This is a genomic window from Nocardia sp. NPDC003269 (genome assembly GCF_042888005.1).
In the GTDB taxonomy this organism is placed as follows: Bacteria; Actinomycetota; Actinomycetes; order Mycobacteriales; family Mycobacteriaceae; genus Nocardia.
The window spans coordinates 958,503-1,185,005 of record NZ_JBIAPA010000001.1 but is presented as its reverse complement, the minus strand read 5'-3'; the positions used below and the strand labels follow the sequence as shown (position 1 = coordinate 1,185,005).

Below are 226,503 nucleotides of genomic sequence, written 5' to 3'. Positions count from 1 at the left end.
CGGATCCGCGGATCGTTCCTCGACGCGGTCCTGGCCTACGTGCTGATGCTGCTGTTCGCCTACGCGCTGTCCTGGATGATGGCGGTCGTCGGGCTGCTCGTGCGGGCGCCGGAGGTGTTCAACAACGCCAGCTTCATGGTGATCTTCCCGCTGACGTTCCTGTCGAACGCGTTCGTGCCGCTGGACGGTATGCCCGGCCCGCTGAAGGTGTTCGCCGAATGGAATCCGGTCTCGGCGCTGACCCAGGCCGTGCGCGACCTGTTCGGCAACACCAACCCGCTGGCCCCGCCGTCGGACGCCTGGCCGATGCAGAACCCGGTGATCACGACGCTGATCTGGATCGTCGTGATCCTGGTCGTCTTCGTGCCGCTGGCTCAGGTGCAGTACAAGAAGTCCGTGAGCCGCTGACGGTTCAGTGCGCGCCGGTCTCCGCTCCGGGGGCCGGCGCGGCGCCGTTGCGGGAGTAGCCGAGGCGCGGCGGCTCGGCGGCGGGCTCGGGAAGTTGCGGTCGCTTGCTGCGGGCGAGGAGGGCCAGGGCCGCCGCCCCGGCGATCCCGATGGAAGCGATGATCGGGTTACGAAGCTTCATGCGACCACTGTGGCACAGCTTCCCGGCTTCCCGCCGCCCCCGTGGCACCATAACTGCCGTGACCTCACCCAACCAGACGGCCGTGGCGACTCTGCACACCAACCACGGCGATATCAAGATCGCGCTCTTCGGCAACCACGCGCCCAAGACGGTGCGCAACTTCGTCGGTCTCGCCGACGGCAGCGCGCCCTACACCACCGAGAACGCCGGTGGCACGGACGCGGGCCCGTTCTACGACGGCGCGATCTTCCACCGGGTGATCCCGGGGTTCATGATCCAGGGTGGCGATCCGACCGGCACCGGTCGCGGTGGGCCCGGCTACGAGTTCGGTGACGAGTTCCATCCCGAGTTGCGCTTCAACCGCGGGTATCTGCTGGCGATGGCCAACGGGGGCCCGGCGACCAATGGTTCGCAGTTCTTCATCACGGTCGGCGCGCAGCCGCATCTCAATCGCAAGCACACGATCTTCGGCGAGGTGGTCGATCCCGACTCGCGCAAGGTCGTCGACGCGATCGCGTCGGTGAAGACCGATCGCAACGATCGCCCGGCCGAGCTGGTCGTCATCTCCTCGGTGACCATCGCCTGACAGCTGTGCACAACAGAACTCCCCGCCGCGCCGGAGCGCGACGGGGAGTTCGTTGCTTCACGTGAAACGTCGCGCTCAGTCGCTGACCGAGGCGAAGCCGTTGACGACCAGGACGTCGTAGACGTCGTGGGGATTGGTGCCCAGGTCCCAGCGGCCGAAGATCAACAGCCGCTCCGAGCCCTCGTGCTGGACGTCGATCTCGAGCATCGCCGATTTCCGGCCGAGACGCCGGTAGGAGACCATCCGGATCCGATCGATCCGGTCCAGCGGGTAGGTCTTGGGGCCGGTCAGCGTGCCGACGATCAGGCGCGGCGCCGGACCGCCGACCATGGTCAGCCGGGGGCGCTGCCGGACACCGAGCGCCGCCATGGCCAGCACCGCGACCGCGGCCAGGCCGACGAGCAGCCTGCTCGGTCCGTCCTTGGCCAGCACCGCGGCGACGACCAGGATCAGGCCGCCGCCGGACACGGCGAGCAGACCGGCGGTGGGAGTTGTCCACGACGTGCTGCCGGCGGAATCCACAGCGTTCACGCGGCTTCGTCCCCCGTTGCTCCTCGAGTTGTCCACAGCTTCATCCACAGGTGTGCATGAATAACACCGGTGTAATCCGGTGCGCCGCGCTCGGTCAGCGCCATCGCATGGTCATGATCAGGCCGATGACCATCAGGCCGAACCCGATCAGGAAGTTCCAGGCGTTGAGATCGTTCATCCAGCCGATGTGCTCGGCGGCCAGGTAGTACACCAGCAGCCACACGAGCCCGGCCAGCATGAAGCCAAGCATGATCGCGACGTACCAAGCCGGCGACGGGCCCGCCTTGACCTTCACCGGGGTGCGGCTGGCAGGGCTCGGGGTGTAGTCGGCCTTCTTACGGACCTTGGACTTGGGCATGACGTCCTCGAATTCGGGATACAGGTAACTCCTAGGCTATCCCACCAGGTAATGGATGCGACGACCTACGGGGTCGCCACGTACCCTCGACGCATGCGTGTATTGGTCGTCGACAACTACGACAGCTTCGTGTTCAACCTGGTGCAGTACCTCGGCCAGCTTGGTGCCGAGGCCGTGGTCTGGCGCAACGACGACCAGCGCCTGGCCGACCTGGACACCCTGCTCACCCGGGGTGACGCGGGCGGCACCTTCGACGGCGTGCTCGTCAGCCCCGGCCCCGGCAGCCCCGACCGCGCCGGCGCCAGCATCCCGCTGGTCCACGCGGCCGCGAAGCACCGCATGCCGTTGCTCGGCGTGTGCCTCGGGCACCAGGCGATCGGCGAGGCGTTCGGCGGAACGGTCGACCGCGCGCCCGAGCTGCTGCACGGCAAGACCAGCGAGGTCTTCCACATCGGCGCGGGCGTGCTGGCCGGGCTGCCCGACCCGTTCACCGCCACCAGGTACCACTCGCTGACCGTGCTCCCGGAGACCATGCCGGACGAGCTGGAGGTCGTCGGGCACACCGAGAGCGGCATCGTGATGGCCATGCGTCACCGCACCCTGCCCATCCATGGCGTGCAGTTCCACCCCGAGTCGGTGCTCACCCAGGGCGGCCACCGGATGCTGGCCAACTGGCTCGAGGTGTGCGGGCAGCGCCCCGCCGAGGCCCTGGTGTCGGCGCTGGAAGCGGAAGTCGCCGCGCTGGCGATCTCGTAACGCCATGACACCGGGGAGTGACACCGCGCGGCCGTACGTGCTGCTGTCGGTGGCCGCGAGCCTGGACGGCTACATCGACGACGCGAGCGCGCAGCGGCTGCTGCTGTCCAACAGCGCCGACTTCGACCGGGTCGACCAGATCCGCGCCGAATCCGACGCGATCCTGATCGGCGCGCGGACGCTGCGGACCGACAACCCCAGGCTGCTGGTCAACAGCGCGGTGCGCCGAGCCGACCGGGTGACGGCGGGCAAACCCGAATATCCGGTGAAGGTCACCGTCACCGCGTCCGGCGAGCTCGATCCCGAGCTGCGGTTCTGGCACACCGGCGGCGACAAGCTCGTCTACACCACCGACACCGGCGCGGCCCGGCTCGGCGACCGGCTCGCCGGGCTGGCCGACGTCGTCGCGCTCGGCCGGGAACTCGCGCTGGCCGCCCTCCTCGACGACCTGGGCGCGCGGGGGATCGGCCGTTTGATGGTCGAGGGCGGCACCGGGATGCACACCGGCTTCCTCGCTGCCGATCTGGCCGACGAGATCCGGCTCGCGATCGCGCCGATCCTGGTCGGCGACCCGGCCGCCCCGCGCTTCGTCGGCCCGGCCCAGTTCCCCGGCGGTGCACAGCGACGGCTCCGCCTGGCGGGTGTGGAACAACTTGGGGATGTCGCTGTGCTGAAGTACCTGGTCAGCCCCGGTGGCGCGCCGCTGCGCTAACCGAGCCTGTGGTCGAAATCATGTTCGCGACCTGGGGAAATTCCGCTGTCCACAGCTTGTCCGGCGAATCACTGCACACCTGAACATGACCGAATCCACATCATGCGACAGTTGTGGATAACTCCCGACCGGCAGGGGAATCCGATGACCGCAGGCAGTGCCGAGAGCACCGACCACCGATTCATGCACAGGGCGATCGAACTCGCCAGGAACTGCCCACCCAGCCCGACGGCCTATTCGGTGGGCGCGGTGATCGTCGCCGACGGTGTGGAGATCTCGACCGGCTACTCCAGGGAGACCGACGAGAAGGTGCACGCCGAGGAGTCGGCGCTGAACAAGCTCGACCCGGACGACCCGCGACTGACCAGGGCGACGATCTACAGCACGCTCGAACCGTGCTCGACCCGCGCCACCGCGAGCCGGCCGCCGTGCACCGACCGCATCCTGGCCGCCGGCATCCCGACCGTCGTCATCGCCTGGCGTGAGCCGAGCCTGTTCGTCGCCGCGTGCGAGGGTGTGGACAAACTCCGCAGGCACGGCGTGCGGGTGGTGGAGCTGACCGACCTGGCCACCGAGGCCATGTCGATGAACTCCCATCTCGATCTGAGCTGAGGCTCAGGGCCGCCCGTAGATGGCGGTCACGAACTCGCCGAGCTGATTGTCGTCGAGGTGCCGGGCCAGATCGGCCTCGCTGATCATGCCGACCAGCCGCTTGTTGTCGATCACCGGCATCCGCTTGACCCGATGGCCTTCCATCTGGTCGAGCACGTCCTCCACGTCGGCGTCCGCGCTGACCCACCGCGGGGTCGACTCGCACAGCTCGGCCGCGGTCGTGGTTTCGGGGGGCAGGCCGAGCGCGATGCACTTCACGACGATGTCGCGATCGGTGATGATGCCGCACATGCGCTCGTCGTCGTCGGCGACGACGAGCGATCCGACACCGAGATCGGCCATCGCCGTCGCCGCGGTCGCCACGGTGTCACCGCGGGTGATCCACTGCGCGCCGGGCTTCATGATGTCCCTGGCCGTGGTCATAGGGGCTACCTCCTCGTTCAGCGGTGCTGGGTGGGATGAAGCAGCCTCATTCTGCGCCCGCCGCGTCGCGGCAGGTGGGTTCTCCACGCAATCGAGACCTCGCGATCTCAGCGGGGTAGCGGCGAAGCACCCACCTGCAGCACGACGTTGCCGGTGATGGTCACCGAGGAACCCGCGGCCGGACTCTGGCCGACGATCTTGCCGGAGGCGCTGCCGTCCAGCGTGATCACCGTGGTCTGGCTGAGCTGACCGGTCCAGCCGAGCGCGCGCAGCTGTTCCTGCGCCTGCGTCGGGGTGAGTCCGGTCAGGTCGGGGACGGTGATCCGGTCACCGGCCGAGACCTGCACGGTGATGGTCGAGCCCTTCTCAGCGTTGCTGCCGCCGGTCGGGTTGGTGGAGAGCACCTGTCCCTTCGGCGCGCTCGACTTCACTTCCTGGATGTCGACCTTGAACCCGGCGCTGTCGACCAGGTTCGGCTGGGCGATCGAGATGTCCTGGCCGACCACGGTCGGCACCCGGACCTGCTCGGGACCCGAGCCGATGGTGATCACGATCGGCTGATCGATGTCGACCCGGACGCCCGCGCTCGGTTCCTGCGCGATCACCTTGTCGGTCTCGGCCGTGCTCGACGCCTTGCGCGGCGGGTTCGGGCTCAGGGTCAGCCCGATCGAGTTCAGCTTCTGCTCGGCCTCGGCCTGGGTCAGCCCGGACAGGCGCGGCACCTGCACCTGGGTGGGGCCGGTCGACACCTGCATGGTGACGGTGCTGCCCTCGTCGATCCGCGAACCGCCGAGCGGCTGGGTCGCGATGACATTGCCGACGGCGACCTTGCCGTCCGCCTTCTGCTGGGTGGCGACGTGGAACCCGGCCTGCTGCAACGCGGTCTGGGCCTGCTGCGACGACTGACCCGACACATCGGGGACAGCCACCTGGTCGGCCTTGCTGCCCGGTCCGACCAGCACCCAGAACAATCCGAAGGCCACCGCGAGCGCGGCGGCGACGCCGAGCGCGATCAGTCCGGTGCGGTTGCGGCCCTCGGCGGGCGGCGCGATCGCGGCCTGCTCGGAGGTGTCGTCGCGGCGGTCACGGAACGACCGCGGGGCGGGCTCGTCCTCGTAATCCATGATGGTGGTGCGATCTTCGTCGTTCATCACCATCGGCGCGCTCGGCTTCTGCCCGCCGAGCACCCGGATCAGGTCGGCGCGCATCTCCGCGGCCGTCTGGTACCGGTTGGCCGGGTTCTTGGCCATCGCCTTGAGGATCACCGAGTCGAGTTCGCGCGGCACGCCGGGATTCACCGACGACGGCAGCGGCGGATCCTCCTTGACGTGCTGGTACGCGACCGCGACCGGCGAGTCGCCGGTGAACGGCGGCTGCCCGGTGAGGATCTCGAACAGCACGCAGCCGACCGAATACACGTCCGAGCGGGCGTCGACGGTCTCGCCGCGCGCCTGCTCCGGCGAGAGGTACTGCGCGGTGCCGATCACCGCGGCGGTCTGGGTCATCGGGTTGGAGCTGTCGGCGATCGCGCGCGCGATGCCGAAGTCCATCACCTTCACCGCGCCCGCGCGGTTGATCATGATGTTGGCGGGCTTCATGTCGCGGTGCACGATGCCGGCCTTGTGGCTGAAATCGAGCGCGGCGCACACGTCGGCCACGACTTCCATCGCCTTGCGCGGCGCCAGCGGACCCTTGCCGCGGACGATATCGCGCAGGGTGTCGCCCTCGACGTACTCCATGACGATGTAGGGCAGCGGGCCGCCGTCGACGGTGGCCTCGCCGGTGTCGTACACCGCGACGATGGCCGGGTGATTCAGCGCGGCCGCGTTCTGCGCTTCCCGCTTGAACCGCAGGTAGAACGTGGGATCGCGGGCCAGATCGGCCCGCAGCACCTTGATCGCGACGTCACGCGAGAGGCGCACGTCGCGAGCCTTGTGCACCTCCGACATGCCGCCGAACCCGATGATCTCGCCCAGCTCGTACCGCGAGGAGAGATTCTTCGGGGTCGTCATGGCTGTCCTTGTGGCGGAGTGTTGTCGACGGTGATGTTCGGGCCGAGCGCGTTCGGGGCGTCCGGGAACGGCAGGTCGAGCGTGGGCAGGCGGGGCCTGCCGTTGACCGTCGTCGTCCCGCCGGCCGGCGTGGTGGTGGTCGGCTTGGTGGTCTTGGTGGTCGTCGGCGCCTTGGTGGTGGTCGTCGGCGGCGGCGTCGTGGTGGTGGTCGGCGGTTCCGTCGTTGTCGTCGGCGCCTCGGTGGTGGTCGTCGGGCGCGGCGCTTCCGTTGTCGTCGGCGGGGCCTCGGTGGGCGGCACGATCGGCGGTGGGAACGACTTGGTGGTCACCGGCGGGGGCAGCGGTTTGGTCGTCTGCGTCGTGGTGGTCGTGGTGCCGGAGTCGCGATTCGGCTCACCGCCGAACAGCACCCAGAGCACGACGCCGCCGAGGAGCAGCGCGCCGACGCCCAGGGCGATCAGCCACTTCTGGTTGTTCTTGGCATTGCTGCTGCCCGCGATCGCCGCAGGCGCGGCGGCCTGCGTCGCCGGGCCGGTGTAGCCGCCACCGGGGGTGATCGGCTGCGGAGCCTGGTTGCCGAAGCGCATGGTCGCGCCGTCGTACTCGGCGCCCGCGGCCGCCGGGATCACCATGGTCGGGCCGGGCGGCAGCACCCTGGTCGCGCCGGTCATCGGGGGCGCGGCACCGGCGGGCGGCGGCGGCATGTGTCCCGCGCGCACCGCGGCGACGGCATCGGCGAACTCGCCACCGCTGCTGTAGCGCTGGGTCGGGTCCTTGGCCATCGTGATGGCGATCAGCTCGTGCACGTTCGCGGGCAGATCGGCGGGCATCGGCGGCGGCGCGTCGCGGACGTGCTTCATCGCGACGGTGATGGCGCCGTCACCGGTGAACGGGCGCACGCCGGCGAGGGCCTCGTAGCCGACGATGCCGAGCGAGTAGACGTCGCTGGCCGCGGTGGCGTCCTCGCCGACGGCCTGCTCGGGCGCGATGTACTGGGCGGTGCCCATCACCATGCCGGTCTTGGTCACCGGCGAGGCGTCGACCGCCTTGGCGATGCCGAAGTCGGTGATCTTCACCTGGCCGGTGGGCGTGACCAGGATGTTGCCCGGCTTCACGTCGCGGTGCACCACGCCCGCGGCGTGCGCCACCTCGAGCGCGCGACCGGTCTGCTCGAGCATGTCCAGGCCCTGGACGACCGAGAGCCTGCCCATCCGGTTCAGCACCGCGTTGAGCGGTTCGCCCTGCACGAGCTCCATCACCAGGTACGCGGTCTCGCCCCCGGAGGGGTCGGTGGTCTCGCCGTAGTCGTAGATGCCTGCGATGCCCGGGTGGTTCAGCTGGGCGGTGGTGCGCGCCTCGGTCCGGAACCGCTGACGGAAGGTCGGGTCGGCGGAGAACTCGGTCTTGAGGACCTTGACCGCCACCCGGCGGTCGAGCCGGGTGTCCATCGCTTCCCACACCTGACCCATGCCACCCGTGGCGATGAGCCGTTGCAGGCGGTATCGGTCGGCAATCATGGCGCCGTTGTTCAGCATCGGGGCCCCCGTGTTGTCACTCGCACACTCATTTCGTTCAGCCCCCTGCCAGACCCGCGTCCAGCACCGACCTGGCGATCGGTGCCGCCACCGAGCCACCGGTGGCCTGGAGCGCCCGGTCGCCGCCGTTCTCGACGATCACCGCGATGGCGATCTTCGGGTTCTGGGCGGGCGCGAAGGCCATATACCAGGCGTGTGGCGGGGTGTTACGGGGATTGCTGCCGTGTTCGGCCGTTCCGGTCTTGGACGCGATCTGGTACGGCGACCGGCCACCGCCCGCGGTATTGGCCTCCGAGGCGACCATCAGATTCGTCAGGGTCGACGCTACCTGGGGACTCACCGCTTGTCCGACCGAGACGGGCTTGGTCTTGCTGAGCTCCGACAGGTCCGGCGCCTGGGTCTGATCGACCAGGTACGGCTGCATCCTGGTGCCGCCGTTGGCGATCGTCGCCGCGACCACCGCGATGTCGAGCGGGGTCACCGCGACATCGCGCTGACCGATGCTGGACTGCCCGAGCGCCGCGTTGTCCGGGATCGGGCCGACGGTCGACTCCGCCACCGGGATCGGCACCCCGCGATGCGGGCCGATGCCGAACGCGGCGGCCTCGTCCTTGAGCGCGCTCGCGCCGACCTTCACGCCGAGCTCGACGAACGCGGTGTTGCAGGAGCGGCGGAACGCGTCGTAGAGGCTCGCGGTCGGCCCGTCACCACAGGTGCTGCCGCCGTAGTTCTCCAGCGTGGTGCTGGTGCCGGGCAGGGTGATGTTGGGCGCCGCGGTGAACTGGTCGTCGGGACCGGCGACGCCGTTGGACAGCGCGGCCGCGGTGACGATGGTCTTGAAGGTCGAGCCAGGCGGGTAGGTCTGCGAGACGGCGCGATTGAGCATCGGCTGGCTCGGATCGGTGCTGAGCCGCTCCCACGCCGCCCGGCCCGCTGCGCCATCGTGGCCCGACAGCTCGTTGGGGTCGTAGCTGGGGGTCGAGACCATCGTGAGGATCTTGCCGGTGCTCGGCTCGATCGCGACCACCGCGCCGGTGTAGCCCTTCGAGGTCATCTGGTCGTAGGCGACCTGCTGCATCATCGGGTTGAGCGTGGTGAGCACGTTGCCGCCGCGCGGATCGCGCCCGGCGAACATGTCGATCAGCCTGCGGCCGAACAGGCTCGAGTCGTTGCCCGACAGCAGCGGGTCCTCGGCCAGCTCGAGTCCGGTCTTGCCGTACTGCATCGAGTAGAAGCCGGTGACCGGCGCGTACGCGGGCGGGGTGCTCGGGTACTGGCGCAGGTACTTGTACCGGTCGTCGGTGGCGACCGAGCTCGCGAGCACGGTGCCGCCCGCGGAGATCTGCCCGCGCTGGCGCGAGTACTCGTCGAGCAGCACGCGCGAGTTGCGCGGATCGCTGCGCAGATCGTCGGCCTTGACCACCTGGAGGTAGGTGGCGTTCACGAGCAGCGCGACCACCATCACCATCACGGCGACGGCGACGCGACGTAGTGGAGTGTTCATTCGCTCGCCCTGCCTTCCGACCTGCGGAACATCTCGGTCGGCGCCTCGGCGATCGGCGCCGGGCCGCGCTTGCGCACCGGTGCGGGCGCGCGGGCGGCATCGGAGATCTTGATCAGCAGCCCGAGCAACGCGTAGTTCGCCAGCAGCGACGAACCGCCGTAGGAGATGAACGGCGTGGTCAGGCCGGTCAACGGGATCAGCTTGGTGACACCGCCGACGACGACGAAGATCTGGATCGCGATCGTGAACGAGAGCCCGGCCGCGAGCAGCTTGCCGAAGCTGTCGCGCACGGCCAGCGCGGTCCGCAGCCCGCGCACGATGAAGATCAGGAACAGCATCAGCACCGCGGTGAGCCCGATCAGGCCGAGCTCCTCACCGATCGTGGTGACGATGAAGTCGGTCTTGGCGAAGGGCACCTGGTTGGGGCGGCCGCTGCCGAGCCCGGTGCCCGCCAGCCCGCCGGTCGCGAAACCGAACAGCGACTGCGAGATCTGGTAGCCGGTGTTGTGGTAGTCGTCGAACGGGTGCAGCCAGGTGTCGACGCGCACCCGCACGTGCCCGAAGAGCTGGTAGGCGAAGACGAAGCCGAGCACGAGCAGCCCGCCGCCGATGATCAGCCAGCCCACCCGCTCGGTGGCGATGTAGATCATCACCAGCACGGTGCCGAAGATGAGCAGCGAGGTGCCCAGGTCCTTCTCCAGGACGAGCACGCCGATGCAGACGATCCAGACGATCAGGACCGGGCCCATATCGCGCGGGCGCGGGAACTCCATGCCGAGGAAGTGCTTGCCCGCCGCGGTGAACAGATCGCGCTTGGCCACCAGGACGCCGGCGAAGAACACGATCAGCAGGATCTTCGCGAACTCGCCCGGCTGCACGCTGAATCCGGGCAGCCGGATCCAGATCTTGGCGCCGTTGACTTCGGAGAACCGGCTGGGCAGCAGTGCCGGAATCGCCAGCGCGACCAGGCCGACCAGGCCTAGGGTGTAGGTGTAGCGCGCGAGCGTGCGGTAGTCCCGCAAGACGATGAGCAGGGTGATGAACACCACGATGCCCAGGCCGGTCCACATGATCTGCTGGTTGGCATCGGGGGAGGGAATGGGGCTCGAGTCGTACGCGGCCTTCTGCGCGTCCGCGAGGTCGAGCCGATGGATCAGCACCAGCCCCAAACCGTTGAGCAGCGCCACGATCGGTAGCAGCAGTGGGTCGGCGAACGGCGCGAACCGCCGCACGGCCAGATGCGCGATACCGAACAGCGCGAGAAAAGCCAGTCCGTACTTGGCGATGTCCCAGGTGATCGACTGTTCCTGGCTCGCCTCGACGATGAACAACGACACCGTCGTGATCCCCGCCGCCCCCGCCAGCAGCAGCAACTCCTGGTTGCGTCGCGTCGACGGGGGTGGTGCTGGCGCGAATCCGCCAGGGGGGCTGGGGAAAGCCCCAGCCGACGGCGGTGCCGGAGCGGACATCAGTCCGTCACCCGGCAGTTCTCCCCTGAGATCTGCGGAGTTGTCGGGGGCACGGTCGTCGTGGTCGGGGCAGGCGTGGTGGTGGTCGGCGCCGCGGGCTGATCGGGGCCGGGTGTCGGCGCGCCACCGGGGGTCACCGGCGGCTGCTCGGTGGGCAGCACGCCGGGCTGGGGCACCGATTCCTTCTTCGGGCAGGGCGGCAGCAGTTCCTTCTGCAGCAGCTTCATGCTGTCGCGCGCCTTGTCCAGCGAATCCGGCGGCAGGCCCTTCTGGACCTGATCGCGGCCGGTCTGCTTGAGATCGCTGACCATCAGCTTCTTGCAGCCGGCCGGCGCGGATTCGCCGACCTCGACCAGCGTCAGCTCACCCTTGCTGTTGACGCAGCCGGTGAGCTCCACATCGTGGATCGAGTAGCCGAGGATCGAACCGGGCAGGCCGCGCATCACGACCACCTGATCGTTGTCGGCGCCCACGTAGTAGTTGCTGCGAATCATCTTGTAGCCGACCACGAGTCCGACGGCGACCGCGGCGATCAGCGCCAGCGAGAGCAGCAGCCAGCGCAGCTTGTGCGACTTCGGCTCCGGCGGCGGGGGCGCGGCGGCGGCCCGGCGCGGCTGGGCGCGCGGCGGGCGCATCGCGGCGGCCCGGCCAGCGGCGGTGTTCGGCGGCGGGGTGTCTTCCTCCTCCTCGGTGGAGGCGGCGCCCGCGACGATCGGGTGGCTCTGGCCGTAGTCGAGATCGATCACGTCGGCCACGACGACGGTGACGTTGTCGGGACCACCACTGCGCAACGCCAATTCGATGAGCCGGTCGGCGCACTCGTCGGTATTGCCCTCGCGCATGGTGTTGCCGATGGTCTCGTCGCTCACCACGTCCGAAAGTCCGTCGGAGCACAGCAGATACCGGTCACCGGCGCGGGCCTCGCGCATGATCAGCGTCGGCTCGATCTCGTTGCCGGTGAGGGCGCGCATGATCAGCGAACGCTGCGGGTGGGTGTGCGCCTGCTCGGCGGTGATCCGGCCCTCGTCGACCAGCGACTGCACGAACGTGTCGTCGCGGGTGATCTGGGCGAGTTCCCCCTCGCGCAACAGGTACGCGCGCGAGTCGCCGATGTGCACCATGCCGAGCTTGCCGCCCGCGAACAGGATGGCGGTGAGCGTGGTGCCCATGCCGTCGAGTTCGGGTTCGGCCTCGACGTGGTCGGCGATGGCCGCGTTGCCGGAACGCGTTGCGCGATCGAGCTTGCCGAGGATGTCCTGGCCCGGCTCGTCGTCGTCTAGATGCGCCAGCGCGGCGATCATCAACTGGGAGGCGACTTCACCGGCGGCGTGGCCACCCATGCCGTCGGCGAGGGCCAGCAGGCGTGCGCCCGCGTAGACCGAATCCTCGTTGTTGCCCCGGACGAGTCCGCGGTCGCTTCGCGCGGTGTAGCGCAGAACAAGTGTCACGATCGCAGCTCGATCACAGTTTTGCCGACCCGGACAGGAGTACCGAGCGGAACACGGACGGCGGTGGTGACTTTCGCGCGGTCGAGATAAGTGCCGTTGGTGGAGCCGAGGTCCTCCACGTACCAGTCGTCACCACGCTGAGAGAGTCGCGCGTGCCTGGTCGAGGCGTAGTCGTCGGTGAGTACCAGCGTCGAATCGTCGGCACGGCCGATGAGGACCGGCTGCGTGCCGAGCGTGATTCGAGTGCCGGCGAGTGAACCATGAGTCACCACTAGATACTTGGCGCCCTTCTGGCCTCGGCTGAAGGAAGGCAGCCCGATGGACCCGCGCGCACCGCGTGCGGGTCTCGGCTGAATCCGGATGCCGGATGCCGCGTAGATATCGCTGCGCAAGGTCCGCAGAACGGCCCAGACGAACAACCAGAGCAGCAGCAGGAACCCCGCGCGGGTCAATTGCAGGATCAATCCCTGCACGGCGTTCCACCTCCTGTTCGCCCGGGTACGTCGGTACGGCAGGTGCGGGGCGAACCACCCCCACCAGCGTGCTGGCTTGCGGGCCCCGAGGTCGGGGCCGTGCGTGTGATGGCAGCATCATAGGGCCGACGGCGTCGACTCGTGACCTGCACCGCGCAGCTTACGGGATCAGACGATCCGGATCAGGATCTCCGAATGTCCGGCCCGGATGACGTCGCCGTCGGCGAGCTGCCAATCCTGTACGGGCGAGCCGTTGACCAGGGTTCCGTTGGTGGAACCCAGATCCGAGAGCATCGCGGTCTGGCCGTCCCAGCGCACCTCGATGTGGCGGCGCGACACACCGGTGTCGGGCAGCCGGAAGTGCGCGTCCTGGCCGCGGCCGATGATGTTGCTGCCCTCGCGGAGCTGGTACGTGCGGCCGCTGCCGTCGTCGAGCTGGAGGGTGGCCGAGTAGCTGGACTGCGCGGCGCCGTAACCGGCACCGGCGGCGGGCGCCTGGCCGTAGCCCTGCGGCTGGGCGCCGTAGCCACCCTGCTGGCCGTAGCCCTGCTGCTCCTCCTGGCCGTAACCGCCCTGCTGGCCGTAGCCCTGCTGCGGCTCGGCGTAGCCCTGCTGGCCGTAACCCTGGTCGGCGTAACCGTTCTGGCCGTAGCCGCCCTGCTGGTCGTAACCGGGCTCGGCGTACCCCTGCTGGCCGTACCCACCCTGCTGGCCGTAGCCGCCTTGCTGGTCGTAGCCCTGCTGGCCGTAGCCGCCCTGCTGGTCGTAACCGGGCTCGGCGTAGCCCTGCTGCCCGTACCCGCCCTGCTGGCTGTAGGCCTGCTGGCCGTACCCGCCCTGCTGGTCGTAGCCCTGCTCGCCGTATCCGGGCTGGGCGCCGTAGCCGCCCTGCTGGCCGTAGCCACCCTGACCGCCCGCGTTGTCGTACCCGTTCTGGTACTCGCCACCCTGCTGGCCGTACGCGGCGTCGCCGTAGCCCGGCTGGGCGCCGTAACCGCCCTGCTGGCCGTACTCGTCGGGGTAGGCACCGCCGGGAGCCGCACCTCGGCCGGCGGGCGGCGGCGCGTACCCGCGATTGCGTGGATCGGACTCCGCGGGCTCTCGGCTCGGCTCGTAGCCTGAGTTGTGCGTCATGGGGCCAGCTCCTGGTTGCGGGTGTGCGGGTCGTTGTGGCGGTTCGGGGCGAGGTGGGGCGGTCCCGCGACCGGCGTCGGGGTCGACGCGGCCGCTCGCTCTGAACATTCCGGTGTGCAGCGTAGGTGATGCCTCGAACGCCACGTGTACTTCGCCGTAGGTCTGCCAGCCCTGCTCGCGGATGTAATCCTGCAGATGTTTGGCGAACGCCTTGGTCGTGAGGTCGTGATCGGCGTCGAGTTTTCCGTGATCGGATTCGTTGATCGTGATCACGTAACTGTTCGGGGCGAGCTTGTGCCCGCCGCCCAGATCCTGGATCTGATCTGCGGCTTCGCGCTGCAGCGCGGCCTCCACCTCCTGGGGAACGACGCTGCCGCCGAACGCCCTCGCGAACACATCACCGACGGCGCCCTGCAGGCGACGCTCGAATCTCGACACGATGCCCATCACAGCCCTCCCTTCGGTGCGCGTGTCCGACCAGGTCGACACGCTGGTTACGGCGTGTCCGGACCCGACCACGTTCCTTGCATGATATCCACGATCCTCCAACCCTGTAACTCCCGGCGAACCGCCCCGGTTCCCGAGCCGAATCCGCTCGCATCACCGCAGGTCAGAGGGTCGATTTTATTTTCAGCGGCGAGGCATGTTAGATTTTTCCAGTCGCTCGGGCGAGTGGCGGAATGGCAGACGCGCTGGCTTCAGGTGCCAGTGTCCGTAAGGACGTGGGGGTTCAAGTCCCCCTTCGCCCACCAGACTAGAGGCTCGATCCATCCGGATCGGGCCTCTCGTCGTTTTCGGGGGTGTTCGTCAGCGGCGGACGAGGCGGAGGAGGGCTTCGCGCAGGGGTGGGGACGGGGTGGTGGTGGCCAGTTCCTGGAGGGCGGTTTCGGCGATGGCGGCGACCAGGAGGGTGGCGATGGGGGTGGGGTCGTCCCAGCCCATGGCGGTGAGGTCGGCGGTGACGAGGGCGGCGGCGCTGGCGTTGCGGGTGGCGACCTCGGGGGCGAGGCCGGCGTCGGTGCGGGCCTGGACGAGCAGGCCCTTGGTGGCCGGGTCGGCCAGGCAGCCGTCGAGGTAGGCGGTGATGCCCGCGGTGAGGCGGGGCTCGCCGGGTGGGAGGTCGGCGATGGCGGTGGTGACCAGGTCGTCGAGGTGGTCGTGGAAGGCGCGGTGCAGGGCGACGAAGTAGGCCTCGCGGCTGGGCCAGTGCTGATAGAAACTGCCCTTGGCCATGTTCGCCCTGGCGGCGATCGCGTTGACCGACAGTTTGGTCAGGTCCTCGGTGGACAGCAGGCTGCGGCCCGCCGCCAGCAGCGCGCGGCGTCCCGGCTCGGCCGATCTCATGACCCCACTCCAGCACAGGCGGTCAGGAAGTCCCGCACCGTGTCCAGGAAGAGAGCGGGCGCCTCGGCGAACGGTTCGTGCCGGGTGGCGATCACCGACACCGCGGCGTGCGGCAGGGCGACGGCGACGCCGCGGCGGTTCAGCAGCCACGGATTCGTCGGATCGTTGCGTCCCCACACCACCTGCACCGGTACACCGGCCAGCAGTGGCCCCGTCGAGGGCAGATCGAATCGCGGATCGTCGAAACTGCGCCAGAGACTGCGATATACGGCCAGCCGCACCGGATCTCCGGGCACTGCCACCGCCCGATCGAAGATGGCCCGCACCCCGCCGCGATCGAGCGGACCCAGATACATCCGCGCATTCGGCACGACATACCGGCCCGCCATCGCGCGGCTCGCGACGAGATGGAAGTAGCCCCGGGTGAACGCGTTCAGCGGGGCGAACCCGGCCGGTTGCACGAGAACGAGCCCGCGTACGAGGTCCGGCGCGCGCTCGGCCAGCCGCACCGCGGCGTATCCGCCCGCGCTGTTGCCGATCACCGTGAGCGCGCCGAAGCCGCGCGCGGACAGCGCCGCGGCGACCAGCACGCTCACCTCGGCCAGCGCGTCGATGGTGATCAGCTCCGGGTCCCGCACGGTCGACGCGCCCGAGCCGGGCCAGTCGACGGCCGCGATCGCCCAGTCGGGTGCCAGCGCGGGCACGATCTCGTCGAAGTCGCGGTGATCACCCGGATTCGCGTGCAGCAGGAGCAATCCCGGCGCCGCCCCGGGCGACCGGCCGCGCAGATGCACCGCGATGTCGCCGAACGGAGTGGGAACGGTCAGTGTCTCGGCAGGCCCCATGAACCGACGGTAGCCATGACCGACCGGTCGGTCAAGCCTTCGGACGGCCGCGATCGCCGTTCACCGAGCGGCGGGGAATCAGCCCTTGCGGGCGATCAGCAGATGATGCGGAATCGGCGGGTTCGGCAGCGTCCGCTGCTCGACCGTCAGGCCGGCGCCGGACAGCGCCGCGACCACCTCGACGACGGGCCGCAGGGTGAATCCATAAGGCGTGAACGGCATCTTGGCCATCGCGTCGGGATCGCCGATGCCGACCACCGCCGCGCCGCCCGGTCGCAGGACGCGGGCCAGCTCGGCACAGGCGGCGGGCAGATCGTCGAGGAAGTAGAGGGTATTGACGGTGATCGCCGCGTCCAGGCTCGCGTCGGGCAGCGGCAGCGCGGCGAGGGTGCCCTCGGCGAGGACGAGCCTGGGGTCCGCGGCGGAGCGGGCGCGGGCGAGCATGTCCGCCGAGGGTTCGATGCCGTGCACCACGCCATCGGGGCCGACCCGGTCGAGCAGCAGCGTCAGCCCGACACCGCCGCCGAAGCCGATATCGGCGACCGTCGCGCCCCGGTCCGCGCCCGTCGCGGTGACCGCCTCGGCGATGGCGCGCCGGTTTCCCCGATTGAGAACGAAAGCGACGCCCTTGCCGAGCATTCCGTGCGGATTACCGAGCTGATCGGCGATGGTCGTGAGCAGACGATCCTTGACCCCGGGCATGCGGCTCATCGTAGGCGGGCGGGGTGACAGCGCGGCGATGTCGGCTGACTGACCACCGCCGACGGCCCTGGTGAGGCGAAGATCACACTGCCCTGAGCGGGCGGTATCCGGGGGTGTTCGTCGGCTGATTTCGTGGTGTTCGGCGCCCGGTTCGCAACCGGTCATTTGTCCAAATTACGGCCTCGTGACAGGTGCTACCGCTCGATTGCTAGGTGCTGATCTTGTTTGCAGCCCTGTAAACAAACTTGAAGTCTCTTTTAATGCGATTCGCGTCAGGCAACCGAAATTCTGTTGCCGTATCCGCAGGTGATCGGCTATGCGGGCGGGTTTGCATGATCATCGGCAACCGCCGGGAATATTCACTCGGTGCGGTGGCATCGGGTGGGTGACTCGTTGTCGAAGGTTTGCCGCAGGTGAATTCTCAGTGTGCGTAGGGGTCGCTGTGAGGTGGCGCCGGAAGTTAGCTGAGACTGTGAAAATCAGTGCCTTCACAGATGTTTGCTGGTTCGCAATCAGTACGCCCGACCTGCGCGTTGGGGGTTGCATGGGCATAACGATTGTGTACAGTTGACGGTAACGCTGGCCGCAGCTCGAGCCCGACTCGCTGCGGCCAGCGGAACTCAAATGGGGGAGTTCGACACCATCTCGTAACCTCGCGTAGCTGCCGATTGTCCGGCGCCGTTTCGGCGGGGTGTGCTCAGAGTTGCCTGCCGTTCAAATGCACGTGCAGATGCGAGTTCAGGCCCGGTCCAGCGACTTTGCGGTCGGTGTCAGCCAGCGATCGGCCGGATCGGGCAGGGCGGCGGGCGTCGCGGCCGCGGCGTCCTGCTCGTCGGCCACCCGGCGCCCGATCCCGAACACGTAGAACAGGAACGCCGCCTCGGCCGCGAACCCGAAGGCGATCCGCACCGGCGCGGGCAGCGGACTCGGGGTCACGAAGCCCTCCAGCAGGCCGCACACCAGCAGCACCGCCACCAGGCCGAGCGCGACCGTCGCGGTCACCTTGCCCTGCCTGGCCATCGCGGCCGCGCGGCTGCGGTGACCGGGGTCGACCAGCGTCCAGCCCAGCTTCAGCCCGACACCACCGGCGATGAACAACGCCGTCAGCTCCAGCGTGCCGTGCGGGAGGATGAAGCCGAAGAACGATTCGAGCCGGCCCGCGTCGGACATCAATCCACCGGTTATCCCCAGATTCAGCGCGTTCATGAACAGGGCGTACACAGCGGGCAGGATCAGCACACCGGTGAACAACGCGATCGCCGACACCAGCGAGTTGTGTGTCCACACCTGGGCGGCGAAGGCGTCGTTGGGGTGCTCGGTGTAGTAGGTCTCGAACGTTCCCCCAGGTCCGGTGACGATATCGATGCCGCCCTCGGGTATCCCCAGGGCCTTGCGGGCCGCCGCGGAGTTGTCCACAAGCATCGCGATCACCCCGGCGACGGCGAGGAAGATCGCGGTCACCCCCACCCACCACGGCCACGCGCGATACACAGCCGCGGGAAAGTGCCGGGTGAAGAACCGGCCGACCTCGCGCCACGGCTGCGACCGGGCCGCCAGCACCCGCCCCCTGGCCCGCGCGAGCAGCGCGCTGAGCCCGGCGACCAGGTCGGGATCGGCCGGCCTGCCCTGGATCTTCGCAAGCTGTTGCGAAGCCGCCCGGTACAACCGGACGAGTTCGTCGGCCTCCGCGCCGGACAGCTTGCGCTGGCGGACCAGCTGATCCAGCCGATGCCACGACCGTTGATGCGCCCAGCTGTAGGCATCGGTGTCCATATCGGGAATGCTAGCCACATGGCGGAATTCACCACCGGCGAAGCGGTCGCGCTCGAGCTCCCGATCGCGCGCATCCCCAGCCGTGCGGGCGCCTTTCTGCTCGACCTGGTCATCCAGCTCACGCTCGCGTTCGTGCTCGCCTACGGCGGGGTGATGGTGCTGATCGCGGCCGACGCCGACTCGGCCTGGTACGACGTCACCTTCGTGGTCACCCTCGTGACGGTGCTGATGGTCTACCCGGTGTGCAGCGAGACGATCTCGCGCGGGCGCTCCATCGGCAAGCTGGCCTTCGGCCTGCGCGTGGTGCGCGCCGACGCCGGGCCGATCGATTTCCGGCACGCGCTGACCCGCGGGCTGGCCGGGGCGATTGTGGATTTCTGGATGCTCGGCGCGTTCGGCGCGGTCGCGGTGATCTGCTCACTGTGCTCGCGCGACGCCAGGCGGGTGGGCGACGTGCTCGCCGGAACGGTGGTTGTGCACACCCGCCAGAACCTGCCGATGCCCGCGCTCGCCGTCGCGCCGCCGTGGCTGAGCGGCTGGGCGGCGCAACTCGACCCGAGCGGCCTGTCCGACGAGCTGGCCGGTGCGGTCCGCCAGTATCTGACCAGGTTGCGCACGCTCACCCCGGCCGCGCAGCACCACCTGGGCACCCAGCTGGTGACGGCGGTCTGCGCCGCCGTGCGGCGCCCGGTGCCGACGGGATACCCGCCGTACCACATCCTCGGCGCGGTTCTGGCTCGGCGACAGCAGGTTTCGCGCGGCTGAGCCGTGCCCTGTGCACAACGTGTTGGTCGATCGGTGGATGGGCTGTGAGTACCGGTGGACAACTCGGTTGTCCACAACTCACAGGGAGCCGGACTGCTTCAGTTCCAGGTACTCGTCGGCGAGCGCTTCCGGCAGCTGATCGGGCGCGGCGGCGACCACCGCGACCCCGCGCCTGCGCAGCGATTCCTGCACGAGGGCCCGCTCGGCCAGCACGGTTTCGGCGGCCGCCGCGGTGTAGACGGCGTCCGCGGTGGAGCGATCACGGGCGGCGGCGGCGATCTCCGGATCGGTGACCGAGACGATCAGGACCCGGTGCCGCTTGGTGAGGGTGGGCAACGCGGGCAGCAGGTGCTCGGTGACCGTCGGACCGTCCAGGCTGGTGAACCACACGATGAGCGCCCGCCTGCGGACCCGGGCGATCACCGTCCGCACCAGGCCGGTGGTGTCGGTATCCACAAGCCGCGGTGTCACTCCGGCGAGGGTGTGCATAAGTTTCAGCGGCAGCTGATGCCCGCCCGCGCCGGTCACCTCGGCCCGCACCGTCCGGTCGTAGGCGAGCAGGTCGACGGTGTCGCCCGCGGCCGCGGCCAGTCCACCGAGCAGCAGCGCGGCCTCGATCGAGGAATCCAGGCGCGTGCCGTCGCCGACGCGGCCCGCGCTGGCCCGGCCGGTGTCGAGCACCATCAGCACGTGCCGATTGCGTTCGGGCCGCCAGGTGCGCACGAGGACGTCGGCGGCACGGGCGGTGGCGCGCCAGTCGATGCTGCGCACGTCGTCGCCGGCCACGTACTCGCGGAAGGAGTCGAACTCGGTGCCCTGCCCGCGGGTGTTCGCGACATTGCGGCCCTCGAGATGGTGCAGCCGCTTCACCTTCGACCGCAGCAGCCGCTCGCTGCGGAACGGCGGCAGCGCGCGCACCCTGGCCGGTACCTCGACGCGCGACTGCCTGCCCGCCAGCCCGAGCGGACCGAGCAGCCGCACCGTGACGGGACCGGCCACCCGATCACCGCGATAGGTGGGGGTGAGTCCGGTGCGCAACCGGAGGCGGGTGCGCGGCGCGAGGTCGAGCCGGTGGGTGCGGTACTCGGCCCGCGCGCTGTCGGGCCAGGCGTCCCACAGCATCCCGCGCACGGTGGCCGTGCCGGTATTGGTGACGACGAGTTCCACCTCGGTGGCCCGGCCGAGCCGCACCACCGTCAGCGGATCGCGGGTGAGGGTGAGCGTGTCGGCCCGCGCGGTGAGGGCGATGTCGAACACGGCGAGCGCGAGCAGCGCCGCGCTCGCGCCGACCACGCCGACCCACGACGGGATCAGGAACATCACCAGCGCGCCCGCGATCGCCGCGAGCAGCGCGAACCGGCCTGTGACGACCACGCCGCTACACCGGAACCGGCACCGAGACCAGCAACGACGAGAGCACGCCCTCGGTGCTCACCCCGTCCAGCTCGGCCTCGGGCCGCAACTGCAGCCGGTGCCGCAGCACCGCGACCGCCACGGTCTTCACGTCGTCGGGCGTCACGTAGCCGCGTCCGTTCAGCCAGGCCAGTGACCGCGCCGCCGCCAGCAGCGCGGTCGCGCCACGGGTGGAGGCGCCGTGCGCGACGGCGGGGGAGCTGCGCGTGGCGCGGCACAGGTCGACGATGTAGGCGAGCACCTCGGGACTCACCGTCACCTGCGCGATCGCGGCGCGCGCGGCGGCGATGTGCTCGGGACCGGCCACCGGACGCAGCCCGGCGGCGCCGAGATCACGCGGATCGAAGCCGCTCGCGTGCCGCTGCAGGATGCGGAATTCGTCGTCGCGGTCGGGCAGCCGGATGTCGACCTTGAACAGGAACCGGTCGAGCTGGGCCTCGGGCAGCGGGTAGGTGCCCTCCTGCTCGATCGGGTTCTGGGTCGCGACGACGACGAACGGATCGGGCAGCGGTCGCGGCTGACCGTCCACCGAGACCTGGCGCTCCTCCATCGATTCCAGCAGCGAGGACTGGGTCTTCGGCGGGGTGCGGTTGATCTCGTCGGCCAGCAGCAGGTTGGTGAACACCGGGCCCTGCCGGAAGGTGAACTCGGCCGAATGCGGGTCGTAGATCTGCGAACCGGTGACATCGCCCGGCATCAAATCGGGCGTGAACTGCACCCGGGCGTGGTCGAGCGCCAGCGAGGTGGCCAGCGCCCGCACCAGCAGCGTCTTCGCCACGCCCGGCACGCCTTCCAGCAGCACGTGGCCGCGGCACAGCAGCGCGAGCACCAGGTACAGCACGGCCTGGTCGTTGCCGACCACGGCCTTGCCGATCTCGGTGCGCAGCGCGGCCAGCGCCGCACCGGCCTCGGCCGCGCTCGGCGATTTCTGCAGAACAGTGTTGTCGGTCATCCGAGCTCCGTCTCGATCCATTCGAGGTGTGCGGCAACGTAATACAGGGTCGTCTCGTCCGGCACCGGGCCGAACAGGACGGTGCCGATCTGCTGGGCGGGCACGCCGAGGCGGGCCGCCGTGGTGCTGACGAGCTGGTCGTCGGTCAGGTCACGGGCGCCGAGGCGGGGGCGGATCCGGCGCAGCGTCGCGGTGCGCAGGGTGCCGGCCACGTGCTCGACATCGCCGGAGCGACGGTACAGGCCTGCCTGGCCCGCGAGCAGTTCGTTCGCGGCGACCTCGACCGGGCGCGGTTCGCCGACGAGCGCGCCGCGCCTGCGTCCGCGCCACCACAGCAGCACGCCGAAGGCGATCAGCAGCTGCAAGCCGCCGAAGGCCAGCCAGGCGGGCAGGCTGGTGAAGATCGAGTCCTTGCCGGCGCCGAAGTCGGGGTCGTAGTCCGGATCATCGGGCGGATCGGGTGGTTCCGGCAGGTCGGGGATCTCGGGTGGCGGCGGCGCGTCGGGCGCGCCGCACGATTGCAGCGTCGCGTACAGCAGCAGGCTCAGCGCCAGGACGGCGGCGACCGTAGCCCAGAACTTGGGACTGCGCAGCAGCGCGGGCAGCGGCGGCAGCTGCCTGCGGCGCTTGGGCTCACGCTCGACGACCTCGAGTTCGACCGGTTCGGCGACCGGTGGGGGCGCGGACTGGGAGTACCGGTCGGCGTATTCGAGCCTGCGGTACTCGTCCTCGGTGGCGGCGCGGCCGCCGTAGACGACCTCGTCGAAACTACGCGCCGCCGGGTGCAATTCGGTGGACTGCTCCAGCGGGAGCGCGGTGGTCGCGTCGTCGGCCGTCTCCTGCGCGGTGCGCGAACGCCGGACCGGCAGCGTGCCGCCCTGTTCGAGGGCGCGCAGGACGGCGCGGAAGCGTTCCCGCAGCGCGCTGTCGTAGTCACGGCGATGCGCGGCCTGCTCGGCGGCGGCGCGATGCTCGGCGGCGGCACCGAGACGTGGCGGCGCCGGCGCGCCGTGCGGTGGCACCAGGGACCGCTCCGGCGGCGGGGCGCCCTGGTCGGGAAAGGGCTTGCCGGTCACCGGGTCTCACCTGGAATCCGGATGTCCATCCCCTCCCGCGCGCACCGCCGGTCGATGTAACAGACGGCCCGGCTGGTCGCCTCGACGATCTCGCCGACCGTCACCACCAGCAGCAGACCGCCGACCAGCAGCGTGATGAAGGCCCAGCGATGCGTGCCGGAGAAGTCGGACAGATAGAACGGCACGCCGAACGCGGGCACCGCGAGGACGGCGAAGATGACCCGCTGGGTGAGCCACAGGCCGGCCACCGTCCAATCCGCGCCCTGCACCAGCTCTTTCGACCGGGCGATCGCCGCGCCGAACCCGGCGTGCTCGCCGACGATCACCGGCTCGGTGACGAACCGCCGCGCCCGCACGTGCGACAACCAGAGCAGGGCCAGCGGATAGGTGATGATCAGCAGGCTGCCGACCAGCAGCACACCGATGCCGGTGAGCGAGAACATGATCTGCGCGAGCACCAGCGGACCGGCGCGCCGCGCGGCCGCCCGCACCCCGGCGAGCGCGCCGTAGCGCACCCCGCCGAAATCGGCGAGTGCGATCGCGACCGTCGCGCCGCGCAGCACCAGGCGCGACAGCCAGATGAACGCCGCCGAACCGAGGATCGCGGCCCACGCCGTGCCCGCGTCGGAGCCGTCGGTCAGGTGCGAGACCAGGCCGGTCACCCCGAGCACGCCGAGCACGGCCAGCACGAGCACGCTCCCACCGAGCGCCGCCAGCGCCCGGATATGGGCCTGGATCAGGGCGAACGGCTCGTCGAGCAGTTCGCGGAAACGCAGGGGCCGGATCGGTACCGTCGGCGGAGAGTGCGGCGCCGGCGTGGACGCCGGTGCCGGATCGGTTCCCGCCCCGACGGCGCCGACCGCTTCGACGGCGGGACGCACGTCGGCGAGTCTAGCTGTGTTGTTGGAGCGCTGGCGCGCTCGAGTCGCGGCCCCTCCTGTCCCGCCGATCAGGCACCGTGGCTTGCTCCTTCGTCGCGTACGCCACGGCGCCTGATCGGCGGGACGGCCGCGACGGCCGACTTCGTCGGCCTGCCCCTCCTCGAGGTCGGGGCGTGCGGGGTTGGGAAGGCGGACAGTTGCTGTTCGGGCCGACTCAGTGCATCTCGGTCGATTGGGCGGTCGCGGTGGTCGGGTCCGGGGTGCGTGCGGAGAGTCTGGGGACGGCCAGTTGGGTGGGGGTCAGTCGGCCGCGGAGGGTGACGGTGTCGCCCAGGTTCCAGTGGGCGGTTTCGGAGTCGGCGGCGCGGGCGAGGGTGGTGGCCGAGCTGAGGAGGCGTTCGTCGTAGTTCTTGGACAGCTCGCACAGGCGGGCCGCCTCGTTGACGGCGTCGCCGATGACGGTGAACTCGTAGCGGTTGTGGGTGCCGACATTGCCCGCGACGACCCGGCCCGCGGCGACGCCGATGCCCGCGTCGAGGTCGGAGGCGTCGCGCAGCCTGCGCTGGATGGCGCGGCCGCAGGACAGGGCCGAGCCGGCCAGGTCGGGCAGGGGAGCAGGGGTGCCGAAGACGGCGAGGGCGGCGTCGCCCTCGAACTTGTTGAGCAGGCCGCCGTGCCGCTCGACCTCGTCGACGACGATGTCGAAGAAGCGGTTGAGGATGCCGACGATCTCGGGGGCGGGCCGGGTGGCGGCCATGGTGGTCGAGCCGATGATGTCGATGAACAGGGCGGCGGCCTCGGTCTCGGTGCCGCCGAGCACCGGCTGGGAGGCGATCGCGGCCATCGCGACATCGTGGCCGACGTGCTTGCCGAACAGGTCCTCGATCAGCGCGCGCTCGCGCAGGCCGTGCACCATCCGGTTGAAACCGCTCTGCAGGTCACCGAGTTCGGTGCCGTCGTAGAGGGTGACCTCGGTGTCGAGATCGCCGTCCTCCACCCGGCGCAGCGCCTGGCGCACCCCCTTGATCGGGGCGACCGTCGCCGCCACGACCTGGGCCATCAGCAGCATTCCGAACAGCAGCGCCGAACCGCCGAGACTGAGCACGCAGACCGCCAGCCTGGCCTTGCTCACCGCGGGATCGGCCAGCGCCCACACCGCGACGATCATCGACAGCGCCACCGGGATACCGACGCCGACCAGCCACGACAGCATGGTCCGGCCGAACACGCCGATGCCGCGGCGGCGGTGCGGGTCGGCCTGGAGCACCCGCGCGGTCACCGGCCGCAGCGCGAATTCCACGATCAGATAGCTGTTGGCGCACACCACGATGCCCGCCGCGCCGATGGACAGCACGACCTTGGGGATCAGCGCCGGATCGGCCACGCCGTAGACGATCGTCAGCGTGACCAGCGCCAGCGACCACAGCGCCGCCTGCTGCAACACCATCCAGCGCGGCGCCGAGACCGCGACGCGCTGCTCGGGTGGGGTCGGCACGTGGTCGGGGTCGGTGGCCCAGCGCATGGTGCGCAAGCCCGCCACGGTGCCCCACACGGTGCCGACGGCCAGCGCGACGACCGCGCACAGCGGCGTGAAGACGGCGTTGATCAGCAGCAGTTGCCTGGTGAAGACGGTCGGGCCGGGCAGCACGAAGCCGGCGAGCACCACGATCATCGCGATGCCGATCAGGTTGGCCACGAGCAACGGCACGGTCAGCAGCAGTTGCACACGGACCCGCCGGATGGACGACTTCTCCTCGACCGGACCGAGCAGCGGTGAGCCCCACGGCGCCGCGCCCTTCGGTCCGTTGCTGTGGATCACTCACGCACTGTAAACCGAGTATCGGGCACAGCGACAATGTGTAGCCCAGGTCACTGGACGATGTTGTCGGCTATATGACCAGTCAGTGGTCTGTTTTCCGCCGCGATACGGCATCGTGTGCGTTCCGCGCCCGCCGATTTCGTTTCGGAGTACATATGTCCACTGAAAATGTGTACTCAGCGCTCGAGCAGCCGGTCGGCGACGGCGCGGTAGCGGGCGGGATCGAGCTGCGGCAGGCCGAGCAGGGCGCGCAGGTAGACCCCGTCGCCGACCAGGCGGATGGTGTCGGCGCGGACGGGGTCGTCCACCTCGTCGTCGAGGCCGTCCGACCAGGCCGTCATCACGCCGTCGAGGGCGGTCTGCACCTCGTCGGGCTCGCTGCCCGCCGAGGCGTCGATGGTGCGCATGGTCGCCAGCAGTGAGCGGTACAGCGCGAGTTCGACGGCGTCGGCCTGGGAGGTGGGGTCGGGTGTCTGCAGGTACCACTCGGCGACCGGGGTGCCGCCCGCCCGCATCTCCGCGAGCTGGGTGTGGGCGCGTTCACCGAGTCGTTCCACCAGGCCGACGAGCAGGGCGTCCTTGCTCCGGAAGTGATAGAGCAGCCCGCCCTTGGACACGCCCGCCGCGGCGGCGACGTTGTCGAGGGTCATCTGGGCCGTGCCGCGTTCGAGCAGCAGGGTCTCCAGGGCGTCGAGGATGCGGTCGCGGGTGCCGGGGCTCACGGCGATCACTGTACCGTCTGGACGGTTTCTCTGTTACTGTACCGTCTGGACGGTTTACCAACTCAGAAAGTCGAGAAACCGATGAACACCCCCGTCACCACCGCCTCGGCTCCGCCGCATGCCACCGCGCGCGAGTGGGCCGGCATCGGTGTGCTGGCTCTCGCCCTGCTGCTGCTCGCCGTGGACGCCACCGTGCTCGACCTGGCCGTGCCCGCGATCAGCGCCGACCTGGCACCGAGCACACCGCAGCTGCTCTGGATCATCGACGTCTACTCCTTCGTGCTCGCCGGTCTGCTGGTCGTGATGGGCAACCTCGGCGACCGGATCGGCAGGCGCAGGCTGCTGCTGATCGGCGCCGTCGGCTTCGGCATCGCCTCGGCGCTGGCCGCCTGGGCGGTCTCGCCCGAGATGCTCATCGCGGCCCGCGTGCTGCAGGGTGTCGCCGGTGCCACGCTGATGCCAGCCACGCTGGGCCTGATCCGCTCGATGTTCCAGGACGCGCGGCAGCGCACCCTGGCGATCGGCGTGTGGAGCGCGATGGCGGGCGGTGGCGCCGCGGCCGGTCCGCTGGTCGGCGGCTGGCTGCTCGAGCACTTCTGGTGGGGCTCGGTGTTCCTGGTGAACCTGCCGGTCATGCTGGTGCTGCTGGCGCTCGCGCCGGTGCTCATCCCCGAATCGCGGGACCCGAATCCGGGCCGGTTCGACGCGCTCAGCGCGGTGCTGTCGATGCTGGCGCTGGTCCCGGTGGTCTACGCGGTGAAGGAGACCGCCGCGCACGGCCCGGCGGTGGCCCCGCTGCTGGTCGGTCTGGCCGGTGTGCTCGCGGGCGTGCTGTTCGTGCGCAGGCAGCGTCGCCTGGCCGACCCGATGCTGGACCTGCGGCTGTTCGCGCTGCCCCGGTTCCGGGTCGCGGTGTTCACCAACCTGCTCGCGGTGTTCGCGCTGGCCGGTGTGCTGTTCTTCGGCTCGCAGTACCTGCAGCTGGTGCTCGGGCGCTCGCCGCTGGAGGCGGGTCTGCTGATGCTGCCCGGACTCGCGGCCAGCGTGTTCGGCTCGCTGGCCGCGGCGTGGCTGGTGCGGCGCTGGCGCGCCGCGGTCGTGCTGGCCGGTGCGCTGGTGACGACCGCGCTCGGCACGGCGGCCTTCCTGCTGGTCGACGCCGTCAGCGGCGCCGAGGCGTTCGTGCTCGGTTTCGTCGGCATCGGCCTCGGCGCCGGTGTGGCCATGACGGTGGCCGCCGACCTGGTCGTCGGCTCGGCCCCGGCGGAGCGCGCCGGTGCCGCGGCGGCGATCTCGGAGACCGCCTACGAGACCGGTCTCGCGCTCGGCGTCGCCCTGCTCGGCAGCACCGTGATGGCGATCTTCCGCCGCGGTCTCGACCTGTCACTGCTGCCGGACGACGCGGTGGCGACGGCGTCCGGTTCGCTCAGCGGCGCGGTCGAGGTCGCCCGTGAGCTCCCGGCGACGGTGGCGCAGGAGTTCCTGTCCTCCGCGCACCAGGCGTTCGTCAGCGGTATCCACCTGACGGTGCTCGGCATCGTCGCGGTGCTGCTGTTCGCCGCCTACAGCGCGGTGCGCACAAAGAACACCCGCGCGTGAGTTTGCCGTGGGGTCGGTATCGATCCGGCCCCACGGCGGCTTGCTTTCGCCAGATCGCCTCGGCCCCGGGCGGGGTCGGTCGGACGGCCGTGAAGGCCCTGCCGAGCGGGTCGGCGCCGACTTCGGCGAGGCCCTCGTCGCCGACCCGTGTATCAGCGGGCGGGCGGCAGCTGACGCTGACCGCCGCCGGGGAGCTCGTTGGCGTTGCCGCCGGGGAGCTCGCCGTAGCCGTCGGCGGTCGGCAGGGTATTGCCCTGACCGGCGGGCAGCGCGGTGTAGGTCGGCGCGGCCTGGTACTGGCGCGGGTCCGGGTGGTACCTGGTCGACGGCGCGTCGACGACGGTCGAGGCGATCTGCTGGGCGTACGGGTTGTACTGCGGCGCACCCTGTTGCGGGTAGCCCGCGGGCAGGTAGCCCTGCGCGGGCTGACCCGGCAGCTGGTAGCCGGGCGGCACCATCATCTGCTGCTGCTGCGCCTGCGAGTCCTGGGTGTCGACGGTGACCTTGCGGCTGCGGCGCAGCGTGAAGGTGACCTCCTCGACCTCCTCGAACGCCTGCCGCGCGGTGCGCAGCGGGTGCGTGGCCGAGTCGATCGCGTTGGCGACGAACGAGGGCACCAGCGGGCGGATCCAGCGGGCCGCGGTGTCGGTGAACGGCACGGTGCCGATGATCGGCAGCTCGAGTCCGCCGCCCCCGGTCGGCGCCTGCGCGGGCGCGGCGGCGACCACCGGCTGGGCGGGGACCAGCGCACCGGCCTGCGGCGCGCCCGCGGGCAGCGCGTTGGGCAGGTACCCGGCGGGCAGCTGCTGCTGGGAGACGTTCGGCTCCAGAGCCACGGAGTCGTCCTTTCGATGCGGCTCGGTGATCCCGAGCTCGAAACCGCCGATGGCGGCGATGATCCTGGTGCGCTGACGTTCCCGATCGATGACGGTGTCGGCCTCGATGGCCAGGCGCGCCGCGGTGAGTTCGTGGTCGGCGCGCAGGGCGGCCGCCTCGGTGCGCACCTCGGCCCGCTTCACCGCGATCGCGGCGTCGGCATCGCGCTGGGCCCGGTCGGCGACCTCTTCGGCATCGACCCGGCGGTCCAGCGAGGTCTCCCCCCGCCACCAGCGCAGCAGCAGGGGAAGCAGGGCGAGCAGGACACCGGCCAGCAGGATGAGCACGCGCAGCGCGGCGGCCCCGGCGTGGTCGGTGGTGTAGCCGTTCATGGCCATCCAGCGGGCGCCGAGCCCACGGTCGGCCTCGGCGAACGCGGTGGCGCGGGCGGCGGCCAGCTCGGCGGTCTCGGTGCTGACCCGCTGGTCGAGCTGGTCGGTGCGGGCCTGCGCGGCGGCGAGCTGTTTCCGGGAGTCGTCGAGCATGTCGTTGGCGGTCTGGGCCTCGGGCCCGCGGCCGGGGACGCCGGTGATCCTGGTCTGCGGGCACTCCGGCGTCGGGTTGTACTCGCACCGGGCGATGACCAGCGCGCGGTCGATGTCTGCCTGTGCTTTGGCGATGCTCACGTCCAACGCGGCGCGGTCGGCGCTCGCCCGGTCGAACTCGGTGCGCGCGGCGACGACGCCCGGCGCCTGCTCGGCGCTCGCCTGCGCCCGCACGTCCAGCTCCCGGTCGACGGTGCCGCCGAGCAGCACGGTCGAGGCCAGCTCGGCGACGAGCACGCCGGCCAGCACGCCGACGCCGATCCGCGCGGCGGTGCCGACCCGGTCGGTGGCGCCGGGCCGGGTGGTGGCCAGCGCGCGCCCGAGCGCGGCGGCGGCCACGGCGACGACCAGTGCGAGCGCGACGACGGCGAACGCGCCGATCCCGTCGGCGGCGGCGAGGGCGGCGGCGGTGACGATGCCCGCGACCGCGGCGAACAGCAGCACGGCGGCACCGGTGACGACGTAGCCGCCCTGTTCATGGTTGTAGGCCAGGTCGGAGCCCGTTTCGGGATCCCGGCGCCGGGGCGAGGCGAGGCCTCCGCCGAGCCAGGTGAGTGTGCCGGTCATTGGGTTCTCCCGGGTCGTGCGCTCCACTGGGCATGGCGAAACTGTCATGGATTCGTTGTGTCAGCGTGACAGGCAGCGACCCGACACACCGAGTGTCGAGGACCCCCTTGTGGTCAGCCTCACAGTAGTAGGGCCCCGGCATCGTCGCGAGCCGACGGTGTGGGTCACATGCCCAGGCCACCTCGGCGTGTCGACCCCGGCGATCCGTACCTACCGGTTGGTAGAGGCCCCTTTGTGGCGAACGCCACTGTTCCAGAATTAGCCAGCAGTGTGCTGTGTCGCACAATCGTGATACAGACCGTACGGTCGGATGGCTGCGATGCCACGTCGGAGCCGCTGTCGGAAATATCTCACCGGTTCTGTCCCGGTTAGCGGAGCGCGCAGGTTTGACCTGCGCATTGTCTGGGAATTCTGCTGCGGTGCAGGTGAGTTCAGCTTTCGGCCCGGTGCCAACAAGTGTTTCGGACCTGCTCCGCCACGGTGTTCGCGCAGGTCGGCGCGGGTTGTTCGGGATCGATCCGGCCCCCGCTCTGCTTTACACTGGACGACGCGCGCGACGAAGCATGCCGCCGTTACAAACCCCAGCTAGACAGGTTTCTTAGCACGACCTTAGTTGGTTGGGTCTGCGGTCTGACTTATCGTTTGCTCTTACGCCGAACGCACCCCTGTTCGGCACAACCACCTGTTTCGGGGTCCGGTGAAACCGGGCCAAGACTAGCGGGTGAACCCCGCACGGAGGTAAGGGATGTGTAAGCGTTCCGTTACCTCTGAGCACCCACTACGTCAACGAAGCGGGTGGACAACTGGAGACGTGACTGCACGCCGCAAACCATCATCGCCGCTGGTTTCGGATCGTACGGACGCAGTCTTGACGGAGGCGAAACGACGAAGGGCCCAACTCAACGGGCGGCCGATTCATCGACAGCCGACTTTCTTGAAGGCAGAGGCATGACGCAACTTCCTGGCCACAGGTCACCCGGTGTCACCGGGCTCTACGATCCGGCATTCGAGCACGACGCCTGCGGCGTCGCGTTCGTCGCCGACATGCACGGACGACGCAGTCGAGACATCGTCGACAAGGCCATCACGGCCCTGCTGAACCTGGAGCACCGCGGTGCCGCCGGTGCCGAGCCGAACTCCGGCGACGGCGCGGGCATCCTGATCCAGCTTCCGGACAAGTTCTTCCGCGCGGTCGTCGACTTCGAGTTGCCTCCGGTCGGCTCCTACGCCTCCGGTATCGCCTTCCTGCCGCAGTCCCGCCGCGAGGCATCGCGTGCCGCCTACGGTGTCGAGAAGATCGTCGTCGAAGAGGGCCTCGCGGTCCTCGGCTGGCGCGAGGTGCCGATCGAGGAGTCCTCGCTCGGCGCGCTGGCCCGCGACGCGATGCCGACCTTCCGGCAGTTGTTCATCGGCTCGCCCAAGAACTCGGCCGAGCAGCTCTCCGGCCTGGATCTGGAGCGTCGCGCCTACGTGATCCGCAAGCGGATCGAGCACGAACTCGGCAAGTCCGGCTCCGGCGAGGGCTCCGTCGGCAAGGAATCGGTGTACTTCCCGAGCCTGTCCGGCGAGACCTTCATCTACAAGGGCATGTTCACCACGCCGCAGCTGCGCGCGTTCTACCTGGACCTGCAGGACGAGCGCGTCGAGTCGGCCATCGGCATCGTGCACTCGCGCTTCTCCACCAACACCTTCCCCTCGTGGCCGCTGGCGCACCCGTTCCGCCGGGTCGCCCACAACGGTGAGATCAACACCGTCACCGGTAACGAGAACTGGATGCGCGCGCGTGAGGCGCTGCTGCGTTCGGACGTGTTCGGCAAGGACGAGGCGGGCAAGAACCGCCTGCAGAAGATCTTCCCCGTCTGTACGCCGGGTGCGAGTGACACCGCGCGCTTCGACGAGGTGCTGGAACTGCTGCACCTCGGTGGCCGTGACTTGCACCACGCGATCCTGATGATGATTCCCGAGGCCTGGGAACGCAACGAGAACATGGACCCGCAGCGGCGGGCGTTCTACGAGTACCACTCCATGCTGATGGAGCCCTGGGACGGCCCTGCCGCCGTCTGCTTCTCCGACGGCAAGAAGATCGGCGCCGTGCTCGACCGCAACGGCCTGCGCCCCGGTCGCATCTGGGTGACCGAGGACGGCCTGGTCGTGCTCGCCTCCGAGGTCGGCGTCCTCGACATCGACCCCTCCACCGTGGTCCAGAAGATCCGCCTGCAGCCGGGCAAGATGTTCCTGGTCGACACCGAGGCCGGTCGCATCGTCACCGACGACGAGCTCAAGTCCGAGCTGGCCGCCGCGCAGCCGTACCAGGAGTGGCTCGACGCCGGCGTGAGCCGCCTGGCCGACCTGCCCGACCGCCCGCACGTGCACATGTCGCACGACCGCGTGCTGATCCGTCAGCAGATCTTCGGCTACACCACCGAAGACCTGAACCTGCTGATCACGCCGATGGCCAAGACCGGCGGCGAGGCACTGGGCTCGATGGGTACCGACACCCCGATCGCGGTGCTGTCGAACCGGTCGCGCCTGCTGTTCGACTACTTCTCCCAGCTGTTCGCGCAGGTCACCAACCCGCCGCTGGACGCGATCCGGGAGAAGGTCGTCACCAGCCTCAAGCGCAACATCGGCCCCGAGGCCGACCTGCTGCACCCCGGCCCGGAGTCGTGCAAGCAGATCGCGCTCGAGCAGCCGATCCTCGACAACGACGAGCTGTCCAAGCTGGTCCACATCAACGACGACGGCAGCCACGCCGAGCTGCGCTCGGTGGTCGTGCGCGGCCTGTACCCGGTCGCCGAGGGCGGCGAGGGCATGCGCAAGGCGCTGGCCGCGATCAACACCCAGGTGTCGGCGGCCATCGACGGCGGCGCGCGGATCATCGTGCTGTCCGACCGCGAGTCCAACGAGAAGCTGGCGCCGATCCCGTCGCTGCTGCTCACCTCCTCGGTGCACCACCACCTGGTGCGCGAGCGCACCCGCACCATGGTCGGCCTGGTCGTCGAGGCCGGTGACGCCCGCGAGGTGCACCACATGGCGATGCTGGTCGGCTTCGGCGCGGCCGCGATCAACCCGTACATGGCCTTCGAGACCATCGAGGACATGCTCGAGCGCGGCTCGCTGCAGATCCCTGGCTCGACCGGTGACCTGGCCGCCGACTACCGCAAGGCCGTCGCGAACTACTGCACCGCGGCCAGCAACGGCGTGCTCAAGGTGATGTCCAAGATGGGCATCTCCACCCTCGCCTCCTACAACGGCGCCCAGCTGTACCAGGTCATCGGCCTGGCCCAGGACCTGGTCGACGAGTACTTCACCGGCCTGCGCTCGCCGCTGGGCGGCATCGGCCTGGACGAGATCGCCGAAGAGGTGGCCATCCGCCACCGCACCGCGTTCCTGGAGAACCGCAACGAGCGCGCGCACCGCGAGCTCGAGGTCGGCGGCGAGTACCAGTGGCGGCGTGAGGGCGAGTACCACCTGTTCAACCCGGACACGGTGTTCAAGCTCCAGCACGCGACCCGCAGCGGTCAGTACTCGATCTTCAAGGAGTACACCAAGCTGGTCGACGATCAGTCCGAGCGGCTGGCGGCGCTGCGTGGCCTGTTCAAGTTCAAGACCGGTCAGCGCGAGTCCATCTCGATCGACGAGGTCGAGTCGGCCGCCGACATCGTCAAGCGGTTCTCGACCGGCGCGATGAGCTACGGCTCCATCTCGGCCGAGTCGCACGAGACCCTGGCGATCGCGATGAACCGCCTTGGCGCCCGCTCGAACTCCGGTGAGGGCGGCGAGAGCCCGGCCCGCTTCGAGGTCGAGGAGAACGGCGACTGGCGTCGTTCGGCGATCAAGCAGGTCGCGTCGGGTCGCTTCGGCGTCACCGCGCACTACCTGACCAACGCCACCGACATCCAGATCAAGATGGCCCAGGGCGCCAAGCCGGGCGAGGGCGGCCAGCTGCCCGCACACAAGGTGTACCCGTGGGTCGCCGAGGTGCGGCACTCCACGCCGGGCGTCGGCCTGATCTCCCCGCCGCCGCACCACGACATCTACTCGATCGAGGACCTGGCGCAGCTGATCCACGACCTGAAGAACGCGAACCCGCAGGCGCGGATTCACGTGAAACTCGTCGCGGAGCCGGGTGTCGGCACCGTCGCCACCGGTGTGTCCAAGGCGCACGCCGACGTCGTGCTCATCTCGGGCCACGACGGCGGCACCGGCGCCTCGCCGCTGACCTCGCTCAAGCACGCGGGTGGCCCCTGGGAGCTCGGCCTGGCCGAGACCCAGCAGACCCTGCTGCTCAACGGCCTGCGCGACCGCATCGTGGTCCAGGTCGACGGTCAGATGAAGACCGGCCGCGACGTGATGATCGCCGCCCTGCTCGGCGCCGAGGAGTTCGGTTTCGCGACCGCTCCGCTGGTCGTCTCGGGCTGCATCATGATGCGCGTGTGCCACCTCGACACCTGCCCGGTCGGCATCGCGACCCAGAACCCGGTGCTGCGCGAGCGCTTCTCCGGCAAGCCGGAGTTCGTCGAGAACTTCATGCTGTTCATCGCCGAGGAGGTGCGTGAGCTGCTCGCCGAGCTGGGCTTCCGCACGCTCGACGAGGCCATCGGCCGGGTCGACCTGCTCGACACCAGCAAGGCCAAGGCGCACTTCAAGGCCGCCAAGCTGGACCTGTCGCCGATTCTGGACATGCCGGAGACGGCGTTCATGAACCAGAACACCCGCTGCACCGGCACCCAGGACCACGGTCTGGACAAGGCGCTGGACAACGAGCTGATCGCGCAGAGCGCCGACGCGCTCGAGCGTGGCCAGGCGGTCAAGATCGAAACCAAGATCACCAACGTGAACCGCACGGTCGGCACCATGCTCGGCCACGAGGTGACCAAGCTCTACGGTGGCGCGGGCCTGCCCGACAACACCATCGACATCACCTTCAACGGTTCGGCGGGCAACAGCTTCGGCGCGTTCGTCCCGGCCGGCATCACGCTGCGCGTGCAGGGTGACGCCAACGACTACGTCGGCAAGGGTCTGTCCGGTGGTCACATCGTGGTCCGCCCGTCGCTCACCGCGCCGGAGGGCTTCGTCGCCGAGAACAACATCATCGCGGGCAACGTGATCATGTTCGGCGCGACCAGCGGCCGGATCCTGATCAACGGTGTGGCGGGCGAGCGGTTCGCCGTCCGTAACTCCGGCGCCACCGCGGTCGTCGAGGGTGTGGGCGACCACGCGCTCGAGTACATGACCGGTGGCCGCGTGGTGATCCTCGGTGGCACCGGCCGCAACCTCGGCGCCGGTATGTCCGGTGGTGTCGCGTTCGTCTACGACCCGGAGGGCACGCTGCCCGCGCGCGTGAGCCCGGATCAGGCGGAGGCGATCGAGCAGCTCTCCGGTGACGATTTCACCTGGCTGCGCGACATCATCACCACCCACCGCGACGAAACGGGTTCGGCTGTGGCCGAACGCATCCTGAGCGATTGGTCCCAGCAGGTGAACCATTTCGTGAAGGTCATGCCCCGCGAATACAAGAAGGTTTTGCTCGCCATCTCCGAAGCTGAGAAGAGCGGCAAGGACGTGGACGAAGCGATCATGGAGGCCGCTCGTGGCTGATCCTCAGGGATTTTTGAAGCACACCTCTCGGGAACTCCCGACCCGCCGACCGGTCGAGCTGCGACTGCTCGACTGGAAAGAGGTCTACGAGGACAAGTTCTCGCACGACTCCCTGCAGAAGCAGGCCAGCCGCTGCATGGACTGTGGTATCCCGTTCTGTCACAACGGCTGTCCGCTGGGGAACCTGATCCCCGAGTGGAACGACCTGGTGTACAAGGGTGCCTGGCGCGAGGGCATCGACCGCCTGCACGCCACCAACAACTTCCCGGAGTTCACCGGCCGCCTGTGCCCGGCTCCGTGTGAGGCGTCCTGCGTGCTCGGCATCAACCAGCAGCCGGTCACCATCAAGCAGGTCGAGGTCGAGCTCATCGAGAACGCCTTCGACGAGGGCTGGGTCACCCCGGTGTACCCGACCCGCCTGACCGGCAAGAAGATCGCCGTCGTCGGTTCGGGCCCGGCCGGCCTGGCCGCCGCCCAGCAGCTCACCCGGGCCGGTCACACCGTGACCGTGTTCGAGCGCGACGACCGCATCGGCGGCCTGATGCGCTACGGCATCCCGGAATTCAAGATGGAGAAGTCGGTCATCGACCGCCGCCTGGCGCAGATGGAGGCCGAGGGCACCATCTTCAAGGCGGGCGTCAACGTGGGTGTGGACATCACCGCCGAGCAGCTGCGTGAGCAGTTCGACGCGATCGTCCTCGCCGGTGGCGCGACCATCGCCCGCGACCTGCCGATCCCGGGCCGCGAGCTCGACGGCATCCACCAGGCGATGGAGTTCCTGCCGCTGGCCAACCGCGTCCAGCTCGGCGACGACATCACCGACGAGAACGGCCTGCCGCCCATCCACGCGAAGGGCAAGAAGGTCGTCATCATCGGTGGTGGCGACACCGGCGCCGACTGCCTCGGCACCTCGCACCGGCACGGCGCCGAGAGCGTCCACCAGTTCGAGATCATGCCGCGTCCGCCGGAGGAGCGCGCCGGTTCCACCCCGTGGCCGACCTACCCGCTCATGTACCGGGTGTCCTCGGCGCACGAGGAGGGCGGCGAGCGCGTGTTCTCCGTGAACACCGAGCGTTTCGTCGGCAAGGACGGCAAGGTCACCGGGCTAGAGGCGCACGAGGTCAAGATGGCCAACGGCCGGTTCGAGAAGGTCGAAGGCACCGACTTCACCCTCGAGGCCGACCTGGTGCTGCTGGCCATGGGCTTCGTCGGCCCGCAGAAGCCGGGCCTGCTGACCGACCTGGGCGTCGGTTACGACGGCCGCGGCAACGTGCAGCGGGACAAGAACTGGGCCACCAACATCCCCGGCGTCTTCGTCGCCGGCGATATGGGCCGTGGCCAGTCGCTCATCGTGTGGGCGATCGCCGAGGGCCGCGCCGCGGCCTCGGCGGTGGACAAGTTCCTGGAAGGCGAGACCGCGCTGCCCGCGCCGATCCCGCCGACGGCTGTCGCCCAGCGCTGATCAGCTACTTCGAAGCGCCCGTGGACCTCGGTCCACGGGCGCTTTGTCGTTGTGTCGCAGGCCATTTCGCTATCCGGGCAGCTCTGGTAGCGTCTTCCGGTTCTGCACCGGCCGGGGCGGGGCCGTCGAAAGGCGTGCGTAGGGGTCTGAACACGGCACGCGCACAATGTTTTCGGTGCCGAAGCAAACGACGTGGCTGATCTCCGGTGCAGCACATAGACTTTCCGTTATCGATGTGTAACCGGTGATGACCCGAGGGGGAGAAGTGCCGTTACCGCCGGGAACGATGGCGAGTCTGCATCGCGCCGCCGAGCGCGGGGACGGTACCGCCATGCACAACCTCGCCAACATCTACTACGACCACAGCGATTTCGACGCCGCCGAGCACTGGTTCCGCCGGGCGGCCGCCGCCGGGCACACCAGGGCGATGAACAATCTGGCCGTCCTGCTGGAGAAGCTCGGCGAGTTCGACGAGGCCGAGTCGTGGTACCGCAGGGCCGCCGCCGCGGGCAACGTCAACGCCATGTACAACCTGGCCACCCTGCTCTACCAGTGCGGTGACCGCCGGGGTGCCGAGACCTGGTACCACCATGCCGCTTTCGCGGGCAATGTCGACGCGATGTACAACCTCGCCCGCCTGTGCGAGGACCAGGACCGCCTCGACGACGCCGAGGCCTGGTATCGCGACGCCGCCGACAACGGTGACATCGACGCCGTCAACAATCTCGGCATGCTGCTGCGGCACCGCGGTGCCCTCACCGAGGCCCGCCGCTGCTTCCGCCGCGCCGCCGATCTCGGTCACCCGCGCGCCATGGCGAACCTCGCCGCGTTGCTGGAGTCCCAGGGCGCGCACCGCGAGGCCGAGTCCTGGTACCGGCGCGCCGCGGGCTGAGTAGCTCCCTTCCGGCGGACCGCCCCGTGGTCCGTGGCTTCGTCGCGTTCTTTTCGTGATGTTCGCGAGAGGGTCGCCGGTGCGGTAAACAGCGGTTGAGCACCGGGTTTATCGGGTCGGCAGCGAATCGAAATCAAGTTACCCAAAAGTATTGATACCGAGCGGTTTTCCAGCAAACCTCAGCAAACATTATGGGCCACAGCAATTTTCCGGCGTTCGGCGTGCGGGAATTTGCGGGGAGGTATAACGTCACGTTCCGATAACCTCTCGATGACAGGCCGGGGCGTGTGAATTCTCTCGACGGCTGCCTGAAGCGCATCATGGATATTCCCGGTGCGTGCAGCGTGACACTGGTGGATGGGGCCAGCGGGTTGGCGATTGCCGCCGCTGGAGTGCACGACATCGTCGACGAACACGAGGATGCGGCGGGCACCACGGATGTGGTGCGGGCCGCGCTCGGCTGTTCGGCGCTGGCGACCGGGCGCCCGGACGACGACATCACCGAGATCGTCGTCTGCCGTACCGACGGCTTCCACCTGTTGCACCTGATCGAGGGTGATTTCGACGGCAGGCTTTTCGTGCACGTCGTCTTCGGCGGTGACACCGGCAATCTCGGCATGGCCCGGTATCAGCTGCGTGGCGCGCTCGAGGAATTGACGGGCGGCGATCGATGAGCTTGGCCCTCGCCGAGGAATTGCACCGGCACGAGGAACAGGGTTCGACCGGGGTATTGCGGGCCGGGGACGGGGAATTCCATCTGGCGCGCGGCGCGATCGCCTCGGCCGGGTGCAGGCGCACGATCGGCCTGGACCGGCTGGTGGTCGAGGCGGGCGTGGCGACCGCCGAGGATTGGCGCCGGGCGGGCGCGGGCGATCCCGGCCCGTTACTGCATCGGCCCCGGCTGGAAACCCTGGCCCTGCTGTCGGTCTTCGACGCCGCCTTCTTCCTGCTCGCTTCGGCGGCCGAGCCGGAATTCCGGCCGACGCCCGAACATTGGCTCGCCCCCGTCTGCCGGGTGGCGCCGCACACGCTGCTGCACGAATGCGCCCGGCGCAGTGCCTCGGAGTGGGGCCCGTGGCCCGCCGACCTGGTCGCCGCGGTTCCAGTGATCCCCGCGCGCCGGGTCCGCCGGCATCGGGTGGTGCTCACCGGCGGCCAGGCCGAGGTGCTGGCCGCCGCCGACGAGCGGCGCAGCATCGCCGAGATCGCCCGCGATCTCGGCCGCACCACCTACGGCTGCCTGGTCGCGGTGCGCGACCTCACCACCGCGGGGCTGATCCAGGAACCCGACCGCGCGGCGGCGGAGCAGGCCATGGCGCCCGAGCCCGTCGCCGCGCCGCCTGCCGGACGGCACCTCGCGCTCGCGCCCGCACCCGTCGAAGACACCGGGCGCCACCGGCATTCGGCACCGGAGGTGCCGAGCACAGGCGTGCCCGCGCTACCGAAGCGGGTCCCGCCCGCGCTCGGCGGCGGCGTGGGAACGGCTCGCCCGCCCCGGCCGGTGCACGCGGGGACGGGCGAGCGAACCGGTCGGCACGCGGTCGACGAGGAAGCGACCGCGCCCGCCCGGTATCGCGGAAACCGAACCGGCGCGGCACCGTACGAACCCGAGCGCTGGCGACAGGTCGACCGCGAAGTACTCATCCGGCTCAGGGCGGCGTTGGAGGAGCTTGCGTGACCGTGCGGAAGAAACTGCTCGGTGAATGGAGGGGAAGGACGAAGGTGGCGATGCCGGTGCCCGAACGGAACACGGCCGTACTGGCCGAACTGAAGTCGTTGCGGGAGCGCGTCCCCCGCCTGACCGGTTCGGTGGTGGCCTCCAGCGACGGGCTGCTGATCGAACACGACCTACCCCCGCACATCGAACCCACCGGCATGGCCGCGATGGCGGCCGCGCAGCTGTCGCTGTCGTATCGCCTGGCGACCACGGCGCACGGCGGTGGGTTCAACGAGGTCGTCGTGCTCGGCACCGAGGGGCAGGTGGTGATCTACGCCGCCGGCTACACCTCGCTGACCGTGCTCGCGGGCCCGGAAGTGAACGTCGGCCGGCTCCACCTGGAGTCGCGGCCGGTGGCGCGCGCCATCGCCGAACATCTGGCGGCGGCGCAATCCAAGGAAGAAACCGATTGAAAGGCACGACATGTCGAATATGGACCTGGCACTGAAGGACATGATGGTGATCGACGGTGCGATAGGCGCCGCGGTCGTCGACTACAGCAGCGGGATGGCGCTCGGAATGCTCAGCAGCAGCAAGGCGCTGGATCTGCAGGTCGCCGCGGCGGGCAACACCGAGGTGGTCCGCGCGAAGATGCGCACCATCGAGCAGCTCGGCATCAACGAGGACATCGAGGACGTGCTCATCACCCTCGGCAGCCAGTACCACGTCATCCGCCCGATGACCGGTCGCAAGTCCAAGGGCCTGTTCCTCTACCTCGCGCTCGATCGCGGCCGGTCCAACCTGGCGCTGGCCCGCCACCGCCTCAAGGGCATCGAGGAAGACCTGGAGGTGTGAGTCACCCCAACGGCGGATGAACATGTCGGCGACTCGAAGTGGCCGCCGACATCCCGCGCACCCTGCGGCGATGTCGACTGTCGGAAATCGGACATGCGCGAGTCGTCGTGTGGCATCAGCGGGCTCATCCGCCTATTGTGATTCGCGGCGAGGTCTGGGTGAGGCGCAGCGTGGCCATCGGCCGATTCCAGGATCTCGACAGCGACTTATCGGGGTTTGCTCTGCATCGAGCAAAGGTGAACTGGAGCGGTATGCAGTTGAAGAAAGTTGTCGCGGCGCTGGGTGCTGCCGCGGCGATGACCACCGGCATCATGGTCGGCAGCACGAGTGCCGCGGCGGCACCCGGCTGCCCGAGTCTCTATGTCGTCGCGATCCCGGGCACCTGGGAAACGGGGCACGACAAGGCTCCTGGCCCCGGCATGCTCGCCGGCGTCACCAACGGGCTACCCCGTAACACCGACGTCGACTACGTCACCTACGCCGCCACCGCGTTCCCGTGGGAGGGCGACGTCTACGGTCAGTCCAAGAAGCAGGCGGTCGACGCCGCGCGCGGACTGATCACCGCCAAGCTCGCCGCGTGCGGTGACACCGATATCGCGCTGGTCGGCTACAGCCAGGGCGCCGACGCGGCGGGCGACCTCGCCGCCGAGATCGGCACCGCCGTCAGCCCGATCGCGCCGGGCAAGGTCAAGGCCGTCGGCCTGATCTCCGATCCGCGCCGCTCCCCGACCGACGTGCAGGTCGGCCCGATCGCCGCGGGCGCGGGCGCCGGTGGCGCGCGGCCCGGTGGCTTCGGCTGGATCAGCGACCGCGTGCGCACCATCTGCGCCGTCGACGACCTGTACTGCGCCACCGCCACCGACGACTTCGTCACCCGCTTCGCCGGCTTCCTCGCGCAGAGCTCCGACGCCAACCCGGCCAACCTGTGGCGCTACCAGATCGAGGCGGGCGCCATCGTCAACGACCTGATGGCCCACGGCGGCGTCCCGACCCTGCAGGCGCAGCTCTCCGACGCGGCCAACCAGCAGCGCGCCAAGGACCTGGAGCGCTTCTACCGCTCGCAGGCCCACACCCTCTACGGCAGCTACCCGGTGGGCGGCGGCCAGACCGCCATCACCTGGATGCACAACTGGATCGCCCAGCAGGCCTGAGCGAACGCCCAACGAGGGCCCGGTGTCGGACGACCGACACCGGGCCCTCGGCCGTTCACGGGGAGGCGGGACTCGCGAGGTTGCGGGGCAGCAGGTCCCAGACGTGGCCGTTCTCGTTGATCGTCGCGGCGGTGCGGGAGCCGGTGCGCGAGTACAGGATCCGGGTCACCGAGCAGTAGTCGATCGGGAAGGTCAGCGGGCGGTCCAGGCCGAGGATGTCGGCCAGCAGGACATTGACGACGCCGCCGTGCGCGAAGGCGACGACGGTGTCGGTCGGGGCCGCGGCGGCGACCAGGCCGTCGATCGCGGTGAGGACGCGGGCGACGAAGGCCGGACCGTCGATCTGCTCGGGCAGCAGGCCCGCCTTGATCCGGGCGTAGGCCTCGGCGAAGTCGGTCTTGGCGTCTTCGATGGGGATGTAGGCGGGCAGGTCGCGGTCGTACTCGGCGAGGTCGTCGATGATGTCGACGGGCAGTTCGCGCGCGGCCGCGGTGGGGGCGGCCGTGTCGCGGGCCCGCCGCTGCGGACTGCTGACGATCCGGGCGATCTCGTGCGCGGCGAGCGCGGCGGGAACGCGGTCGGCCTGCTGCCCGCCGATATCGGTCAGGCCGGGATCGGCGGCGGTGGTGGCCCCGATGACGCGTTCGGGCTGGGCGTGACGCACGAGAATGAGCTGCACGCTCACACACTCTGCCGTATCGCCGGGCCGGGCGGTCTCACGGCTCCGGGTCGATCTCCGTACGACCGGTCACATCGGCGGTGTCGATGATGACGATCTCCCGGCCGTCCTCGCGCAACACCTTCAGGAAGCCGGGCGGATTCTCCATCACATAGCCGTCGACGAGGCCAGTCTTCGTCTCGATGTGCTCGCGGGAGACCCACGGCACCTGGACGGTCGCGGCCAGGATCAGGGCGGCACTAGTGACGATCAGCGCGGAACTGCCGACGAACCAGTGCGCGAACTTCGCGCCCTGGGGATTCCGCTTGCCCGCCCGCAACAGCCCGAACAGCACCAGGGCGAGGACACCGGCGACGATCAGCACCCACCACACCCGGTAGGTCCACACCAGCGCGCCGGTGAACAGGGCGATCACGACCAGCCAGGTCAGATTGCCCGCGTTGGTCCAGCTCGGCCTGCCGAGCCGGATCTGATGGATCACCGCCTCCGGCAGCAGCACCGACAGCGCGATCCCGCCGAGCAGCGGGCTGGCCATCAGCGTGCCGACCACCATCGCGGCGACATCACCGATGCCCAGCGTGCCGAGCAGGGAGAACGCGGCGTTCCAGTCGTAATCGGTGACGGCGAACAGCCGCAGCAGCAGGAACAGGCCCGCGACACCGGTCGCGGACAGCCCGTGGGCGAGCAGGCGTTCGTTCGAGGACTCGCGGGGATGCCTCGTCATCGGGCGAGGATATCGCCGCGAGTCCCTCGATCAGGTCAGGGCTGGCCGTAGGGCGGCTGACCGTACGGCGGCTGACCACCCTGGGGACCGCCGTAGGGCGGCTGGGCGGGCGGCTGGCCGTTGTCCTTCTTCTTGTTCTTGAGCAGGAAGATGCCACCGATGATGAGCACGACGATCAGCAGGCAGCAGATACCGCCGATGATCAGGCCGGAGCTGCTCTTCTTTTTCTTCTTGGCCGCCAGCTCCAGCGCGGTGTTGACCGTGTCCGAACTCGCCAGGGTGTCGAAGCTGCTCGTGAGCATGTGCGGGTCGACGAGGGCGGCCGTGGTCAGCAGATCCAGATACATGTGTTCCCATCCCGATAGGTCGTTGGCCCGGCATCCTCCCGGTGCCGGAACTCCGAGACTAGCGCCGTGGGTGCGGCTTTCGATGCGAAAGCCTCGCGGCGTCCCGGAGTAGTTGTTCATCGCGGCGCGGCCACGATTCGTTTACACGAGTAACGGTGTACCCCGAATCACCGCGGTTTCACCAACGGGAACGGCAGCGTCTCGCGGATGCTGCGGCCGGTGATCAACATGACCACCCGGTCCACGCCCATGCCGAGGCCGCCGGTGGGCGGCATCGCGTGTTCGAGCGCCTGCAGGAAGTCCTCGTCGAGCTCCATCGCCTCCGGATCGCCGCCCGCCGCCAGCATCGACTGTTCGGTGAGCCGGCGCCGCTGTTCGACCGGGTCGGTGAGTTCGCTGTAGGCGGTGCCCAATTCGACGCCCCAGGCGACCAGGTCCCAGCGCTCGGTGACGCCGTCGATGCTGCGGTGCGAGCGGGTCAGCGGCGAGACCGAGGTGGGGAAGTCGCAGTAGAAGGTGGGGTCGGTGGTCTGCGATTCCACCAGGTGCTCGTACATCTCCAGCACCACCTGGCCCGCGTCCCAGCCGTGCTGGTAGGCGATGCCCGCCTCGTCGCACAGCTCGCGCAGCCGGGCCAGCTCGGTGCGGGTGGTGATCTCGGTGCCGATCGCCTCCGAGACCGCGCCGTGCACCGTCTTCACCCGCCACTCGCCGGAGATGTCGACGGCGTCGAACCCGCCCTCGTCGTTCGGGCGCAGCGCCACCTCGGCGCCGTTGGCCGCCATCGCCGCGTCCTGGATCAGCCGCCGGCACAGCTGCATCATCCGCAGGTAATCGCTGTGCGCCTCATAGGCTTCCAGGATCGTGAACTCGGGATTGTGGCTGAAGTCGACGCCCTCGTTGCGGAAGGTGCGGCCGAGCTCGAAGACCTTCTCCATGCCGCCGACGCACAGCCGCTTGAGGTAGAGCTCGGGCGCGATGCGCAGGTAGAGGTCGAGGTCGTAGGCGTTGATGTGGGTGCGGAACGGGGTCGCGTTGGCGCCGCCGTGCACCTGCTGCAGGATCGGCGTCTCGACCTCGAGGAAGCCCCAGTTGAACAGCGAGTCGCGCAGCGAGTGCAGCACCGCGCTGCGCTTGCCCATCACCTCGCGGGTCTCCGGGTTGATCGCCATGTCGACGTAGCGCTGCCGGACCTTGGCCTCGGAATCGGCCAGGCCACGCCACTTGTCGGGCAGCGGGTGCAGGCACTTGCCGTTCATCCGCCAGTCCTGGGCGAGCAGCGAGAGCTCGCCGCTGCGGCTGGTGCCGAGCTGACCGCTGACCTCGATCAGGTCACCCAGGTCGAAGAACTCGGTGAACTCGGCGCTGCGGTCGGCGCCGACCCGCTCCCGGTCGATCACGAGCTGGATCTCGCCGGTCCAGTCGCGGACCACCGCGAAGATCACCCCGCCGTAGTCGCGGATGCGCAGCAGCCTGCCCGCCACCCGCACCGTGGTGCCCTTGGGGCAGGCGCGGGCGTCGGCGATGGTGTGCGTCGGCGGGTAGGCCACCGGGTAGGCGTCGACGCCTGCGGCGGTGAGCCGGTCCAGCTTGTCCATCCGCACGCGCACCTGCTCGGGCCTGCGCGGACCCTGCTCGGCGTCCTCGCCCTCCGGCGCGTCCGGCGCGCTGCCGTCGGCGTGCAGGCCGGTGACGCTCGCCGGGACCGCGGAGTGCGTTCCGGTGTGCACGGCCGCGTCGGGCTCCTTGCCGATGCGCGGCAGGAATCCCTCGGCCAGACCGCTGGCCGTCGCCACCCGGGGCAGCTGCCTGCGCTCCTCGTAGAGGAAGAAGCGCGGCACCCAGCGCGGGTGGTACTTCACGTTCGACCGGTACAGCGCCTCGAGCTGCCACCAGCGCGAGAAGAACAGCAGCACACCGCGCCACGCGCGCAGGATCGGGCCCGCGCCGATCCGGCCGCCCTCCTCGAACACCGACCGGAACACCGCGAAGTTCAGCGAGATCTTGGTGATGCCGTACTGGTCGGAGTTCAGCGCGAGCTGGGAGATCATCAGCTCCATCACGCCGTTGGGGCTCTGCGGGTCGCGGCGCATGAGCTCCAGCGAGACGCCGCTGCGGCCCCACGGGACGAACGAGAGCATGGCGTGCACCCGATCGTCGTGGTCGACGGCCTCGACGAGCAGGCAGTCGCCGTCGAGCGGGTCGCCGAGGCGGCCCAGCGCCATCGAGAAGCCGCGTTCGGTCTCGGTGTCGCGCCAGGCGTCGGCCCTGGCGACGATCTCGGCGAACTCGTCGGCGGGAATGTCGTGGTGCCTGCGCACCCGCACGCCGATCCCGTGCTTGCGCAGCCGGTTCGCGGCCTGGCGCACCTGCTTCATCTCCGGCCCGGCCAGGGAGAAGGTGCGGGTGTCGAGGATCGCCTCGTCACCGAGCCGCAGGGCCGCGAGCCCGGCGTTGCGGTAGGCGGTGGCGCCGAGCTCGCTCGCGCCCATCACCGCGGGCGCCCAGCCGAATCGGTCGGCCTCCTCCAGCCAGGCCCGGATGGCCTGCGGCCAGGCCTGTTTGGGCCCGATCGGATCGCCGCTGGCCAGGCTCACCCCGAGCTCGACGCGATAGGTGATGGCCGCCTTGCCGTTCGGCGCGAACACCACCGCCTTGTCGCGGCGGGTGGCGAAGTAGCCCAGCGAGTCCTCGACATCGCTCGCCGCGAGCAGCCCGCGCAGCGCCGACTCGTCCAGCGCGGTCATCGCGTTGTCGGCCCGGCGCGAGCGCAGCAGCACCACCACCGCGGCGAGCAGGGCGATCGCGCCGAACAGGCCGAGCAGGAAGTTGACCCACGGCCGCGGGTGCCCGTCGAAGTGCTCGTTGTTCACCAGCACCGCCGCCGTCACCCGGTAGACCGCCCACAACGGCCGCTGCGGGCCGGGCGGCAGCGTGCCCGGCGCGAGTTCGACCAGACCCCAGCCGATCAGGCAGCCCAGCGCCAGCCCGGCCACCAGCACGCCGAGCGCCTTCCACAGCGCGCCCGGCCGGACCCGGGTGTAGAACTCGTTGCGCGCCGCGATCAGGATCCCGATGACGACGATGTGCACGACGAACGCCACCAGCGCGTCGATGTCGTCGTCGGCGACGAAGTCCAGGATGTTGGAGATCGCGTAGAGCAGCAGGTACACCACCAGCAGCCACCACGCGACGCGTTTTCGGCTGGCGATCGCCCCGGCCAGCAGGCCGACGACCACCGCCCACACGAGGCTGGTGTCGGGGGCATCGAAGTAGTAGACGTCCACATAGTGCCGCGGCACCTGCGTCAGGTAGCGCAGCGCGGGCGAGAGGCTCCACAGGAACAGCAGCACCGCGAAGACACCGAGAACGAGCCCGGTGATGTGCGGTACCTCGGCCAGCCTGCCGTGCCCACGATGCGGAACGGCGGCGGCGCGGCCCGGCGATGCCTCGACGATGGGGTGTTGCTCGGCCTGCGTGGTGGTCACCGATCCAGTGTGCGTGCATCCGGGCCGGATCGGTGTGGCGGACACCGCGGCGTGTTCGTCACGCGGCCCGGTGGTGGGGCCGGTTGCGACCGGTTTTTCGCCGGGGGGTAAGTATTAGCCCATGTCGGAACCAGTCGATGTGCCGATCGATGACGAGGTCATCAAGCTCGGGCAATTCCTGAAACTGGCCAACCTGATCGATTCGGGCTCCGAGGCCAAGACGGTGATCGCCCAGGGTCTGGTCCGGGTCAACGACGAGGTGGAGCTGCGCCGCGGTAGGCAACTACAGGTGGGCGACGTCGTCGTGCTCGCCGGTCACAAGGTGCGGGTGTCCGGGAACTAGCCCGAACACCCGCTTCCCCGGACGCTCAGTCCTCGGCGCGGACCACGACGCCGTCGTGGTCGCTGTAGAGCATCTCGCCGGGGACGAAGGTGATGCCGCCGAACTCGACGGTGACGTCCTTCTCGCCGCTGCCGGTCTGGGTGCTCTTGCGCGGGTTGGTGCCCAGCGCCTTCACCCCGATGTCGAGGGTGCGCAGGATCGCCGAGTCGCGCACCGCGCCGTTGACGATCACGCCGGCCCAGCCGTTGTCGACGCCACGGCCGGCGATGATGTCGCCGACGAGGGCGGTGTGCACGCTGGCGCCGCCGTCGACCACGAGGACCTTGCCCTCGCCGGGCTCGCCCAGGGTCTGCTTCACCAGCAGGTTGTCCTGGAAGCACCGGATCGTGGTGATCCGCCCGGCGAACGCGGCCCGGCCACCGAACTGGATGAACTGGGTGTCACAACTGCGGATCTCGGGGCCGATCTCGTCGGCCAGATCGGCGGTGGCCACAACATTCGCTGATTCGGTCATGGCCAGCATTCTGTCAGGCGCCCTCGAGATGCGCCTTGGCGATCTCCTTGACCAGGCTGTCTGTGGTGTGCTTCACCGCGATCTTGACGAACGGCTCGATCGTCTTGCCGAGCATCTTGCCCGCGATCCCGCCGGGCACGAAGTACTCGATGGTCGCGTCGACGGTGCACAGCGCGTCGCCCTTGGGATAGAAGTGGAACGTCGAGATGATCTCGAATCCCTTGATCGACTTGATGCCGATCACGCGGCCCTTCTCCCACTTCACGACCTCGACCCGGGACTTGAGCGACGCGGGGCCCAGCTTCATGTGGCCGTCGAAGGTCGCGCCCAGCCCGTCGGTCTGGTCGGTGACCGGGACGAAGGATTCGATGCCGTACAGGAAATGCGGCAGATTACGGTAGTCGTTGACGTATTCGAACGCCGTCTCGGCGGACGCGGCGCAGTCTTCGACAATCCTCACTTCGGTCATATCGGCCACCTTATCGGTCGGCCGCGACCGATCCGGCTACGCGGTGACCGCCAGGGTCGCCGCCAGGCCGAACGCCAGGCCCATCACGGTGACCTCGATCGCGGCGTTGCGCAGGGAGATCTCGGCGGTCACCCGGTGCTCCGCGGCTCGGCGCACCCAGCTGCGCCGCCACCACCAGCCGAGGCCGGTCAGCGCGCACAGGACGGCGAACTTCGCCAGCAGGATGCGCCCGTAGCCGGTCGACCACAGCGGCTCCAGCCCGCCGAGGCGCACCAGCCCGTCGATCGTCCCGGTCGCGGCCACCGCCAGGATCAACGGCGCGGCCAGCGCCGAATAGCGCGGCAGGGTCCGCGCCCAGCCGCCACGGGTGCGCAGCACCACCGCCATCGCCACCAGCAGCCCGAGCCAGCACGCCGCGGCCAGCGCGTGGATCGCGGTCAGCACCGACCCGAACATCTGCTGGGACATGTGCCCGGTGATCGGCCGCAGGGCCAGCGCGACCGCGGCGAACACCAGCACCAGGTCGGCCGACGCGGTGTCGGGCCTGCGGTAGGCCAGCGCCGCGTAGCAGGCCACCGCGCCGGTGCAGAACAGGATCGCGATGCCGATCTGCCCGCTGCTCAGGTTCACCAGGAAGGTGCCGAACTCGCCCGCGCCGAGCCGGGCCACCGGCACGCCGACCACGTCGGCGGCCTCGGCCACCAGCACCGCGAACTCGGCCGCGAACCAGACCCCGGCCAGCGCGGCCAGCGGGCGCCAGGCGACCCGCAGCCGGTCGTCGAGCCGGGGCAGGGCCGCCAGCCCGAGGACCACGGCGCCCGCGCCGTCGGCGAGCACCCGCGCGCACGCCGCCAAGGGGAACCCGCCGTCGCGGCGCAGCAGCCACGCCAGCGCCACCCCGGCCAGGGCGGCCACCACGACCGGCACCAGGACCCGCCACTGCCGCGGCGTCGTCGCGGGTGCCCGGCGACCGGTCGTCATGGGTGACTACTTCTTGCGGCCGGACAGCAGCGCGACCGCGAGGCCGGCGCCGAACAGCACGACACCACCGGCGATGAACACCCACACCGGCACGCCGCCGCCGGAATCGCCGCCGCCGTCGGCCTTGTTCTCACCCGGCTTGGCGCCCGGCGTCCCGGTGCCCGCTTTGCTCAGCGTGAAATGCCGGGTCCCGCTGACCGGATGCCCATCGGCCGAGGTGACCCGGAACGCGAGGGTGTACTCGCCGACCGGCCCGAGCTCGCCCAGTTCCACGCTGACGGTGCGGCCCTCGACGAGCGCCTTGCCCTTCGACCACAGTCGACCGTCCGGGCCGACCACGGTCAGCGACGGAAAGTTCTGCTGCAGTTCCTCGTTGAAGGTGATGCTGGCGCGCGCGGGCCCGACCTCGACGGTCGAGCCGTCCTCGGGCACGCTGCTCACCGCGCCGGAATGCGCGCTCGCGGTGCCCGCCGCCGCGAACATCGCGGCGAACAGGCCGGCGATCAGCACGGCGAATACCCGGCGCCCGATGCGTCGGCGCGCGGACCGGTTGATGTCGGCGACGAGATGATCGGCCCGCATCACGACCGCCGCGACCGGAAGACGAGGCCGAGGCCGAGCGCGGCCGCGAACAGGCCGAGCGCCAGGCCCAGGCCGCCGAGCCAGCGCGCGACCGTATCGGTCTCCTTCGCGCTGGTCTCGCCGGACGCGACCTGGTGGTCGCCGCCCGCGCTACCGCCGTTGGCGGTCAACGTGATCGACGGTGCCGGGTGCTCCGGCTCGGCGCCGCCGGTGCTCGGCTGATCCCAGGCGACGACCTTGCCGTCGCTGTAGGTCTGGGTGGCGGGGAAGTTCACCGTGTCCTGCGCGGGCAGCGGGCCGAGCGAGAGCACGAAGCGCTGGAACTGGCCGGGGCCGACGCCCGGGTTGCCCGGGTCGGCGGTCCAGGCGACGGCGACGGCCTCGCCCTTGTCGTTGCGCTCGACCTTGGACGTCCAGCCCGGCATGGGCTCGGTGCGCACGCTTTTCAGGTTCGGCACCGTGACGCGCAGCGCGGTGGTGGCCGCGGTCTCGGATTCGGTCGGCACCTTGAAGGTGGCGACGGTGTACTTGCCCTGGGCGGCGCCCGGCGCGTCGACGGTCACGTGCGCGGCCGCCGAGCCGCAGGCGGCGAGCACCAGACCGGCCGCGATGGCGGCGGTCCCGGTGCCGCGGGTGATGAAGTTGTGCATGGAATGCCTTCTGTCCGAAGAGATGCTGATGTCGTCGTGAATCAGGCGGACAGCGGCGGCGCGCGCGGACATCGCGCGCCCCTCGGATGGCAGGCAGGCCCGGCGAGCACCAGATCGGCCCAGCGCCGCAGGCGGACGGCAATGGCGGTCCGCGGCGGGCCGAGCACGGTCGCGAGCACACTCGACGCGGCGAGATACAGCCGCTCGGCGACGAGAATCAGTGCGGCGCAGGCGAACGCGGCCACGGTGTGCGCGGCCACCATCGGCGCGCTCGGCAGATGGAACAGCTCGTCGTGATGATCCAGCGACGCCGACAGGGCGAAGTGCCCGGCCCACTGCCCACCGAGCAGCGCCGAGCCGACCCGTACCATCGGCGCGGCCGACCGTCCGCGCGGCCCACTCGCGACGACGCCAGCGCCGAGCGAAACCAGCAGCAGCAGTGCGAGATCCGACGAGCGCGGCACGCCGCCGCCCGCGCTCCCGTGCGCGGCGACGGCCAGCGCGCCGACGAGTACGCCGCAGCCACCCCCGCGCAGGCGGGCGGTGAGCTGCGGCGTGGTCACGACGGGATCAGCGCACGCCGAGCCGGGCGAGCGCGTCGGTCTCCAGCACACCCAGCTCGGACGAGATGGACGCGTGCACGGCCTTGCGGCGCGCGGCGGGCATCTGCTCGGCGGTGTTCACCGCGACGGTCAGGTCGGTCAGCCGGGACCGGGCGGCCGCGACGAACTTCTTGGTGTCGGCGTCACCGGGGGCGTCGGCGGCGACCTTGTCGAGCGCGCTCTCGGTGTTGGTGATGCGGGCCTGCAGGCGCGCGCCGTGGCCGCTGAACTCGCCCAGCTGGTCGAGCCCGATGCCGAGCTGCTGCGCCTTGCGGGCGTCGAGCTGGCCGCGGACGTAGGTGGCGCCCCGGTAGGCCAGCGGCGTGAGCACCGGGACCAGCACCCGGGCGACGCCGATGTACTTGCGGATCTGGCTCGCGCTGAACAGTTCGCGGTCGGCCTTCGCCGCCACCTTCTGGGCGGCCTTCTCCTCGGCCTGCAGGGTCGCGATCTGCGCCTTGGCCACCTTGGCCTCGGTCCTGGCCTGTGCCTTGGCCGCGCGGCGGGTGGTGCGTTCGCCCGCCTTGGCGGCCTTGCGCTCGTTCTTGGCGCCGAGTTTGGCCTCCACGGCCGCTTTGTGCTTGAGCGCCTTCGCCTCAGCGCGTCGGCTCGGCCGCCGCTTGCGCTTGCTGAACAACCCCATGAGATCAGGCCCTCCGTCATGCTCGCCAAGTCATGAGGCAGTGCCGGGGTAGCGGCCTGCCGTACTTCGTAGCGTAGTGGGATGAGGGTAGCGATTGGGCATTGTGTCGGGGGGAGGGACCATACTGCTTGCGTGCGTGCAGCCGAGGACGACTTCGACGGCGGGCCGGTGCATCGCCCGGCCCCCGCTTCCGCTGCGCTCGATCGAGGTACCGACACCGGGGTCGCCGAGTCCCGGATCGCCTTCCTGGACGCGCGCTCGCTGATCGGGTGCAGGCATCGCCTGCGCCTGGACGCCGAGCATCCGGGCACCATCGCCGAGGTCAGGGAGGATCCGGGCGTCCAGCAGCGCCGCGAGGCCGCCGCCGCGCACCGGCTCAAGGTCCGCGACGAGCTGGTCGCCGCGGCACCCGCCGAGTGGGTGGTGATCGACCCGCGGCTGCGCGCGGGGGAGAAGGCCGCGGCGACGATGGCCGCCATGGAGGCGGGTGCCGCCCGCATCTGGGGTGGGCTGCTGCCGCAGGAACCCGATACCGGCCGTCGCGGCGGCGCCGAGTTCCTGCTCCGTGACGACGACCGCGGCGGCTATATCCCGATCATCGTGGTCAACCACAAGGTCACCGACCCGCGCAGGCCCGACCCGGCCGATTTCCACCCGCTGACCTCCGAGCTGTTCCGCTGGCAGCCTCGCCGCGACAAGCACGTGAAGCTGCGTCCGCAGCCGCGCGACCAGCAGCGCATCGCGCATCTGTACCGGATGCTGCAGCGCCACGGCATGGCCAGTCCGGCCCTGCTCGGCGGCGCGATCGGCCTGGCCTTCGACCGCATCCTCGTGCACGACCTGACCAATGTCCTTGCCGACTACGACCAGCGCTACGGCGACCGGATCGCGGTGGTGCGCGGCGAGCTGCCGACCCAGCCGTCGAAGGTGCCCGAGTGCAGGCAGTGCCCGTGGTGGGTGCGCGGGGCCGACGGTGCGCCGAGCTGCGAGGGGCAGCTGGCGCTGATGCGCGATGTCAGCCTGGTCGCGCCCGGCTCCCGGGCCGACGTGCTGCGGGTACACGGCGTGCAGACCGTCGACGAGCTGGCCGCCTGGACCGGGGACGACCCGGAGGACTGGCAGCACGGCCCGTTCTCCGAGACCGTGGTCACCGCCCGCGCCTGGATCGAGGGCGCGCCGCTGGTGCGCCGCTTCGACACGGTGAGCGTGCGCCGCGCCGACGTGGAGGTCGACGTCGACCTGGAGAGCTACCAGGAGGACGGCGCCTACCTGTGGGGCACCCTGCTCGACGACGTCTACCGGCCGTTCGTCACCTGGGACCCGCTGCCCACCGAGGACGAGGGCCGCTCCTTCGGCGAGTTCTGGACCTGGCTCATGGGCGTGCGGGCCGAGGCCCACGCCGCGGGCAAGACCTTCGCCGCCTACTGCTACTCCCGCACCGCCGAGGACAAGTGGCTCTACGAGTCGGCCCGCCGGTTCGCGGGCAGGCCGGGTGTGCCGACGCACGAGCAGGTGCGCGCGTTCGTCGATTCGCCCGAGTGGGTCGACATGTTCCAGGCCGTCACCGACCAGTTCATCTGCCCCAACGGCAAGGGCCTGAAGAAGATCGCCCCGGTCGCCGGCTTCGCCTGGCGCGACCCGGAGGCGGGCGGCGAGGCTTCGATGGGCTGGTACCGCCGCGCCGTCGGCTACGACGCCGAATCCGACCTGTCCCAGCGCACCCGCCTGTTCGAATACAACGAGGACGACGTGCGCGCCACCCAGGTCCTGCGCGACTGGATGACCGAGCGAGCCGCCGACGAGGTTCCCTCCCTGGCGGATTTCGGGCGGTAATACGATCGGGGGCGTGACAGAGCATGTCGAAACCCTCGAGTTCCAGGCCGAGACCCACCAGCTGCTGGAGCTGATGATCCACTCGGTCTACTCCAACAAAGACACGTTCCTGCGGGAGCTGATCTCGAACGCCTCCGACGCGCTGGACAAGCTGAAGCTGGCCACGTTCCAGGACAAGGACCTCGTCGCCGACACCTCCGACCTGCACATCGAGCTCGAGGTCGACGCCGACAAGCGCATCCTGACCGTCCGCGACAACGGCATCGGCATGTCCCGCGCCGAGGTGATCGATCTGATCGGCACCCTCGCCAAGTCCGGCACCGCCGAGCTGCGCCGCAAGCTCACCGAGGCCAAGTCCGACGCCGCCGCCGAGGAGCTGATCGGCCAGTTCGGCATCGGCTTCTACTCCACCTTCATGGTCGCCGACCGGGTCACGCTCACCACCCGCAAGGCGGGCGAGGCCGAGGGCACCCGCTGGAACGCCGCCGCGGGCAGCTCCACCTACGAGATCGACACCGTCGCCGACGCGCCGCAGGGCACCTCGGTCACCCTCGAGCTCAAGCCTGCCGACGAGGACGATCACCTCTTCGACTACACGCAGGAATGGAAGCTGCGCGAGATCGTCCGCAAGTACTCCGATTTCATCGCCTGGCCGATCCGCATGCAGGTCGAGCGCACGGTGATGGAGGGCGAGGGCGAGGACAAGGTCGAGAAGACCATCGTCGAGGACCAGACCCTCAACTCGCAGAAGGCGCTGTGGACCCGGCCGCGGAGCGAGGTGACCGACGAGGAGTACAAGGAGTTCTACCACCACGTCAGCCACGCCTGGGACGAGCCGCTCGAGATCATCCCGATGAAGGCCGAGGGCACCTTCGAGTACCAGGCCCTGCTGTTCGTCCCGTCGACCGCGCCGTTCGACCTGTTCACCCGCGAGCACAAGCGCGGCGTGCAGCTCTACGTGCGCCGGGTGTTCATCATGGACAACTGCGAAGAGCTGATGCCGGAGTACCTGCGCTTCGTCAAGGGTGTGGTGGACGCGCAGGACCTCTCGCTCAACGTCTCCCGCGAGATCCTGCAGCAGGACCGCCAGATCCAGATGATCCGCAAGCGCCTGGTCAAGAAGGTGCTGTCGACGGTCAAGGACCTGCAGGGCGCCGAGGACCAGACGAAGTACCAGACCTTCTGGACCCAGTTCGGCCGGGTGCTCAAGGAGGGCTTGCTCTCCGACACCGACAACCGCGAAACCCTGCTCACGGTCTCGTCTTTCGCCTCGACCGCCTCGGACTCCGAGCTCACGACGTTGAAGCAGTACGTCGAGCGGATGCCGGAGGGCCAGGACGCGATCTACTACATGACCGGCGAAAGCCGTGCGCAGGTGGAGAACTCGCCGCACCTGGAGGCGTTCAAGGCCAAGGGCCGCGAGGTGCTGGTGCTGACCGACCCCGTCGACGAGATGTGGGTCGGCTCGGTGCCGGAGTTCGACGGCAAGACGTTCCAGTCGATCGCCAAGGGCGAGGTCGACCTGGAGACCGAGGACGAGAAGAAGGAGACCGAGGCCCTGCGCGAGCAGCAGGACAAGGACTTCGCCGATCTGCTCACCTGGCTCGGTTCGACCCTCGACGAGGTCGCCAAGGAGGTGCGCCTGACCAACCGGCTCACCACCTCCCCGGCCTGCCTGGTCGGTGACGTCTTCGACTTCACCCCGATGCTCGAGCGCATGTACCGCGCCTCGGGCCAGGCGCTGCCGGAATCCAAGCGCATCCTCGAGCTCAACCCGACCCACCCGCTGGTCACCGGCCTGCGCGACGCCTACGACGCGCGCAAGTCCGATGCCGACGAGGGCAAGGTGCCCGAGCTCGCCGAGACCGCCGAACTGCTCTACGGCACCGCGGTTCTCGCCGAGGGCGGCGAGCTCAAGGACCCGGCTCGTTTCGCGCAGCTGCTGACGGAGCGCCTGACCCGCACCGTCTGAGGCAGCTCGAACACGCACCCACGATGGCCGCTCGTCCGGAGCGGCCATCGTGGGTCGCGGACAAGAGCTGCACTCGCTGTGCGGAATACGGGTGCCGACCGGCCCCGCAAGCCGCACTATGGAGGGATGGCGGCGGGGCATGTGATCCGCCGGGCGCGGCCCGGTGACTACGACGGCCTGATCGGGGTGGTCGATCACTGGTGGGGCAGAACCGTGGTCCCGAGCCTGCCGAGGTTGTTCCTCGACCACTTCCATCGCACCAGCCTGGTGGCGACCGACGACGACGGAATCTCCGGTTTCCTCATCGGTTTCGGTTCCCCGTCCGATCCCGACGCGGCCTACATCCATTTCGTCGGCGTCCGCCCCGATGCCCGCAAAGTCGGGCTCGGCCGCACCCTCTACGACGAATTCTTCGAGCTGGCCAGGGCCGACGGCCGCAAGGTGGTCACCGCCATCACCGCTCCGGCCAATTTCACCTCGATCGATTTCCATCGCAGCCTCGGCTTCACCGTCACCGGCCCGGTCCCCGACTACAACGGCCCCGGCCGCGCGCTGATCACCTTCGAACGCACTCTCTGACACCGTACGAGGCGAAAAACGTAGTCTGGTCGCGGCATCGATCGCGGAGCGAGAGGAACGGTCGGACATGTCGGAGGGGACGTCGGTCACGGCACAGCCGTGGGATCTGGTGGCCGAAGGGTACGCCGCGGCGGCGGCGACCGTGCTCGGTCCGTTCGCGGAGCGCGCGCTCGAATTGGTGACGCCGGGAACGTATTCCGTGATCGTCGACGTCGCCGCCGGAACGGGGCTGCTCAGCCTCGCGGCCGCGGCCAAGGGCGCGCGGGTCGACGCGATCGATGTCTCGGCCCCGATGATCGAACAGCTCACGGCGGCGGCCGAACTCGCCGGGCACACCACGATCACCGCGCAGGTCGGCGACGGCCAGGACCTGCCGTATCCGGACGGCCGCTTCGACGCCGGATTCTCCCTGTTCGGCCTCATGTTCTTCGCCGACCGGCCGCAGGGTTTCGCCGAGCTCCGCCGGGTGCTGCGCCCCGGCGCCACCGCGGTCGTCACCGCCTGGGCGCCCGCCGTCGACTCCTCGCTGATGCGCGCGCTCTACGGCGCGCTGACCGCAGGCGACCCGAACGCCGCACTGCCGCAGCCGAACGCGCGCGGCCTGGAGAACCCGGCCGTCTTCGAGGCCGAGCTGCGCGCCGCCGGATTCGAGGCGGTGACGATCCGCCCGCACACCGTCGAGGTCCACTTCCCGGACGCGGCGGCGCTGTGGGACACCATGACCCGCAGCAGCGCCCCGCTGACCACGCTCAGACACGAAGTGGGCGAAGCGGAATGGGAACGCCGCACCGAGGCGGCCATCGAGCACCTCACGGTCACCTACCGCGCGAACACACCGCTGTTCACCACGGCCCTCTTCGGCGTCGGCACGGTTCCGGCGGCCTGAACGACAACTGCCCGCCGCCGAAAACGGCAGCGGGCAGTCATCGATGTCTCCGCGACGGCCGCATGGATCGGTCAGCCGACGAGGTGGTCCCGATCGGCGAAAGTCGCGGGGAGCGTTCTAGCGCGGGGCCATGCGCAGGGCGCCATCCATGCGGATGGTCTCGCCGTTGAGGTAGTCGTGGCTCGCGATGTACTCGACGAGCTGGGCGTACTCGTCCGGGCGGCCGAGGCGCGACGGGAACGGGACGCCCGCCTCGAGGCCCTTGCGGTACTCCTCGGTGACGCCGGCCAGCATCGGGGTGTCGATGATGCCGGGGGCGATGGTGTTCACGCGGATGCCGAACTGGGCGAGGTCGCGCGCGGCGGGGACGGTCATGCCGTGCACGCCACCCTTGGAGGCGGAGTAGGCGATCTGGCCGATCTGGCCCTCGAACGCCGCGACCGACGCGGTGTTGATGACCACGCCGCGCTGGCCGTACTCGTCGACCGGCTCGGTCTTGGCGATGGCGTCGGCGGCCAGGCGCATCACGTTGAACGTGCCGAGCAGGTTCACGGTGATGACGGTGCGGAACAGCTCCAGGTCGTGCGGGCCGTTCTTGGACAGGATGCGACCGGCCCAGCCGACACCGGCGCAGTTGACCACGATGCGCAGCGGGGCGGGGCCCTCGGTGATCTGGGCGATCGCGGCGGCGACCTCGTCGCCGCTGGTCACATCGGCCGCGATCAGGGTGACACCCGCGGGGACGTTGTCGCCGGCGCGCTCGATCGACGCCGGGACGTCGAGACCGAAGACGGTGGCGCCGGCGTCGGCCAGACGCTTGGCGGTCGCGGCACCGAGGCCGGATGCGCCTCCGGTGACGATGGCGGCGGAACCCGAAATCTCCACGATGGTCCTCTCGTTCATGACTGCTAGTTGGCACTTCGTCAATTGGCACCCTAGCGGGTTTCCGGTGAGGTGCCCATCACGCCCACCGACGCTGCCGGATCAGCTGCGAAAATACCAGCGAACAGGGCTGTTTTCCGGTGGTAACGTGCGTTCATGAGATCGTTCGCCGCTCCGACGGTGGCCGGACGCAAGGTCCTGATCACCGGGGCAGCTCGCGGTATCGGGGCCGCACTCGCCCGCAAGCTCACCGCGCAGGGCGCCCACGTCGCGCTGCTCGGACTGGAACCGGAACTGCTGGCTGAGGTGGCCGCCGAATGCGGCGACGCCCCGTGGCGCTACTGCGACGTCGCCGACCGCGCCCAGGTCGACCGGGTGGTCGAGGCGCTGGTCGCCGAACTCGGCGGACTCGACGTGCTCGTCGCCAACGCGGGTATCGCCAAGCAGATGCCGATGATCGGTGGCGACCCGGGCGTGCTGGAGGAGACCCTCGCGGTCAACGTGCTCGGCGTCGCGTACGCCGTGCAGGCCGCCGGCCCGCATCTGGCCCGTCCCGGCGGCTACGTCCTGATGATGTCGTCGATCTCCACGGCGGTGCAGTTGCCGCTGGCCGGCGCCTACAGCGCCTCGGCGGCCGCGGTCGAATCGCTGGCGGGCACCCTGCGCTGCGAGCTGCGCCCGACCGGCGCGCGCGTCGGCGTCAGCTACTTCGCCGAGATCGACACCGAGATGACCCGGCGCGGCTTCGGCACCGCGGCGGCACACACCGGCCTGCGTGAGATCAGCCTGACCGGCACCTCGCCGATCGGGCCTGCCGTGGACGCATTGGTCCGGGCGATCGCGCGCAGGCGCAAGAGCGTCGTCTCACCCTGGTGGGTGTCGCTCGTGCTGCCGGTGCGACCCTTGGCGCAGCAGCTGGTGCAGCGGTTGCTCGGCAACCGGGTCGCTCGCGCGATCGAGATCGCGCGCACCGAGGACGCCCCCTTCACCACCACCCAGCCTGCCCGACCACGCAGAATGGAACGGCAAGCCTGACCTCGAGCACGGAGTTCGACGATGAGCGATTCGGCATCCACCCTGCGCCAGCTCCCGCGCGGACGGCACCACCTCTCGCGTGAAGAAGTGGTCGCCTCCCAGCGGGAACGCATCCTCGTCGCGATGGGCGAGGCGATGACCGAAGGCGGCTATGTCGGCACGCCGGTCGCGGCCGTGCTCAAACGGGCCGGGGTCTCCCGCGAGACGTTCTACGAGCTGTTCCGCTCCAAGGAGGACTGCTTCGCCGCGGCCTTCGACCGGGTCTCCGGCCTGCTGGCCGGGCGGCTGCAGGGCGTCATCGCCGACACCGCCGACGCCGACGCGTTCACCAGAATGGACGCGATCCTCACCGCCTACTTCGACCACATGATCGACGATCCGGCCTCGGCCAGGCTGTTCCTGATGGAGGTGTACGCGGTCGGGCCGTCGGCGGTCCAGGCCAGGATGGAACTGCAGAGCCGCTTCGTCGCGGTCGTCGCCGCCATGCTCGGCGCCCAGACCGACGAGCAGCAGTTCGCCTGCGCCACCCTGGCCGCCGCCATCGGCGCCATGGTCACCGGCAAGATCGCCGCCGACGACCTGGAGGGCCTGCGCGCCCTGAAGGAACCGCTGATCGACCTGGCCCGCCGCTCGGGCGCCGTCTACGGCAACGCGTTCGCCGGCTGATCCGCGATCGGCGCGGCGGTCCTGCCGGGCCGGGCGAACCGCCAGGCGCCGATGCCGAGGCCGACCACGGCCGGGACGGCCAGCGCCAGGCCGGTCGAACCCCAGCCGCCGAGGCCGGGGACGAACGCGTCGAGGATCGTCTTGGCGGCGAAGAACAGGAACAGCAGGCCGGAGGCGAAGGCGATGCCGCGTTCGGGCAGGTGCTTGCCCGCGAGCTTGCCGACCAGGATCGCCAGGGCACCCGCCGCGACCATGCCGAGGGTCGAGCCGATCCACACCGCCAGCCAGCCGTTCTTGGAGGCCAGGGCGGCGGCGGCGAACATGGTGCGGTCGCCGAGTTCGGCGAGCATGAAGGCGGAGATGACGACCAGGAAGGCGTTGCGCGTGCTGGGCGGGGGCGCGTCGTCGCTGTCCTCGCCGGCGCCGATGGCGTCGCGCAGCGTCCACAGGCCGACGACCAGCAGCGTGAGCGCGGTGACGACGGCGATGGCGTTCGCGGGCAGCGCGGTGCCGAGGAAATGTCCGACACCGGCGGCGATCAGATTGACGGCGACACTGGCGACGGTGATGCCGGACAGCACCACCCACCAGCGATAGCGCAGCGAGAAGGTGAGCGCCATCAGCTGCGATTTGTCGCCCAGCTCGGCGAGGAAGAGCACGCCGAAGCTCAGCAGGATCGTGGCGATCATGAATTCAGCTCCCAGGGTGGTACTCCGGCCTGCGGCTGAAGAAACGGGTGCGCCTCCAGCCACACCGGTCGACGGATCGGTTCGTGGCCGAAGGTCTCGCCCACCGGTGGTGACCGGTTCACGCAGCCGGATCGCGCCGAATGTGGCGCCGATCAGTATGTCGACTGCGCGATTGCGGGCTACTCCCCTTCGCTGCTGTCCACCCTAGCCCGATAGCTGTCGGGATGCCAACTCCTTATGAGCGAAATCGCAATGGCCGCAGTAAGTTTGGCTGTGCGGCCCGAATAGTTCGGTATCCCTGAATTCCGGGTCGCGGACGCCCGTTGCCGAGCGTTCGCCAGACCTCGGTCGCGAAAGCCTCAGGCCGCCAGCAACATCGCCAGCACGGCGGTGTCGGGATCGCTGATCAGATCCATCCCGACCCGGCTCACCAGCGAGGTGACCGTGCCGTCGAGCTCGGCCTCGGCCCAGGCCGCGCGGTGCTCGAGACCCAGATGCGGCACGCCGGGCAGCAGCACGCAGCCCGAGGCGGCGCCGGTGCACTCGGGCAGCGACGGCCGGGTCTCCGACGGCGGATGCAGCATCAGCAGCGCGGGCGGCACGTGCGCGGCGAACCGGCCGGGCTGGATCGCTTCCTCGCCCAGCACCGGCCCCTCGGCCAGCACCAGTCCGACCGTGCCCGGTTCCGGATCGTCGGGCAGCTCCTCGCGCACCCCGAACACCGTCGAGGTCGTCAGCAGGCCGGGCATCGAGGCCACCCGGACCGCGAGCACCAGGACCTGCGCCCATTCCTTGGTGGTATCCGGCCAGCGGCCCGAAACCACGAATCCCTGGAGGTGACCGCGCGCCTGGAAGGGCGTGATCCCGATCGGACCGTGTGTCGTCATGATGGCCTCCCGACTATCCGGGGGCTGCGCTGCCCGGTACCTCAGGAATAGCCCGAAACCCATCTGGCACACAAGTACCACTGAGTGCCAGTAATCCGGTCGATCCACGCAAAAGACCCCCAGCGAACGCTGGGGGTCTTTCGCGAGAGGCGGAGGAACTCAGCCGAAGATGAGGCCCTTGCCCTGCGACACGGCGCGGGCGAAGCGGTCCTGCACGTCGGCCCAGTTGACGACGTTCCAGAACGCGGTCACGTAGTCGGCCTTGACGTTCTTGTACTGCAGGTAGAAGGCGTGCTCCCACATGTCGACCTGCAGCAGCGGGATGATGCCGGTCGGCACGTTGGCCTGCTGGTCGTACAGCTGGAAGGTCAGCAGCTTCTGGCCCAGGGTGTCGTAACCCAGGACGGCCCAGCCGGAGCCCTGCAGGCCGTTCGCGGCAGCGGTGAACTGCGCGCGGAACTTGTCGAACGAACCGAACTGGTCGGCGATCGCGGCGGCGAGGTCACCGTCGGGCTGGTCGCCACCGTTGGGGGAGAGGTTCTTCCACCAGACGGAGTGGTTGTAGTGACCACCCAGGTGGAACGCCAGGTTCTTCTCCAGCAGGAGGATGTTCGCCAGGTCGCCGCTCTCGCGGGCCTCTTCGAGCTGCTCCAGCGCCTTGTTGGCGCCCGCGACGTAGGCGGCGTGGTGCTTGGTGTAGTGGATCTCGTTGATCTGACCGGAGATGTGCGGCTCCAGTGCGCCGAAGTCGTAGTCCAGTTCCGGCAGCGTGTAGACGGCCACGATGTCCCTTTCCGTATGTCGGGCTGTGTGCGCCCAGTCGGACGAGCACACCAACCATCATTCGTACACCCGCTCGATGCAACCCCAGACGGTCGGCCCTGCATTCCCTTCGAATCACACCGGAGGAAACCCAGGTGTCCGCGGGCGGATGGCTACAGCGGCGGTGCGACGTCGGCCTTGGAGGCCCGCAGGTCGCCGGAATCGTGGGCGGCCCACCAGCGCTTGCCGCCCGCGATGAACTCGGCCATCGGGATCTCCCGGCCCGCCGGGTCGGTCACGGTGATCCGGTCGAACCAGACGCGGACGTCGAGCTCGCGCGGGTCGATGCCCTCTTCCTGGGAGAACTCGATGACGTGCGCCGCGATCCGGTTGTCGAGCACGGTGTCGAAGCTGAGCAGCTCGCTCCACAGGGTCCAGCCGCTGTCGTCGAGGTCGATGAATTCCCAGCCGTGCAGCCCGCCGCCACCGAAACTCTCGATGGCCTCGTCGAGCTGCTCGAGGGTGAGGGGGAGGACGCGGGCGTCGATGTCGTCCCAGCGCTGGATGCGCAGAGACGCCGCCACCCGGGTGACTCCGGTGAAGGTGAGCAGGACTTTGGTGTCGATCGGCGTCTCGCCGTCGGCGGGTAGCGTCAGCACCTCGAGAGCGAGCTGCAGCCGCCCCGCGGCGGCGTCCACCTCTACTCCGAGACAGGTTGATTCGGACAAAGCGGTATTCAGGCCGTTGATGTCGAAACTGTCGAGTAGCCCCCTGCTCACGTTCATGCGCTCAGGCTACCGATCGGCCCGCCCAGATCCCAGGATTTAGGATTTTCTCTAGTGATGTCGTTTTTATGGAACCGAAACGGTCCGGCTCGCGTCCAAGTAGATGTCGGGACCGATGGGAGGTCGGAATCCCGACGTCAGCGGCGAACGGCCGCTCCGGGATGACATGGAGGGGAGTCCCGGATCGGCCGTTCCGCCGCTGACTTCGCGCGACGCACCTCGGCTGATAGCCCCCGCCTCATGATTGTGTGCTGACCGATAGCTGGGACCTGTGGATCAAGTTGTGGATTCTGTGGATAACCGGGATCCATCCATAGACCGCGCATTGCCCCGCCCGGCCTCGCTTCCGGCATGGCAGGATCGAGGCGTGACGAGCTCCGATGTGCCCACGGTGCCGGTGGGTGCGGTACCCGCCGCGTTCGACCACGCCGAACCGGCCGCCGGCGCCCAGCTGCTCGACGTGCGCGAACCCGACGAGTGGGAGCTCGGGCACGCGCCCGGCGCGATCCACATCCCGATGGTCGACGTGCCGGCCCGGCTCGACGAGATCGACATCGACGCCGAGGTGTACGTGGTGTGCAGGCAGGGTGGGCGCTCGATCGAGGTCGTCAAGTATCTGGCCCATATCGGGTACGAGGCGGTGAACGTGGCGGGCGGCATGGTGGCCTGGCAGCAGACCGGCCGTCCGGTGGTCGCCGACGGCGAGCACGAAGCCAAGATCTACTAGTCCGGAACGGGGTGCGCGGGTGAGTTCGGTGGTGCAACCATGTGCACGCTGTGGCGCGCGGTGGGCCGTACAGGGCGCGCCGATGCACTGGTGCCCACGGTGCCGTGGCGTGCTGCTGTCGCCGGGCCGGGTCGACGCGCCCGCCGCCCAGCGCAACTACCGCTGGATCGCCCGCAGGCCCGACCATCGCGCGCGCAAGGCCGCGACCTCGATTGTGCGGGCGCCGCTCGGCCCCACCCCGCACTACACCGAGATCCCGCGCTGGGGCCTGCTCGATCCGCCGCCCGCGCCGGCCCGCACCCCCGAGCGGCCGCTGTGGGGCCTGGCCGCCTCGCGCGATGTCCTGCTGGTGGTGACGGCGCTGGCCTTCCTGGTCGCCGCCTGCGCCGAGTACGGCCGGTACCTCATCCTGCTGCGCAACCGCACCAAGCTCATCCCCAGCTGGTTGCTGTGGATCTCCGACATGTCGGTGTGGGTGTTCGGCGTCATCGCGCCGCTGTGCGCGCTCGCCACCGCGCTCGCGCTGACCGGCTGGCTGATCGAGGCGCGCAAGGCGAGGTTCGCGGCCGAGGGCAGACGCGATCCGCGCCGCCGCTGGACGCTGATCCTCGGCTGCCTGGTGCCCGGCGTGAACCTGATCTGGCCCGGCGTCTTCCTCACCGAACTGCTCGGGCCCGCGCCCGATCCCCGGGCCCAGCGGGCCGTGCGGATCTGGTGGGCGGCCTGGGCGGTCAGCGGTCTGATCCTCGTCGCCGCCACCCTCTGGCGCGACGCGTCGACCCTGCAGGCCGAGGCCGACGGCGTCTCGTTCACCGCGTTCAGCGATCTGTGCGCGGCCGGGTTCGTCGTGCTCACACTGTGGACCGTGCGCCTGCTCGAAGGGCGTGACCTGCGCGGCGAGCCGCGTTCGGCGCACCGCTGGGTGATGGCCGCCGATCCCGCCGAGGTCGTCATCGCCCCGGTGCAGCCCGGTGCGCCCGCGAGCGGGCAGGATGACAGTGAACGCGCGGATTCCGCCGGAACAGGCGAGAATACGCAGGAGGAGGTTGTGGCCAAGTGAGCCAGGGCAATCGGGCGCCATTCGTCGTCGCGCACCGCGGTGCGTCCGCGGCGCGCCCCGAGCACACTCTCGCCGCCTACGAGCTCGCCCTCGAAGAGGGCGCCGACGGCGTCGAATGCGACGTCCGGCTGACCCGCGACGGTCATCTGGTCTGCGTGCACGACCGCACCGTCGACCGCACCTCCGACGCCACCGGCCTGGTCAGCGAACTGACCCTGGCCGAGCTGCGCGACATGAACTTCGGCACCGAGGACGCGCCGTCGGGCGTGCTCGCCCTCAGCGATCTGATCGGCCTGGTACTCGACTGGCGCAGCAGGCCGACCAAGCTGTTCATCGAGACCAAGCACCCCGTGCGCTACGGCGCGCTGGTGGAGAACAAGGTGCTCGCCGAACTGCAGCGCTTCGGCATCGCGACGCCGGCCTCGGCCGATCACTCCCGCGCGGTGGTGATGTCGTTCGCCGCGACCGCGGTCTGGCGGATCCGCCGCGCCGCGCCGCTGCTGCCGACCGTGCTGCTCGGTGAGTCCTCGCGCTTCCTCGGCGGCGGCGCGGCGACCACCGTCGGCGCCACCGCCGTCGGCCCGTCGGTGAAGACCCTGCGCGAGCACCCCGAACTCGTCGACAAGGCCGCCGCGGCGGGACGGGCCACCTACTGCTGGACCGTCGACGATCCCGACGACGTGAAATTGTGCGCCGACCTGGGCGTCAGCTGGGTCGCCACCAACCACCCGGGCCGTACGAAGGCGCTGCTGGCCGGCGTCTGAGTTTCCGCAGGGTCGCGTGCGGCGACAGCGCCGCCCGGCCATAAACTCCGTGCGTGGGTAAAAGCAAGCGGAACAGTCCGAAGCCCGACAGTAATCGGGCTCAGCGTCTCGCCGAGCGGCGTGCGGCGCAGGAGCAGGCATCTGCGGCCGTGACGCGGCCGTTCGAGGGGCTTGCTGCCGAATGTGATCTGGTGGCGCTGCGGGAGTTCGTGCCGTCGGCGACCGCGACCTTGAAGCTGGCGCCCGGTGTCGCGGCGCAGCGCGAGGTGACGCTGGCGACGGTGCTGCCCGGTGCGGTGGCCGCGCTGGTGCGTGCCGGTGACGAGCCGGTCGGCTTCGTCGGCACGCAGATGCAGTTCCAGGGCACCGACCCGAACGCCGACATCGCCGCGGCGATCCTGTGGACCCAGTCCGCCGAGCCGGGCGAGTCGCTGAACTCGGCCGATTCGGTCGAGGGCGGTCCGCGCCTGGCCGATGTCATCGATCCGGGCGCCGACCTCGAGCTCACCGTGCACCAGGACTTCGACTGGTGGGTGCCCGAGGGCGTGACCCCCGATCCGCAGGTGGCGGCGACGATCGAGCAGGCCAAGCAGGCGATCATGCCCTCGGCCCGGCTGGATCTGGGTGCCGACGGCATCGGCGCGGCCTGGTGGGTCGACGCGGGCGAGAAGGCGCACGTGCGCTGGGTCCGTCCCGAGGACGAGGACAAGCTGATGCTGGCGCTGGCGCGCGTGCATGCCGGCGGTGGCCTGCACATGGGCGAGGGCTCGCGCTTCGCCGGCTCGTTCCGTACGCACGGTCTGCTGGTGCCGGTGTTCGATCTCGATCCCGAGCGGCACCCGACCGAATGGGAAACGCCCGCACGGGAATTCGGCGCGCGGCTGGCCGAGGCGCTGGCCTCGGATGCCCCGATGTCGGGCGAGGAGCGTCGCTCGCGCGACGGACTGCGTTCGCGTCAGGTCACCCTGCGCTGAACTCTTCCACCCTGAACTAAATGAAATAATCCCATTTCACTTGCCGGGTCGGCTAGGTTCACGCCTACGCCGACCAATCGGCGAAGTGGAAAGGGACAACAATGGAGTTTCTCGGTTCTGTCGCCGGCCTCGCGCAGATGGTCATCGGCACCATTCTGGCCAATACCGGCTCGGGCGGTTCCGGCTCCGGCTGGTGAAGCGCACAACGGATTCGGCTCGCGTGCGCGAGCCGAATCCGGGTGGCTGTGTCAGACGCTGCCGCCGGCGACGGACGGTGCGCCCGACGCGTCCTTCGGGGTGCTGAGCTCACGCCACATGAACGCCTCCAGGTCGAACAGGTTCGACCCGGCGCGATCGGCGATGTTGAGCAGCGTGGTCATGTGCGCGACTTCCTCGACCTGTTCCTTCAGGAACCACTGCATGAACTGCTCGCCGAGGTAGTCGCCCTCTTCACGGGCGGTGCTGGCCAGCCGGATGATCTGGTCGGTGACCGTCTTCTCCTGGGCCAGGGCCAGTTCGATCGGCTCACGGGCGGTCTCGAAGCTCGACTTCGCGGCGTCGATGCCCGCGATCTCCACGCTGATGTCCCGGTCGACGAAGTACTGCACGATCATCATCGCGTGGTTTCGCTCTTCGACGGACTGCGCGTAGAACCGCTTGGCGAGCTGCGGGAGATCGTTGTTGTCGAACCACACCGCAATGGCGATGTACTGATGCTCGGCGTTGAACTCATGCCGGATCTGGTCTTGGAGCAGGCTGTGGAATTTGCTGCGAGGGGCTTCCGGATGAATCGACATGGCCGCAACATTAGACCTGGTAAAAGGGGGTTGTCATCCAAGTGCAACCTTATTGAGGGAAGTATTTCCTAACCAAGTATTCCCTTACTGAAGCTGCCCTGTGCCCGCCATTTTCGGCGCCGTGTTGTCCACTGGCACAGCGCCTGCCAGCTCACGCCGGATGAATTCCTCCACGTCGAACAGATTGTCCTGCCGGTCCAGCACGGTGAGCAGCGTGCTCATCTCCGCGACATCGGCGACCTGTTCCTTCAGGAACCACTGCACGAATTGTTCGCCGAGGAAATCCTCGGCCTCGCGCGCCGCCCCGGCCAAGGCGCTGATCTGCGCGGTGGCGGTCCGTTCCCGATCGAGCAGGAAGGCGATCGCGGCGCGCGGCGAATCGAACTCCGAGCGCAGCTCGTCGAGCCCGCCGATGGTCACCGCGACATCGCGATCGAGCAGATACTGGACCATCCGCATCGCGTGGCCCCGGTTCTCGGCCGAGCGGGCGTAGGTCTGCGCGGCCAGCTCCGGTAGTCGCTCGGCGTCGAAATACACGGCGGCGGCCAGATACTGCTGTGCTGCGGTCAGCCCGTGCCGGATCTGGTCCCGCAGCAGCTCGATGAACGAACGGTCCTCGGCCATACAACGACGTTACCGCGTCAGCAGGTCCTCGGGAATCTGTTGATCCTTGGCCAGGGCGTCGAAGAAGGCGCTCGCCTTCGTCTTGTCCCACAGCAGCACGTTGCCGACGTCGGTGTCGTCGAATCCGCCGATCGGCACGCTGGTGGTGACGGTGTCGCCGCGCATCGCCCAGCCGAGCGCGGCCAGGTTCCAGATGTGGTCGCCGTCATCGACTTTCAGTGATCCGGCCACGCCGGTGGCCATCGGCCACAGCGCGAACGGATTGGCCAGGGTGCCCAGGCTGGTCGCCTTCTTCAGCAGCGCCGACATGAACATCCGCTGGTGCTTCATCCGGTCGACGTCCGCGCGCGGGGTCGCCCTGGTGCGCACGAAACCCAGCGCCTCGGGGCCGGTCAGCTCCTGGCAGCCGGCGGGCAGGTCGAGCCCGGCCAGCGGGTCGACGATCGGCTCGTCCAGGCACATCTCGATGCCGCCGAGCGCGTCGACGACGCCGGCGAAGCCGCCGAAGCCGATCTGGGCGTAGTGGTCGATCCGCACGCCGGTGGCTTCCTCCACCGTCTGCACCAGCAGCGACGGGCCGCCGAACGCGAACGAGGCGTTCAGCTTGTCCTTGCCGTGGCCGGGAATGCTGACGTAGGAGTCGCGCGGCAGGCTGACCATCGTGGTCGGCCCGGACGACGGGATGTGCACCAGCATGATCGTGTCGGTGCGTTCCGGGCCGGTGTCGCCGCCGGTCGCCAGCTCCTGCTCCTGCTCGGTCGACAGGTCGCCGCGGCCGTCGGAACCGACCAGCAGCCAGTTCGTGCCGGGCGTATTGCCGATCCGGTCGCTGTAGGAGGCGAGCGCGGGGATGCGGGTCAGCGAGTTGTCCAGGTGCACCACCGCGGCGACCAGGCCGACGATCAGCAGCACGACGACCACCAGGAACCACCGGAACGGATGCCGCCTGCGCCGTCGTCGCGGCGGCTGGACCTGCCCGCCGGCGTCGGCGGGCGGTGGGGTGCGCCGCCGGGGCGGGACGGCGTCGTGATGGGGGACCGGGCGCTGGGTGGGCGCGTGCCTGGCCGGCTCGCGATGCGGCACCGGGCGCTGCGTCGGCGCGTGTCCGCGCGGTGTCACCTGCTCGTGCGGCATCTGCGAATAGGCGAGCGGCTGATCGCCGCGGCCGTCGCGATGCAGGACCTGGGTCGGCTCGATATGCGAGGCGGGACGCTCGCGGCGCGGCGCCGGGTTGTAGCGCACGGTCGGACCCTCGTCGGGCGCGGGCATGCGCCCGGCCTGCGGGTTTCCGCGCCGCATGGCCGGATCGCCGCCCGGGGGCAGCGGTCGGCGCGGCGGAGCGCCGCGGCCCGCCGGTGGCGGCACGGCAGGACCACCGGGGCGGCCTGGCGGCGGCACCCGGCGCCTGCGCGGGTCATCGCGCGGATCGTCGCCGTTCATCACTGTGGAACTCTACTGATCGTCGGGGGCGCGGGTCGGTGTGCGCGCTCGGTTACTACTGGATACCCCGCTCGCGTGCCCGTGTTAGCGCGAAACGCGGTGATGTGGTGAGACTCGCCGTGACACGCCGCCTCACGGCAGCCAGCCGACGCGGCCGCGCAGCACGGTATAGCCCAGGTAGGCGACCGCGTCGATGGTCGCGTGCGCCAGGATCAGCGGCCACAGCCGATTGGTGCGCTGCCAGTACCGGCCGAAGATCACGCCCATCACGATGTTGCCGAGCCCGCCACCGAGTCCCTGGTACAGGTGATAGCTGCCACGCAGCAGCGCCGAGGCGGCCAGTGACCGGTTCTCCGACCAGCCGAGCTTGCGCAGCCGGGTGATCAGGTAGGCCACCACGAGTACTTCCTCGGCGACCGCGTTCGCGCAGGCCGACAGGATCAGCACCGGCAGCCGCCACCAGTGCTCGGTCAGCGAGCTGGGCACGATGGTGACGCTCACCCCGAGCGCGTGCGCGATGAGATACAGCGCCAGTCCGGGCAGGCCGATCACCGCGGCCAGGATCAGGCCGTGCAGCACGTCGGTCCGGCGGATCCTGGCCAGCCCGATCAGCCGCGGTCCGATCCCGCTGCGCCACAACAGGTACAGGCCCAGCGCCGCCCACGCGAGCAGGCGGGTGACGCCGACGAGCTGGAACAGCAGGTCGAGGATCGAGTTGTCCGAGCGCGAGGCGTTCAGCGCCACCGTGCGCCCGCCGACCCCGCCGGGGGCCAGCGCCGAGTCGAGCAGGGCCAGGCCCGCGCTGATCCCGCTCAGCCCGAAGGTGACGAGCAGGACGATGGCGATCTCGACTCGGAGACCGAACCGTTCCCGCTCGCTGAGCGTGGTGTCAGGAGGATCGACGCGCATGTCGCGCAGTGTAGGCAGCCCGGGTGGCCGGGGCGCGTCGCGCCGTGACGGATTCAGATGCGGCGCAGGCCGTTCAGAAAGGGGCAGCCCGCCAGGATGCGCACGGCCTTGCTCAGCGCGGCGACGTCGTCGGCGGGCGTGGCGAAGGGCAGGCGCACGTCGTGGTCGCCCTCGTTGCTCTCCACCCGCAGGGTCAGGCCGTAGCGGTCGATGGCCAGCGGGTGCACCAGGCCGCCGCGCAGCCGGGTCGGCAGGTGGCGGGCAAGCATGGCGACGATGTCGGCGTGGTCCTCGACCATGTGCTGCAGCCAGGCGCTCTCCATCTCGCAGAACGGATCGGCGGTGGCCGCGCGCAGGTCGGCGTGGTCGACCGATTCCGCGCCCGAGGTGTCGGCCAGCACCGCCGAATTCACCACGACGCGCAGCAGGGTGACCCCGTGGCCGACGTCCAGCAGCCCCGGATGCGGGTATTCCTTGGCGATCTCGACCGCGAGCGCGCGCTGTGCCTGCATCGGCACCTGCCGCACCCAGCCGCGCAGCCACACCAGCGCGCGGACCGGTTCGCGCAGCGGCAGCGGGGCGTGGTCGGTGAGCTCGAGCACCGCCGAGGTCTCGTTCGCGGTCGCCGCCAGCGCCGCCGCGATCGAGGTGGCGGGCACCGCGATCACCGCGTCGCCGCAGCGGCGCAGGTGATGCAGCGTGGTCGGCACCGGATCGATGCCGGGGAGCGCGAGCATCGCCGTTTCCGCGTGGGCGCACGCACTACGCACGCGCTCGGCGGTCGTCGGCGCGAGAATCGTGGTGGGGCTCGACATGACATCCTCCGCGAACTGATGATTAGGTAAACCTAAGCTAAGTTACAGCGCCGGTTCGCGCAAGAGGACACCCGAGCGAATCGGCGAACGAATCGGCTCTACGGTGGTCTGATGACGCACGACGACCACGGCGACGACCACCCGACCCCCGCCGAACCCGTGCTGGTCACGCTCTCGACCCCCGCCCGCCGCAGCCTGGTGGCCGGCCTGGTCCGCCCGCCGGGCAGCGCACCGGCCACCGCCGAGGTCGTCGACATCGACGTTCCCGACGCCGAACTGGCCGCCTTCCTGGTCCGGATCGCGCACGCCGACCACGGTTTCGTTGCCCGCACCGCCAGCGCGCCCCGCGCCGTCGCCATCGTCGCGGGCACGGTCGCCGCCCTGTGCGGCGAGGACATCCCGACCGCCCTCACCACCCCCGACCTCGAATTCCTGACCTCGCTCAAGCCACCGGCCATCGAAGCCACCCGCACCGTCCTGCTGGCCGTCGAAACCGACGATGAGCAGGCGATCCGCGACGCTCTCCGAGTGCTGGATTCCTGAGCCGGGCCGACTTCGGACAACGATCCAGCTAATCTTTCTGTGTGCCGCGTATTGCGTATTTCGGACCGTCCGGAACGTTCACCGAGATGGCTCTGGCGAAGTTCGAGAACTCGGGAGCCTTCGACGGCCCCGTCGAGCGAGTCGCCGCGCCGAGTCAGGGCGCGGCGCTCGATCTGATCCGGTCCGCTGACGTCGACGGCGCCGTCGTGCCGATCGAGAGTTCGGTCGAAGGATCGATCCCGGCGACGCTGGATTCGCTCGCCCTCGGACCTCGGCTGCAGATCGTCGCCGAGACCGAGCTCGAGGTGAGCTTCACGATCCTCGCGCGACCCGGCACAACCCTCACCGAGGTGCGCACGCTGGCGGCCTACCCGGTCGCGGCCGCGCAGGTCAGGCAGTGGGTCGCGCGGAACATGCCGGCGGCGCAACCGTTCACCTCGGCCTCCAACGCGGCCGCCGCCGAGGACGTCGCGGCCGGCATCGCCGACGCGGCGGTGTCGACGGCGCTGGCGGGGGAGCGGCTCGGCCTGGCCACGCTGGCCGCCGGGGTGGCCGACCACGAGCAGGCGATCACCCGATTCGTCCTGGTGACGAAACCCGGGGTCGCCCCGCACGCCACCGGCGCCGATCGCACGTCGATCGTGCTCGAACTCCCGAACGAACCCGGGTCGCTGATGCGCGCGTTCGCCGAATTCGCCACCCGCGGTGTCGATCTCACCAGGATCGAGTCGCGGCCCACCCGGACCGCGATGGGCACCTACCGCTTCTACCTGGACTGCGTCGGCCATATCGACGATCCGGCGGTCGCGGAGACATTGAAGGCTTTGCATCGCACGGCGCGGGTCCGCTACCTCGGCTCGTGGCCCGCGTACGCGGCAGTCGGAACACCGCCCCCGTCGGACGAACCTGCCGCAGAATGGTTGACGCAATTGCGAAAGGGGGTCGCTGACCTATGAGTACACCCGCGAAGCTGGTGCTGGTGCGGCACGGCGAGACCGAGGGCAACGTCGCGAAGATCCTGGACACCCAGGTGCCCGGTCTCCCGCTCACCGAACGCGGTGTGGCACAGGCGAAAGCCTTCGGCGCCGGGCTGGTGCGGGCGCCGCAGGTGCTGGTGTCGTCGGAGGCGCTGCGCGCCCGGCAGACGGCGAGCTACATCGAGGCGGCCACCGGTTCGCCCGCGCACGTCCTCGACGGGCTGTACGAGGTGCAGGTCGGCGAGCTGCACGGTCGCTCGGACCAGGCCGCGCACCAGGTCTTCCAGGAGATCTACCGGGGCTGGCATCGCGGCGAGCTCGACACCAGGGCACCCGGAGGTGAATCCGGCCGCGAGGTGATCGACCGGATCGTGCCGATCCTCGCCGGACTGCGCGAGGAATTCCTGACCGCGGACGCCGAGGGCGACGTGATCGTGGTGAACCACGGCGCCGCCATGCGCCTGGTCGCGATGACGCTGGCCGGGGTGGCGCCGCCGTTCACGACGAACAACCACCTCGACAACACCGAGACCATCGAGCTGCTGCCCACCGCCGACGGCGGCTGGGAGTGCCTGCGCTGGGGCAGGTTCACCCCGCCGTTCGCGCTCGAGGCCGCGCTGTCGGCCGACGACCCGATGGGCTGATCAGACCGGGTTGTCGGCCTTCGCGGTCGGGAACTCGGCGCGGATCGGCAGTGACTCGATGAGATCGGCCACCGCGGTGCGCAGGCGCGCGGTGGTGCCGGTCGCGATGGACGACCACTTCACGCCGTCGTCGGCCATGCTGGCGGTGATGATGAATCGGCCCGCGCGCGTGTTGAACACGGCGATGTGGTTGTCCTGGATATCGCGGGTGCCGTCACCGTAGGCGACGCCGACGATCTCGGCGTAGGAGTGGATCTCCACCAGGGCCGAGGACAGGGCCTGGGCGTCGGTGGCCGGCTTGCCGATCTTGCTCAGCCGCTGCGTGGTGGCCGCGACGTCACCGGTGTCGCCGAAGATCGGCGCGAGTTCCTCGGTGGGCGCGTTCATCCCGTACAGCTCGAGCGCTTCGGAGTGCCCGAGCGCCTGCAGCACCGCGCCCGGCAGGTCGAGGCCCGCGTCGTCGATGACGAAGGACTCCGGCCCGCGCAGGGCGACGACCGCGCGGTCGTCGCCCTGCGCCAGGCAGAACCGGTTGACGTGGCCCTGGACCACCCAGCGCAGGGCGATGATCCACTGCGGCCGGTAGAGCACCCGCAGGCGCTCCGCCAGCTCGGTCTGGACCACGTCACCGAACAGCAGTTCACGCTCGGTGAGAGCGGCTTCGGCCGCCTTCATGGCGGCGTCGTGCGTCGAGATGTTGTCGTAGCGACCCATGGCGTCGAGCACCACGGGCATCTCGTCGAACTGCAGCTTCTCCAGGAGAAACTGCATCTCGTCGAGCGAAAGCACGACGGCCTCCAGCAACGAACCCCCGCTACTCCCCCCGAGCACCGTCACTTGGCCGATCCGGCGAGATCGCCGCCGATCACACCTTCGGCCGTGTACCGGCCGTCGGTGAACGCCTCGTCCGAACGGCCGTAGTCGACGGCGTCGTGCTCGTCGTCGTCCTCGCCGTTGGCGCGGTTGCCCATCAGCGGGTTGCCGCTGGTGTTCGCGTTGCGCACGGGCGCGCCGTCCGCGCGGGCGACGACCGACTCGGTGACCGCGGGCGCCGCGGCGGGCGCGTTGGCCGCCGGCGCGCCCCAGCCCTCGGGCAGCTTCAGCTGACCGTTGCTGAGCGAGACGTTGCCGAGGCCCGCCGACGTGGTGGCCACTCCGGCCGCCGCGCCGACCGCGCCGAGGCTCGCCATCGCGGGCGCCGCGCCGGTGGCCGCGGGCACGGTCGCCGAGGTGGCGGCCGAGATCGCCGAGGCGCCGATGTTGCCGACCGTGCTGACGCCGCTGGTGACGACGCCACCGGCGACATTGGCCGCCTGGGTGGCGGCGCTCACGACACCGGGGTTGGTGACGAAGGCCTGCGCCGCGGCGACCGCGGTGCTCAGCGGGTCGCCGCCGAAGTCGCCCTCGGCCGCGGTGCCCGCGCCGTTGGCGATGGTCGGCGGCATCGAGAACTCACCGGGCGTGGTGACGGTGGCGGTGGTGGCGGCCTCGTAGGTCTCCATCACCAGCGCGGCGCGGATGTCCATGGCGTTGCGGGCGACCTCGGCCGCCTCGAAGGCGCCGGACACGACACCGGGCGGGTTGGCCGACGCGGCCACCGCGGTGTTGGTCGCGGCGATCTCGGGCAGGCTCGGCATCGCGAGCGAGGCCACGGTGTAGGCGGTGGCGTTGGCGGTGGCCTTGACCCCCATGGCCGCGGCCATGATGCCCTGCTGACCCGCCCAGGCGCCGAAGGGCGCGAGCTTGGCGAGCACGGCGAGGCCGTTGACACCCTGCAGGCCGACGCCGACCTCGGCGATGACGCGGGTGACGGTGAAGGCGGCGTCACCCCACGCCGCGGCCAGCGTGCCCCACGAGGTGGCGGCGGCGGAGATCGGAACGGCGTGTGCGCCCGCGTTGAGCGTGGTCGAGTTGACTTCTGCCATGCGCGGCAGCCAGAAGACCCCGGTGATCCCTGCGGTCATGCTTGTTTCTCCCCTGAATGAATGATCGACGACGGATCGGGTACGACTAGACCTGGATCGCGGTGATCGCCGCGCCCTGGGCGATGTCCTCGCCGATATTGGTGACGAGCTGCGAGCGCAGGGTCGCGGCCGCGTGGTGCAGCTCGAGGATGCCCTGGGCGACGGAGCTGTCGTGCGTGGCGGCGGCGCGGTTGAAGTGCGAGGCCGCGAGCAGCGACACCTCTTCGGCACCGGACGGGAGCACATGGGTGGTTGGCCCGGCGAGGCCGGCGGCCACGGCGAGGCGCTCGGCGAGCAGATCCAGCTCGGCGGCAGCGGCGAGGACGATTTCAGGTGTGACGAGAACGTGTCCGACCATGACCCGACTCCTTCTGGTGGCGACTATCGGGAACCACGAGAATTCCCCCTACGAGTGATAGGACGCGAGAGCGGGTCGTTCGGTTCCATCGATTCCCCACCCAGTTTCGCTAGCCCCATCCCAGCTCATGCAACCGGTCGTCGTCAATCCCGAAATAGTGTGCTATTTCATGGATCACGGTGATCGCTACTTCCTCGACCACCTCGTCGTCGGTATCGCAGATGTCGAGAATAGCCTCTCGATAGATGGTCACGGTATCCGGCAGTGACCCCGCGTAGTAGCTGTCGCGCTCGGTGAGCGCGATGCCGTGATACAGCCCGAGCAGCGAGGGTTCCTCGTCGTTTCTGGCCTCGACCAGCACCACGACGTTGTCGATCGCCTCGGCCAGCTCGGGCGGGATCAGGTCGAGCGCGTCGCCGACCAGCTCCTCGAAGCGCTCCGGCGACATCCGTTCCGACACGGTCACCGCGGCTGCGGCTGCGGGGGCAGCGGCGCCGCGCCGGGCAGCGGGGCGGGCGTGGAGCGGCCGGTGTTCGGCGGCGGCACCGGGGCTTGACCGTCGATCAGGATCTCGCCGCGGGCCGATCCGACGATCGCGGCGAATCCCTCACGGTCGGCGCCTTTTCCGAGCCAGCAATCCAGTTTGTGGCTGCCCGCGAGCCAACTGGTCGGTTCCAGATAATCGAAGAACAGCGTCAGCGTCTTGTTCCGGATGGCGTCGGGGCTGCCCAGATAGTCGGTCGAGAGCCGGTTGCATTCGGACTCGACGTACTTGTCCTGGTCGGCCTCCGAGGGCGGCCCGCCGGTGAAGTTGCTCGCCAGGTCTACGGTGCCGACGATCTCGACCGAATGCGGCTGGGCGCAGTCGACCGGATCGGTCGGCAGGTTCTGGTTGATGCCGAGGCAGGTGCCGGTGGCGTGCACCTTCGACTGGTCCTGGCTCGCGACGGCGCCGGTCGCGGCCGGGCTGGTCGCGGTCGCGGCGACCTGGAGGCCACAGCGCAGGGTGCGGTCGCCGTGCTGCCAGCCCGCCGGGCTCGGCGACATCACGTTCACCATGTACCGGCCGCGCGGATCGAAGCGCCCGCCCAGGTACTGCTGCACCGCCGGGACGCAGTGCTCGTCGCGCAGCTCGGTCATCCGCAGCGAATCGGGGTGCCTGGTGCCGCCGGCGAACTCCCGGCCCGGGTAGGCGGCGAGATCGATGACGCCGGCCACCTCGAACAGGTGCTTGTCCTCGCAGTTCACCTTCACCAGGTCGCTGCGGTCGGCCTTGGTCCAGCTCAGGCAGTCGCCCACGCTCGCGCTGGAGAACTCCTTGTCCCTGACCACGGGCTCGGAGCCGGGCTGGTGCGCCTCCAGCCCCTTGTCGTTCTCGAAGCCGGTGACCAGCATGGTGACCATCGCCGCGAGCACCGCACCGAGGGCGCCGATCAGCAGCCCCCACCGCAGTTTCGTCGCCGACAGATGCAGCGAACTGGGGACGCGGCCACGCGACGCGGATCCCTCGGCTGGTTCCCTCTGCTCATCAGACATCGCGGTCCATCATGGCAGCGCGGTCGCTGCCGTGCCACGACCTTCGGCCCGGAACCCGTCGGCGCAGGTCCCGGGCCGTGGCCGTCAGCCGCGCAGGGCCGAGGTGAAGATGCCGGGCAGGCGGGTCTTCTTGCCGTCGCCGTAGAAATCGGTGAGCTTGCGACCCGTGCCGGTGCCGGTCTTGTTGCTGACGAACCACGGCGGCTTCGGGCTCAGGGTGAATTCGCCGTGCAGCAGTGCGCGGGGCGCGGGCCGGAACGGGCCGCGGACCACGGTGCGCTCCACATCGTCGAGCAGGAAGGCGTTGTGCACGACGCCGATGCCGCTCTGGATGTCGTCGAGGGTGTGGCCGGGGAAGGCACCCCAGCTCGCGCGCGGGGTCAGGAAGGCCAGGCCGGTCCACGCGTTGAGCGCGACGGTGCCGTAGCGCAGGTCCTCGATCGCGGTGTCGAGTGCGCCGCCGAGCTCCTTGATCGTCGCCGGGTGGGCGATGATGTTGGCGCCCAGCGTGCCCATCAGCTCGTCGTTGGCGAAATCGACCGCGTTGCGGAGGAACTCGCCGCCGGTGCCGGTCAGCTCGACCACGCCGAGCACGGGGGAGAAGTACTCGGTGCGCAGCAGCGGGGTGTCCGCGGTGGGCAGGTTCTCGACGAGCACGCGGCCGTTGGCCCGCTCCGAACCCGGGTACGCCGACAGCGCGCCCTCGACCCGGCCGTCGCTGCCCGGGTAGTAGGCGGGCCGCGCGGGCGCGCCGTCGATCGCCGCGCGCAGTTCGGTGAGGAACGCGTCCTTGAGCGGCCAGTCCGCGCTGAGCACCACGGTCTGGGCGGCGACGCAGTTGTAGCCGCCGTTGTGCAGCCGCTGGGTCGCCACGTGCTCGGCCTGGAACTTCAGGTCGGCGGCGGACCAGTCGCCGGGCACCACGATGCACGGGGCGACGCCGCCGAGTTCGCTGGTGATCGGCTTGTCCAGCGCGGGCTCGCCGGTCTTCTTGCGCTCGGCGCCCGCCTCGCCGGGACCCCACACGATCGCGTCGTGGGTGGGCGCGCCGCCGGTCATGTGCACGTGCGCGACCTGCGGATGGGTCACCAGGTAGCCGCCCTCCGGCGCGCCGCCGGTGAGGATGCGGACGACCCCGAGCTCGATGAACGGCGCGAAGATGGCCTGGAACACCGGCAGCAGCGGATCGGTGATCGGGTTGAGCTTGAGCGCGACGACCCGGTTGTTGGCGTAGAGCTCGTAGAGGGTGTCCAGCGGCGCGATCGACATGATGTTGCCCGCGCCGAGGACCGCGCCGACACCGCCGGTCGCGGCCGGTTCGAGCTGGGCCAGCCCGGCCTTGCGCCGCGCGGTGGCCGCGTCGACGCCGGGACGCAGCCAGACATCGGCGCTGAAGCCGCTGAGCAGCAGCTTGTCGTAGACGCCGTGCGGCAGCGCGGGCACCGAGACCCGGCCACCGGGGGCGGTGCCGAGGTCGACACCGTCGAGCGGGCTCGCGCCGCGCTCGAGCGCGCCGATCGATTCGGCCAGCGCCTGCGCGCCGGCCAGCATCGTCATCGGCCCCGACATCCACTCCTCACCGACCAGCGGACTGTCGGCGGACAGCTGCTTGATGGTGCGGGCCGCCGCCACCCACGCCTCGGCGTTGGCGGCGGTTTTCGTATGGAGTTCCTCGAGCAGTTCGCGGCGACGGCGCAGGTCGGTCGCGGCCCAGGTCTTTTCCCCCTGTGTGAGATCAGCGAGCGCGGTGTCGATGACGGCGGTGTCGAAAGTAGTACTCACACCGCAACTATGCTCCTGTTCGGCCCGGAAGGCATAGGCCGCGGGATAAAGAGTTGAGTAAACTACTAGGCTGTTTTCTCATGATCGACCTCCGATTCCTGCGCGAGAACCCGGAAGCCGTCCGAGCCTCGCAGCGGGCCCGCGGTGAGGACCCCGCACTCGTCGACGCCCTGCTCGAAGCCGACGCCGCGCGCCGGGCCGCCGTGGCCACCGCCGATACGCTGCGGGCCGAGCACAAGGCGATGGGCAAGGTCATCGGCAAGGCGAGCAAGGACGAGCGTCCGGCGCTGCTGGCCGCCGCGACCGACATGTCCGCCAAGGTCAAGGAAGCCGAGGTCGCCCAGAACGCGGCCGACGCCGACCTCGACGCCGCGCACCGCGCCATCTCCAACGTGGTGCAGGACGGCGCGCCCGCGGGCGGCGAGGACGACTACATCGTGCTCGAAACGGTCGGCACCCCACCGGAGTTCGACTTCGAGCCGAAGGATCACCTCGAGCTCGGCGAGTCGCTCGGCCTGATCGATATGGAGCGCGGCGCCAAGGTGTCGGGCTCGCGGTTCTACTTCCTGACCGGCGCCGGCGCGCTGTTGCAGCTGGGCCTGCTCCAGCTGGCCGCGCAGAAGGCCGTCGCCAACGGCTTCACCATGATGATCCCGCCGGTGCTGGTGCGCCCGGAGATCATGGCCGGGACCGGCTTCCTCGGTCAGCACTCGGCGGAGGTCTACCACCTGGCCGACGACGATCTGTACCTCGTCGGCACCTCGGAGGTGCCGCTGGCCGGCTACCACGCCGAGGAGATCCTCGACCTGAGCGAGGGCCCGAAGCGCTACGCGGGCTGGTCGTCGTGTTTCCGCCGCGAGGCGGGCAGCTACGGCAAGGACACCCGCGGCATCATCCGCGTGCACCAGTTCGACAAGGTGGAGATGTTCGTCTACACCACGCCCGAGCAGGCCGATGCCGAGCATCAGCGGCTGCTCGCGTGGGAGCGCGAGATGCTGGCCGCGATCGACGTGCCCTACCGGGTCATCGACGTGGCCGCGGGCGACCTGGGCAGCTCGGCGGCGCGCAAGTTCGACTGCGAGGCCTGGGTGCCCACCCAGCAGACCTACCGCGAACTCACCTCGACCTCCAACTGCACCACCTTCCAGGCCCGCAGGCTCGCCGTGCGCTACCGCGACGAGAACGGGAAAGCGCAGGTCGCGGCCACGCTGAACGGCACGCTGGCGACCACGCGCTGGATCGTGGCGATCCTGGAGAACCACCAGCAGGCCGACGGTTCGGTGCGGGTGCCCGCGGCCCTGGTGCCCTTCGTCGGCACCGAAGTACTCAAACCGTAGAGTCCTTCACTGTTTGCTGGACTCCCATTTGGTGGATGTGGCAAACGCCCTGACCGAACAACATCTAGGCTGGTGCTCGTGCGAGGAATCGGGGCGCGCGGCGATACCCGAACCCGGGTGCGGGCGGCATCGGCGTTGGCGACGGCGAAGGTCATGGCCAGGACAACGGGGGCGTTCTACGTCCTCGGCGGTGTCCTCGGCCTGACGATCACTGCCATCGCACCGGGTGACGACGGTAATCGGCTGCTGGTCGGTACGGCGGCGGCGGTCGCGCTGGTGCTCGGTCTGACGTTGCTGGCGTGGGGTCCGCGGATGCCGCACTCCCTGCACCACCTCTACCTGGCGACCGCGACCGTCCTGGTGACGATCGCGGTGCACTCCTTCCCGAACCTGGTCGGCGGCATCACGCTGGCCTCGTTCTACGTCTTCGTCGCCTGTGACGCCGCGCTGTTCTTCGCGTGGCCCCAGGCCGCGGCGCACATCGGCTTCGCCATGGCGCTGTGCCTGTGGGTGCTGCCCGACCGTGGGCTGCCGTGGTGGTCGGGCATGATCCCGGCCGGTGTCACCTTCGGCGCCGGTGTCGTCGTCGGCATCCTGACCAGGATGGCCTCGGACGCCGATATCGATGTGCTCACCGGGCTGCTGAACCGGCGTGGCTTCGAGAAGCAGCTCAACCCCGCGATCGACGCGGCGGGTCGCGGCGGTCAGGGCCTGGCCCTGGTCCTGGTCGACCTGGACCGCTTCCAGAAGATCAACGATCACCTCGGCCACCGGGCGGGGGACGCGGTGCTGCAGCGGGTCGCCGACACCTGGCTCGACCTGCTCGCCCCCGATCAGGTGCTGGCCCGCTTCGGCGGCGACGTCTTCGCGCTGCTGCTGCCCGGCACCACCGAGCAGGCCGCGATCCTGCTCACCGAGAAGCTGCGCGCCGCGGTGACCATGGGCTGTTCGGCCGGTGTCACCTCCTGGCAGCCGGGCGAGTCCGGGTCGCTGCTGATCAGCCGCGCCGATGTCGGCCTGTACCGGGCCAAGCAGGCGGGCCGCAACCGCACGGTGCTCGAGTCGTCGCGGCAGCTGCCGCTGGCGGTGGAGCTGCGCGAGGCGATCGACCGCGGCGCGCTCGACGTGCACTACCAGCCGATCGTCAGCCTGTCCGAGGACGGCGGCCAGGCCGTCGGCGTCGAGGCGCTGCTGCGCTGGTCGTCCAACGCCCAGCCGGAGGTCACCACCGAGGGCCTGATCCGGGTCGCCGAGGAATACGACCTCATCTCCGACCTGGACGAGCTGGTGCTGCGCCGCGCGTGCGCCGACGCCGCCCGCTTGCAGGAGAGCTTCGCCTCGCTGGACCTGACCCTGAACGTCAACGTCTCGGGCCTGGAGCTTGCCGAACCCGATTACGCCGAGCGGGTCGCGACCATCCTCAACGACACCGGCTGGCCCGCCGATCAGCTGGTCCTCGAGGTCACCGAGAGCGAGCTGGCCGCCGAATCGCAGACCGCGATCACCAACCTGCACACCCTGCGCGACCGTGGCGTCCGCATCGCCATCGACGACTTCGGCACTGGCTACTCCTCGCTGAGCCGCCTGGCCACCATCCCCAGCGACATCCTCAAGGTCGACCAGTCCTTCGTCGCCGCGATCCGCTCCGACTCACCGGCGCCGCCGCTGCTCGGGGTGATCGCCGCGCTCAGCAAGTCGCTGGATCTGCAGGTCATCGCCGAGGGCGTGGAGACCGAATACCAGGCGGCGGTGCTCACCGAGCTCGGCTTCGCGCTGGCCCAGGGCTACCACTACAGCGACTCGCATCCGGTCTCGGAACTGATCAACGACCTCAACGACGGTCAGCCGCGCACCGGCAGCACCGACGACGATTCGCTCTCGGCGAGCGGCTGGATTCCGCTCGGTTAATCGCTTGACGTCGCGCCCGCTCGCGGCGAACTATGGACGCATGCGAATGCTCATCTACCGCTGTTGATCTTCGGAGCTCTACCGGCGCGCTGCGGCGGTGGTGGCGCGCTTGACCAGTGACCCGGTCGACGTGCGCGGTGTCGCGGTTCGGGCGGTCCTGTTCAGGGGCACGCGCGACCTGCTGCCGATCTATGCGCTCTACGGTGTGCTCTTCGCCGATCACGGCCTGAGCACCGCGCAGATCTCGCTGCTGCTCGCCCTCTGGTCGATCACCGCCTTCCTGCTGGAGGTGCCGTCGGGCGCCTGGGCCGACACCGTCTCGCGCCGGGCGTTGCTGGTGCTGAGCTGCCTGCTGCAGGCGGCCTGTTTCGCGCTCTGGATGCTGGCCCCGTCGTTCCTCGGTTTCGCGCTGGGCTTCGTGATCTGGGGTGTCGCGTCGTCGCTGGAATCGGGCACCTTCGAGGCGCTGATCTACGACGACCTGGTCGCCCGTGGGGAGCCGTCGGCCTACGCCAGGATCATGGGCTGGGCGCGTGGCGCCCAGGAGACCACGGTGCTGGCGGCGATCCTGGTTGCCGCCCCGCTCTTCGCGCTCGGCGGCTATCCGCTGGTCGGCTGGGTCAGTGTCGGTATCGCCCTGCTGCACACCCTGACCGCGGTGGCATTGCCGAGCCCGCCGGTCGCCATCTCCGCCACCGCCGTCGACGACCTCGACGACGAGCCACCGGCTGCGGGCCCGCACCGGGTCCCCGGCGCGGCTCCCGGGCACCCACGCCCGGCGAGCACCGCCGAAACGGCCCGCGTCGACGACCTGGCGCCCAGCGTCCGCACGGGCGACCGGGTCGCGCCCGCCCAGGACATCGCGGTTCGGTCGACGACGCCGACCGGCCTCGCGCGCTACCTGGACATGCTGCGCACCGGCACCGCCGAGGCGTTCCGGGTGCGCCGGGTGCGCCGTGGCGTGCTGCTGGGCGCCCTGCTGTACGGCGTCACCGCCTTCGACGAGTACTTCGGTCTGCTCGCGGTGTCCGGTGGCTCGTCGACCAGCATGTCCGCGCTGCTGGTCGGCGTGACAGTGGTCGGTTCGCTCGCCGGTTCGCTGCTGGCTGGCCGGACCGAGGTCGTCTCGGCGCGCTGGCTGGCCGTCGCGTTGTTCGCGGCCGGTCTGCTGTTCATCGCGGGCGCGCTGGCGGTGGGCGCCGCGCCGACCGTCGGCCCGATCCTGCTGTGGGCCGGCTTCGTCGGTATCGGCATCGCCTACGGTGTCGACTTCGCGATCGAGGTGGTGGCCGGGGCCCGGCTGCAGGCCGCCATCGCGGGCCCGGCGCGGGCGACGGTGCTGTCGTTCTCCGGGCTGCTCTCGGAGATCGTCGCGCTGGCGGTGTTCGGTTTCGTCGCCGCGGCCACCCAGTGGCTGACGATGTCGGCCACGATCGCCCTGCTCGGCACGGTCCTGCTCGCGGCCGCGCTGCTCACCCCGAGCTGGCTGCCGCCGCGGGTCTCGGACGACTAGTCACCACCGCAGCATCGGCAGTGGTCGCGTGGGATGGCGCACCGCCTGCCGCAGCGCGCTGCGCACCAGGAAGCCGTGGAATCCCCGATACGGAAACCGCGCGACGACCTGCGCGGCGAACCCCGCGTCGATTCCGCTGCGGAGCACACCGTGGCTGACATCGACGCGATCGGCGACCCGGAACGTCTCGACGAGCGGATCGGTCCTGGCCCGCAGACCGTGATGCTCGAGCACCATCGTCCGCACGAGTTCCGGGTCGGTGATCCCGAACCCGGCCGCGAGCTCGTCGCCGAGCTCGGCCGACGGCGCGAGATAGTCGAAGGTGCCCGCCGTCCAGATCCCCAGATCGTGGACGGCCCAGGCCAGGGCGGCCGCGTCCGGCAGCTCCCCGCCGAGCAGCGCCCGCTGGTAGTTCGCGCAGCGATAGACGTGGTTGCGGTAGGTCTGTTCGTCCGGCCCGAGCGCCGCGCGATGACGTGCCAGTACCTCGTCGATCACCGGGTGTGCCTGCATCGGAACATCGTTCGCCGACATCGTTCTCGCCCCCTGACGCGTGTCCGGACACCACCGGTGAGTCTACTGTCGAAGGGCACAGCGGCACGGTGACGAAAGGACGCGGTGGTCGGGCGCGGCGGTCTCGGACTGATCTTCGGCTTCTGCATCGGCGCCGGCGTCGCCGTGCAGGGGCGGATCAACGGCGCGCTCGGCGCGGAACTGGGTGACGGTGTCGCGGCCGCCACGATCAGCTTCGGCACCGGCCTGCTGGTCCTGCTGATCGCCTTCGCGGGCAGCCCGGCCCTGCGCGCCGGGCTGGGCCGGGTGCGCACCGGCGTCGCGGACGGCACGCTGCGGCCCTGGCAGCTGCTCGGCGGCCTGTGCGGCGCGTTCTTCGTCGCGAGCCAGGGACTGACGATCGCCGCGATCGGTGTCACGGCCTTCACCGTCGCCGCGGTGGCGGGTCAGCTGCTCAGCAGTCTCGTCGTCGATCGGCTCGGCATCGCGCCCGCCGGTCGCACGCCGGTCACCCGATGGCGGGTGGTCGCCGCCGTGCTCGGCATCGCGGGCGTCTTCCTCTCGGCGGGCGGGCACTCCGTCCCCGCCACCGCGGTCACCGGCGTCCCCGACCTCCCGCTCCTGCTCATCGCCCTCCCCGCGCTCGCCGGCGTCGGCCTGGCCTGGCAGCAAGCCGTGAACGGCAGGGTCGGCGCGGTCGGCGGCCCCTTCTCGGCCACCCTGGTCAACTTCGTCGTCGGCCTGGTCGCCCTCTGCGCGTTCGACCTGGTCACCCTGCTCCGCACCGGCCTGCCGACCACCTTCCCCACGGACCCCTGGCTCTACCTCGGCGGCCTGATCGGCGTCGCCTTCATCGCCCTGGCCGCCGTCACCGTCGGCCTGATCGGCGTCCTCCTCCTCGGCCTGACCTCCGTGGCGGGCCAGCTCGTCACCGCCCTCCTGCTCGACACCATCGACGGAAAACTCTCCACCACAGCCGTTCTCAGCTGCGCGATCGTCCTCGCCGCGGTCGCGGTGGCCGCTCGCGCGTCGGCCGCGACCACCCGGCGAGGTGCCTCCTAGCGGCGTCGGCCGATCCGATGGAGCTGCGGTCCGGCTCTATCGCGCGGCGCCGTTCCGGCCGGGTCGTCACGGATGAACCGCGCTGTCGGCGTGGGTGTTAGGTTGCTCGCGAACGTACCGAGCCGGGCTGAACGGACCGGCTCGCCCGCCGCGGCGGGAGTGAAGTGGGGGAGTGCCGAAGTGATCGAGCCGTTGGCGGCGGGCGAACTGACGATGATCGGCCGGTACCGGATTCGCGGTGTGCTCGGCGCGGGCGGGATGGGGCGGGTGCTGCTGGCCACGGGGCCGGACGGGCGCTTCGTCGCGATCAAGCAGATCCACGCCCACCTGCTCGACGACCGTGAGTTCCGGGCCCGCTTCGAGCGTGAGGTCGCCATCTCCGCCCGGGTGTCCGGCGCGTTCACCGCGGCGGTCGTCGACTTCGACACCAGCGGCGAAACACCCTGGCTGGCCTCGGTGTTCATCGCCGGTGTCCCGCTGGATCGCGCGGTTCGCGAACTCGGCCCGCTGCCCGTCCCGGCGCTGCGCACCCTCGCCTCCGGTCTCGCCTCGGCCCTGCACTCCATCCATGCCACCGGCCTGGTGCACCGTGATCTCAAGCCCGCCAACGTGATCCTCGCCGCCGACGGACCCAGGGTCATCGATTTCGGCATCGCACAGGCGGTGGGTTCCGGAGCGCTCACCGAGGTCGGCGCCGTCGTCGGCTCGCCCGCGTACATGTCACCGGAACAGGCCATGAGCGAGCCGGTGACCTCGGCCAGCGATGTCTTCTCACTCGGTTCGCTGCTGTGCATGGCGGCCACCGGACAGAGCCCGTTCGCCGCCACCTCCGCGCCGTACACCCTGTTCAACATCGTCCACAGCGAACCCCAGCTCGACCAGGTCCCCGCGCCGCTGCGCGAGCTGATCGCGGGGTGCCTGCGCAAGGACCCCCAGGCCAGACCAACTCCCGCGCAGATCCTGGACTACCTCGGCGTCCTCCCGGTCCAGCCGCACCCTTGGCCCGCGCCGATCCACACCGAAATCACCGATCAGACCCGGAATCTGGTGGCGCTCACCTCGGACCCCGAGGCGACCCAGATCATTCCGGCCGACCTCGCGATTCCCCAGGCACCCACCGCGCCACCGCCCACCGCGCCGGCCCGGAAGCGGCGCACGGCACTGGGGGTGGGGCTCGCCGTGGCGGTGGCGGCGGTGCTCGCCGCCGGGCTCACCGCGGTCGTGCTGCGTGGCGGCGAAGCGGCGCCCCCGACCGCGACGCCGACGGCCACCCTCCCGAGCATCGACCAGCTGCGCGGCGTCGACACGTGCGCCTGGCTGCCGAAGGCGCTCGGCACCACCCTGCCGAGCGCCGCCGCGGCCAAGGCGTCCACCGATGTGTCGTCCTGGCGCTGGCAGGCGACGTCGAGCTGGGGCTGCGACGGTACTTCGGGAGCCGCGCGCATCGCGGTCGAAATCGGCGCCGCGATGGACGGATTCGAGCCGAACGCGCGGGTGGTCAACGGCTACGCGGTGGCTCGCCGAGGTGCCGACTGCGCCTTCGCGATCGAGGGCGGTGCGGGCGGCACGCGCTGGGGCATCACGGCCGACACCTTCACCCGCGACGACTGCGCCCTCGCCGACCAGGTCGTCGACCGGCTGACCGCGTCGCTGGGTGGGCTGTCGGCCGATCCCGCCGCGCAGCGCTCGCTGGCCTCGGTCGATCCCTGTGCCCTGGTGGACAACACGGCCTTCGCGCGACTCGGCGCCGGTGCGCCGGTGTCGGCACACACCTGCCACTGGCCGGGGACGACCAGCGTGCGGGTCACGCTGGCACAGCCACGACAGCGGCAGACCTCGATGGCGGAGGAGACGATCGATATCGGCGACGGCATCCTGGTCGAGAAGTCCGGCGAGATCACCGCCCCGGCGTCCGAATGCCGCCGGACCTACCGCTACCGCAAGGTCGGCCAGACCTTCACCGAGGTCGTCGAGATCGTGGTGAGCGATCCGAGCCTGCGCACGGCCCAGCTGTGCGAGATCGCCGACCCGCTGGTGAAGCAAGCCGTCGGCAGGTTGCCCGCGCAGTAGCGGCGCCGATAGCCGGGTGATAGTTTCACGGCAGAGTTCGGGAGGGGGCCGGCGGTCAGACCGCCGGTCGGAGGGGATCATTCGTGCGTTACCGGTCGCGTTGTCTCGCGGCGCTGCTGTCGCTCGCGCTGCTCACCTCGGCGTGCGGTGACGATGCCGCGGAGGCCGACCACGGCGGCTACGCCCTGGAGCCCGTCCCCGGCGCCTTCGACGACGCGCCGAGCCGCGTGCGTGGTTCGCTGGTGGAATCGGTGCGCATCGGGGAGCGGCTGCTGTTCGCCGACCGGGTCGACCCGGATCTGGTCGAGGGCGACGGCGGCGGCGTGGTCGTCGGGGCGCGCGGCGTCGACGAACTGCTCTCGGGCGTGCAGCAATCGGCCCTGCAACCCTTCGACGTGCTGGCCGGTTTCGGCGCGATCGGCAGCAACGGCCGCCCCGACAACGAGCAGCAGCACAAGTTGCTGTCGATCACGATCCTGTCCCTGCCCGACGCGGAGCAGGCCGGTGCCGCCGCGCAGGCGATGGCCGCTGCGGACTTCGGCGCCAACACCGAGAACGCGCCGCTGCCGCTGCCCGACTACCCGGCCGCGCTGAGCCATTGGCGGCCCGGTGTGCCGACGGTCGGCAGCTGGCTGGTGTGGAAGAACCTGGTGATCCGGGTGTACGCGAAGGTCGTCGACCCGCGACCCGAGGTGCTGACCGAGCTGCTCACCCGTACCTACCGCGCCCAGCTGACCGAGCTCGACGGCTTCGTTCCCACCGCGGCCGCCGACCTGCCGACCCTGAAACTCGACAGCGCGCACTTGCTCACCCGGGTGGTCAAGACCGGCGAATACTGGCCGGACCGCTGGGATTTCATGATCTACGGGCCGCGAACCTACGCCCTGCTCCTCGACAAGCCCGCGGCTCGGCTGCGCGATTTCGAAGCGAGCTCGATCGACGCGGTCGCGGTCTCGTACAACAAGTTCCTGCATCGGGCGCGGGACGCGAGTGCCGCCCAGACGCACGCCGCGACCGAGGAGAAGGCGCTGCTGGCCGCCGATTACACGGCGATCGGTGAGGTGGCCGGGCTCAGCGGGGTGACGTGCTATCGCGCGGCGCGGCCCAATACCGAGGTGAGCGCCGCCCGCCGGTTCGCCTGCCTGGTCCGCCGCGACGAATTCGTCGCCCGCGTCTACAGCAATCAGGAAACCGATGTCCGGCAACTCGCGGTCGCGCAGTACGCGTTGCTGAGCGGATCCCGGTGAGACGGGGAGACGAGCGATGAAACCACTGGGTCCGCGGGATCCCGATCGGCTCGGCCGCAACCGCATGCTGGCCGTGGTCGGCCGGGGCGGCATGGGGCAGGTGCTGCTGGGTCAAGGCCCCGACGGCCGGTTGATCGCCGTCAAACAGATCCACCATCAGTTCACCGGGAACCCCGAGTTCCGGGCCAGGTTCCGGCGCGAGGTGCTCGCCTCCCAGCAGGTCACCGGCGCCTACACGGCAGGCGTCGTCGACCACGACGCCGACTCCGAAACACCCTGGCTGGCCTCGGAATACATCGCGGGCCCCTCGTTGCAGGAGATGGTGGGCGAGTTCGGCAGGCTGACCGTGAGCGGGCTGAAGCTGCTGGCCACCGGCTTGGCGATGGCGCTGCTCGAGATCCACCGGACCGGCCTGGTGCACCGTGATCTCAAGCCGAGCAATGTCCTGCTGACCAACGACGGCCCGCGGGTCATCGACTTCGGCATCGCCAAGGCGCTCGAGGACGACGTCGCCCTCACCGCCACCGGTGCGGTGCTCGGCTCGCCCGCCTACATGTCGCCCGAGCAGGCCGAATGCCAGCCGCTCACTCCGGCTTCCGACGTGTTCGCGGTCGGCGCGGTGCTGGCGATGGCGGCCACCGGGGTCAGCCCGTTCGAGGCAGCGTCGACGCCGCAGGTGCTCTACAACGTGCTCTACACCGCGCCGGACACCACGGCCATCCCGCCGCCGATCCGCGCGCTGGTCGAGGCGTGCCTGGCGAAGGACCCGGCGGCGCGCCCGACCCCGGAACAGTTGCTCGACGCGGCGAGCCGGATCGAGGCCGAGCCGGTGTGGCCGGTCCGGATCCGCAGGCGGATCGCGGAATGCCAGGCCGAGGCCGCACGCTGGGCCGACGGCACCGCGACCGTCGCCCCCGAGCCGGTCGAGCGGCCGAAGCGGCCGTTGTCACGCTTCGTCGTCGCGGCCGCGGTGGTGTCGGCTCTGGTGCTCGGCGTCATCACGATCGTCGGCATCGGCGTGGAGGGCAACGCGGTGGCGATGGACGATCCAGCGCTCGCGCTGACCGTCGACGAGAGCCGCAGGCTCGATCTCTGCGAGCTGCTGAAGCCGGCGGTGCTCGGTGAACTCGGCACGGCGACCGGCGAACTCGTGCCGAACGGCGTGCACTCGTGCAGCCTCACCTACCGCGAACAGTCCGGTCGCAAGATGCAGCTCACCCTCGAGAACGGCTCGCCGGTCGAGCAGATCAAGGGCAGGACCCCGATGGGCAGCACCATCAACTGGATGCCGGTGCTCGGCCGGAACAAGGAAGCCCGCAATTGCGACCGCTCGGTCGTGGCGCAGAGCGGGCTGCCGATGGCACTGACCTTGAGCTCGTCGACCTTCGAGGGCAGCGACACCTGTCCGGCGGTCGAACGTGGACTCGTCGCGGTGGTACGCCGCCTCGCGGTCAACCCGCCGCTGCGCGACCTTCCCACGAACTCGGTGCTGCGGCTCGACCCCTGCGTGCTGCTGGATTCCGCGGACATCGCTTCGGTGACCGGTGACCCGGCCCGCGGCCGCACGGTGCACGGCTGCGTGGCGGACGGGCGGGAAGCGTATGTCGCGCTCGACCTCGACGATCGACTGCGCCCCGACCATGTGGTCGGCGGCAAGGTCCGGCCCACCAGGACGATCGCGGGGCGCACGGTGAACATCCAGACGGAGAACGCCAACTACTGCGAGCTGGCCTATATGACGAGGCCCAGCCGGGACGACCAGGCGGAGCAAGTGCGCATCATGTACTCGGCGTACAAGCCGGGACCGTTGAGCCCGTGCGATGCCGCGGCCACCCTGTTCGCGCCCGTTCTCACGAAGTTGCCGACCTCATGACGATCCATCCCCGCGGCCCCGGCGAACCGGACACCATCGGCCGCTATCGCGTCATCGGCGCCCTCGACTCGACCGCGGGTTTCCGCTCGCTGCTCGCGGCGGGCCCCGAGAATTCCCTCGTCGTCGTGCGGCAGGCCGAGGCCGAACTGGTCGACGAGCCCGAGTTCCGGATCAGGCTGCGGCACAGCGCGGTCGCCGCGATGCGGGTCTCGGGCGCCGGCAACACGACGGTGATCGATGTCGACGCCGATGCCGACAAGCCCTGGCTCGCCTCGGTATTCGTGCCGGGCGTGCGGCTCGACCGCGCGGTCGCCGAGCACGGCCCGCTGCCGGTGCCCGCCGTCCGCGCGCTCGCCGCGGCCCTGGCCTCGGCATTGCGGACCGTGCACGCCGCAGGCCTCGTCCATCAGCGGCTCAGGGCCGACTCGGTGCTGCTGGCGCGCGACAGCGGGCGGCTCAACGAGATCGGCATCACGCCGGTCGCCGGACCGCCGACGACCGGCAGCGTGACCGCCCTCGGCACCCCGGACTTCCTCGCGCCCGAACAGGCGCTCGGGCTGGCGATCACCCCGGCCGCCGACATGTTCGCGCTCGGCTCGGTGCTCGCCTTCGCGGCCTCCGGCAGCGCGCCGTTCACCGCGCCGTCGGTGCCGTACATCCTGTTCAACATCGCGCAGCGCGAGCCCGATCTGAGCCGGGTGCCCGAACCGCTGTACGAGCTGATCGCCGCGTGCCTGCGCAAGGACCCGGCGGCCCGGCCGACGCCGGGTCAGATGCTGGAGTACCTCGGCGGTCCGCCCGCCGCAGCCCCGCCCTGGCCCGCGCCGGTACTCGACGACATCGGCCGTCAGCAGGACCAGGTATCCGCCCTGCTCGCCGGGTTGCCGCCGGTCGTCGCGCCGGGGGCGCCACCGGCGCGGCCGCTGCCCGAAGTGCTCGCCGGGGTCGGGCAGACCGCGCTCGACACGAGCAGGCGGGCGATGCGAGCCGGCCTGCGCCGCTGGCACTCGGCAACCCCGAAAATCCGGAGCGCGCTGGCAGGCGGGCTGGCGGCGCTGCTGCTCGTGGTCGGCGGCCTCGCCTACTGGGCCACCAGACCGGCGAGCGAACCGGCGCCGGTGACCGGCTTGACCCTCGCCCAGCTGCGCCAGACCGACGCGTGCGCCTGGCTCGGCAAGGCCATCGGCGACGCCGTCCCGGTCGCGCCCGCCCCGCTCGCCGCCGACACCTGGAAGCTGGACACGTCCACGACCTGGGGCTGCTACGCCACCTCCAACCGGACCTCGCTGAGCCTGGAGCTGGGCACCGAGGACATGTACCTGACGCCGAACCAGACCATCGTCGACGGTGTGCCGATCATCGACGGCAGTGCGGCCGGCTGCACCAGGGCCATCGCCAGCCCGGGTGCGGAGGGTCCGTCGGGCATCGTCATCACCCTCCATCAACCGAGTGGCGTCAAGGGGTGCGAGGGCATCGACTACGTCGCGGCCAACATCGCTCGGTCGCTGTCGTCCGCGCCGCGCGCCGCGCACCAGGAGTCGTCCTTGGCGCTGGTCGAGCCGTGCACCCTGCTCGATCGTGAGCTGGTCGCCGCCAGGATCGGCGCGCTGGCGCCCGCGCCGACGGTCGCGGACGCGCACACCTGTCAGTTGAACGGCAGCGTGCAGCTCAGCCTGAAACTCGTCAGCAGCAGCAGGTACACCTCGGGCAACGAGCAGGTGACGGTATCCGTCGACGGGTACCGGCTCTACGTCGACCAGGCCACCAGCACGAAGGCCATGTGCACCAGGGCCTACCTCGCCCCCCGGTCCGAGAAGGAGACGGTCGAGGTCACGGTGCACGGTGCCGAGGGCATGCGCGAGGACTACTGCGCGATCGCCGCCGAGGTCCTGCGCTCCGCCGCGGAGAAGCTGCCGAACCGCTGAGATCCCCGTCCCCCGTCGGCCCCGGGGGCATACTCGACCCCGGGACCCACCACGAAAGGGACAGCGATGGACCAGCTCGGGGTAGCGGTAGTCGGGTACGGCTTGGCCGGTTCGGTGTTCCACGCGCCGTTGATCGCGGCCGATCCACGGCTGCGGGTGGCGACGGTGGTCACCTCGTCCGAGGAGCGGGCGGAGCGGGCGCGGGCCGAGCATCCGGGTGTGCGGGTGGTGCGCAACGCCGACGAGCTGTTCGCCGATCCGGCGGGGGTCGACCTGGCGGTGATCGCCACGCCGAATCGCAGTCACGCGCCGTTGGCGTCGCGGGCGCTGACCGCCGGGCTCCCGGTGGTGGTCGACAAACCGTTCGCGGTGACGTCGTCCGACGCCGACGCGGTGGTGACGGCCGCCGAGGAGGCCGGGCTGGCGCTGAGCGTGTTCCAGAATCGCCGCTGGGACAACGACTTCCTGACCGTCCGCGCGCTGCTGGCGGAGGGCGAACTCGGTGAGGTGCGCCGGTTCGAGTCGCGATTCGAACGCTGGCGCCCGGTCACCAAGGGTGGCTGGCGCGAGGTGGGTGACGCCGCCGAGGGCGCGGGCATCCTGTTCGACCTGGGCAGTCACCTGGTCGACCAGGCGCTGACCCTGTTCGGCCCGGTCACCGAGCTCTACGCCGAACTCGACCGCCGCCGTCCCGGCGTCAACGCCGACGACGACGCCTTCCTCGCCCTCACCCACGCCTCCGGAACGCGCTCCCAGCTGTGGATGAGCGCCGTCGCCCCGCAACTGGGCCCTCGCCTGCGCGTCCTCGGCTCGACGAACGGCTACACGGTGCACGGCCTCGACCCGCAGGAAGACGACCTGCGCGCGGGCCGCCGCCCCGGCGACGGAAAGCCATGGGGCACAGTCCCACCCGAGCGGTGGGGCACCTTCGGCGCGGGCGACGACCTGCGCCCCCTCCCCACCCGCCCCGGCGACTACCCCGCCTTCTACGCGGGCATGGCCGCGACCCTCCTCGACGGCACCCCGGTCCCCGTCGACCCCCGCGACGCCGTGGAAACCCTGCGCATCCTGGAGTACGCCGTGCAGGTGGCGGGCCGGGACGCGCCCTGACCGGGAGCGATCCGGGCCCGGTCAGGGAACGGCGATCAGCGGTCCGCGGGCGCGAGCGCTTCCACCTGCACCGCGACCACCCCGGTCAGGATGCCGCGGGCGACCGCGAGCAGCTCGGCGACCCCCGGTGAGGTGAGTGCGTAGGTGACCGACTGCCCGTCCCGGCGCGAGGTCACCAATCCGGCCCGGCGCAGCACCGACAGCTGCTGGGACAGGGTCGCCGCCTCGCCGCCGACTTCGGGCAGGATCTCCGCGACGGCGTGCGGCCGCATGCTCAGCAACTCCAGCACGCGGATCCGCACCGGGTGCCCGAGGGTTTTGAAGAAGTCGGCCTTCATCTGATAGAGCGGCCGCTGTGTCCCCGGCACGGACGGCTAGATCTCGAGCTCGGCGTCGATGTCGGCGAGGCGACGGCGAGCGAGCGCGAGATTGCCGCGGGTGCGGTCCATGGCCAGGTAGAGGAACAGGCCCTTGGCCCGGCGCGCCTTGGACGGCCGGATCAGGTGGTACTGCCCGCTGAGAGTGATGAGCACGTCCTCGATGCCCTCATCGATGCCGAGCTGCTCCATGGTGCGGACCTTGGCGCGCAGCACCTCGGTGTTGCCCGCGGCGGCGACCTGTAGGTCCAGGGTCTTGGATCCGCCGATCGCGCCGAGGGTCATGCCGCTGGTGTAGTCGACGATGCAGGCGCCGAGCGCGCCATCGAGCAGCATCATTTCCTTGAGTGCGATGTCCATGTCCGCCAAGGGATTTCCTTCCGAATCGGAGCGGTTGATCGTCGATGGTGACGCTAGGCGCTCGGCGCCGTTCCGTCGGCCGAATCGACCCGGAATTGTCCGAAGATTGGCAGTTTGCAAGTTATGCAAACAGTGGACAGGCGGGTGGACAGACGAAACGGGCGGGACGAAAGTCGTCCCGCCCGTTCGGCGTTCGGGTCAGAGCTTGCGCGAGCGCAGTTCGTGGCCCTTGGAGGTCTTGCAGCGGCCCGATTCCAGGTCCCACTGCCAGCCGTGCAGGTTGCAGGTGAGGTTGTTGCCTTCCACCACACCGAATTTGGAGAGGTCGGCCTTGAGGTGGGGGCAGCGGCGCTGGACTTCCCAGCCGTCCAGCTCGGTGACGGCGGAATCGTCGTGCGCCTCGGAGAACCAGCCGTCGGCGTAGGCGATGCGCTCGTCGGTGAGGCACTTGAAGAAGGTGTAGAGGAACTCGTTGTAGCCGCCGATGCGCCACGCCTGGAACCGGGTGGACAGGAAGATCGTGTTGACCCAGTCCGGCTCGTTGTCGCGCAGCACGGTGCGCACCAGCTCGGGCGCGATCCGGAAGCCGTAGCGGTAGCGGCCCTCGCCCTCGATCGGCTCGCGCACGGTGCGATGCGGGAAGTCCAGCACCACCGTCTCCTCGCCGATGACCAGCCCGACCGGGTACCCGATGCCGTCGCTGATCAGCGCGGACTGCTTCATGATCGGCTCGAACAGCTCGCGCAGCGGCTCGAGCAGCGAGCCCTCGCCGGTCTCCCAGGACGCCTTCTCGGCCGCGAGCACCGGGGCGAACCGCTCGGCCATCTCGGCGATGTAGGCGGCCTTGTCGCCGTAGATCCGGTCCGGATCGAAGGGGTGCGCGAGGTCGAGTTCCTTGCCGCGCACGTCGGCGACCGAGCCGGGGATCATCAGGACGCCGCCGGCGTTGCCGTGGATCTCCATCTGCTCGAGGAACACGATCTGGTCGGGGAAGATGTTGCCCTCGTCGCCGCGGTCGTCGTTGAGGTAGCGCAGTTCGTCGTCGAGGAACACCGGCGGACCGGCCGAGGGCACCACCCAGGTGGCGCCGACCTGCTCGATGTAGGAGCGGGCGCGGTCCATGCCGCGCTGGCGCTTCTGCTTGCCGAAGTTGGCCTTGGTGCGGGCCGGGATGTCGTACACGGCCGGGTACCAGATGGCGCCCGAGTACTGCAGCAGGTGGATGTCGATGTCACCGAACGCGTCGTGGATGACGTCCATGTCCACCGGGCGCGCGTCGTTCATGTTGAAACAGGTGGTCTCACCGTCGGAGATGAGAATGCCGGAGTCGCCGATCGGGCCGTCGGCGGGCGCGCGCAGCGCCACGATCATGATGTCGAGCGAACCCTTGGGCCCGGTGACGGTGTGCTTGACCGAGTCCTCGGTCTCGAAGAACTTGGTGAAGCCCAGCGCCTCGAGCTCACGGCGCAGATCCGGCACCGGATAGTCCGGCAGCAGGATGGTCGCGTCCTTGTTGACGTACTTGCGCAGGTGCGCGGCGTCGAAGTGGTCGCGATGCAGGTGCGAGACATACAGGTAGTCGACATCGCCGAGCGACTCCCACTCGAGCTGGGAGTTGTCCGGGAACGGGAACCACGAGGCGAAATACGCGGGATTGACCCAGGGGTCGCACAGGATCGTCCCGGCTGTGGTTCGGATGTGGAAGCCTGCGTGTCCGACGCTGGTGATCTGCACGAGCTTGTTTCCTCCTACCAGTACCAGCCAACCAGGGTAGTGGCTAAATCGTTACGTCACCGATGCAGTAGCCCTCGGCGGTCGGTACGACGGTGAAAGTCCGCATCCGCGTGCCCCCCGGCGAGGTGGTCACCGGGACGTGAACTGCCAGGTAGTCGCCGCGAACCTGGTCGGATCGTAGCTCCTCACCGGTGTAGGAGGTGACATTGCCTACTTTGCCCGAGTCGCTGGTCAGCGGGGGTGCTGTGGGGTTGCCGGTGCCCTGCGGGTCCCAGGTGGTGAGGGTCGCCTTGCAGGTCAGCGGATGGGTGGCTTCGATGTCGGCCGGATCGAGTGGTTTGCCGGTGGCGCGCGCGAGGTAGCGGCGGACGGTGTGCCGGGCGTCGGCCTCGTCGTAACCGGGCTCGACGCCCGCCGCGAACACCCGGCCGCAGGCGTACCCGGAGGCGATGGCCTCGCGGTCGACGGTGACGGTGGTGGTGCGGTTGCGCCAGGTGACGGTGTCGGCGGTCGCGGTGCCGGGCTGGCTGAGCGCGGCGAGGATCGACTGCGGGTCGGCGTACATGTCGGTGACCGTGCGCGGCGGGATGGTCCAGCACGCGGCCTGCAGTTCGGCGGGGGTGCTCGTCTGCAGGTCGGCGGCCCAGCGGCGGACCGCGATCACGGCGTCGGCGTTGCCGGGCACCGCGCCGACCTGCGGCGCGTCGGCGGGCAGCGGGGGCAGTGAGCCCGCCTTGCCCGGCGCGGGTTCGCCGGGGGCGATCGCCTGGGTGGCGGTGGACGTGGTCGACGGCGGCGCGGTCGTCGTCGCGGTGGTGGTGTCGGCGGGCGCCGGATCGTCGCCGGGGATGCCGGAGACCGAATCACACCCGGCGATCAGCGCCGCGGTGACGGTGAGACCCGCGGCCAGCGCGACGGCGCGGTGCGGGCGGGGACGGGGCAGAGCAAGCAGGGGCGGCTGCGCGCGTTCCACTACGACGTTCCTCATTCCTGGGCCGTGGCACGATCTGCGACTACGCTAGCTGAATTGTGGAACCCGTCTACCGGTCGATCATCGGCCTGGCCCGAACCGTCTTCTTCCTCGAAGGTCTGAAGTTCACCGTCAAGGGCGCGGAGAACATCCCCGCGTCCGGTGGCGCCGTGGTGGCGATCAACCACACCGGCTACATGGACTTCACCTACGCGGGACTGCCCGCCCGCACGCCTGGTCGCTACATCAGGTTCATGGCCAAGCAGGAGGTGTTCGACAACAACATCTCCGGCCCGATCATGCGTGCCCTCAAACACATCCCGGTGGACCGCACCGCGGGCGCCGACTCCTACAAGTCGGCGGTGAAATACCTGCGCGACGGCGAGCTGGTCGGTGTCTACCCCGAGGCCACCATCAGCCGCAGCTTCGAGATCAAGGAATTCAAGTCCGGCGCCGCCCGGATGGCGCTCGAGGCCGACGTCCCGATCATCCCGATCGTCATCTGGGGCGCCCAGCGCGTCTGGACCAAGGGCTTCCCGAAGCGGCTCGGCCGCACCAACACGCCCATCTCGATCGCCGTCGGCGCCCCGATCAAGCCGTACGAGCCCGCCGCCGAGCTGACCGCTCAGCTCCGCACCACCATGCAGGGCCTGCTGGCCGACCTCCAGGAGTCCTACGAACACGAGCCGGGCGCCTACTGGGTCCCGCGTCGCCTCGGCGGCAGTGCTCCGACCCTCGAAGAGGCCACCGCGCTCGACGACGCCGAGGCCGCCGAGCGCCTCGCCCGCAAGGCGGAGCAGCAGGAGAAGCCGGAAGCCTGATCCCGGCCGACTCGCTACCGGGGCCGCGCGCTCAGCGCGGTAGCCGGCAGCGGGTCGGCGCGGGCAGCCTGCCGTGCAGGTAGGCCGCCGGTGGGACGCCCATGATGGTGCGGAAATCGGCGGTGAGCGCCGAGATCGCCTCGCGCAACACGAGGCGATGCGCGCGCTCGGTCGCGGTCTCGGAGACCTGATGCGGCAGTAGGTCTTCCAGGTAGCGCACGGCCTCGTCGGCGGGGAGCCGCGTCAGTTCGCTCGCGGCGGTACCCAGCGGGCCGGGCAGGTCGTCGATGCGCACCCCGCGACGTCGCCGAGGTCGCGGCGGCCGCGCTGCGCGATCCCGCGCACCACGGCCGCACATACACCCTCACCGGCCCTACCCTGCAGACCACCCGCGACCAGGCCGCCGAGCTCGCCGAGATCCTCGGCCGCCCGATCGCCGTCACCGATATCGCCGCGGCCGACGCCCGCGCCTTCATGACCGCCGCCGGGCTGCCACCAGCCTTCGTCGAAGGGTCGCTGATCGGCCAGAACTTCATCCGTGACGGCCACAACGCCGTGGTCACCACCGATGTCGCCGAGATCCTCGGCCGCGCCTCCCGCGGCTACGCCGAGTGGGCCGCCGATCATCGCAGCGCCTTCGCGCCTCGGTGACCGGCCGTCGCCGGATCAGTTCATGGTCAGCACCCAGGATCCGTTGCAGCCCTTGCGGTTGTTGAGCTTGCCGTCGTAGACCCAGTGGAACACGATCGGCGGATTGGTCCGCACACTCCAGCGCCCGGACGGTGAGGTCACCACCCGGTTGTTGCGGGTGAGCACGCCGACGTCGTCGTGGGCGAAGGTCCATTTGCCCTGGCTGGTCGGATAATTCAGCCGCACGGTCACCCGCCCGCCGGTGTGGTTCTGCACCACCAGGCACGAGCCCGGATTGTTCCGGTCGATCGCGTACTCGCCGAACTCACCCTCCTCGACGTTCTCGCCGCTGTCGGTGAACTCCACCGCGTCGGTGAAGTCCGCGTGCGCCGGACCGGCGCCCATGACGGCCACGGTGGTCGCGGCGACGCCCGCCGCGATCAGCCCCAGAGTCTTCATCCCGTTCCTCCCCTCGTGCCCGATGGCGTCCACCGGGCTGGGAAAGAGCTTTCCCGGCAGGGGATTCCGGATTCTTGGTGCGCGCTTAACGGTGGATCGGGTGCGGGCGGGCGAGACCTGTGGCAGCATACGAAACTATTAGTTTCGATATCAAGAGTTTCGTAACTCCGCTGGAGGCAGTCATGATCACCTGGGCCGGACGCGTGCTCGCGTTCCTCGGTGCGGCGCACGTCGTCGCCGCGACCCTGCTCGGGCACCGGCACTACGGCGAGTGGTTCACCTTCGGGCTGTGGCTGCCCGACGCCGACATCACCGAGCTGCCACCCGCCATCGGCGCGTTCTGGATGGGTCCCGGCAGCTTCGGGGTCCCGCTGCTGCTCCTCGGCTGCCTGATCGTCTGGCTCGACCGGCGCGCGATCGCCCCGCCTGCGTTCCTGGCCTGGTCACTGCTGGTCTGGACCGTCTGTTGCGCGCTGATCTTCGAGCCGGCGCCGTGGGTGCTGGCCGCGGCCGCGTCGGTCCTGCTGCTGATCGGTATCCGGCGCGCACCCCGCTGACCTCACCGCCGCCGCCGGTCGGCGGTGCGCACGGATTTCGTTTTTCGCCGCCGACGCGCTAAAGTTCCTTCTCGCACGACGAAGCCCCCGGCGATCCCGGAACGGGCCTCGCACGGCGTGCGGATGTAGCGCAGCTGGTAGCGCATCACCTTGCCAAGGTGAGGGTCGCGAGTTCGAATCTCGTCATCCGCTCCACGAAAAGCCCGGTCGACAGTATGTCGAGCCGGGCTTTTCACGTTCTCAGCGCCGACTGATCCACTCGAGTGCCATCGGCGGCAGGTAGTCGCCGATCAGTCTGCGCCGCCACCAGATCCGGTCCCGACGTAACTCGGCGCGCGAGCTGAAGTGGTATTCGTAGAGCCGGGCACGCAGGTAGCGCGGCGGCGCGTCGGGGAAGGGACAGTGCCGCAGCAGGCGCAGGGTGTCGGGGTCGTTGCGGAGCAGGCGTCGCGCCAGGGGGGCCGCCCAGCCCCTGGCGTACGCCGGTGACAGCGCGGCGAACCACATCAGCCAGTCCAGGCGCAGGTGATACGGCGCCCACTGCCGGGGCACGCTGCCCGGTTTGCCCGGTTTGCCCTTGAACTCGTACTCGCGCCACTCCGTCTCCGGGGTGAGCTCGGCCGCGTCGGTGCCCTCGAACACGATCTCGTGCCGCACCTTGGTGATGCTGCCGAAGGCGCCATAGGTGTTGACCAGGTGCAACGGCTCGAACGACGCGTTCATGGCCTGACGCGGCGAGAGCAGATTGGCGGCAGGCTGATAGCTCAGCACGAGGACCAGCCCGAGGTAGCTGAACACCGCGCCGGTGAACCACACCGGCGGCGGCTGCGTCGCGGGTGCGTCGGGCAGCATCGGATAGAACCGCCCGTCGACCACCGTGGTCGCCAGCAGCAGCGTCACCCAGTTCAACCAGGCGAAATTGCCCGACAGCACCAGCCACAGCTGGGTGACGATGACGATGCCCGCCGCCACGCTCGCCACCGGCTGCGGCGCGAACAACCCGAACGGCACCACCAGCTGCGCGAAGTGATTGGCCGCGACCTCCACCCGGTGCAGCGGCCGGGGCAGATGGTGGAAGAACCAGCTCAGCGGCCCGGGCATCGGCTGGGTCTCGTGGTGGTAGTACAGGCAGGTCAGATCCCGCCAGCACCGGTCGCCGCGCATCTTGATCAGCCCGGCGCCGAACTCCACCCGGAACAGCAGCCAGCGCGCGGCGAACAGCACGAGCAGCGGCGGCGCGACGGTGTCGTTGCCGAGGAAGATCGCCAGGAAACCGGCCTCGAGCAGCAGCGATTCCCAGCCGAAGGCGTACCAGGCCTGCCCGACATTGACGATCGACAGATACAGCACCCACAGCAGGAACCACAGCGCCATCGACCCCCACAGCGGCACCAGATCGGCGGCCCCGACGGCGACGGCGACCGCGACGGCCACGCCCGACCAGGCCACCACGGCGTAGCCGCGATCCGAATAGCGCAGCTGGAACAGGCTCGGCGCCCGGCGGAAGGGGGTGCGCGCCAGGAAGCGCGGGATGGGCAGCATCCCCCGCTCGCCGAGCAGCGCGCGGAATTGCAGCGCGGCGCCGAGGAACGCGAGCGCGTAGATCACTGCCAGACCACGCTGGAAGATCAGCCTGCCCTGCCAGTACTCCGGCGCCGTGAACCAGTCCATGCATCCGCTCCCGGACGGTCATGCTCCCTGGTTCGATTGTCTACCCGATGATCGTCCGGCGAAACGTCGTCCGTCATTCCGGCAGGTCGAGGCCGGGTCCGCCGTCCACCACGGCACGCAGGCCGGGCTCGGGCCAGCGGGCGGCGATGCCGGGCCGCGTCGACAGGTAGCCGACGATGCGGTCGGTGTCCCAGCCGTGGGATTCGCGCAGACCGGCGGCGATCATGCCGACGTAGCGGGCCGATGGGCGTTGCAGGTCAACGGTTTCCGGTCGCCACGGCGCGGTGCAGGTGAGAATCGGCGCGCCGTCGGCGGTCCCGGCGTGCAGGACGGTCTCGTATCGGCCGGGACCGAGCGCGACCGCGCCCGCCGCCAGTACCGGCGCGAGATCGAAGTCGGCGCTCGGTGTCCGGTACATCTCCTGGGCGAGCAGATCACCGAACTGGCCGACGGTGAGCAGGTACCCCCTGGCCGCGACGCCGGTCGGCCAGCCGGTGGCCGGGCGATCGGTGTAGAAGGCGACACCGCCGGTCCAGACCTGGCTCCGCCAGGCGAAATACAGGCTCCCCGGCAGGGTCAGCGGTGTGATCGCGGCCGGCGGGGTGCGGTCGCGGAAGCCCGGATAGGTGTGCGCGGTGCCCGGCGGGGTGCCGCCGTCGCGGTAGTAGGCGAACCGCGCGGCGTGCATGTTGGAGCCGTACGCGGCGTACCAGACGTGCTGAGCTGTGGTCACGGGCTCACCTCGGGTGGGTCACGGTTCCCTGAGCGAAGGAAACGAATCCGCTCCTGTCGTCGATTCTTCCTTCGATGGGTCGGGAGGACATCGAGGGGAGAGTTCCATGAGATCAGCAATTGTGGTGGCGGCGCTGGTGGCGCTCGCGGGGGGACTGGCCGGTTGTGCCGGTGACCAGGGTTCGACCGCGCAGACCACTCCGCCGCGCGTGACCGAGACCGCCGTCAGCCAGCCGAGCGGCACCCAGCCCAGCGGTGTGCCGACCATCGAGATCCTGCCCGGCGTCATCATCCCGTCGATCAGCGGGTCGAACGGTCCTACCGTGGCACCTGGCCCCGGGGACACCGGAATGCCGTCCCGGGACGACGCCACCGTCGACGCCCGCGACTACCAGCAGCGCGACAGCTTCTACTTCCAATCGCCCACCGGCAACATCATGTGCGGCATCCTCGCCGACGCGCCGTTCGGCGTCGGCTGTCAGCTGTCCAAGGCGAATGTCATTCCGCCGCAACTGCCCAACTGCGACGACGCGCCCAACCGCAAGGTCGCCGTGCACACCGTCGGCGGCAAGTCTGAGTTCCTGTGCACCAGCCAGGGCATCTTCGTCGGCGAGCCGGTCGACGGCACCAACAAGGGCGGCGGCGCGACCCTGCACTACGGCGACACGCTCGTCGTCCGCGGCGTCGCCTGCACCTCCAGCCAGCAGGGCATCCGCTGCGACGCGGCGGGCCACGGTTTCACCATCTCCGCCGACAGCCAGACCATCTTCTGACCCGACGACGAAGGGGCGCACCTTCCGGTGCGCCCCTTCGGCAGTTGTCGCGATCTACTGCGCCGTCGACTTGAACCGCCGCAGCCGCAGGCTGTTGCTCACCACGAACACCGAGCTGAACGCCATCGCGGCGCCGGCCAGCATCGGGTTGAGCAGGCCCGCCATGGCCAGCGGGATGGCCGCCACGTTGTAGGCGAAGGCCCAGAACAGGTTGCCCTTGATCGTGGCCAGGGTGCGGCGGGACAGGCGGATCGCGTCGGCGGCGGCGCGCAGGTCGCCGCGGACCAGGGTCAGGTCGCTGGCCTCGATGGCGACATCGGTGCCGGTGCCCATCGACAGGCCCAGATCGGCCTGGGCCAGGGCGGCCGCGTCGTTGACGCCGTCACCCACCATGGCGACGACCTTGCCCTCGGCCTGCAACCGCTTGACGGTGTCGACCTTGTCCTGCGGCAGCACCTCGGCGATCACCTCGTCGATGCCGACCTCGTCGCCGATGGTGCGGGCCGCGCGGGCATTGTCGCCGGTCAGCAGGATCGGGGTCAGGCCGAGTGCGCGGAACTGCGCGATGGCCTGCGCCGAGGTGGGTTTCACGGCGTCGGCGACCACGAGCACGCCGCGCGCCTTGCCGTCCCAGCCGATGGCCACCGCGGTCCTGCCCGCCGACTCCGCTTCCGCCATGGCGGTTTCCAGGTGCGCAGGCAGCGGCTGCGACCAGTCGGCCAGCAGCCGGGCCCGGCCGACGATCACCGCGGAACCGTTCACCACGCCCTGCACGCCGAGGCCCTCGACATTGGCGAAGCCCTCCACCGGCAGCAGTTCACCGAACTCGTCCTGCGCGGCCTTGGCGATCGCCTGGGCGATCGGGTGCTCCGACGAGTGTTCCAGCGCGCCTGCCAGTTCCAGTACCCGGCCGCGTTCCTCGCCCTCGGCGGGGAGCACGTCGAGCAGGGTCATCTTGCCGGTGGTGACGGTGCCGGTCTTGTCCAGCACGATGGTGTCGACCTTGCGGGTCGATTCCAGCACCTCGGGGCCCTTGATCAGGATGCCGAGCTGGGCGCCGCGCCCGGTGCCGACCATCAGCGCGGTCGGCGTGGCCAGGCCCAGGGCGCACGGGCAGGCGATGATCAGCACCGCGACACCGGCGGTGAAGGCCGCCGCGATCGCGCCACCGGTGCCGAGCCAGAAGCCGAGGGTGCCCACGGCCAGCGCGATGACGATCGGGACGAAGATGCCGGAGATCTTGTCGGCCAGGCGCTGGGCCTGGGCCTTCCCGGTCTGCGCGTCCTCGACGAGCTGGGCCATCTGCGCCAGCTGGGTGTCGGCGCCGATCCTGGTGGCGCGCACCAGGAGCCGTCCGCCGACATTGACGGTCGCGCCCGTCACCGCGTCGCCCGCGCCGACCTCGACCGGCACCGATTCGCCGGTCAGCATGGCGGCGTCGACCGCCGAGCTGCCCTCGGTCACCACACCGTCGGTGGCGATCTTCTCGCCGGGTCGCACGATGAACTCGTCACCGACGGCCAGCTGCTCCACCGGAATCCGTGTCTCGACGCCGTCGCGCAGCACCGCGACGTCCTTGGCACCCAGCTCCAGCAGCGCCCGCAGCGCCGCACCGGCCCGCCGCTTGGACCTGGCCTCGAAGTAGCGCCCGGCCAGGATGAATGTGGTGACGCCCGCCGCGGCCTCCAGGTAGATGCTGCCGGTGCCGTCCATCCGCGCGATGGTGAACTCGAACGGGTGCTTCATGCCCGGCGTGCCCGCGGTGCCCCAGAACAGGGCGTACAGCGACCAGCCGAAGGCGGCGAGCGTGCCCATCGACACCAGCGTGTCCATGGTGGCGGTGCCGTGCTTCAGGTTGGTCCAGGCCGCTTTGTGGAAGGGCAGCGCGCCCCACACGACGACCGGGGCGGCCAGCGTCAGCGAGAGCCACTGCCAGTTGGTGAACTGCAACGCGGGGATCATCGCCATCGCGATGACCGGGACGGTGAGCACCAGCGAGACCAGCAGACGGGTGCGTAGCGAGGCGGTCGGGTCGGGTTCGGCGGCCGCGTCCTCGGTGGGCTCGGCCTGCTTCGGCGCCGGCAGTGCCGCGGTGTAGCCGGCCTGCTCGACGGTGGCGATCAGCTCCTCGGGGGAGACGTCGCCGGTGAAGTCGACCCTGGCCTTCTCGGTCGCGTAGTTGACCGTCGCGGTGACCCCGTCGAGCTTGTTGAGCTTCTTCTCGATCCGGTTCGCGCAGGAAGCGCAGGTCATGCCACCGATCACCAGTTCTACCTGGCCGGTGCCCGGTGGTTGCGTCACGGTGGTCATGGGGTGCTCCGTTTCGTTCCTGATGTCGATTCTTGCTGAGCGGTTGCTGGTGAGCCAGGTGGGCCTGGTCCGGCCCGATGGTGCCGGTCCGGGTCAGTGCCCGTGGCCGGGCGTGCCGTGGTCGGCCGGAGCGCTGGTCGGCGCCGGGTTGTCGACGCCGGTGGCGTCCGGCTGGGCGACCCGCACCGTGAACTCCGCGGTCCGGACGACGCCCTGGTGCTGGAAGTCGAGGAACAGGCGGTAGTCGCCCGCGCTCGGCGCGTTCACCACGAAGTCGATGCCGGGACCGGCGGGGGTGACCCCGTCGCCGGGCGCGCCCTCGGGGTGGACGTGCAGGTAGGCGAGGTCGGCCGCGCGCAGGGCGACCAGGTGGCCGTAGGCCCCGAGGTAGGGCTGCAGGTCGGTGACCGGTGTGCCGTTGCGGCTCACCGAGAGCGTCACGTTCGAGGCGGCGCCCGGGGTGACCGTGCCGCTCAGCGCGACGGTGTACTCGCCGACCTGCGCGGTGGCCGCGGGAGCCGGGAGCGCCTGCACGTCGTAGTTGCCCGCGACGCGCAGGTCGGCGCCGAGGGTCAGGTTCGACCCGCCAGCCGGGGTGAAGTCGGCGAACACCCGGTAGTCACCGCCCCGGCTCAGGTTCAGCGGCACCGACCAGGTGCCCGCCGGATCGAGCACGGGATGCACGTGCTGGAAGCCCGCCATGTCGCGCCGCACCACGATCAGGTGCAGATCCTTGTCGTGGCTGGTCACGTACTTCGTGACCGGTGCGCCGGTGGCGTCGAGGATGCGGAAGCTCACCGGCGCCTGCGCCGCGGTCGTGGTGTTCGGCTTGTCGATGGCGAGGGTGTAGCCCTGATCGGAGGCGAGCAGGCCGCCGGGCAGGTCGGCGGACGGTGCCGCCGCGGTCTCGTGCTCGCCGTGCCCGGCCGGTTCGGAAGGTTCCGGACCGACCAGGGCACCAGCGGCCAGAGCGATCCCGAAGACCGCCGCGAGGCCGAGGGTGAATCCGGCGAACTTGCCTGTTGCGTTCATCGGGATGCTCCGTTTCGGGTTCAGTCGGCGAGCTGGAAGCCGGCCGCGGTGACGGCGTCGGCGAGGGCGGTGCGGTCGGGTGCGGTGCCGTCGATCGCCACCGAGCCGGTGGCGAGGTCGACCTCGACACCGGTGACGCCGGGCAGCGCACCGACCTTGTCGCGCACCTTGTTGGTGCAGCAACCGCAGGTCATGCCGGTGACGGTGACGGTGGTGGTGCTCATGGTGGTCTCCTCGTTCTCGATCTCAATCATTACCATACCCCCCTAGGGTATTTTGTCAAACGGTCGCGTCGGCGGTGGCCGGGGCCGGAGCCCGCATGACCGCGGCGGTGATGCCAGCGCCGGCCAGGGTCAGCAGGCCCGCGCCGAGGAAGGCCGCCGAGTAGCCGTCGGTCAGTGCCGTGGCGTCGCCCAGTTCACTCGCGCCGAACGCGGCGGCGACCGCCGTCATCGCGGCCAGGCCGAGCGCGGAACCCACCTGGTAGCTGACGTTGACGATGCCCGAGGCCAGGCCGCCCTCCTCCGGTCGCGCCGCCGAGATGGCGGTGCCGAGCGAGGGGATGAAGGCCAGCGACATACCGCCCGCGGCCACCAGCGAAGCGGGCAGCACGTCGACCCAGAAGTTGCCGGTCGGCCGCACCAGCGACATGATCCCGAGGCCGAGACCGAGCACGACCAGGCCGGTGACGATCATCGGCTTGGCGCCGAAGCGCTGCATCGCCTTGGGCGCGAGCACCACCATGCCGAGCATGATCAGCGTGGTCATCGGCAGCAGCGCGGCGCCCGAGGGGAACGCGCTGTAGCCGAGCACCTGCTGCAGGTACAGGTTCAGGAAGAACCACATCGGCACCCAGGCGGCGGCCAGTGCGAACTGGGCGAAGTTGGCGGCGGCCAGGTTCGGCGCGCGGAAGATGCTCAGCCGCATCAGCGGTTCGCTCCGCCGCGACTGGAGGACGACGAAGCCGGCCAGCAGCGCGGCGGCCAGCGCCAGCACACCCCAGGTCTGCCCCGAGGCCCAGCCGGCCTCCGGCGCCTGCACGATCGCGTACACCGCGGCCGCCAAACCGGCCGTCACCGTGATGGATCCGATGATGTCGATCGAACCCTTGCGTGCCGGGGCGGCGGGCATCAGCAGCGGAACGGCGATCAGGGCCAGCACCGCGATCGGGATGTTGATGTAGAAAACCCAAGGCCAGCTGATGTATTCGGTGATCACGCCACCCAGGAACACGCCCGCGGTGCCACCGGCGGGCGCGGCCGCGCCGTAGACGGCCAGCGCCTTGGTGAGTTCCTGTGGCGAGCCGCCGAACAGCATCATCAGCAGGGTCAGCGCCGAGGGTGCGATCAGTGCGGCGCCCGCGCCCTGGATCGCCCGGCCCGCGAGCTCGAGGCTGACAGTGCCCGCGGCGCCGGCGAGCATGGACCCCGCGGCCAGTACCAGCCAGCCCGCCCCGAAGACCCGGCGCGCGCCGAGCAGGTCGGAGAGCCGGCCGCCGAGCAGCAGCAGCCCGCCGAAGGCGATCACGTAGGCGTTGAACACCCAGGTCAGATTGCCGGGGGTGAAGCCGAGTTCGGCCTGCATCTTCGGCAGCGCGATCCCGATGATCGAGGTGTCCATGATGACCATGAACTGCGCTGCGGCGATCACCGCCAGCGCCCACCACTTCCTGGTGGATTGCGATTGCGTAGTCACGACTTTCGTCCTTTCGAGCGGAGAGCGTCTCGTGGTCGGTACCATACCCCCCTAGGGTATTAACCTGTCAAGCCTCCGGCGGAAAGGATTCCGGCAGTCGAAAGCCCGGCCCACACGGTGGTGGACCGGGCATTTCGTGCTGCGCCGGATCAGGATTCGGGGCGATAGGTGATCAGTGCGACGGCCGGTGCCGACACCACCTGGACGCGGTCGCTGCCGTCGACGCGGATGTGCGCGAAGCCGCCTTCGATGGCGACGCGCGCGTCGCGCACCAGCGCAGTCTGATGCCCGTCGGCATCGGTCAGGGTGTAGCCCGCGACCAGTTCTACGGTGTCGGCGGACCGCCATTTCGGTGTCATCGCAGGTGCTTTCGAGGCGTAGGGAACGGGTGGAAAGTCCAGCTCAGGGCGGGCGACGTGATTGAAATAGTTCGACAGCACATTCAGCGCGACATGGCCGACGGCCTCGGTCAGTTCGGCATCGCTGACGCCGTTGTTCCTGGCCTCGGCCAGGTGTTCGTCGGCCACCCGGCCACCGGTGCGCAGCACCTCGCGGGCGAAGCGCAGCACCGCCTCGGCGTGCGGGTCCTCGGCCCTGGCGGCCTGTGTCGCCGTGATCGCCTCGGGGGAGAAGCCCATCTTCGCGGCGCGCATCGTGTGCGCCGAAACGCAGTAGTCGCAGCCGTTGTCGGCGGCGATCAGGAGGGCGAGCTGCTCGCGGGTACGGGCGTCGAGCGTGCCCGCCGTCAACGCGTCTCGCAGGCGCAGATACCCCCGTAGGGTGGCCGGGCTGTTCGCCATGGCGGCGTAGAGATTCGGCACCCGGCCCAGTTGCCGCCGGACTTCGGTGAGCAGTTCGCCCTGCTCGGCATCGGCGGTGTCGGTGGAGAGAAGAGGCAGTCGGGACATGGTGCGCTCCAAGGATGTTCGACAACGGTACTGATCGGTACCGAGTCGTGACGGTACCGATCGGTTCCGTCTCGGTCAATCAACTCGGTACCGATCGTTTCCGTTCTGGTACGGTGAGCGCATGGCGACACAGGCCAAGCAGCGGTTGCTCAACACCGCCGAGGAGTTGTTCTACGCGGAGGGCATCCGCGCCGTCGGAATCGATCGGCTGCTCCAGGAGTCCGGCGTCGGCCGCGCTTCCTTCTACCGCCACTTCGCGAGCAAAGACGACCTGGTCGTCGCCGTCCTCGAAGACCGTGACCGCCGCTGGCTGGACTGGCTGCGCACCTCCGTCGAAGCCGTCGACGACCCCGCAGCCCGCCCCATGGCCGTCTTCACCGCACTCGCACAACGCTTCGCCCGCAACGATTTCCGCGGCTGCGCCTTCATCAACACGATGATCGAGGTCGCCGACCCCACGGCCCCCGCCCACCAGGCAGCCGACCGCCACAAGCGCCGCGTCATCGCCTACCTCACCGAATTGCTCACCGCCGCAGACCAACCCGACCCCGACACCCTCGCCCCCGAACTGGCCCTGCTCATCGACGGCGCCATCGTCACCGCCGTCCGCGAGAACTCCCCAGCCGCCGCCGACCGCGCCGCCACCATCGCTGCGAAACTCCTGTCCTGAGCAGTAGTACTCAGGGACGCTGCGGCAACAACGTGCTGACTTCCTCCATGGCGCGGAGCCAGCCCGCCGTGTCGGTGCACCGCAATTCGACCAACTCGAGCAGTCGGGTGAGGTCGTCGGTCAGATTTCTGCTGAAGATCGGCTCGTGATGCGCGACGCGGTTGCGCAGCTTCCTGATCGAGTCCAAGTCGGTGTAGATCCGGCCGCGGAGCTCGCGTGCGGTGTGTGAAGTTCTCGACGGAAACAGCGTGAGTATCTGGTGATCCCAGACCCGAACGTCGTGACGGGCGGTGAACATACTCTGCCAGAACGCGAACTTGAGTTCCGCGATCACCTTTCCGGTCGTGGGCTCCTTGCTGCGCGCCCGGGTCAGGTCCCGGCGCGGGTTGTAGGAGGGGCCGCCCGGCCCGGGAAGGCTGCGCTCGAAGTTGCCGTCCCACGGCCATCGCGGTCCATAGGTCGCGGTCAGCGCGTCCGACACTGCGTTTCGCGTGGCGATTTCCGCGAAGTGGAAAATGTACACTTGGACGCATTAGTCGTGGGAATCGTGGTCTTCGGCCTCCCCCCGCGGACAGACGAAATGAGAATGGGACCTCACTCGCGGGGTCCCATTCTCATTTCCGGATCAGCTCGCGTGCAGGTGGCGGGCTGTTGGGGAGGTGGCGACGGTCGCCGGGTCGGGGGCGGTGCCGAGGAGGCGGTCGGCGGTGCCGGAGGTGGTGACGGTGAACCAGTAGTGCTCGTTCTTGTAGTGGTGGTGGCGGTGGTTGCGCCAGACTGCCCGGTAGAGCGCGTGCTTGGGCTTGTAGTCGGTGTGGATGAGGTAGTGCGTCCACTCGTAGAGCAGGCCGAGGGTGGTGATCGTCAGCAGGAAGGTCAGGCCGAGGCCGAGGCGCGGGAAGGCCAGCAGGCCGATCGCGAGCAGGGCGACGATGGTGAACGCCAGCGATTTGGGTGGGATGAACACCAGCGGGATATCGCGCGGATCTGTGTGGTGCGCACGGTGTTTGCTGGCCAGTTCGCTGTCGATGGTCAGCGGGCCGAGGTGCCGCGGGCGCCAGTGCAGCACCGTCACGTGGATGATCCACTCCGTCAGCGGGAACGTGCCGATGACGATCAGCGGGACGAGCGCGTCGGTGAACTGCCAGTCGCCGACGGCGATGCGCGCCACCAGGACGGCGACGAAGACGGTGGCGATCATCCAGGGCGAGGGATGCCGGACGAACTCGCGGGCCATCTCGCCCAGCGAGGCGCCGCGGCGGAGCGAGCGGGCCGCGCCGGATCCGGTGGGGCGGCCCCGATCGGCCGCGGTGGTGTCGTGCGACGTCGTTGTCGGACGGTCATTCTTCATGGCGATTCCTCGGGTGGATCACGCCCCGTCGAGGGCGTGGATGAGAGCGGTGGTCGCCGGCCCGAGCAGTGCTCGCGCGGACTCGGCGGCCCGTTCCGGCTCGCCCGCGGTGATCGCGGCGGCCAGGTCTCGATACGCGCCACCATTGCCCACCTCGGCGGACATGATCGGCGCGAGCGCCGCCAGCGCTGGTTCGTAGGCGGCGCGAAGCATGGAGTACATCAGCCGGAACGCGATCGAATCGGCCAGCTCGAGGACGTGGTCCCAGAATTCGAGGGCGATGCGCTGCTGGGTGAGCGGGTCCGCCTCCGCGAGCAGGGCGTCCACGGTGTCGTGGAGCAGATCCAGCTCGGTCACGAGTGCGCCGGGCGCGGTCGCGGAATCACCGCCGCCCGAGCGGACCCGCCGGACTCGGGCGGCCGCGAGCTCCGCGATCTTGGGGCCGTTGTGCAGCCGCGCCTCGAGAATGCTGCGCGCCACGGCGGGATCGATGGTGTCGCCCCGCAGCAGTAGCCGGGGCAGCACTTCCAGTCCGGCGCTGCGTCGATAGTCGAGCACGGTGGTGGCTTCCCCCTGCCGCACCGACACCAGCCCCGCGGCCGCCAGCCGCTGCAACGCCTCCCGCACGGCGGGCCGCGACACTCCCAGCGCCTCCGCCAGCTGGCGCTCGCTCGGCAGGGTGCTCCCCGCCGCCAGCTCCCCGCCCAGCACCTCGGCGGCGATCTGCTCGAACACATCACCCGATACCGACCGCTTCACGACAGGAGTCCACGCCATGCCCTCGATAATCCCCCCCACAGGTCAAGAGGTCAAGTGGTCAGACCAGTTTGTTCGAGCGTGTCACCTTGCCTCCAGTGGACGATGTGTTCATTATTGAGGCATGTTCACGCCGAATGAACGTGACCTAGGGATGAACATCCTCGACGAGTGCGCGCGGCGACTCGACGAGCATGGCGTCGCGTTCGAAGTCCTGGAATTCACCGAACGTCCGGACGCTGCCGCAGACCTGATCGCGAAGTTGGACGCCGGTTCATACGGAAATCAGACATATGCCGTCGAAATCCGCCGTCGAATGACCGCCACGATTGCCGATGCACTGCCGCACCCCGATCTCCCGTTGCTCCTGGTTGCTCCCTATATATCGCGCGAGGCCGCGGAGGTCCTTCGGGATAGACACATTGATTTCGTAGACCTGGCTGGGAACATGGCACTTGTCTGGCCGGCGATGCGCATCCTCGTCGTCGGCCAGTCCAAGCCGTCCACGGCGAAGGCGATGCCGGCTCGTGCTCCCCGTGCCTTTGGTCCCGCCGGTGCGAAGGTGCTGTTTACGCTCCTCAGTTGGGACGATGCCGTGCGGCTGCCGCTGCGCGCGGTGGCAGAGCGCAGTGGTGTCTCGCTTGGCACCGCACACATCGTCGTGAACGAGCTGGAAGACGCTGGCTATGTCGTATCGGTCGATGGTGCGAGAAGGTTGATGCGGGGCCGAGAGCTTCTCGACCGTTGGACCGAGTCCTTCTCGACCACGGTGGTGCCGAAGCTGGCGTCGACCGAGTTCGCCGACGACACGGTTGGTTGGTGGCTGGAATCTTGGACGGAACTCGCGGCCGAGGACGTCCAACTCGGCGGTGAGGCAGCTGGCTCGCAACTGGATTCCGACCTGCATTCGAGGACGGCGATTCTCTACTCGGGGACTCTGCCGAGAAAGTTGGCTGCTCAACGGCGATGGCGACGGTCCGCCGAGCAACCGAATGTCATAATCCGACAACGGTTCTGGGCCCCGCCGGAGCCGATCTCCCCCCTGGTTCCGAGCACCTTGATCTATGCAGACATGTGGACATCCGGTGATTCACGACAGCGCGCGCACGCCGAGAGGATCAGGAAGAATGACCTTCGACTTGTCGAAATCGACCGATCCTGAGATCGCGCTTGCTGCCGCTGTCCTGCTCGAACTGGACTCTGCGGCCGCCCGGGTCGGGATCGAATACCTTGTGGTCGGTGCCACGGCTCGAAACATGGTGGCGCGCAGCATTACAGGCGCCACTCCGGAACGAGCCACGCGCGACGTGGATATCGCTGTTGCCGTTGCCGACTGGAACGAGGTTCTGCGTTTCGGAGCCTTGTTCGGAGGTGAGCAAGAGCTCGCGCATCGCTTTGAGATAGGCGGTCATCCGGTTGACATCATTCCGTGCGGTGCCATCGAGACTCCGGCCCGGACGGTCGCCTGGCCCGGCGATTTCACTATGCACACCTTGGGATTTCGTGAAGCCTTCCGATCCTCGCAGCCGGTCCTGTTGCCAGGGCCGTGCGCTGTGCGAATCCCATCTATCGCGGCGCAGATCCTGTTGAAGCTGGTTGCCTGGTACGACCGACACTGGGACAGTACGAAAGATGCGATCGACATCCGGACGATGCTCGAGTGGTCCGATGCCGGTCCATTGCTGGAGCAAATGTACGAGGAGAGCGCCGACGTCGTCGAACTGTACGACTACGACATCGCGCTAGCCGGCGCGCACTGTATCGGGAAGACCATCAGGGGCTTGCTCGACCGATCGGCACTGGTTCAGGTCAGCAAGCTGCTCGCGGACAGGCAACTGCTGGCTCGTCTTGCAGGAGATATGCGGGGTGTATTCGACCGGTCGCTGCAACAGCTCGATGCGCTGACGGCGGGCGTAACCGGGGGAACAGCCCCGGGTCGTGATGATTGATCAGCTGGGGTCGGAGCCGCGGATGGCGGAGAACCAGGTGAACGTGGCGGCGGCGGCGAGCGTGGCGCCGGCGAAGGCGGGGATGCCGCCGTTCATGACGTAGACCCACAGCAGGCCCGCGATCGGGGCGGCGACGGCGGGCTGGACATCGAGGACCAGGCGGCGGGCGACGCCGAACGCGGGGACCTCGGACGGGCGGCTCGGGTTATCGATGAGCTTGCCCGCGGGCTCGGTGTTCCGGACCCGGCCCGACGGGTAGAAGCGGGTGTCGCCGGTGCGGATCGTGCGCCCGGTCAGCTCCAGGTCGGTCGGTGTCAGCGCGGACAGGCCCGGCTCGTAGAACACCGGCTGCCACACCATCCGATCCCCACTGGTGATCTCCAGCCACGACCGGCTGACCAGCCGATGCTGCTGCCGGACCCGCCGCCCCCCGACCGTGCCCGTCGCGACGAGCCCGGTCGGCAGGACCCCGAACGCCAGCCCCACCTGATAGGTGGTGACCGCGAGAATCACCAGCACGACCACGGCGAGCGCACTCAGCTGATCGAGATCGGCGAACGGCACCAGCGCGGCGATGACCGCGATGGTGCCGGACGTGACCAGCAGGGGGTAGGTGAGCGCGCGCGCCGGGCCGGAACTGGTCACGGGTTACTTCACGAAGCCGATCTTGGTGTAGTCGAGCGAAGCCAGGCCCGCCGCACCGAAGTTGGCGAGATCGGCACGCACGCCGACGTTGCCCGCGGACTGGAACAGCGGCACCGAGTGGCCCTCCTCGAAGACCTTCCGGTCGACCTGGTTGGCCAGTTCCTTGGCCTTGTCCGGATCGAGTTCGGAGATGGTCTGCTCGATGAGGGCGTTGAGCTCGGGCGAGCCGATCCGGCCGTAGTTGCCCTGGATGTCGTCCGGGTAGTAGCCGTAGATCTGGGTCAGGCTGCTCAGCGGGAACGGGTCACCGGCCCAGAACCACTGGCCCACATCGAAGTTGCCCGGCTGCAGGACGTCCGAGAACAGACCGGCGCCCGGCTTGGTCTCGATGGTCAGCTTGACGCCGATCTGCGCGAGATTCTGCTGGATGATCTGACCGATCTGGATATTGGTCGGGTCGTTGTACATGACGTCGCGGATCTCGAGCTTGCGCCCGTCCTTCTCGCGCACGTCGCCGTTGAGCTTCCAGCCGAGGGCGTCGAGCTCGCTCGCCGCCGCCGTCGGGTCGAACCCGAGACTGTTGTCCTGGTAGCCGTCCTGGCCGCGCAGGTAGACGTGATTGTTCAGCGGCTGCGGGTCCTGGACGAGACCGTTCTGGATGGCGGTCGCGATGCCCTGCCGATCGATCGCCTTCGAGATCGCGACGCGCACACCCTGTTCCGCGAGCAGCGAACCGGGCGCACCGTTGAAGGTGAAGTGGCCCCAGCTGTTGCCGGGTGCGCGGCGGACCGCGACGCCCGGCGCGTTGCGCACCGACTTCAGGTTGTCCAGGCTGGCCACGCCGACCGCGTCGATCTCGTTGTTCAGCAGCGCGGGCACGAAGGCCGCGCTGTCGAGCACGCTGAAGGTGATTGTGTCGAGCTTCGGCGTCGCACCCCACCACTTGGGGTTGCGGGCGAGGACGACGCGACCCTGCCCGCGGTCGACGGACTGGACGATGAACGGACCGGACGACAAGCCGAGCGCGTTGACCTGACTGTTGTTGAAGGCCTCTGGAGTCGCCGTGGCGGACTTGGGGTACAGGAAGGAGTTACCGGCGAACTGACCACGCCAGTCGGCGTAGTGCTTGTTGAAGGTGATGACGGCCTGTCGGTCGTCGACACCGCGCTCGACCTTTTCGATTCGATCGAAGCCACTGCTGTTCGCGATCAGGAAAGACTTGTCCTTGCCACTGAGCGCGTTGGCCTGGGACTGGAAGTCCTCCCAGGTAATCGGCGAACCGTCCGACCAGACCGCCTTGGGGTTGATCGTGTAGGTCACTTGCTGCGGCTCGGTGTTGGTCAGGGCGACATCGGTGAAGAAGTCGGTGTTGACCGAGAGCTCCGCCGCGGCATTGGTCGTGAACGCGCGCGGCATCACCGGACGCAGAATCGAGCCGGTATCACCGTCGTTGCCGTCGGTGTGCAGGTTGTTCCAGTTCTCCGGCAGCGAGGTGAGCGCGAGCCGCAGGTTGCCTCCGTCGCGCAGCTCGCTGACATCCTTCGGATTGATGTCGTTGGTCGTGCCGAGCGCGGCCTGGCCCTCGGCCGGCGGTTCCTCCGAGCTGCACCCGGCAGCGAGCACACTGACGATGACCAGAGGTATGGCCAGGCGCGTGGTCAATGAACGAATCCGCATGGTCCGCTCCTTTCCAAATGTTCGCTGCACGAGTGCGGCACTTCGGTGATTACTTGACGAAGCCGACCTTGGTGTAGTCCTCCGACGCCAGCCCCGGCGCACCGTAGTTCGCGAGGTTTTCCCGCACCGCGACCGTACCCGCGGACTGCACGATGGGCAGGGAGAAGCCTTCTTCGAAGATCATCCGATCAGCCTTGTTCGCCAGCTCGATGGCCTTTTCCGGGTCGAGTTCGGCGATCACTTCCTCGATCAGGGCATTCAGCTCAGGTGAACCGATGCGGCCCTTGTTGCTCAGCGGGTTGGCCGGGTCGTAGGCGTAGATCTGTGGAAGTGCGCCGAGCGGGAAGATGCTCTTGGACCAGACGAATTGGGCGATATCGAAATTCCCCGGATCGATGACATCGGTGAACAGGCCGTTGCCCGGATAGGTCTCGATCTTCAGTTTCACCCCGATCGCCGCGAGATTCTGCTGCGCGATCTGTGCCATCTGCGTCCAGGTATCCGACTGGTACATGACGTCGCGGATCTCGAGCTTGCGGCCGTCCTTCTCCCGCACGTCGCCGTTGAGCTTCCAGCCCAATTCATCGAGCATGCGAGCGGCCTCGGCCGGGTCGTAGGACACCGATTGGGCGTTGTCCTGATAGCCCTTCTGCCCGACCAGGAAGAGGTGATTGTTCAGCGGCTTCGGGTCGGTCACGATGCCCTGCTGGGTCGCGGTGGCGATGGCCTGCCGGTCGATGCCCTTGGAGATCGCGATCCGGAGCTTCGGGTCGGACAGAAGTGCGCCGGGTGCCCCGTTGAAAGTGAAGTGTGAGAACCGGTTCGCCGAGGCACGTCGGACCTTGACCCCCGGTGTGCCGGTAGCGGCGGTCACCTCCTCGATCCCGCTCAGGCCCGTGGCATCGAGTTCGTTGTTCTGCAACGCGGTCAAGCGGGCCTCGTCAGCGAGGACGCTATAGGTGACGGTGTCCAGCTTGGGGGTGTCGCCCCACCACCTCGGGTTGCGGCTGAGCACGATTCGCTGCTGTGCGCGGTCGATCGAGGTGATGATGAACGGTCCCGACGACAGCGGCATCTCGTTCCGGTACAGATTCTCGAAGGCCTCGGGGGACGAGGTGAGCTGGCGCGGGTACAGCGGATTGAACAGGCCCTTCCATTCCGCGTAGTGCTCGGCGAAGGTGACGATCGCCTGCCGGTCATCGGCACCGCGCTCGACCTTCTCGACGCTGCTGTAACCCTGGTCGTGACTGATCTTGAACGCCGGGTCGCGGCCACTCATTGCGGCAGCTTGCGAGCGCAGGTCCTCCCAGGTGATCGGCGACCCGTCCGACCACACGGCCTTCGGGTTGATCGTGTACACGATCCGCTGGGGATTGGTGTCGGTGAGCTGGACATCGGTGTAGAAGTTGTGGTCGATCGAGAGTTCGCCCGCGGCATCGGCATTGATCGATCCGGGCAGCGTCCATCCGGTGACGTCACTGACCTCCCCGTCGGAATCGACATGGAGGCTGTTGAACGTCTCCGGGAAGCTGGACAGTGCCAACCGGAAGTTGCCGCCGTCGCGGATCGCGTCACGTTCCTGCGGGTTGATGTCGTTGACCGCACCGATCGAACTCGACCCCGATTCCACGGTGGCATCGGATCCACAGCCGCCCAAGACCAGCGTCAACGCGACAGCGGGCGCCGCCACGCGGAAACCGGCGCGACGCAGCCGGGATGCGTAAGTAGCAGTGGTCATTTCGTGAATCCGATCTTCGTGTAGTCGTACGATGCCAAGCCCGGCGAACCGATGTTGGCGAGGGTGGTGCGGGCGCCGAAGCTGCCGTCGGACTGCATGAGGGGCAGGGAGTGGCCCTCCTCGAACACCGCGCGGTCGACCTGGTTGGCCAGCTCGATGGACTTCTGCGGGTCGAGTTCGGTGATGGTGCGTTCGATCAGGGCGTTGAGTTCGGGGGAGCCGATGCGCCCGTAGTTGCCCTGCAGGTCGGTGGGGTCGTAGTAGTAGATCTGGCGGATGCTGGACAGCGGGAACGGGTCGCCCTGGAAGATGAACTGGGCGGCGTCGAAATCGCCGGGCTGGATGACGTCGGTGAAGTAGCCGGCGGAGGGCTTGGTGTCGATGGTCAGGCCGACGCCGATGGCGGCGAGGTTCTGCTGGATGATCTGGGCGATCTGCACCCAGGTCGGGTCGTTGTACATGACGTCGCGGATGACGAGCTTGCGGCCGTCCTTCTCGCGCACGTCGCCGTTGAGCTTCCAGCCGAGCGCGTCGAGTTCCCTGGCCGCGGCGTCGGGGTCGAAGCCGAGACTGTTGTCCTGGTAGCCGTCCTGGCCCTGCAGGAAGATGTGGTTGTTCAGCGGCTTCGGGTCCTCGACCAGGCCGTTCTGCAAGGCGGTGACGATGCCCTGGCGGTCGATGGCCTTCGAGATCGCGACGCGCACGCCCTCTTCGGCGAGGATCGAGCCGGGCGCGCCGTTGAAGGTGATGTGGCGCCAGCGGTTACCGGGCGCGCGGCGGACCACCAGGCCCTCGGTGCCGCGCACGGTCTTCACCTCGTCGATGGTGGTCAGCCGGACCAGGTCGAGTTCGTTGTTCTGGAGCGCCTGCACCCAGGCCGTGTGGTCGAGCACGCTGTAGGTGATGGTGTCGAGCAGCGGCTGCTCGCCCCACCATTTCGGGTTGCGGCCCAGGGTGATCCGGCCCTGACCGCGGTCGGTGGCGGTGATGATGAACGGGCCGGCGGTGAGGCCGATCGCGTCGACCTGACTGGTGTTGAAGGCCTCGGGGGTGCTGGTCACCGACTTCGGGTACAGCGAGCTGTTGCCGGCGAACTGGCCGCGCCAGTCGGCGAAGGGGGTGCCGAAGGTGAGCACCGCCTGCCGGTCGTCGACGCCGCGCTCGACCCGGTCGACGAACTCGAAACCGTTGGTGATGGCGATCAGGTAGCGCTTGTCCCGGCCGCTGAGCGCGTTCGCCTGCGCGGCGATGTCCTCCCAGGTGATCGGGGAACCGTCCGACCACACCGCCTTCGGGTTGATCGTGTACGTCACCCGCATCGGATCGGTGCCGGTCAGCGCGATCTCGGTGAAGTAGTCGGTGTCGACGGTGAGCTTGCCCGCCGCGTCGATCGCGAACGAGCGGGGCATCATCGGGCGCAGGATGTCGGCGATCTCGCCGTCGTTGCCGTCGTTGGACAGCGTGTTCCAGTTGGCCGGGTAGCTGGTCGTGGCCAGCCGCAGGTTCCCGCCCTCGCGCAGGGCTTCGCGCGGCAGGGGGTTGATATCGCTGGTGGTCCCGAGCGCGTCGGTCAGGCCCGTGGCCGAATCGTCGGCGGACCCGCACCCCGCCACGATCATCCCGGCCGCCACCACCACGGCGGCGCAACGCAGCCTGGCACGACGACGGGCTTGCATTCCTCGGGATCTCATGGCGGGGCCTCCTGCGTGATCAGCCGCTGACGACGGGTTCCGGAACGGCCGCGATCAGCGAGCGGGTGTACTCGTGCCGAGGATCGGCGAAGATCTGCTCGGCCGGGCCCGATTCGACGATCTTGCCGCGCAGCATGACGGCGATGTCGTGGGCCAGATTGCGCACCACCGAGAGGTCGTGCGAGACGAACAGATACGACAGCCCGCGCTCGGCCTGCAGGTCACGCAGCAGATTCAGCACGCCGGCCTGGATCGACACGTCCAGCGAGGAGACGGGTTCGTCCAGGACGAGCAGCTGCGGGTCCAGCGCCAGGGCGCGCGCGATGCTGATGCGCTGCTTCTGGCCGCCGGAGAAGTCGGCCGGGTAGCGGTCGGCGTGTTCGGGCCGCAGCCCGACCTGGCGCAGCAGCTCGGGCACCCGGCGGTTGACCTCCTCGCGCGAGCGGCCGTCGATGCGCAGCGGCTCGGCCAGCGCGTCGAAGATCGGCAGGCGCGGATCGAGCGAGGCGCTCGGGTCCTGGAAGACGATCTGCATCTTGCGGCGGATCTCGCGGGTGCGGGCCTTGGTGAGCGTCGCGACGTCGTTGCCGAGCACCTCGATGCTGCCCGACTGCGGCCGCACCAGGTCCATGATCTGCGACAGCGTGGTCGACTTGCCTGAGCCCGATTCGCCGACCAGGGCCAGCGTGCGGCCCGCGCGCACGGCGAAGCTGATGCCGTCGACCGCGCGGACCTCGCCGGTCTTGCGGCGCAGGATCACCCCGGAGGTGAGCGGGAAGGTCTTCACCAGGTCGGTGACCCGCAGGACGACATCGGACTCCACCGCCTCCGGCTGCGCCGGGGTGGCGATCTCCTTGCGGTAGGCGTCGAACAGCTGCGCCGAGCCCACCTCGGCGGTGCGGATACAGGCGACCGAGTGCCGGGGCGCGACCTTCTCCAGCGGCGGCTCGGCGGCGGTGCAGTCGTCGATCGAGACCGGGCAGCGCGGGGCGAACGAGCAGCCGCGCGGCAGGTCGTGCATGGCGGGCGGCGCGCCGACGATCGGGATCAGCGGGCGGCGCGGCGGGCCGTCCATGCGCGGGATGGAACCGAGCAGGCCCACCGTGTACGGCATCCGGGGCGCGGTGAAGAGCTCGGCGACCGGGGCGGTCTCGACGACCTTACCCGCGTACATGACCGCGACCCGGTCGGCGATCGTCGCGGCGATGCCCATGTCGTGGGTGATCATGATGACGCCCGCGCCGGTGATGTCGCGCGCCTTGCGCAGCAGGTCGAGGATCTGCCGCTGCACGGTCACGTCGAGCGCGGTGGTCGGCTCGTCGCAGATGATCAGCGCCGGATCGTTGGCGATGGCCATGGCGATCACCACGCGCTGGCGCATGCCGCCGGAGAACTCGTGCGGGAAGGCCCGGGCCCGCGCCCGCGCGTCGGGGATACCGACGAGCTCGAGCAGTTCGATCGCGCGTTCGGCCGCTTCCTTGCGGTGCATCGTGCCGTGCGCGAGCAGCGCCTCGGCCACCTGATCACCCACCCGGTACACCGGGGTCAGCGCCGAGAGCGGGTCCTGGAAGACCATGCTGACCGAGGAGCCGCGTAGTTTCGACATCTGCTTGTCGCCCAGACCGAGCAGCTCGCGCCCGCGCAGCCGGATCGAACCCTGCACGCGCGCTTGCTCGGGCAGCAGGCCGATCACGGCCAGCGAGGACACCGACTTGCCGGACCCGGACTCGCCGACGATGGCCAGCACCTCGCCGTCGGCCACGGTGTAGTTCACCCCGCGCACCGCGTCGACGCGTCCTTCCTCGCCGGGGAAGGAGACCCGCAGATCGGTGACTTCGAGCAGCGGCGCGGTGGACGTGTTCGAGGTCATCGCTTCTCGGCTTTCTTCAACTCCACCTGCGCTTCGTCCTTCTTCTCCGCGACTTCTTTGCGCGCCTTGCGGGCGCCGCGAGCGCCCGGGTCGAACGCGTCGCGCAGGCCGTCGCCGACGAGGTTGGCGCACAGCACGATCGTGATCAGCAGGCCGCCGGAGAACAGGAACAGCCACGGATAGGTCAGTGCCGACTTGGTGCCCGTCGCGATCAGCGATCCCAGCGACACATCGGGCGGCTGCACACCGAAACCGAGGAAGCTGAGCCCGGTCTCGGCGCTGATCGCCGCGCCGACGGCCAGCGTGGTGTCGATGATCAGGATCGAAGCGATGTTCGGGATGATGTGGCTGATGATCACCTTGTGCGTCGGCGCGCCCATATAGCGTGCGGCGCGCACGAATTCGCGTTCGCGCAGGCTCATCGTCAGGCCGCGGATGATGCGTGCCGCGATCATCCAGCCGAACACGCTGAGCAGCACGATCAGGATGGCGATCGAGCCGGACCCCTTGGTGCGCGGGGCGAAGATCGCGATGATGATGAACGCGGGGACCACCAGCAGCAGGTCGACCAGCCACATGATGGCCCGGTCGGGCCAGCCGCCCAGCAGCCCGGCCACCGCGCCGGCGGTGGAGGCGATGATGCTGGAGAAGATCGCCACGCAGAAGCCGATCACCAGCGACTTCTGCAGCCCGCGCATGGTCTGGGCGAGCACGTCCTGGCCGATCTGGGTGGTGCCGAACGGATGCTCGGCGCTCGGCGGCTTCAACAGGGCCTTGTAGTCGAGCTGCTGGTAGTCCCACGGCAGCAGCGGCGGCAGCGCGAAACTGAGGATGAACAGCAGGATCAGGATCACCGCGCCGACCACGGCGGGCTTGTTGCGCAGGAAGCGGCGCCAGACCAGCTTGCGGCGGCCCGCCGCGGCGGCCTCGGGTGCGCCGACGGCGATGAGTTCGGTTTCGGTCATGACACACGCACCCTCGGGTCGAGCAGCGCCAGCACGATATCGGAGAGCAGACCCGACACCAGCACGACCAGGCCCGCGAAGGTCGCGATCGTGACGACGATGTAGAGGTCCTGGGCATTGATGCCGTCGACGAACCATTCACCGACGCCGTGCCAGCCGAAGATCTTCTCCACGAAGGTGGCGCCGGTGATCAGGCCACCGAGGCTGTAGGCGAACAGGGTGGCCATCGGGATGAGCGCCGTCCGCAGGCCGTGTTTGTAGAGCGCGCGGTTGCGCGAGAGGCCCTTGGCGCGGGCGGTGCGGATGAAATCGCTCTGCAACACGTCGAGCATGGCGTTGCGCTGGTAGCGGCTGTATCCGGCGGCGGCGCCGAGCACCAGCACCAGGGTCGGCAGGACCATATGCTGTGCGCGGTCGACGAACTGGTTCCACAGGCCGACGACCTGGGTGGCCGAGGTCTCGCCGGTGTAGAGGAAGATCTGCGTCCCGGTAGCCGTATTGATCTGTAGCGCACCGTATTTCAGCAGCGTGGCCAGCAGGAACACCGGCGTCGAGATGATCAGCAGCGAGACCACCGTCGCGAAGTAGTCGCTGAATTTGTACTGCCGGATCGCGCTCGCCGCGCCGATCAGCACGCCGAGCACGGTGCCGATCACCGAACCGAGGATCAGCAGCCGCAAGCTCACCGCCACCCGCCTGCCCAGCTCCTCGCTCACCGGCTGCCCGGCCAGCGTCGTCCCGAAATCCCCTTGCACGACGCCGCCGAGCCAGCTGAGATAGCGCTGAGGGATCGGCTCGTCGAGGTGCAGTTGCTCGGCCTTGGCATCGATCACGGACTGTGGCGGGCGCGGATTGCGCTGCTCGAGGCTCTCGAGCGGGTTGAACGTGAGGGATGCGAGGCTGAACGTCAGGAACGAGGCCAGCAACAGGAGCACGATGTAGTTGAGCGTGCGCCGCAACAAGAAGCCGGTCATCAGTCCCCTCTGGATCGGGTAATCAGGCCCTGATCATAAGGACAGTCCGCCGTCCCCGCGTGGCGACGTGCGGCAGGATGGAATGGATGACGCCCCTGCACCCGAAACCGAAGCTGGTGGCCACCGACGTCGACGGCACGCTGATCGACGACGCCGACAAGGTCTCGGCCCGCACCAAGGCCGCCGTCGCCGCGCTCGTCGACGACGGTGTCACCTTCGTGCTCGCCACCGGCAGGCCGCCGCGCTGGATCGACCCGGTGGTCAGCGAGCTGGGGTACGCCCCGCTCGCGGTGTGCGGGAACGGCGCGGTCATCTACGACAGCGCGACCGACCGGATCCTGTCCAGCCACACCCTCGACGTGGACACCCTCGCCTGGCTGGCCGAGCTCGCCGAGCACGCGCTCCCCGGCTGCGGACTGGCCACCGAGCGGGTCGGCGCCAGCGCGCACGACGCGGCCACCCCGCAGTTCGTCAGCTCGCCGACCTACGAGCACGCCTGGCTCAACCCCGACGACACCGTGGTCTCGCATGCCGAGGTCATCGACTCGCCCGCGATCAAGATGCTGATCCGGCTCAGCTCGGCCCGCAGTTCCGACATGCGCGCCGCGCTCGCCCCGCTGGTGGGGGACCGCGCCGAGATCACCTACTCCACCGAGAGCGGGCTGATCGAGATCGCGGTGCCGCGGGTGACCAAGGCGTCGGGGCTGGTCGAGGTGGCGCGGCGGTTCGGGATCGACGAGGGGTCGATCGTGGCCTTCGGCGACATGCCCAACGACGTGCCGATGCTGACGATGGCCGGGCACGGCGTCGCCATGGGTAACGCCCATCCCGAGGCTCGCGCGGCGGCCGACGAGGTCACCGGCAGCAATGTCGACCACGGGGTGGCGATGGTGCTCGAACGCTGGTGGAACTGACCCGCGACATCAACAGCCGGTGCCCTCACGAGGAGGCGCACCGGCTGTTCTTCGCCGTGACCGGGGGCTAGCCGGCCGGGGCGGGTTCGGTGGCGACCGGCGGTTGCGCCGGTGCCGGTTCCACGGGGACGGACTGCGGTTCGGCCGGGACCTGCGGGGCGACCGGCTCGGTCGGCGCCGGAGCGGCGGGTGCCGCGGGGACCGTCGAGGTGGGGGCGGTGGTGGCGGGCGCCTGCTCCGGCTTGGTGCCGTTCATGCCCTCCATCTCGGCCTTGTAGGTCTCGTTGTAGGTCTTCCAGAACGTGGTGACGATGCCGGTCAGCTCGTTGAGCACCAGCGAGCCGTTCTGGAAGTCCGTGCGCAGGCCGTCCGGCACCAGGTAGGCGCTGCCGGTCGGCAGACCGAGCACGCCCGAGTCGCCGCCGAGGCTGAGGTAGCGGTCCAGGATCGCCCCGACCACCTCGAAGACCGCGCCGTTCTCCCCGGAGAAGATGTAGCCGTTGGCGAACTTCGCGTACTGGCGGCCCTGCGCGCCGGACAGCAGATCCGACTTCGGCGCGCCGAGCGGACCGTCGACGCCGCCGCGGCTCACCCAGTGCCTGGCGATCTCGTTCGAGCCGGACAGGCCGAGCAGCTTGTCGACCAGCGCGCCCAGCTCGGCCATGTTGCCCTGCTGCGGTTCCTGTTCCTGCTGTTGCGGCGCGCGGGCCTGCTGGCTCGGCGGCCGTTCCGGCGTCGCGGGGGAGGAGTAGGTGCTGTTGCCCGCGGCGATCCCGCGGATGCGGTCCATCAGGGCGTAGGCGGCGTCACCGGGGCAGTCGGTGTTGCCGACGTCGCGGTGCGCGAACACCGTCGGCAGGTCGACCGCCTCGTCCTGGGCGTACGGGGTGAACTCGGTGCCCTCGGAGTACATGGTGGTGTGGCCCTTGGGGTTGATCCCCGCGAGCTTGGCCCGCCAGCCGACGAACTTGCCGATCGCGTTGATCGACTCGGTGCTCGGCGTCTCGGTCTCGTAGTTGCCCATCAGCGCCACCCCGACGGTGTTCTCGTTGAACCCGCCCGCGTGCGCGCCCTGCACCGCCCGGTCGAGGCCGCCGTAGCGGCCCTCGAAGATCTGGCCGTACTGGTCGACCAGGGCGTTGTAGCCGATGTCGCACCAGCCCAGGGTCTCGGCGTGGTAGGCGTAGATCGCGCGGACGATGCCCGCCGACTCGGCCCGGCTGTAGTCGTTGCGACCGGCCGTGTGGTGCACGGTGATGCCGCCGACGCCGTCGTCGTAGGTGGGTTCCTGGCAGCGGATCGACTCGTCGGCACCCCACTGCGCGCGGGTGATGACCTTCGGGCCACCGCCCGGCAGCGCGGCGGCGACGTCGGTGAGTCCGGCGTCGATGGCGGCGCGGCCCGGGTTGATCAGGATCGCCTTGAGCGCGGCCTCGGTGAGATGGGCCGGATCGCTGTGGTCGGGTCCGGCGACCGGCTTGCGGGTCACCAGCATCTGCACCGCGGTGGTCTCGCCGACGTAGATCGGCTCGGTGCCGGTCGGCGCGTCGGCGGGGGTCTGGTCGGTGGCCCTGGTGTCGACCGGATCGGCGTCGTACCAGGGGCCCCAGTTGCCGTCGAGCTGCCGGGCGCGCAGCTTGGTCGTGGTGTTCACCAGGTCGCGCGCGGTGACCGCGACCATGCTGAACGGGGTGTCCTGGGTGAGCTCCTTGACCTGCGCGCCGACCTGGTCGATCAGGTCGGGCCCGACCGCGCCGGGCGACAGGGCTGGGGTCTCGGGGGTGGTGCCGGGTTCCAGGTTGGCCGGATCGGCGATGAACTTCATCCCGGACGGGCGGTGCTGGACGACCGGCGCGCCCGCCGGGGGCGTGGTCGCGGGTGCGGCCGGTGCCGGAGCGGCCGGTGCCGGAGCCGCCGGTGCGGGGGCGGCGGGTGCCGGAGCCGCCGGTGCCGGGGCTGCGGGTGCCGGGGCTGCGGGCGCGATCGGTGCCGGGGCGGCCGTCGTCGTCGTTGGCGCGGCGGGCGGCGCGGTCGGGACCGAGGTGCTCGGAACCGGCGGCCGCGCGGCGGGCGCGTTGCCCTGCTGGGCGGGCGCGGGCGTCGTGGTGGTCGGCTGCGCCTTCGTCGGGATCGCCGGGAGCGGGATCTCGGTGGGCAGCGCCACGCCCGGTGGAACGGGCAATCCCGGCGGCACCGGAATCGAGGTCGGCAGCGGCAGCATCTGCAGATCCGACAGGTGCAGATCGGGCAGGTCGAGACCGGTCAGTTCGCGCAGCGGGACCGTGATGTCGGGGACGGCGGTCAGCGCGACCTCGGCCAGCTGGGTCGGCACCGCCGCGAGCTGGGAGTCGTTGGTGCTGCGGTAGTCGGTCGAATCGCTCAGCGCGAACGCGCCGACGGGTGCGGCGACGGCGAGCGTGGTGACCACCGGGAGCACGTAGGAACGTTTCGGCTTTCGATATCGCACGTGCCTTCTCCAATCAGGGTCGAGCTCGTAGACCTTGGTGGCATCGGGGTCATCACCGGCAAGTGATGCTTGCTTCCTCGTGCCTCACACACCACACTAGTTAACATACGTCACACATCTAAACCTCAACTTGAGGATTATGTGATTGCTCGAATGTAGCCTTCGGAACCCGCTCGGCCACGACGACATGCCGACGCGAGCTCCGCCGGTCGAACCGCGACACCGTGGGAGCGCAGTATGAGAGCGGACACCAAGATCAACCGCAGTACCCGCAGGGGCACCCGGCGCCGCGCCGTGCCGATGATCAAGACCGCGCCGCTGCCGGTACTGGTCGGTGGCACCGCACTGGCGCTCACCGGCGCGTTCGGGCTGTGGCAGATCCTGCCCGGCCAGGTCGCCCCGACCGTCGGCGCCGGCCACGGACGCGGAATGAGTCAGGTGGGCGCGTTCGACAGCGCCAGGGAGGGCCGGTCCGCCGAGGAGATCCTCGGCCACTACTACCCGGGCGCCGACCTCGGTCAGGTCGGGCCGCTCACCATCGGGGTCCGGCTGCAAGCCCAGGACGACGCCACCCTCGACACCTTCGCCGCCGCGGGCGCGCAGGTCGCGGGCCGGATGATCGGGCCGGGCGAAGCCGCCCACCTCACCCCGCTGCCCGACGGCGGCGCGAATGTCGTGGTGACCACGGGCTGCGACGGCGAAGTGCTGTGGCAGGCCGCGACCGACGATCCGTTCGTCTATCCGCTCGATCCGGCACCGGGCAGGCCCGCCGCCGAACACCTGACGCTGTGCGGCGGTACCGGCTATCGCGGCGCGCTCGGTGTCGCGCTGGAAGGGGGCGCGTACCGGACCGTCAACCAGGTCGATCTCGACGACTATCTCGCCGGCGTGCTGCCCGCCGAGATGCAGGCGAACTGGGCTGATCAGGGTGCGTTCGAGGCGCTGCGCGCGCAGGCCATCGCGGCCCGCTCCTACGCGCTCGCCGAGAACCGCTACGACTATGCGCAGACCTGCGACACCACCGACTGCCAGGTGTATCCGGGGACGGTGAAGGAGGACACGCGCACCACCGAGGCCGTCGCGGCGACCGCGGGCACCGTGCTGCTGCGCGACGGGCTGATCCTGCGCTCGGAGTACTCGGCCGCGCCCGACGGTGGCCGCCCGGCCGACATCGAGACCTTCGCCGTCGGCCCCGCGCCCGGCGATCTCGTCGAAACCGCACCGGCCCCCACCGCTCCCACCGCGCCGACCAGGCCCGACCCGACCATCGAAGCGCTGGCCGGCGAGACCGCGATCGACACCGAGTACCGGCGGATCGGCGGTCCGGAGAGCACCATCGGCGCGCCGATCGGGCCGGAGATGATGCTGCCGCAGCGGGCGGGCACGTACCGGCTGTACACCAACGGTGTCATCGTGGCGACCAAGACGCTCGGTGCCCAGGTGGTCGACTTCTCGACGCTGCTGCAACTGGTGCCGGAGGTGGGCGATCAGCTGCCGCCGTCGGCCTCGGGGCAGCCGAAGGTGACGACGCCGGAGGGGACGGCACCCACGGGTGTCGCGCCGGGAACACAGGCTTCGGTGCCCGCGCATCCCGGCGCGCCTGCCCAGGCCGCCGCGGGCGGTGCTCCGGTCGGCCCGGTGCACGGCCCGGTGAATCCCGTTGCCGTGCCCGCGAATTCGCATGCCGCGCCACACGGCCCGGTGAATCCTGTTGCCGTGCCGCAGGTTCCGGTGAATCCGGCTAACGGTCAGCAAGCTCCCGTGGCCGGTCAGCAGAATCCGGGCGTCTACGACGGCGAGTAGCCGCCTGGGATCAGTCCAGGGTGGTGTCCTCCAGTCCGACGGCCAGGGTGCGCAGGAGTCCGGCGAGCTGCTCGCGGTCCTCGGCGCCGAGTGCCGCGAGCAGGCGCTGCTCGTTGTCCATGTGCAGCGGCAGCAGCCGGTCGACCAGCTCCCTGCCCTCGTCGGTGAGCTGGACGAAGACCGAGCGGCGGTCGTCGGCCGATGGCACCCGGCGGACCAGGTTCTTGGCGGCCAGCCGGTCGATGCGATTGGTGATCGCGCCGGAGGTGACCATCGCGGCGCGGTTCAGCGAGCCCGCGGTCAGCCCGGTGTCGCCGCCGGAGCGGCGCAGCGTCGCGAGCACGTCGAACTCCCAGAATTCCAGGCCGTGACCGGCGAAGAAGCGCTTGAGGTCCTGTTCGAGGACGCGCGAGAGCCGGGTGATCCGGCCGACGATCGCCATCGGTGACACATCGACATCGGGTCGCTGGATCTCCCAGTGCTCGGTGATCAGATCGACGGCGTCCCGCATGCGCATCCCTCTCTATTGAAAATCTTAACGTTCATCTACTTGACGATGAGGCATCCCGCCGGGTAGATATTTCAATGTTGAGATTATCAATCAGGAGCGAACATGACGACGGCAACTCGCCCGACCGGCTACGCGGGCACCCTCGCACTCACCGCACTGACCCCGATCGTCTGGGGTTCCACCTATGCCGTCACCACCGAATTCCTGCCGCCGGACCGGCCGCTGTTCACCGCGCTGATGCGCGCGCTGCCCGCCGGTCTCGCGCTGCTGGCGCTGACCAGGGTGCTGCCGCACGGCATCTGGCTCGGCCGCGCCGCCGTCCTCGGCATCCTCAATATCGGCGCGTTCTTCCCGCTGCTGTTCCTGGCGGCCTACCGGCTGCCGGGCGGGGTCGCCGGCGTGCTCGGCGCGGTGGCGCCGATGATCGCGCTGGGCTTCGCCGCGGTCCTGCTGTCCGAGACGCCGACCCGGCGCAAGGTGCTCGCGGGCCTGATCGGCGTCTTCGGGGTGGCGCTGGTGGTGCTGCGCGGCAATGCCGAGCTGGACACGATCGGTGTCGTCGCCGGTCTGGCCGGCGCGGCGTCGATGTCGGCGGGCACCGTGCTGACCAAGAAGTGGGGACGTCCCGATGGCGTCGGTCCGCTGGCGATGACCGGCTGGCAGCTGACCGCGGGCGGCCTGTTCATCCTGCCGCTCGCCGTCCTGATCGAGGGCGCGCCGCCCGCTATGGACGCGCAGGCCATCGGTGGCTACCTGTACCTCGGCGTCATCGGCACCGCGCTGGCCTACTGGCTGTGGTTCCGCGGGATCTCGCGGGTGCCCGCGACCTCGGTGGCCTTCCTCGGGCTGCTGAGCCCGATGTCGGCCGCGGTCATCGGCTGGATCGCGCTCGGTCAGGCGCTGACTCCGCTACAGGTCCTCGGCCTGGCCATCGCGCTGGGCGGCACCGTGCTCGGTCAGATTCCGCCGAAGCCCGCGTCGACGGTGGGTGCCGCGCGGACCGGAGTCATCACGAAGGTCGCGGTTCTGCCCGTGCCGGAGACGGTTTCGGCCGCGCGCTGAGGTGAACCATCAGCCGCGCATCGCCTGCATCAACTGGTCCTCGGTGAGGGCCGGAACCGGCAGGGGGTGCGCGGCTTTCGCGCGCAGGCCGTCCAGGATCAGCGCGAGGTTGCGGCGCCAGAGATCGGGGGCGACGGTCGCGGTCGCGGCGACCACGCTCGTGTGCGACCAGGTGATGAAGGCGATGTCCTCGAGCGTCCAGTCCGGCCGCAGCGCGCCTGCGGCCTGGGCGCGCTCGATGATCCGGCGCATCAGGCCGTGCCCGTGGTCGCGCGCGCGGGCCAGCGCCTCGCTCGGCGGGTTGCGCAGGGCGAGTTCGCCGAGGATGCGGTCGCTCGCCTGGAGCTCGCAGATCCGCTCGACCAGGACCGTGAACGACTCCCACGGATCGGTGAGCTCGAGCGCCTGCTCGGCGATCCTGGTGCCGGCCTCGACGCGGTCGGCCACGGCGGCGGCGATCAGGTCGTCGCGGGTGGGGAAGCGGTTGTAGAGGGTGCCGATCGCGACGCCCGCGCGTGCGGCGATGTCCTTGAGCGGGGCGTCGAGGCCGCGCTCCTCGAAGAGCTCGCGGGCCGCGGTGACCAGCGCGTCGCGGTTGCGCTTGGCGTCGCTGCGCAACGGCTTGTCCTCGGGCATTCGCCGATCCTACAAATCACCGCTGCCAATTATCTTGAGCCTAGGTTCAACTTGGTGCTATCTTGCGAAAACTTGAACCAATACTCAACTTAGTGAGGTAGTCGGATGAGCACGCTCGCGATCTTCGGATACGGACCCGGCCTCGGCGCCGGGACGGCACGGGAGTTCGGCCGCAACGGTTTTCGGGTCGCGATGATCGGCCGCGACCCGGCCGCGGCCGCCGAACGCGCGGCGGCCCTGCGCGCCGACGGCGTCGAGGCCGAGCCGTTCGCGGCCGACATCACCGATTCCGCGCAGCTGACCGAGGTCGTCGCGCGGGTCGAAGAGAAGCTGGGGCCGATCGAGGTGGCGGTGCACGCGGCGGCCGCGGGGATGTCGATCCGCGCCGAGTCGACCAGGGCGGTCGACCGGCGGTCGCTGGAGCTGCCGTTCGCGCTCAAGGTGTACTCGTCGATCGAGCTCGGCCGGGCGTTGCTGCCGGGGATGCTCGCGCGCGGCCATGGCGCGCTGCTGTTCTCCTCGGGCGCCTCGGAGGCGAATCTGCAGCCCTACCTGGCGAATATGGGTGTCGCGCTGGGGGCCCAGCGGGCCTATGTCCGGCAGCTGGCCGCCGAGCTCGACGGCACCGGGGTCTACGTCGGGCTGCTTGCCATCGGCGCGCTGATCGAGCACAGCGCCGTGCAGCTGGAGATCGACGCGCATCCGGAACTGATCCCCGACGGCCTGGTGCTGCCCCGCATCGGCAATGCCGAGCTCGGTGCCAGGTACTGGCGGATGTACACCGAGCGCGACGCCGTCGAGGTCGAGATCGGGTTCTGAGATTTGGGGTTGACCTTGACGTAGCGTCAACTTGCAGACTGAGGACACCGACGAGAAAGGGACAGGTCATGGCGGGTGAATGGTCCATCCAGGACCTCGCGAAAGCCGCGGGCACCACCAGCCGCACGCTGCGCCACTACGGGCAGCTCGGCTTGCTGGAACCGAGCCGGATCGGCGCCAACGGCTACCGCTACTACGACCAGAACTCCCTGATCCGCCTGCAGCGCATCCTGCTGCTGCGCGAACTCGGCCTCGGCCTTCCGGTGATCGCCGAGGTTCTCGCCGGGGAACAGGACACCGCGGGCGCGCTGCGGACGCACCTGGAGCTGCTGCGGCAGCAACAGGATCTGATCGCGCGCCGGATCGAATCGGTGTCGACCACGTTGCACAAGACCGAAAGAGGTGAACCACTCATGGCCGCAGAGGTTTTCGACGGCTTCGACCACACCCAGTACAAGGACGAGGTCACCGAACGCTGGGGCAAGGAGGCCTACGAGAGCGGCGACCGCTGGTGGCGCTCGCTGAGCGAAGCGGACAAGCAGGGATTCCTGCAGACCCAGCTCGACATCTCCGCCGACTTCGGCAAGGCCCATGCCGCGGGCCTGCCCGTCGACGGCGAGACCGTCCAGGCGATCGTCGCCAGGCACCGCGCCTGGCTCGGCGACGGCACCCAGGGCCGCCCCGTGACCGACGAATACCTGCTCAACCTGGGCGAGATGTACGTCGCCGACCCGCGCTTCCGCAAGAACTACGACGTGCACGGCGACGGCACCGCCGAGTACATCCTCGAGGCCTTCCGCGCCTACGTCGCAGGCCGGACCGCCTGATCGCGTTTCACCCGGCGCCCAGCCGGGAACTAGCAGAAAGCCGCGCCCGGACGCCACCCGCCCGGACGCGGCTTTCGGCGTCTCGGGCTGCCCGGCGTGGCCCCGGGACCTCGGTCGACGGGCTCGATCGGCCGTCGCGCCGTATAACTGACGGCGACGACGACAACGTGCAGGGGATAGTGGTGGATCAGGTGGAGCCCGAGCGGCCTTCTCGCGCGGTGACCGCGCTGGTCGCCGGGTGGCTCGGGGTGCTGGTCGGGGGTGCCGGGATCATCGTCGGCACGGCGACGGCGGTGGTGCGGGCTTTCGGGCGGGAGATCGAGCTCGATTACGCGGGTGCGGGGATCGTCGGCGGGCTGGGGGTGGTGTATCTGCTGGGGGCGGTGCTGCTGTTGCGGCGGCGGATGCTCGGCAGGCGGATTCTGGTGGGGATATCGGGGGCGATGAGCGGGGCGACCTTGCTGGTCGTTGTGCTCAACGGGGCCGGGCACGGGCTGCGGGTAGGGCCGCTGGACTGGTGGCTCGCGCTCAACGCGGTGATCCTGGTGCTCAGCCTGATCGAGCCGACGCGCCGGTGGACCACGACGCGCTAGGCCGACTCGGGATACGGTCGAGCCATGGTCGTGCGGGATGCGAAGTCGAAAGCCGGTGAGGTGACGGCGATCGTCGCCGTGTGCTGTGCCGGTGTTGCCACGGTGGCGAATCTGGTCGGGGCCGTGGTCCTGGTGCGCGCCTTCCTGAACGACCCCGACCGGCTCGACGACTCGCTGGCCCTGTTCGCCACGCTCGGCGCGCTGGTGGCGGCGTTCGCGTTCGGTTACGGCGGCATGCTGCTGGCCCGGCGCGACGAGTCCGGCCGGTGGGTGCTGATCGTGGCGGCGGGCGCGCAGCTCGGGCTCGGCGTGCTCGGGTTGCTGGCGACGCTGGTGAACTACGACTCCGAGTACGGCATCCATTGGTTCGCCGAGGAATCCGTCCTCCGATCGATTCCGATCGGGTTCGGTGGGGTACCCGGTGCGGTGACGGCGATCGTGAACCACAGCTGGGCGGCCGCGCTGGCGGCCGTCGCGCTCGGTGCGTTGGTGCTGGTGCCCGCGGCGCTGCCGTGGACGGCGGCCTACGCTCGGACCGAGCGGGCTGTCGGTTCGGCCGTATAGTTTCGGCAGGTCAGCGGCGCGACGCCGCGCTCGTTTCGGAGGGGGACACCATGGGATACCCGTATGGTCCACAGCAGGGCCACGACCCGTACGCGGGCGGTTACGCACAACCCGGCTACGCGGCCGATCCCTACGCGCAGCAGGGCTACGCCCCGCAGCCGTACGGGTACGCGCAGCAACCCGCGCCCGGATACGGTTACGGCGCACCGGCTTACGGCGCGCCGCAGCGGGCGGGCGGTGGCACCGGGATCACCGCGGCCCTGCTCTCCCTGCTGATCTCGCTGTTCGCGCTGATCGGTCTCGGCGTGGTCGCGGCCACCGAGCTGAACACCGACTCGGTCCGCAGCGACGACGCCCGCGCCGGAACGATCGCCGGTATCGCGATCGCCGCCATCCCCGCCCTGCTGTGGCTGCTCGGCTCGATCCTGCTGTTCCGCCGCAAGACCGCGGGCCGGGTGATCCTGATCATCCTGTCCACGATCGGCCTGCTGATCAGTGCGATCTCGGTCGCGATCGCGGCCAGCGAAGGCGCCCCGCCCGCCGTGGTCATCGGCAGCGTCGTCGCCACCTGCATCCCGCTGCTCATCCTCCTCTGCGCCGCGGCCCCGTCCACGGGTCGCTGGATTCGGGCCGCCCGCCAGCCTGCGTACGCTCCCTACCCGTACTACTGACGCGCGCAGGGGGATCACGCATGAGCTATCCATCCGGGCACACTCCGAGCGAGGGTGTCGCCCAGCCGGTTTCCGCGCTGCCCGCACCGCCGACGGTGCAGTACGGCCCAGGTCACGAGGGTCCGGGTGCGGGGGAATGGTGGCTCTCGCCGGGAGCCGACGCGTACCCCGGGGCCCGCGTGGGCCAACCCGGGTCGGCATCGGACGCGGGGCTTCAGATGGGCCGACCGCGGCCGACACCGGACACGGGGCTGCCGGCAGGCCAACCCTGGTCGGCACCGGATACGGGGCTGCCGGTGGGCCGACCTCGGCCGGTGGCGGACGCTGGGCGCCAGGGTCGGCCCACGCCTGACGCCGGTTCGGGTGTGCCGCTGCATCGGACGACGGCGGCGCTCGCGCTGCTCCTCGCCGGCACCTCGGCAATCACCGCGACCATCGGATTCCGGTGGGTCGCGGCGAATCCCGACGCGGGGTCCGCGACGACCGAGCAGATCTCGGACAGCGCTGCGGGCAACCTGGTTCTCACGCTGTTCTGGGTGATCGGTGGATTGTTGCTCGCCCAGCAGGTCAGATACGGCCGAGTGATCGTCTTCGTGTTGGCGGTGGCGTTCCTGTCGCAGTACGCCGAGCCCGGCGGGCTGACACCCCCCGGGAACCAGCTCGGATCGCTGATCCCCTTGGCCGGGTTGGTGCTCGGCTCGCTCTTCGTCGTCCTCCTGCTGGTCTCGGCAGCGGCGACCCGGACGCGACGGCCGCGATCCGGGCAGGTGCCGCGGGGCGTCGGCGGCCAGCCGCAGATGGGGGGATACGCCTACGGGCCTGCGACACCGGGTCGCCGCGTTCCACCACCGCCGGGATACCCGTACCACTGAGGTGTCGATGCTGAAGTGGTTGGCGGGCTGTGGGATCGACACCCGTCCACGGCGTATTTTCCGTATCGAGGTATCGGGCAGTCTGTGCCAGAAGGGGGACGCACATGAGTCGGCCATCCAGTCCTGATCCGAATGACATTGCGGCGCAGCCGGTTGCGGGGCTCCCAGGCCCAGCTCCGGCAACCGCGCAGTACGACACGGGTTCCCCGGCCGGGTCCGCACCGCTCGACCAGCGCCAGGGATACCCGAGCGCATCCGCCGGAGTTCCGAGCCCTGGTGTCGCACCTGGCGCCCCGTATCCCGGGCAGCCGTTCGCCGGGCAAGCTACGCCGAACGGTCAGTACCTCGGGCATCAGGTTCCGTCGGCCGCGCCGCCGGGATTCGGCGTTGCGCCCGGTTACCCGCATTCCGGGCCGATGCCCGCCGAGCAGGGTGCGCCGCACAGTCAGCCCGGGTACCCGCATCCCGGGCTATTGCCTGCCGGGCAGGAACAGTCGGGTGGGGAGTGGTGGCAGACGCCGGGGACACACACGCCGGTGGAGGCCGGTTACGCGCAATCGGGTGTGGAACCGCGGCACCGGGGGTTTCCGGGCGCTCGGTCGCAGGGGCGGGCATCACGGTCGCCGGGCGGGCTGCTGGACCGGGTCATCGTCGTCCTCGCCGGGGTGTTGGCTGGGTATGCGGTGATGGCATCGGTTGTCGGATTCAAGGCGAACACACTGTTCCCGGGTAACGAGTGGATGAGCGCCCGGATCATCCCCGTGACCGTGGCGCACGTCGCCCTCGCGCTGTTGTGGCTGGTTGCGACGGTTCTGCTTCTCAGACGGACGAAGGCGGTCCGAGTGATGGTCGCCGTGCTCGCGGTCGGAAACCTCGGGATGAACGTTGTCGGGGTGAGCAGTAGATGGTGGGACATCGACTCGGCACTGTCGGTGTTCACGGGGTCAGTGGACTACGTCTGTCTGGAGACAGGGTGGTATGGATGTCCGCCTTACGGGGAGGATGCCGGGTTGCGATTCACTGGGGCTGGGGCTGTGCTGGCAGCGCTCATGTTGGTTCTGCTGCTGATCTCGGCGATCAGGATGCGTGGGCGCCGGGAGGCTTCGGCTCAACTGCCAGCCGCCGGGCAGCCCGGTCGAAGTGCACGGCCGGAATACCCCTACCGGTGAGCCGAGCGCATCACCCCAGCTCAGCGGCAGGTCGGCGACTCCGCCGGGACAATCCGGCGTCTTCCGATACGCTGGGCACCCGTGACCGTCGCATCGTCCCCGGGTAACTCCGATAATTCTGCTTACGACCTGATCGTGGTCGGCTCCGGCTTCTTCGGCCTGACCGTCGCCGAGCGTGCCGCGAACCTGCTGGGCAAGCGGGTGCTGGTGATCGACCGGCGCTACCACCTCGGTGGCAACGCCTACTCCGAGCCGGAGCCCGAAACCGGCATCGAGATCCACAAGTACGGCGCGCATCTGTTCCACACCTCGAACAAGAAGGTGTGGGATTACGTCACCCAGTTCACCGAGTTCACCGGGTACCAGCACCGCGTGTTCGCGCTGCACAAGGGCCAGGCCTACCAGTTCCCGATGGGGCTGGGCCTGATCTCGCAGTTCTTCGGTCGCTACTTCAGCCCCGAAGAGGCCAAGGCGCTGATCGCCGAGCAGGCCGCCGAGGTGGAGACCGCCGACGCGCAGAACCTCGAGGAGAAGGCGATCTCGCTGATCGGGCGCCCGCTCTACGAGGCGTTCGTGCGTGACTACACCGCCAAGCAGTGGCAGACCGACCCGAAGGAACTGCCCGCGGGCAACATCACCCGCCTGCCGGTGCGCTACACCTTCGACAACCGCTACTTCAACGACACCTACGAGGGCCTGCCCAAGGAGGGGTACACGAAGTGGCTGGAGAACATGGCCGCCTCCGACCTCATCGACGTGCGCCTGAACACCGACTGGTTCGACGTGCGTGAGGAGATCGTCGCGGCCAGCCCGGACGCGCCGGTCGTCTACACCGGCCCGCTGGACCACTACTTCGACTACGCCGAGGGCGAGCTGGGCTGGCGCACGATCGACTTCGAGACCGAGGTCCTCGAGATCGGCGACTTCCAGGGCACCTCGGTGATGAACTACAACGACGCCGACGCGCCGTACACCCGCATCATCGAGCCGCGCCACTTCCACCCGGAGCGCGACTACCCGACCGACAAGACGGTCATCATGCGCGAGTTCTCCCGCTTCGCGCAGACCGGCGACGAGCCGTACTACCCGATCAACACCCCCGAGGACCGCGCCAAGCTGCTGGCCTACCGCGAGCTCGCCAAGAAGGAGACCGCCGAGAAGAAGGTGCTCTTCGGCGGCCGCCTCGGCACCTACCAGTACCTGGACATGCACATGGCGATCGGTTCGGCGCTGAGCATGTTCGAGAACGTGCTGCGTCCGCACCTGGAGTCCGGCGCGGCCCTGGTGGACGAGGCGTGAGCGCGCAGCCGGTGCTCGACGACGTGACGACGGAGACGAGGGCCAAGGCGCTGCTGCAGCGGATCATCCTGCCCCGGCCGGGCGAGCCGCTCGACGTGCGGACCCTCTACCTGGAGGAATCCACCACCAACGCGCGCCGCGCGCACGCCACCAGCCGGACCGCGCTCTCGATCGGCGCGGAGTCGGAGGTGTCGTTCTGCACCTACTTCAACGCGCTGCCCGCCAGCTACTGGCGGCGCTGGAGCGTGCTGAACTCGGTGGTGCTGCGGCTGGAGCTGGCCGGGCACGGCCGCGTCGACGTGTACCGCTCGAAGGCGGACGGCTCGCGCATTCACGTGCAGGGCAAGGAGTTCGCGGTCGCCCAGGGCGCGGACTCGGTGTTCGTGGAGTTCGAGACCGATCTCGGCCCGTTCGAGGACGGCGGCTGGATCTGGTTCGACATCACCACCGACACGGCGGTGACGCTGCTGGCCGGCGGCTGGTACGCCCCGCAGGAGGCGCCGGGCACCGGCACCATCGCGGTCGGCATGCCCACCTTCAACCGGCCCACCGACCTGGTCAAGACGCTGGCCGCGCTGGGTTCGGACCCGCTGGTGCTCGGCAATGTCGCCGCGGTGATCGTGGCCGACCAGGGCAATCGCAAAGTCGTCGACGAGCCCGGCTTCACCGAGGCCGCCGCGACGCTGGGCGACCGGCTGAGCATCCACGACCAGCCCAACCTCGGCGGGTCCGGCGGGTACAGCCGGGTCATGTACGAGGCGCTCAAGACCGACGCCGAGTTCATCGTCTACATGGACGACGACATCGAGATCGAGCCCGACTCGATCCTGCGCGCGCTGGCGTTCTCCCGGTTCGCCAAGTCGCCGCTGCTGGTCGGCGGGCAGATGCTGAACCTGCAGGAGCGCTCGCACCTGCATAGCATGGGCGAGGTCGTCGACCGCGGGATCTTCATGTGGTCCTCGGCGCCGAACGTCGAGTACGACCACGATTTCTCGAAGTACCCGCTCAAGGACCGCGACAACTCCAAGCTGCTGCACCGGCGCATCGACGTCGACTTCAACGGCTGGTGGACCTGCGTGATCCCGCGGCAGGTGGCCGAGCAGATCGGTCAGCCGCTGCCGCTGTTCCTGAAGTGGGACGACGTCGAGTACGGCCTGCGCGCCCGCGTGGCCGGCTACCCGACCATCACCCTGCCGGGTGCGGCCGTGTGGCACATGGCCTGGTCCGACAAGGACGACGCGATCGACTGGCAGGCGTACTTCCACCTGCGCAACCGCCTGGTCGTCGCCTCGCTGCACCTGCCGGGTGACGGCAAGCCGATGATCGTGAACACGGTCAAGGCCACGCTCAAGCACCTGCTGTGCCTGGAGTACTCGACGGTCGCCATCCAGAACGAGGCGATCCGCGACTTCCTGGCCGGGCCGGAGGGTCTGTTCGACCTGCTGCCGAGCGCGCTGGGCAAGATCCACGCGATGCGCAAGGACTACCCGGACGCCGTGGTGCTGCCGTCCTCGACCGAACTGCCGCTGGCCAACCGGCACGGCGTCGGCGCGGTCGGCGAGCCGGGCAACCCGATCGCCAAGGTCGCGCGCCTGGCCAAGGGCGTGGTGCACAACTTCCGCAAGGCCGACCCGGCCGCCTACGAGACCCCGCAGCTGAACGTGCCGACGCTGGACGCGCGCTGGTTCCTGCTGTCCCAGGTCGACGGCGTCACCGTGACGACCGCCGACGGCCGTGGCGTCGTCTACCGCAAGCGCGACCCGCGCAAGGCCGCCGAGCTCCTCAAGGAAGCGATGCGCCTGCGCAAGGAGCTCACCGCCCGATTCCCGGAGATGCAGCAGCGCTACCGGGCCGCGCACGCCGAGCTGACCAGCACGGCGGCGTGGGAGAAGACCTTCGGCATTTCGCAGAACGGAACCGAGAAGTGAACGCGATCAACCCGGAACTGCCCGAGCTGGAGCTGGCCGAGGAAGGCTGCGGCGGTGAGTGCGCCTGCGCGTGCGGCGACGACGAGTACATCGAGGTGCCGCTCGAGGTCGGCATCATCAACACCGTGCAGACGACCATCGGCACCAACCCGGCCGTCGTCTCGGCCGCGCGCGGCATGTCGCACTTCGGTGAGCACGCGCTGGGCTGGGTCGGCATCGCCGCGGCGGGCTGGCTGGTCGACAAGCCGCGCCGTCGGCAGTGGGCCGGTGTCGCGGTCGGCGCCGTCGGCGCGCACGCCGCGTCGATCGTGATCAAGCGGATCGTCCGGCGCCCGCGCCCGGACAGTCCTGCGGTGCAGGTCAACGTGTCGACGCCGAGCAAGCTGAGCTTCCCGTCCTCGCACGCCACGTCCACCACGGCGGCTGCGGTGTTGCTCGGCCGGTTGACCGGGCTACCCTTGCCAGCGGTGCTCGTGCCTCCGATGCTCCTTTCCCGGGTCGTCCTCGGGGTGCATTACCCTTCCGACGTGCTCGCCGGTTCCGCATTGGGGGCCGCGTCGGCAGCCGCCGTGCTAGCCGCCGAAAAGAGACTCCGACAGTGACCGCAACCGAAAGAACCTTGGCTGAGATGAGCGAAGAACCGTCCGCCGCCGTCCTCGACGAGGGCGTGGTGAAGGGCCCGCCGAAGACTCTGGTCGGCGGTGTCATCAAGGCCATCCGCCCACGTCAGTGGGTGAAGAACGTGCTCGTGCTCGCCGCGCCGCTGGCCGTCGGGCCCGAGGCGATCAGCGACGCCGGCGTGCTCGTGCACGTCGCGATCGCGTTCGTGGTGTTCTGCATGGCGGCCTCGGGTATCTACCTGGTCAACGATTCGCTCGATGTCGAGGCTGACCGGGCGCATCCGACCAAGCGGTTCCGCCCGATCGCGGCGGGCGTCGTCCCGGTCAACCTGGCGTACGCGCTGGCCGTGGTGCTGCTGATCGGCTCGATCGCCGGTTCGTTCCTGGCGTCCTGGCACCTGGCCGTGGTGATGGCCATCTACATCGCCATCCAGCTGGCCTACTGCGTCGGCCTCAAGCACCAGGCCGTGCTCGACATCTGCATCGTGTCCTCGGGCTTCCTGCTGCGCGCCGTCGCCGGTGGCGCGGCCGCGGGCATCGCCCTGTCGCAGTGGTTCCTGCTGATCATGGCGTTCGGTTCGCTGTTCATGGCGGCGGGCAAGCGCTACGCGGAACTGCAGATCGCGCTGGAGACCGGCGCGAAGATCCGCAAGTCGCTGCAGTACTACACGCCGACCTACCTGCGCTTCATCTGGACGCTCGCGGCCACCGCCGTCGTGGTGTTCTACGGCCTCTGGGCGTTCCAGCAGGACTCGGCTCGTGACACCCAGTGGTACTCGATCTCCATGATCCCGTTTACCATCGCAATCCTGCGTTACGCGGTCGACGTCGACGGTGGCGAGGCCGGTGAACCCGAAGAGATCGCGCTGGGGGACCGCATCCTGCAGTTCCTCGCTATTGCCTGGATCGGAGCGGTAGGTGTCGCTGTCTATCTCACCTGACGAGATCGTGGTAGCGGAGCAGGAAACAACCGAATACGAGCGGCTACGCGACGACGAGCAGTCGGCGCGTCCGGCCGCTCGTTTCGCGACCCTGTCCCGCGCCACCTTCGTCGGTGGGGTGGTACTCACCGTCGTCGTGTTCGCGGTGGGTGCCTGGCAGCGGCGCTGGATCGCCGACGACGGCCTCATCGTGCTGCGGACGGTGCGCAACCTGCTCGCGGGCAACGGCCCCGTCTTCAACATGGACGAGCGGGTCGAGGCCAACACCAGTACCGCGTGGACCTACCTGGTCTGGTTCTTCAGCTGGCTCACCCAGGCGCGGCTCGAGTACGTGGTGCTCGGCGTCGCGCTGACGGTCTCGCTGCTGGCGATGGTGTTCGCCATGCTCGGCACCGCCCGGCTGTGGGGCGGGACCAGCGGTCAGCTGCTCATCCCGGCGGGCGTGCTCGTCTACATCGCGCTGCCGCCCGCCCGTGACTACGCCACCTCCGGGCTGGAGAGCGGCTTGGTGATCTGCTGGGTCGGGCTGCTGTGGTGGTTGATGATCCGCTGGAGCCAGGCCGCGGTGGTGCGCGTGCCGAGCCTGCTCGGACTCGTCTTCCTGGCCGGTCTCGCGCCGCTGATCCGGCCGGAGGCCACGCTGATCGGCGTGCTCGCCCTCGGCATGATCTTCCTCGCCCCGATGCCGCGGTTCCGGTACGGCCCGATCGCGCTGCGCGCGCTGATCGTGTTCGTCGCCGGGATCGTGCCGGTGGCTTACCAGATCTGGCGGATGGGCTACTACGGCCTGCCCTACCCGAACACCGCGGTCGCCAAGGACGCGGGCGGGGCCAAGTGGGGCCAGGGCATGAAGTACCTGTGGGACCTGGTCGGCCCGTACTACCTGTGGATTCCGCTGCTCGTGCTGCTGATCGCCGGTGTGGTCACCGCGGTGGCGCGCGGGGTCACGGTGCGGCCGCGGTGGTCGGTGGCGGCGATCCGGACCTGGCTGCGGTCGCCGAGCGCGGTCGTCACCATGGTGCTGGGCAGCGGCCTGCTGCTGACGGTCTACGCGATCCGCGTCGGCGGTGACTTCATGCACGGCCGGATGCTGCTGACCCAGCTGTTCCTGCTGCTGCTGCCGGTGGCGGTCGTACCGATCCGGTTGCCGGCCGGCGGGCTGCGGGCGTTCACCCCCCGTGACTGGTCGACGGTGGTCGTGCTGGCCGCGCTGCTCGGCACCGCGGGCTGGTCGCTGTACGCGGCGAGCACCACCGCGATCAAGACCGGCACCAAGATCAGTTCCTCCGGCATCGTCGACGAGCGCGTCTACTACGTGCTCAACACCGGCAAGGATCATCCGATCCTGGCCGAGGACTACCTCGACTACCCGCGCATGCGGGCGATGGTCAACGACATCGCGGCCAACCCCAACGGCGGCCTGCTGCTGAACTCGCCGTCGTACACGTTCTGGTACCTGGACCCGCCGCCGCAGCCGATCCCCGAGGGCGGCGCCGGGCACACGGTCTACTTCCTGAACCTGGGCATGACCAGCATGAACGTGCCGCTGAGCGTGCGCGTCATCGATCCGATGGGCCTGGCCTACCCGCTGGCCGCGCATTCGGACCGGCTCGCCGACGGCCGCATCGGGCACGACAAGAGCCTGTACCCGGACTGGGTGGTCGTCGACTCGGGCATGGTGGACATCCACCCGTGGATGCCCTGGTACATGGACGAGGAGTGGGTCACCCAGGCGCGCACGGCGATGTCGTGCCCGGAAACGCAGGCGCTGATGATCTCCACGCGCGATCCGCTCACCTTCGATCGGTTCAAGCACAACCTGCGTCATGCGCTGAGTTTCGCGAAGTACCGGATCGACCGGGTGCCCAAGTACGAGATCCAGCGCTGCGGATTGGTTGATCCATTCCCCGAGCCGCCGCGCTGAAACGGTCTACATGCGTCACACTGGGCCCACGGGTTATCCGTCGGCTCAGTGGTTACACCCCTGGCCTGGGGTTTCCCAGTGGCGTTCGCCGCTTAATCACTTTTCGGTAACGCCAGGCTATCGATGTCACGATATGGTCTTCGAGGAACGGCCCGTCGGCGCACTGGTGTGCCGGTAGTAAGTCGGCGGTCATTTGCAACCGCGGTTCCGCGCGAACCGCACGAGGAAAGGCCCAAAACAGAATGCGTGGCGGACGTCTCAGAGCCCGGGGAGCCGGCTGGCTCAAGCGGTCGATGCTTCTCTCCCTGGCTGTTGTCCTACCGCTCGGTGCGGCGGTGGCCGGCCCGACCGGCACCGCTTCGGCGGCGTTCGATCCCAGTGGCTTCGACTTCTGGGTCGACTCCGAGATGGGCCCGATCAAGAACCGGATCTTCCGCGCGGCCGACGGCAACACCGGTCGCGTCGTGTACGCGCTCGACGGCATGCGCGCCCGCGACGACCTCAGCGGCTGGGAGATCGACACCAATGTCGCCCGGGCGCTGACCGCGGCCAACATCAATGTCGTCATGCCGGTCGGCGGCCAGTCCAGCTTCTACGCCGACTGGAACGCCCCGAGCAACTTCTTCGGTCTCGACACCGGTTCGGGCGGCAGCTCGACCGGTTCGGCGGCCACCGGGTCCGCGATGACGGGCTCGTCGATCGCGCCGGCCCAGGTCGCGGGCAAGAAGAACACCTACAAGTGGGAAAGCTACCTGACCGGCAACCTGCGCAACGCGCTGTCGGCCCGGCTCGGCTTCAACCCCAACAACAACGGTGTGTTCGGTCTGTCGATGGGTGGCTCGGCCGCGCTGACGCTGGCCGCCTACCACCCGGACCAGTTCAGCTTCGCCGGTTCGTTCTCCGGCTACCTGAACATCTCGGCGCCGGGTATGCGTGAGGCGATGCGGGTGGCGATGGTCTCCGCCGGTGGCTTCAACATCGACGCCATGGCGCCGCCGTGGGGCCCGCAGTGGCTGCGGATGGACCCGTTCGTCTTCGCGCCGCGGCTGGTGGCCAACGGCACCCGCGTGTGGGTGTCGGCGGCCAGCGGTATCCCGGGCGCGGGTGACGTGTCCAACCCGATGGAGATCGTGCAGGGTGTGCCGCTGGAGCTGCTCGCGATGGTGAACAGCCGCGCCTTCCAGGTGCGCATGGCCACCCTCGGCGGCGGCAACGCGAACTTCGACTTCCCGCTCACCGGCGTGCACAACTGGCGCAACTGGGAGACCGAGGTCAACCGCATGATCCCGGATCTGTCGGCCAACATCGGCTAGCCCGATCCGCTCGAAGACGAACCGCCCGGTGCCTGACGCACCGGGCGGTTTTCTTCGTTTCCGTCACGATCCGACTGATAGCCGGTGACGAATTACGTGCGGCAAGTCACCGTGAGTTGTGCTCTGGGTCACTTTCCAGCAACATGTAAGCATTCGTCATTGATTCATACACAGTGAGCATGCGTCGAGGTTGATTCGTCCGTTTTGCCCTGGATTGATCGCTTTCGACGCCCGATGAGGGATCCGACGGTATAGCTCGGGGTTTGCGCTGTCGGTTCAGCCGAGAAAGGTCTAGTCGAATGCGAACACTGCGCTGGAAGCGTCGGCCCGTGAAGACCGCAGCCCCCGGATCGTGGGCTCGGCGCTGGGCCGCCGGCGTATCCATGGCACTGCTGGTGCCGATCGGAACGGTCATCGCGGGCGGCGCCGCCCCCGCGTCCGCCGGATTCAACCCCGCCGCCTTCGACTTCTGGGTCGACTCCGGGATGGGCCCGATCAAGACGCGCATTCTCCCGGCGCGAAACGGCAATACCAATCGCGTCGCCTACGTCCTCGACGGCATGCGCGCGCCGGAGAACCTCAACGGCTGGGAGATCGAAACGGATATCCCGAATGCGCTCGCCGCTGCGGATATCAACGTGGTGATGCCGGTCGGCGGTATGTCGAGCTTCTATGCCGACTGGAACTCGCCCAGCGAATTCTTCGGTATTGCCGGTAACGGCGCGCCGAACGCGGGCTCCGGCGCGGCCAACGCGCTCTCCGGCGGGCCCGGCAAGAGCTACCGGTACCAGTGGGAATCGTTCCTCACCAACGATCTGCCGAACGCCCTCGCGGGCAGGCTCGGCTTCAGCCGCCACCGCAACGGGGTGTTCGGGCTGTCGATGGGTGGCTCGGCCGCGCTGACGCTGGCCGCCTACCACCCGGATCAGTTCTCCTTCGCCGGCGCGTTCTCCGGCTACCTGAACATCTCGGCACCCGGTATGCGCGAGGCCATCCGCATCGCCATGCTGGACGCGGGCGGCTACAACGTCGACTCGATGGCGCCGCCGTGGGGCCCGCAGTGGCTGCGGATGGACCCGTTCGTCTTCGCCCCGAATCTGGTCGGCAACAACACCCGCCTCTGGGTCGCCGCGGCCTCGGGCCTGCCGACCGGTACCGACGGCCCGAACATGAACACCGTCAACGGCATGGCGCTGGAGGCGCTGGCGCTGGCCAACACGCGCGCCTTCGAGGTCAGGATGGCGACGCTCGGCGCCCGCAATGTCGTCTACTCGTACCCGGCGTTCGGCATCCACGCCTGGAACAACTGGAACGACGAGGCGCTGCGGATGATCCCGGATATGTCGAACAACATCGGCTGACGCCTGTCGCCCGAGACAACCAGAACGCCCGGTGCATTCGTGCACCGGGCGTTTGTTTTCCGAGTGGAATCGTGGCCGAACCGGATGTTCACGGGTGCTGACCTGCTCCGCTCGACAGACCGGCTCTCCGGTTTAATACCGGCGAGTTCCGTTGCCCTTGCAAGTAATTCGTGGGTCGAATATCCTCCAGCGAGCGAAAGTGTGACCAGATCGTTGTTTCACCTGTCTGATCGGCCGGACTGTCGGGATCCGGGCGATGTCGGAGACGGGTCTGGCATGCCACAACAGCAGAAAGAGAGCGGAATTCACATGCGTTTCGGCAAGGCCGCCGCGCCGAAGGGTGACCAGCCGGGCACGTCCCGGGGAGTTGCACCTCGCGGTTGGCGTAATCGAATTCTAGCTGTCGGCGCCGCGGCCCTCGTGCTGCCGATCGCCGCAGGGGCGGCCCCGATGGCGTTCGCCGCCCCCGCGTCCGTGCCGGCGCTGCGCGCGCCCGCCGGTGGCTACGAAGAGCTGATGGTGCCGTCGAAGATGGGCCCGGTGAAGGTCCAGGTGCAGTGGGCGCGCAACGGTGGCAACGCCGCGCTCTACCTGCTCGACGGCCTGCGCGCCCGCGACGACCGCAACGCCTGGTCCTTCGAGACCAACGCGATGCAGCAGTTCGCCAACGACAACGTCACCCTGGTGATGCCGGTCGGTGGCCAGTCCAGCTGGTACGCCGACTGGACCGCGGCCTCGAACACCAACGGCCAGAAGACCACCTACAAGTGGGAGACCTTCCTGACCGAGGAGCTGCCGGCCTTCCTCGAGGGCTACGGCGTCTCCCGCAAGAACAACGCGGTGCTCGGCCTGTCGATGAGTGGCCCGGCCGCCCTGCGCCTCGCCGCCCTGCACCGTGACCAGTTCAAGCACGCGTCCTCGCTCTCGGGCCCGCTGAACTGGGGTGCCCCCGGCATGCGTGAGGCCATCCGCGTGATGATGCTCGACGCCGGCCGCTTCAACGTCGACTCCATGGCCGCTCCGTGGAGCCCGGCGTGGCTGCGGATGGACCCGATGGTCTTCGCGCCCGAGCTGCGTGGCCTGCCGATGTTCATCTCCTCGGCCAACGGCCTGCCCGGCCAGCACGATCGTCCGGCCGGCCTCGGCGGCATGTACAACACCGCCAACGCCATGGGCATCGAGGCCATCTCGTTCGTCAGCACGCTGGCGTTCCAGAGCCGCCTGAAGTCGCTCGGCATCGCCGCCACCTTCGACTTCCCGGCCAACGGCACCCACTCCTGGAAGTACTGGGAGGACCAGCTGTGGAAGGCGCGTCCGCAGATCCTGGGCGCGCTGGGCGCCTGATAGTTTCCGCCCAGCAACGCTGAGAAGACCGGTTCACCCGCAGGGTGAGCCGGTCTTTTTGCTGTGCGGGGCGCTCGCGTGTCCTCCCGGGTTATCGGCCGGTACTGCGGTACAACGAACGATGAGGCAGTCCCAGGGCGGGGATGAGGAGGGTCGCGCGTGTTGAAACATCGTGTCCGAGCGCCGATGCGGCGGATCCTCGGTATGGCCGCCATGACCGCGGCCCTGCTCGCGCCGACGGTCGCGGTGCCCGCCCACGCGCAGGCGCAGACCGGCGTCGCCGGGGTGCAGCGGGTGGAATGGCTCTCCGATCGCCGGGTGGCGATGTGGGTGTACTCGCCCGCCATGAACACGCCGATCCAGGTGCAGATGCTGCTGGCGCGCGACTGGAATGTCCGCCCCGACGCCAAGTTCCCGATGATGCTGATGCTGGACGGCCTGCGCGCCCAGGACGACGAGAACGGCTGGACCAAGGACGCCGACGCCGAGGGCTTCTACGCCGACAAGAACGTCAACGTGGTGCTGCCGGTCGGCGGCCAGTCCAGCTGGTACTCCGATTGGCTTGCGCCCGACAACGGCCACACCTACAAGTGGGAGACCTTCCTGACCAAGGAGCTCCCGCCGATCCTCGAACGCGATTGGCGCACCACGGAAGTGCGTGGCGTGCAGGGCCTTTCGATGGGCGGCACAGCCGCGATGAACTTGGCGGGCCGCAATCCCGGCCTGATGAAGTACGTGGCCTCGTACTCGGGCCTGCTGACCACGACGACGCTCGGCATGCCGCAGGCGATCACCTTCGCCAACAAGGACGCCGGTGGCTTCGACGCGGTGTCGATGTGGGGTCCACCCGGTGGGCCGGAGTGGGCGGCGCACGATCCCTATCTGCTGGCCGACAAGCTCAAAGGCGTCAGCATGTACGTCTCCAGTGGCAGCGGCCTGGCGGGCAATCACGACCAGCTGGGCGAGGTGCCGCTGCTGAGCGAGAACTGGGCCGGGACCGGCCTGGAGATCTTGGCGCGGCTGTCGACCGAGAACTTCGTCGCCAAGCTGGAGAAGCTGGCGATCCCGGTGCAGGCGAACTACCGTCCCGCGGGCACGCACACGTGGCCGTACTGGGATTTCGAGATGCGCCAGTCCTGGCCGCAGGCCGCCGCCGCGCTCGGCACCGATCCCGGCGGCACCACGTGCGGCACCGGCGGCGCGATCGGCCCGGCCGCCCAGGCCGCGGCCTGGCTGGGCAACTGCCTGACGGCGGAATACCCGGTGGCGGCGGGCATGGTGCAGGACTTCCAGAACGGAAAGGTGTTCCACTCCGCGGCGACCGGCGCGCACGCGGTCGGTGGCCGGATCGGCGGCACCTACGCCGGGATCGGCGGGCCGACGTCGCCGCTGGGCCTGCCGACCGGGGACGAGCAGGGCCTGCCCGACGGCCGCGGCCGCATGCAGACCTTCGAAGGCGGCTCGATCTACTGGACGCCGCAGACCGGCGCGCAGGTGATGCGCGGCGCGTTCCTGGAGGAGTGGGGCAAGCAGGGCTACGAGCGCGGTCCGGCCGGGTATCCCGTCGCGGCCGAGGCGCGCACGCCCAGCCGCGACGGTTCGGTACAGGCCTTCGAGCACGGCCCGATGTTCTACAGCCCGGCCACCGGCGCGCACCGGGTGCAGGGCTTCATCCTGGACAAGTACGCGGCGCTGGGCTTCGAGACCAGCCCGCTGGGCTTCCCACTGGCCGAGGAGGCGCCGCTGAAGGATCTCGGCCGGTACAGCCGGTTCGAGGGCGGCAACATCTACTGGAGCCCGCTGTCGGGCGCGTGGTCGGTGCGCAACGGCGCGGTCGCCGACGCCTGGGGCGCGCAGGGGTTCGAGAACGGCAGGCTGGGGTATCCGGTCAGCGACGAATTCACCGTCCCCGGCGGGATCCAGCAGAATTTTCAGACCGGGTTCATCGTGGTGCGGGACGGCAAATCCGAAGTTCACGGGGTGTGAGCCCGGGCTGAGAACTCTCTGAGCTTCGCCGCGCGGTACCCGGCCGCCCCGGATGTCCGGCTAGCCTGGTCTGCGACCGCTTCCCTGACGAACGATCGAGGAAAGACATCTTCATGCATCGGATTCCTGGCAAGGTTGCCGGATCGGTCGCGGCCCTGGCTGCCGTCGCCCTGCTGTCCGCCTGTGGTGGCAACGATTCGACCGCGTCGCAGACGCCCACTCTCTCCTCGAGCGCGAGCGCCGCCGCCTCGGCCACGTCCCAGGCGCCCGCGGCCGGTGACCACGGCGACCACGCGACCACCTCCAGCGCCGCGCCGGAGACCACCACTGCGCCCGAGCAGCCCCAGGCCGCGCCGGAGACCACGCCCGCGTCCACGCCCGCCTCCGACAAGGACAAGGCGTTCCTGGCCGAGCTGAGCAAGAACGGGATCACCCCGGCCAGCCCGGACATCGCCCTGACCGCGGCGGGCTACATCTGCTCCAGCCGCGCCACCGGTGCCTCCGATGCCGATATCGCCCCGTACGTCGCGGCGATCGCCGGTACCGACACCGCGTTCGACCAGTCCAAGATGGACGTCAACAAGGCAGCCCAGATCTACATCGCCGCCGCGACCTCCACCTACTGCTAGTGAACCCCCGACCGACGCGACGCACCCGCAGGCTCTGGCCAGCGGGGTGCCTGACCGTGCTGGCGCTGTTCGTCCTGGCGATCATCGTCATCGTGCTGCTCTGGTATCTGCTCGCAGGCCGGTTGCGGGAGCCCGGGCCGACGCCGCCCGGACCGCCGCCACCGACGTCGCAGTCGGCGGACTGTCCCGATGTGATGCTGCTCTCGATCCCCGGCACCTGGGAGTCGGCGAGCAACGACGATCCGTACAACCCGCACGCCAACCCGATCTCGCTGATGCTCAGCGTGTCGGGGCCGCTGCGGGCGCAGTTCCCGGACAACCGGCTCGAGGTCTACACGGTGCCCTACGTGGCCCAGTTCTCGAACCCGATCGCGTTCCCGCCGGACGGCCAGGCCTCCTACAACAACAGCCGCACCGAGGGCACCGCGCGGGCGACCGACATCCTGGCCCAGCGGCACAAGCAGTGCCCGCTGACCACCTACGTCATCGCCGGTTTCTCGCAGGGCGCCGTCATCGCCGGTGACGTGGCCGCGCAGATCGGCATGGGCAACGGCCCGGTCCCGGCCGACAAGGTGCTCGGTGTGACGGTGATCGCCGACGGCCGCCGCACCGCCGACACCGGCCCCGGCCAGCCCACCGAGATCGGTGACCCGCCGCCGACCGGCCAGGGCGCCGAGGTGGCGCTCAAGGGGATCAACGTGCCCGGCATCAGCATGACCGGCCCGCGGCCCGGTGGTTTCGGCTCGCTGGCCCCGAAGGTGAACTCGATCTGCGCGCCCGGCGACATGATCTGCGACGCCCCGCGCGAGGCCCTCAACCCGGCCAACGCGCTGGGCAGCCTCGGCGCGCTGATCCGCTCGGCGGGCAATCCGGTGCACGCGCTCTACGCCACCAACACCGTGGACGGACAGGGCACCACCGCCACCCAGTGGACGGTGAACTGGGCGGCCGGACTCATCGAGAACGCGCCGCACCCACCGCATTCCTGAGCGGTGACTGGCGGAGTTGTCACAGTCACAGCGGGTGTGTGATTGCCATGGATCATGCCTCGCTGTGACATCCGCACTCCCATTCGCCCTCACGCTGTAAAGTGCGCTGATGATCGCGCCGACTTCTCTGCTACCGCGGAGTAGCCGGTGGCCCGAATACACCGCCTAGCACGCGCAGCGTGCAACAGCCAGGAGCGATGAGTTCATGACCGAAGCTGCCGCACCCGTCGGTGAGTTGACCGCGCTGGGTACGCCGCTGCGTCCGTTCCGCTTCGCGGCGGCGGGCGAGGGCAACAAGCAGGAGGGCGGCGCACGCAAGTTCGTCCAGACTGCGCAGCAGGCCGAGGAGATGGGGTACGACACCTTCGTCGTCCCCGATCACCTGGGCGACCAGATCGGTCCGATCGCCGCGCTCGGCGCGCTCACCCAGGCGACCGACAAGATCCGCCTCGGCACCTCGGTGCTGGCGAACGGCTTCCGGCATCCGGTCGTGCTGGCCAAGGATCTGGCGACCATCGACGTGCTGTCCAAGGGCAGGCTCGAGGTCGGTGTCGGCGCGGGCTGGATCAAGGAAGAGTTCGAGAACGCGGGCATCCCGTACGAGCGTCCCGGCGTCCGGCTGGAGAAGCTCGACGAGTCGCTGACCATCCTGGACACGCTGCTGCGCGGCCAGGAGTGCAACTTCGAGGGCAAGCACTACCAGGTGCGTGGCATCAAGGGCACCCCCCGACCGCGGCAGGGCCCTCGTCCCCCGCTGTGCACCGGCGGCGGTGGCCCGAAGATGCTGGCGCTGGCGGCCAAGCACGCCGACATCGTCTCGATCGTCCCGCAGACCACCAAGAACGGTAAGGGCCTGCTGTCCGGCATCACGCTGGATAAGACGATCGAGAAGGTCAACATCGTCAAGGAGGCTGCCGGCGACCGGTTCGCCGACATCGAACTGAACTGGGCGATCACCGCGATCGTCATCACCGACGACCGGGAGAAGACCGCGGAGATGGCGCTGCGCGCGATCGAACGCGGCCTGCACCCCGATCTCGAGGTCGACGTGGAGCTCACCGCCGAGCAGATCCTCAGTTCGCCCTACATCGCCATCGGCACCTTCGAGGAGATCGCCGAACAGGTCAAGCGTGTGCGCGAACTCACGTCGATGTCGTATGTGGGCATCTTCCCCACCCAGATGGACGCTTTCGCGCCTGTCATTCCGCTGCTGCGGGAGGACTGAGCGGGGGTTCTCTGTAACATGACTCTGGTTTGAGAACATCTAGCCGATAGCGGTCACCGCGCAGACCGCTCGAAAATCCGCAGGTTGTCAGGATCCACGCACGGCGTGTTCCGGGGGCCGGTGGCGATAGCGAGTCGGGGCCTCACGGGTCTCAACGCCGTAATGCGTTGGGAAAATTCACCGGTGTCCGGGCCTCGGAGGAGAAGAAGGAATGGAAGAGACTTTCGACGACTACCTGGACGAGACCGGGAACCTTGTGATTCCCGAGGGTCGGACCCTGGTCGATCACGTCGAGAAGCACACCCGTAACGATGCGAACACGCTCGCGTACCGCTACATCGACTACTCGCGGGAACGCGACGGCGAGGTGCACGAGCTGACCTGGCAGGAGTTCGGAGTTCGGCTGCGCGCGGTGGCCGCTCGCCTGCAGCAGGTGACCAACCCGGGCGACCGGGTCGCGATCCTCGCGCCGCAGGGCCTGGACTACGTGATCTCCTTCTTCGCGGCGATCTACGCCGGCACCATCTCGGTGCCGCTGTTCGACCCGGACGAGCCGGGCCACACCGACCGGCTGCACGCCGTGCTCGGTGACTGCGAGCCCTCGGCGATCCTCACCGCGACCTCCTCGGCCGCCGGTGTCCGCCAGTTCTTCCGCTCGCTGCCCGCCGCGCAGCGCCCGCGGATCATCGCGGTCGACGCGATCCCGGACACCCTCGGTGATTCCTGGGTCCGCCCCGACACCGCGATCGACGACATCGCCTACCTGCAGTACACCTCGGGTTCGACCCGGGTGCCCGCCGGTGTGGAGATCACGCACCGCGCGGTCGGCACCAACCTGCTGCAGATGATCAACTCGCTGAACATGAACGAGAACTCGCGCGGTGTCACCTGGCTGCCGCTGTTCCACGACATGGGCCTGCTGACGGTGATCCTGCCCGCGGTGGGCGGCAAGTTCATCACCATCATGTCGCCGAGCGCGTTCGTGCGCCGCCCCTCGCGCTGGATCAACGAGCTGGCCGCCGTCTCCGACGGGGCAGGCACGTTCGCGGCCGCCCCGAACTTCGCGTTCGAGCACGCCGCGGCCCGTGGCGTGCCGAAGGCGGGCGAGTCGCTCGACCTGTCCAACGTCATCGGCCTGATCAACGGTTCCGAGCCGGTGACGGTCTCGTCGATGAAGAAGTTCAACGAGGCGTTCGCCCCGTTCGGCCTGCCCAAGACCGCCATCAAGCCCTGCTACGGCATGGCGGAGGCGACGCTGTTCGTCTCGGCGACCAAGGCCGAGGACGAGGCCAAGTACATCTACGTCGATCGCGACGAGCTCAACCGGGGCCGGATGGTCCGGGTGGATCCGTCGGCCGAGAACGCCATCGCGCAGGTCTCCTGCGGTTACGTCGGTCTGTCGCAGTGGGCCGCGATCGTCGATCCCGAGTCGGTGGAAAGCGCCGACGGCGGCCGTGAGCTTGCCGACGGGCAGGTCGGCGAGATCTGGCTGCACGGCAACAACATGGGCATCGGCTACTGGGGACGCCCGGACGAGTCGGCCAAGACGTTCCGCAACCGGGTCACCGATCGGCAGCCGGGCGGGCACGCCGAGGGCACCGACGCCGACGCGAACTGGATGCGCACCGGCGACTTCGGCGTCTACTTCGAGGGTGAGCTCTACATCACCGGTCGCGTCAAGGACCTGGTGATCGTCGACGGCCGCAACCACTACCCGCAGGATCTGGAGTACTCCGCGCAGGAGGCCTCCAAGGCCCTGCGTCCCGGTTTCGTCGCCGCCTTCGCGGTGCCGGCCAACCAGCTGCCCGCCGAGGTCTTCGCGGCCGACAGCCACTCCGGCCTGAAGTTCGACGCCGACGACGCGTCCGAGCAGCTGGTCATCGTGGCCGAACGCGGTCCCGGCGCAGGCAAGGCCGACCCGGCCCCGATCGCCGACGCGGTGCGCGCGGCGGTCTCGCTGCGGCACGGTGTGACCGCTCGTGACATCCTGCTCGTACCCGCGGGTTCCATCCCGCGTACCTCCAGCGGAAAGATCGCCCGGCGGGCCTGCAAGGCCGCCTACCTCGAGGGAACGCTGCGCGGTGGTTACACCCAGCAGGCTTTCCCCGATGCACCGGAAGAGTAATCGGCCGACCGGATCGGATCGACGCCCGGCGTGAGCGCACGTCGGGCGTCATTCCACGGCGCGCCCTGTACGCAGACAGGTAGCTTGAGGAATTGATGGCTGACAACGAGGGCACGCCCACCCAGAACCCCGAAGTTCCCGCGCAGAACACCCCGGCGGGTGATCTCTCGGTCGCCGACCTGCGCGAATGGCTGCGCAAATGGGTCGCCGACGCGACCGGGCAGTCGATCGACGCGATCACCGTCGACCGGCCGATGGAGGAGTTCGGGCTGGCTTCGCGTGATGCCCTCGCCCTCGGTGGTGACATCGAGGAACTGACCGGCGTCATCCTGACCCCGACGGTGGTCTATCAGCATCCGACGATCGCCTCGCTGGCCGAGGTCATCGTCAACGGCGAGCCGGAGCTGCCCGCCGACGAGGCGGACGACTACGCCGCCGCCTACCAGCCCGGCGAGACGCACGACATCGCCGTGGTCGGCCTGTCGACCCGGCTGCCCGGCGCGGGCAGCACCCCGGAGTCGACCTGGGAGTTCATCATCGGTCGCGGTGACGCGATCCGGGAGCTGCCGGAGGGCCGCTGGTCGGAGTTCCTCGGCGATGCCGGGGTGGCGCAGACCGTCGCGGAGTCCAACACCCTCGGCGGCTACCTGGACCAGGACGTGGTCAAGGGCTTCGACGCCGAGTTCTTCGCCATGTCGCCGGTCGAGGTCGAGCGCGTCGATCCGCAGCAGCGCCTGATGATGGAGCTCACCTGGGAGGCGCTCGAGCACGCGCGCATCCCGGCCAGCGAGCTCAAGGGCGAGAAGGTCGGCGTCTTCGTCGGCTCGTCGAGCAGCGACTTCCAGCTGATCGCCTCGCTCGGCCTCGGCGACCGTGACCCGAACCTGCCGATCTCGGCGGAGGCGTACGCCCTGCTCGGCGCGTCGACCGGCATCATCGCCAACCGCGTCTCCTACTTCTTCGACTTCCGTGGCCCGTCGGTCACCGTCGACACCGCCTGCTCCTCGACCATCGTCGCGGTCCACCAGGCCGTGCGCGCGCTGCGCGACGGCGAGGCCGACGTGGCGCTGGCCGGTGGCGTGAACATGATCCTGGCCCCCGTCATCACGCTCGGTTTCGAGAAGAACGGCGCGGTCGCCAAGGACGGTCACATCAAGGCGTTCTCCAACGACGCCGACGGCATGGTCCGCTCCGAGGGCGCTGGCCTGGTCGTGCTCAAGCGCCTGGTCGACGCCGAGCGCGACGGCGACAGCATCCTCGGCGTGATCAAGGGTTCCGCGGTGAACTCCGACGGCCGCTCCAACGGCCTGTTCGCCCCGAACCCGGAGGCCCAGGCCGACGTCCTGCGCGCCGCCTACCGCGACGCGGGCATCGCCCCGTCCACCGTCGACTACATCGAGGCGCACGGCACCGGCACCCCGATCGGTGACCCGATCGAGGCCGAGGCGCTGGCCCGCATCGTCGGCCGCGGCCGCGACGCCGACAAGCCCGCCCTGCTCGGCTCCGCCAAGACCAACTTCGGCCACCTCGAGTCCGGAGCGGGCGCGGCCAGCCTGGCCAAGGTGCTGATGTCGTTCCAGCACAACGTGATTCCGCCGAACATCAACTACGCGGGCCCGAGCCCGTACATCCCGTTCGAGCAGGCCAACCTCAAGGTCGTCGACGAGCCGACCGAGTACCCGCGCTACAGCGGCGTCGCGACCGTCGGTATCTCCGGCTTCGGCTTCGGTGGCACCAACGCGCACGTCGTGCTCCAGGAGTACGTGCCGTCGCCGCCGGTCGTCGAGGACGTGACGGCCGAGCAGGTCGCCGCCGAGCAGGTCGAGGGCGAGGAGACCACCGATGTGGTCGCCGAGGCCACCGCGATCACCGAGGCCGCCGCCGAGCCGGAGCAGCCGGTCGTCGTGGAGTGGGACGGCGAGCGCGCCGAACCGCTGCCGGTGATCCTGGCCGTGTCGGCCTACCTGCCCTCGCGCCGCAAGCGCGCCGCGGCCGAGCTGGCCGACTGGCTGGCGGGCCCTGGCAAGGACGTCCCGCTGACCGACGTCGCCCGCGCGCTGGCCAAGCGCAGCCACCAGCGCTCGCGCGGTGTGGTGCTGGCCAAGACGCACGAGGAGGCCGTCGCCGGCCTGCGCGCCATCGCCGAGGGCAAGCCCGGCGCCGGTGTCTTCACCGCCGATTCCCCGGCGGCCGCCCCGCCGGTCTGGGTGATGTGTGGCTTCGGCGCGCAGCACCGCAAGATGTCCAAGCAGCTCTACACCGAGAACTCGATCTTCCGTAAGACGGTCGACGAGGTCGACGAGCTGGTCCAGGACGAAGCGGGTTACTCGATCCGCGAGATGTTCCTCGACGACGAGCAGGACTACGACGTCGGCACCTGCCAGGTCGGCATCTTCACCACCCAGCTGGGCCTGGCCGCGGTGCTGCGCGCGCACGGCGCCGAACCCGCCGCGGTGGTCGGTCATTCGATGGGTGAGGTCGCGGGCGCGTACATCGCGGGCGGCCTGACCCTGGAAGACGCGGTGCGCGTGATCTGCGCCCGTTCGCGCCTGATGGGCGAGGGCGAGCAGATGATCACCGAGGACGACGTGCGCAATATGGCGCTGGTCGAACTCAGCGCCCACGATGTCGCCGAGCTGCTGCCGCGCTTCCCCGACGTGGAGTGCGCGGTGTACGCCGCGCCGACCAACACCGTCATCGGCGGTCCGCGCGAGCAGGTCGAGCAGATCGTCGCCGAGGTGGAGGGGATGGGCAAGTTCGCCCGCATCCTGCCCACCCGCGGCGCGGGCCACACCTCGCAGATGGACCCGCTGCTCGGCGAGCTGGCCGCGGAGCTGGCCGGCATCGAGCCGACCTCGCTGAAGACCGGCCTGTACTCGACCGTGCACGAGGGCCTGTTCTTCAAGCCCGGTTCCGAGCCGATCCACGACGAGCCCTACTGGGTGAAGAACATGCGCCACGCGGTGTACTTCACCAACGCGATCAAGGCCGCCGTCGACTCCGGGCACACCACGTTCCTGGAGCTGGCGCCCAACTCCGTCGCGCTGATGCAGGTGCTCGGCACCACCTTCGCCGCCGGTGTGCACGACGCGCAGCTCATCCCGACGCTCAAGCGCAAGGAGGACGAGTCCGCCGGTGTCATCGGCGCGCTCGCCCAGCTCTACGTGCACGGTCACGCGGTGAACCTGAGTTCGCTGCTGCCCGAAGGCGATTACGCCGACGTGCCGCGGACGGCGTTCGTGCGCAAGGAGTACTGGCCCGCGGTCGCGATGTCCTCGGGTGGCGGCAACACCAGGGTGCCCGGCGCGCACGTCGCCATGCCCGACGGCCGCCACGCCTGGGAGGTGCAGGCCGCCTCGGTCACCGACCTGGCCGCGCTGGTGAAAGCCGCTGCCGCGCAGGTGCTCTCCGATGTCGCCGTGTCGGTCTCGCACCCGCACGCCGCGCTGCCGACCACCGGCACCCTGACCACCACCCTCACCCCGCACCTCGGTGGCGCGTCGGTGCAGGTGCACGCCAAGGGCGCCACCGGTTTCGCGCTGCTGTTCGACGCGGTCGTCACCTCCGGTGCCGCGCTGCCCGAACCCGTTGTCGCCGAGACCGTTCCGGCGGCCGTCGCCGCGCCGACCGCGGCCGAGGTGGCCGTGGCGACCAGCGACCGCTGGGACCCCAACGGCAGCGAGACCGTCGAGCAGCGGCTGTGCGTGATCGTCGCCGAGTCCATGGGCTACGCCGTCGAGGACCTCCCGATGGAGATCCCGCTGATGGAGCTCGGTCTGGACTCGCTGATGGCGATGCGCATCAAGAACCGCGTCGAGTACGAGTTCGACATCCCGCAGCTGCAGGTCTCGGCCGTGCGCGACGCCAGCCTCAACGAGGTCTCCAAGGTGCTGCGCTACGCGATCGAGCACCGCGACGAGGTCGCGGCGATGGCGGAGAAGCAGGCCGCGGCCAAGGCCGCCGGTGAGGACGTCGAGATCGGCGTGGACGCGAACTTCGTCGAGGCCGCGCGGGCGGCGATCGCGGCGGGCGGGGATCCGCTGGCCGCGGCGAAGGCCGCCGGTGCGGAGCTGCCGTCGGAGGGTGGTGTCGCCGAAGCTGTTCCGGCCGAGGCCGCGCCGGTCGTCGAAGCGGTTGCGCCGGTCGCCGAGGTGGCGCCGGTCGCCGAGCCGGTGACGCCGGATGTCGACTACTCGGCCCCGGCCGGGGACGAGGACAACGTTCCGCCACGTGACGCTGCCGAGCGGCTCGCCTACGCGACCTGGGCCGTGGTCACCGGTACCTCTCCGGGCGGCATCTTCAACACCCTCCCGATCCTGGAGGAGGAGGTCGCCGAGAAGATGGCGGCCCGCCTCACCGAGCGGGTGGGCGCGGAGGTCACCGTCGACGACGTGCTCGACTGCGAGACCATCGAGCATCTCTCCGAGATCGTGCGCAACCTGCAGGACAGCGGCGCCGACGTGGACGGCTTCATCCGTCCGCTGCGGGCTCGCGTCGAGGGTTCCACCGCCACCCCGGTGTTCGTGTTCCACCCCGCGGGCGGCAACACCCTGGTCTACGAGCCGCTGCTCAAGCGTCTGCCCGCCGACACCCCGATGTACGGCATCGAGCGGGTCGACGGCTCGATCGAGGAGCGTGCTCGCCAGTACGTGCCCGAGCTGCGCAAGCTCCAGGCCGACGGCCCGTACGTGCTGTACGGCTGGTCGCTGGGCGCGGTGCTGGCGATGCAGGTGGGCCAGCTGCTGCGCGAGGAAGGCGCCGACGTGCGCTACGTCGGCCTGATCGATCTCGCGATGACCGTCGAGGACGAGGACAACAGCCCCGAGGAGCGCGTGCGCCGCCTCGAGCGCTACCAGGCCTTCGCCAAGAAGACCTACAACGTCCCGGCCGAACTCGACCGGGAGCAGATCGAGGAGCTGGCGGCGGCGTCCGACGCCGAGCAGTTCTCGATGATCAGCGACCTGATCAAGCTGTCGGGCGCGAAGATCCCCGGCGGTGTGCTCGAACACCAGCGCACCTCCTGGATCGAGAACCGCGCGCTGCAGCAGGTGCGCCCCCGCAAGTACGACGGTGACGTGGTGCTCTACCTGGCCGATCGCTACCACGACGGTGCCATCGAGCTCGAGCCCCGCTTCGCCGATCGCAAGCCCAACGGCGGTTGGGACGAGTACGTCTCGAACCTGGAGATCGTCCACATCCCGGGCGACCACCTCCAGATCGTCGACGAACCGCGCATCGGCCAGATCGGTGCCGACCTCGCCGCCAAACTGGCGAAGATCGCCAAGGGAGAGAAGTGAGCACTACCGCGGAAAAGCTTGTCGATCTACAGCAGCGCCTCGAGCTCGCCAAGGAGCCCGCGGGTGCGAAGGGGATCGAGAAGCGAGCGCGGAAGGGCATTCCCAGCGCCAGGGATCGCATCAACATGCTGATGGACCCGGGCACCTTCGTCGAGATCGGTGCCCTGGTCCGCAAGCCCGGTGACCCGACCGCGCTCTACGGTGACGGTGTCGTCGTCGGGCACGGTCTGGTCGAGGGCAGGCCGGTGGCGGTGTTCTCGCACGACCAGACCGTCTACGGCGGTTCGGTCGGTGAGGCGTTCGGCCGCAAGCTGTGCGGCATCATGCAGTACGCGTCCAAGGTCGGCATTCCGCTGGTCGGCATCAACGATTCCGGCGGCGCGCGCGTGCAGGAGGCGATCAGTTCGCTGGCCTGGTACGCCTGGATGGCGACCAATCTCGAGCCGCTCTCGGGCATGGTGCCGCTCGTCTCGCTGATCCTCGGCAACTGCGCCGGTGGCGCGGTGTACGAGCCGATCTGCACCGATGTGGTGGTGGCGACCGAGTCGGCGCACATGTTCGTCACCGGTCCGAAGATCATCAAAGAGGTCACCGGCGAGGACGTCAGCCTCGAGGAGCTCGGCGGCGCGCGCACGCAGGCCGAGTACGGCAACATCCACCACGTCGCCAAGGACGAGGACGCGGCGTTCGCCTGGGTCCGCGAGTACCTGGGCTACATGCCGAGCAGCTGCCAGGAGCTGCCGCCGGTGGTGAATCCCGGTCTGGAGCCGGAGATCACCGACACCGACCGCGAGCTGAACACGCTCATGCCGGACTCGGACAACGCCGGCTACGACATGCACGACATCCTGCTGCGCATCTTCGACGACGGTGAGTTCAAGGAGATCAGCGCCGAGACCGGCCAGAACATCATCACCGGGTTCTCCCGCGTCGACGGCAACACCGTCGGGGTCGTCGCCAACCAGCCGCTGGCCTCGGCCGGCGCGCTGGACGCGCGTGCCTCCGACAAGGCCTCGCATTTCGTGCGCCTGTGCGACGCGTTCGAGATCCCGCTGATCTTCGTCGTCGACACCCCCGGCTTCCTGCCCGGTGTCGAGCAGGAGAAGGTCGGCGTGATCAAGCGCGGCGGCCGCTTCCTGTTCTCCTACGTGGAGGCCTCGGTCCCCAAGATCACCCTGGTGGTCCGCAAGTCCTACGGCGGCGGCTACGCGGTGATGGGCTCCAAGCAGCTCGGCGCCGACATCAACCTGGCCTGGCCGACCGCCCGCCTCGCGGTCATGGGCGCCGAGGGCGCCGTCAGCCTGCTCGGCGCGGCCCAGATCGCCGCCGCCCCCGAGGATCAGCGCGCCGCCATCCGCCAGAACCTGATCGACTTCTACAACGCCAATATCGCCACCCCGTGGGTGGCCGCCGAACGCGGTTTCATCGACGCGGTCATCGAACCGGCCACCACCCGCCTGGAGATCCGCCGGGCGCTGAAGTTGCTCCAGGACAAGAAGATCCAGCGCAACCCGCGCAAGCACCACGTCCTGCCGCTGTAGCAGGCACGCCGACACCCGAACGGGCCGCCCCGGAGTCTCCTCCCGGGCGGCCCGTTCGTGTGTGCGGGGTGTGTTCGGGCTCCGCCGGGGCGACAAGAACCGGCCTGCTACAGTCCGCTCCGAAGAGTTTTCCCGACGGTGCGTCGGGAAAACTGCGATAGCGAGAGTTGGGCTTCGATGGTGAGTGGTTTTCCGGGCGTCGACGGGTTCCTCGGTACCAGGGCGTCGCTGGCGATGGACATGATGGTGCTGGTCATGGCGTTCGTCGTGGTGGTGCTGGCGTGGAGTGTGTACGCGGTCAGGAGCCGGCGGAAGTTCCGCTGGCACAAGGTGGCCCAGCTTCTGCTCGGGTCGGGGCTGCTGGTCGCGGTGGTGCTGTTCGAGGTCGACGTCCGGTTCAACGGGTGGCAGGATCGCGCGGCCGGGGTCGTCGGCGGGAGCGCGTCGGCGGCGGTGTGGACGGCGCTGATCGTGCACCTGGCGTGCGCGGTGTTCTCGGTGGCGCTGTGGCCGGTGGTGATCGTGCGGGCCGTGCGCGCCTTCGGGTCGCCGCCGGAGCCCGGCGCGCACAGCGCCTCGCATCGCCGCTGGGCGCCGATCGCCGCGATCGGGATGACGCTCACCGCGGTCACCAGCTGGGTGTTCTACATCCTGGCCTTCGCCGTCTGATCAGCGAGTCGGCAGCGCGGACAGATACGGCCCGACCAATTCGGTTGCCGCCGTGGCGGTCCGCTCGAGGTCCGCGCCGCTTTCGAGCAGGCGGGAGGCGGCGTGCACGATGCCGTCGATGAGGGCCGCGACGGTGGCGGGGTCGTCGGTGTCGAGGGCGCGCAGCGCGGTGATCAGCGGCGCGCGCAATCCCTCGTGCAGTTCCCGGCTGTAGGCGGCGATGTCGTCGTCGATGATCGCGGCGAGGACCCGGGCCAGGGCGTGCTCGCCACCGGCGACCAGGTCGAGATTGGCCCGCACGTAGGCCAGGACCGCCGCGGCCGGATCGGGGGCGGCGGCCATGGCCGCCGAGACCCGGTGGGCCCACTGGGGGAAGGTGTCGGCCAGCAGCTCGGCCAGCAGCTGGTCACGGGAAGCGAAGTATTGATACACGCTGGGACGCGCGAGTCCGGCGCGCGCGGCCACTTCGGTGAGCGTCGGCGGCCGGGACGGATCGGCCATCAGGATGGCGCGCGCGGCGTCGAGCAGGGCACGGCGTTGCGCTTCGCGGTGCTCGGCGAGTGTGGCGGCTTGAATCCTCGGCACCGGGCCTCCTCGGAATCGGCCTGGATCGGGCCGCCGGTGCTGTTCCGGCGGCCCGACGGGCGCGATAATCAGGCGACGATGGCCTTTTCGATGACGACGTCGGCCTTCGGGACATCCTGGTGCGGGCCGGCGTTGCCGGTTTCCACGGCGGCGATCTTGTCGACGACCTCGGTGCCCTCGGCGACCTTGCCGAAGACGGCGTAACCCCAACCCTGGCCCTGCGGGGCGGTGTGGTTGAGGAAGGCGTTGTCGGAGACGTTGATGAAGAACTGGGCGGTGGCCGAGTGCGGGTCGTTGGTGCGGGCCATCGCGACGGTGTACTTGTCGTTCTTGAGGCCGTTGGTGGCCTCGTTCTGGATCGGCGCCTGGGTGGGCTTCTGCTTCAGGCCGGGCTCGAAGCCGCCGCCCTGCACCATGAAACCGGGGATGACGCGGTGGAACACGGTGCCGTTGTAGTGGCCGGCGTTCACATAGTTCACGAAGTTGGCGACCGTGTTCGGCGCGGCCTGGTCGTCCAACTCGAGCACGATCTGTCCGTAGTTGGTTTCGAGATTCACCTTGGTCATGCCGTCGAGTCTAGGGAGGGGAGGGGTCGGGAGAAGACCGGGGTCCGCACGGGCGCGGACCGCTGCCGAAAAATCGCGGCCGGGTGCCCGTGGGCGGCACCCGGCGCGAATATTGCCTACGATGTGTATGGAACCCGCGTGCGAGTGCGAGACGCACGCGGGTTCTTTTATCGCATACCCAGGCAATTCACCGAATTCGAGGTGACCGCGCGGTCATTCGAATTCACCCCGGAATTATCAGGGGCCGACCGTGATCGGCACCGCCGGGGTGGTGGTGTTGGTGACCTTGTAGACGCCGGTCACCGTGCCCGTTGTCGCGCTGGTCGGGCAGCCGAAACCACCGGTCACCTTGATGGGGGCCGGGGAATTCGTGGCCTGGACCGTGGACGGGGTGCCGTTGGTCCAGGTGCCGGCCAGCGAGGCCGGGGCGGTGGGCGCGACGACCACCTTGCAGGAGGCCAGACCGCTGGTCTGGATCACCATGCCGCCAGTCGGGATGTTGATCGTCCCCGAGATCGGCGAGCCGTTCTGGCCCGTGATCGACCAGCTGCCGCTCGTCGTCACGGTCGCGCTGACGCCCCACATGCTGGTCGAGCAGCCGGTGAAGCTGGGCGCGCTGATCGGCACGGTGACCGGCCCACTCGGGTTGGTGTTCCCCGGCGCGGCGGGGACCGCGCCGGTCGCGGTGGAGGTGTTGCAGGTGATCGTGACGCCACCCGCGACGGCCTTGACCACACCCTGGTTGGTGGCCTGGACCGCGGCGCCCGCCGGGCTGACGGTCGTCGAGGCCTGCGCCGCGGCGGGGCCGATGCCCAGCGAGGCCGCGGCGATCGCACACCCGGCTGTCGCCACTGCGGTGCGTGCGAAGAAGTTGCTGTGGAACATGCGTACTCCTTGGTGAAATCGACATCTCCGGGATGTGAAGATGTCGTGTTCAAGAGTACGAAGGCCGTAATTCTGTAGCGCGTTATTCGCGCCTACCATTTCATTCGGGAACCTTCGCGTTTCGGCCTCCGGGAAATCGCTCCGGCTTTAAAATGCGGGACTGTAACCGTCTGTAACAGTTACTGCTTTTCTTAGTTATATGCACCCTGCACACTGGTAGCATCGAAAAACTCCTGTGCCGCACCCGCTCGTCGGTCGATCGTCCCGTCCGGACCTGGATCGATAGCGGATTCGCATAATGCCGAAACCTCCGGCCGTGCGGCGTGATCCCGATGCTCGGTGAAGTCGGCGCACGTCGCACGCTTAATGAAACGCTTGAACTTCACACCATAGCGTGCTCCATGTCCGACGGCATGGCGTGCGACCCCTCACAACCACCCTGGTGCGGATACCATGGCGAACCGTGCCAGACGCCGCAACAGCTGTTCTCACCAAGCCACCCGCCGAACCGGTGGCGTCCGCGAAGGACTACACGATCGCGCGATGGATCGCGCTCGTCGCCGGAATCCTCGGCGCCCTCTTCGCGGTGGCGACGCCATTCCTGCCGGTCACCCAGACGACCGCGCAGCTGAATTGGCCGCAGAACGGCAAGCTCGGCAATATCCAGGCACCGCTGATGTCGCAGGTGCCGATCGACCTGAACGCCACCATCCCGTGCTCGGCGGTCGCGACGCTGCCGGCACAGGGCGGCATGCTGCTGGCCACCGCGCCGCCGCAGGGCGACCGGGCCGCGCTCGAGGCGCTGTTCGTCCGCGTCTCCGACACCTCCGTCGACGTGGTCGACCGCAACGCGGTGGTCGCCTCGGCGGACCGCGCGGCGATGGACCAGTGCTCCGCGATCGTGATCAGCTCCGACCAGAACCGCACGACGGCGGTCTTCGAGGGCATGACCAAGGAGATCGAGCGGCCGATCCCCGGTCAGCCCGGTGCGGTCGAGACCGTCCAGGTGCCGGTGCAGGGCCAGCTCGCCGGTGACCTGCGGCCGCAGATCGTCGGCGTGTTCTCCGATCTGAAGGGCGCTGTCCCGCAGGGCCTGTCGCTGACCTCGACGATCGACTCCCGCTTCTCCTCCAGCCCGTCGGTCATCAAGCTGGTCGCGATCATCGCCGCTGTGCTGTGCACGCTGCTGGCGCTCGGTGCGCTGGCCAGGCTCGACGGCAGCGACGGGCGCGGGCACCGCCGGTTCCTGCCGAAGAACTGGCTGAAGCCGACCTGGGCCGACGGCGCGGTCATCGGCACGCTGCTGGTCTGGCATTTCGTCGGCGCCAACACCTCCGACGACGGCTACATCCTGTCGATGGTCCGGGTGGCGCCCGACGCGGGCTACATGGCCAACTACTTCCGCTGGTACGGCGTGCCCGAGGCGCCGTTCGGCTGGTACTACTACGTCATCCAGGTCTTCGCCGAGATCTCCACGGCGAGCCCGTGGGTGCGCCTGCCCGCGCTGCTGTGCGGCATCCTGTGCTGGATGGTCATCAGCCGCGAGGTGGTGCCCCGCCTCGGCAACGCGGTGAAGCGCTCGCAGGTGGCGCTGTGGACCGGCGGCCTGGTGTTCCTGGCGTTCTGGCTGCCGTTCGACAACGGCCTGCGCTCGGAGCCGATCGTCGCCCTCGGCGCGCTGCTCACCTGGGTCTCCATCGAGCGCGCCATCGCCACCGGCAGGCTGCTGCCCGCCGGGATCGCGGTGCTGATCGCGGCCTTCACCCTGGCCGCCGCCCCGACCGGCCTGATGTGTGTGGCCGCGCTGCTGGCGGGCATCCGGCCGCTGGTCCGGATCATCGTGCGCAGGCACCGGCAGTTCGGCACGCTGCCGCTGCTGGCCCCGATCGCGTCGGCCGGCCTGCTGGTGCTGGTCGTCGTCTACGGCGATCAGACCTTCGCCGGTATCCAGGAGGCCAACCGGGTGCGCCAGGCCACCGGCCCGAACCTGGCCTGGTACGAGGACTACCTGCGCTACTACTACATGTTCGTCGAGACCGTCGACGGCTCGCTGGCCCGGCGCTTCGCCTTCCTGGTGATGCTGCTGTGCCTGTTCACCACGCTGCTGGTGCTGCTGCGCCGCCGCCAGGTGCCCGGCATCGCGTCCGGTCCGACCTGGCGGCTGATGGGGATCGTCTTCGGCACCATCTTCTTCATGATGTTCAACCCGACGAAGTGGACCCACCACTTCGGCGCCTACGCGGGCATCGCGGGTTCGCTGGCGGCGGTGACGGCGGTCGCGGTCTCGCAGAGCGCGCTGCGCTCACGCAAGAACCGGGCGATCTTCCTGGCCGGGTTGCTGTTCGTGCTCGCGCTGTCGTTCTCGGGCATCAACGGCTACTGGTACGTGTCCAGCTACGGCGTGCCGTGGTTCGACAAGACCATCTCGCTGCGCGGGATCAACTCCAACACGGTGATGCTGATCCTGTTCGGCGTCGCGCTGGCGCTGGTCGGCTGGTACGCGCTGCGCGAGGACTACGTGAAACCGCAGCCGTCGGCGAAGACCGTGCGGGGCAGGCGGATCCGCAAGTTCGCCGCCATCCCGCTCACCGTCGTGGTCGGCCTGATGGTGCTGTTCGAGGTGCTCTCGCTGGTCAAGGGCGCCACCCAGCAGTACCCGGGGTACTCGCTGGCCCGCTCCAACATCGACGCGCTCGGCGGCAACGCCTGCGGCCTGGCCAACGACGTGCTCGTCGAAGCCGACCCGAACGGCGGCAGGCTCGACCCGATCGTCGATCCGGCCACGCCGCTCACCGACCCGAACGATCCGCTGGCCGGAACCGGCTCGGTCGGCTTCACCCCCAACGGTGTGCCGGGCGATCTGTCCGCCGACGCGGTCGAGGTGAAGCCGGGCACCGGCAACACCAGCAACCAGTCGGTGGGCGCGGCCTTCGCCGAGGGCGAGAGCGCGGGCACCGGCGGCGGTGAGGGCGCGCTCGGCGTCAACGGGTCGACCGTGGCCCTGCCGTTCGGGCTCGACCCGGCGCAGACCCCGATCCTGGGCTCCTACCAGGAGGGCGTGCAGCAGCCCGCGCGCCTGGAGTCGTCCTGGTACGGGCTGCCCGCCCGCTCCGACGACTCGCCGCTGATCGTGATCTCCGCGGCCGGTCGCATCGCCTCCAAGGACGACACCGGCGCCGACAAGTACGGCCAGTCGCTGCTCGTCGAGTACGGCACCCGGAACCCCGACGGCAGCGTCGCCACGCTGGGCAGCTACCTGCCGCGCGATATCGGCCCGTTCCCGTCCTGGCGCAACCTGCGCGTCCCGCTGGCCGACCTGCCCGCCGAGGCGAACGCGGTCCGCATCCTGGCCAACGACCCGATCCTGATCGGCGACCAGTGGCTGGCGTTCACCCCGCCCCGGGTGCCCGAGCTGCAGAAGCTGGACTCCTTCATCGGCCGTACCCAGCCGGTGCTGCTGGACTGGGCCGTCGGCCTGCAGTTCCCGTGCCAGCGGCCGTTCGCGCACAAGAACGGCGTCGCCGAGGTGCCGAACTACCGCATCCTGCCGGACCGCCCGCTGGCGATCTCCTCGACCGACACCTGGCAGGCCCAGGAGTTCGGCGGTCCGCTGGGCTTCTCGCAGATGCTGGCGGGCCGGGTCACCATCCCGACCTACCTGAAGGACGACTGGGCGCGGGACTGGGGCTCGCTGGAGCGCTACGACCAGTACCTCAAGGCCGAGCCCGCGAAGCTGACGACGGGCACCGAGACCCGCGACGGCCTGTGGACGCCGGGCCCGCTGCGCGTGTTCTGACCGACGCCGGAAAGTAGGAAGGCGCGGACCCACCTCGGTGGGTCCGCGCCTTCTGTCGTTGGCGGGGTAGCAGGAGTCAGACGTTGAGCATGCGACGGTTGAGGTCGCGACGTAATACCTCTTGCGAAGGCAATCTATCCAGCACCCGCATCACAGCCGGTCGTAGTTCCTTTTTCTCGTCGTCGCTGAGCAGCTCGACGAGATCTCGCAGATCCATGTCATCGAAGGCTCCTGTCATACCCATCAGGGTACGTGCTCAAACCAGCAGGCGGAGGCCATTCGGCAGGCATTTACAGGCGTTTCACGTACACGAAACGCTAACGGCCGCTACGATTTTCGCGCCGTACACACGTATACGCCCGGTCACTGCCCTTCCGCTGCCGGAGTCCCTACTGCGCCCGGATCGCCGGCTCCTTCGCCCGCCCCGACTGGTTCACGACCGTCACCGTGATGTCGGCGGGCGGCGCGGGCTGGTAGGGGGTGAAGCGCTCCAGTGCGCCCCAGTCCCGGCCGAGGTCGTGATCGAGATAGGTGGGGACAGTCTCGGCCTTCAGCAGCAATCCTGTCCACCCGAGCGGGCCGCCGCCGATGTCGTCCTGCCAGGCGTTGGACGCGTCGGAGCCGACCCGGTCGGGCAGGATCCGCCACTGCGGCGCCTCGGCGACGCCGTCGTGGTGGTCGAACGGGCGCTGACAGGGGAAGGCCAGGCCGACGTGCCAGTCCAGCAGCACCGGGTCGGTCTCGCCGACGACCGACTGCAGCGTGGCCAGCTTCGGCAGGCGCGGCGGCGTCACGGCCAGCCACTGCTTCTGGGTGATGTCGTTGTCGGCGGCGACCAGGCGCACCGCGTTCACGCCCGCGGGCAGCTGATCCAGCGGCACCCGCAGGTTGCGCCAGGACGGCGCGGGGCCGATGTCCATCGGCGCGATCGAGCCGGTCGCCGCGACGGTGCCGTCGGCGGCGTGCGTGCCGTATTCCAGGCGCAGATCCTGGCCGTAGTGCACGACGCCGTCGTTGTCGACGTAGCGGATGCGCCCGGCCGCGGTGACGATGAGCGCCTGGTAGGCCGGGTTGTCGCGGACGGCGTCGAGATCGAGGCGGTACCACTGCGAGGTCAGCTTGGCCTGCTGCTGCACACCGTCCTGATAGGAGCCCAGGACGGGCGTGCGCGCGGGATCGAGGCCGAACGGCAGGGCGACGGTGCTGCCGTTGATGCCGGATTCGGTGCTCGTCCCGCCGCCGGTGCCCGCGCCGGTGGTGTTGGTGGTCTTGTTCGCGGAGTCCTTGTCGACCGAGTTGGCCCCGCCGACCACGGTCTCGTCGGCGTCGGCGGTGAGGTCGGCGGCGACGCCGTTGGGGGTGAAGCCGGTCGATTCTGCGCTCAACCCGTCGGCGGGGGCGCCGGTGTAGGGGGTGAGCAGCGAGTCGGCGGTGTTCGTCTCCACCAGCACGTCGTTGGCGAGCCCGCAGGTGTCACCGGCCAGCGACTCGATATTCGACTTGGCGATGGAGTAGGCGGGGTACTGGGTGAGCGCACCCTTGGCCATCGAGGCCACCTCGAACAGCACCAGCAGCGCGGCCGCGATGGTCAGCGGCATGGTGGCGAAGCGGTCGAACCGGTTCGGCTTCGACGGTGTGCGGTACGGATCGCGCAGATGGAAGTACAGCGCGACCAGCAGCGCAAGCACGGCCAGCCCGAGGAACAGCGTCGAGATGCCCTTGCCCGCCACCAGCGGCGCCTTGTCCCAGAACGGCACGCCGTAGCTGGACACGTACCACCACCCGTTGGACCCGGTGAACGTCATCGCCAGCAGGAACAGCACCGCCGCGGTGAACAGCGCTCGGTTGCGTGGCGCGCGGATGCCGTTGGCGCCCACCGCGACCGCGGCCAGCGCGGCCAGCGATCCGGCCAGCCCGGCGTACACGCCGAAGTGATGGGTCCACTTGGTCGGCGTCCACATCATCAGCAGCAGCGCCCCGAAGACGATGCCGAGGATGCGCACCGACGGCCCGCGCGAGGTACCCGGGATGCGGCCCTTGCGCAGCACCTGCAGGACGCACACGAGCAAGCACAGCAGCATCACCAGCACGCCGAACCGCCGCGCCAGCGAGCCGTCGGGGGAGAGCATGAACAGCGAGTCCCAGCGGGTGCGCTCGTCGAACCAGGCGACATTGGGGCCGACCAGGGTGCGGACCCGGGTGGCCTCCATGACGGTGGCCATGGTCTGGTCGGCGAAGACCACGATGAGGACCAGGGTGCCCGCCGCCAGGCCGGGCGCGAGCAGCGCGGCGTAGCCGAAGAACTTGGTGCCCTTGGCGCGCTTGATGATGACCTGCATGACCGGCCTGGTCCCCGCGATCAGCGCGGCGATGCAGATCAAGCCGGTCGGACCGGCGGCCAGCGAGAAGGCGGCCACCAGGATCGCCAGCGCCGCGGGCAGCAGCCGGGCGGTGGCGATGGCGCGCTCGATCAGGCACCAGGTGAGCAGCGCGCCCGCCGCGATCAGCGGCTCGGGGCGCAGGCCATTGTCGTAGGGCAGCCAGAACGCCAGGAACACCAGCCCGGCCGTCCACAGCGCCACCTTGTCGCGGCGCACCCGGGCGCCCAAGCGGGGCAGCACTTCCCGGCTGATCACCGCCCAGCACACCAGGCCCGCGGCGAGGGCGGGCAGCCGCATCCAGGGGCTGGCGTCGGAGATCTTGGTCATCCAGGCCAGCAGCTCGTAGGACCAGCCGAACGGTGCCTCGGGGACGCCGAACCAGCGGTAGTAGTTGGCCATGTAGCCCGACGGGCCGGAGGCGCGGGCCATGTTCAGGATGTAGCCGTCGTCGGAGGTGTTGGCGCCGATGACATGCCAGCCGAGCAGCGTCACCACCACGACGACGTCGGTCGGCGTGATCCGCCACCAGTGCCGCGGCAGGAACCGGCGCGCGCGGCGCCCGTCGGCGGTGTCGAGCAGGTGCAGCGCGATCAGCGCGAGGACGGTGAAGACCGCGGCGGCGATCATCGTCACCAGCTTCAGCGTGGTCGGCGTCGAGGTGAAGCGGGAATCGATGTCGGCGTGCAGCCGGGCGCCGGTGAGCGCGGCGGCGTCGAGATCGGTGAAGACGCCGACGATCTGGGGCCGCTTGTCGACGGTGACGGTGTTGCGGAACGGGCTGCCGTCCTGGCGCGTCACCCCGGTGAACTCGACCGTGGTGGCCGCGATGGTGGAGGTGATGGTGATCCGCTCGCAGTTCGCGATCTCGGCGACCGGTGCCGACAGCATCGGCACATCGCGCGCCTGCACACCGAGCACGCCGTCACGCACGGCGACGGTGAGGCCCCGCGAGGTCTGGCCGGAGGCCGCCGGGACGGTGCTGACCAACGTGGTGGTCCCGGTCTCGGGGAGATCGCGCAGCATGGCGCACGGCAGCTGTGCGTCGAGCTGCTGCGGCACATACGACACGAGCGGTGCCTCGACGCTGGTCGCGCCCGGCTGTGGCCAGTCCAGGCTCGCGCGGTCCTGGCGCACCGGCAGCAGTGGCGTCAGCAGGGCAAGCACGAAACCGAGGAGCCCACAGACGAGGGCGACCATGCGGTATCGGGTGAACGCTCGTTCGGATCGCAGCACGGGGGTTGATGCTAGCCATCGAACCTGTGCGCGACTCGGCGCCGCGGCACAACGGGTGCTCAGCCCGTCCGGCGGTTGCTCCAATCGAGCTGGGTGCGGGCCCAATCGGGGATTTCGGCGGCGGGGCGCGGGTAGGCGTCGAACTCGGCGCGCAGGTCGTCCTCGGAGACCTCGGGCATCCAGTCCGCGACGGTGCCGGTGGCGAAGGTGGCCTTGTAGCGGGTGGGCCCGGCGATGAAGATCTCGGCGCTGAGCCAGGTGCCGACGGCTGGGTCGTAGGACATCCGCTTGTGATCGATCAGGTACTCGAGCACCTCGGCGGGCGGCACCATGTTGGTGACCGATCCGTCGCGCTCCTTGACCTGCACGCCGGCCACGGCCTGCTCGCCGACCTGCAGTGACCACAGCAGCGCGAACTTCTGGCCCGGCGCGAGCATCGCGATCGCGGCGTCGACCACCGTCTGCTCGATCGCGCCGAGCGTGGCCAGCTCTTCCCGCGGCGCCGGTTCAGGTTCCTGACGGTGCGGGCGGGTGAGCAGGAGATCGATTCGCTCGGGTCTGCTGAGCGTCATAGCTATACCTCTGCATCCGTACCGATCAGCACTACCAAAACTGATTTCGGTCGGCCGAACATCCAACATTTCGCAGCGTACCCGCACCGCGACACGAACCGTGCGGTTTGTTGACACTGACCGGACATATTGTGGTCTATCGCGCTCCCGCATACCAGTAGCTACCGGGTGTCGATCAACACAACAGTTGGTTGTGTGCTCCTGACCAGGGCCTTCAGGCCGCCGCGGCGCGCAGCGCGAACCAGCCGTCGAGAGGGTCCGCGAATCCGTGATAGACGAGCGGTATGCGCTGATCGATCCCGAAGTACTGGTAGACCGCCGCCATCGTCTGGCGCACCGAATGCGCCTGGAAGTCGTCGATGCGGCGGGGGCCGATGCGGTGCTCGGGCAGCATCTCCAGCCGGACCAGCTCGGCCGGATCGTCCACGTCCAGGCCCCACGGCTCCGGTTCCTCGATCAGGTGATCGTGCAGGACGGTGCGCGCGGTCGGCGGATCGTGCCGCGGGCCCGCGAAGGCGACGCGCTCGAGATGGGCGAGCCCGCGGGTGTTCAGCGGCGTGCGGACGGCTTCGATCAGCTCGATCAGTTCGGTGTCGGGTTTCGGTTCCGGTCTTCGTCCCGCGACCGGCGCCTGTTCGAGCAGGTGCAGCACCTGCCCGCCGCGGACCAGGGGCTCGGGCACCACGAAGACGCTGATGCTCGGGCAGGAGCAGTTCAGGCCGGTGAGGCACACCCTCGTGTGCAACGGATCGGACATAAGTCCTCCTCCGGTAGCGGGTCGCCGAGACCCGTGACGTGCAGGATCGAAGATTCCAACGCCATCCGCCGTGGTGCTCGCCCACCGGCGGCGACCGTGCCGCACCCGTCAGTGTAGTGCTGTCGAGCGGCCTCGACAGGGGGATGCGGCACGGAACGGACACGATCCGCCGGGCCGGTCACGGCGGTGTGGACTCGGTGTAGCGGCGCGCCAGGGTGCGCAGGTGGGCCACCAGTTCGGGCGGGCCGTCGACGCGGAAATCCATCATCAGCATGCTCAGGTAGATCGCGATCGTCTCCATCGCGTCCGCGCCGGTGTGCAGCAGGCAGGTGTGCGCGTCGACCGGTTCCACCACCCCGACGGCCGGGTTGATCCGGGCGATGACGGTCTCGGCGGGCGCGAGCACGGTGACGCGGGCGTGCACCCGCCAGCCGGTGGTCGCGATGTGGCGCATGACGAAGGCGACCAGGTCGTCGTCGGGCAGCCTGCGCGGGGCGAACACCCGGCCGCTCGCGGTGGCGGTGGTGATCCGCGCGGCCGGAATCGCTTCCCAGGCGTGGCCGCGCATGCTGTAGGCGACCAGGTACCAGCGGCGCTGCCAGTTGATCAGCCGGTAGGGCTCCAGTTCGACGCCGTCGTCCACGGTGACCGCGGTGGTGCGCCGGACCGCGTCGGCCAGGGTGGTGAGGATGCCCGCGGCGACCGGGGCGTCGGGTTCGCGCGAGCCGGTGGTGGCCGGGCCGATCTCGGTGGCGTCGTGCAGTGCGGAGACCTTGCGCTGCAATCGTTTCGGGAGGATCTGCTCGATCTTGCGCAGCGCCCTGGTGAGCTGGTCGCCCAGGTCGGAGACGGCGAGCGCGCCGTCGGCGGCCACGGCGATGGACAGCGCGACGGCCACCGCCTCGTCGTCGTCGAGCAGCAGCGGCGGCATGGTGGCGCCGCGGCCGAGCCGGTAGCCGCCGATCGCGCCGCGTTCGGCGTGCACGGGGTAGCCGAGTTCGCGCAGTCGCGAGATGTCGTTGCGGACAGTGCGTTCGGTGATCTCGAGGCGGTCGGCGAGCTCGCGTCCGGTGTAGGCGCGGTCCTGGAGCAGGGCGAGCAGCCGCAGGACGCGGGGTGTCGTCGCGGCCATGTCCCACCTCGTCGAAAGTCGTGCGGAAATTAGGAAAGAAACGAGCCTAATAGGTTTCTAGGCTGGAGTCATCACCGAGAAGGAAGGCTCCATCATGAACAGCACCGCAGCCCTCGAGACCGTCTGGCGCGACGTGGTCGCCACCTCCTACGCGGCCCTGCGCGATGTCGTCGCCGGCGTCGGCGCGGACCAGTGGGACCTGCCGACGCCGTGCTCGGAATGGACCGTCACCCAGGTCGTCCAGCACGCGGCGGGCGACCAGCTCGCCTACGCTGCCGCGCTCGGGGTCGGCCCCGGCCCGAGCTACAACCCCTTCGACCCCTCCGGGATCATCGACGGGTCCGCCGCCGCCCTGGTCGAGGCGGCCGTCGAGCAGACCGCCGCCGCCTGGTCCACCGTCGCCGACGACACCGCGACCGTCCCCACCCCGCTCCCGCACGGCGATCTGCCCACCCCGGTCGCCGCCACACTGGCCGCGCTCGACGCCGCCGTCCACGCCTGGGACATCGCCGTCGCCACCGGCCAGCCGTCCCCCCTCACCGCCGACCTGGCCACCCACCTGCTGACCGCGGCGCGCACCGTCCACCCGGCCCCCGGCAGCGGCACCGACGCCGAGATCGTCGAACCCCTGCGCCAGTGGGGTGCCTACGCCCCGGTCGTCGTCACCACGTCGACAGGCCCGATCGACGACCTCCTGCACTACCTCGGCCGCACCGCGGCCTGAGCTCGGTCGCTCGGAGAACCCGGGCCCGCCGAGGCGCACGGCGGGTCGTGGTCCTCAGCGGCGGACGGTGATCAGGGTGAAGGGGCCGATGTCGGTGGTGGTGAAGGCGGGGTCGGTGAAGAGGGTCTTCGGGAAAGCGACCGTGTAGCGCTTGACGTTCGGGTCGTTGGGGTAGACGTCTTCGGCGAGGCGCAGGGTGTAGGTGTCGCCGTCGCGGCGGAAGAGGAAGGCGTCGGGGGCGCGCCAGGGAGCGGTGGCCATGGCGTCGAGGAGGGCGGGGGACGAGTCGAGCTTGCTCCAGGCGGCGATGGTGGCGGCGCGGGCCTTGAAGTCCGACAGCGGGTTCGCGTAGTGCGAGGTGAGGGCCTGGAAGCCGAAGTAGGGGTAGAAGGCCAGGAAGCTGGTGTCGGCGGTGAGGACGACGGATTCGTCCCTGGGACGGCCGGTCTGGGCCAGCAGGGCTTCGTCCACCGCGTGGTAGTAGGCCACGGCCGAGGGCTTGCGCTTGTCGGCCCGCTCGCCGAAAGTGCCGTCGGCGTTGGGTGTCTCGGTGGGCACGGTATCGGTGTAGGCGGTGTCGATCTCGTGGGTGAGCACGGTCGGGATGTGCTGCGCGAAGGCCAGCGCGCCCAGCACGGCGAGTACCCCGGCCGCGACCCGCACCGGCGCCTGCTCGTGCAGCCCCCGGTAGATCACCCCGGCGAGCTCGACGAACCCGAAGACGCCCGCCGCGGCGAGCACCGCGAGCAGCACCGGCTCCAGCCGGAACGACAGCAGCGTCGTCCCCGCCGCGGTCGCCGCCATCGACAGCAGCGTCCACAGGTAGATCGCCAGCACGCCGAGCCCCAGCGCCTGCGCCCGCCGCGACGAACCGGCCCGCAGCACCAGCCACAGCGTCCCGAGCAGGCACAGCGCACCACGCAGCGAGAACTCCAGCATGGGGAACGCCAGCTCGGCGCCCGACTGGGGCAGATAGTGGAAGGCGTTGCCGGACGGCAGTTTCGCCCCCGACAGCATCTTCAGCAGGTAGGGCGCCCACACGACCAGCGCGAGCAGCCCGGCGATCGCGCCCATGGCGACCAGCTTGGTCAGCGGCGCGATCGCCGCCCGCCACGGCGCCGGACCGCCGACCGCGCGCGGACCGCCGACCCGGGGACGCAGGTCTGCGCGCCGGGTGTACACCGCGACACCCGCCGCCACCACGGCCATCAGCACCACGGTGAACGCCGCGATCGCCAGGTACAGCGTGTAGAAACAGGCGGCCACCCCGAGGAACAGCCCGGTGCCGAGGACCGCGCCCCAGCCACCCGACGACCGGTGCAGCGCACCCCAGGCCAGCACCAGCACCGGCGGGATGAACACCACCAGCACGGCCCCGTACGCCTCGGGCGAGGCGTAGGCCAGCGTCATCGCGGTCACTGCGGCCGCGGCACCCACCGCGAGATCGGCGCGCACCAACTGGGTCCACAGCACCAGGGCCACCGCCGCGGCGATCGCGAGCAGCCCGATCGCGTACGGCTTGAACACTTCCCAGCCGTCCATGCCGAGCACGTTGCCCACCCGGCCGCCGAGCCAGAACCAGCCGGCCGGATAGAACGGCGGGATGTCCACATAGGTCATGTCCCGCAGCGCGGCGCTGTCGGTGAGCCGGGTGAGGTACTCGGTGCGGAACTCCTGATCCACCGAGACGCCGAACAGGTACAGCTTCGTCGCGGCCAGCGGCATGCCGAGCGTGACGGTGACGAAGCCCGAAATACCGATCCAGGACGCCAGTTTCGCCACCACCGGCCACTTGCGCAGCCGGATCAGCAGCACCGCGACGACCAGCAGCGCGAGGGCGGCGAACTGACCGACGGTGGTCAGCGCCTTGGTCACGTTGGAGGAGTTGAAGGCGGGCCACTGCACCGCCGAGAACGCGAAGAGCCCGACCACGGCGACCACCAGCGCCACCGCGGCGGCCCCGGCGGCCTCGCCGACCCCCGCCCCGATCCTGCGCAGCGGCCGCACCTCGTCGTTGGTCGTCATCGGCGCGCTGCCCTCCGGCTCGGTGTCGGCTCTCACGGTCCGGGTCAGCCTAGTGGAGCCGGTGCCGACCGGCGGAGGCCGAAGCGTCCGGTCGCTCCGCACGGGTTCCCGCCTGCGGAAACGCGAACTGCCGCACCGTCACAGGACGATGCGGCAGTGCGCGACAGCGGTCGATCAGATCGGCAGCTTGCGGAAGATCGGGCGCGGCACGTGGCGCAGCGCCGACATCAGGAAGCGGGCCTCGCCGGGTGCCCAGACGATCTCGGTGCCCTTCTCGGAGGCGGCGACGGCGAGCCGGGCCACGTCCTCGGGATCGACGGTGAGCGGGGCTTCCTTGGAGCCGGTGGCCTCCCAGTGCGCCTTCGTCGCCGAGGTGCGCACCTGCATCGGCCGCACCACGGTGACGCGCGGACCGTGCGGCCGCAGCGCCTCGCCGAGGCCGAGGTAGAAGCCGTCCAGGCCGGCCTTGGTGGAGCCGTAGACGAAGTTCGAGCGACGCACGCGCTCACCGGCCACCGAGGACATCACGATGAACCGGCCGTGGCCCTGCGCCTTGAACTTGTCGCCGACCAGCACGCCCACCGAGACACCGGCGGTGTAGTTGATGCCGACGGTCATGACCGCCTTGCGCTGGTTCTGCCACAGCTCCTCGGCGTCGCCGAGCACACCGAACGCCACGATCGCGACGTCGACGTCACCCGCGGCGAACGCCTGGTCGACGACCTTCGGGTGCGACTCGGTGTCGAGCGCGTCGAAGTCGATGACGTCGACCTGGGTCGCGCCCGCCGCCTTCACCGTGGCGACCGCGCCCTCGAGCAGCGGATCGCCGGGCAGGTTGGCCAGCACGACCCGGGCCGGGCTCTTGCGCAGGTATTCGGCGACGATCGCGAGACCGATCTCGGAGGTGCCGCCGAACAGCAGGATGGTCTGCGGGTTGCCAACTGCGTTGATCACTGGAGCTCCAGCCTCCTGGCCATATCGGACATGAACACGCCGGTCGGGTCGACGCTGCGGCGGACCTTGATCCACTCGTCGATCCGCGGGTACATCTTGTGGAACGACTCGGCGCTGGTCCGCGAGTCCTTGGCGGTGTAGAGCCGCCCGCCGAACTCGAGCACCCGCCGGTCCAGATCGCTGACGAACTCGTTGAGCCCGCGCGAGATCGGGAAGTCGACGCAGATGTTCCAGCCCTCCATGGGGAAGCTCAACGGTGCCTGGTTACCCGGACCGAACAGCTTGAACACATTGAGGAAGGAATAGAAGCCGGAGCCCTGGATGTCGATGATGATCCGCTTGAACTCCTCGACCGACTCCGGCGGCACCACGAACTGGTACTGCAGGAAGCCGTTGGAGCCGTAGCCGCGGTTCCACTCACCCAGCATGTCGAGCGGGTGGTAGAACTGCGTCAGATTCTGGACCTTGCCCCGGTAGGTGCCCGACTTGCGGTACCAGACCTCGCCGATCGGGCCGAAGGTGTACTTGTTGGCCAGGCCGTTGGGGAACACGTCCGGCAGCGTGAAGAAGGTCTTGCCGTTGAACCGCAGCGGGTCCTTCTGCAGCTTCTTCGGCAGCTGGTCGAGCTTGGCCAGGTTGCCGCGCGAGATGGCGGCGCGGCCCAGCTTGGGCAGCGGGCTGATGGCGTCGAACCAGGCCGAGCTGTACTCGTAGTCGCCCTCGGAGCCGTCGCTGTGGAAGGCGATGGTCTCGTCGAGGGTGGCGGTGACATCGCCGTCGGCGATGAAGTACGCCGTCTCGGTCGGCGTCATCTCGATGGTCGCGCGCAGGATGATGCCGGTCAGGCCGCAGCCGCCGATGGTCGCCCAGAACAGCTCGGGGTCGGACTCGGCGGTGATCGTGCGGACAACGCCGTCGGCGGTCAGCAGATCCATCGAGCGCACGTGGTTGCCGAAGCTGCCAGCGCTGTGATGGTTCTTGCCGTGGATATCGGAACCGATCGCGCCACCGATGGTGACCTGCCTGGTACCGGGTAGGACGGGCACCCAGAGGCCGAACGGCAGCGCCGCCTTCATCAGCTGATCGAGATCGACACCGCCGTCGACGTCGACCAGACGGGTCGCGGCGTCGATGCGGTGGATCTTGTTCAGCGCGGGCATGTCGATCACGAGGCCGCCCGCGTTCTGCGAGTTGTCCCCGTAGGAGCGGCCGAGGCCACGCGCGATCACGCCGCGTCGCAGGTGCGCCGGCTTGGAGTCGTTGTCCTCGGCGACCATGCTCACGGCCTTGACGATCAACTCGGGATCGCTGGTCGAGAGCACTTCGGCGGAGGTGGGTGCGGTGCGACCCCATCCGGTGAGCTTGCGAGTGCGCGTAGGCAGCGCAAACGCCTCGCCGGTGGCGGTCGGAATGTTCTCGGACATCGGCTAAGAGGCTACATGCATGGCGGGACACGCGGCCGGTCTCGTAGTCTTCCTCACGTGCAAGCCCAACCGCATCTGCCGCTTCCCGCCGAGATTCCGCTGGTCGACGAGCCTGGTGGAACCGACGTAGACCTGAAGACGCAGATCGTGCGGTTCACGCTGACCGGCGGCCTCTCGGCGATCGTCGACTACGGCATCTACAGCCTGCTGCTGAACCTGCTCGGCCTGCCGGTGAGCCTGGCCAAGGCGGTCAGCTTCGTCTGCGGAACCACCACCGCGTACCTGATCAACCGGCGCTGGACGTTCAAGGCCGAGCCGAGCAGGGCGCGCTTCATCGCGGTCGTCGTGCTCTACGCGGTGACCTTCGCCGTGCAGGTCGGCATCAACGCGGCGCTGTACTTCGCGCTGCCCGGCGAGTGGTGGCGGCAGCCGCTGGCGTTCGTCGTCGCGCAGGGCACCGCCACCGTCATCAACTTCGTCGTGCAGCGCGCGGTGATCTTCAAGATCAAGTAGTCAGCTGGCCTTGGCGGCGGCGGGCGCGGGCTGCTTGCCCGCCTTGACGCCGAAGTAGTCCCCGCCCTTGGCCCTGACGTTGTCGGTGCCCCACTCCCGCCGATCCCGCGCGACGGGCACCATCTGCGGAATGTGCTTGCGGCAGTGGATGTAGGCCTCTTCCACATCGACGACGACCCACACCTGCGACGCCCTGCCCCGCTCCGGCGCGGGCAGATCGTCGACGGACTCGCGTAGCTCACTGTCGGCAACCATGCGGGCCTTGCCGTTGATGTGCAGCCCGATCAGGTCGCGCACGAAGTCGATCATCAAGATCCCGACGTGCGGGTTCTCGAGGATGTTGCCGAGGCTGGCCATTACTCCGTTACCTCGATACTCGGGGTACGCAATCGTGCGTTCGTCGATCACGTGCAGGAACCCCGGTGTTCCCGCCCGGAAACTGGCGTCGCATTCGCCGTGCGCGTCGGCGGTGGAGATGAAGGCCATGTCCATCCGTGCGACGAATTCGACCATCGACGGGTTCAGGTAGTCGATCACCTGGTCGTCGTAGAAACGTTCGGCCCTTTCGGTCGTGCCCAACGTGTCCTGAAGCTCGTGCTCTCCGTCGCTGCCGACGTGTTTCTCGGGCATCGGGGCCCCCTCTGCTAGCCGAACCGGGTGATGCGGGTTTCGCGCTGAAACCCCCGCTTGTGACCGCAATCTCACCCAGTGTAGGGGACTATCACAAGCCGTGGGGCGAGTCCATTGTTGCGAATGGTACGAAAGTCCTGTTTGCGCAAGGGTTTCCCGAGGTAGACCGATCAGACCGGTTCTACCCGCACCGGCACCCCGTTGAACACCGCGGTGCCGGAGATCACGTCGACCACCGAATCATCGGTCAGCACATTGGCGTTCACGCCGGCGTGCGCGCTTGCCACCGATTGGGTGGTGCTCGCGCCGTGTCCCCAGCCGTGCGGCAAACTCACGACGCCGGGCATGATCGTCGGCGTCTGCTCGACCTGGACGGTCAGCGAGCCCGCCGCCGAGCTGATCGCGGCCTGCTCGCCGAGGCCGAGCCTGGTCGCGTCGTCCGGGTGGATCTGCAGGGTGCAGCGGTTCGACCCGCCGACCAGGCCGGCGATGTTGTGCATCCAGCTGTTGTTGGAGCGCAGCTGCCTGCGCCCGATCAGCACCATCTCCGGCGCGCGCGCCGTCAGCCCGGCCCGCAGTCGCGGCACATCGTCGAGCAGCTGTCGCGGCGCCAGGTCGACGTGGCCGGACGCCGTGCGCAGGACACCGGGCAAGCGCGGCCGCAGCGGGCCGAGGTCGAGGCCGTGCGGGTTGTCGAGCAGGGTGCGCAGGCTCAGCTCGCCGCCGTTCCAGGCGCCGTAGGGGCCGAGCTTGAGCATCAGGTCGATGCGCTGTTCGGTGGTGTCGACGCCCTCCAGCTCGTCGCGCCGGTCGCTCATCCCCGCCTTGTGCAGCATGCCCGCGATGACGAGTTCGTCGACGACGGCGATCGGGCTCGCCGCGCCGGTGCCGTCGTGCGGCTGCCCGCTGACGGCGGCGGCCAGCCGGGCGATGACCGCCGATTCGGACGGGCGCCCGTCGAGCGGGACCAGCGGCGGCGAGTAGCGCGCGTAGTTGCGCACCGCGAACTGCAGCAGCGCGAAGTCGTAGTGCGGCGACTGCACCGAGCGCGGCGGCGGCAGGATCACCGACGCGTGCCGGGTCGTCTCGTTGACGTACCGGTCCACGCTGACCATGAAGTCGAGCCCGGCCAGCCCTCGGTCCAGCCGGGCGCCGCTCGGGGCGGACAGCACCGGGTTGCCCGCGACCGTGACCAGCGCCTTGATCTGTCCCTGACCCGGCGTTTCGATCTCGTCGGCCAGGGTGGCGACGGGCAGTTCGCCCATCGTCTCGGGCAGTCCGCGCACCCGGCTGGTCCAGCGACCGGGGCGGAACGGCTTGCTGCGCGCGATGCCGCCCGCCGCGGCGGTGGCGAACATGGCGCCGCCGGGGGCGTCGAGATTGCCGGTGAGCGCGTTGAGCGCGTCGACCAGCCACTGGGTGAGGGTGCCGAACTCGGCGGTGCAGGTGCCGATCCTGGCGTAGACGGCGGCGGTCGGCGCGGCGGCGAGGTCGCGGGCCAGCGCGCGGATGGCGTCGGCGGGGATGCCGGTGCGCTCGACCACCGCGTCCGGGCCGAACTCCGCGGCCGCGGCGCGCAGTTCGTCGAAGCCGTCGACCTCGATCCGCAGGTCGACCAGGTTCTCGGCGAACAGCGTGTGGATCACCGCGAAGAGCAGGTACGCGTCGGCGCCGGGCCGGATGAACAGGTGTTCGTCGGCGAGGTCGGCGGTCCTGGTCGCCCTGGGGTCGACGACGACCAGCTTGCCGCCGCGCGCCCGCAGCGCCTTCAACCGGCCGGGGAAGTCCGGCGCGGTGCACAGCGAGCCGTTGGATTCGAGCGGGTTCGCGCCGAGCATCAGCAGGAAGTCGGTGCGGTCCAGGTCGGGGACCGGCACCGTCAGCGGGTCGCCGAACATGAGGCCTGCGGCGACCTGCTTGGGCATCTGATCGGCGGTACTCGCGGTGTAGATGTGGCGGGTGCTCAGCGCGCGGATCAGCGGGGGCAGATACAGCGCCCCCGCGACGGTGTGCGCGTTGGGATTGCCCAGGTAGATCCCGGTCGCGCCGCTGCCGTGCGCGGCGCTCACCGCGGCGAACCCGGTCGCGATCAGGTCGAAGGCCTCGTCCCAGCTCGCGGGGCGGAACGTGTCGCCATCGCGGACGAGCGGGGTGGTGACCAGGTCGGGGTCGTCGTCGAGTTTGCCGAAGCTGGCGCCCTTCGGGCAGAGGAAGCCCTTGCTGAACGGGTCGTCGCGGTCGCCGCGGACCGAGAGCACCCGGTCGGCCTCGTCGAGGGTGATGGTCAGGCCGCAGACGGCCTCACACAGCGGACAGGTGCGCAGCAGCGTTCGCGGAGCCATGACTCCATCCTTACGCCGTCCGGTGCGCCCGGGTCCGGAAACGCCGAAAACCCGCTACCGCGACGTCGGGGAGGCGTCGCGGTAGCGGGTCTGCGGTGCTGTGCTGCCTCAGCTGGCCAGGGTCAGCGCGGGCGTGGTGGTCAGCGTGGCGCGCTTGCGGCTCGCGGCGGCGCGCACGGCGGCACCGAGGGCGACGACCGGCGGCACCCAGCGGGCCTCGGACGGGGCGACGCCCCAGGCGGCGGAGCCGGCGGCGAGCTGGGTCGGGGGCAGCGGGATGCTGGCACCGTCGGTGTGCACGACGACGCCTGCCTCGCGCATGGCCTCGATCGCCATGGCGGCCTTGCGGATGCCGGTGACCAGGTGGATCTCGCGACGCTCCTGGCCCGGGATCTCGATCACGGGGCCGGACAGGTTGTTGGCGCGCAGGAAGCGGCGGACCTCGCCCGCCATCTCACCGGTGACCTCGATGGCCGAGATGTCATCGTCGGTGATCAAGCACAGGCCGTTGGCCGTTTCGGCAACCGTCCAGCCCCGCGCGGCGTACTCCTGCGCGGCGGCACCCTTCTCGGTGCCCGTGGTGGTGGTCGGAAACGTCGTGCGCACTGTGTTCTCCATTCCCCGAAGAGCTCTGTTCCTGCGTTCATGGGGCGTATCGGCCGGGGGTGGCAGTCTCGTTACGCTGTTGCCGAAAAATATTCGAGAGTGTCTGCTTCGTCTCAGTTCGCACACCTTCGCTATCGGCGAAGGGATGCGAACCGGCTTGGCGTGCGGCCCGAAAACGGGCAGGATTTCGACCATGACCGACGCACCGGGCACCACCTCGTCTCCCGGCGAGGATCCCGAGGAGTTCGAAGCCGAATCGCGGTGGCTCTCTTGGAAAGAGACCGACGTGAAGCGCGCGGGGGCGCGGCAGGCGCCGACCGCCGACGGTGGCGAATTTCCGGACGATTCGGACATGCCGCGCGACGCGGGCTTCGACGACCCCTTCCGGAGCACCGGATCCGCCAAGCAGTGGGCCGCCGAAGTCCTGCGCTCGCTGCTCGATGTCCAGTTCCGCAGGCCCGCGACCAGGACCTTGCTGCCGCTGGCCTACATCCTCGGCGTCGTCTCCTTCGGTATCGGCGTCCCGGTGGCCCTCACCGTGCTGATGTGGAAGGCCTCGGTGCTGCTCGGCATCCTCGCCGCGCTGGTCGCCGTCCCGCTGGGGCTGACCATCGCGGCCTCGGTGCGCCTGATGCTCGAGTTCGCCGACAACGCGGCCCGGCTGGCCGGGCGGGTCGAGCACATCAGCGACCTGGCCGACGGACTGTTCCAGGCGCTCTCCGATGTCGCCGAGCCGGTGAACCAGCTCTCCGAGGACGTCCGCGCCGTGCAGTTCTGGCGGTTCCGCAAGAAGAAGTAGCCCCGAAGTATGTGGTGCGCGTTGTCCGATTCATTGTGAAACAATCCGTACGCAGATCCGACGCCTATTGTCGGCTGCGTAGGGCGGTCTCCGAAAGAGATGGGGGAGACCGGATTTGGATACAGGGGGGCAGTATGGCTTCACCACAGGGCGTCACCGGTTCGACGATGCCGCGCAGGCAGCTGGGCAGGCACTTACGTGACCTGCGCAATCAGGCGCGGATGACGACCAGGACCGCGGCGGCGCAACTCGAGTGGTCGGAAGCGAAGATCTGGCGGATCGAGACGGGGCAGACGTCGTTGCGCAGCCTCGACGTCGAGGCCATGTGCAAGGTGTACGGCGCGCCGGCGGAACTCGTCGAGCCGCTGGCCGCGCTGGCTCGCGAAACCAAGGCACGGGGTTGGTGGACGAGCTACGGCGATGTGATCCCGGAGGGCTTCGAGGTCTACATCGGTCTGGAGGAAGCCGCGACCGGCCTGTCGATCTACGAGGACGGCCTGGTCCCGGCGCTGCTACAGACCGAGGACTACACCAGGGCGCTGCTCGAGCAGACCGTCCCCGGCATGACCGAGGAGGAGCTGGAGCGCAGACTGCGGGTCCGCGCGGCCAGGCAGGCGCTGATCACCCGCGCGCAGGCGCCGTTGCGGCTCCAGGTCGTGCTCGCCGAAGCGGTGCTGACCAGGCGTATCGGTGACGACCGGGTGCTCGCGGGCCAGCGCGCGTGGTTGCGCGAGCTGGCCGAGCTGGACTCGGTGCGAATCCAGGTGGTCCCCGGTGATACCGGGTATCACGCGGGGCTGGAGTCGGGCCGGTTCGTGATCCTGGACTTCGGCATCGACGGTTCGCTGGACCGGCCGGAGCCGCCGGTGGTCTTCGTGGAGACCTTCGCCGGCTCGGCCTACCTGGACAAGCCGAACGACTACGACCGCTATCGCGGCGCGTTCACCGACATCAGCGCGGCGGCGTCCGGCGCGCTGTAACTCACCAGGAGTCGGCGAGCACCGAACGGTGCGTGGGCAGGGCACGGTCGTAGACCGCCCTGCCCTTTTCCGTGAGCCGGACGAAGATGGCGCGGCGGTCCTCGGCGCACATGGTGCGCTCGACCAGGCCGTCGCGTTCCAGTCTGGCCACCGCGCGCGAGAGCGCGCTCTGGCTCAGGTAGATGTCACCGGCCAGCTCGGTCATCCGGTACTTCTGACAGTCCGCGTCGACCAGTCGATCGAGGGTCTCGAACTCGCTGAGTCCGATGCGGTGTTCGTGCTGAAGCGCCTTCTCCAGTGCGCAACTCACGGCGGCGTGCCGTCCGAGCAGTTCGCGCCACTGGCCGACCAGCTCGGTGGGCGCTCCATTGCGCCGAGCTGATGCTGTGGCCGGGTTCGACATGGCCCCATCTTAGTGGTCCCGGCATCTCCATGCAACCGCATTTAATGTGTTGGCATTTAATGCGCACGCATGTAATGTCCCTCGCATGACTTCGCCAGCAACGCTCTCGGCCGCAGATCAGGCGACCGATCCGACCAGATGGTCCGCCCGGCTCTGGGGCATGCTGATCACCCTGTGCATCGTCCTGTTCCTCGACGGTCTCGACGTTTCGATGATCGGCGTGGCGCTGCCGTCCATCGGCGCCGAGCTCGATCTGTCCACCTCCACCCTGCAGTGGCTCGTCAGCGGCTACGTCCTCGGTTACGGCGGCCTGCTGCTGCTCGGCGGCCGCACCGCCGACTTGCTCGGGCGCCGCAAGGTCTTCCTCATCGCCCTGGCGGTGTTCGCGATCGCCTCCCTGGTCGGCGGCCTGGTCAGCGATCCGACGCTGCTGATCGTCACCCGCTTCATCAAGGGCCTCGCCGCCGCGTTCACCGCGCCCACCGGCCTGTCGATCATCACCACGACCTTCGCCGAAGGAAAGGCGCGCAACAAGGCGCTGTCCATCTACACCGTGTTCGGTGCGGGCGGCTACTCGATGGGCCTGCTGTTCGGCGGCCTGATGACCGGCGTCGGCTGGCGCTGGACCTTCCTGCTCCCGGTCCCGATCGCCCTGGCCGCGCTGGTCGCCGCCTTCGTGCTGGTGCCGAGGGACGGTAAGGCCGAGGAGGGCGGACACGATCTGCTCGGCGCGCTGCTGTCCACCGCGGGCATGCTGCTGCTGGTCTACACCGTGGTCACCGCGCCGGAGGTCGGCTGGGCCTCGGTCCGCACGCTGGGCTCGTTCCTCGCCGTCATCGCCCTGTTCGCCGCGTTCGTGATCACCGAGCAGCGGGTGAAGCACCCGCTGGTGCGGCTGGGCATCCTGCGCAAGGTGTCGCTGGTGCGGGCCAGCCTGGCCATCATCGCGGTCGCCGGTTCGTACTTCAGCTGGCAGTTCATCGTCACCCTGTACATGCAGGACACGCTGGAGTGGTCGGCGCTGAAGCTGGCGATGGCGCTGCTGCCGGTCGGCATCCTGGTCGTCGGGTCGGCGTTCTTCTCGGAGAAGCTGATCGACCGCTTCGGCACCGGGCCGGTCATCGCCGTCACCATGTCCGTGATGGCCGTTGGCTACCTGCTGTTCCTGCGGGTCGACACCGCGCCGGACTACCTGACCGTGCTGCTGCCCGCCATCCTGCTGATCGGCATCGGCTGGGTCGGCTTCCCGGCGATCAACGTGCAGGCCACCAGCGGTATCGACGACGAAGAGCAGGGTCTGGCGGCCGGTGTGCTGCAGACCTCCATGCAGGTCGGCGCGGCCATCGTGCTCGCGGTGACCACCGCGATCGTCACCTCCGGCGCGCACGGCGCCGGCGCGACGCCGCAGCAGATGCTCGACACCTACCGGCCGGGCCTCGAGTTCGCCGCGGGCGTCACCATCGTCGGCGCGCTGGTCGCCCTGACGGTCTTCCTGCCGCGCCGCCGGTCGACGGTCGTCGACGCGCCCGCCGCCGAGGAGAAGCTGCTCGAGCCGGTCGCCTGACCGCACAACGCCGAACGGCCCCACCTTTTCCCAGGTGGGGCCGTTCGACGTTTCACGTGGATCAGGAAAAAGGCGGAGCCACTTCGTCTTTGGCGGAGCGGATATAGGTGAGCGGGGCGCCGTCGCGGCCCTCGGTCGGCCAGTCGATGCCGAGGCGGGCGTCGAAGGCGTCCATGTCCCGGTCGAATTCGGGGGTGTACTCGAGCGAGCACAGGTAGGTGACCGTCGAGCGGTCCTCCAGCGAGAGGATGGCGTGGCCGAGGCCCTCGGACAGGAACACCGAGCGGCGGTGCACGTCGTCGAGCAGGACGCTGTCCCAGCGGCCGTAGGTCGGCGAGCCGGGCCGCAGGTCGACCACCACGTCCAGGAACGCGCCGCGCACGCAGGTCACGTACTTGGCCTGCCCGGGCGGGTCCTCGGTGTAGTGGATGCCGCGCAGCACGCCCGCCGCCGAGACCGAGGTGTTCACCTGGTGCAGTTCGAACGGACGGCCGGTGGCCTTCTCGAACTCCGAGGCCTTGAACGACTCACAGAACATCCCGCGGTCGTCGCCGAGCAGGCGGGGCGTCACCTCCCACGCGCCGGGGATGGCCAGTTCACGGATCTGCATGCCTGTAGTTACCAGTCTTTCCCACGGTCGATCAGATCGAGCAGATAGCGGCCGTAGCCGGAGCGCACCATCGGTTCGGCCAGCTCGCACAGCTGGTCGTCGCCGATCAGCCCGCGCCGCCAGGCGACCTCCTCGGGCACGCCGATCTTGAGGCCCTGCCGTTCCTCGATGGTGCGCACGTAGTTGGCGGCGTCGAGCAGCGAGTCGAAGGTGCCGGTGTCGAGCCAGGCGGTGCCGCGGGCGAGCACGTCGACGCTGAGCTTGCCCTGCTCCAGGTAGGCGCGGTTGATATCGGTGATCTCGTACTCGCCGCGCGCCGACGGCCGCAGCTCGCGGGCGATCTGCACCACGTCGTTGTCGTAGAAGTAGAGGCCCGGGATCGCGTAGTTCGAGCGCGGCTTCTTCGGCTTCTCCTCGATGGAGACCGCGCGACCCTGCTCGAACTCCACCACGCCGTAGGCGGTCGGGTCCTTGACCCAGTAGGCGAACACCGCGCCGCCGTCGATGTCGTGGAAGCGTTCCAGGCTGGCGCCGAGGCCGGGGCCGTGGAAGATGTTGTCGCCGAGCACCAGGGCCGCGGGCTCGCTGCCGATGTGGTCGGCACCCAGCACGAACGCGCGCGCGAGTCCGTCGGGTTCGGGCTGGACCACGTAGCTGATGGCGACGCCGAACTGACTGCCGTCACCGAGCAGCCGGGCGAACGCGTCGGCGTCCTCCGGCGTGGTGATCACCAGAATGTCGTCGATCCCTGCCAACATGAGGGTGGACAACGGGTAGTAGACCATGGGCTTGTCGTAGACCGGGACGAGCTGCTTGCTCACCCCGCGCGTGATGGGGTGCAGCCGCGAACCGGTGCCGCCCGCCAGGATGATTCCGCGCATGGGGGAAGTCTGCCAGCTCTCCCCGCCGCGGAGTCGGGGAGGTTCCGACACGTCGACGAATTGGTCACGAACGTTTCGTATCCGGGTGTGTCGGGCGATAACTGGGACAGCACGGCGCTTATCTGATTATGTGAGCGTCGATGTGTGAAACATCACTATGTTAGATGTCAGCGTGGACATCCGTACCGGGCCAGCCTGGTGGGGGGTGACGCGCCAGCTGTGAGGTAGGTGCGCGATGGGATCGTCGAAGATCGCCGGGCCGGGTGTGGTGGGCGGGATCGCCGCCGCTGTCGTGGGGAAGAAGCCGGCGCGGGGGCCCGAACAGGGCATCATCGTCAATTCCGGGCGGACGAGTACCTCGTCGCGGGTGCTGATGGGCGCGTGCGTCGGCGTCATCGGGCCGCTGCTGCGGACCGTGCCGATCAACCGGGCGACCATCCCGATCGGCGCCGTCGCCGTCGACCTGCTGTCGCGGCTGCGGCCGGAACCGCACGGCATCGAGCGCGAGCAGATCCAGCTGGACGGCTTCCGGATGGAGATGGTCCGGCCCGCTGGCGGATCGCGCGCGCTGCGCCACGGCGCGGTGCTGTACATGCACGGCGGTGGCTTCGCCGTCGGCGGCCTGGAGTCGCACCGGGCGATCGTCGCCGGGATCGCGCGGCGGACCGGGCTGGCCGTGCTCAATGTCGAATACCGGCAGCTGCCCGGTCGCGCGATCACCGAGTCGATCGACGACTGCGTGCTCGCCTACCGTTGGCTGCTGCGCCATGGCGCCGATCCGGCCAAGATCGTCTTCGCGGGCGACTCCGCCGGTGGCTTCCTCACCTTCGCCACCGCGCTGCGTTCCAGGGAGATCGGCCTGCCGCTGCCCGCGGCGCTGGTCGGGCTGAGCCCGCTGCTCGATCTCGACTACCGGGCCAAGGAGGGATACGTCAACGTCACACGTGACGCCTACATCCCGCTGTCGGGTCTGGAGGCCGTCGTCCGGCTGGGCGCGGAGGCCACCGGTCCGCTCGACCCGGCGCTGTCCCCGGTCAACGCCGAGCTCACCGGGATGCCGCCGGTGCTGCTCATCGCCGCCGAGGACGAACTGCTGCGCTACGACTGCGAGCTGATGGCCCACCGGCTGACCGCCGCGGGCGTGCCGGTCACCCTCGAGCTGTGGCGCGGCCAGGTGCACGCCTTCATGAGCATCCTGCCGAGCATGCCGGAGAGCCGTTCGGCGCTCGGCCGGGTCGCCAAGTTCGTGCGGGTGGCGCTGGAGCCCGCGCAGCGGGCTCGCACGGCCTGAGTACGGCTCGGACGGTCTTGACCACGGTCGGCCGGCCGAGCCTCCCGGGAAACGAAACAAGGGGCCCCGGTTCGGATTTCTCCGAACCGGGGCCCCTTGCTGATGGGGTGCTGGCCGAATTACTTGGCCGGCGAGGGAGCCGGGGTGGGGTACGGCTGGGTGATGGTGATGAAGTACTGGATCGCGGCACCGATCGCGACCGGGGCGGTCACGAAGATCTGGCCGGCGATGACGCCCAGCGCACCGATGGTGGTGGCGCCGACGACGCAGCCCGCGATCGGGCCCGCGCCGAACAGCGCCAGCAGGACACCGGTCGCGACGAGGCCGGCACCGGCACCCGCGATGCAACCGACGGCAGCGCCGCCGAGGCCACCGACCAGGGTGCCGATGGTGGCGCCCATGGAGATGGTCTGGGTCAGGCGGCTCCAGGCGGCCTGCTCACGCTCGTACTCGTTCTTCCAGGGAGCCTGGTTCTCGAACGGCAGGGCGACGGGCTTGTAGACGGCCTTGGAGGCGTCGTAGACCGGGCTCAGGGTGGCCTTGTTGCCCGAGATCTCGGCCGCGATGGGCAGCTCGAACTCGTCGAGGCGGAAGGTCAGCGGGGTACCCGCGACGGTGGTGCCGTTGGCGGCCTTGACCTTGAAGGCGCCGTCCTCGACGACGAGCGAGCCCGCATCGGTGGTGATGACAGCCTTCGAGTCTTCGACGACCTCGGCGGAGTAGTTGATCGGAGCGGCCTCTTCGACCGGCGCGGCGTTGACGGTGCCGGCGGTGACGCCCATGGCAGCGATCAGCAGCGCCGAGGTGGCGGCGAATTTCCTCATCAGCATTTTGTGGAACCTCGATGTTGGAGCGTTCGGAGGGGACCCGCTGATCAAAATCCCTCGCAGCTAACGAGCGGTGAACCCGGTGTGACCGTCTATTCAAATTCCGTTCACCGTTGATACCCCAGTACCAGTGCGGTGCTCGAAACCTGAGCGATGACCGGGGTTTTTCTCAGGAAACCAGACCCGAAGTCGTAACCTGGGGCGCTCCAGAGTGATGGACGTCACAGTGAATATATCTGGGACGTCACAGGTCGGACGCTGTACAGCATCGCATTCCGGCCCACCTCCTGTCCTGAAGAGCGCCGGCGAGCACGTATCGTTGGCCGGGTGCGAGTGCTCGTAACCGGCGGGGCCGGGTTCATCGGTGCGAATTTCGTCCAGCAGACCGTGGCCACGCGCCCGGATGTGCACGTGACCGTCCTCGACGCCCTCACCTACGCGGGTAACCGCGCGTCGCTGGATTCGGTCGCCGACCGGATCGAATTCGTGCACGGCGACATCGCCGATCTGGACCTGGTCGACAATCTGGTCAGCGGCGTCGACGCGGTCGTGCATTTCGCGGCCGAATCGCACAACGACAACTCGCTGGCCGAGCCGTGGCCGTTCGTGCAGACCAATATCGTCGGCACCTACTCGCTGCTCCAGGCCGTGCGCCGCCACGACGTGCGCTACCACCACGTCTCCACCGACGAGGTGTACGGCGATCTCACCCCGGACGACCCGGCTTTCACCGAATCCACCGCCTACAACCCGTCGAGCCCGTATTCGGCGACGAAAGCGGGCAGCGATCTGCTGGTCCGCGCCTGGACCCGCTCGTTCGGCGTCCGCGCGACCCTGTCGAACTGCTCCAACAATTACGGGCCGTATCAGCACGTCGAGAAATTCATCCCGCGCCAGATCACCAATCTGATCGACGGCGTGCGGCCCCGGCTCTACGGCGCCGGTCACCAGGTGCGCGATTGGATCCACGTCGACGACCACAATCGCGCGGTCTGGGACATTCTCGATCGCGGCCGGACCGGGCAGACCTACCTCATCGGTGCCGACGGCGAGCTCGACAATCTCAGCGTCGTCCAGCTCATCCTGCGGGCCTTCGATCGCGAACCCACCGACTTCGACCACGTGACCGATCGCCCAGGCCACGACCAGCGCTACGCCATCGACGCGAGCCTGCTGCGCGAGGAACTGGGCTGGTCACCGCGGTACGCGGACTTCCGGGCCGGGCTCGCCGACACCATCACGTGGTACCGCGAGAACGAGGACTGGTGGCGGCCCAAGAAGGCCGCCACCGAAAGCGCCTACGCGGCGGCGGGCGAAAAGACGCTCTGAGTCCGCGCCGTCGTCCGGGGAGTTATCCCCAGACGACGGTGTAATACGTCGCGGCCGCGCCGATCAGCGCGAAAACCGACGCGCAGGTGACGGTGATCGCCGTCGCGCGCGTGGGAATCACACCCTCGGAATCGGTGAGCCGCAAGGGCACCCAGCGGGCGACGACGGCCAGCCCCATGATCGCCAGCGGCACGAAATACCGGCCCTGCACACCGTCGATGATGTAGAAATCGACCGGCGTGAAAGACATGTACAACGTCACGTAGATCATCGCGACGCTCGCCAGTACGGTCAGCGCCACGATCAGCGTGCGCCGGAAAGTGGCTGTCGCGGTGTTCATCCGGTCGGCGATACCGAAACTCACCGCGAACGCGATCAGGCACGCCAGCATGGAGACGGCGGGCACGTCGACATACGCGAAACCGAGTTCCCCGAAGAACTGGTTGAACCAGCGGTGATCCCGCAACGCGATACTCTCGCCGAAGGTGTGCACGAATTGCGCCGGGTCGCTGAGGATTCCCTTCAGCTGATCACCAGGGCGCACCTCGTACCACTGGTGCGGCGGCCGCATCAGGCCCATTCCCTCGCCGGTCGGCGCGGCGATCTTGGTCCACGCGAGGAAAAGCGCGCCGCCCGTCGCGGCGAATGCCCACGGAATCAGCTTGAGTTTCCCGGTGAAACCGAGCCGGTCGGCCGGGACGACCACGATGAGCATCGCCAGCAGCACATAAGTCGGCTTGCTCAGCGGGAGTGCGATCGTGGCGGCCAGCAGCGCGCCGGTTTCCACCGGCCGCAGCCGGTCACCGATGAACAGCGCCTTCAGCAACAGCGCCGACACCATGATCGCGAGCGCGTTGGTGAGCGTGTCCGCGGTGACGGTGCCCGCCTGGAACAGCGCGATCGGCAGCACCGCGACGGTGAACACCAGCCACTGACTGCGCCGCTCGCGCAGCGCGTACAGCGCGAAGCCGACCACGGCCAGGTAGGCCACCAGCCCGGCCAGCCTGGTCAGCAGGTACATCCCGCCGACGTTCAGGCCGAGCGCCTCGCCGAGCCGGATGCCGACGGCGGCGGGCACGTACGGCACCGGCGAGTACGCGGCGGTGTTGGTGAACCACATCTGCTTGGCGGCCGAGCCGATCTCGGCCGCGCCGAGCCGGTCGTAGGCGCCGGGGTCGGCCACCATCGCGTCGGGCTCGTCGGGGTTGTCGTTGTAGTCGCGGAAGGCGTAGCCCATCAGCGCGTCGACGCTGACCGGGATCTGGCCGCCGTAGGCGACCCCGCGGTCGTCGGCGATGCGCTGCGGGAGTACCCCGCCGTGCGCCACCTGGTAGGCCCGGCCGAACTGGGTCAGCTCGTCGTGACCCCAGAACGGCGGCGTGAGCACGGCGAACAGGGCGCCGAACACGGTGGCGACCACCGCGAAGGCGACCGTGGCCGCGCCGAACTTGGCGGTCAGGGTGCGGACCGGCGCGAGGACGCGATCCTTGGCGCTGGGTGCGGGCGGTGCGGTCTTGCTGAGCTCGACGGCGGTGTCCGGCTCGGTGGAAGTCGTCACCGACGGTCTCCGGCGGCGACGTCGTCGTGCGCACCGGCGGCCGAATACCGCAGGTAGACCAGGCGCGCCGCCTCGTGGCGGGACCGGCGGATGCCGTCGAGGATCATGCCAGCGGTCCACGCGAGGCTGCCGAGCAGCATCAGGGTGAACGCGAAGAACAGCGTCGGGAACCGCGCCACCTCGTGGGTGTCGTAGAACTCGACCACGATCGGGACGGTCAGGATCAGCGACACCAGCCAGGCCAGCGTGCCGAACAGGCCGTAGAACGCCACCGGGCGCTCGTGCCGGGCCAGGCCGAGGATCAGCGCCAGGATCTTGGTGCCGTCGCGGTAGGTGCGCAGCTTGGACTCGCTGCCCGCCGGGCGATCACGGAAACCGACCTGCACCGCGGTCTGCGGCACCCGCAGGTGCAGCGAGTGCACGGTCAGCTCGGTCTCGATCTCGAACTCGCGGGAGACGGCCGGGAAGCTCTTGACGAAGCGGCGCGAGAACACCCGGAAACCGCTCAGCATGTCCTCGACGTTCTCGCCGAAGACCTTGCCGACGACGCCGTTGAGCACCTTGTTGCCGGTCTCGTGGCCGGAGCGGTAGGCGCTGGTGTCGCTGTCGTCCTGCTTGCGCACACCGAGCACGTGGTCGTAGGGGCCGTCGAGCAGCGTCTTGATCATCAGCGGCGCCGCGGACGCCTCGTAGGTGTCGTCGCCGTCGATCATCAGGTAGACGTCGGCCTCGATGTCGGCGAAGGCGCGGCGCACCACGTTGCCCTTGCCCTTGGTGTTCTCGTAGCGCACGATCGCCCCGGCCTCGCGGGCGCATTCGGCGGTGCGGTCGGTGCTCAGGTTGTCGTAGACGTAGACGACGATCCCCGGCACGGCGGCCTTCAGGTCGGCGACGACCTTGGCGACCGCGGCCTCTTCGTTGTGGCAGGGGACCACGGCGGCAATGCGAAGCTCGGTGGAGTCCACCCGGGTCAATCCTCGATGTAGGCAGCAGTGGGACACCGGGAGGGTACACAGCGCACGTCCGATCCGCTCACCCGGTTCAGCGAGCTTAACGCGGGACCGAACGGGCCATCGGTGTACGGTCGGCCCGTGTCCCACCCCGAGTTGTCCGAGCCGGTTCCCGCGTCGTTGATGTCGAAGGTGGTGACGGCGCTGCGGCAGGGCGCCGCGTTCCTCGTCGTCGGCGCGATCGGTTTCCTGGTCGACGCGGGCACCTACAACCTGCTGGTCTTCTGGGGTGGCGGAGTCAGCTTCACCGAAGGTGTGCTGTATCACTCGCCGCTGCTCGCCAAGATCATCGCGATCGCGGTGGCGACGGTGGTTACCTACTTCGGCAACAAGTGGTGGACCTTCTCCCACAAGAAGACCGACAACCCGGGTCGCGAATACCTTTTGTACGCGGTCTTCAATGTCGTCGCGATCGGGCTGCAACTCGGCTGCCTCGGCTTTTCCCGCTATGTGCTCGAACTGTCCAGCCCGCTGTCGGACAACATTTCCGGCACGCTGATCGGGCAGATCGTCGCGGTCGTCTTCCGCTATTGGGCCTACGACAAATTCGTCTTCACCGGCTCCTCGGCAACCGAGGAGCAACACGCGCGGGGTGCGGCGACGCCTCACTGACGGCGCGACGTCGGCGGGTGATTGATATCCTCACCCCCGCCTGCCGCGCCGCCCCTTTTCTTCACCTGACTGCTTGCGTCGGCGCAGTCGATACCGAGAATTTCGAGGACTTCATGGAACAGTCGGCTTCGGGAGCCGTGACCGAATCGAACGATCGGCGCGAGGCCGCGCCGGAATCGCTGCGTGGCGAACACGCGGCACCGGAGCGGCTGGTGCTGGCCAGGGGCATCTTCACCGGCACGTCGGCGCGGGTGAGCGACGAGCTCTACGCCGTCGTCAAGGGCGGCGCCGCGGTCCGCGAGCGCCTGGCGCTGCACCTGCCCAAGGGCGCCACCGCGCACACCAACACCTACTTCGGCCGTTTCGCGGCCAGCTACTGGCAGCGCTGGACCACCGTCACCGAGGTGACCGTGAACGCGACCCTCGAGGTCGGTGACAAGGCCAATGTGCGCCTGGTCGCCTCCGACATCGCGGGCCACCGCCGCATCATCGCCTCGCTGGTGGCGACCAGCAGCGGCCGGGTCAGCCTGAGCGCCCCGCTCGACCAGTACGTCGACGGTGGCGCGCTGTGGCTCGAGTTCGACGCCATCGGCGGCACCGTCGACATCACCGACCTCGCCTGGACCGCGCAGGCGCCGGAGAAGGTCCGCCCGGTCGCGATCGCGATCTGCACCTTCAACCGTGCCGAGGACTGCGCGCACACCGTGGCCGCGCTGGCCTCCGACGCGACCGTGCTGGCCGCGATCGACGCCGTCTACGTCGTCGACCAGGGCACCGACCTGGTCGAGAACCGCCCGCTGTTCCAGCAGGTGCGCCCCGACTTCGGCGACAAACTGCGCTACATTCGCCAGCCCAACCTCGGCGGTGCGGGCGGCTTCACCCGTGGCCTCTACGAGGTGTCGGCGGCCAACGAGCACGCCGACGTCATCCTGATGGACGACGACATCCTCTGCGAGCCGGAGACCGTGCTGCGGCTGCAGGCCTTCGCCAACCTGACCGTCGAACCGACGCTGGTCGGCGCGCAGATGCTGTTCCTGCTCAACCCCGACTACCTCAATGTCGGCGCGGAGGAGGTGCACCTGCACGAGCTCAAGCACGGGCAGAAGGTGCCCAAGGCGCTGCGCAACACCTCCATGCTCAAGAAGAACCAGGAGCGCCGCGTCGACGCGGGCTACAACGCCTGGTGGACCTGCCTGATCCCGGCCGAGGTGGTCGCCAAGATCGGCCTGCCGGTGCCGATCTTCTTCCAGTGGGACGACGTCGAGTACGGCATCCGCGCGCGCGAGCACGGTTTCGTCACCGTCACCCTGCCCAACGCCGCCGTCTGGCACGCCGACTTCTACTGGAAGGACTACGACGACTGGGCGCGCTACTTCTCCACCCGTAACTCGCTCATCGTCGGCGCCCTGCACACCGATCTCGACGCCAAGGCGATCACCAAGGACTTCTTCCGCTACATCGCCGAGCACCTGGTCGGCATGCAGTACGGCCTGGTGCACACCACGCTGCAGGGCATCGAGGACTTCATGAAGGGTCCGCAGGTGCTGCGCGACGGCGGCATCGACGCCCTGGCGGCGGCTCGCGGCACCCGCGGCGACTACCCCGAGACCATCAAGCACCCCGCCGCGACCCCCCCGGTGAACTCCGCCGACATCCAGGTCCGCCGCGCCAGCGGCGAGCCGAGCCGGGTCACCCTGGTGCTGATCAAGCGCGCGATCACGCAGTGGACCGGGCGCACCCAGCCCGGCCTGATCGGCGTCACCCGCGAGGACGCGCACTGGTGGCACGTCGGCCTGTTCGACCACGTGGTCGTCACCGACGCCTCCCAGTCCGGCGTGCGCGTGCGCCGCCGCGACAAGGCCCGCGCCCGCGCCCTGCTCATCCGCACCTACCGCACCCTGCGCAAGCTCCGCAAGGAACTGCCCGCGCTGCAGGCCGCGTACCGGAACGCGGTGCCCGAGCTCACCAGCCGCGAGAACTGGGCCCGGCTCTACGGGATCGACCCCAGCTGAGATCGTCGACGCCGCGTCGGAATCCGTTCCGACGCGGCGTTTCTAGTGAAAGCGAACAGCCCCGGCGCGGAACCGGGGCTGTTCGCGTGGCTCGTCAGCCGAGCAAGATCAACAACAACGTCAGCAGGAAGAACACCCCGAGCACCGCGAACGGCAGCCAGAGGAAGATCACCCCCGGCGTCTTCTGCGGCTCCGACCCGATCGCGCCCTGGAAGAACACCGCCGCGGGCGACCGGTAGTACACCTTGCTCCCCGACCCCGGACCAACCGGCACCTGGATCTCCGCCGGCCCCATATCGAACAGCCACGGCGTCACCACCCGCACGTGATACTGCCCCGGCCCCACCGGCACATGCGTCTGCCCCCACCGCGCATCCGGCACCGGCTGCCCATTGACGAAGATCTTCGGCTTCACCAGCGCGAGCATGAACGAGGCCCACACATACGACGAATCCACCGTCAACCCAGGCGGATTCGGCCCCTGCTGCGCCCCGCTCACCGCAGGCCCACCGAACTGCCCCGGCCCGCCCTGCGGCGGCTGCCCGAACCGACCCGGTGCTCCCTCAGGCGAATGCCCGTGCGGTGGTTGACCACCGGGACCGAACGGGGCGGCACCGTGCGGTGGCGTCCCGCCGAATTGCCCTGGTGCTCCTGGGGACTGATGGTCGCCGGTGCCGAACGGGCCGGCCGTATGCGGTGACGGTCCGCCGAGTAGCCCAGGTGCTCCCGCGACCTGGTGATCACCTGTCCCGAATCGACCAGGCTCACCGGGTGGTGGTCCGCCGGCGGGGCCGAAGTAGCCGGGCGTGCCGTGCGGTGGTTGACCACCGGGGCCGGGGTAGCCAGGGCCGCCGTGTGGTTGGCTGCCGGGGCCGGGTTGGCCGGGGCCGCCGTGTGGTGGTGGCTGGCTGCCGGGACCGAACTGGCCCGGACCGCTGTGTGGGGGTGGACCACCCGGAGCGAAGTGGCCCGGCGCGCCGTGGGGTGGCTGGGCGCCCGGGACGAACCGGCCGGGTCCACCCTGGGGCGGCGGTCCGCCCAGCTGGCCGGGTGCGCCCGGCGGTGGGTTGCCGCCGGGGCCGAATCGGCCCGGTGCCCCCAGCGGTCCGCTCGCTTCGCCGGCCGGCGGCTCGTCAGCGGGCGGGCTGGCGAAACCGTCGAACGAGACCGTGGCCGAAGGGCGGTGCGGCGGTGGGAATTCCGGCTGCCCGGCTCCACCGGGTGCTCGACTCGGCAGCGCGCCGAACCCGGGCGGCGTCTGCGGGTGCCCGACGCCCGCGTCCTGTGGTCGCCCAGCACCGGCCGGTTCGCCGAAGCTCGGCGGCGGTCCGCCGAACCCGGCCGGTGGGGGCACCAAGGGGTGTCCAGGTGTCGAAGCGCTGGGACCGGCGGCCGACGACTGTCCGAATCCGGCGGGTGGATCGGCGGGCACTCGACCGATACCGGGAGTGCCGGGACCGGTAGGTGCCGGTCCGAATCCCGAGGCGCCCGTGGGCGGCTGGCCAAAGCTGTCAGCGCTGGTGGGTGGTTGGCCGAAACCGGGGCCGCCAGGACCTGCGGGTGGTTGGCCGAAGCCAGGAGTGCCTGGGCCCGAGAGGGGTTGGCCGAAGTTCGGGGCACCCGGGCCAGGCGGCTGGCCGAATCCGGGAGCGCCGGGTTCACCCGGTTGGCCGAATCCCGGCGGCGGAGTCCCGGGACCACCGAATCCAGGTGGGGGAGTTGCCGGTCCACCGAATCCCGGTGGGGGAGGGCTGGGCCGGCCGTGGCCGGGCTGGGGGAACTCCGGCCCGCTCACCGACCACGGCTCGCCGGTCGGCGGGCGGCTCGGATCGGGCCGCGATGTGCCGCTGCCGGATTCGCTGGAATCCGTGGATCCCGGCTCGTCGGGGCGGTGTGATGGTGGTGGAAAGTCGCCGGGGCTATTCATTTATCCCTCCCGGATAGCGAACCGTGCGCCCGAACCCTACCCCGGCGTCGCGTCCCCGGCCGGGCGAGGACGGGCGGATGCGGCCTTCGTCGGCGGACCGGATCCGCGGACGAGCACACCGCGCTCCGGTGCAGGCAGAGACCCGCACCGGAGCGTAGTGATCATTTGTCCAGGTAGCTCAGCGTCGCCCGCGTTCGCGATACTGACGACGCTGCTCCTTGGCGATGGTGCGCCAGACCTGGGCGCGTTCGGCGGCCAGGCGCTTGTCGGTGCGGGCCGCCATCCACTCGTTCTCCTTGGCGAGTTTGCGGTAGCTCGCCAGGCGGCGTTCGGGCAGCGAACCGTCGGCGAGCGCGGCCAGCACCGCGCACCCCGGCTCGGTCTCGTGCACGCAATCGGCGAAACGGCATTCGGCGGCGAGCGATTCGATATCGCTGAAGGTCTTGCCGATGCCCTCGGCCGCGTCGTACAGCCCGATGCCGCGCAGCCCCGGAGTGTCGATGAGGGTGCCGCCGCCGGGCAGCGGCCGCAACTCCCGATGCACCGTGGTGTGGCGGCCCTTGCCGTCGACCGCGCGAACGGCGTTGGTGGCGAACACCTCCGCGCCGAGCAGGGCGTTGGCGAGGGTCGACTTGCCCGCGCCGGACGGCCCGATCAGCGCGACCGTGCCGGACAGCAGCGCGGTGAGCACATCGAGCCCCAGCTCGGCGGTGGAGCTCACCGCGAGCACCGTCGCACCGGGTGCGACCGCACGCACCTCGTCGAGCGGGATATCCACCGCCGCATCGGCTTTGGTGAGTACCACGATCGGCTGGGCATTGCTCTCCCAGGCCAGCGCGAGCATCCGCTCGATCCGGCCCAGGTCGACGTCACCGTCGGCGGCCGTGCAGATCAGCACGGTGTCGACATTGGTCGCCAGCACCTGGGCGACCGAACGCCCCGACACCGAGGAGCGCGTGATCGCCGAACGCCGCGGCAACAGCCTGCGCACCGTGTTGTCGGCATCGAGGCCGACCCAGTCGCCGGTGCACAGCCCGGTCAGGTCGCGCGGGCAGGCGGCCCTGGCGGGCCCGATCGGGGTCACCACATCGCATTCGCTGCGGTCCATCCGGACGATGCGCGCGGGCACGAGGTCGCCGAGCAGGGGAAGGTATTCGGAAGCTACGGCTTCGGTCCAGCCGTAAGGGACGAGACGGTCGTGATCGACCATGAGGGAAGGTCCTTCGTCGGGGCCGAGCCCGACGGCGGGCTCAGCGAGAAGAGTTCGGGGTGGAGTCCACGTCGGCGGTGTGCGTACGCACAGCCCGCCGGGGCACGGCAATCCTCACGACCACGGACATCCACCTCCTCGTCTCTTCTCGCTGGTCCCCAGACCATGACACATCGCCGCCGACCGCGACAACCGATTTATTTCGGCTCGGGCTTACCGAACTGCTCGTTGCGCCCGAGCGAGCGCAGCCGGAACCATTCGCGCAGGCCGGCCGGGTCGCGCCGGGTCACCAGGAAGAACCAGGAGAACCGGATCCACTCCTGCGGCAGCAGCTTGCGCATGCCCGGCTGCGACATCAGATAGCCGCGGTTGCGGTAGGTGAAGTAGCGCTTGACCGGGTCGTCCGGGTACTGGGTGTGCATCCGGCCACCGAGGATCGGCTTGAACTCCTCGGCGCCGTTGGGGTGCAGGTACGCCGTCTGCAGACAGGTGCCGAACGGCAGACCGGAGCGGACCAGGCGGCGATGCACCTCCACCTCGTCGCCGCGCACGAACAGGCGCAGATCGGGCACGCCGATCAGGTCGACGGCCTTGGCCGAGATCAGCGCGCCGTTGAACAGCGAGGCGATGCCGGGCAGGAAGTCCTCGTCACCGAGCTCCGAGCGCAGCCGCCGCCACACCACGCCACGACGCAGCGGGAAGGCGAGCCGGTCGGGTTCGTCGATATCGCACACCACCGGCGACACCTCGACGAGATTGTGCCTGCGCGCGCAATCGAGCAGCGTCGCCAGCACCTCGGGACCGTCCGGGCGGCCGTCGTCGTCGGCCAGCCACACCCAGTCCGCGCCCATGGTGAGCGCGTGCAGCATGCCGAGCGCGAAGCCGCCCGCGCCGCCGAGATTGTGCCGCGAGCCCAGGTAGGTGGCCTCGATCGGCTGCTGGGCGACCAGCTCGGCGACCTCGTCCTCGTTGGCGTTGTCGACGACGATCAGATGATCGATCGGCCGCGACTGCGAGGCCAGCACCTTCAGCGACTCGGCGAGCAGCTCGCGGCGCTTGTGTGTGACGACGACGCCGATGATCCGCGCCTGCGGCCCGGTCTCGGTGTGCAGGTCGGCCGGCTCGGCCCCCGGCGGCAGCTCGGCGTCGTCGGGCAGCACGGTGGTGTCGGCCTCCAGCCGATCGGTCATGCTGAACCCGCCGGGCACCGCCGGTTTACCGTCGTCCGCACTCATGCCTTGTTCTGCTCCAGTTCTCGTTCGCCGTCCGCGCCGTCCGCGCTCTCGGTCTCCAGCTCACGCAGCACCTGTGCCACGTGGTTACCCGCGTCGGGACCCTCGTACGCTCGCACGACTTCTTCGATGCCGCCCTGCAAGCGGATCTGACCGTGGTCGACCCACATCGCGGTGTCGCACAGCTGGGCGAGGAATTCGTTGGAATGGCTGGCGAAGACGAGGATGCCCGAGCGCGCCACCAGCGACTGCAGCCGCGTGCGCGCCTTCTTCATGAACTCCGCGTCGACCGCGCCGATGCCCTCGTCCAGCAGCAGGATCTCGGGGTCGATGGAGGTGACGACGCCCATCGCCAGACGGACCCGCATGCCGGTGGAGTACGTACGCAGCGGCATCGACAGGTACTCGCCGAGCTCGGTGAAGTCGGCGATCTCGTCGATCTTGGACATCATCTGCTTGCGGGTCTGCCCGAGGAACAGGCCGCGGATGATGATGTTCTCGTACCCGGAGATCTCCGGGTCCATGCCGACGCCGAGATCGAACACCGGCGCCACCCGGCCGCGGATGCGCGCGCTGCCGCGGGAGGGCTCGTAGATGCCCGACAGCAGCCGCAGCAGGGTCGACTTGCCCGCGCCGTTGTGGCCGACCAGGCCGACCCGGTCGCCTTCCTTGAGCGAGAGGTTGATGTCGCGCAGCGCCTCGACGACCACCACATCGGAGCTGTTGCGCCCGATCGCGCCGCCCGCCTTGCCGAGGAACGCCTTCTTCAGCGACCGCGACTTGGCGTCGAAGATGGGGAACTCGACCCACGCCTGCTGGGTTTCGATACTCACACGGCTCATCGGTGACTGCTCCTAAACCCAGTACGGGACGCGGGCACGGTACTGCTTGAGCGCCAGGATCGCGACGATCCAGCCGACCACCGTGATGGCGCCGACGATCGCCCAGTGGTGCCATTCCGACGGCTCGCCGAGCAGTGGCGCGCGCACGATCTCCAGGTAGTGGAAGGTGGGCACGATCTCGATCAGCTTGGCCCGGTCGCTCATCCCGCCGACCGAGTTCTCCAGCGCCTTGGTCGACCACATGACCGGGGTCAGCACGAACAGCATCAGCGTCATCGAGCCGAGGATCGGGGCGATGTCGCGGTAGCGGGTGGAGAAGATGCCGAACACGATCGACACCCACATGGCGTTGAGGAACAGCAGCACGATCGCGGGCACGGCCAGCAGCACCGACCAGTTCAGATCGCGCCAGAGCGCGAACGCGACCAGCAGGACCGCGTAGATCGCGGCATTGTGGATGAAGAACAGGAACTGCCGCCAGACCAGGCGATACACGTGCACGCTCAGCGCCGACGGCAGCTGTTTGATCAGGCCCTCGTTGGCGATGAACACATCGGAGCCCTCGAGGATCGAGGCGCTGATGACGTTCCAGACGATCAGGCCGATCGTCACGTAGGGCAGGTACTCGCTGATCGGCTGATCGAGCAGGGTCGAATAGAGCAGGCCCATCGCCAGCGCCTGCAGGCCGGTCGCGATGGTGATCCAGAACGGGCCGAGCACCGAGCGGCGGTAGCGCTGCTTGATGTCCTGCCAACCCAGCGACAGCCATAGCTCGCGCTGGTGGAAGCCGTCCCGCATGTCCTTGAACGCGCGCCGGAAGGTCTGCGAGTCCGACACCATCGGCTCCGCGACCAGCAGGGGCGAATCCGTGGTGTGCTCGGCGTCGGCGATCTCGGCGATCTCGGCCTCGGTCACCGGGGGATTGTCGTCGGAATGCACGGGGCTCTCTTCGGTACGCGCGTCACTCTGGTCGGAGACCGAATCGGGACGAGCGGCAGCTGCGGGCACGGTCCCCGACCTTACAGGGTGGATCGGTGGCCGGTACGGCGTGTTCGGCCGGTCCGGGGCTACAGGTACTGCCCGCCGCCCACGTGGCCACCGGCCTTCTGATCACCCGCGTGCATGCCCGGCGGCAAGGCGCCCTGACGCATCTGTTCCAGCTGGGCGCGGGCGGCCATCTGCTGGGCGAACAGCGCGGTCTGGATGCCGTGGAACAGGCCCTCGAGCCAGCCGACCAGCTGGGCCTGGGCGATCCGCAACTCGGCGTCCGACGGCACCGACTCGTCGGTGAACGGGAGGGTCAGGCGCTCCAGCTCCTCGCGCAGCTCGGGCGCGAGGCCCTGCTCGAGTTCGCGCACCGAGGACTTGTGGATCTCCTTGAGCCGGGACCGGCTGGCGTCGTCGAGCGGAGCCGCCCGCACCTCCTCGAGCAGCTGTTTGATCATGGTGCCGATGCGCATCACCTTGGCGGGCTGCTCGACCATGTCGGCCAGCGACTCACCCGAATCAGCGTCGTCGGTGGCGCTGCGCTCGTTGTCGGGCACGACCTGCCCGGTGAACGTGGCGCCGCCGTTCTGATCGGCGGGCACGGTGAGCGGACGGCCGTCGGGACCGATCACGACGATGGATTCCGGTACATCCTCGGAGTGCGTCATATCCCCATCATTGCGTGTGTGGCAGGTTCGCGCTAAAACCCCGACGCGGTTACACCGGGACGCCCGCTGCCCTTAAAGTGGCGGGCATGACTTATGACGTCGCGAGGGTTCGGGGCCTGATACCGTCCCTGGGCGACGGCTGGATCCACCTGGACCCGCAGGCGGGGATGCTCGTTCCCGACTCGGTATCGCGTGCCGTCTCAACAGGTTTCCGCACCTCCTCGTTTTCCCATATCGGCCGCCACGGTGCGGCGACGCGCAGCGGCGCGATCCTCGACGCCGCGCGTGAGGCGGTCGCCGATCTGGTCGGGGGAGATCCGGCCGGCGTCGTGCTCGGACCCGATCGCGCGGTCCTGCTGGCCTGGCTGGCGGAATCGCTGAGTTCCCGGCTCGGTCTCGGCACCGGCATCGTGCTGTCCCGGCTCGACGACGAGGCCAATGTGGCCCCCTGGCTGCGCATCGCCAACCGCTACGGCGCGCACGTGCGCTGGGCCGAGGTCGAGATCGAGACCTGCGAGATGCCGTCCTGGCAGTTCGAGGAGCTGATCGGCCCGACCGCGCGGCTGGTGGCGCTCACCGCGGCGTCCCCGATCGTCGGCTCGGCGCCCGCGGTCCGGGTGGCCGCCGACCGGGTGCACGACGTGGGTGGCCTGCTGGTCGCCGACGCGTTCGGCGCGGCGCCCTACGCCCTGATCGACATCGACGAACTCAACGCCGACGTGGTCGCCCTGAGCGCGCCGTCGTGGGGCGGCCCGCAGGTGGGCGCCCTGGTGTTCCGCGATCCGGCCTTCCTCGACCGCATCCCGTCGATGTCGCTCAATCCCTATGCCAAGGGTGCTGAACGGCTCGAGGTCGGCGGCCATCAGTACGCGCTGCTGGCCGGGCTCACCCAATCGATCGACTTCCTCGCCGGACTCGACGAGCGGGCGCGCGGCACCCGGCGCGAACGGCTCGAGATGTCGATCACCTCGCTGCAGGACTATCACGACCAACTCTTCGACCACCTCATGCAGGTGCTCGACAAGATCGACAACCTCACCGTGATCGGCCGCGCCTCCACCCGCATCCCCACCGTCAGTTTCACCATGGCCGGGATGCAGGCGGAGAAGGTGGCGGCCAAGCTGGCCGACAACCGGATCGGCACGGTCAGCGGCGTGCACGGCGGCAGCAGGCTGCTCGACGCGCTCGGTGTCAACGACGAGGGCGGCGCCGTCACCATCGGCCTGGCGCCCTACACGACCCGCTACGAGATCGACCAGCTCGGGCGTGCCCTCAGCTCGCTCGAATAGTCACCGGACGCGGAGCACGACCTTGCCGAAGGTCTCCGGCGAATCGAGCAGTTCGTGCGCGCGCCCGGCCTCGGTGATCGGCACCTCGGCGGAGATCACCGGCACCACCTCACCCGCGGCGATCAGCGGCCAGAGCCGTTCGCGTACCGCCGCCACGACCTCGGCCTTGCTGCCCGCGCCGACGCGCGGCCGGTTGCGCACGTTCGTCGCGTGCACCGTGCCCCACTTGCCCAGCAGCGTGCCCAGATTCAGCTTCCCGGTGACACCGCCCTGCATCCCGATGACCACCAGCTGTCCGTGCGGGGCCAGCGCCTCCACATTGCGCTCCAGGTACAGCGCGCCCATGTTGTCGAGGATGACATCCGCGCCGAAGCCGCCCGCCGGCGACGGCTCGGCCGCGACCACCGCGACGAAGTCCTGCGTCTTGTAGTCGATCAGCATGTCGGCGCCCAGCTCGGCGCACTTGGTCAGCTTCGCGGCCGATCCGGCCGTCACCGCCACCCGCGCCCCGAGCCGTCGCGCCACCTGGATCGCGTGCGTCCCGATCCCACCGCCGCCACCGTGGATCAGCACCAGCTGCCCCGCCCGCAGCCCGGCCGTCAGCACCAGGTTCGACCACACCGTCGTCGCCACCTCGGGCAACCCCGCCGCCGCCACCAGGTCGAGCCCGTCCGGAATCGGCAGCAGCTGGGTGGCGGGCACCGCGACCAGCTCGGCGTAACCGCCGCCGGACAGCAGCGCGCACACCCGATCCCCGATCCGCCAGTCCCGCACGCCGTCGCCGAGCGCGACGATCGTCCCCGAACACTCCAGTCCCGGCACCGAACTCGCGTCGGCGGGCGGCGGGTAGAACCCCCGCCGCTGCAACACATCCGCCCGGTTCACCCCGGCCGCGGCGACCTCGACCAACACCTCGCCGGGCCCCGGCTCGGGATCGACCGTGACGGTCCACTCCATCACCTCGGGCCCGCCGAACCCGTTCAATTCGATCGCCTGCATCAGGCCTGGCTGCCTCTCCGGGTCGCCGCGGTCGCGGATGCGTCCGCTAACATCTCACTTTAGGGAGACGTGGCAGAGCGGCCGAATGCACTCGCCTTGAAAGCGAGCGTCGCGAGAGCGACCGGGGGTTCAAATCCCTCCGTCTCCGCCAGGCTGTTCCGCCTCTCCGCGATTCTTGGCCAGACCTAGGTGCGTGGGGAGGTGGGGACGCGGCCGGGGGATTGTTGATCGGCTGCGTTGGCTGTTGTCGGGGAGTTACCCATGTTCTCGCTTGATCAGGTTGTCTCGTCCCAGGCCTGGATGGAGGTCTGGTCGACTATGCGGCCGTCGCGGACGTCGGCCATGGAGTGGACCAGGACTCGGGTTCCGTCGGGGTAGCGGCAGGACTCGACGAAGGCGACGTGGTCGCCGTCCATCAGGACGCTCTCCAGTTTGTGGGTCATCTCCCGGGAGCAGACGTCGTCGAACATCTCGCCGATCGCCGAACGTCCGTGCAGCACACGGGGATGGCTGGGCTGGTCGTTGTGGTCGACCATCCGGATCTCGGCGTCGTCGCCGTACAGTGCCAGCAGTGTGGTCGCGTCGCGGCCTTCGATGCCACGGCGCAGTGCTTCGGCATCGAATCCCGAACTGGATGCGGTGCTCATCTCGGTCTCCCTCGCTCGTCGCCCAACGAGCCGGACCAGGGCGATTCGGCCCGTACTCCAGCACATTACGCCCGCGAACCCGTCGACGGAACGCCCGAATTCAGCGGACCGGAGCGGCCCGTTTGGCGATGGCCGTGATCGGGACCGGCTCGACGCGTTCGATCCCGTCGAGCGCGCCGATCCGCTCGGTGAGGTAGTCGAACAGGGCATCGGCGTCGCGGCACACCACGATCGCGACCAGGTTGGCGGTGCCGGTGGTGCCGCCGACGAACGCGGTCTCCGGGTGCGCCGACATGGCGCGGGCGACGGCGACGAGCCGAGCGGGCGCGACCGTCAGCCACAGCGCGGCCTGCACCGGGAAACCGAGCACCGCGGCATCGATCTCCACATCGAAGCGCAGCACGCGCTGCCTGCGCAGTTCGTCCACCCGGCGGCGCACCGCCGACTCCGACCAGTCGACCGCGCGCGCCAGCCGCGCGTAGTCGGCGCGGCCGTCGACGGCGAGGGCGGGCAGCAGCCGCCGGTCGAGGTCGGTCATCGTGACCGGGTCCGGGCGTTCGAGCAGCGGCGGGGCCAGCGCGTCGACCTGCTCGGGCGTCAGCGCCGACGTCCGGCCCTGCCAGCGCCGATCGGTCAGGTGCCGCAGCAGCCGCTGCACCTGCACCGTCTCGACCTGGGGATGCCTGGCCAGCGCGTCCAGCGGGACCGCGGCCTCGGCGCCGACCTGGAAGAAGCTGCTGATCTCGGCGCCACCGGCGAGCACGCTCACCCACGACGTATCCGGCCTGCGCGCCAGCGCTCGCGCGAGGGTCGCCGCGCCGCCGGGCCGGACCCGGATCCGGACCAGCCACTCCGCGTGCCCGACCAGTCCGCTGGCGGCGATCCCGGTGACCCGCGCCAGCCCCTGCTCGCGCAACCGCGCGAACCGGCGCGCCACCGTCCGATCGGCGACGTCGAGCACCTCGCCGATCCGGCTGAACGAGGCCCGGCCGTCGACCTGCAGGGCGTGCAGCAACCCCAGATCGACCGCGTCCAGCCTGACCGAATCCACCAGATCAGCGTAGGACGTGTCGGATTCCGGCGCAGCGGCCGCGGATCGGCGACATCGACCGAGGCCGGACCAACGATCGAGGCATGACAGCAGACCTCGACGGCATCCACCACGTCGGCATCCTCACCCGCGATCTCGACGGCCTGGAGCGCCGCTACCGCTCCCTCGGCTTCACCCTCACCCCGCGCTCGCGCCACCTCCTCGCCGTCGCACCGGGGGAGCCGCCCGTCGCCGGCTGCACCGCCAATCTGTGCGCCGTCTTCCAGGACTCCTATCTCGAGCTGCTCGGCATCGTCGACGAATCCGCGCCCGACCCGTGGCACACGAAGGCGATGGCCGATCAGTTCGAGGGGCTGCGCCTGCTCAATCTGGAGACCTCGGACGCGGAGAAGGCCGACCGGCTGCTGATCGAGGCCGGGTTGCGCACCTCCGGGGTCCTCGACCTCGAGCGCCCGGTCGACACCGTCGACGGACAACGCACCCTGCGGGCCCGCGCCGTCCACGTCGACCCGCGCGCCACCCCCGAGACCTACCTCGGTGTCGCCCAGCACCTGACCCGCGAATACGTCCACCAGCCCCGCTACCTGCGGCACCCGAACGGTGCCCGCGGCCTCGGCTCGGTGCTGTACGTCGTCGCCGACACCGACTTCGCCGCCGTCGTCGACCGCTACCAGCGCATCCTCGACCGCGCGCCGGAGCGCGAAGGCCCGCTCGTCATGTTCGGTGTCGGCTCGGCGCGGCTCGAATTCGTCCGGGCGAGCGACACCGACCAGCTCCTGCCCGGCGAACCCACGCCCGCCGCCTCCTACCCGGCCGCCCTGACCATCCGCGTCGACGACGTCGTGGCGGCCCGCGACCTCGTCGACGACGCGGGCACCCCGACCGTCGCGACCGCCGACGGCTTCTTCGTCTCCGCCGCCGACGCCTACGGCGCCGGTCTCTTCATCACCGCCTGAGGACCAACCATGTTCACCACCCTGCTGCTGCTGTTCGTCCCCACCTTGCTCCTGCGTCTGCTCGGCGCGGTCGGCGTCCCCCGGTTCGCGACCTGGCGGGTGTGCGCCGCGCACGGGCTCGCGTTCATGCTCGTCGCCACCGGCACAGCGCATTTCGTGCCCGACAGCGTGACGGTGATGCCGAGCCACGACGACCTCGTCGCGATGGTGCCGTCGGCGGTGCCGTTCCCGCACGCGATGGTCTACCTCACCGGCGTCCTGGAACTGCTCGGCGCGCTCGGCCTGATCGTCGCGTCCACCCGCGCCGCGACCGGCATCGCCCTGGCCGTGCTGTTCGTGCTGCTACTGCCCGCCAATGTGTACGCGGCGCTGGAGGACATCTCGCTCAACGGGGAACCGCCCACGCCGCTGTGGTTCCGGATTCCCGAACAGCTCGTCTTCCTCACGGTGGCGCTGTGGGCCACCGGCGCCGCTCAGCTGTCGGCGCGTTTGACGAAGTTGGGGCGGATGTCCAGGTCGGGTTCGTCGTAGTAGCGGTGGAAGGTGGGGGTCAGGCCCGAGGAGATCGGCGGGTTGATCCAGCTCCAGTCGGTGGGGCAGCGTCTGCCCGCGGCCTCCTCGCGCTGGACGTGATCGCAGAACTGCTTGGCGACCGTGTGGTGGTCGACCATGTGCACACCCGAGGTCCGGAAGCTGTGCAGCACCGCGTGATTCAGCTCGATCAGCGCCTTGTCGCGCCACAGCGTGCGCACCGAGGAGGTGTCGAGCTCCATCATGTCGGCGATCAGCGGCAGCATGTTGTAGCGATCGGTGTCGCTGAGATTGCGTGCGCCGATCTCGGTGCCGACGTACCAGCCGTTGAACGGGGCGAACGGGTAGGTGACGCCACCCACCTCCAGATCCATGTTCGACACCGCCGGTAGCGCATGCCATTTCAGCCCGAGGGTGGCGAACCACGGGTAGTCGGGGTGGGTCAGATCGACCTCGCGGACCAGCTCGCGCGGCACGTCGAAGTACCGCAGATCCTCGTCGGGCGTGCTGATGAGGACGGGCAGGACGTCGAAGGGGGTGCGCGCGCCGCGCCAGCCCAGCGCCATCGCCTGCTCGGTGGCGGCGATATTGGCCGGATCGCCGGTGACGGTGCCGTCGCCGTTGGGATAGCCCGCGTAGCGGATCAGCTGGGAACTCACGATCCGGTACTCGCCACCGCCGGGCACGAGCTGCGGGCCGACCGTGATCATCGACTGGATCGCGCCGCCGTTGGTGGCCAGGCGCAGATGCTGCCAGCACGCCTCGGAAAGCTCTCGCGCGGAAGTAACTCGGCGGGCGTCCAGGAGTTTGAGCGAACGCCAGTGTTTGCGGCCGACGCAGCGCGCGTGATTGCGCCAGGCCAGTTTGGCGCCGATCAGGATCTCCTCGGCGGTCTGCCGATAGGTGCCGGTTTCGCGCAGTTCGGCGAGCGCGCCGAGACGACGCTGGGTGGGTAGATGACCCAATTCGGGATTGCGGAAGAACTCGTCGCATTCGCGCAGCCGACGATCGAGGTCGGTGGCGGGCGGTGCGGCGACGACGACGTCACCGGCCGAAGTGACTGGGGTGGAGCCTTTTTCGCAGACAGCAGGGCGAGAACGTTGGTTCACGGTACATCTCCGGTCGGGCAGCAGGGTGCAGGGCCGTGCGGGCGTACCCGGGGATGCGGGGTATTCGCCCGCCGAGAACACACTGCCCGACCGGTGGCGCGCGCCGACCAGGTAATCGGTCGAGCGTCGCCGCATGCATAGTCGTCCTGTTCGAACACCGAGATTCGCTGCGAGCCAGCCTACGACCGGTGTGCTGGCGGTGTGCTCGAAATCGCGGTAATCCCACCGCGACTGGCGTCAAGACATGCTGACCGTGTGCTGACCTAACGGAATCGGGCGGCGTTCTCCGGCGCCGTGGCGAACGCCAGGAATTGCTCGTTCTCGTGCGGATCACCGATCGTCACGCGCACGCCGTCGCCGGCGAACGGCCGCACCAACACGCCGGCGGCGGCACTCGCCTCGGCGAAGGCGGTGGTCCGCTCGCCCAGCGGCAGCCAGACGAAGTTGGCCTCGCTCGACGGCACCTCGTAACCGGCCGCCAGCAGCGCGTCCCGCACCTGGTGGCGCTGCGTGACCAGGACATCGGTCCGGTCCAGGAGTTCGCCACGGGCCTCCAGCGAGGCGATCGCGGCCGCCTGCGCCACCCGGTTCACGCTGAACGGGATGTGCACCTTCAGCAGCGCGGTGATCACCTCGGGATCGCCGACGGCGTAGCCGACGCGCAGGCCGGCCAGGCCGTAGGCCTTCGAGAAGGTCCGCAGCACCACCACATTCGGCCGCGTGCGCCCGATCTCGACGCCGTCGGGACGGTTCTCCGGGGTCAGCCGGAGGTACTCGTAGTAGGCCTCGTCCAGCACGACGAGCACGTGCGCGGGCACCCGGTCCAGGAACCGCTCCAGCTCCGCGCGCCCGTGCGCGGTGCCGGTGGGGTTGTTCGGGTTGCAGACGAAGATCAGCTTGGTGTGTTCGGTGACCGCGTCGGCCATCGCGTCCAGGTCGTGCAGGTGACCCGCGGCGAGCGGCACCGGCACGGCGGTGGCATTGCCCACCTGGGTGACGATCGGGTACGCCTCGAACGAGCGCCAGGCGAAGACCACCTCGTCGGTCGGCGCGTCACAGGTGATCTGCACGAGCTCCTGGCACAGCGCGACGCTGCCGCAGCCGACGGCCACATTCGCGACCGTGACGCCGAGGAAGTCGGCCAGCGCGGCCCGCAGCTCGGTGACCTGGTTGTCCGGGTACCGGTTGGCCTGCTCGGCCGATTCCGCGATCGCCTTCGCCGCGCTCGGCAGCGGCCCGAAGGTCGTCTCGTTCGACGCGAGCTTCACCGCATCGGGGTGGTTCTTGCCGGGAACATAGGCCGGGATCGTCGCGAGGTCGGGCCGGATGTGCGCTGTCACGCCTCCACCCTACGGTGACACGTCATATCGATGCGCGCCGCCGCCGGTCAGGCCTACCCAACCGCAGTTTCGCCGCCTACGCTGGGTTTATGTCGGGGACCTACGACGATGTCGCCCCACTCAGGTCGGTGGAGTCCACCGCCGTGGCGGGTGGCGCCGAAACGGCAGCCGTCGCCACGCGGACGGCTGTGCCCATCACGGTCGTCGAGCCGGAGCGCATCGCCCGCGGCGGCATCGTGGTCCTGCACGAATCCAGGGAGTTCTCGCCGCAGCTGCTCGACCTGATGCGGTCCCTGGCCTTCGAGGGCTGGATCGTCGTCGCGCCACACCTGTTCGACCGGATCGCCGACGACCAGGTCAACGAGGTCTTCGGCGACGAGCTCTTCGACGACTTCGACGCCGGCTTCGACTGGCTCACCCGGCGCGGCGTCTTCCCCGACACCATCGGCGTGCTCGGCTTCGACACCGCGGGCACCGCCGCCTTCCTGGTCGCCACCACCCGGCCGATCGGCGCCGCGGTGAGCGTGGCCGCCCCCGGCATCACCGATCCGCTCCCGGACCAGGACGCCGCCCTGGTCGAGATCGCCGCCGCGTTGCAGGCGCCGTGGCTCGGCCTGTTCGGCGCCGACGACCCGGCCACCCCACCCGACGCGGTCGACCGGCTCCGCGACGAGGCCGCCAGGGCGAATGTGGCCAGTCTCACCATCACCTATCCGGGCCTCAGCCACCGCGCCGATCGCCCCGATCCGGACGACGACGCCGCCAACGCCATCCGGATCGACTCCCAGACCCGCATCTACGACTGGTTCGACAGCAACTTACGGTAGTTGACCAGGCGTTTTGGACTACATGAACTGCTCGTGTAATCTTCATTCCCGGCGGTTCGACAAGGACCGGTGCCCTCGAAAGAGAAGGCTCCAGGAGGCGTGCCAGAGCGGCCGAATGGGACTCACTGCTAATGAGTTGTCCCTTCACGGGGACCGGAGGTTCAAATCCTCTCGCCTCCGCCACACCCGGTTCGCCGGGTACAACTGAAGACCATGCGCCCGTAGCTCAACGGATAGAGCACTTGACTACGGATCAAGAGGTTAGGGGTTCGAATCCCTTCGGGCGCACAAAGAAAGGCCCCCGGCATCAGCCGGGGGCCTTTCTCGTGTTCGGGCGGGGCCGCTACTTCCAGGCGGGCAGTGGGGGTAGCGGGCCGGTGAGGTCGTGGCCGGGGGAGCGGCCGAGGAGCCAGGCGAGCAGGGCCGAGGAGGGGCCGAGGACCGTGTGGTGGGGGCGGCCGGGGCCGACGGTGGCGATGAAGTCGGAGTCGGTGGCCTGGAGGTCGAAGGTGGGGGTCGCGTCGGGGAGGAGGTTGGCGGACACGTCGGCGACGGCTTCGGGGAGCAGGCGGGCCACGAAGGCCGCGGGCCAGTCGGCGGGGGTGTAGTCGACGCCGAGGTCGACGTGATGGATCTCGGTCTCGCGCAGGCGCATCCACGGAATCTGGTCGGCCGTGAGCGAACCGCCCTGCCGGTTGCGGACGACGGCCTGCCAGTCCGCGGCGGGCATCGTGGTGGCCACGGCCTGCCAGCGATGCGCCGAGGCGGTGAAGTCGGCGTGCTGGACGTCGAGGTGCCGCGGCGCGCCCGCCTCGATGTCGGCGTCGCGGGTCGCGACACTGGCGTACTGGGGGATCTCGATGCCGGTGCGCGCCCACAGCAGCAGGTTCAGCAGACTGTCGGCATTGCGCGACATGTGCGCGACGACGTGCCCGCGCGTCCAGCCGGGGAGCCGGGACGGTTCGCTCAACTGCGCATCGGTGAGCGCGCCGATCGCCGCGTCGAAGCGAGCGGTGGAGGCGGCGACCTGGGTGAGCAGGTCGAGAGGGGTAGCCGTTTCGCTGGTCACGGGTCCGAGCGTAGTTGCCCGGGTCCGCGCGCACCGCCGTTCACCGCGGTGTCGGGGACCCCTGTGGATAACCCTGAGCCTGTGGACAACTGGGGAGATTTGGCGCTCGACGACCGCGGCGGCGAACCGCCGCGTGTCACGATTCAGCCGGCGACGATCGCGTCGGCCTCGATCTCGATCAGGAGCTCGGGGGCGATCAGCGCGGTCACCTCGTACATCGAGGCGGCGGGGCGGATGGTGCCGAAGACGGCCGAATGCGCGGCGGCGACTTCGGACCAGCGGGCGATATCGGTGACGAAGATGCGGGTGCGCACCACATCCCGCAGGCTCGCGCCCGCCTGTTCCAGCGCGGTGGCGATGCGGGCGAGGACCTCGGTGGTCTGCGCGCCGATGTCGTCGCCGCCGACGGCGCCACCACCGGGCACGGCGGCGGTGGTGCCGCTCACCACGACGTGGTCGCCGACGCGCACGGCCCGCGAGTAACCGACGACATCTTCGAAATCGGAGGCGGAAGAGATGTTCACCCGAGTTGTGGTCATGGCAGCCAGAATGATCCACCGCCTGGTGGATGACAATTCATTTGCCGGTCGGCTGCCGGTCGGCTCGACGCGGTACGCATGGCAGATGAACGCACGTCCAGGTATCCGCCTCTTCCCGCTCACCGCCGCCCTGTGCGCCGCCGCCGTCACCGCGGGCTGCTCCACGCCCGGTTCCGACGCCGACTTCACGGTGGGCAAGGACCAGTCGGTGGTCATCACGCTCGACGAGCTGGTCGCCAAGTCCGGCGGGAGCGCGGTGCTCGGGGTGGATCTGGAACCCGAGCACGGTCACCTGGCCCGTCGCACCGACGGCTCCTACGTCTACACCCCGATCGCGGGTTACCAGGGCCTCGACCAGTTCAAGATCACCACCACCGACGCGGTTCGGCTGTACACCACCGACATTCCGGTGCTCGGCGAGTACGGTGGCACCACGGTGCAGGGCAGCGGCTTCGGTTCGGCGTGGACCGCGGTGCCGGGCAGCACCGACGAGTTCTACGGCCTGACCGACCGCGGCCCGAATGTGGACGGCCCGGCGAAGAACGAAAAGCTCTCGCCCACCCCGGCATTCGTGCCCAAGATCGGCCGGTTCAAGCTGGTCGACAACCGGGCGGTGCTCCAGTCGACCATCGAGCTGCGCAGCAAGTCGGGCGCGCCGTTCAACGGTCAGGTCGACACCTCCGCCAGCACCGGCGAGACCATCAAGGATCTGCAGGGCACCGTCCTGCCGCCCACCGACCACGGCCTCGACCCCGAGGGCCTGGTCGCGCTCGCCGACGGCACCTTTTGGGTCTCCGACGAATACGGCCCGTTCCTGGTGCATTTCGATGCCAAGGGCACCGAGCTCGAGCGGCTCGCGCCCGGCAGCGGGCTGCCGAAGGAGATCGCCCTGCGCACGCCCAACCAGGGCATGGAGGGCCTGACCATCACGCCCGACGGCGGCACCCTCGTCGGCGTCGTGCAGAGCGCGCTCAACACCCCCGGCCTGAGCGGTTCGGCCAAGGAGGTGCCGTTCGCGCGGATCGTCACCGTCGATCTGAAGACCAAGGCGCAGAAGGAATTCCTGTACCCGCTGGAGAACCCGAAGCAGACGAAGGTCGCCGTCTCGGAGATCACCGCGCTGAGCCCGACCACCTTCCTGGTCGACGAGCGCGACGGCAACCTGGCCCCCAAGGCGGACAAGAAGATCTGGACCATCGATATCGCCGGCGCCACCGATGTCGGCCCGCAGTCGACGGTTCCCGGCGCGACCTACGACGCGGAGAAGGGCGGCCTGCTGATCGACGGCAAGCCGCTGGAGACCTTCGTCGGCGTCACCCCGACCACCGACGCGGTCGCCGCGCTGACCAAGGCCGGCATCACCCCGGTCGCCAAGAAGAGCAATCTGGACCTGTCGGCCCTGGTCGCCGGGCTGGACGAGAAGGGCCGGTTCTTCGGCCACGACAAGATCGAGGGCATCGCCACCACCGACGGCGGCAAGACGATCTACATCGCCAACGACAGCGACTTCGGCCTGGCCGCCAGTCAGGGGGAGCAGCCGCCGTTCGGCCTGAAGCCGAAGACACTGCCCAACGGCGTGCAGGACACCGGCGAGGTGCTCGCGGTCGACACCACCAAGCTGCCGGCGAAGGTCGACGGCTACACGGTGCGGATCTCGGTCAGCTAGTCCACTCGCGGGCCTCGACGAGGACGGCGGCGGCCAGCGCCACCAGCCACAGCGACATCGACCCGACCTGGATGCGCTGGGCGATACCGAGGGCGTAGGAGCCGGACAGGTTGTCGGCGATCAGCATCCAGACGGTCGCCACCGAGCCGACGACGAGCACGACCACGCCGAACTCGCGCAGGATCCGCCAGCGGTGATAGCGGTAGGCGGCGGCGCTGAACGCGAACGCCGCCACCGCGATCGAGGTGACCGCCAGCGAACTGGTCAGCGCGTGTGGCTGATGCAGCTGCGGGAACAGCTCGCTGTTGCCACCGCACGCGCTGACCGACGGGTCGCAGTCGCGCAGCGGGAGCATGGCGTCGGCGATCGTCGCCGCGCCGAAGCACAGCAGCGCCACCCAGCCGATCGTGGTCAGCCTGCGCCGGTGGAAGACCAGCAGGCCGCCGATCGCGGCGGGGATCAGCAGCAGGCCGACCAGCTTGTCCGCGGTGGCGAACACCTCCCGGTAGGGCTTGCCTTCCGCGTCGAGTTCGCTGAGGAAGGAGTTGACCGGATCGGCGTCGATCGGCAGGAAGAACTCCAGCACCCAGGACGAATAGCAGAGTCCGGCGACCGCGATCGCCAGGGCGATCAGCAGCGGGTAGCCGCGGGGTATCCGGGTGGACTCGGGCACATCGACCATTGTGCTGCCCCGGACAAACCGCCTGGTTCATCCACTCGATCGGGCGCGTCGCACGCCGCGCACGTGGTTTCATCACAGCGCGCACAGGTTGTTGTCAGGTTCACCGGGCAGGGTGGGTGTCGTAACCAACCAGGAGGATTTCCATGAGCTACGTGATAGCGCTGGCGGGTTTTGCCATGTTCCTGGCGATGGCTGTCTCCGGTTTCGCCGCGGCCAACGCGCCGCGATCGCTGGTCCGGGTGCGCGTGCACAGCGACCCGCGCCGCCGCTGACCTGGTAGTTCAGCGCCGCGAGCGCTCGCGGATCAAGGCAGAGATCTGCTGGGCCGCGACGTGCGGGTCCTCGTGTTCCCACACCCGCACGACCTGCCAGCCCGCCGCCCGCAGCGCGGCGTCGGTGGCGCGATCACGCGCCACATTGCCCGCCAATTTGTCGGCCCACCACTGGGCATTGTTCTTCGGGTCGGTCGCGTGGACCGGGCACCGATGCCAGAAGCAGCCGTCCACGTAGACGGCGACCCGCAGCCGCGGGAACACCACATCGGCACGCCGCCGCTGGCCCTTGATCGGCGGGCGGTCGACGAAATACCGCAGTCCCGCGCGATGCAGTTCACGGCGTAAGGCCAGTTCCGGCGCGGTGTTCGCGCGCCGCTGGCGCGACATGCGGGCACTGGTCGCCGCGTCGGTGACCGGTTTTCCGGCAGGCGTCGGCGCGGCGGGATCGTCCCCGGTCCGCTCGCGCCGCCCGGTCATGCCGCCCAGCCGCCCATCCGGTCGAGGTGATCGCGCACGTCGTCGAGGAAGCCGGGCGGGAAGCGCAGATTGCCCATCTCGGTGCGGCGCAGGAATCCCGCGGTCGCGCGCGGCGACAGCAGCCGGGGCTCGGTGAGGAAGTTCTTGAGGTCCTCGTACGGCTCGTGCACCGGCCACGTCGACAGCGGAACCCGGTGCACGACTCCGGCCCGGCCCCACGCCGCGGTCGGCCAGGGTGCGCCGGGCCGCAGCGGTTCCCCGACGGTCAGCGGCTCCGAGGGCGCGGCCAGCCGCTGACCGACCCAGTTGGCCATCCGCACGCTGACCGCGTTGCCCACCAGCTTCCAGCGATGGCCCTGCCGCACGCCCGGCACGTCGAGCGCGGGCGCGGTCCAGTCGGCGTCGAAGCCCTGCAACCGCTCGCCGTCGACGATGCCCGGCGTGACGATCTCGCCCGCGGGCAGCCGGACCGCGGGCGGACTCGCGATCCCCAGACCCGAACCACCCTTGAGCGTCGGCACGGCGTTCACCGCCCAGCCGAGACCGCGCACGCCCTCGGTCCAGTAGAAGCCGCACGGATCGCGGTCGGGGTCGCCGTATTCGCGCGGGCCCGCGTCGTCGCCGAAGAGCACCTCGCGCGGGTCCTCGGTGCGCGAGGCCAGCATCAGCACCCGCTGACGCCGCTGCGGCAAACCGAACGCGCGGCCGTCGACGACGCGATAGGCCCAGGTGTAGCCGAGCTCCTCCAGCGCGGCGGTGATGTGCCGCATCGCCGCGCCCCGGCCCAGTTGCAGCATGAACGGGACGTTCTCGATCAGCAGCCAGCGCGGTCCGCGTTGCCGGCGGACCAGCCGGAACACCTCGTCGACCAGGCCGGAACGGCGGCCGGTGATGCCCGCGGTGCGCCCGGCTTGCGAGAGGTCCTGGCACGGGAAACCCGCGGCGACCAGTTCGGTGCGGGCGGGCAGCGAGCGCAGCCGGGTGATGTCGCCGTGCAGGGGAGTGTCGGGGAAGCGCGCCGCGAGCACGCCCTGCGCGCCGGGATCGATCTCACAGAGCAACTCGGTCGACCAGCCGTTGCTGCCGAGGCCGAGTTCGAGCCCGCCGATCCCGGCGAACAGCCCGACCATCCGCGTCAACGACCCTCCCTGTGTCTGGCGGGCTCGCCGTCCGACGACCCGTCGCTCGCGCCTGCGGCGCATTGTATCGGGCCGGGCGAAGCGCGAGCTCCGGCGGAAAATCAGTGGCTCGCGACGGTGCTCCGGTGCCACTCTTGATAGGCCGACTTGTCGGACCCCGGTGCGAACATCACCAGGCGTCCGTTCCGGAAACCAACCATCCAACCGGACATCAAGGGGGAGAGTCTTGTCTGTCACTTTGGAGCTGGCGGCCACCGAATCGGAGGCCGACAGATCGGGGCGGCCGTCGCCGTCGCCGAGCGGTAGATTGCGGTCGCTGCGCCGATTTCTGCCGTACCTGCGGCCCTACCGGGTGCCGCTGATCGCGGCCAACGTGCTCGCGATCGTCACCTCGAGCACCGCCATCGCGATCCCGCTGGTGATCGCCCGGGTCATCGACGGGCCGATCGCGCGGCGCGATTTCGTCGGGCTGCTGCTGCCCGTCGCGCTGATCTTCGTCCTCGGCGGGCTCGAGTCCTTCGGCATGTGGGGCCGGCGCTGGCTGGTGTCCAAGCCGTCGACACTGTTCGAGATCCGGATGCGGGCCAAGCTTTTCGCCCAGCTCCAGGCGCTCTCGATCGGGCGCCACGACGGCTGGCAATCGGGTCAGCTGCTCTCGCGCGCCATCGACGATCTGTCGGTGCTGCGGCGCTTCGTCGCGTTCGCCGGACCGTTCCTCATCGTCAACAGCATCCTGCTGCCGATCGGGTTGATCGCGCTGTTCGCGATGAACTGGCAAGTAGGACTGATCTTCACGGTGATCTCGCTGCCGCTGACGCTGTTCTGCGTGCGCTTCGTGCGGCGGTTCGAGGTGGCCTCGCGGCGCTCGCAGGACCAGTCCGGTGACCTGGCGACCATCGCCCAGGAATCCGCGCAGGGCGTGCGCGTGCTCAAGGCGCTCGGCCGCGGCGGGTTCTTCGGCGCCCGCTTCACCGCGCTCTCGCGCGAGCTGCAGAAGACCGAGCTGGAGAAGGTGCGCCTGGACGCGACCCTGTGGGCCGCGCTGGTGACCCTGCCGACGGTCGCGATCGCCGTGTCGCTCGGTGTCGGTGGGTACTCGGTGGTGCACGGCTCGATGACGATGGGCACCCTGATCGCGAGCATCACGCTGGCGACCTTCCTGCAGTGGCCGATCATCTGGCTCGGCTTCCTGCTCTCGGAGCTGTTCGAGGCGCGCACCGCCGCCGACCGGTACTGGGAGATCATCGACACCCCGCTCGACATCACCGACCCGGCGCGTCCGGTGAATCTGCCCGAGGGGCTGCGCGGCGAGCTGGTCATCGACCAGGTGCGCTTCGCCTACCCGACCGGGGCCGACGGCGCGGACAAGGCGGTGCTGGAAGACATCTCGCTGCGGGTCCGGCCGGGGGAGACGGTCGCGCTCGTCGGCGCGACGGGCAGCGGCAAGACCGCGCTGCTCGAACTGATCCCGCGCCTCTACGACGTCGACGACGGCAGCATCACCATCGACGGCGTCGACATCTCGACCCTGCGCCTGGCCGACCTGCGCCGGGTGGTGACGGTGGCGTTCGAGGAGCCGGTGCTGTTCTCGGCCAGTGTGCGCGAGAACGTGGCACTGGGCGATCCGCGCGCCACCGACGCCGATGTGCGCCAGGCCCTCGATATCGCCCAGGCGAGCGAGTTCGTCGACGCACTGCCCTGGGGCCTGGACACCAGGATCGGTGAGCAGGGCATGAGTCTGTCCGGTGGTCAGCGGCAGCGGCTCGCGCTGGCCAGGGCGGTGCTGATCGGCGAGGCCGCGGCCGAGCAGGGCCGGATCATGGTGCTCGACGATCCGCTCTCGGCGCTGGACGTGGAAACCGAAGAGCGCGTGCAGGATCGGCTGCGCACGGTGCTCGCGGGCGCCACCACGCTGCTGGTCGCGCACCGGCCGTCGACGGCGGCGCTGGCCGACCGCGTCGCCCTGCTGGCCGACGGCCGGATCGTCGCCGAGGACAGCCACGAGAAGCTGCTGCGCACCAACAGCCGCTACCGCGAACTGATGGGAGGTGAATCATGACCACCGACACCGAGATCCAGACCCCGCCCGAGCAGACCGACCGGGCGGCGGACTGGCGCGGCATCGCCAAGGAGGACGACGCCGTCACCGGCACCGGAAACCTGGTGCTGGCCGGGCGATCCCGGCGGCTGCTGCTCGACCTGGTGCGGCCCTACCGCAAGCAGGCGGTGCTCACCTTCGTGCTGATCCTGCTCGACAACGCGGCCAAGGTGTCGATGCCGCTGTTCATCGCCTACGGCCTCGATCACGGCATCAGCCAGGGCAGGCAGGGCAATTGGACGCCGATGCTGGCCACGGTGGCCGGGTTCGTCGCGGTCACCGTGCTCGCGGGCCTGACCACGTACTTCTTCCTGCGGGCCTCCGGTTCGCTGAGCCAGCGGGTGCTGTTCGACCTGCGGGTGCGCGCGTTCCGGCACACCCAGCGGCTGAGCGTGTCGTTCCACGAGAAGTACACCTCGGGCAAGGTCGTCACCCGGCTCACCAGCGATATCGAGACCCTCCAGGAACTGCTGGAGGGCGCGCTCAACCAGGCGTTCAGCGCGGTGCTCTCGGTGGTCACCATCGCGGTGTTGCTGGTGTGGCTGGATCCGATGCTGGCCTCGATCGTGCTGCTCGGCTTCGTGCCGCTGGTCCTGGTGACCCGGTGGGCGCAGCGGCGGCAGCGCGCGGGCTACCGGCGCACGCGCGGCGCGATCGCGCGGGTCGTCGTGCAGTTCGTGGAGTCGATGAGCGGCATGCGCGCGGTGCAGGCGTTCCGTCGCGAGGACCGCAACCAGGAGGTGCTCGGCGGCGAGGACGACGAGTACCAGCGGGCGACCACCACCGCGATCCGCGGCATGGGCGACTACGTCGGTCTGTCCAACTTCATCGGCAAGGTGACCACGGTGATCGTGCTGCTGGTCGGCGCCTGGCAGGTGATGGAGGGCAATCTGGCGATCGGCGTGCTCGCCGCGTACCTGCTCTACCTCGACCAGTTCTACGGCCCGCTCGACGAACTCGCCCAGGTGTTCAACTCCTACCAGTCCGCCGCGGCAGCGCTGGAGAAGATCTCCGGGGTGCTCGAGGAGGAGCCCGCGGTCGCCGAACCCGGCGATCCGATCGCACTGGACCGGGCGACCGGTGCGGTGCGGATGGATCAGGTCTGGTTCGGCTACACGGCCGAGTCGCCGGTGCTGCCGGAGTTCGACCTGGCCATCCCGGCCGGGCAGGTGGTGGCCCTGGTCGGTGCCACCGGCGCGGGCAAGTCGACGCTGGCCAAGCTGCTCACCCGGTTCTACGATCCGAGCGGCGGCGTGGTCACCCTGGACGGTGTCGATCTGCGCAGGCTGGCCGACGCCGAGCTGCGCAGGCACGTCGTCATGGTCACCCAGGAGGCGTACTTGTTCTCCGGAACCATCGCCGACAACATCCGCCTGGGCAGGCCGGACGCGACCGATGCCGAGGTCACGGCGGCCGCGCGGGCGGTCGGCCTGGACGCGTTCGTCCGGTCGCTGCCCGACGGGTACGCGACCGATGTGCGCACCAGGGGCGGCAGGCTCTCGGCCGGTCAGCGGCAGCTGGTCGCGTTCGCCCGGGTGTTCCTGGCCGACCCCGCGGTGATCGTGCTGGACGAGGCGACCTCGAGCCTGGACATCCCCGGCGAGCGGCTGGTCCAGCACGCGCTGGAGACGCTGCTGCGCGAGCGCACCGCGGTGATCATCGCGCATCGGTTGTCCACGGTGGCCATTGCCGATCGGGTGCTGGTGCTCGACGCGGGCCGCGTCGTCGAGGACGGTTCACCCGCCGAGCTCATCGCCGGACAGGGCCGCTTCGCCGGACTGCACGCCGCCTGGCGGGATTCGCTGGTCTGATGCCACCGTGTTGTACAGCAGCGGGGCTGGTGTCGCTTACCGTAGAGAGGTGACGACCCCAGCCCCGGGCCCGGCCGCAGGCCCCACCGAGAACAGACCGGCCTCCCGGTGGCCCGCGGTGCTCACCTGGCGTTCCCACGACAACACGCGGATGGAATCGGTCCGCGTGACCCTCAACGGCAACCGGATCAGGGCGGCGGGCCGGATGATCGGCAGCGCGTGTGACGAGCACCCGGCGTTCAGCGCGTCCTACGACCTGGTCACCGACGAGGCGGGCGCGACGCGGCGGTTGTCGCTGCGCACCACCACCGCCGCCGGGGAACGGCACGCGTCCATCTCCCGGGACGAGGAGGACTACTGGCTCGTCGACGCGGGCGGCAGCCACGTGCGTTCCACCTTCGCCGGCGCGCTCGATGTCGACGTGGTGCTGAGCCCGTTCTTCAACACGCTGCCGATCCGCCGGTTCGGCCTGCAGAACGCGGTGGGTGACGTGCAGGTCCCGGTCGTCTACGTGCGCCTGCCCGATCTGCTGGTGCAGGAGGCCGAGCTGACCTACTCGAGCGCCGCCGACGGCATCAACGTGCTGTCCCCGGTCTCCAGCGCGACGCTGACGGTCGATCCGGAGGGGTTCGTGCTCGACTACCCGGGGCTGGCCGAACGGGCGTGACGCCGAGTCGGCCGGTGCGGCGCCGACTTCCACCGCCCGGCGCGGATGACAGCGCACTCGGCCGGGTTCACAGTGCGCGCAGCACCCCGCCACGCTGTCCGGCCCGGTGCAGCTCGTCGAGCCAGCCGTCCGCGCCGGGGACGATCCCGGTGATCTCCCAGCGCGTGCGCTCCTCGTACGCGGTGCGGCCACGGTAACCCGCCTCGACAACCTCACCGAGCGTGCCGTCCGCCCACAACGCGTCTCGCGCGGTGACCAGCGCGGCGATGGTCTCGTCGAGCACCTGCCCGAGCGCGGCGGCGTTCGGTTCGCAGATGGCGCGCACCAGGTCCGGGGCGGTACCGGCGACGCGAGTGCCGTCGCGGAAGGAGCCCGCGGCCAAGCCGAGCGCGAGCGCACCGCCGTCGGCCCCCGCCGCCGCCAGCGCTTCGGCCAGCACATGCGGCAGATGCGAGATCCGCGCGACGGCCTGATCGTGCTCGTCGGCGACCACCGGAACCACCACCGAACCGCAGTCCAGCGCCAGCCGGGTCACCCGCGTCCACGGCTCGGCCCTGGTGCCCTCGTCGACCCCGACCGCCCACACCGCGTCACGGAACAGGTCGGGATCGGTTGCCGCCCAGCCCGATTCGGAGGTCCCGGCCATGGGATGCCCGCCGACGAAATTGGCCTCGAGCCCGTGCTTGCGCACCGCGTCGGCCACCGGTCGCTTGATGCTCACCACATCGGTCACCGGGCAGTCGGGGGCGAGCGCGGCGATCTCGGCCAGCAGCTGCTCGACCGCGGGCATCGGCACCGCGACCACCAGCAGCGCGTTCTCGGCGGCGGCCCGGCGCAGCACCGCGGACAGGTCGGTCGACACGTCGAAACCGTCGCGACGCGCCGCCTGGGCACCCGAGTCCGAGCGGTTGTAGCCGAACGCCGGGTAGCCCGCCGCGACCGCGGCGCGCAGCAGTGAGCCGCCGATCAAACCGGTTCCGAGGACGCAGACAGCAGCACGCTGGTCGAGGGTCATCGGAACAGATTGGCACACGAGTTCATCATTACGGGCGGGACAGACTACCGTTTGGTCCATGGCAGCACAGCGCTCGGGCACGAACAGGGCGACGTCGGACGACGACTTCGACGTCGAAGGGTTCGCAGTGGCGGTGGTCCGCGAAGAAGGCACGTGGCGATGCAGTCCGCTCAGCCACGACGCGCTCCTCGACCTGTCGGTCGCGGAGACCGAGTTGAAGGCATTGCGCAGCTCGGGGGCGGTATTCGGGCTGCTCGACGTCGATGACGAGTTCTTCATCGTGTTGCGCCCCGCGCCGAGCGGCACCCGCCTGCTCGTCTCGGACGCGACCGCGGCGATCGACTACGACATCGCCGCCGACGTGCTCGACGCGCTCAACGTCGAGATCCCCGACATCGACCCCGACGACCTCGACGACGTCGAGCCGTGGGAAGAGGGCGACCTCGGCGTGCTGGCCGACCTCGGCCTGCCCGAGCCCGTGCTCAGCGTGATCCTCGCCGAGACCGACCTCTACCCCGACGAGCAGCTCGGCATGATCGCCCAGCGGCTCGGCTTCGCCACCGAATTCGCGGCGGTCCTGGACAAACTGCCTCGGTGACCGCCGAGGCAGTGACCGACGAGGACATGGTGCGCGCCGCGATCGCGGCCGCCGCCGCCGCCGACCCGCGCGATGTGCCGGTCGGCGCCGTCGTCTTCGACGCCGACGGACGTGAACTCGCGCGCGCGACCAATGCCAGGGAAGCCCTCGGCGATCCGACCGCGCACGCCGAGGTCCTCGCGCTGCGGGCCGCGGCCGCCGTGCACGGCGACGGCTGGCGGCTCGAGGGCGCGACGCTGGCCGTCACCCTGGAACCGTGCACGATGTGCGCGGGCGCGCTGGTGCTGGCCAGGGTCGGCAAGGTGGTGTTCGGCGCCTGGGAACCCAAGACCGGCGCCGTCGGTTCGCTCTGGGACGTCGTGCGCGACCGCAGGCTCAATCATCGGCCGGAGGTGCGCGGCGGCATCCTCGAACCGGAGTGCGTCGCGCTCCTCGATGATTTCTTCCGAACTCAGCGCTGACCAGCCGATTTAACGATCCGGCACCCCCTCCGGTATCGTAGTCGGCGGTGGCGTGTCCGAGCGGCCTAAGGAGCACGCCTCGAAAGCGTGTGACGGGTAACCCCCGTCCGAGGGTTCAAATCCCTCCGCCACCGCCACAGAGCCCCTCACCTGATATGCCAGGTGAGGGGCTCTTTTTTCGTCGGTTGTTCACGCGGTACGGCCCCGCCCGCCGGGGTCGCACGTAATAGACTGGTAGTACCGAAATCCGGGAAGGAACGATGTCTTATGCGCGGGCGACAGCCGCCACCCGCGAAGTCCGGGATCGGGCTCGGGGGGAAGCTCATGGTTCTGGTCGTGCTGGGCTGGGTAGCCGTCGGGCTGCTCGCCGCGGGCCAGCGACACTACTTCGCCCAGCTGCCCAAGGAGTGCTCCGACTGGGCGACGATCGCGGTGACCGCCGCCGCGGGTCCGGCCAACTACATCGGCCTGAACCCGCGGGTCAGCCAGTGCGAGGTACCGCAGCCGAGCCAGTAGCCCGGCTAGGTGTGCGCGGGGACCGGGGTCTTCTCCTGCTGCTGTAGTTCGCGCAGGCGAGCGCCCTCGACGTCGATGTCGGGGACGATCTTGTCCAGCCACTTCGGCAGCCACCACGCCCACTTGCCGAGCAGCACCAGCAGCGCGGGGATGAGCACCATCCGGACGACGAAGGCGTCGAGGGCGACGCCGGCGGCGAGCGCGAAGCCCATCGACTTGGCGGTGACATCGGACTCGAGCAGGAACGAGCCGAAGACCGAGATCATGATGATCGCCGCCGAGGTGACCACGCGCGCGCCGTGGTGATAGCCCTTGACCACGGCGTCGGTGGGATCGGCGCCGTGCACGTACTCCTCGCGCATGCGGGTCACCAGGAACACCTGGTAGTCCATGGCCAAGCCGAACACCAGGCCGATCAGCATGATCGGCAGGAAGCTGACCAGGGGATGCGGGTCCTGGATGAGGCCCAGCTTGCCCTCCTGGAAGATCAGCACGGTCGCGCCGAAGGTGGCCGCCATGGAGAGCAGGAAGCCGAGCGCGGCCGTCAGCGGGACCAGGATCGAGCGGAACACCAGGATCAGCAGGATGAACGCCGCGCCCGCCACGATCGCCATGTAGGGGACGATCTTGCTGAGCAGCACGTGGTCGATATCGGCGTAGATGGCCGTTGTCCCGGTGATGCCGTAGGACATCTTGTACTGGTCGTGCAGCGCCGGTTCGGCGTCGCGCGCCGATTGCACCAGGTCCTTGGTGGTCTGGGCGTTGGGGCCGGACTTGGGGATGCCGTTGATCAGCGCGCCCGCGCCGTCCTGGCTCAGCTGCGGCTCGGTGACCAATTCCATGTCCGGGTAGGACTGGAGCTGCTCGCGCAGGGCGAGCAGCGCGGCCTCGCGCTGGTCGACGGGGGTGTCGCTGAGGTCGACGGCGATCTGCAGGACGCCGTTGCTGCCCTCGCCGAAGCCCTCGGTGCGCAGGTCGTAGGCCTTACGGACGGTGGTCGACTTGGGCAGGCTGTCCTCGCCGGGCAGGCCGAGGTTCAGGTTGATCGCCGGCGCGGCCAGCAGCCCGAGCACCACGATGGCCAGCACCATCGTCACGGCGGGCCACTTCGCGATGACCCTGGCCACCCGGGTGCCGTTGGTGACGATGCTGTCGTCCTCGGGATCGTGCTGGGCGATCAGCGGCAGCTTCGGTTTGAACAGCGTCTTGCCGAACGCGCCGAGCAGGGCGGGCATCAGCGTGATCGCGGTGAGGACCGCGAACGCGGCGGCGACCGCGCCGCCCAGACCCATGAAGGTCAGGAACCGCACGCCGACGATGCTCAGCCCGACCAGCGCGATGATGACGGTGAGCCCGGCGAACACCACCGCCGAGCCCGCCGTGCCCAGCGCCGTACCGGCCGCTTCCTCCGCCGAATCCTGTACCGCCAGTTCGTGTTTGTACCTGGACACGATGAACAGCGCGTAGTCGATCGAGAGCGCGATGCCGATCATCGAGGCCAGGAACGTGGTGAAGCTGGGGATCGAGAGCACCGAGGTGGACAGGAAGATCAGCGAGGTGGCCGCGCCGAGGCCGACGATCGCGGTGATGATCGGGACGAACGCGGCGACGATCGCGCCGAACGCGACGACCATCACCACCAGGGCCACCAGCATGCCGATCAGCTCGGACTTGCCGCTCGGCATCTCCTGTTCCATCGCGATGGTGCCGCTGATCTCGACCGTCAGCCCGGCCGCGCGGGCGGCGTCACCGACGGCGTAGGCGGCGTCGCGGTCGGCGGCCGTGATGTCGGCGAATTCCTTGATCGTGAACGGGACGCTGAAATACGCGACGGTGTCGGGGGCGGTCTTGCTCAGCACGTTCAGCGGCGCGCCGCTACAGGTCGACGGGTCGGGCTCGGGGCCGAGGCAGCCCATCTCCTCGGTCATCGCGATCGGATTCGGGATCGGTTTGCTGTGGTCGACGATGCCGAGCTGATCGAGCCGGCCGATCAGCGCATCGATCGCCTGCCGGTTGGCCGGGTCGGTGAGTTTCTGCCCGGCGGGCGCGCCGATCACGTAGGTGCCGGTCACGGCGTCGAAGGCGAAGGCCTCCGACATGCCGGGGAAGTGTTTGTCGAGGATCTCGGTCGCCCGTTCCGACGGCAGGTTGGGCATGCTGAAGTCGTCGGTCATCGGTTTCTGGAGCTGGGCGCCGAGGGCGCCGAGGATCAGGAAACAGACCAGCCAGACGGGTAGCACGATCCATTTGCGGCGAAAGGCCAGCTTGCCCCACCGGTACAGATAGACGGACACGGTTTTCTCCTCGCGGTGATCGGTGCGGAGCGGGAGGTAGAGCCGGGTCTAACCAGT

207 protein-coding genes and 6 tRNA genes (1 of these 213 cut by a window edge) are annotated in these 226,503 nt (G+C 69.6%); 99 read left to right on the top strand and 114 right to left on the bottom strand.

All coding sequences use genetic code 11. From position 1 onward, the window contains the following. Positions 1-408 carry the 3' portion of an ABC transporter permease gene (locus ACFYWJ_RS05425; protein WP_355275456.1) on the top strand. It extends 387 nt beyond the left edge of the window, so only the last 408 of its 795 coding nucleotides appear in the window; the start codon falls outside the window, past its left edge; the stop codon is at positions 406-408. Positions 409-412: 4 nt separating this feature from the next. Here the strand turns inward: ACFYWJ_RS05425 and ACFYWJ_RS05420 are convergent, their stop codons facing one another. Next, positions 413-589, bottom strand: a complete 177-nt coding sequence (locus tag ACFYWJ_RS05420; protein WP_355275364.1) for a hypothetical protein — start codon at positions 587-589, stop codon at positions 413-415. 58 nt (positions 590-647) lie between these two features. Between ACFYWJ_RS05420 and ACFYWJ_RS05415 the strand changes: the two genes are divergently transcribed. Next, complete coding sequence (locus ACFYWJ_RS05415) at positions 648-1,175, top strand: peptidylprolyl isomerase (protein WP_355275366.1); 528 nt, start codon at positions 648-650, stop codon at positions 1,173-1,175. Between the two features lie 75 nt (positions 1,176-1,250). Here the strand turns inward: ACFYWJ_RS05415 and ACFYWJ_RS05410 are convergent, their stop codons facing one another. Together ACFYWJ_RS05410 and crgA are read right to left on the bottom strand one after the other, a co-directional pair. Then, on the bottom strand, positions 1,251-1,697 hold the full coding sequence (locus ACFYWJ_RS05410; RefSeq protein WP_355275458.1) for a PH domain-containing protein: 447 nt from the start codon (positions 1,695-1,697) through the stop codon (positions 1,251-1,253). Between the two features lie 103 nt (positions 1,698-1,800). Then, the gene (crgA, locus tag ACFYWJ_RS05405; protein WP_218715976.1) at positions 1,801-2,064 is read right to left on the bottom strand and encodes a cell division protein CrgA; all 264 of its coding nucleotides are present in this window, start codon (positions 2,062-2,064) and stop codon (positions 1,801-1,803) included. 93 nt (positions 2,065-2,157) lie between these two features. On the opposite strand from crgA, the gene ACFYWJ_RS05400 reads away from it, so the two are divergent. From ACFYWJ_RS05400 to ACFYWJ_RS05390, 3 genes are all read left to right on the top strand, one after another. Further along, entirely contained in the window at positions 2,158-2,820 is a 663-nt protein-coding gene (locus ACFYWJ_RS05400) for an aminodeoxychorismate/anthranilate synthase component II (RefSeq protein ID WP_355275369.1), read from the top strand. Between the two features lie 4 nt (positions 2,821-2,824). After that, on the top strand, positions 2,825-3,532 hold the full coding sequence (locus tag ACFYWJ_RS05395; protein WP_355275371.1) for a dihydrofolate reductase family protein: 708 nt from the start codon (positions 2,825-2,827) through the stop codon (positions 3,530-3,532). Between the two features lie 144 nt (positions 3,533-3,676). Next, a complete protein-coding gene (locus ACFYWJ_RS05390) occupies positions 3,677-4,144 on the top strand; it encodes a deaminase (protein ID WP_355275372.1) in 468 nt (155 codons plus the stop codon). Positions 4,145-4,147: 3 nt separating this feature from the next. On the opposite strand, the gene ACFYWJ_RS05385 is transcribed toward ACFYWJ_RS05390, so the two are convergent. The 8 genes from ACFYWJ_RS05385 to ACFYWJ_RS05350 all read right to left on the bottom strand — a co-directional run bounded on the left by ACFYWJ_RS05385 (position 4,148) and on the right by ACFYWJ_RS05350 (position 14,589). Next, positions 4,148-4,567 carry a CBS domain-containing protein gene (locus ACFYWJ_RS05385; RefSeq protein ID WP_355275374.1) on the bottom strand — a complete coding sequence of 140 codons (420 nt, stop codon included), beginning with the start codon at positions 4,565-4,567 and terminating at the stop codon, positions 4,148-4,150. Positions 4,568-4,674: 107 nt separating this feature from the next. Continuing rightward, complete coding sequence (pknB, locus tag ACFYWJ_RS05380) at positions 4,675-6,579, bottom strand: Stk1 family PASTA domain-containing Ser/Thr kinase (protein ID WP_355275376.1); 1,905 nt, start codon at positions 6,577-6,579, stop codon at positions 4,675-4,677. Continuing rightward, positions 6,576-8,114, bottom strand: a complete 1,539-nt coding sequence (locus ACFYWJ_RS05375; protein WP_355275378.1) for a protein kinase — start codon at positions 8,112-8,114, stop codon at positions 6,576-6,578. Before ACFYWJ_RS05375 ends, pknB begins: the two co-directional genes overlap by 4 nt. Positions 8,115-8,151: 37 nt before the next feature. Beyond that, the gene (locus ACFYWJ_RS05370) at positions 8,152-9,618 is read right to left on the bottom strand and encodes a penicillin-binding protein 2 (protein ID WP_355275381.1); all 1,467 of its coding nucleotides are present in this window, start codon (positions 9,616-9,618) and stop codon (positions 8,152-8,154) included. Next, positions 9,615-11,087 (bottom strand): FtsW/RodA/SpoVE family cell cycle protein, encoded by a 1,473-nt coding sequence (locus tag ACFYWJ_RS05365; protein WP_355275382.1) that lies wholly within the window; start codon positions 11,085-11,087, stop codon positions 9,615-9,617. The genes ACFYWJ_RS05370 and ACFYWJ_RS05365 overlap by 4 nt, the downstream gene beginning before the upstream one ends. Next, positions 11,087-12,535 (bottom strand): protein phosphatase 2C domain-containing protein, encoded by a 1,449-nt coding sequence (locus ACFYWJ_RS05360; RefSeq protein ID WP_355275384.1) that lies wholly within the window; start codon positions 12,533-12,535, stop codon positions 11,087-11,089. Before ACFYWJ_RS05360 ends, ACFYWJ_RS05365 begins: the two co-directional genes overlap by 1 nt. Beyond that, positions 12,532-13,008, bottom strand: a complete 477-nt coding sequence (locus ACFYWJ_RS05355) for an FHA domain-containing protein (RefSeq protein WP_355275386.1) — start codon at positions 13,006-13,008, stop codon at positions 12,532-12,534. The genes ACFYWJ_RS05360 and ACFYWJ_RS05355 overlap by 4 nt, the downstream gene beginning before the upstream one ends. 168 nt (positions 13,009-13,176) lie before the next feature. Further along, complete coding sequence (locus tag ACFYWJ_RS05350; RefSeq protein ID WP_355275388.1) at positions 13,177-14,589, bottom strand: DUF3662 and FHA domain-containing protein; 1,413 nt, start codon at positions 14,587-14,589, stop codon at positions 13,177-13,179. A gap of 219 nt (positions 14,590-14,808) precedes the next feature. Between ACFYWJ_RS05350 and ACFYWJ_RS05345 the strand changes: the two genes are divergently transcribed. Beyond that, positions 14,809-14,894: transfer RNA gene (locus ACFYWJ_RS05345), tRNA-Leu, on the top strand. A 55-nt stretch (positions 14,895-14,949) separates the two neighbouring features. On the opposite strand, the gene ACFYWJ_RS05340 is transcribed toward ACFYWJ_RS05345, so the two are convergent. From ACFYWJ_RS05340 to ACFYWJ_RS05325, 4 genes are all read right to left on the bottom strand, one after another. Then, complete coding sequence (locus ACFYWJ_RS05340) at positions 14,950-15,486, bottom strand: TetR/AcrR family transcriptional regulator (RefSeq protein ID WP_355275390.1); 537 nt, start codon at positions 15,484-15,486, stop codon at positions 14,950-14,952. Then, positions 15,483-16,331 (bottom strand): alpha/beta fold hydrolase, encoded by an 849-nt coding sequence (locus tag ACFYWJ_RS05335; protein WP_355275392.1) that lies wholly within the window; start codon positions 16,329-16,331, stop codon positions 15,483-15,485. Before ACFYWJ_RS05335 ends, ACFYWJ_RS05340 begins: the two co-directional genes overlap by 4 nt. A gap of 78 nt (positions 16,332-16,409) precedes the next feature. Then, positions 16,410-17,033, bottom strand: coding sequence for a methyltransferase domain-containing protein (locus ACFYWJ_RS05330; RefSeq protein WP_355275394.1), 624 nt, complete (start codon positions 17,031-17,033; stop codon positions 16,410-16,412). A 738-nt stretch (positions 17,034-17,771) separates the two neighbouring features. Then, positions 17,772-18,806, bottom strand: coding sequence for a stage II sporulation protein M (locus ACFYWJ_RS05325; RefSeq protein ID WP_355275395.1), 1,035 nt, complete (start codon positions 18,804-18,806; stop codon positions 17,772-17,774). A gap of 18 nt (positions 18,807-18,824) precedes the next feature. Between ACFYWJ_RS05325 and ACFYWJ_RS05320 the strand changes: the two genes are divergently transcribed. After that, positions 18,825-19,571 (top strand): RDD family protein, encoded by a 747-nt coding sequence (locus tag ACFYWJ_RS05320; protein ID WP_355275397.1) that lies wholly within the window; start codon positions 18,825-18,827, stop codon positions 19,569-19,571. A 78-nt stretch (positions 19,572-19,649) separates the two neighbouring features. On the opposite strand, the gene ACFYWJ_RS05315 is transcribed toward ACFYWJ_RS05320, so the two are convergent. The 6 genes from ACFYWJ_RS05315 to ACFYWJ_RS05290 form a co-directional block, all read right to left on the bottom strand. Continuing rightward, positions 19,650-20,945, bottom strand: a complete 1,296-nt coding sequence (locus ACFYWJ_RS05315; RefSeq protein WP_355275399.1) for a DUF58 domain-containing protein — start codon at positions 20,943-20,945, stop codon at positions 19,650-19,652. 4 nt (positions 20,946-20,949) lie between these two features. Continuing rightward, on the bottom strand, positions 20,950-21,936 hold the full coding sequence (locus tag ACFYWJ_RS05310; protein ID WP_355275401.1) for an AAA family ATPase: 987 nt from the start codon (positions 21,934-21,936) through the stop codon (positions 20,950-20,952). Further along, positions 21,933-23,012, bottom strand: coding sequence for a DUF4129 domain-containing protein (locus tag ACFYWJ_RS05305; RefSeq protein WP_355275402.1), 1,080 nt, complete (start codon positions 23,010-23,012; stop codon positions 21,933-21,935). Before ACFYWJ_RS05305 ends, ACFYWJ_RS05310 begins: the two co-directional genes overlap by 4 nt. Then, positions 23,009-23,893: a hypothetical protein gene (locus tag ACFYWJ_RS05300; protein ID WP_355275404.1), complete on the bottom strand. Its 885-nt coding sequence runs from the start codon at positions 23,891-23,893 to the stop codon at positions 23,009-23,011. Before ACFYWJ_RS05300 ends, ACFYWJ_RS05305 begins: the two co-directional genes overlap by 4 nt. A 214-nt stretch (positions 23,894-24,107) precedes the next feature. Next, the gene (locus tag ACFYWJ_RS05295) at positions 24,108-25,712 is read right to left on the bottom strand and encodes an adenylate/guanylate cyclase domain-containing protein (RefSeq protein WP_355283822.1); all 1,605 of its coding nucleotides are present in this window, start codon (positions 25,710-25,712) and stop codon (positions 24,108-24,110) included. 176 nt (positions 25,713-25,888) lie between these two features. Next, positions 25,889-26,434, bottom strand: coding sequence for a TetR/AcrR family transcriptional regulator (locus ACFYWJ_RS05290; RefSeq protein ID WP_355283819.1), 546 nt, complete (start codon positions 26,432-26,434; stop codon positions 25,889-25,891). Between the two features lie 81 nt (positions 26,435-26,515). Between ACFYWJ_RS05290 and ACFYWJ_RS05285 the strand changes: the two genes are divergently transcribed. Then, positions 26,516-28,033 carry an MFS transporter gene (locus ACFYWJ_RS05285; protein WP_355283817.1) on the top strand — a complete coding sequence of 506 codons (1,518 nt, stop codon included), beginning with the start codon at positions 26,516-26,518 and terminating at the stop codon, positions 28,031-28,033. 152 nt (positions 28,034-28,185) lie between these two features. On the opposite strand, the gene ACFYWJ_RS05280 is transcribed toward ACFYWJ_RS05285, so the two are convergent. Next, positions 28,186-30,021 carry a DUF4407 domain-containing protein gene (locus tag ACFYWJ_RS05280; RefSeq protein ID WP_355283814.1) on the bottom strand — a complete coding sequence of 612 codons (1,836 nt, stop codon included), beginning with the start codon at positions 30,019-30,021 and terminating at the stop codon, positions 28,186-28,188. A gap of 948 nt (positions 30,022-30,969) precedes the next feature. On the opposite strand from ACFYWJ_RS05280, the gene gltB reads away from it, so the two are divergent. From gltB to ACFYWJ_RS05240, 8 genes are all read left to right on the top strand, one after another. Continuing rightward, entirely contained in the window at positions 30,970-35,622 is a 4,653-nt protein-coding gene (gltB, locus tag ACFYWJ_RS05275) for a glutamate synthase large subunit (RefSeq protein ID WP_355283811.1), read from the top strand. Further along, the gene (locus ACFYWJ_RS05270) at positions 35,615-37,084 is read left to right on the top strand and encodes a glutamate synthase subunit beta (protein ID WP_355283809.1); all 1,470 of its coding nucleotides are present in this window, start codon (positions 35,615-35,617) and stop codon (positions 37,082-37,084) included. The genes gltB and ACFYWJ_RS05270 overlap by 8 nt, the downstream gene beginning before the upstream one ends. 286 nt (positions 37,085-37,370) lie before the next feature. After that, positions 37,371-37,976 carry a tetratricopeptide repeat protein gene (locus ACFYWJ_RS05265; protein ID WP_355283806.1) on the top strand — a complete coding sequence of 202 codons (606 nt, stop codon included), beginning with the start codon at positions 37,371-37,373 and terminating at the stop codon, positions 37,974-37,976. A 353-nt stretch (positions 37,977-38,329) separates the two neighbouring features. Continuing rightward, positions 38,330-38,650 carry a hypothetical protein gene (locus tag ACFYWJ_RS05260; protein ID WP_355283805.1) on the top strand — a complete coding sequence of 107 codons (321 nt, stop codon included), beginning with the start codon at positions 38,330-38,332 and terminating at the stop codon, positions 38,648-38,650. Continuing rightward, entirely contained in the window at positions 38,647-39,654 is a 1,008-nt protein-coding gene (locus ACFYWJ_RS05255) for a hypothetical protein (RefSeq protein ID WP_355283802.1), read from the top strand. Before ACFYWJ_RS05260 ends, ACFYWJ_RS05255 begins: the two co-directional genes overlap by 4 nt. Next, the gene (locus ACFYWJ_RS05250) at positions 39,651-40,106 is read left to right on the top strand and encodes a roadblock/LC7 domain-containing protein (RefSeq protein WP_355283800.1); all 456 of its coding nucleotides are present in this window, start codon (positions 39,651-39,653) and stop codon (positions 40,104-40,106) included. Before ACFYWJ_RS05255 ends, ACFYWJ_RS05250 begins: the two co-directional genes overlap by 4 nt. A 10-nt stretch (positions 40,107-40,116) precedes the next feature. Further along, a complete protein-coding gene (locus ACFYWJ_RS05245; RefSeq protein WP_355283797.1) occupies positions 40,117-40,488 on the top strand; it encodes a hypothetical protein in 372 nt (123 codons plus the stop codon). Between the two features lie 251 nt (positions 40,489-40,739). Further along, on the top strand, positions 40,740-41,639 hold the full coding sequence (locus ACFYWJ_RS05240) for a cutinase family protein (protein ID WP_355283795.1): 900 nt from the start codon (positions 40,740-40,742) through the stop codon (positions 41,637-41,639). A 55-nt stretch (positions 41,640-41,694) separates the two neighbouring features. Here the strand turns inward: ACFYWJ_RS05240 and ACFYWJ_RS05235 are convergent, their stop codons facing one another. The 4 genes from ACFYWJ_RS05235 to lysX all read right to left on the bottom strand — a co-directional run bounded on the left by ACFYWJ_RS05235 (position 41,695) and on the right by lysX (position 46,877). Beyond that, entirely contained in the window at positions 41,695-42,318 is a 624-nt protein-coding gene (locus ACFYWJ_RS05235) for a histidine phosphatase family protein (protein ID WP_355283792.1), read from the bottom strand. A 37-nt stretch (positions 42,319-42,355) separates the two neighbouring features. Continuing rightward, complete coding sequence (locus tag ACFYWJ_RS05230; RefSeq protein WP_355283790.1) at positions 42,356-43,042, bottom strand: hypothetical protein; 687 nt, start codon at positions 43,040-43,042, stop codon at positions 42,356-42,358. A gap of 35 nt (positions 43,043-43,077) precedes the next feature. Beyond that, positions 43,078-43,389 (bottom strand): hypothetical protein, encoded by a 312-nt coding sequence (locus ACFYWJ_RS05225; RefSeq protein WP_355283788.1) that lies wholly within the window; start codon positions 43,387-43,389, stop codon positions 43,078-43,080. A gap of 167 nt (positions 43,390-43,556) precedes the next feature. Beyond that, positions 43,557-46,877 carry a bifunctional lysylphosphatidylglycerol synthetase/lysine--tRNA ligase LysX gene (lysX, locus tag ACFYWJ_RS05220; protein WP_387160888.1) on the bottom strand — a complete coding sequence of 1,107 codons (3,321 nt, stop codon included), beginning with the start codon at positions 46,875-46,877 and terminating at the stop codon, positions 43,557-43,559. A gap of 121 nt (positions 46,878-46,998) precedes the next feature. Between lysX and ACFYWJ_RS05215 the strand changes: the two genes are divergently transcribed. After that, positions 46,999-47,220: an RNA-binding S4 domain-containing protein gene (locus tag ACFYWJ_RS05215; protein WP_218716112.1), complete on the top strand. Its 222-nt coding sequence runs from the start codon at positions 46,999-47,001 to the stop codon at positions 47,218-47,220. 25 nt (positions 47,221-47,245) lie between these two features. Here ACFYWJ_RS05215 and rraA read toward each other — a convergent pair whose 3' ends face one another. From rraA to ACFYWJ_RS05180, 7 genes are read right to left on the bottom strand one after another with little or no spacing between them, the layout of a single operon-like run. Continuing rightward, complete coding sequence (gene rraA / locus ACFYWJ_RS05210) at positions 47,246-47,734, bottom strand: ribonuclease E activity regulator RraA (protein WP_030201693.1); 489 nt, start codon at positions 47,732-47,734, stop codon at positions 47,246-47,248. Positions 47,735-47,747: 13 nt separating this feature from the next. Further along, positions 47,748-48,203 (bottom strand): SRPBCC family protein, encoded by a 456-nt coding sequence (locus ACFYWJ_RS05205; RefSeq protein ID WP_355283786.1) that lies wholly within the window; start codon positions 48,201-48,203, stop codon positions 47,748-47,750. Between the two features lie 36 nt (positions 48,204-48,239). Further along, complete coding sequence (locus tag ACFYWJ_RS05200) at positions 48,240-49,184, bottom strand: CopD family protein (RefSeq protein WP_355283783.1); 945 nt, start codon at positions 49,182-49,184, stop codon at positions 48,240-48,242. A gap of 6 nt (positions 49,185-49,190) precedes the next feature. Continuing rightward, positions 49,191-49,766 (bottom strand): copper resistance protein CopC, encoded by a 576-nt coding sequence (locus ACFYWJ_RS05195; RefSeq protein WP_387160883.1) that lies wholly within the window; start codon positions 49,764-49,766, stop codon positions 49,191-49,193. Further along, positions 49,766-50,416, bottom strand: a complete 651-nt coding sequence (locus ACFYWJ_RS05190; protein ID WP_355283780.1) for a YcnI family protein — start codon at positions 50,414-50,416, stop codon at positions 49,766-49,768. The genes ACFYWJ_RS05195 and ACFYWJ_RS05190 overlap by 1 nt, the downstream gene beginning before the upstream one ends. 41 nt (positions 50,417-50,457) lie before the next feature. Continuing rightward, the gene (locus tag ACFYWJ_RS05185; protein WP_355283778.1) at positions 50,458-50,979 is read right to left on the bottom strand and encodes a hypothetical protein; all 522 of its coding nucleotides are present in this window, start codon (positions 50,977-50,979) and stop codon (positions 50,458-50,460) included. Between the two features lie 7 nt (positions 50,980-50,986). After that, entirely contained in the window at positions 50,987-51,661 is a 675-nt protein-coding gene (locus tag ACFYWJ_RS05180; RefSeq protein ID WP_355283776.1) for a DUF6474 family protein, read from the bottom strand. Between the two features lie 237 nt (positions 51,662-51,898). On the opposite strand from ACFYWJ_RS05180, the gene ACFYWJ_RS05175 reads away from it, so the two are divergent. The 4 genes from ACFYWJ_RS05175 to ACFYWJ_RS05160 all read left to right on the top strand — a co-directional run bounded on the left by ACFYWJ_RS05175 (position 51,899) and on the right by ACFYWJ_RS05160 (position 56,931). Then, positions 51,899-53,494 carry a TM0106 family RecB-like putative nuclease gene (locus ACFYWJ_RS05175; protein WP_355283830.1) on the top strand — a complete coding sequence of 532 codons (1,596 nt, stop codon included), beginning with the start codon at positions 51,899-51,901 and terminating at the stop codon, positions 53,492-53,494. 13 nt (positions 53,495-53,507) lie between these two features. Further along, positions 53,508-55,466 (top strand): molecular chaperone HtpG, encoded by a 1,959-nt coding sequence (htpG, locus tag ACFYWJ_RS05170; protein ID WP_355283774.1) that lies wholly within the window; start codon positions 53,508-53,510, stop codon positions 55,464-55,466. Between the two features lie 126 nt (positions 55,467-55,592). Further along, positions 55,593-56,045 carry a GNAT family N-acetyltransferase gene (locus ACFYWJ_RS05165; RefSeq protein ID WP_355283771.1) on the top strand — a complete coding sequence of 151 codons (453 nt, stop codon included), beginning with the start codon at positions 55,593-55,595 and terminating at the stop codon, positions 56,043-56,045. A gap of 67 nt (positions 56,046-56,112) precedes the next feature. Beyond that, positions 56,113-56,931, top strand: coding sequence for a methyltransferase domain-containing protein (locus tag ACFYWJ_RS05160; protein ID WP_355283769.1), 819 nt, complete (start codon positions 56,113-56,115; stop codon positions 56,929-56,931). Between the two features lie 117 nt (positions 56,932-57,048). On the opposite strand, the gene ACFYWJ_RS05155 is transcribed toward ACFYWJ_RS05160, so the two are convergent. Further along, positions 57,049-57,816 (bottom strand): SDR family NAD(P)-dependent oxidoreductase, encoded by a 768-nt coding sequence (locus tag ACFYWJ_RS05155; RefSeq protein ID WP_218716139.1) that lies wholly within the window; start codon positions 57,814-57,816, stop codon positions 57,049-57,051. A 153-nt stretch (positions 57,817-57,969) separates the two neighbouring features. On the opposite strand from ACFYWJ_RS05155, the gene ACFYWJ_RS05150 reads away from it, so the two are divergent. After that, positions 57,970-58,848, top strand: coding sequence for an SDR family NAD(P)-dependent oxidoreductase (locus tag ACFYWJ_RS05150; protein WP_355283767.1), 879 nt, complete (start codon positions 57,970-57,972; stop codon positions 58,846-58,848). 21 nt (positions 58,849-58,869) lie between these two features. Then, on the top strand, positions 58,870-59,514 hold the full coding sequence (locus ACFYWJ_RS05145; protein WP_355283764.1) for a TetR/AcrR family transcriptional regulator: 645 nt from the start codon (positions 58,870-58,872) through the stop codon (positions 59,512-59,514). On the opposite strand, the gene ACFYWJ_RS05140 is transcribed toward ACFYWJ_RS05145, so the two are convergent. The 4 genes from ACFYWJ_RS05140 to ACFYWJ_RS05125 all read right to left on the bottom strand — a co-directional run bounded on the left by ACFYWJ_RS05140 (position 59,490) and on the right by ACFYWJ_RS05125 (position 62,637). Continuing rightward, a complete protein-coding gene (locus tag ACFYWJ_RS05140; RefSeq protein WP_355283761.1) occupies positions 59,490-60,203 on the bottom strand; it encodes a TMEM165/GDT1 family protein in 714 nt (237 codons plus the stop codon). The genes ACFYWJ_RS05145 and ACFYWJ_RS05140 overlap by 25 nt on opposite strands. Before the next feature lie 359 nt (positions 60,204-60,562). Next, positions 60,563-61,090: a peptidase gene (locus ACFYWJ_RS05135; protein WP_355283758.1), complete on the bottom strand. Its 528-nt coding sequence runs from the start codon at positions 61,088-61,090 to the stop codon at positions 60,563-60,565. A 159-nt stretch (positions 61,091-61,249) separates the two neighbouring features. Continuing rightward, entirely contained in the window at positions 61,250-61,873 is a 624-nt protein-coding gene (locus ACFYWJ_RS05130; RefSeq protein WP_355283756.1) for a superoxide dismutase, read from the bottom strand. Positions 61,874-62,025: 152 nt separating this feature from the next. Beyond that, positions 62,026-62,637, bottom strand: a complete 612-nt coding sequence (locus ACFYWJ_RS05125; protein WP_355283754.1) for a hypothetical protein — start codon at positions 62,635-62,637, stop codon at positions 62,026-62,028. A gap of 367 nt (positions 62,638-63,004) precedes the next feature. Here ACFYWJ_RS05125 and ACFYWJ_RS05120 point away from each other — a divergent pair, with 367 nt between their 5' ends. From ACFYWJ_RS05120 to ACFYWJ_RS05105, 4 genes are all read left to right on the top strand, one after another. After that, positions 63,005-63,364 carry a rhodanese-like domain-containing protein gene (locus ACFYWJ_RS05120; protein WP_355283752.1) on the top strand — a complete coding sequence of 120 codons (360 nt, stop codon included), beginning with the start codon at positions 63,005-63,007 and terminating at the stop codon, positions 63,362-63,364. A gap of 109 nt (positions 63,365-63,473) precedes the next feature. Further along, entirely contained in the window at positions 63,474-64,424 is a 951-nt protein-coding gene (locus tag ACFYWJ_RS05115) for a DUF4328 domain-containing protein (RefSeq protein ID WP_355283750.1), read from the top strand. Beyond that, positions 64,421-65,188, top strand: a complete 768-nt coding sequence (locus ACFYWJ_RS05110; protein WP_355283747.1) for a glycerophosphodiester phosphodiesterase — start codon at positions 64,421-64,423, stop codon at positions 65,186-65,188. Before ACFYWJ_RS05115 ends, ACFYWJ_RS05110 begins: the two co-directional genes overlap by 4 nt. 53 nt (positions 65,189-65,241) lie before the next feature. After that, positions 65,242-66,162 carry a DUF5926 family protein gene (locus tag ACFYWJ_RS05105; protein ID WP_355283744.1) on the top strand — a complete coding sequence of 307 codons (921 nt, stop codon included), beginning with the start codon at positions 65,242-65,244 and terminating at the stop codon, positions 66,160-66,162. 248 nt (positions 66,163-66,410) lie between these two features. Here ACFYWJ_RS05105 and ACFYWJ_RS05100 read toward each other — a convergent pair whose 3' ends face one another. From ACFYWJ_RS05100 to ACFYWJ_RS05080, 5 genes are all read right to left on the bottom strand, one after another. Next, the gene (locus ACFYWJ_RS05100; protein WP_355283742.1) at positions 66,411-66,959 is read right to left on the bottom strand and encodes a ferritin; all 549 of its coding nucleotides are present in this window, start codon (positions 66,957-66,959) and stop codon (positions 66,411-66,413) included. Between the two features lie 84 nt (positions 66,960-67,043). Further along, entirely contained in the window at positions 67,044-67,583 is a 540-nt protein-coding gene (locus ACFYWJ_RS05095; protein WP_355283739.1) for a ferritin, read from the bottom strand. Positions 67,584-67,592: 9 nt separating this feature from the next. Then, positions 67,593-69,023 (bottom strand): LCP family protein, encoded by a 1,431-nt coding sequence (locus ACFYWJ_RS05090; RefSeq protein ID WP_355283737.1) that lies wholly within the window; start codon positions 69,021-69,023, stop codon positions 67,593-67,595. 132 nt (positions 69,024-69,155) lie between these two features. Beyond that, positions 69,156-69,932, bottom strand: a complete 777-nt coding sequence (locus ACFYWJ_RS05085) for a CPBP family intramembrane glutamic endopeptidase (RefSeq protein WP_355283734.1) — start codon at positions 69,930-69,932, stop codon at positions 69,156-69,158. A 53-nt stretch (positions 69,933-69,985) separates the two neighbouring features. Then, on the bottom strand, positions 69,986-70,747 hold the full coding sequence (locus tag ACFYWJ_RS05080; protein WP_355283731.1) for a DUF2470 domain-containing protein: 762 nt from the start codon (positions 70,745-70,747) through the stop codon (positions 69,986-69,988). A 111-nt stretch (positions 70,748-70,858) separates the two neighbouring features. On the opposite strand from ACFYWJ_RS05080, the gene ACFYWJ_RS05075 reads away from it, so the two are divergent. From ACFYWJ_RS05075 to ACFYWJ_RS05065, 3 genes are read left to right on the top strand one after another with little or no spacing between them, the layout of a single operon-like run. Next, positions 70,859-71,290 carry a hypothetical protein gene (locus ACFYWJ_RS05075; RefSeq protein WP_355283729.1) on the top strand — a complete coding sequence of 144 codons (432 nt, stop codon included), beginning with the start codon at positions 70,859-70,861 and terminating at the stop codon, positions 71,288-71,290. A gap of 41 nt (positions 71,291-71,331) precedes the next feature. Further along, complete coding sequence (gene pheA / locus ACFYWJ_RS05070; protein ID WP_355283726.1) at positions 71,332-72,246, top strand: prephenate dehydratase; 915 nt, start codon at positions 71,332-71,334, stop codon at positions 72,244-72,246. Beyond that, positions 72,243-72,911 carry a histidine phosphatase family protein gene (locus tag ACFYWJ_RS05065; RefSeq protein ID WP_355283724.1) on the top strand — a complete coding sequence of 223 codons (669 nt, stop codon included), beginning with the start codon at positions 72,243-72,245 and terminating at the stop codon, positions 72,909-72,911. Before pheA ends, ACFYWJ_RS05065 begins: the two co-directional genes overlap by 4 nt. Here ACFYWJ_RS05065 and ACFYWJ_RS05060 read toward each other — a convergent pair whose 3' ends face one another. The 6 genes from ACFYWJ_RS05060 to ACFYWJ_RS05035 form a co-directional block, all read right to left on the bottom strand. Continuing rightward, positions 72,912-73,682 (bottom strand): ESX secretion-associated protein EspG, encoded by a 771-nt coding sequence (locus ACFYWJ_RS05060; RefSeq protein ID WP_355283721.1) that lies wholly within the window; start codon positions 73,680-73,682, stop codon positions 72,912-72,914. A 62-nt stretch (positions 73,683-73,744) separates the two neighbouring features. Continuing rightward, the gene (locus ACFYWJ_RS05055) at positions 73,745-74,875 is read right to left on the bottom strand and encodes a PPE family protein (protein WP_355283718.1); all 1,131 of its coding nucleotides are present in this window, start codon (positions 74,873-74,875) and stop codon (positions 73,745-73,747) included. 46 nt (positions 74,876-74,921) lie between these two features. After that, a complete protein-coding gene (locus ACFYWJ_RS05050; protein WP_355283715.1) occupies positions 74,922-75,233 on the bottom strand; it encodes a PE family protein in 312 nt (103 codons plus the stop codon). Between the two features lie 109 nt (positions 75,234-75,342). After that, positions 75,343-75,681: a metallopeptidase family protein gene (locus ACFYWJ_RS05045; RefSeq protein WP_378825668.1), complete on the bottom strand. Its 339-nt coding sequence runs from the start codon at positions 75,679-75,681 to the stop codon at positions 75,343-75,345. A 14-nt stretch (positions 75,682-75,695) separates the two neighbouring features. Continuing rightward, positions 75,696-76,769, bottom strand: coding sequence for a septum formation family protein (locus tag ACFYWJ_RS05040; RefSeq protein ID WP_355283712.1), 1,074 nt, complete (start codon positions 76,767-76,769; stop codon positions 75,696-75,698). Positions 76,770-76,853: 84 nt separating this feature from the next. Further along, positions 76,854-78,551: an aldehyde dehydrogenase family protein gene (locus ACFYWJ_RS05035; protein WP_355283709.1), complete on the bottom strand. Its 1,698-nt coding sequence runs from the start codon at positions 78,549-78,551 to the stop codon at positions 76,854-76,856. 80 nt (positions 78,552-78,631) lie between these two features. Between ACFYWJ_RS05035 and serS the strand changes: the two genes are divergently transcribed. From serS to ACFYWJ_RS05020, 3 genes are all read left to right on the top strand, one after another. Next, on the top strand, positions 78,632-79,888 hold the full coding sequence (serS, locus tag ACFYWJ_RS05030) for a serine--tRNA ligase (RefSeq protein ID WP_355283706.1): 1,257 nt from the start codon (positions 78,632-78,634) through the stop codon (positions 79,886-79,888). Between the two features lie 78 nt (positions 79,889-79,966). Then, complete coding sequence (locus tag ACFYWJ_RS05025; RefSeq protein ID WP_355283703.1) at positions 79,967-81,796, top strand: bifunctional diguanylate cyclase/phosphodiesterase; 1,830 nt, start codon at positions 79,967-79,969, stop codon at positions 81,794-81,796. A gap of 100 nt (positions 81,797-81,896) precedes the next feature. Continuing rightward, a complete protein-coding gene (locus ACFYWJ_RS05020; RefSeq protein ID WP_355283825.1) occupies positions 81,897-83,309 on the top strand; it encodes an MFS transporter in 1,413 nt (470 codons plus the stop codon). Here ACFYWJ_RS05020 and ACFYWJ_RS05015 read toward each other — a convergent pair whose 3' ends face one another. After that, the gene (locus ACFYWJ_RS05015) at positions 83,310-83,822 is read right to left on the bottom strand and encodes a hypothetical protein (protein ID WP_355283700.1); all 513 of its coding nucleotides are present in this window, start codon (positions 83,820-83,822) and stop codon (positions 83,310-83,312) included. It abuts the gene before it with no gap. A gap of 105 nt (positions 83,823-83,927) precedes the next feature. Between ACFYWJ_RS05015 and ACFYWJ_RS05010 the strand changes: the two genes are divergently transcribed. The 6 genes from ACFYWJ_RS05010 to ACFYWJ_RS04985 all read left to right on the top strand — a co-directional run bounded on the left by ACFYWJ_RS05010 (position 83,928) and on the right by ACFYWJ_RS04985 (position 93,109). After that, on the top strand, positions 83,928-84,884 hold the full coding sequence (locus ACFYWJ_RS05010) for a DMT family transporter (RefSeq protein ID WP_355283698.1): 957 nt from the start codon (positions 83,928-83,930) through the stop codon (positions 84,882-84,884). Between the two features lie 180 nt (positions 84,885-85,064). Then, positions 85,065-86,954, top strand: coding sequence for a serine/threonine-protein kinase (locus tag ACFYWJ_RS05005; RefSeq protein ID WP_355283695.1), 1,890 nt, complete (start codon positions 85,065-85,067; stop codon positions 86,952-86,954). 83 nt (positions 86,955-87,037) lie between these two features. Then, positions 87,038-88,201 carry a hypothetical protein gene (locus ACFYWJ_RS05000; RefSeq protein WP_355283692.1) on the top strand — a complete coding sequence of 388 codons (1,164 nt, stop codon included), beginning with the start codon at positions 87,038-87,040 and terminating at the stop codon, positions 88,199-88,201. A 16-nt stretch (positions 88,202-88,217) separates the two neighbouring features. Further along, complete coding sequence (locus tag ACFYWJ_RS04995) at positions 88,218-90,074, top strand: serine/threonine-protein kinase (protein ID WP_355283689.1); 1,857 nt, start codon at positions 88,218-88,220, stop codon at positions 90,072-90,074. Further along, positions 90,071-91,999, top strand: coding sequence for a protein kinase (locus ACFYWJ_RS04990; RefSeq protein ID WP_387160865.1), 1,929 nt, complete (start codon positions 90,071-90,073; stop codon positions 91,997-91,999). Before ACFYWJ_RS04995 ends, ACFYWJ_RS04990 begins: the two co-directional genes overlap by 4 nt. Positions 92,000-92,065: 66 nt before the next feature. Continuing rightward, complete coding sequence (locus ACFYWJ_RS04985) at positions 92,066-93,109, top strand: Gfo/Idh/MocA family oxidoreductase (RefSeq protein ID WP_355283527.1); 1,044 nt, start codon at positions 92,066-92,068, stop codon at positions 93,107-93,109. 35 nt (positions 93,110-93,144) lie between these two features. Here the strand turns inward: ACFYWJ_RS04985 and ACFYWJ_RS04980 are convergent, their stop codons facing one another. The 4 genes from ACFYWJ_RS04980 to ACFYWJ_RS04965 all read right to left on the bottom strand — a co-directional run bounded on the left by ACFYWJ_RS04980 (position 93,145) and on the right by ACFYWJ_RS04965 (position 96,568). Then, a complete protein-coding gene (locus ACFYWJ_RS04980; RefSeq protein ID WP_355283664.1) occupies positions 93,145-93,447 on the bottom strand; it encodes a metalloregulator ArsR/SmtB family transcription factor in 303 nt (100 codons plus the stop codon). A gap of 36 nt (positions 93,448-93,483) precedes the next feature. Then, positions 93,484-93,855 (bottom strand): hypothetical protein, encoded by a 372-nt coding sequence (locus ACFYWJ_RS04975; protein ID WP_022566549.1) that lies wholly within the window; start codon positions 93,853-93,855, stop codon positions 93,484-93,486. Between the two features lie 189 nt (positions 93,856-94,044). Next, positions 94,045-95,580, bottom strand: a complete 1,536-nt coding sequence (locus ACFYWJ_RS04970; protein WP_355283530.1) for a Rieske 2Fe-2S domain-containing protein — start codon at positions 95,578-95,580, stop codon at positions 94,045-94,047. Between the two features lie 43 nt (positions 95,581-95,623). Continuing rightward, positions 95,624-96,568: a hypothetical protein gene (locus ACFYWJ_RS04965; protein ID WP_355283533.1), complete on the bottom strand. Its 945-nt coding sequence runs from the start codon at positions 96,566-96,568 to the stop codon at positions 95,624-95,626. A 41-nt stretch (positions 96,569-96,609) separates the two neighbouring features. Here ACFYWJ_RS04965 and ACFYWJ_RS04960 point away from each other — a divergent pair, with 41 nt between their 5' ends. Continuing rightward, complete coding sequence (locus tag ACFYWJ_RS04960) at positions 96,610-97,371, top strand: lysophospholipid acyltransferase family protein (RefSeq protein ID WP_355283535.1); 762 nt, start codon at positions 96,610-96,612, stop codon at positions 97,369-97,371. 31 nt (positions 97,372-97,402) lie between these two features. On the opposite strand, the gene ACFYWJ_RS04955 is transcribed toward ACFYWJ_RS04960, so the two are convergent. Further along, complete coding sequence (locus ACFYWJ_RS04955) at positions 97,403-97,666, bottom strand: hypothetical protein (protein WP_355283538.1); 264 nt, start codon at positions 97,664-97,666, stop codon at positions 97,403-97,405. Positions 97,667-97,845: 179 nt separating this feature from the next. Between ACFYWJ_RS04955 and ACFYWJ_RS04950 the strand changes: the two genes are divergently transcribed. Then, on the top strand, positions 97,846-98,022 hold the full coding sequence (locus tag ACFYWJ_RS04950) for a hypothetical protein (RefSeq protein WP_355283541.1): 177 nt from the start codon (positions 97,846-97,848) through the stop codon (positions 98,020-98,022). Between the two features lie 15 nt (positions 98,023-98,037). Here the strand turns inward: ACFYWJ_RS04950 and ACFYWJ_RS04945 are convergent, their stop codons facing one another. Then, entirely contained in the window at positions 98,038-98,460 is a 423-nt protein-coding gene (locus tag ACFYWJ_RS04945) for a hypothetical protein (RefSeq protein WP_355283543.1), read from the bottom strand. 182 nt (positions 98,461-98,642) lie between these two features. Between ACFYWJ_RS04945 and ACFYWJ_RS04940 the strand changes: the two genes are divergently transcribed. Further along, the gene (locus tag ACFYWJ_RS04940; protein ID WP_355283545.1) at positions 98,643-99,017 is read left to right on the top strand and encodes a DUF6463 family protein; all 375 of its coding nucleotides are present in this window, start codon (positions 98,643-98,645) and stop codon (positions 99,015-99,017) included. Positions 99,018-99,136: 119 nt separating this feature from the next. Continuing rightward, a tRNA-Gly gene (locus ACFYWJ_RS04935) sits at positions 99,137-99,212 on the top strand. Between the two features lie 45 nt (positions 99,213-99,257). Here ACFYWJ_RS04935 and ACFYWJ_RS04930 read toward each other — a convergent pair. Then, the gene (locus ACFYWJ_RS04930) at positions 99,258-100,688 is read right to left on the bottom strand and encodes a lipase maturation factor family protein (protein ID WP_355283548.1); all 1,431 of its coding nucleotides are present in this window, start codon (positions 100,686-100,688) and stop codon (positions 99,258-99,260) included. 73 nt (positions 100,689-100,761) lie between these two features. Beyond that, a complete protein-coding gene (locus ACFYWJ_RS04925; protein WP_355283549.1) occupies positions 100,762-101,421 on the bottom strand; it encodes a histone deacetylase in 660 nt (219 codons plus the stop codon). Positions 101,422-101,527: 106 nt separating this feature from the next. On the opposite strand from ACFYWJ_RS04925, the gene ACFYWJ_RS04920 reads away from it, so the two are divergent. Further along, complete coding sequence (locus ACFYWJ_RS04920) at positions 101,528-102,193, top strand: DUF6636 domain-containing protein (protein WP_355283551.1); 666 nt, start codon at positions 101,528-101,530, stop codon at positions 102,191-102,193. A gap of 54 nt (positions 102,194-102,247) precedes the next feature. Here ACFYWJ_RS04920 and ACFYWJ_RS04915 read toward each other — a convergent pair whose 3' ends face one another. The 5 genes from ACFYWJ_RS04915 to ACFYWJ_RS04895 form a co-directional block, all read right to left on the bottom strand. Then, positions 102,248-104,503, bottom strand: a complete 2,256-nt coding sequence (locus tag ACFYWJ_RS04915) for a heavy metal translocating P-type ATPase (RefSeq protein ID WP_355283554.1) — start codon at positions 104,501-104,503, stop codon at positions 102,248-102,250. A gap of 93 nt (positions 104,504-104,596) precedes the next feature. After that, entirely contained in the window at positions 104,597-105,535 is a 939-nt protein-coding gene (locus ACFYWJ_RS04910) for a hypothetical protein (RefSeq protein WP_355283557.1), read from the bottom strand. 20 nt (positions 105,536-105,555) lie between these two features. After that, positions 105,556-105,759 carry a heavy metal-associated domain-containing protein gene (locus ACFYWJ_RS04905; protein WP_355283667.1) on the bottom strand — a complete coding sequence of 68 codons (204 nt, stop codon included), beginning with the start codon at positions 105,757-105,759 and terminating at the stop codon, positions 105,556-105,558. A gap of 55 nt (positions 105,760-105,814) precedes the next feature. Further along, complete coding sequence (locus tag ACFYWJ_RS04900; RefSeq protein ID WP_355283560.1) at positions 105,815-107,230, bottom strand: MFS transporter; 1,416 nt, start codon at positions 107,228-107,230, stop codon at positions 105,815-105,817. A gap of 149 nt (positions 107,231-107,379) precedes the next feature. Beyond that, on the bottom strand, positions 107,380-108,138 hold the full coding sequence (locus tag ACFYWJ_RS04895) for a carboxymuconolactone decarboxylase family protein (RefSeq protein WP_355283563.1): 759 nt from the start codon (positions 108,136-108,138) through the stop codon (positions 107,380-107,382). A gap of 121 nt (positions 108,139-108,259) precedes the next feature. Between ACFYWJ_RS04895 and ACFYWJ_RS04890 the strand changes: the two genes are divergently transcribed. Further along, positions 108,260-108,808 (top strand): TetR/AcrR family transcriptional regulator, encoded by a 549-nt coding sequence (locus ACFYWJ_RS04890; RefSeq protein ID WP_355283566.1) that lies wholly within the window; start codon positions 108,260-108,262, stop codon positions 108,806-108,808. 10 nt (positions 108,809-108,818) lie between these two features. On the opposite strand, the gene ACFYWJ_RS04885 is transcribed toward ACFYWJ_RS04890, so the two are convergent. From ACFYWJ_RS04885 to ACFYWJ_RS04875, 3 genes are all read right to left on the bottom strand, one after another. Further along, on the bottom strand, positions 108,819-109,289 hold the full coding sequence (locus ACFYWJ_RS04885; RefSeq protein ID WP_355283569.1) for a hypothetical protein: 471 nt from the start codon (positions 109,287-109,289) through the stop codon (positions 108,819-108,821). Positions 109,290-109,433: 144 nt separating this feature from the next. Further along, positions 109,434-110,045 carry a sterol desaturase family protein gene (locus tag ACFYWJ_RS04880; RefSeq protein WP_355283670.1) on the bottom strand — a complete coding sequence of 204 codons (612 nt, stop codon included), beginning with the start codon at positions 110,043-110,045 and terminating at the stop codon, positions 109,434-109,436. Positions 110,046-110,177: 132 nt separating this feature from the next. Next, positions 110,178-110,936, bottom strand: a complete 759-nt coding sequence (locus tag ACFYWJ_RS04875; protein WP_355283572.1) for a GntR family transcriptional regulator — start codon at positions 110,934-110,936, stop codon at positions 110,178-110,180. A 103-nt stretch (positions 110,937-111,039) separates the two neighbouring features. Here ACFYWJ_RS04875 and ACFYWJ_RS04870 point away from each other — a divergent pair, with 103 nt between their 5' ends. Together ACFYWJ_RS04870 and ACFYWJ_RS04865 are read left to right on the top strand one after the other, a co-directional pair. Next, positions 111,040-112,077 carry a type IV toxin-antitoxin system AbiEi family antitoxin gene (locus ACFYWJ_RS04870; protein ID WP_355283574.1) on the top strand — a complete coding sequence of 346 codons (1,038 nt, stop codon included), beginning with the start codon at positions 111,040-111,042 and terminating at the stop codon, positions 112,075-112,077. After that, positions 112,043-112,864 (top strand): hypothetical protein, encoded by an 822-nt coding sequence (locus ACFYWJ_RS04865; RefSeq protein ID WP_355283577.1) that lies wholly within the window; start codon positions 112,043-112,045, stop codon positions 112,862-112,864. Before ACFYWJ_RS04870 ends, ACFYWJ_RS04865 begins: the two co-directional genes overlap by 35 nt. Here the strand turns inward: ACFYWJ_RS04865 and ACFYWJ_RS04860 are convergent, their stop codons facing one another. The 7 genes from ACFYWJ_RS04860 to ACFYWJ_RS04830 are packed head-to-tail and all read right to left on the bottom strand — an operon-like array spanning position 112,865 to position 122,424. Continuing rightward, complete coding sequence (locus ACFYWJ_RS04860) at positions 112,865-113,509, bottom strand: hypothetical protein (RefSeq protein ID WP_355283580.1); 645 nt, start codon at positions 113,507-113,509, stop codon at positions 112,865-112,867. A gap of 3 nt (positions 113,510-113,512) precedes the next feature. Beyond that, on the bottom strand, positions 113,513-115,186 hold the full coding sequence (locus ACFYWJ_RS04855; RefSeq protein ID WP_355283582.1) for an ABC transporter family substrate-binding protein: 1,674 nt from the start codon (positions 115,184-115,186) through the stop codon (positions 113,513-113,515). 49 nt (positions 115,187-115,235) lie between these two features. Continuing rightward, a complete protein-coding gene (locus ACFYWJ_RS04850) occupies positions 115,236-116,924 on the bottom strand; it encodes an ABC transporter family substrate-binding protein (protein WP_355283584.1) in 1,689 nt (562 codons plus the stop codon). After that, positions 116,921-118,615, bottom strand: coding sequence for an ABC transporter family substrate-binding protein (locus tag ACFYWJ_RS04845; RefSeq protein ID WP_355283586.1), 1,695 nt, complete (start codon positions 118,613-118,615; stop codon positions 116,921-116,923). The genes ACFYWJ_RS04850 and ACFYWJ_RS04845 overlap by 4 nt, the downstream gene beginning before the upstream one ends. A 19-nt stretch (positions 118,616-118,634) precedes the next feature. Further along, entirely contained in the window at positions 118,635-120,485 is a 1,851-nt protein-coding gene (locus tag ACFYWJ_RS04840) for an ABC transporter ATP-binding protein (RefSeq protein WP_355283588.1), read from the bottom strand. Then, positions 120,482-121,450: an ABC transporter permease subunit gene (locus ACFYWJ_RS04835; protein ID WP_355283591.1), complete on the bottom strand. Its 969-nt coding sequence runs from the start codon at positions 121,448-121,450 to the stop codon at positions 120,482-120,484. The genes ACFYWJ_RS04840 and ACFYWJ_RS04835 overlap by 4 nt, the downstream gene beginning before the upstream one ends. Continuing rightward, complete coding sequence (locus tag ACFYWJ_RS04830; RefSeq protein ID WP_355283594.1) at positions 121,447-122,424, bottom strand: ABC transporter permease; 978 nt, start codon at positions 122,422-122,424, stop codon at positions 121,447-121,449. Before ACFYWJ_RS04830 ends, ACFYWJ_RS04835 begins: the two co-directional genes overlap by 4 nt. 77 nt (positions 122,425-122,501) lie before the next feature. Between ACFYWJ_RS04830 and ACFYWJ_RS04825 the strand changes: the two genes are divergently transcribed. Then, the gene (locus ACFYWJ_RS04825; protein WP_355283597.1) at positions 122,502-123,338 is read left to right on the top strand and encodes an HAD family hydrolase; all 837 of its coding nucleotides are present in this window, start codon (positions 122,502-122,504) and stop codon (positions 123,336-123,338) included. Positions 123,339-123,405: 67 nt separating this feature from the next. Here ACFYWJ_RS04825 and ACFYWJ_RS04820 read toward each other — a convergent pair whose 3' ends face one another. Next, complete coding sequence (locus tag ACFYWJ_RS04820) at positions 123,406-125,805, bottom strand: N-acetylmuramoyl-L-alanine amidase (RefSeq protein ID WP_355283599.1); 2,400 nt, start codon at positions 125,803-125,805, stop codon at positions 123,406-123,408. A gap of 237 nt (positions 125,806-126,042) precedes the next feature. Between ACFYWJ_RS04820 and ACFYWJ_RS04815 the strand changes: the two genes are divergently transcribed. Further along, the gene (locus ACFYWJ_RS04815; RefSeq protein WP_355283602.1) at positions 126,043-127,608 is read left to right on the top strand and encodes a SpoIID/LytB domain-containing protein; all 1,566 of its coding nucleotides are present in this window, start codon (positions 126,043-126,045) and stop codon (positions 127,606-127,608) included. Positions 127,609-127,618: 10 nt separating this feature from the next. Here the strand turns inward: ACFYWJ_RS04815 and ACFYWJ_RS04810 are convergent, their stop codons facing one another. Next, on the bottom strand, positions 127,619-128,125 hold the full coding sequence (locus tag ACFYWJ_RS04810; protein WP_355283604.1) for a MarR family transcriptional regulator: 507 nt from the start codon (positions 128,123-128,125) through the stop codon (positions 127,619-127,621). A 96-nt stretch (positions 128,126-128,221) separates the two neighbouring features. Between ACFYWJ_RS04810 and ACFYWJ_RS04805 the strand changes: the two genes are divergently transcribed. Then, entirely contained in the window at positions 128,222-129,181 is a 960-nt protein-coding gene (locus ACFYWJ_RS04805) for an EamA family transporter (RefSeq protein ID WP_355283607.1), read from the top strand. Between the two features lie 9 nt (positions 129,182-129,190). Here ACFYWJ_RS04805 and ACFYWJ_RS04800 read toward each other — a convergent pair whose 3' ends face one another. Then, complete coding sequence (locus ACFYWJ_RS04800; RefSeq protein WP_355283609.1) at positions 129,191-129,817, bottom strand: helix-turn-helix domain-containing protein; 627 nt, start codon at positions 129,815-129,817, stop codon at positions 129,191-129,193. A 105-nt stretch (positions 129,818-129,922) separates the two neighbouring features. On the opposite strand from ACFYWJ_RS04800, the gene ACFYWJ_RS04795 reads away from it, so the two are divergent. The 23 genes from ACFYWJ_RS04795 to ACFYWJ_RS04685 all read left to right on the top strand — a co-directional run bounded on the left by ACFYWJ_RS04795 (position 129,923) and on the right by ACFYWJ_RS04685 (position 160,523). Continuing rightward, positions 129,923-130,636, top strand: a complete 714-nt coding sequence (locus tag ACFYWJ_RS04795) for an SDR family oxidoreductase (protein ID WP_355283611.1) — start codon at positions 129,923-129,925, stop codon at positions 130,634-130,636. A 68-nt stretch (positions 130,637-130,704) separates the two neighbouring features. Continuing rightward, the gene (locus ACFYWJ_RS04790) at positions 130,705-131,463 is read left to right on the top strand and encodes a TipAS antibiotic-recognition domain-containing protein (RefSeq protein WP_355283613.1); all 759 of its coding nucleotides are present in this window, start codon (positions 130,705-130,707) and stop codon (positions 131,461-131,463) included. 182 nt (positions 131,464-131,645) lie between these two features. Further along, positions 131,646-132,056: a hypothetical protein gene (locus ACFYWJ_RS04785; RefSeq protein WP_355283616.1), complete on the top strand. Its 411-nt coding sequence runs from the start codon at positions 131,646-131,648 to the stop codon at positions 132,054-132,056. Positions 132,057-132,080: 24 nt separating this feature from the next. Then, complete coding sequence (locus tag ACFYWJ_RS04780; RefSeq protein WP_355283618.1) at positions 132,081-132,620, top strand: hypothetical protein; 540 nt, start codon at positions 132,081-132,083, stop codon at positions 132,618-132,620. Between the two features lie 50 nt (positions 132,621-132,670). Further along, a complete protein-coding gene (locus ACFYWJ_RS04775; RefSeq protein WP_355283620.1) occupies positions 132,671-133,291 on the top strand; it encodes a hypothetical protein in 621 nt (206 codons plus the stop codon). A gap of 365 nt (positions 133,292-133,656) precedes the next feature. Next, a complete protein-coding gene (locus tag ACFYWJ_RS04770) occupies positions 133,657-134,163 on the top strand; it encodes a hypothetical protein (protein WP_355283623.1) in 507 nt (168 codons plus the stop codon). Between the two features lie 686 nt (positions 134,164-134,849). Continuing rightward, positions 134,850-135,332, top strand: coding sequence for a hypothetical protein (locus ACFYWJ_RS04765; RefSeq protein WP_355283626.1), 483 nt, complete (start codon positions 134,850-134,852; stop codon positions 135,330-135,332). A gap of 81 nt (positions 135,333-135,413) precedes the next feature. Further along, positions 135,414-136,631 carry a UDP-galactopyranose mutase gene (gene glf, locus ACFYWJ_RS04760; RefSeq protein WP_355283629.1) on the top strand — a complete coding sequence of 406 codons (1,218 nt, stop codon included), beginning with the start codon at positions 135,414-135,416 and terminating at the stop codon, positions 136,629-136,631. Beyond that, complete coding sequence (locus ACFYWJ_RS04755; RefSeq protein WP_355283631.1) at positions 136,628-138,559, top strand: glycosyltransferase; 1,932 nt, start codon at positions 136,628-136,630, stop codon at positions 138,557-138,559. The genes glf and ACFYWJ_RS04755 overlap by 4 nt, the downstream gene beginning before the upstream one ends. Before the next feature lie 89 nt (positions 138,560-138,648). After that, positions 138,649-139,161: a phosphatase PAP2 family protein gene (locus ACFYWJ_RS04750; protein ID WP_355283672.1), complete on the top strand. Its 513-nt coding sequence runs from the start codon at positions 138,649-138,651 to the stop codon at positions 139,159-139,161. Between the two features lie 26 nt (positions 139,162-139,187). Further along, on the top strand, positions 139,188-140,120 hold the full coding sequence (locus tag ACFYWJ_RS04745; RefSeq protein WP_355283634.1) for a decaprenyl-phosphate phosphoribosyltransferase: 933 nt from the start codon (positions 139,188-139,190) through the stop codon (positions 140,118-140,120). Then, entirely contained in the window at positions 140,098-142,044 is a 1,947-nt protein-coding gene (zomB, locus tag ACFYWJ_RS04740) for a flagellar motor control protein ZomB (protein ID WP_355283636.1), read from the top strand. Before ACFYWJ_RS04745 ends, zomB begins: the two co-directional genes overlap by 23 nt. Before the next feature lie 242 nt (positions 142,045-142,286). Continuing rightward, on the top strand, positions 142,287-143,357 hold the full coding sequence (locus ACFYWJ_RS04735) for an alpha/beta hydrolase family protein (RefSeq protein ID WP_218721226.1): 1,071 nt from the start codon (positions 142,287-142,289) through the stop codon (positions 143,355-143,357). Between the two features lie 299 nt (positions 143,358-143,656). Further along, a complete protein-coding gene (locus tag ACFYWJ_RS04730; RefSeq protein WP_355283639.1) occupies positions 143,657-144,718 on the top strand; it encodes an alpha/beta hydrolase family protein in 1,062 nt (353 codons plus the stop codon). Positions 144,719-145,027: 309 nt separating this feature from the next. Continuing rightward, entirely contained in the window at positions 145,028-146,062 is a 1,035-nt protein-coding gene (locus ACFYWJ_RS04725; protein ID WP_355283675.1) for an alpha/beta hydrolase family protein, read from the top strand. 204 nt (positions 146,063-146,266) lie between these two features. Then, positions 146,267-148,048: an alpha/beta hydrolase-fold protein gene (locus ACFYWJ_RS04720; protein WP_355283677.1), complete on the top strand. Its 1,782-nt coding sequence runs from the start codon at positions 146,267-146,269 to the stop codon at positions 148,046-148,048. A 113-nt stretch (positions 148,049-148,161) separates the two neighbouring features. Beyond that, positions 148,162-148,677: a DUF732 domain-containing protein gene (locus ACFYWJ_RS04715; RefSeq protein WP_355283641.1), complete on the top strand. Its 516-nt coding sequence runs from the start codon at positions 148,162-148,164 to the stop codon at positions 148,675-148,677. Beyond that, positions 148,671-149,666, top strand: coding sequence for a cutinase family protein (locus tag ACFYWJ_RS04710; protein ID WP_387161408.1), 996 nt, complete (start codon positions 148,671-148,673; stop codon positions 149,664-149,666). The genes ACFYWJ_RS04715 and ACFYWJ_RS04710 overlap by 7 nt, the downstream gene beginning before the upstream one ends. Before the next feature lie 205 nt (positions 149,667-149,871). Next, positions 149,872-150,891 carry an LLM class F420-dependent oxidoreductase gene (locus ACFYWJ_RS04705; RefSeq protein ID WP_355283643.1) on the top strand — a complete coding sequence of 340 codons (1,020 nt, stop codon included), beginning with the start codon at positions 149,872-149,874 and terminating at the stop codon, positions 150,889-150,891. A gap of 211 nt (positions 150,892-151,102) precedes the next feature. Next, positions 151,103-153,016 carry a long-chain-fatty-acid--AMP ligase FadD32 gene (gene fadD32, locus ACFYWJ_RS04700; protein WP_355283646.1) on the top strand — a complete coding sequence of 638 codons (1,914 nt, stop codon included), beginning with the start codon at positions 151,103-151,105 and terminating at the stop codon, positions 153,014-153,016. Between the two features lie 95 nt (positions 153,017-153,111). Then, on the top strand, positions 153,112-158,313 hold the full coding sequence (pks13, locus tag ACFYWJ_RS04695; RefSeq protein ID WP_355283649.1) for a polyketide synthase Pks13: 5,202 nt from the start codon (positions 153,112-153,114) through the stop codon (positions 158,311-158,313). Further along, entirely contained in the window at positions 158,310-159,854 is a 1,545-nt protein-coding gene (locus ACFYWJ_RS04690; RefSeq protein ID WP_355283652.1) for an acyl-CoA carboxylase subunit beta, read from the top strand. The genes pks13 and ACFYWJ_RS04690 overlap by 4 nt, the downstream gene beginning before the upstream one ends. Positions 159,855-160,034: 180 nt before the next feature. Beyond that, a complete protein-coding gene (locus ACFYWJ_RS04685) occupies positions 160,035-160,523 on the top strand; it encodes a DUF420 domain-containing protein (RefSeq protein WP_355283655.1) in 489 nt (162 codons plus the stop codon). Here the strand turns inward: ACFYWJ_RS04685 and ACFYWJ_RS04680 are convergent, their stop codons facing one another. The 3 genes from ACFYWJ_RS04680 to ACFYWJ_RS04670 all read right to left on the bottom strand — a co-directional run bounded on the left by ACFYWJ_RS04680 (position 160,524) and on the right by ACFYWJ_RS04670 (position 162,559). Next, positions 160,524-161,108: a helix-turn-helix domain-containing protein gene (locus ACFYWJ_RS04680; protein ID WP_355283657.1), complete on the bottom strand. Its 585-nt coding sequence runs from the start codon at positions 161,106-161,108 to the stop codon at positions 160,524-160,526. It abuts the gene before it with no gap. A gap of 68 nt (positions 161,109-161,176) precedes the next feature. Beyond that, positions 161,177-161,674, bottom strand: coding sequence for a peptidylprolyl isomerase (locus ACFYWJ_RS04675; protein ID WP_355283659.1), 498 nt, complete (start codon positions 161,672-161,674; stop codon positions 161,177-161,179). A 237-nt stretch (positions 161,675-161,911) separates the two neighbouring features. Further along, a complete protein-coding gene (locus tag ACFYWJ_RS04670) occupies positions 161,912-162,559 on the bottom strand; it encodes a hypothetical protein (protein WP_355283661.1) in 648 nt (215 codons plus the stop codon). Between the two features lie 463 nt (positions 162,560-163,022). Between ACFYWJ_RS04670 and ACFYWJ_RS04665 the strand changes: the two genes are divergently transcribed. Continuing rightward, on the top strand, positions 163,023-166,355 hold the full coding sequence (locus ACFYWJ_RS04665) for an arabinosyltransferase domain-containing protein (RefSeq protein WP_387160840.1): 3,333 nt from the start codon (positions 163,023-163,025) through the stop codon (positions 166,353-166,355). Positions 166,356-166,431: 76 nt separating this feature from the next. Here the strand turns inward: ACFYWJ_RS04665 and ACFYWJ_RS04660 are convergent, their stop codons facing one another. From ACFYWJ_RS04660 to ACFYWJ_RS04640, 5 genes are all read right to left on the bottom strand, one after another. Continuing rightward, positions 166,432-166,593, bottom strand: a complete 162-nt coding sequence (locus tag ACFYWJ_RS04660; protein ID WP_218721237.1) for a hypothetical protein — start codon at positions 166,591-166,593, stop codon at positions 166,432-166,434. 151 nt (positions 166,594-166,744) lie between these two features. Continuing rightward, positions 166,745-169,933, bottom strand: coding sequence for an arabinosyltransferase domain-containing protein (locus ACFYWJ_RS04655; RefSeq protein ID WP_355284808.1), 3,189 nt, complete (start codon positions 169,931-169,933; stop codon positions 166,745-166,747). 95 nt (positions 169,934-170,028) lie between these two features. Continuing rightward, entirely contained in the window at positions 170,029-170,541 is a 513-nt protein-coding gene (locus tag ACFYWJ_RS04650; protein WP_355284803.1) for a hypothetical protein, read from the bottom strand. A gap of 214 nt (positions 170,542-170,755) precedes the next feature. Further along, the gene (locus ACFYWJ_RS04645) at positions 170,756-171,298 is read right to left on the bottom strand and encodes a hypothetical protein (protein WP_355284800.1); all 543 of its coding nucleotides are present in this window, start codon (positions 171,296-171,298) and stop codon (positions 170,756-170,758) included. 178 nt (positions 171,299-171,476) lie between these two features. Continuing rightward, complete coding sequence (locus ACFYWJ_RS04640) at positions 171,477-172,430, bottom strand: WYL domain-containing protein (RefSeq protein ID WP_355284797.1); 954 nt, start codon at positions 172,428-172,430, stop codon at positions 171,477-171,479. A 94-nt stretch (positions 172,431-172,524) separates the two neighbouring features. On the opposite strand from ACFYWJ_RS04640, the gene ACFYWJ_RS04635 reads away from it, so the two are divergent. Next, entirely contained in the window at positions 172,525-173,154 is a 630-nt protein-coding gene (locus ACFYWJ_RS04635) for a TIGR03086 family metal-binding protein (protein WP_355284794.1), read from the top strand. 54 nt (positions 173,155-173,208) lie between these two features. Here the strand turns inward: ACFYWJ_RS04635 and ACFYWJ_RS04630 are convergent, their stop codons facing one another. From ACFYWJ_RS04630 to ACFYWJ_RS04620, 3 genes are all read right to left on the bottom strand, one after another. Further along, entirely contained in the window at positions 173,209-175,179 is a 1,971-nt protein-coding gene (locus tag ACFYWJ_RS04630; protein WP_355284806.1) for an arabinofuranosyltransferase, read from the bottom strand. Positions 175,180-175,353: 174 nt separating this feature from the next. Beyond that, positions 175,354-176,133 carry a decaprenylphospho-beta-D-erythro-pentofuranosid-2-ulose 2-reductase gene (locus tag ACFYWJ_RS04625; RefSeq protein WP_355284792.1) on the bottom strand — a complete coding sequence of 260 codons (780 nt, stop codon included), beginning with the start codon at positions 176,131-176,133 and terminating at the stop codon, positions 175,354-175,356. Next, on the bottom strand, positions 176,130-177,557 hold the full coding sequence (locus tag ACFYWJ_RS04620) for an FAD-binding oxidoreductase (protein WP_355284789.1): 1,428 nt from the start codon (positions 177,555-177,557) through the stop codon (positions 176,130-176,132). Before ACFYWJ_RS04620 ends, ACFYWJ_RS04625 begins: the two co-directional genes overlap by 4 nt. Before the next feature lie 15 nt (positions 177,558-177,572). Here ACFYWJ_RS04620 and ACFYWJ_RS04615 point away from each other — a divergent pair, with 15 nt between their 5' ends. Further along, complete coding sequence (locus ACFYWJ_RS04615) at positions 177,573-178,070, top strand: GtrA family protein (protein WP_357345813.1); 498 nt, start codon at positions 177,573-177,575, stop codon at positions 178,068-178,070. On the opposite strand, the gene ACFYWJ_RS04610 is transcribed toward ACFYWJ_RS04615, so the two are convergent. The 3 genes from ACFYWJ_RS04610 to ACFYWJ_RS04600 all read right to left on the bottom strand — a co-directional run bounded on the left by ACFYWJ_RS04610 (position 178,071) and on the right by ACFYWJ_RS04600 (position 181,660). Further along, positions 178,071-178,700: a pyridoxamine 5'-phosphate oxidase family protein gene (locus ACFYWJ_RS04610; RefSeq protein WP_355284783.1), complete on the bottom strand. Its 630-nt coding sequence runs from the start codon at positions 178,698-178,700 to the stop codon at positions 178,071-178,073. It lies immediately after the preceding gene. 170 nt (positions 178,701-178,870) lie between these two features. Beyond that, positions 178,871-181,042, bottom strand: coding sequence for a molybdopterin oxidoreductase family protein (locus ACFYWJ_RS04605; RefSeq protein WP_355284781.1), 2,172 nt, complete (start codon positions 181,040-181,042; stop codon positions 178,871-178,873). A gap of 108 nt (positions 181,043-181,150) precedes the next feature. After that, positions 181,151-181,660, bottom strand: coding sequence for a hypothetical protein (locus ACFYWJ_RS04600; protein WP_355284779.1), 510 nt, complete (start codon positions 181,658-181,660; stop codon positions 181,151-181,153). Positions 181,661-181,841: 181 nt separating this feature from the next. Between ACFYWJ_RS04600 and ACFYWJ_RS04595 the strand changes: the two genes are divergently transcribed. Together ACFYWJ_RS04595 and ACFYWJ_RS04590 are read left to right on the top strand one after the other, a co-directional pair. Continuing rightward, positions 181,842-182,447, top strand: a complete 606-nt coding sequence (locus ACFYWJ_RS04595; protein ID WP_355284777.1) for a DUF4282 domain-containing protein — start codon at positions 181,842-181,844, stop codon at positions 182,445-182,447. A gap of 134 nt (positions 182,448-182,581) precedes the next feature. Further along, entirely contained in the window at positions 182,582-183,427 is an 846-nt protein-coding gene (locus ACFYWJ_RS04590) for a helix-turn-helix transcriptional regulator (protein WP_355284775.1), read from the top strand. 1 nt (position 183,428) lies between these two features. Here ACFYWJ_RS04590 and ACFYWJ_RS04585 read toward each other — a convergent pair whose 3' ends face one another. Further along, positions 183,429-183,830, bottom strand: coding sequence for a MarR family transcriptional regulator (locus tag ACFYWJ_RS04585; protein ID WP_355284772.1), 402 nt, complete (start codon positions 183,828-183,830; stop codon positions 183,429-183,431). An 85-nt stretch (positions 183,831-183,915) separates the two neighbouring features. Here ACFYWJ_RS04585 and ACFYWJ_RS04580 point away from each other — a divergent pair, with 85 nt between their 5' ends. Further along, positions 183,916-185,394 (top strand): MFS transporter, encoded by a 1,479-nt coding sequence (locus ACFYWJ_RS04580; RefSeq protein WP_355284769.1) that lies wholly within the window; start codon positions 183,916-183,918, stop codon positions 185,392-185,394. Positions 185,395-185,455: 61 nt separating this feature from the next. On the opposite strand, the gene ACFYWJ_RS04575 is transcribed toward ACFYWJ_RS04580, so the two are convergent. Next, on the bottom strand, positions 185,456-186,004 hold the full coding sequence (locus ACFYWJ_RS04575) for a dTDP-4-dehydrorhamnose 3,5-epimerase (RefSeq protein ID WP_355284767.1): 549 nt from the start codon (positions 186,002-186,004) through the stop codon (positions 185,456-185,458). Between the two features lie 8 nt (positions 186,005-186,012). After that, entirely contained in the window at positions 186,013-186,885 is an 873-nt protein-coding gene (rfbA, locus tag ACFYWJ_RS04570) for a glucose-1-phosphate thymidylyltransferase RfbA (RefSeq protein ID WP_355284764.1), read from the bottom strand. A gap of 235 nt (positions 186,886-187,120) precedes the next feature. On the opposite strand from rfbA, the gene ACFYWJ_RS04565 reads away from it, so the two are divergent. Further along, a complete protein-coding gene (locus ACFYWJ_RS04565) occupies positions 187,121-188,176 on the top strand; it encodes an alpha/beta hydrolase (RefSeq protein ID WP_355284762.1) in 1,056 nt (351 codons plus the stop codon). Between the two features lie 119 nt (positions 188,177-188,295). Here the strand turns inward: ACFYWJ_RS04565 and ACFYWJ_RS04560 are convergent, their stop codons facing one another. Then, positions 188,296-189,006 (bottom strand): hypothetical protein, encoded by a 711-nt coding sequence (locus tag ACFYWJ_RS04560; protein WP_365009618.1) that lies wholly within the window; start codon positions 189,004-189,006, stop codon positions 188,296-188,298. A gap of 324 nt (positions 189,007-189,330) precedes the next feature. On the opposite strand from ACFYWJ_RS04560, the gene rfbB reads away from it, so the two are divergent. Then, on the top strand, positions 189,331-190,332 hold the full coding sequence (gene rfbB, locus ACFYWJ_RS04555) for a dTDP-glucose 4,6-dehydratase (protein WP_355284089.1): 1,002 nt from the start codon (positions 189,331-189,333) through the stop codon (positions 190,330-190,332). A gap of 22 nt (positions 190,333-190,354) precedes the next feature. On the opposite strand, the gene ACFYWJ_RS04550 is transcribed toward rfbB, so the two are convergent. Beyond that, complete coding sequence (locus ACFYWJ_RS04550; RefSeq protein ID WP_355284086.1) at positions 190,355-191,890, bottom strand: DUF2142 domain-containing protein; 1,536 nt, start codon at positions 191,888-191,890, stop codon at positions 190,355-190,357. Beyond that, entirely contained in the window at positions 191,887-192,855 is a 969-nt protein-coding gene (locus ACFYWJ_RS04545) for a glycosyltransferase (protein ID WP_355284084.1), read from the bottom strand. The genes ACFYWJ_RS04550 and ACFYWJ_RS04545 overlap by 4 nt, the downstream gene beginning before the upstream one ends. A gap of 126 nt (positions 192,856-192,981) precedes the next feature. Here ACFYWJ_RS04545 and ACFYWJ_RS04540 point away from each other — a divergent pair, with 126 nt between their 5' ends. Beyond that, the gene (locus tag ACFYWJ_RS04540) at positions 192,982-193,512 is read left to right on the top strand and encodes a GtrA family protein (protein ID WP_355284081.1); all 531 of its coding nucleotides are present in this window, start codon (positions 192,982-192,984) and stop codon (positions 193,510-193,512) included. Positions 193,513-193,625: 113 nt separating this feature from the next. Next, positions 193,626-195,524: a glycosyltransferase gene (locus ACFYWJ_RS04535; RefSeq protein WP_355284078.1), complete on the top strand. Its 1,899-nt coding sequence runs from the start codon at positions 193,626-193,628 to the stop codon at positions 195,522-195,524. A 94-nt stretch (positions 195,525-195,618) separates the two neighbouring features. Here the strand turns inward: ACFYWJ_RS04535 and ACFYWJ_RS04530 are convergent, their stop codons facing one another. The 6 genes from ACFYWJ_RS04530 to ACFYWJ_RS04505 all read right to left on the bottom strand — a co-directional run bounded on the left by ACFYWJ_RS04530 (position 195,619) and on the right by ACFYWJ_RS04505 (position 202,390). Continuing rightward, entirely contained in the window at positions 195,619-196,023 is a 405-nt protein-coding gene (locus ACFYWJ_RS04530; protein ID WP_355284075.1) for a hypothetical protein, read from the bottom strand. 1,606 nt (positions 196,024-197,629) lie between these two features. Next, positions 197,630-198,661 carry a ribosome small subunit-dependent GTPase A gene (rsgA, locus tag ACFYWJ_RS04525; protein ID WP_355284073.1) on the bottom strand — a complete coding sequence of 344 codons (1,032 nt, stop codon included), beginning with the start codon at positions 198,659-198,661 and terminating at the stop codon, positions 197,630-197,632. A 197-nt stretch (positions 198,662-198,858) separates the two neighbouring features. Next, positions 198,859-199,896, bottom strand: coding sequence for a glycosyltransferase family 2 protein (locus ACFYWJ_RS04520; protein WP_355284070.1), 1,038 nt, complete (start codon positions 199,894-199,896; stop codon positions 198,859-198,861). Then, positions 199,893-200,735 (bottom strand): ABC transporter ATP-binding protein, encoded by an 843-nt coding sequence (locus ACFYWJ_RS04515; RefSeq protein WP_355284068.1) that lies wholly within the window; start codon positions 200,733-200,735, stop codon positions 199,893-199,895. Before ACFYWJ_RS04515 ends, ACFYWJ_RS04520 begins: the two co-directional genes overlap by 4 nt. A gap of 12 nt (positions 200,736-200,747) precedes the next feature. Beyond that, the gene (locus tag ACFYWJ_RS04510) at positions 200,748-201,575 is read right to left on the bottom strand and encodes an ABC transporter permease (protein ID WP_355284102.1); all 828 of its coding nucleotides are present in this window, start codon (positions 201,573-201,575) and stop codon (positions 200,748-200,750) included. 227 nt (positions 201,576-201,802) lie between these two features. After that, the gene (locus ACFYWJ_RS04505; RefSeq protein ID WP_355284065.1) at positions 201,803-202,390 is read right to left on the bottom strand and encodes a bacterial proteasome activator family protein; all 588 of its coding nucleotides are present in this window, start codon (positions 202,388-202,390) and stop codon (positions 201,803-201,805) included. Positions 202,391-202,476: 86 nt separating this feature from the next. Here ACFYWJ_RS04505 and ACFYWJ_RS04500 point away from each other — a divergent pair, with 86 nt between their 5' ends. Then, positions 202,477-203,679 carry a cysteine desulfurase-like protein gene (locus ACFYWJ_RS04500; RefSeq protein WP_355284063.1) on the top strand — a complete coding sequence of 401 codons (1,203 nt, stop codon included), beginning with the start codon at positions 202,477-202,479 and terminating at the stop codon, positions 203,677-203,679. Here the strand turns inward: ACFYWJ_RS04500 and ACFYWJ_RS04495 are convergent, their stop codons facing one another. Then, positions 203,680-204,678, bottom strand: coding sequence for an NAD(P)H-quinone oxidoreductase (locus ACFYWJ_RS04495; RefSeq protein WP_355284060.1), 999 nt, complete (start codon positions 204,676-204,678; stop codon positions 203,680-203,682). It lies immediately after the preceding gene. 63 nt (positions 204,679-204,741) lie between these two features. Between ACFYWJ_RS04495 and ACFYWJ_RS04490 the strand changes: the two genes are divergently transcribed. After that, positions 204,742-204,829: transfer RNA gene (locus tag ACFYWJ_RS04490), tRNA-Ser, on the top strand. A gap of 124 nt (positions 204,830-204,953) precedes the next feature. Here the strand turns inward: ACFYWJ_RS04490 and ACFYWJ_RS04485 are convergent. Then, the gene (locus ACFYWJ_RS04485; protein WP_355284057.1) at positions 204,954-205,325 is read right to left on the bottom strand and encodes a nuclear transport factor 2 family protein; all 372 of its coding nucleotides are present in this window, start codon (positions 205,323-205,325) and stop codon (positions 204,954-204,956) included. A gap of 100 nt (positions 205,326-205,425) precedes the next feature. Next, positions 205,426-206,376 carry an AsnC family transcriptional regulator gene (locus ACFYWJ_RS04480; protein WP_355284054.1) on the bottom strand — a complete coding sequence of 317 codons (951 nt, stop codon included), beginning with the start codon at positions 206,374-206,376 and terminating at the stop codon, positions 205,426-205,428. A gap of 83 nt (positions 206,377-206,459) precedes the next feature. Here ACFYWJ_RS04480 and ACFYWJ_RS04475 point away from each other — a divergent pair, with 83 nt between their 5' ends. Further along, complete coding sequence (locus ACFYWJ_RS04475; protein WP_355284051.1) at positions 206,460-207,332, top strand: VOC family protein; 873 nt, start codon at positions 206,460-206,462, stop codon at positions 207,330-207,332. Between the two features lie 9 nt (positions 207,333-207,341). Then, on the top strand, positions 207,342-207,863 hold the full coding sequence (locus ACFYWJ_RS04470; protein ID WP_355284049.1) for a hypothetical protein: 522 nt from the start codon (positions 207,342-207,344) through the stop codon (positions 207,861-207,863). Here the strand turns inward: ACFYWJ_RS04470 and ACFYWJ_RS04465 are convergent. Both ACFYWJ_RS04465 and hisC read right to left on the bottom strand, forming a co-directional pair. Beyond that, positions 207,806-208,864: a nitric oxide synthase oxygenase gene (locus ACFYWJ_RS04465; RefSeq protein WP_355284099.1), complete on the bottom strand. Its 1,059-nt coding sequence runs from the start codon at positions 208,862-208,864 to the stop codon at positions 207,806-207,808. The genes ACFYWJ_RS04470 and ACFYWJ_RS04465 overlap by 58 nt on opposite strands. A gap of 371 nt (positions 208,865-209,235) precedes the next feature. Then, positions 209,236-210,312, bottom strand: coding sequence for a histidinol-phosphate transaminase (gene hisC, locus ACFYWJ_RS04460; protein ID WP_355284047.1), 1,077 nt, complete (start codon positions 210,310-210,312; stop codon positions 209,236-209,238). Between the two features lie 89 nt (positions 210,313-210,401). On the opposite strand from hisC, the gene ACFYWJ_RS04455 reads away from it, so the two are divergent. The 3 genes from ACFYWJ_RS04455 to ACFYWJ_RS04445 all read left to right on the top strand — a co-directional run bounded on the left by ACFYWJ_RS04455 (position 210,402) and on the right by ACFYWJ_RS04445 (position 211,427). Then, positions 210,402-211,139 (top strand): dienelactone hydrolase family protein, encoded by a 738-nt coding sequence (locus ACFYWJ_RS04455; protein ID WP_355284044.1) that lies wholly within the window; start codon positions 210,402-210,404, stop codon positions 211,137-211,139. Between the two features lie 93 nt (positions 211,140-211,232). After that, positions 211,233-211,322: transfer RNA gene (locus ACFYWJ_RS04450), tRNA-Ser, on the top strand. A 32-nt stretch (positions 211,323-211,354) separates the two neighbouring features. After that, positions 211,355-211,427: transfer RNA gene (locus tag ACFYWJ_RS04445), tRNA-Arg, on the top strand. Positions 211,428-211,482: 55 nt separating this feature from the next. On the opposite strand, the gene ACFYWJ_RS04440 is transcribed toward ACFYWJ_RS04445, so the two are convergent. After that, a complete protein-coding gene (locus tag ACFYWJ_RS04440; protein ID WP_355284042.1) occupies positions 211,483-212,208 on the bottom strand; it encodes a maleylpyruvate isomerase family mycothiol-dependent enzyme in 726 nt (241 codons plus the stop codon). 143 nt (positions 212,209-212,351) lie between these two features. After that, complete coding sequence (locus tag ACFYWJ_RS04435; protein ID WP_355284040.1) at positions 212,352-212,747, bottom strand: RidA family protein; 396 nt, start codon at positions 212,745-212,747, stop codon at positions 212,352-212,354. Positions 212,748-212,832: 85 nt separating this feature from the next. On the opposite strand from ACFYWJ_RS04435, the gene ACFYWJ_RS04430 reads away from it, so the two are divergent. Then, positions 212,833-214,413, top strand: a complete 1,581-nt coding sequence (locus tag ACFYWJ_RS04430; RefSeq protein ID WP_355284038.1) for an esterase-like activity of phytase family protein — start codon at positions 212,833-212,835, stop codon at positions 214,411-214,413. Here ACFYWJ_RS04430 and ACFYWJ_RS04425 read toward each other — a convergent pair. Next, positions 214,406-215,095, bottom strand: coding sequence for a DUF998 domain-containing protein (locus tag ACFYWJ_RS04425; RefSeq protein WP_387160820.1), 690 nt, complete (start codon positions 215,093-215,095; stop codon positions 214,406-214,408). The genes ACFYWJ_RS04430 and ACFYWJ_RS04425 overlap by 8 nt on opposite strands. A 143-nt stretch (positions 215,096-215,238) precedes the next feature. On the opposite strand from ACFYWJ_RS04425, the gene ACFYWJ_RS04420 reads away from it, so the two are divergent. Beyond that, positions 215,239-215,367, top strand: a complete 129-nt coding sequence (locus ACFYWJ_RS04420) for a hypothetical protein (protein WP_355284033.1) — start codon at positions 215,239-215,241, stop codon at positions 215,365-215,367. A gap of 9 nt (positions 215,368-215,376) precedes the next feature. Here the strand turns inward: ACFYWJ_RS04420 and ACFYWJ_RS04415 are convergent, their stop codons facing one another. Further along, positions 215,377-215,847, bottom strand: coding sequence for a very short patch repair endonuclease (locus tag ACFYWJ_RS04415; RefSeq protein WP_355284031.1), 471 nt, complete (start codon positions 215,845-215,847; stop codon positions 215,377-215,379). After that, a complete protein-coding gene (locus ACFYWJ_RS04410) occupies positions 215,844-216,977 on the bottom strand; it encodes a DNA (cytosine-5-)-methyltransferase (RefSeq protein ID WP_355284096.1) in 1,134 nt (377 codons plus the stop codon). Before ACFYWJ_RS04410 ends, ACFYWJ_RS04415 begins: the two co-directional genes overlap by 4 nt. A 235-nt stretch (positions 216,978-217,212) precedes the next feature. Here ACFYWJ_RS04410 and ACFYWJ_RS04405 point away from each other — a divergent pair, with 235 nt between their 5' ends. From ACFYWJ_RS04405 to ACFYWJ_RS04395, 3 genes are read left to right on the top strand one after another with little or no spacing between them, the layout of a single operon-like run. After that, positions 217,213-219,045: an ABC transporter ATP-binding protein gene (locus ACFYWJ_RS04405; RefSeq protein WP_355284028.1), complete on the top strand. Its 1,833-nt coding sequence runs from the start codon at positions 217,213-217,215 to the stop codon at positions 219,043-219,045. Beyond that, a complete protein-coding gene (locus ACFYWJ_RS04400; protein WP_355284026.1) occupies positions 219,042-220,895 on the top strand; it encodes an ABC transporter ATP-binding protein in 1,854 nt (617 codons plus the stop codon). Before ACFYWJ_RS04405 ends, ACFYWJ_RS04400 begins: the two co-directional genes overlap by 4 nt. A gap of 49 nt (positions 220,896-220,944) precedes the next feature. Beyond that, positions 220,945-221,562, top strand: coding sequence for a putative glycolipid-binding domain-containing protein (locus ACFYWJ_RS04395; protein WP_355284023.1), 618 nt, complete (start codon positions 220,945-220,947; stop codon positions 221,560-221,562). A 67-nt stretch (positions 221,563-221,629) separates the two neighbouring features. Here ACFYWJ_RS04395 and ACFYWJ_RS04390 read toward each other — a convergent pair whose 3' ends face one another. After that, complete coding sequence (locus tag ACFYWJ_RS04390; RefSeq protein ID WP_355284020.1) at positions 221,630-222,577, bottom strand: prephenate dehydrogenase; 948 nt, start codon at positions 222,575-222,577, stop codon at positions 221,630-221,632. A gap of 58 nt (positions 222,578-222,635) precedes the next feature. Between ACFYWJ_RS04390 and ACFYWJ_RS04385 the strand changes: the two genes are divergently transcribed. From ACFYWJ_RS04385 to ACFYWJ_RS04370, 4 genes are all read left to right on the top strand, one after another. Then, entirely contained in the window at positions 222,636-223,175 is a 540-nt protein-coding gene (locus ACFYWJ_RS04385) for a tRNA adenosine deaminase-associated protein (RefSeq protein ID WP_218721287.1), read from the top strand. A gap of 26 nt (positions 223,176-223,201) precedes the next feature. After that, entirely contained in the window at positions 223,202-223,636 is a 435-nt protein-coding gene (locus ACFYWJ_RS04380; protein WP_355284093.1) for a nucleoside deaminase, read from the top strand. 46 nt (positions 223,637-223,682) lie between these two features. Continuing rightward, positions 223,683-223,773: transfer RNA gene (locus ACFYWJ_RS04375), tRNA-Ser, on the top strand. A 187-nt stretch (positions 223,774-223,960) separates the two neighbouring features. Beyond that, the gene (locus ACFYWJ_RS04370; RefSeq protein ID WP_355284018.1) at positions 223,961-224,152 is read left to right on the top strand and encodes a hypothetical protein; all 192 of its coding nucleotides are present in this window, start codon (positions 223,961-223,963) and stop codon (positions 224,150-224,152) included. A 5-nt stretch (positions 224,153-224,157) separates the two neighbouring features. Here the strand turns inward: ACFYWJ_RS04370 and ACFYWJ_RS04365 are convergent, their stop codons facing one another. Then, the gene (locus ACFYWJ_RS04365; RefSeq protein ID WP_355284015.1) at positions 224,158-226,446 is read right to left on the bottom strand and encodes an MMPL family transporter; all 2,289 of its coding nucleotides are present in this window, start codon (positions 226,444-226,446) and stop codon (positions 224,158-224,160) included. Between the last annotated feature and the right edge of the window lie 57 nt (positions 226,447-226,503).

Bases quoted from the DNA above. Each gene is read 5' to 3' on its own strand.
- ACFYWJ_RS05420 (WP_355275364.1), bottom strand. From the start codon at position 589: ATGAAGCTTCGTAACCCGATCATCGCTTCCATCGGGATCGCCGGGGCG.
- crgA (WP_218715976.1), bottom strand. From the start codon at position 2,064: ATGCCCAAGTCCAAGGTCCGTAAGAAGGCCGACTACACCCCGAGCCCT.
- ACFYWJ_RS05400 (WP_355275369.1), top strand. From the start codon at position 2,158: ATGCGTGTATTGGTCGTCGACAACTACGACAGCTTCGTGTTCAACCTG.
- ACFYWJ_RS05395 (WP_355275371.1), top strand. From the start codon at position 2,825: ATGACACCGGGGAGTGACACCGCGCGGCCGTACGTGCTGCTGTCGGTG.
- ACFYWJ_RS05390 (WP_355275372.1), top strand. From the start codon at position 3,677: ATGACCGCAGGCAGTGCCGAGAGCACCGACCACCGATTCATGCACAGG.
- ACFYWJ_RS05385 (WP_355275374.1), bottom strand. From the start codon at position 4,567: ATGACCACGGCCAGGGACATCATGAAGCCCGGCGCGCAGTGGATCACC.
- pknB (WP_355275376.1), bottom strand. From the start codon at position 6,579: ATGACGACCCCGAAGAATCTCTCCTCGCGGTACGAGCTGGGCGAGATC.
- ACFYWJ_RS05375 (WP_355275378.1), bottom strand. From the start codon at position 8,114: ATGCTGAACAACGGCGCCATGATTGCCGACCGATACCGCCTGCAACGG.
- ACFYWJ_RS05370 (WP_355275381.1), bottom strand. From the start codon at position 9,618: ATGAACACTCCACTACGTCGCGTCGCCGTCGCCGTGATGGTGATGGTG.
- ACFYWJ_RS05365 (WP_355275382.1), bottom strand. From the start codon at position 11,087: ATGTCCGCTCCGGCACCGCCGTCGGCTGGGGCTTTCCCCAGCCCCCCT.
- ACFYWJ_RS05350 (WP_355275388.1), bottom strand. From the start codon at position 14,589: ATGGGCATCGTGTCGAGATTCGAGCGTCGCCTGCAGGGCGCCGTCGGT.
- ACFYWJ_RS05340 (WP_355275390.1), bottom strand. From the start codon at position 15,486: ATGAGATCGGCCGAGCCGGGACGCCGCGCGCTGCTGGCGGCGGGCCGC.
- ACFYWJ_RS05335 (WP_355275392.1), bottom strand. From the start codon at position 16,331: ATGGGGCCTGCCGAGACACTGACCGTTCCCACTCCGTTCGGCGACATC.
- ACFYWJ_RS05330 (WP_355275394.1), bottom strand. From the start codon at position 17,033: ATGCCCGGGGTCAAGGATCGTCTGCTCACGACCATCGCCGATCAGCTC.
- ACFYWJ_RS05325 (WP_355275395.1), bottom strand. From the start codon at position 18,806: ATGGACACCGATGCCTACAGCTGGGCGCATCAACGGTCGTGGCATCGG.
- ACFYWJ_RS05320 (WP_355275397.1), top strand. From the start codon at position 18,825: ATGGCGGAATTCACCACCGGCGAAGCGGTCGCGCTCGAGCTCCCGATC.
- ACFYWJ_RS05310 (WP_355275401.1), bottom strand. From the start codon at position 21,936: ATGACCGACAACACTGTTCTGCAGAAATCGCCGAGCGCGGCCGAGGCC.
- ACFYWJ_RS05285 (WP_355283817.1), top strand. From the start codon at position 26,516: ATGAACACCCCCGTCACCACCGCCTCGGCTCCGCCGCATGCCACCGCG.
- ACFYWJ_RS05280 (WP_355283814.1), bottom strand. From the start codon at position 30,021: ATGACCGGCACACTCACCTGGCTCGGCGGAGGCCTCGCCTCGCCCCGG.
- gltB (WP_355283811.1), top strand. From the start codon at position 30,970: ATGACGCAACTTCCTGGCCACAGGTCACCCGGTGTCACCGGGCTCTAC.
- ACFYWJ_RS05265 (WP_355283806.1), top strand. From the start codon at position 37,371: ATGGCGAGTCTGCATCGCGCCGCCGAGCGCGGGGACGGTACCGCCATG.
- ACFYWJ_RS05255 (WP_355283802.1), top strand. From the start codon at position 38,647: ATGAGCTTGGCCCTCGCCGAGGAATTGCACCGGCACGAGGAACAGGGT.
- ACFYWJ_RS05245 (WP_355283797.1), top strand. From the start codon at position 40,117: ATGTCGAATATGGACCTGGCACTGAAGGACATGATGGTGATCGACGGT.
- ACFYWJ_RS05240 (WP_355283795.1), top strand. From the start codon at position 40,740: ATGCAGTTGAAGAAAGTTGTCGCGGCGCTGGGTGCTGCCGCGGCGATG.
- ACFYWJ_RS05230 (WP_355283790.1), bottom strand. From the start codon at position 43,042: ATGACGAGGCATCCCCGCGAGTCCTCGAACGAACGCCTGCTCGCCCAC.
- ACFYWJ_RS05225 (WP_355283788.1), bottom strand. From the start codon at position 43,389: ATGTATCTGGATCTGCTGACCACGGCCGCCCTCGTCGACCCGCACATG.
- ACFYWJ_RS05215 (WP_218716112.1), top strand. From the start codon at position 46,999: ATGTCGGAACCAGTCGATGTGCCGATCGATGACGAGGTCATCAAGCTC.
- rraA (WP_030201693.1), bottom strand. From the start codon at position 47,734: ATGACCGAATCAGCGAATGTTGTGGCCACCGCCGATCTGGCCGACGAG.
- ACFYWJ_RS05205 (WP_355283786.1), bottom strand. From the start codon at position 48,203: ATGACCGAAGTGAGGATTGTCGAAGACTGCGCCGCGTCCGCCGAGACG.
- ACFYWJ_RS05200 (WP_355283783.1), bottom strand. From the start codon at position 49,184: ATGACGACCGGTCGCCGGGCACCCGCGACGACGCCGCGGCAGTGGCGG.
- ACFYWJ_RS05195 (WP_387160883.1), bottom strand. From the start codon at position 49,766: ATGCGGGCCGATCATCTCGTCGCCGACATCAACCGGTCCGCGCGCCGA.
- ACFYWJ_RS05190 (WP_355283780.1), bottom strand. From the start codon at position 50,416: ATGCACAACTTCATCACCCGCGGCACCGGGACCGCCGCCATCGCGGCC.
- ACFYWJ_RS05180 (WP_355283776.1), bottom strand. From the start codon at position 51,661: ATGGGGTTGTTCAGCAAGCGCAAGCGGCGGCCGAGCCGACGCGCTGAG.
- ACFYWJ_RS05165 (WP_355283771.1), top strand. From the start codon at position 55,593: ATGGCGGCGGGGCATGTGATCCGCCGGGCGCGGCCCGGTGACTACGAC.
- ACFYWJ_RS05160 (WP_355283769.1), top strand. From the start codon at position 56,113: ATGTCGGAGGGGACGTCGGTCACGGCACAGCCGTGGGATCTGGTGGCC.
- ACFYWJ_RS05150 (WP_355283767.1), top strand. From the start codon at position 57,970: ATGAGATCGTTCGCCGCTCCGACGGTGGCCGGACGCAAGGTCCTGATC.
- ACFYWJ_RS05145 (WP_355283764.1), top strand. From the start codon at position 58,870: ATGAGCGATTCGGCATCCACCCTGCGCCAGCTCCCGCGCGGACGGCAC.
- ACFYWJ_RS05140 (WP_355283761.1), bottom strand. From the start codon at position 60,203: ATGATCGCCACGATCCTGCTGAGCTTCGGCGTGCTCTTCCTCGCCGAG.
- ACFYWJ_RS05135 (WP_355283758.1), bottom strand. From the start codon at position 61,090: ATGACGACACACGGTCCGATCGGGATCACGCCCTTCCAGGCGCGCGGT.
- ACFYWJ_RS05125 (WP_355283754.1), bottom strand. From the start codon at position 62,637: ATGAACGTGAGCAGGGGGCTACTCGACAGTTTCGACATCAACGGCCTG.
- ACFYWJ_RS05100 (WP_355283742.1), bottom strand. From the start codon at position 66,959: ATGTCGATTCATCCGGAAGCCCCTCGCAGCAAATTCCACAGCCTGCTC.
- ACFYWJ_RS05095 (WP_355283739.1), bottom strand. From the start codon at position 67,583: ATGGCCGAGGACCGTTCGTTCATCGAGCTGCTGCGGGACCAGATCCGG.
- ACFYWJ_RS05090 (WP_355283737.1), bottom strand. From the start codon at position 69,023: ATGAACGGCGACGATCCGCGCGATGACCCGCGCAGGCGCCGGGTGCCG.
- ACFYWJ_RS05085 (WP_355283734.1), bottom strand. From the start codon at position 69,932: ATGCGCGTCGATCCTCCTGACACCACGCTCAGCGAGCGGGAACGGTTC.
- ACFYWJ_RS05080 (WP_355283731.1), bottom strand. From the start codon at position 70,747: ATGTCGAGCCCCACCACGATTCTCGCGCCGACGACCGCCGAGCGCGTG.
- ACFYWJ_RS05075 (WP_355283729.1), top strand. From the start codon at position 70,859: ATGACGCACGACGACCACGGCGACGACCACCCGACCCCCGCCGAACCC.
- ACFYWJ_RS05065 (WP_355283724.1), top strand. From the start codon at position 72,243: ATGAGTACACCCGCGAAGCTGGTGCTGGTGCGGCACGGCGAGACCGAG.
- ACFYWJ_RS05060 (WP_355283721.1), bottom strand. From the start codon at position 73,682: ATGCAGTTTCTCCTGGAGAAGCTGCAGTTCGACGAGATGCCCGTGGTG.
- ACFYWJ_RS05055 (WP_355283718.1), bottom strand. From the start codon at position 74,875: ATGACCGCAGGGATCACCGGGGTCTTCTGGCTGCCGCGCATGGCAGAA.
- ACFYWJ_RS05050 (WP_355283715.1), bottom strand. From the start codon at position 75,233: ATGGTCGGACACGTTCTCGTCACACCTGAAATCGTCCTCGCCGCTGCC.
- ACFYWJ_RS05045 (WP_378825668.1), bottom strand. From the start codon at position 75,681: ATGTCGCCGGAGCGCTTCGAGGAGCTGGTCGGCGACGCGCTCGACCTG.
- ACFYWJ_RS05040 (WP_355283712.1), bottom strand. From the start codon at position 76,769: ATGTCTGATGAGCAGAGGGAACCAGCCGAGGGATCCGCGTCGCGTGGC.
- serS (WP_355283706.1), top strand. From the start codon at position 78,632: ATGATCGACCTCCGATTCCTGCGCGAGAACCCGGAAGCCGTCCGAGCC.
- ACFYWJ_RS05015 (WP_355283700.1), bottom strand. From the start codon at position 83,822: ATGCAGGCACACCCGGTGATCGACGAGGTACTGGCACGTCATCGCGCG.
- ACFYWJ_RS04995 (WP_355283689.1), top strand. From the start codon at position 88,218: ATGAAACCACTGGGTCCGCGGGATCCCGATCGGCTCGGCCGCAACCGC.
- ACFYWJ_RS04990 (WP_387160865.1), top strand. From the start codon at position 90,071: ATGACGATCCATCCCCGCGGCCCCGGCGAACCGGACACCATCGGCCGC.
- ACFYWJ_RS04985 (WP_355283527.1), top strand. From the start codon at position 92,066: ATGGACCAGCTCGGGGTAGCGGTAGTCGGGTACGGCTTGGCCGGTTCG.
- ACFYWJ_RS04980 (WP_355283664.1), bottom strand. From the start codon at position 93,447: ATGAAGGCCGACTTCTTCAAAACCCTCGGGCACCCGGTGCGGATCCGC.
- ACFYWJ_RS04965 (WP_355283533.1), bottom strand. From the start codon at position 96,568: ATGAGGAACGTCGTAGTGGAACGCGCGCAGCCGCCCCTGCTTGCTCTG.
- ACFYWJ_RS04950 (WP_355283541.1), top strand. From the start codon at position 97,846: ATGACCGCCGCCGGGCTGCCACCAGCCTTCGTCGAAGGGTCGCTGATC.
- ACFYWJ_RS04945 (WP_355283543.1), bottom strand. From the start codon at position 98,460: ATGAAGACTCTGGGGCTGATCGCGGCGGGCGTCGCCGCGACCACCGTG.
- ACFYWJ_RS04940 (WP_355283545.1), top strand. From the start codon at position 98,643: ATGATCACCTGGGCCGGACGCGTGCTCGCGTTCCTCGGTGCGGCGCAC.
- ACFYWJ_RS04930 (WP_355283548.1), bottom strand. From the start codon at position 100,688: ATGGACTGGTTCACGGCGCCGGAGTACTGGCAGGGCAGGCTGATCTTC.
- ACFYWJ_RS04920 (WP_355283551.1), top strand. From the start codon at position 101,528: ATGAGATCAGCAATTGTGGTGGCGGCGCTGGTGGCGCTCGCGGGGGGA.
- ACFYWJ_RS04915 (WP_355283554.1), bottom strand. From the start codon at position 104,503: ATGACCACCGTGACGCAACCACCGGGCACCGGCCAGGTAGAACTGGTG.
- ACFYWJ_RS04910 (WP_355283557.1), bottom strand. From the start codon at position 105,535: ATGAACGCAACAGGCAAGTTCGCCGGATTCACCCTCGGCCTCGCGGCG.
- ACFYWJ_RS04905 (WP_355283667.1), bottom strand. From the start codon at position 105,759: ATGAGCACCACCACCGTCACCGTCACCGGCATGACCTGCGGTTGCTGC.
- ACFYWJ_RS04895 (WP_355283563.1), bottom strand. From the start codon at position 108,138: ATGTCCCGACTGCCTCTTCTCTCCACCGACACCGCCGATGCCGAGCAG.
- ACFYWJ_RS04890 (WP_355283566.1), top strand. From the start codon at position 108,260: ATGGCGACACAGGCCAAGCAGCGGTTGCTCAACACCGCCGAGGAGTTG.
- ACFYWJ_RS04880 (WP_355283670.1), bottom strand. From the start codon at position 110,045: ATGGCCCGCGAGTTCGTCCGGCATCCCTCGCCCTGGATGATCGCCACC.
- ACFYWJ_RS04875 (WP_355283572.1), bottom strand. From the start codon at position 110,936: ATGGCGTGGACTCCTGTCGTGAAGCGGTCGGTATCGGGTGATGTGTTC.
- ACFYWJ_RS04870 (WP_355283574.1), top strand. From the start codon at position 111,040: ATGTTCACGCCGAATGAACGTGACCTAGGGATGAACATCCTCGACGAG.
- ACFYWJ_RS04865 (WP_355283577.1), top strand. From the start codon at position 112,043: ATGACCTTCGACTTGTCGAAATCGACCGATCCTGAGATCGCGCTTGCT.
- ACFYWJ_RS04855 (WP_355283582.1), bottom strand. From the start codon at position 115,186: ATGCGGATTCGTTCATTGACCACGCGCCTGGCCATACCTCTGGTCATC.
- ACFYWJ_RS04850 (WP_355283584.1), bottom strand. From the start codon at position 116,924: ATGACCACTGCTACTTACGCATCCCGGCTGCGTCGCGCCGGTTTCCGC.
- ACFYWJ_RS04845 (WP_355283586.1), bottom strand. From the start codon at position 118,615: ATGAGATCCCGAGGAATGCAAGCCCGTCGTCGTGCCAGGCTGCGTTGC.
- ACFYWJ_RS04840 (WP_355283588.1), bottom strand. From the start codon at position 120,485: ATGACCTCGAACACGTCCACCGCGCCGCTGCTCGAAGTCACCGATCTG.
- ACFYWJ_RS04835 (WP_355283591.1), bottom strand. From the start codon at position 121,450: ATGACCGAAACCGAACTCATCGCCGTCGGCGCACCCGAGGCCGCCGCG.
- ACFYWJ_RS04830 (WP_355283594.1), bottom strand. From the start codon at position 122,424: ATGACCGGCTTCTTGTTGCGGCGCACGCTCAACTACATCGTGCTCCTG.
- ACFYWJ_RS04825 (WP_355283597.1), top strand. From the start codon at position 122,502: ATGGAATGGATGACGCCCCTGCACCCGAAACCGAAGCTGGTGGCCACC.
- ACFYWJ_RS04815 (WP_355283602.1), top strand. From the start codon at position 126,043: ATGAGAGCGGACACCAAGATCAACCGCAGTACCCGCAGGGGCACCCGG.
- ACFYWJ_RS04810 (WP_355283604.1), bottom strand. From the start codon at position 128,125: ATGCGCATGCGGGACGCCGTCGATCTGATCACCGAGCACTGGGAGATC.
- ACFYWJ_RS04805 (WP_355283607.1), top strand. From the start codon at position 128,222: ATGACGACGGCAACTCGCCCGACCGGCTACGCGGGCACCCTCGCACTC.
- ACFYWJ_RS04800 (WP_355283609.1), bottom strand. From the start codon at position 129,817: ATGCCCGAGGACAAGCCGTTGCGCAGCGACGCCAAGCGCAACCGCGAC.
- ACFYWJ_RS04795 (WP_355283611.1), top strand. From the start codon at position 129,923: ATGAGCACGCTCGCGATCTTCGGATACGGACCCGGCCTCGGCGCCGGG.
- ACFYWJ_RS04790 (WP_355283613.1), top strand. From the start codon at position 130,705: ATGGCGGGTGAATGGTCCATCCAGGACCTCGCGAAAGCCGCGGGCACC.
- ACFYWJ_RS04780 (WP_355283618.1), top strand. From the start codon at position 132,081: ATGGTCGTGCGGGATGCGAAGTCGAAAGCCGGTGAGGTGACGGCGATC.
- ACFYWJ_RS04775 (WP_355283620.1), top strand. From the start codon at position 132,671: ATGGGATACCCGTATGGTCCACAGCAGGGCCACGACCCGTACGCGGGC.
- ACFYWJ_RS04765 (WP_355283626.1), top strand. From the start codon at position 134,850: ATGGCATCGGTTGTCGGATTCAAGGCGAACACACTGTTCCCGGGTAAC.
- ACFYWJ_RS04745 (WP_355283634.1), top strand. From the start codon at position 139,188: ATGAGCGAAGAACCGTCCGCCGCCGTCCTCGACGAGGGCGTGGTGAAG.
- ACFYWJ_RS04735 (WP_218721226.1), top strand. From the start codon at position 142,287: ATGCGTGGCGGACGTCTCAGAGCCCGGGGAGCCGGCTGGCTCAAGCGG.
- ACFYWJ_RS04730 (WP_355283639.1), top strand. From the start codon at position 143,657: ATGCGAACACTGCGCTGGAAGCGTCGGCCCGTGAAGACCGCAGCCCCC.
- ACFYWJ_RS04725 (WP_355283675.1), top strand. From the start codon at position 145,028: ATGCGTTTCGGCAAGGCCGCCGCGCCGAAGGGTGACCAGCCGGGCACG.
- ACFYWJ_RS04720 (WP_355283677.1), top strand. From the start codon at position 146,267: ATGGCCGCCATGACCGCGGCCCTGCTCGCGCCGACGGTCGCGGTGCCC.
- ACFYWJ_RS04715 (WP_355283641.1), top strand. From the start codon at position 148,162: ATGCATCGGATTCCTGGCAAGGTTGCCGGATCGGTCGCGGCCCTGGCT.
- ACFYWJ_RS04705 (WP_355283643.1), top strand. From the start codon at position 149,872: ATGACCGAAGCTGCCGCACCCGTCGGTGAGTTGACCGCGCTGGGTACG.
- fadD32 (WP_355283646.1), top strand. From the start codon at position 151,103: ATGGAAGAGACTTTCGACGACTACCTGGACGAGACCGGGAACCTTGTG.
- pks13 (WP_355283649.1), top strand. From the start codon at position 153,112: ATGGCTGACAACGAGGGCACGCCCACCCAGAACCCCGAAGTTCCCGCG.
- ACFYWJ_RS04675 (WP_355283659.1), bottom strand. From the start codon at position 161,674: ATGACCAAGGTGAATCTCGAAACCAACTACGGACAGATCGTGCTCGAG.
- ACFYWJ_RS04670 (WP_355283661.1), bottom strand. From the start codon at position 162,559: ATGTTCCACAGCAACTTCTTCGCACGCACCGCAGTGGCGACAGCCGGG.
- ACFYWJ_RS04660 (WP_218721237.1), bottom strand. From the start codon at position 166,593: ATGACAGGAGCCTTCGATGACATGGATCTGCGAGATCTCGTCGAGCTG.
- ACFYWJ_RS04655 (WP_355284808.1), bottom strand. From the start codon at position 169,933: ATGGTCGCCCTCGTCTGTGGGCTCCTCGGTTTCGTGCTTGCCCTGCTG.
- ACFYWJ_RS04650 (WP_355284803.1), bottom strand. From the start codon at position 170,541: ATGACGCTCAGCAGACCCGAGCGAATCGATCTCCTGCTCACCCGCCCG.
- ACFYWJ_RS04645 (WP_355284800.1), bottom strand. From the start codon at position 171,298: ATGTCCGATCCGTTGCACACGAGGGTGTGCCTCACCGGCCTGAACTGC.
- ACFYWJ_RS04640 (WP_355284797.1), bottom strand. From the start codon at position 172,430: ATGGCCGCGACGACACCCCGCGTCCTGCGGCTGCTCGCCCTGCTCCAG.
- ACFYWJ_RS04635 (WP_355284794.1), top strand. From the start codon at position 172,525: ATGAACAGCACCGCAGCCCTCGAGACCGTCTGGCGCGACGTGGTCGCC.
- ACFYWJ_RS04630 (WP_355284806.1), bottom strand. From the start codon at position 175,179: ATGACGACCAACGACGAGGTGCGGCCGCTGCGCAGGATCGGGGCGGGG.
- ACFYWJ_RS04620 (WP_355284789.1), bottom strand. From the start codon at position 177,557: ATGTCCGAGAACATTCCGACCGCCACCGGCGAGGCGTTTGCGCTGCCT.
- ACFYWJ_RS04615 (WP_357345813.1), top strand. From the start codon at position 177,573: ATGCATGGCGGGACACGCGGCCGGTCTCGTAGTCTTCCTCACGTGCAA.
- ACFYWJ_RS04610 (WP_355284783.1), bottom strand. From the start codon at position 178,700: ATGCCCGAGAAACACGTCGGCAGCGACGGAGAGCACGAGCTTCAGGAC.
- ACFYWJ_RS04605 (WP_355284781.1), bottom strand. From the start codon at position 181,042: ATGGCTCCGCGAACGCTGCTGCGCACCTGTCCGCTGTGTGAGGCCGTC.
- ACFYWJ_RS04600 (WP_355284779.1), bottom strand. From the start codon at position 181,660: ATGGAGAACACAGTGCGCACGACGTTTCCGACCACCACCACGGGCACC.
- ACFYWJ_RS04595 (WP_355284777.1), top strand. From the start codon at position 181,842: ATGACCGACGCACCGGGCACCACCTCGTCTCCCGGCGAGGATCCCGAG.
- ACFYWJ_RS04590 (WP_355284775.1), top strand. From the start codon at position 182,582: ATGGCTTCACCACAGGGCGTCACCGGTTCGACGATGCCGCGCAGGCAG.
- ACFYWJ_RS04585 (WP_355284772.1), bottom strand. From the start codon at position 183,830: ATGTCGAACCCGGCCACAGCATCAGCTCGGCGCAATGGAGCGCCCACC.
- ACFYWJ_RS04580 (WP_355284769.1), top strand. From the start codon at position 183,916: ATGACTTCGCCAGCAACGCTCTCGGCCGCAGATCAGGCGACCGATCCG.
- ACFYWJ_RS04575 (WP_355284767.1), bottom strand. From the start codon at position 186,004: ATGCAGATCCGTGAACTGGCCATCCCCGGCGCGTGGGAGGTGACGCCC.
- rfbA (WP_355284764.1), bottom strand. From the start codon at position 186,885: ATGCGCGGAATCATCCTGGCGGGCGGCACCGGTTCGCGGCTGCACCCC.
- ACFYWJ_RS04565 (WP_355284762.1), top strand. From the start codon at position 187,121: ATGGGATCGTCGAAGATCGCCGGGCCGGGTGTGGTGGGCGGGATCGCC.
- ACFYWJ_RS04560 (WP_365009618.1), bottom strand. From the start codon at position 189,006: ATGCTGATGAGGAAATTCGCCGCCACCTCGGCGCTGCTGATCGCTGCC.
- ACFYWJ_RS04535 (WP_355284078.1), top strand. From the start codon at position 193,626: ATGGAACAGTCGGCTTCGGGAGCCGTGACCGAATCGAACGATCGGCGC.
- rsgA (WP_355284073.1), bottom strand. From the start codon at position 198,661: ATGGTCGATCACGACCGTCTCGTCCCTTACGGCTGGACCGAAGCCGTA.
- ACFYWJ_RS04520 (WP_355284070.1), bottom strand. From the start codon at position 199,896: ATGAGTGCGGACGACGGTAAACCGGCGGTGCCCGGCGGGTTCAGCATG.
- ACFYWJ_RS04515 (WP_355284068.1), bottom strand. From the start codon at position 200,735: ATGAGCCGTGTGAGTATCGAAACCCAGCAGGCGTGGGTCGAGTTCCCC.
- ACFYWJ_RS04510 (WP_355284102.1), bottom strand. From the start codon at position 201,575: ATGGTGTCGGACTCGCAGACCTTCCGGCGCGCGTTCAAGGACATGCGG.
- ACFYWJ_RS04505 (WP_355284065.1), bottom strand. From the start codon at position 202,390: ATGACGCACTCCGAGGATGTACCGGAATCCATCGTCGTGATCGGTCCC.
- ACFYWJ_RS04500 (WP_355284063.1), top strand. From the start codon at position 202,477: ATGACTTATGACGTCGCGAGGGTTCGGGGCCTGATACCGTCCCTGGGC.
- ACFYWJ_RS04495 (WP_355284060.1), bottom strand. From the start codon at position 204,678: ATGCAGGCGATCGAATTGAACGGGTTCGGCGGGCCCGAGGTGATGGAG.
- ACFYWJ_RS04485 (WP_355284057.1), bottom strand. From the start codon at position 205,325: ATGAGCACCGCATCCAGTTCGGGATTCGATGCCGAAGCACTGCGCCGT.
- ACFYWJ_RS04475 (WP_355284051.1), top strand. From the start codon at position 206,460: ATGACAGCAGACCTCGACGGCATCCACCACGTCGGCATCCTCACCCGC.
- ACFYWJ_RS04470 (WP_355284049.1), top strand. From the start codon at position 207,342: ATGTTCACCACCCTGCTGCTGCTGTTCGTCCCCACCTTGCTCCTGCGT.
- ACFYWJ_RS04455 (WP_355284044.1), top strand. From the start codon at position 210,402: ATGTCGGGGACCTACGACGATGTCGCCCCACTCAGGTCGGTGGAGTCC.
- ACFYWJ_RS04435 (WP_355284040.1), bottom strand. From the start codon at position 212,747: ATGACCACAACTCGGGTGAACATCTCTTCCGCCTCCGATTTCGAAGAT.
- ACFYWJ_RS04430 (WP_355284038.1), top strand. From the start codon at position 212,833: ATGAACGCACGTCCAGGTATCCGCCTCTTCCCGCTCACCGCCGCCCTG.
- ACFYWJ_RS04425 (WP_387160820.1), bottom strand. From the start codon at position 215,095: ATGGTCGATGTGCCCGAGTCCACCCGGATACCCCGCGGCTACCCGCTG.
- ACFYWJ_RS04420 (WP_355284033.1), top strand. From the start codon at position 215,239: ATGAGCTACGTGATAGCGCTGGCGGGTTTTGCCATGTTCCTGGCGATG.
- ACFYWJ_RS04415 (WP_355284031.1), bottom strand. From the start codon at position 215,847: ATGACCGGGCGGCGCGAGCGGACCGGGGACGATCCCGCCGCGCCGACG.
- ACFYWJ_RS04410 (WP_355284096.1), bottom strand. From the start codon at position 216,977: ATGGTCGGGCTGTTCGCCGGGATCGGCGGGCTCGAACTCGGCCTCGGC.
- ACFYWJ_RS04400 (WP_355284026.1), top strand. From the start codon at position 219,042: ATGACCACCGACACCGAGATCCAGACCCCGCCCGAGCAGACCGACCGG.
- ACFYWJ_RS04390 (WP_355284020.1), bottom strand. From the start codon at position 222,577: ATGACCCTCGACCAGCGTGCTGCTGTCTGCGTCCTCGGAACCGGTTTG.
- ACFYWJ_RS04385 (WP_218721287.1), top strand. From the start codon at position 222,636: ATGGCAGCACAGCGCTCGGGCACGAACAGGGCGACGTCGGACGACGAC.
- ACFYWJ_RS04380 (WP_355284093.1), top strand. From the start codon at position 223,202: ATGGTGCGCGCCGCGATCGCGGCCGCCGCCGCCGCCGACCCGCGCGAT.
- ACFYWJ_RS04370 (WP_355284018.1), top strand. From the start codon at position 223,961: ATGGTTCTGGTCGTGCTGGGCTGGGTAGCCGTCGGGCTGCTCGCCGCG.